Origin of the sequence: Ferruginibacter sp. (genome assembly GCF_028288465.1) — a bacterium.
Taxonomy (GTDB): Bacteria; Bacteroidota; Bacteroidia; order Chitinophagales; family Chitinophagaceae; genus Ferruginibacter.
Genome location: NZ_JAQBNR010000046.1, coordinates 1 through 183646, shown reverse-complemented (window position 1 = coordinate 183646; position 183646 = coordinate 1). Strand labels below are relative to the sequence as shown.

The 183646-nt window shown below is 42.3% G+C and carries 138 protein-coding genes; 87 read left to right on the top strand and 51 right to left on the bottom strand.

The features are described 5' to 3' along the window. The 12 genes from JWR61_RS18035 to JWR61_RS17980 all read left to right on the top strand — a co-directional run. Positions 1-1292: Gfo/Idh/MocA family protein (locus JWR61_RS18035; RefSeq protein ID WP_301929138.1), on the top strand; the 1292-nt coding region annotated here is incomplete at its 5' end. A 532-nt stretch (positions 1293-1824) separates the two neighbouring features. Beyond that, positions 1825-2778 (top strand): Gfo/Idh/MocA family protein, encoded by a 954-nt coding sequence (locus tag JWR61_RS18030; protein WP_301929137.1) that lies wholly within the window; start codon positions 1825-1827, stop codon positions 2776-2778. Positions 2779-2799: 21 nt separating this feature from the next. Continuing rightward, positions 2800-4227: a DegT/DnrJ/EryC1/StrS aminotransferase family protein gene (locus JWR61_RS18025; RefSeq protein ID WP_301929136.1), complete on the top strand. Its 1428-nt coding sequence runs from the start codon at positions 2800-2802 to the stop codon at positions 4225-4227. A gap of 294 nt (positions 4228-4521) precedes the next feature. Then, entirely contained in the window at positions 4522-5826 is a 1305-nt protein-coding gene (locus JWR61_RS18020) for a hypothetical protein (protein WP_301929135.1), read from the top strand. Between the two features lie 370 nt (positions 5827-6196). Further along, positions 6197-7546, top strand: coding sequence for a neutral/alkaline non-lysosomal ceramidase N-terminal domain-containing protein (locus tag JWR61_RS18015; protein ID WP_301929134.1), 1350 nt, complete (start codon positions 6197-6199; stop codon positions 7544-7546). Positions 7547-7781: 235 nt separating this feature from the next. Beyond that, positions 7782-9044, top strand: coding sequence for a sugar MFS transporter (locus JWR61_RS18010; protein ID WP_301929133.1), 1263 nt, complete (start codon positions 7782-7784; stop codon positions 9042-9044). A gap of 240 nt (positions 9045-9284) precedes the next feature. Next, positions 9285-10478, top strand: coding sequence for an N-acetylglucosamine-6-phosphate deacetylase (nagA, locus tag JWR61_RS18005; protein WP_301929132.1), 1194 nt, complete (start codon positions 9285-9287; stop codon positions 10476-10478). Positions 10479-10493: 15 nt separating this feature from the next. After that, positions 10494-11252 carry a glucosamine-6-phosphate deaminase gene (locus tag JWR61_RS18000; protein WP_301929131.1) on the top strand — a complete coding sequence of 253 codons (759 nt, stop codon included), beginning with the start codon at positions 10494-10496 and terminating at the stop codon, positions 11250-11252. Positions 11253-12162: 910 nt separating this feature from the next. Continuing rightward, on the top strand, positions 12163-13470 hold the full coding sequence (locus JWR61_RS17995) for a putative oxidoreductase C-terminal domain-containing protein (RefSeq protein WP_301929130.1): 1308 nt from the start codon (positions 12163-12165) through the stop codon (positions 13468-13470). A 51-nt stretch (positions 13471-13521) separates the two neighbouring features. Then, positions 13522-14631, top strand: coding sequence for an alpha/beta hydrolase (locus JWR61_RS17990; protein ID WP_301929129.1), 1110 nt, complete (start codon positions 13522-13524; stop codon positions 14629-14631). Positions 14632-14637: 6 nt separating this feature from the next. Beyond that, positions 14638-16902, top strand: a complete 2265-nt coding sequence (locus JWR61_RS17985; protein WP_301929128.1) for a hypothetical protein — start codon at positions 14638-14640, stop codon at positions 16900-16902. Positions 16903-17030: 128 nt separating this feature from the next. Continuing rightward, entirely contained in the window at positions 17031-18425 is a 1395-nt protein-coding gene (locus JWR61_RS17980) for a TlpA disulfide reductase family protein (protein ID WP_301929127.1), read from the top strand. A gap of 527 nt (positions 18426-18952) precedes the next feature. On the opposite strand, the gene JWR61_RS17975 is transcribed toward JWR61_RS17980, so the two are convergent. The 3 genes from JWR61_RS17975 to JWR61_RS17965 all read right to left on the bottom strand — a co-directional run bounded on the left by JWR61_RS17975 (position 18953) and on the right by JWR61_RS17965 (position 21993). Next, complete coding sequence (locus tag JWR61_RS17975; RefSeq protein ID WP_301929126.1) at positions 18953-19579, bottom strand: bifunctional 2-polyprenyl-6-hydroxyphenol methylase/3-demethylubiquinol 3-O-methyltransferase UbiG; 627 nt, start codon at positions 19577-19579, stop codon at positions 18953-18955. Between the two features lie 519 nt (positions 19580-20098). Then, positions 20099-20959 (bottom strand): SIR2 family protein, encoded by an 861-nt coding sequence (locus tag JWR61_RS17970; RefSeq protein ID WP_301929125.1) that lies wholly within the window; start codon positions 20957-20959, stop codon positions 20099-20101. Beyond that, positions 20956-21993, bottom strand: a complete 1038-nt coding sequence (locus JWR61_RS17965; RefSeq protein ID WP_301929124.1) for a ParA family protein — start codon at positions 21991-21993, stop codon at positions 20956-20958. Before JWR61_RS17965 ends, JWR61_RS17970 begins: the two co-directional genes overlap by 4 nt. Positions 21994-22300: 307 nt before the next feature. Here JWR61_RS17965 and JWR61_RS17960 point away from each other — a divergent pair, with 307 nt between their 5' ends. Next, complete coding sequence (locus JWR61_RS17960; protein ID WP_301929123.1) at positions 22301-23926, top strand: acyl-CoA carboxylase subunit beta; 1626 nt, start codon at positions 22301-22303, stop codon at positions 23924-23926. Between the two features lie 84 nt (positions 23927-24010). Continuing rightward, positions 24011-24814 carry a choice-of-anchor J domain-containing protein gene (locus tag JWR61_RS17955; protein WP_301929122.1) on the top strand — a complete coding sequence of 268 codons (804 nt, stop codon included), beginning with the start codon at positions 24011-24013 and terminating at the stop codon, positions 24812-24814. 829 nt (positions 24815-25643) lie between these two features. On the opposite strand, the gene JWR61_RS17950 is transcribed toward JWR61_RS17955, so the two are convergent. From JWR61_RS17950 to JWR61_RS17940, 3 genes are all read right to left on the bottom strand, one after another. Next, a complete protein-coding gene (locus JWR61_RS17950) occupies positions 25644-26375 on the bottom strand; it encodes a tRNA1(Val) (adenine(37)-N6)-methyltransferase (protein WP_301929121.1) in 732 nt (243 codons plus the stop codon). A gap of 63 nt (positions 26376-26438) precedes the next feature. Beyond that, positions 26439-27488, bottom strand: coding sequence for a tRNA (adenosine(37)-N6)-threonylcarbamoyltransferase complex transferase subunit TsaD (tsaD, locus tag JWR61_RS17945; RefSeq protein WP_301929120.1), 1050 nt, complete (start codon positions 27486-27488; stop codon positions 26439-26441). Between the two features lie 78 nt (positions 27489-27566). Beyond that, the gene (locus tag JWR61_RS17940; protein ID WP_301929119.1) at positions 27567-27965 is read right to left on the bottom strand and encodes a Dabb family protein; all 399 of its coding nucleotides are present in this window, start codon (positions 27963-27965) and stop codon (positions 27567-27569) included. Between the two features lie 211 nt (positions 27966-28176). On the opposite strand from JWR61_RS17940, the gene JWR61_RS17935 reads away from it, so the two are divergent. From JWR61_RS17935 to JWR61_RS17900, 8 genes are all read left to right on the top strand, one after another. Further along, positions 28177-28653 (top strand): hypothetical protein, encoded by a 477-nt coding sequence (locus JWR61_RS17935; protein ID WP_301929118.1) that lies wholly within the window; start codon positions 28177-28179, stop codon positions 28651-28653. Next, positions 28640-28843, top strand: a complete 204-nt coding sequence (locus tag JWR61_RS17930; protein WP_353960494.1) for a helix-turn-helix transcriptional regulator — start codon at positions 28640-28642, stop codon at positions 28841-28843. Before JWR61_RS17935 ends, JWR61_RS17930 begins: the two co-directional genes overlap by 14 nt. 56 nt (positions 28844-28899) lie before the next feature. Further along, positions 28900-30114, top strand: a complete 1215-nt coding sequence (locus JWR61_RS17925) for a PQQ-dependent sugar dehydrogenase (RefSeq protein ID WP_301929117.1) — start codon at positions 28900-28902, stop codon at positions 30112-30114. A 41-nt stretch (positions 30115-30155) separates the two neighbouring features. Continuing rightward, positions 30156-31664: a serine hydrolase gene (locus JWR61_RS17920; RefSeq protein ID WP_301929116.1), complete on the top strand. Its 1509-nt coding sequence runs from the start codon at positions 30156-30158 to the stop codon at positions 31662-31664. A 129-nt stretch (positions 31665-31793) separates the two neighbouring features. Continuing rightward, positions 31794-32792, top strand: a complete 999-nt coding sequence (locus tag JWR61_RS17915) for a polymorphic toxin type 23 domain-containing protein (RefSeq protein ID WP_301929115.1) — start codon at positions 31794-31796, stop codon at positions 32790-32792. Further along, complete coding sequence (locus JWR61_RS17910; protein ID WP_301929114.1) at positions 32789-33592, top strand: hypothetical protein; 804 nt, start codon at positions 32789-32791, stop codon at positions 33590-33592. The genes JWR61_RS17915 and JWR61_RS17910 overlap by 4 nt, the downstream gene beginning before the upstream one ends. A 60-nt stretch (positions 33593-33652) precedes the next feature. Then, on the top strand, positions 33653-35542 hold the full coding sequence (locus tag JWR61_RS17905) for an FAD-dependent oxidoreductase (RefSeq protein WP_301929113.1): 1890 nt from the start codon (positions 33653-33655) through the stop codon (positions 35540-35542). A gap of 445 nt (positions 35543-35987) precedes the next feature. Next, entirely contained in the window at positions 35988-36230 is a 243-nt protein-coding gene (locus JWR61_RS17900; protein ID WP_301929112.1) for a hypothetical protein, read from the top strand. Positions 36231-36369: 139 nt separating this feature from the next. Here the strand turns inward: JWR61_RS17900 and JWR61_RS17895 are convergent, their stop codons facing one another. Continuing rightward, positions 36370-36594 carry a hypothetical protein gene (locus JWR61_RS17895; protein WP_301929111.1) on the bottom strand — a complete coding sequence of 75 codons (225 nt, stop codon included), beginning with the start codon at positions 36592-36594 and terminating at the stop codon, positions 36370-36372. A 197-nt stretch (positions 36595-36791) separates the two neighbouring features. Between JWR61_RS17895 and JWR61_RS17890 the strand changes: the two genes are divergently transcribed. Further along, on the top strand, positions 36792-37817 hold the full coding sequence (locus tag JWR61_RS17890) for a sugar phosphate isomerase/epimerase (RefSeq protein ID WP_301929110.1): 1026 nt from the start codon (positions 36792-36794) through the stop codon (positions 37815-37817). A 233-nt stretch (positions 37818-38050) separates the two neighbouring features. Here the strand turns inward: JWR61_RS17890 and JWR61_RS17885 are convergent, their stop codons facing one another. After that, complete coding sequence (locus tag JWR61_RS17885; protein WP_290338154.1) at positions 38051-38251, bottom strand: hypothetical protein; 201 nt, start codon at positions 38249-38251, stop codon at positions 38051-38053. Between the two features lie 140 nt (positions 38252-38391). Next, positions 38392-40080, bottom strand: a complete 1689-nt coding sequence (locus JWR61_RS17880; RefSeq protein ID WP_301929109.1) for a serine hydrolase — start codon at positions 40078-40080, stop codon at positions 38392-38394. Positions 40081-40448: 368 nt separating this feature from the next. Here JWR61_RS17880 and JWR61_RS17875 point away from each other — a divergent pair, with 368 nt between their 5' ends. Beyond that, positions 40449-41456 carry a polysaccharide deacetylase family protein gene (locus JWR61_RS17875; protein WP_301929108.1) on the top strand — a complete coding sequence of 336 codons (1008 nt, stop codon included), beginning with the start codon at positions 40449-40451 and terminating at the stop codon, positions 41454-41456. Between the two features lie 136 nt (positions 41457-41592). Here JWR61_RS17875 and JWR61_RS17870 read toward each other — a convergent pair whose 3' ends face one another. After that, positions 41593-42954, bottom strand: a complete 1362-nt coding sequence (locus JWR61_RS17870; RefSeq protein WP_301929107.1) for a hypothetical protein — start codon at positions 42952-42954, stop codon at positions 41593-41595. 310 nt (positions 42955-43264) lie between these two features. Here JWR61_RS17870 and JWR61_RS17865 point away from each other — a divergent pair, with 310 nt between their 5' ends. The 3 genes from JWR61_RS17865 (at position 43265) to JWR61_RS17855 (ending at position 48527) form a co-directional block, all read left to right on the top strand. Beyond that, positions 43265-45373, top strand: a complete 2109-nt coding sequence (locus JWR61_RS17865) for a hypothetical protein (protein ID WP_301929106.1) — start codon at positions 43265-43267, stop codon at positions 45371-45373. A gap of 56 nt (positions 45374-45429) precedes the next feature. Next, positions 45430-45993: a hypothetical protein gene (locus tag JWR61_RS17860; RefSeq protein WP_301929105.1), complete on the top strand. Its 564-nt coding sequence runs from the start codon at positions 45430-45432 to the stop codon at positions 45991-45993. 431 nt (positions 45994-46424) lie between these two features. Continuing rightward, a complete protein-coding gene (locus tag JWR61_RS17855; RefSeq protein WP_301929104.1) occupies positions 46425-48527 on the top strand; it encodes a hypothetical protein in 2103 nt (700 codons plus the stop codon). A gap of 198 nt (positions 48528-48725) precedes the next feature. Here JWR61_RS17855 and JWR61_RS17850 read toward each other — a convergent pair whose 3' ends face one another. Both JWR61_RS17850 and JWR61_RS17845 read right to left on the bottom strand, forming a co-directional pair. After that, the gene (locus tag JWR61_RS17850) at positions 48726-48944 is read right to left on the bottom strand and encodes a hypothetical protein (protein WP_301929103.1); all 219 of its coding nucleotides are present in this window, start codon (positions 48942-48944) and stop codon (positions 48726-48728) included. A 263-nt stretch (positions 48945-49207) separates the two neighbouring features. After that, positions 49208-49534, bottom strand: coding sequence for a hypothetical protein (locus tag JWR61_RS17845; RefSeq protein WP_301929102.1), 327 nt, complete (start codon positions 49532-49534; stop codon positions 49208-49210). Between the two features lie 675 nt (positions 49535-50209). Between JWR61_RS17845 and JWR61_RS17840 the strand changes: the two genes are divergently transcribed. The 9 genes from JWR61_RS17840 (at position 50210) to JWR61_RS17800 (ending at position 59534) form a co-directional block, all read left to right on the top strand. Continuing rightward, entirely contained in the window at positions 50210-52315 is a 2106-nt protein-coding gene (locus tag JWR61_RS17840; protein ID WP_301929101.1) for a hypothetical protein, read from the top strand. A 185-nt stretch (positions 52316-52500) separates the two neighbouring features. After that, a complete protein-coding gene (locus tag JWR61_RS17835; protein ID WP_301929100.1) occupies positions 52501-53292 on the top strand; it encodes a creatininase family protein in 792 nt (263 codons plus the stop codon). A gap of 2 nt (positions 53293-53294) precedes the next feature. Next, entirely contained in the window at positions 53295-53675 is a 381-nt protein-coding gene (locus JWR61_RS17830; RefSeq protein WP_301929099.1) for a RidA family protein, read from the top strand. Between the two features lie 32 nt (positions 53676-53707). After that, entirely contained in the window at positions 53708-54655 is a 948-nt protein-coding gene (locus JWR61_RS17825; RefSeq protein WP_301929098.1) for a 3-hydroxyacyl-CoA dehydrogenase family protein, read from the top strand. Then, on the top strand, positions 54652-55800 hold the full coding sequence (locus JWR61_RS17820; RefSeq protein ID WP_301929097.1) for a mandelate racemase/muconate lactonizing enzyme family protein: 1149 nt from the start codon (positions 54652-54654) through the stop codon (positions 55798-55800). Before JWR61_RS17825 ends, JWR61_RS17820 begins: the two co-directional genes overlap by 4 nt. 161 nt (positions 55801-55961) lie before the next feature. Beyond that, on the top strand, positions 55962-56897 hold the full coding sequence (locus JWR61_RS17815) for a DMT family transporter (protein ID WP_290338165.1): 936 nt from the start codon (positions 55962-55964) through the stop codon (positions 56895-56897). 10 nt (positions 56898-56907) lie between these two features. After that, on the top strand, positions 56908-57843 hold the full coding sequence (locus JWR61_RS17810) for a dihydrodipicolinate synthase family protein (protein ID WP_301929096.1): 936 nt from the start codon (positions 56908-56910) through the stop codon (positions 57841-57843). Positions 57844-57890: 47 nt separating this feature from the next. Further along, complete coding sequence (locus tag JWR61_RS17805) at positions 57891-58634, top strand: SDR family NAD(P)-dependent oxidoreductase (RefSeq protein WP_301929095.1); 744 nt, start codon at positions 57891-57893, stop codon at positions 58632-58634. Between the two features lie 39 nt (positions 58635-58673). After that, positions 58674-59534 carry a fumarylacetoacetate hydrolase family protein gene (locus tag JWR61_RS17800; protein ID WP_301929094.1) on the top strand — a complete coding sequence of 287 codons (861 nt, stop codon included), beginning with the start codon at positions 58674-58676 and terminating at the stop codon, positions 59532-59534. 511 nt (positions 59535-60045) lie between these two features. Here the strand turns inward: JWR61_RS17800 and JWR61_RS17795 are convergent. Continuing rightward, positions 60046-60927, bottom strand: coding sequence for an AraC family transcriptional regulator (locus tag JWR61_RS17795; protein ID WP_301929093.1), 882 nt, complete (start codon positions 60925-60927; stop codon positions 60046-60048). Positions 60928-61138: 211 nt separating this feature from the next. Between JWR61_RS17795 and uxuA the strand changes: the two genes are divergently transcribed. Further along, the gene (uxuA, locus tag JWR61_RS17790) at positions 61139-62401 is read left to right on the top strand and encodes a mannonate dehydratase (RefSeq protein WP_367881814.1); all 1263 of its coding nucleotides are present in this window, start codon (positions 61139-61141) and stop codon (positions 62399-62401) included. A gap of 18 nt (positions 62402-62419) precedes the next feature. Here uxuA and JWR61_RS17785 read toward each other — a convergent pair whose 3' ends face one another. Next, positions 62420-65962, bottom strand: coding sequence for a VCBS repeat-containing protein (locus JWR61_RS17785; protein ID WP_301929092.1), 3543 nt, complete (start codon positions 65960-65962; stop codon positions 62420-62422). Between the two features lie 357 nt (positions 65963-66319). On the opposite strand from JWR61_RS17785, the gene JWR61_RS17780 reads away from it, so the two are divergent. The 5 genes from JWR61_RS17780 to JWR61_RS17760 all read left to right on the top strand — a co-directional run bounded on the left by JWR61_RS17780 (position 66320) and on the right by JWR61_RS17760 (position 72039). Beyond that, complete coding sequence (locus tag JWR61_RS17780) at positions 66320-67135, top strand: phytanoyl-CoA dioxygenase family protein (protein WP_301929091.1); 816 nt, start codon at positions 66320-66322, stop codon at positions 67133-67135. Positions 67136-67237: 102 nt separating this feature from the next. Beyond that, positions 67238-68272 (top strand): family 43 glycosylhydrolase, encoded by a 1035-nt coding sequence (locus tag JWR61_RS17775; protein WP_301929090.1) that lies wholly within the window; start codon positions 67238-67240, stop codon positions 68270-68272. Between the two features lie 405 nt (positions 68273-68677). Beyond that, positions 68678-70003 (top strand): vanadium-dependent haloperoxidase, encoded by a 1326-nt coding sequence (locus JWR61_RS17770; RefSeq protein ID WP_301929089.1) that lies wholly within the window; start codon positions 68678-68680, stop codon positions 70001-70003. A gap of 267 nt (positions 70004-70270) precedes the next feature. Further along, positions 70271-71269 carry a glycoside hydrolase family 43 protein gene (locus JWR61_RS17765; protein ID WP_301929088.1) on the top strand — a complete coding sequence of 333 codons (999 nt, stop codon included), beginning with the start codon at positions 70271-70273 and terminating at the stop codon, positions 71267-71269. A 188-nt stretch (positions 71270-71457) separates the two neighbouring features. After that, complete coding sequence (locus tag JWR61_RS17760) at positions 71458-72039, top strand: RDD family protein (protein WP_301929087.1); 582 nt, start codon at positions 71458-71460, stop codon at positions 72037-72039. A gap of 128 nt (positions 72040-72167) precedes the next feature. On the opposite strand, the gene JWR61_RS17755 is transcribed toward JWR61_RS17760, so the two are convergent. Further along, positions 72168-73259, bottom strand: a complete 1092-nt coding sequence (locus JWR61_RS17755) for a hypothetical protein (RefSeq protein ID WP_301929086.1) — start codon at positions 73257-73259, stop codon at positions 72168-72170. A 347-nt stretch (positions 73260-73606) separates the two neighbouring features. Between JWR61_RS17755 and JWR61_RS17750 the strand changes: the two genes are divergently transcribed. The 3 genes from JWR61_RS17750 to JWR61_RS17740 all read left to right on the top strand — a co-directional run bounded on the left by JWR61_RS17750 (position 73607) and on the right by JWR61_RS17740 (position 79410). After that, positions 73607-74119 (top strand): RICIN domain-containing protein, encoded by a 513-nt coding sequence (locus JWR61_RS17750; RefSeq protein ID WP_301929085.1) that lies wholly within the window; start codon positions 73607-73609, stop codon positions 74117-74119. A gap of 183 nt (positions 74120-74302) precedes the next feature. Next, positions 74303-76579, top strand: coding sequence for a GH92 family glycosyl hydrolase (locus JWR61_RS17745; RefSeq protein ID WP_301929084.1), 2277 nt, complete (start codon positions 74303-74305; stop codon positions 76577-76579). A 71-nt stretch (positions 76580-76650) separates the two neighbouring features. Then, positions 76651-79410, top strand: coding sequence for a PKD domain-containing protein (locus JWR61_RS17740; protein ID WP_301929083.1), 2760 nt, complete (start codon positions 76651-76653; stop codon positions 79408-79410). Positions 79411-80153: 743 nt separating this feature from the next. Here JWR61_RS17740 and JWR61_RS17735 read toward each other — a convergent pair. Together JWR61_RS17735 and JWR61_RS17730 are read right to left on the bottom strand one after the other, a co-directional pair. Further along, positions 80154-80948, bottom strand: a complete 795-nt coding sequence (locus tag JWR61_RS17735; RefSeq protein WP_301929082.1) for a response regulator — start codon at positions 80946-80948, stop codon at positions 80154-80156. Beyond that, complete coding sequence (locus JWR61_RS17730; protein ID WP_301929081.1) at positions 80948-84118, bottom strand: sensor histidine kinase; 3171 nt, start codon at positions 84116-84118, stop codon at positions 80948-80950. The genes JWR61_RS17735 and JWR61_RS17730 overlap by 1 nt, the downstream gene beginning before the upstream one ends. Positions 84119-84360: 242 nt before the next feature. Here JWR61_RS17730 and JWR61_RS17725 point away from each other — a divergent pair, with 242 nt between their 5' ends. From JWR61_RS17725 to JWR61_RS17665, 13 genes are all read left to right on the top strand, one after another. Continuing rightward, positions 84361-87567: a TonB-dependent receptor gene (locus JWR61_RS17725; protein ID WP_301929080.1), complete on the top strand. Its 3207-nt coding sequence runs from the start codon at positions 84361-84363 to the stop codon at positions 87565-87567. Positions 87568-87592: 25 nt separating this feature from the next. Then, a complete protein-coding gene (locus JWR61_RS17720) occupies positions 87593-89518 on the top strand; it encodes a RagB/SusD family nutrient uptake outer membrane protein (protein WP_290338184.1) in 1926 nt (641 codons plus the stop codon). A gap of 21 nt (positions 89519-89539) precedes the next feature. Further along, positions 89540-90241 carry a DUF3823 domain-containing protein gene (locus JWR61_RS17715; RefSeq protein ID WP_301929079.1) on the top strand — a complete coding sequence of 234 codons (702 nt, stop codon included), beginning with the start codon at positions 89540-89542 and terminating at the stop codon, positions 90239-90241. Positions 90242-90409: 168 nt separating this feature from the next. Beyond that, positions 90410-92245: a glycoside hydrolase family 2 protein gene (locus tag JWR61_RS17710; protein WP_301929078.1), complete on the top strand. Its 1836-nt coding sequence runs from the start codon at positions 90410-90412 to the stop codon at positions 92243-92245. Between the two features lie 171 nt (positions 92246-92416). Continuing rightward, positions 92417-94870: a glutaminase family protein gene (locus JWR61_RS17705; protein WP_301929077.1), complete on the top strand. Its 2454-nt coding sequence runs from the start codon at positions 92417-92419 to the stop codon at positions 94868-94870. Positions 94871-94951: 81 nt separating this feature from the next. Further along, complete coding sequence (locus JWR61_RS17700) at positions 94952-96049, top strand: cellulase family glycosylhydrolase (RefSeq protein ID WP_301929076.1); 1098 nt, start codon at positions 94952-94954, stop codon at positions 96047-96049. Positions 96050-96301: 252 nt separating this feature from the next. Continuing rightward, on the top strand, positions 96302-97339 hold the full coding sequence (locus JWR61_RS17695) for a LacI family DNA-binding transcriptional regulator (protein WP_301929075.1): 1038 nt from the start codon (positions 96302-96304) through the stop codon (positions 97337-97339). A gap of 296 nt (positions 97340-97635) precedes the next feature. After that, a complete protein-coding gene (locus tag JWR61_RS17690; RefSeq protein ID WP_301929074.1) occupies positions 97636-98817 on the top strand; it encodes a sialidase family protein in 1182 nt (393 codons plus the stop codon). Positions 98818-98973: 156 nt separating this feature from the next. After that, positions 98974-101058, top strand: a complete 2085-nt coding sequence (locus tag JWR61_RS17685; RefSeq protein ID WP_301929073.1) for a beta-L-arabinofuranosidase domain-containing protein — start codon at positions 98974-98976, stop codon at positions 101056-101058. A 432-nt stretch (positions 101059-101490) separates the two neighbouring features. Next, positions 101491-102684, top strand: coding sequence for a galactokinase (gene galK, locus JWR61_RS17680; RefSeq protein WP_301929072.1), 1194 nt, complete (start codon positions 101491-101493; stop codon positions 102682-102684). Between the two features lie 231 nt (positions 102685-102915). Next, the gene (locus JWR61_RS17675) at positions 102916-103953 is read left to right on the top strand and encodes a glycoside hydrolase family 43 protein (RefSeq protein WP_301929071.1); all 1038 of its coding nucleotides are present in this window, start codon (positions 102916-102918) and stop codon (positions 103951-103953) included. 279 nt (positions 103954-104232) lie between these two features. Further along, positions 104233-105705, top strand: a complete 1473-nt coding sequence (locus tag JWR61_RS17670; RefSeq protein WP_301929070.1) for a PQQ-dependent sugar dehydrogenase — start codon at positions 104233-104235, stop codon at positions 105703-105705. A gap of 153 nt (positions 105706-105858) precedes the next feature. Beyond that, positions 105859-106908: a glycosyl hydrolase 53 family protein gene (locus JWR61_RS17665; protein ID WP_301929069.1), complete on the top strand. Its 1050-nt coding sequence runs from the start codon at positions 105859-105861 to the stop codon at positions 106906-106908. Between the two features lie 30 nt (positions 106909-106938). Here the strand turns inward: JWR61_RS17665 and JWR61_RS17660 are convergent, their stop codons facing one another. Both JWR61_RS17660 and JWR61_RS17655 read right to left on the bottom strand, forming a co-directional pair. Continuing rightward, a complete protein-coding gene (locus JWR61_RS17660; RefSeq protein ID WP_301929068.1) occupies positions 106939-107187 on the bottom strand; it encodes a hypothetical protein in 249 nt (82 codons plus the stop codon). Between the two features lie 206 nt (positions 107188-107393). Next, on the bottom strand, positions 107394-108542 hold the full coding sequence (locus JWR61_RS17655) for a GAF domain-containing protein (RefSeq protein WP_301929067.1): 1149 nt from the start codon (positions 108540-108542) through the stop codon (positions 107394-107396). A gap of 320 nt (positions 108543-108862) precedes the next feature. Here JWR61_RS17655 and JWR61_RS17650 point away from each other — a divergent pair, with 320 nt between their 5' ends. After that, complete coding sequence (locus JWR61_RS17650; protein ID WP_301929066.1) at positions 108863-109249, top strand: VOC family protein; 387 nt, start codon at positions 108863-108865, stop codon at positions 109247-109249. 74 nt (positions 109250-109323) lie between these two features. On the opposite strand, the gene JWR61_RS17645 is transcribed toward JWR61_RS17650, so the two are convergent. Continuing rightward, a complete protein-coding gene (locus JWR61_RS17645) occupies positions 109324-109761 on the bottom strand; it encodes a hypothetical protein (protein WP_301929065.1) in 438 nt (145 codons plus the stop codon). Between the two features lie 301 nt (positions 109762-110062). Further along, positions 110063-111268: a glycosyltransferase gene (locus tag JWR61_RS17640; protein ID WP_301929064.1), complete on the bottom strand. Its 1206-nt coding sequence runs from the start codon at positions 111266-111268 to the stop codon at positions 110063-110065. Between the two features lie 331 nt (positions 111269-111599). Between JWR61_RS17640 and JWR61_RS17635 the strand changes: the two genes are divergently transcribed. Together JWR61_RS17635 and JWR61_RS17630 are read left to right on the top strand one after the other, a co-directional pair. Continuing rightward, on the top strand, positions 111600-112304 hold the full coding sequence (locus tag JWR61_RS17635) for a DUF1080 domain-containing protein (RefSeq protein WP_301929063.1): 705 nt from the start codon (positions 111600-111602) through the stop codon (positions 112302-112304). Positions 112305-112314: 10 nt separating this feature from the next. Beyond that, the gene (locus JWR61_RS17630; RefSeq protein ID WP_301929062.1) at positions 112315-113838 is read left to right on the top strand and encodes a Gfo/Idh/MocA family protein; all 1524 of its coding nucleotides are present in this window, start codon (positions 112315-112317) and stop codon (positions 113836-113838) included. A gap of 35 nt (positions 113839-113873) precedes the next feature. Here the strand turns inward: JWR61_RS17630 and JWR61_RS17625 are convergent, their stop codons facing one another. From JWR61_RS17625 to JWR61_RS17600, 6 genes are all read right to left on the bottom strand, one after another. Continuing rightward, the gene (locus JWR61_RS17625; RefSeq protein WP_301929061.1) at positions 113874-114725 is read right to left on the bottom strand and encodes an ROK family protein; all 852 of its coding nucleotides are present in this window, start codon (positions 114723-114725) and stop codon (positions 113874-113876) included. Between the two features lie 115 nt (positions 114726-114840). Further along, a complete protein-coding gene (locus JWR61_RS17620) occupies positions 114841-116091 on the bottom strand; it encodes an MFS transporter (RefSeq protein ID WP_301929060.1) in 1251 nt (416 codons plus the stop codon). Between the two features lie 172 nt (positions 116092-116263). Beyond that, a complete protein-coding gene (locus JWR61_RS17615) occupies positions 116264-117097 on the bottom strand; it encodes a hypothetical protein (RefSeq protein ID WP_301929059.1) in 834 nt (277 codons plus the stop codon). Positions 117098-117126: 29 nt separating this feature from the next. Next, a complete protein-coding gene (locus JWR61_RS17610; protein WP_301929058.1) occupies positions 117127-117807 on the bottom strand; it encodes a hemerythrin domain-containing protein in 681 nt (226 codons plus the stop codon). A 249-nt stretch (positions 117808-118056) separates the two neighbouring features. Then, positions 118057-118839: a hypothetical protein gene (locus JWR61_RS17605; protein ID WP_301929057.1), complete on the bottom strand. Its 783-nt coding sequence runs from the start codon at positions 118837-118839 to the stop codon at positions 118057-118059. A gap of 124 nt (positions 118840-118963) precedes the next feature. Then, the gene (locus JWR61_RS17600; protein ID WP_301929056.1) at positions 118964-120322 is read right to left on the bottom strand and encodes a glycosyltransferase; all 1359 of its coding nucleotides are present in this window, start codon (positions 120320-120322) and stop codon (positions 118964-118966) included. Positions 120323-120593: 271 nt separating this feature from the next. Between JWR61_RS17600 and JWR61_RS17595 the strand changes: the two genes are divergently transcribed. Genes JWR61_RS17595 through JWR61_RS17585 form a run of 3 tightly spaced genes read left to right on the top strand, consistent with a single transcriptional unit; the run spans position 120594 to position 123496 of the window. After that, positions 120594-121646, top strand: a complete 1053-nt coding sequence (locus tag JWR61_RS17595; protein WP_301929055.1) for a sensor histidine kinase — start codon at positions 120594-120596, stop codon at positions 121644-121646. Beyond that, the gene (locus JWR61_RS17590) at positions 121643-122713 is read left to right on the top strand and encodes a sensor histidine kinase (protein ID WP_301929054.1); all 1071 of its coding nucleotides are present in this window, start codon (positions 121643-121645) and stop codon (positions 122711-122713) included. Before JWR61_RS17595 ends, JWR61_RS17590 begins: the two co-directional genes overlap by 4 nt. 24 nt (positions 122714-122737) lie before the next feature. Beyond that, positions 122738-123496 (top strand): LytTR family DNA-binding domain-containing protein, encoded by a 759-nt coding sequence (locus JWR61_RS17585; protein ID WP_301929053.1) that lies wholly within the window; start codon positions 122738-122740, stop codon positions 123494-123496. Between the two features lie 69 nt (positions 123497-123565). Here the strand turns inward: JWR61_RS17585 and JWR61_RS17580 are convergent, their stop codons facing one another. From JWR61_RS17580 to JWR61_RS17555, 6 genes are all read right to left on the bottom strand, one after another. Further along, positions 123566-124234 carry a transposase gene (locus tag JWR61_RS17580; RefSeq protein WP_301929052.1) on the bottom strand — a complete coding sequence of 223 codons (669 nt, stop codon included), beginning with the start codon at positions 124232-124234 and terminating at the stop codon, positions 123566-123568. A 269-nt stretch (positions 124235-124503) separates the two neighbouring features. Continuing rightward, a complete protein-coding gene (locus JWR61_RS17575; RefSeq protein ID WP_301929051.1) occupies positions 124504-127554 on the bottom strand; it encodes a two-component regulator propeller domain-containing protein in 3051 nt (1016 codons plus the stop codon). A 319-nt stretch (positions 127555-127873) separates the two neighbouring features. Continuing rightward, positions 127874-128464 carry a c-type cytochrome gene (locus tag JWR61_RS17570; RefSeq protein ID WP_301929050.1) on the bottom strand — a complete coding sequence of 197 codons (591 nt, stop codon included), beginning with the start codon at positions 128462-128464 and terminating at the stop codon, positions 127874-127876. Between the two features lie 418 nt (positions 128465-128882). Continuing rightward, complete coding sequence (locus JWR61_RS17565) at positions 128883-129809, bottom strand: NmrA/HSCARG family protein (RefSeq protein ID WP_301929049.1); 927 nt, start codon at positions 129807-129809, stop codon at positions 128883-128885. Positions 129810-129833: 24 nt separating this feature from the next. Further along, positions 129834-130229 carry a hypothetical protein gene (locus tag JWR61_RS17560; RefSeq protein WP_301929048.1) on the bottom strand — a complete coding sequence of 132 codons (396 nt, stop codon included), beginning with the start codon at positions 130227-130229 and terminating at the stop codon, positions 129834-129836. A gap of 26 nt (positions 130230-130255) precedes the next feature. Beyond that, on the bottom strand, positions 130256-131536 hold the full coding sequence (locus JWR61_RS17555; protein WP_301929047.1) for an OmpA family protein: 1281 nt from the start codon (positions 131534-131536) through the stop codon (positions 130256-130258). A 478-nt stretch (positions 131537-132014) separates the two neighbouring features. On the opposite strand from JWR61_RS17555, the gene JWR61_RS17550 reads away from it, so the two are divergent. Further along, positions 132015-132440 (top strand): hypothetical protein, encoded by a 426-nt coding sequence (locus tag JWR61_RS17550; protein ID WP_301929046.1) that lies wholly within the window; start codon positions 132015-132017, stop codon positions 132438-132440. On the opposite strand, the gene JWR61_RS17545 is transcribed toward JWR61_RS17550, so the two are convergent. The 4 genes from JWR61_RS17545 to bshB1 all read right to left on the bottom strand — a co-directional run bounded on the left by JWR61_RS17545 (position 132437) and on the right by bshB1 (position 136630). Then, a complete protein-coding gene (locus tag JWR61_RS17545; RefSeq protein ID WP_301929045.1) occupies positions 132437-134098 on the bottom strand; it encodes a glutamine--tRNA ligase/YqeY domain fusion protein in 1662 nt (553 codons plus the stop codon). The two genes, JWR61_RS17550 and JWR61_RS17545, sit on opposite strands and share 4 nt — an antisense overlap. A gap of 138 nt (positions 134099-134236) precedes the next feature. Next, complete coding sequence (locus JWR61_RS17540) at positions 134237-134662, bottom strand: DUF1003 domain-containing protein (RefSeq protein WP_301929044.1); 426 nt, start codon at positions 134660-134662, stop codon at positions 134237-134239. 96 nt (positions 134663-134758) lie between these two features. Continuing rightward, the gene (locus tag JWR61_RS17535; protein WP_290338222.1) at positions 134759-135832 is read right to left on the bottom strand and encodes an acyl-CoA desaturase; all 1074 of its coding nucleotides are present in this window, start codon (positions 135830-135832) and stop codon (positions 134759-134761) included. Positions 135833-135901: 69 nt separating this feature from the next. Further along, positions 135902-136630 carry a bacillithiol biosynthesis deacetylase BshB1 gene (gene bshB1 / locus JWR61_RS17530; protein WP_301929043.1) on the bottom strand — a complete coding sequence of 243 codons (729 nt, stop codon included), beginning with the start codon at positions 136628-136630 and terminating at the stop codon, positions 135902-135904. 370 nt (positions 136631-137000) lie between these two features. Between bshB1 and JWR61_RS17525 the strand changes: the two genes are divergently transcribed. Continuing rightward, positions 137001-141074: a gliding motility-associated C-terminal domain-containing protein gene (locus JWR61_RS17525; RefSeq protein WP_301929042.1), complete on the top strand. Its 4074-nt coding sequence runs from the start codon at positions 137001-137003 to the stop codon at positions 141072-141074. Positions 141075-141148: 74 nt separating this feature from the next. Here the strand turns inward: JWR61_RS17525 and JWR61_RS17520 are convergent, their stop codons facing one another. Next, positions 141149-142597 (bottom strand): PAS domain-containing sensor histidine kinase, encoded by a 1449-nt coding sequence (locus JWR61_RS17520; RefSeq protein ID WP_301929041.1) that lies wholly within the window; start codon positions 142595-142597, stop codon positions 141149-141151. Between the two features lie 296 nt (positions 142598-142893). On the opposite strand from JWR61_RS17520, the gene JWR61_RS17515 reads away from it, so the two are divergent. The 7 genes from JWR61_RS17515 to JWR61_RS17485 all read left to right on the top strand — a co-directional run bounded on the left by JWR61_RS17515 (position 142894) and on the right by JWR61_RS17485 (position 147954). Further along, a complete protein-coding gene (locus JWR61_RS17515) occupies positions 142894-143163 on the top strand; it encodes a hypothetical protein (protein WP_301929040.1) in 270 nt (89 codons plus the stop codon). Positions 143164-143411: 248 nt separating this feature from the next. Further along, positions 143412-143762 (top strand): hypothetical protein, encoded by a 351-nt coding sequence (locus JWR61_RS17510; RefSeq protein WP_301929039.1) that lies wholly within the window; start codon positions 143412-143414, stop codon positions 143760-143762. A 134-nt stretch (positions 143763-143896) separates the two neighbouring features. Next, positions 143897-144451: an RNA polymerase sigma factor gene (locus tag JWR61_RS17505; protein ID WP_301929038.1), complete on the top strand. Its 555-nt coding sequence runs from the start codon at positions 143897-143899 to the stop codon at positions 144449-144451. After that, positions 144429-145142, top strand: coding sequence for a hypothetical protein (locus JWR61_RS17500; RefSeq protein ID WP_301929037.1), 714 nt, complete (start codon positions 144429-144431; stop codon positions 145140-145142). The genes JWR61_RS17505 and JWR61_RS17500 overlap by 23 nt, the downstream gene beginning before the upstream one ends. A 6-nt stretch (positions 145143-145148) precedes the next feature. Further along, on the top strand, positions 145149-146264 hold the full coding sequence (locus JWR61_RS17495; RefSeq protein WP_301929036.1) for a hypothetical protein: 1116 nt from the start codon (positions 145149-145151) through the stop codon (positions 146262-146264). 65 nt (positions 146265-146329) lie between these two features. After that, positions 146330-147448 carry a hypothetical protein gene (locus JWR61_RS17490; protein WP_301929035.1) on the top strand — a complete coding sequence of 373 codons (1119 nt, stop codon included), beginning with the start codon at positions 146330-146332 and terminating at the stop codon, positions 147446-147448. Between the two features lie 80 nt (positions 147449-147528). Further along, positions 147529-147954, top strand: a complete 426-nt coding sequence (locus tag JWR61_RS17485; RefSeq protein WP_301929034.1) for a hypothetical protein — start codon at positions 147529-147531, stop codon at positions 147952-147954. Positions 147955-147987: 33 nt separating this feature from the next. Here the strand turns inward: JWR61_RS17485 and JWR61_RS17480 are convergent, their stop codons facing one another. The 4 genes from JWR61_RS17480 to JWR61_RS17465 all read right to left on the bottom strand — a co-directional run bounded on the left by JWR61_RS17480 (position 147988) and on the right by JWR61_RS17465 (position 153240). Further along, positions 147988-149538: a serine hydrolase gene (locus tag JWR61_RS17480; protein ID WP_301929033.1), complete on the bottom strand. Its 1551-nt coding sequence runs from the start codon at positions 149536-149538 to the stop codon at positions 147988-147990. A gap of 163 nt (positions 149539-149701) precedes the next feature. After that, positions 149702-151003 carry a hypothetical protein gene (locus tag JWR61_RS17475; protein ID WP_301929032.1) on the bottom strand — a complete coding sequence of 434 codons (1302 nt, stop codon included), beginning with the start codon at positions 151001-151003 and terminating at the stop codon, positions 149702-149704. 1152 nt (positions 151004-152155) lie between these two features. Further along, entirely contained in the window at positions 152156-152848 is a 693-nt protein-coding gene (locus tag JWR61_RS17470; protein ID WP_301929031.1) for a LytTR family DNA-binding domain-containing protein, read from the bottom strand. 8 nt (positions 152849-152856) lie between these two features. Next, positions 152857-153240: an Hpt domain-containing protein gene (locus JWR61_RS17465; RefSeq protein ID WP_290338237.1), complete on the bottom strand. Its 384-nt coding sequence runs from the start codon at positions 153238-153240 to the stop codon at positions 152857-152859. Positions 153241-153415: 175 nt separating this feature from the next. Here JWR61_RS17465 and JWR61_RS17460 point away from each other — a divergent pair, with 175 nt between their 5' ends. Next, the gene (locus JWR61_RS17460; protein ID WP_301929030.1) at positions 153416-155041 is read left to right on the top strand and encodes an ATP-binding protein; all 1626 of its coding nucleotides are present in this window, start codon (positions 153416-153418) and stop codon (positions 155039-155041) included. A 114-nt stretch (positions 155042-155155) separates the two neighbouring features. Here the strand turns inward: JWR61_RS17460 and JWR61_RS17455 are convergent, their stop codons facing one another. From JWR61_RS17455 to JWR61_RS17445, 3 genes are all read right to left on the bottom strand, one after another. Next, on the bottom strand, positions 155156-156319 hold the full coding sequence (locus tag JWR61_RS17455) for an extracellular solute-binding protein (protein WP_301929029.1): 1164 nt from the start codon (positions 156317-156319) through the stop codon (positions 155156-155158). Between the two features lie 167 nt (positions 156320-156486). Beyond that, a complete protein-coding gene (locus tag JWR61_RS17450; RefSeq protein WP_290338240.1) occupies positions 156487-156897 on the bottom strand; it encodes a VOC family protein in 411 nt (136 codons plus the stop codon). 97 nt (positions 156898-156994) lie between these two features. Then, entirely contained in the window at positions 156995-158956 is a 1962-nt protein-coding gene (locus tag JWR61_RS17445) for a gliding motility-associated C-terminal domain-containing protein (protein ID WP_301929028.1), read from the bottom strand. A 293-nt stretch (positions 158957-159249) separates the two neighbouring features. Between JWR61_RS17445 and JWR61_RS17440 the strand changes: the two genes are divergently transcribed. Further along, entirely contained in the window at positions 159250-160575 is a 1326-nt protein-coding gene (locus tag JWR61_RS17440) for an amidohydrolase (RefSeq protein WP_301929027.1), read from the top strand. A 42-nt stretch (positions 160576-160617) separates the two neighbouring features. On the opposite strand, the gene JWR61_RS17435 is transcribed toward JWR61_RS17440, so the two are convergent. From JWR61_RS17435 to JWR61_RS17420, 4 genes are all read right to left on the bottom strand, one after another. Further along, positions 160618-161952 (bottom strand): carbohydrate porin, encoded by a 1335-nt coding sequence (locus tag JWR61_RS17435; protein ID WP_301929026.1) that lies wholly within the window; start codon positions 161950-161952, stop codon positions 160618-160620. A 100-nt stretch (positions 161953-162052) separates the two neighbouring features. Next, positions 162053-162544 carry a hypothetical protein gene (locus JWR61_RS17430; RefSeq protein ID WP_301929025.1) on the bottom strand — a complete coding sequence of 164 codons (492 nt, stop codon included), beginning with the start codon at positions 162542-162544 and terminating at the stop codon, positions 162053-162055. Positions 162545-162731: 187 nt separating this feature from the next. After that, positions 162732-163301, bottom strand: coding sequence for a DUF4337 domain-containing protein (locus JWR61_RS17425; RefSeq protein WP_301929024.1), 570 nt, complete (start codon positions 163299-163301; stop codon positions 162732-162734). Positions 163302-163490: 189 nt separating this feature from the next. After that, a complete protein-coding gene (locus tag JWR61_RS17420) occupies positions 163491-165470 on the bottom strand; it encodes a response regulator (protein WP_301929023.1) in 1980 nt (659 codons plus the stop codon). Positions 165471-165973: 503 nt separating this feature from the next. Between JWR61_RS17420 and JWR61_RS17415 the strand changes: the two genes are divergently transcribed. The 10 genes from JWR61_RS17415 to JWR61_RS17370 all read left to right on the top strand — a co-directional run bounded on the left by JWR61_RS17415 (position 165974) and on the right by JWR61_RS17370 (position 179728). After that, a complete protein-coding gene (locus JWR61_RS17415) occupies positions 165974-171931 on the top strand; it encodes a gliding motility-associated C-terminal domain-containing protein (RefSeq protein WP_301929022.1) in 5958 nt (1985 codons plus the stop codon). Positions 171932-172034: 103 nt separating this feature from the next. Beyond that, positions 172035-173130, top strand: a protein-coding gene (gene prfB / locus JWR61_RS17410) for a peptide chain release factor 2 (protein ID WP_290338249.1) whose coding sequence is annotated in 2 segments (ribosomal slippage) — positions 172035-172094 and positions 172096-173130 — 1095 coding nt in all. Because the reading frame shifts where the segments join, the coding sequence is not laid out codon by codon here. A 106-nt stretch (positions 173131-173236) separates the two neighbouring features. Continuing rightward, complete coding sequence (locus JWR61_RS17405) at positions 173237-173767, top strand: hypothetical protein (protein WP_301929021.1); 531 nt, start codon at positions 173237-173239, stop codon at positions 173765-173767. A 140-nt stretch (positions 173768-173907) separates the two neighbouring features. Continuing rightward, on the top strand, positions 173908-175542 hold the full coding sequence (gene pruA / locus JWR61_RS17400; protein WP_301929020.1) for an L-glutamate gamma-semialdehyde dehydrogenase: 1635 nt from the start codon (positions 173908-173910) through the stop codon (positions 175540-175542). Between the two features lie 201 nt (positions 175543-175743). Beyond that, positions 175744-176334, top strand: a complete 591-nt coding sequence (locus tag JWR61_RS17395; RefSeq protein WP_301929019.1) for a porin family protein — start codon at positions 175744-175746, stop codon at positions 176332-176334. A 150-nt stretch (positions 176335-176484) separates the two neighbouring features. Further along, a complete protein-coding gene (locus JWR61_RS17390; protein ID WP_301929018.1) occupies positions 176485-176949 on the top strand; it encodes an isoamylase early set domain-containing protein in 465 nt (154 codons plus the stop codon). A gap of 135 nt (positions 176950-177084) precedes the next feature. Beyond that, a complete protein-coding gene (gene pyrR, locus JWR61_RS17385; protein WP_290338254.1) occupies positions 177085-177594 on the top strand; it encodes a bifunctional pyr operon transcriptional regulator/uracil phosphoribosyltransferase PyrR in 510 nt (169 codons plus the stop codon). A 114-nt stretch (positions 177595-177708) separates the two neighbouring features. Continuing rightward, positions 177709-178647: an aspartate carbamoyltransferase catalytic subunit gene (locus JWR61_RS17380; RefSeq protein ID WP_301929017.1), complete on the top strand. Its 939-nt coding sequence runs from the start codon at positions 177709-177711 to the stop codon at positions 178645-178647. A 146-nt stretch (positions 178648-178793) separates the two neighbouring features. Further along, on the top strand, positions 178794-179267 hold the full coding sequence (gene coaD, locus JWR61_RS17375; protein WP_301929016.1) for a pantetheine-phosphate adenylyltransferase: 474 nt from the start codon (positions 178794-178796) through the stop codon (positions 179265-179267). A gap of 2 nt (positions 179268-179269) precedes the next feature. Next, a complete protein-coding gene (locus tag JWR61_RS17370) occupies positions 179270-179728 on the top strand; it encodes a hotdog fold thioesterase (RefSeq protein ID WP_301929015.1) in 459 nt (152 codons plus the stop codon). Positions 179729-179735: 7 nt separating this feature from the next. Here JWR61_RS17370 and JWR61_RS17365 read toward each other — a convergent pair whose 3' ends face one another. Continuing rightward, on the bottom strand, positions 179736-180398 hold the full coding sequence (locus tag JWR61_RS17365; protein WP_301929014.1) for an NUDIX hydrolase: 663 nt from the start codon (positions 180396-180398) through the stop codon (positions 179736-179738). Positions 180399-180496: 98 nt separating this feature from the next. Between JWR61_RS17365 and pyrE the strand changes: the two genes are divergently transcribed. Together pyrE and JWR61_RS17355 are read left to right on the top strand one after the other, a co-directional pair. Then, entirely contained in the window at positions 180497-181132 is a 636-nt protein-coding gene (gene pyrE, locus JWR61_RS17360) for an orotate phosphoribosyltransferase (RefSeq protein ID WP_301929013.1), read from the top strand. An 18-nt stretch (positions 181133-181150) separates the two neighbouring features. Then, a complete protein-coding gene (locus tag JWR61_RS17355) occupies positions 181151-181519 on the top strand; it encodes a heavy-metal-associated domain-containing protein (RefSeq protein ID WP_301929012.1) in 369 nt (122 codons plus the stop codon). A gap of 54 nt (positions 181520-181573) precedes the next feature. On the opposite strand, the gene JWR61_RS17350 is transcribed toward JWR61_RS17355, so the two are convergent. Continuing rightward, positions 181574-182035: an LEA type 2 family protein gene (locus JWR61_RS17350; RefSeq protein ID WP_301929011.1), complete on the bottom strand. Its 462-nt coding sequence runs from the start codon at positions 182033-182035 to the stop codon at positions 181574-181576. Between the last annotated feature and the right edge of the window lie 1611 nt (positions 182036-183646).

Genomic DNA, 183646 nt, shown 5'->3' with positions numbered 1-183646 from the left:
GGAAACAGGCACCAAAGTTCAACATGTGTGGCTACGCTGCGCCAAAGCTGGACGTTGTAAGGATTGGCGTGGTCGGCATCGGTAACCGTGGATACGGAGCACTGGAAAGACTGGTGAAAATTGAAGGCGTAGAAATAAAAGCTTTGTGCGATCTGCGCCCCGAAAGAACTGCGCTGGGTAAAAAATTTGTGGAAGCATCTGGTCATAACCCTGACTTGTATGATGGTAAGGTTGATTCATGGAAAAAACTCTGCGAAAGAAATGATCTTGACCTGGTGTATATTCTTACCCCCTGGGAATACCATACGCCGATAGCGGTTTTCTCTATGAATCACGGCAAGCATGTATGTGTGGAAGTACCAGCAGCAAAAACATTGGAAGAATGCTGGCAACTGGTAGAAACATCCGAGCGTACCCGCAAGCATTGCATGATGGTAGAAAATTGCTGTTATGATTTTTCTGAATTGCTTACATTGAACATGGCGCAGCAGGGCTTCTTTGGAGAGATCGTGCATTGCGAAGGCGGCTATATCCACAACCTGCAGGAACTGATGTTTAGCAAAGAACATTTTTACCAGATGTGGGAGTTAATAGAAGCTTACAAGAGAAAAGGCAACCTTTACCCAACACACGGACTGGGACCACTTTGCCAGGTATTAAATATCAACCGCGGTGACCAGATGGATTTCCTGGTGTCGGTTTCTACCAGTGATTTTATTTTGGGCGACCTGGCAAAAGAATATGCAAAAAAGGATGAGTTTTACAAACCCTTCGTGGGAAAAAACTACAATGGCACCATGAACACATCTACCATCCGCACAAAAAAAGGCAAAACGATTATGTTGCAGTTTGATGTAGGTTCACCCAGACCTTACAGCCGCAACCAGTTGATCAGTGGCACCAAAGGCATTGGTCAAAAATATCCTGAGCCGGCCCGTTATGCAACCGGCCACGAATGGCTGAGCCCGGAAGAATACAAGGCACTGGAAGAAAAATACCAGCCACCCATCATCAAAAAAATCGGCGAGTTGGCCAAACAGGTAGGCGGCCATGGTGGCATGGATTTTATTATGGACTGGCGCACTATCGATTGCCTGCGCAATGGCTTACCGTTAGAACAAAACGTGTACGACGCTGCCTTGTGGAGTTCGGTATCACCGCTAAGTGTATGGTCGGTAGCCAACAATTCCAATTCCATCAAAGTGCCGGATTTTACAGGAGGATCCTATAAAACGAACAAACCGGTAGATATTTCGATGACGACGGGGGGAACGACTAAAGTCAAGTTATAAGTTATGAGTTATAAGTTATAAGTGTTGCTTCGAAGTTTAATAGTTATCCGTAACAGAGGAAGCTTTGAAAAAAGAAACTATGCGCTCTATACGTGTAGAAAAAGTATACAGATAAGACAAAGAAACATAATTCTTATTCTGTCTTCTTTTTTAATTTTAGTTGAACGGAATAACAAGCGACAGATTTTTTCAGCTAGAGAGGTGGTTAAAATTATTATACTTTTCAAGCTGTTCTTCTAACTGAACACAGTAACTGGATAAGCTGCCTCTTTGGGTTCGGTACCGACGAAGTCGGTATTCAAAAAAATATGCAGTATATTTTTTTGAAAGAAGCCAAAGCAGCAGCGTTCCAGTTACGCAGCCCGCCGGCTGTGGAGGCGAAACCGACAAATTTAAAAGAACTAACAAAATCCAAAGGCTTAAAAAATATCAATCAGGAAATCATACTATGCAAAATATAAACCGAAGAAAATTCATCCGCACAACAGCAATAACCAGCGTAGGCCTGGGCATAATAAATTCATTACCCGCAATGAATTTAAAAAATAAGGTCAATGGAAAAAGAATCGGCATCATCGGCTTAGATACCTCCCACAGCACTGCCTTCGTAGAAGCCCTCAACAGCCCCAACCCTGATGCAGCCTACGACGGATACAAAATAGTAGCCGCTTACCCCAACGGAAGTAAAACCATCAAAAGCAGTTATGAAAGAATACCAGCGTATACAGAACAGGTAAAAAAACTCGGCGTAGAAATAGTAAGCTCCATAAAAGAATTGTTGACAAAAGTAGACGTCGTAATGCTCGAAACCAATGATGGCAGGCCGCACCTGGAGCAGGCATTGGAAGTAATGAAAGCTGTCAAAACACTGTGGATTGACAAACCTGTTGCAGGTACATTAGTGGATGCCATCGCAATTTTTGATGCATCCAAAAAGTATAAAGTACCCGTGTTTTCAGCATCCTCATTAAGATATGCCACCAATGTGCAGGAAACAGCCAACGGAACAAGCGCCGGTAAAATATTGGGCGCAGATACCTTCAGTCCCTGCCCGTTGGAAGCTACACATCCCGATTTTTTCTGGTACGGCATTCATGGAATAGAAATACTGCTGACGGTGATGGGCACCGGTTGCAAACAGGTCAGCCGGGTACATACAGAAGATACGGATGTTGTGACAGGTGTTTGGAAAGATAATCGCATCGGCACTTTCCGCGGTAACAGAAAAGGTCCCAACGAATACGGCGGTACTGCATTTGGGGAAAAAGCCGTGGTACATCTCGGTCCATATGCAGGCTATGAACCATTACTAAAAGAGATTGTCAAATTTTTCAATACTGGGATAGCTCCGGTAAGTGTTGACGAAACGCTGGAAATATACGCCTTTATGGAAGCCGCGGATGAAAGCAAAAGAAGAGGAGGTATTGCAGTAACGCTGGATGCAGTAATGAAAAAAGCGCTATCAAAAAAGAAAATCATTCATTGATAACATAATTAAAACAATTGTATGGAAAATAAAATCACAGGGGCAGGCGGAGAATCAACCCGCAGATCGTTTATCAAAACGACAGGGGTAATAACGGCTGGCTTCCTGCTTTCTCCCCAACTGATCCAATTGGCCAAAGCAACACCGCCCGACTTAACCGGAGCACCGGCCATCCTAACCGGCAACGCCAGTGTAGCTGCAACGTTAGGCGGATTGCCGGTAAGGACAAAAAAATGGCCGGAATGGCCAATCTGGAATATTGAAGCAGATGAAAAAATTGTGGTAGATGATATCCGGAGCGGCATCTGGTCAAGAGCCGGACTGGTAAAAGAGTTTGAGGAAAAATGGGCCGGTGTGGTAGGCACCAAAAGATGTCTCGCTGTTGTAAACGGAACCAACGCCCTCACCACTGCGTTAATGCAACTCGGTATTGGCGGCGGAGATGAAGTGCTGGTGCCGGCGTATACATTTATCGGCACCGTTGCACCCGTATTGGCAACGGGCGCCATGCCAATTTTTGTAGACACCGACAGGGAAACATTTCAAATAGATGTTACAAAGATCGAAGCTAAAATCACCCCCCGTACAAGAGCCATTGTGCCGGTACATATTTTGGGCCTGCCGGTAAATATTGAAAAGATAATGGCCATTGCCAAAAAGCACAAGTTGTTGGTAGTAGAAGATGCCTGCCAGGCACATATGGCCGAAGTGAATAATAAAAGAGTTGGATCTTTTGGAGATGCCGGTTGCTTTAGTTTTCAGAACTCAAAAAATCTGGCTATCGGCGAAGGTGGTGCTATCACCAGCAACGATGAAAAGTTCATGGACAAGTGCTATTCGTACCACAACTATGGCAATCCTTATGGTTCGGTAGTGGGCTCGGTAGACGCAGGCACTTTGATAGCTGGCAACAAATTGCGGCTCACCGAATACCAGGCTGCCATTGGCCTTTCGCAGTTAAAGCGCCTGGAAGAACAAACGAATTTGCGCAATGAAAATGCGGCTTACCTGCGCAATAAAATAAAAGATATGCCGGGCATCATTCCTTACAAGCTAACGCCCAACGTTACCAAAGCTGCTTTTCATTTATTCCCGTTCAGGTACAATAAAGACGGGTTTAAAGGATTGTCAAGAGAAGCATTTATCAAAGCGCTAACGGCTGAGGGTGTACCGGTTTCCTCTGGTTATACGCCGCTTAATAAAATGCCTTACCTCCAGAATGCATTTGAATCCAAGAACTATAAAAAAATGTATTCACCGAAGGCGCTTGATATAAAAGCCTACATGCAGCACAACGATTGTCCCAATAACGATAAGCTTTGTAATGAAGAGTCGGTATGGTTGTTTCAGTCAATGCTCTTAGGATCAAAAGAAGATATGGATGATATAGCAAGTGGCATCGAAAAGGTGTATAGCAATGCAGAGGCGATCAAGAAAGCTACGAAGTAGCTAGATGGTGAATGGGCAATGGTGAATAGTGAATGGGAGAATGCTGAATGCCGCTTTAAATTTTTCTCGCTCTGAATTGCCTCGCTCTTTAGAGCGGGGCAAGGAAAAAAAACACAGAACAAAAATCGGCTTTAGCCGAATCATATTTTTTGAATAAGCAGTAGTATTTCAATTATGCATTGTTGTGTCACTCACTTGTACGTCATACCATTTTTGAACATCTTAAATACAAGTCTTCGTTAAAAAAGAATTAACCAATCAATCAACATGAAATTATATAGTTTACTTTTTTGTATGTCAGTTTTTGGAATTACACAAGCACAACAAACAAAACCGGCAACATTGGTCGCTACCACTTACAATTCAGGTTTTGAATTGGCACATGATACCTACAACGGCATGTATGCTGCCAGTGATAATAAAATTTATTATGTGCTCAGTTCCCAGTCAATCGACATTGGCGGCAAGATGTATGCATATGATCCTGCCATCAACAAAACAATACTCTGCGGCGACCTTACAGAAGCCTGCGGCGAAAAAGGATTGAAGACAATTGTGCAGGGAAAGAGCCATGTAAAATTTGTAGAGTCAGATGGTAAATTATTTTTTGCTACCCACATTGGTTATTACAGCATGGTAGATGGAATGGAAAAAATGGGCATTCCGCCCGCAGGTTATAAAGAATATCCTGGTGGTCATTTACTGGCATACGATTTAAAAACCCATAAGTACGATGACCTGGCTATTGCACCACACAAGGAAGGTATTCTTGCAATGAACATGGACACCAAAAGAAAAATTATTTACGGACTAACCTGGCCCACCGGGTATTTTTTCCGGTACGACCTGGCAAAAAAAGAAATGCAGGATTTCGGTTCCATGGCGGGCGACGGTGAAAATGGGGTAGGCAATAAATTTCGTACGGTATGCCGTTCCATTGCAGTTGATCCGGAAGATGGCTCAGCCTATTTTACAACCTCGGAAGGCACGATCTTTCGCTGTCGCTCAGCTGCGTCAAGCCTTGAACCGCTGGAAGAAAATTTAAAGAAAGATTATTTTGGTTTGTACGATCCAAGCTCACCCGGCCACATGGGCTACAACTGGAGGCAAACGGTGTACAGTCCGACGGATAAATGTTTTTATGGGGTGCATGGTAACTCGGGCTACCTGTTTAAATTCGATCCCAAAGCCGAGAGAATTGAAGTGCTGGATAGGCTCACTTCCGATATTTCCAAACGCAGCGGCATGTTCGATCAGTTCAGTTACGGTTACCTCGGTTTTGAAATAGGAAAGGATAAAAAGACATTGTATTACCTAACAGGCGCACCCATTTACAAAGATGGGAAAAGGGTAGCCGGCAAATCAAGCACCGCCATGGGGGAAGCCAAGGGACTCGAAGATTTGCACCTGGTTACTTATGATATTCCAACCGGGAAAATAAAAGATCATGGCGCTGTATTTTATAAAAATGGTGACCGGCCCTTATACGTCAATTCAATAGCAGTAGCAAAAGATGGCACTGTATACACGCTGGCAAGAATTGCTGAAAATGGGAAAACAAGAACTGATTTGGTAAAAATACCCGTGGGTAAGAAATGATTGAATTGTTGAAGTGTTAGATTGTTAAATTGCAGGATTGTTGATTTGCTGTAGTCTTGTAGACAGAATTTTAGAGTAAGATTGTTGTCATCTGTAATTGTCTTAGTGAAAGACTAGAGTCTGCGATCCATGTTTCGAGTTGAAATCAGTAACTGCATAAGCCGCATCTTTTGGTTCGGTCCCGACAAAGTCGGGATTCAAAAAATGCGGAGCATATTTTTTGAAAGAAGCAAAAGCAGCGGCGTTGCAGTTACGCAGCCCCGCCGGCTGCAGAGGCGACTCTTCAAAATTGAAAAGAAAGGCAAAGCAGAATAACTTTACAACATTGCACCTGTTTTTGATTTACCTGATGCTATAAACGAAACTACTAATGAAAAGATTTCTCACCATATTTTGTCTACCATTATTCATTGCAAGCAGTCTTGCTCACGCAGGCGAAATAAAAGCCGGCGCAGCCCGAATCTCCATAACCCCCACAACCCCCATGTGGCTAAACGGGTACGCCGGAAGAGAAGCGCCGGCTACCGAGAGCATCCACGAAATATGGGCTAAGGCATTGGTGATTGAAGAGAACAAAAACAGCAGCGTAATATTTGTAACCACCGACCTGCTGGGCCTCTCACACGAAGTAGTGGAAGCGGTGTACAGAGCATTGTCAGCGAAGTATGGCATCAACAGATCTCAACTGAGCATGAATGCTTCGCATACACATTCAGGCCCGGTGGTGTGGCCCTGCCTGGATGTGATACATGATTTTAATGTAACTGACCAGGGCACAGTTGCAACATACAGTCACACACTAACAAACAACATTATAAAAGTGGTGGCGGATGCCATGAGCAAACTGGTTCCTGCAAAATTGTACAGCGGACATGGGTCCGCAGGCTTCGCAATCAACAGAAGAAATTTAAGAGATCACAATAACAATGGTTCCACCGATCATGATGTACCGGTATTAAAAGTGGCCACACCTGGAGGAAAAATACTGGCTGTATTATTTGGCTACGCCTGTCACAATACAACTTTAGTAGATGACAACCATCTTTTTAATGGCGATTATGCCGGCTTTGCACAAATTGAAATTGAAAAAAATAATCCCGGTGCCGTGGCGTTGTTTTTAATGGGCTGTGGCGGAGATCAAAACCCCGAACCAAGAGGCACGGTGGCATTGGCAACAAAGTATGGAAAAGAATTGGCGGATGCAGTGCAAACAGCCATGACGGGAACAATGAAAACAGTGAATACACCCGTGCGCACCAGCTATGTAAATACAGATTTGAATTTTCAAGCTTTTGATCTGGCGATGTACCAGAAAGATATCACCGGCGATAATAAGTATTTTCAACGCAGGGCCAAACTCATGCTGGAAGCCTATAATAAGGGTTGGGACGTAAGTAAATTTCACTATCCCGTTCAGGCAGTACGTTTTGGAAATGACCTCACTATCCTGGCTTTGAGCGGAGAAGTGGTGGTGGACTATTCTTTAAAATCAAAAAAAATATTTGCCGGTGAAAATTTATTTGTCGCCGGTTATTGCAATGAAGTAACTTGTTATATCCCTTCCAAAAGAGTATTGAAAGAAGGCGGTTATGAAGCAGATGAAAGCATGGTGTATTATGGTTTACCCGGTCCGTTTGCTGATGATGTAGAAGACAGGATATTTAAAGCGATCCGGCAGGTATTACAAAATACAGGGGTGAAAGTTGAAATAAATAAATGATTTTTATTGATGTAAAATTGGCGGCGGATTTCACTTAGCCTCCGTCGGGGTAGTATCCACCCAACCCCGTCAGCGGTTAAAAACCCTGACGGCGGTTGAGAAGAGAGATTCAAAAATTGATCAGTTGTACAACTCTGTTTTTAACAGAAATAAATAACGTGACATCTTCTAAAAATAATTGTAAAAATTGAACGCTACCGTAAGTGTAAACTCACTCAGTAAAAAAGACATTGTTATGTCAATGGCTTTTATCGCCATGCTCTTTTTTATTTTCGGTTTTGTTACCTGGGTAAATTCCATATTGATACCCTACTTCAAAATCGGCTGCGAACTCACCCACTTTCAATCATACCTGGTGGCATTTGCATTCTACATTTCTTACCTCCTTATTTCAGTGCCTTCCTCTTACCTGCTAAGGAAAACCGGTTTTAAAAAAGGCATGATGATTGGCTTTTGGATCATGTCTTTCGGCGCCTTTGTTTTTGTACTGGCAGCATTCAGCCGCACGTACGGAATATTTTTAGCCGGACTGTTTTCCATCGGCGCCGGGCTCGCCATTCTTCAAACAGCCGCCAATCCATACATCACCATTTTAGGCCCAAGCGAAAGTGCTGCACAACGCATCAGCATCATGGGCATATGTAATAAAGGCGCCGGCATACTGGCCCCGTTGCTATTTGCCGCGGTGATCTTCCGGCCCAATGATACAGAGCTTTTCAGGCAACTGAACGGGATGGGAATTGAGGAACGAAATGTAGAACTGGATGCATTGATCCGGAGAGTAATTGTGCCCTACACGGTTGTTGCAACGGTGTTGCTGGCCCTTGGTTTTTTAGTGCGGTTTTCTCCTTTACCTGAAATAGATACCGAGCATGAAACCGAAGAGTTGGCCACCATCAACTCGGGCAAGAAAAGCATTTTCGGCTTTCCGCATCTCATCCTTGGCGCCATCGCTATTTTTCTGCATGTGGGAACACAGGTGATTGCCGTCGATACCATTATCAATTACGCCGGTTCCATGGGCATCAAATTGCTGGAAGCAAAAGTGTTTCCTTCCTACACATTATTCGCCACCATTTCCGGCTACATACTGGGCATTATTTTAATACCCAAATTCATCAGTCAGTTGACTGTATTAAGAATTTGTACCGTGCTCGGATTGTTATTTTCTTTGCTGATTTATTTTAGTCACGGACAGGTGACACTCCTGGGGCATGCATCCGACATATCGTTGTGGTTTGTCGTGGCGCTGGGTTTCGCCAATTCCATGGTATGGGCAGGCATTTGGCCGCTGGCATTAAACGAATTGGGTAAATTTACAAAGCTGGGTGCATCGGTCATGATCATGGGTTTGTGTGGCAATGCCTTTCTGCCATTGATTTACGGCTATTTTGCAGATGCATTCAATGTGCGGACGGCTTACCTGGTTTTGTTACCTTGTTATGCGTACCTGATTTTTTATGCGATGCATGGGTATCGGTTGAGGAGATGGGCATAGTGTCCGTAACCCCGATGGCGGCTATCAGCCCCGTCGGCGGTTGATCAGGGACTAACTTTAAGGTCTATTAAATAATGTCGAAGGTTATCAGAGATGATGAAAACGTTTAAAAATATTTTTTGACAGACATTTGTTTTTCATAGCAACACTGTTGTGTCACTCCCTTGTACTTTTACAACAACTGGCAACAACGGACGGAAGAGCTTATTTTAAAAGCAACCTAATTTAGAATTGAAAAAAATGAACACAGGAACTTTCAAAATAGTAAATGGTAACATCATCACGCCTGATAAAATCATTGAAGGAGGAAATATGATTGTCAGCAATGGCATCATCACTGCTGTTAGTGAAAAAAATATAGAAGCGAAAGATGCTGTTGAAATCGATGCGGGTGGCAATTATGTTTCACCGGGCTTTATTGACATTCATGTACACGGTGGCGGTGGGCATGATTTTATGGACGGACATGCAAAGGCTTTTCTGGAAATAGCCGCCACGCATGCCCGGTATGGCACCACGTCTATGTTGCCCACCACGCTCACCAGTTCAAAAGAAGAATTATTCCATACGCTGGACGTATACGAAACTGCAGATAAAAATAATACCAATGGTGCCTGGTTTTTAGGATTGCATTTAGAAGGGCCTTATTTAAATGTGAAACAATGCGGCGCACAGGATCCCAAATACATCCGCAATCCTGACCCCGCAGAATATAAAGAAGTATTGTCAGCTACTAAATTTATAAAACGCTGGAGTGCTGCGCCCGAATTGCCCGGTGCCATTGAGTTTGGACAATACCTGACGAAGAAAGGGATTTTGGTGGCCATGGCACATACTGATGCAATTTATGAGGAAGCGTTATTAGGATTTGAAAATGGCTACACACTCGCTACGCACTTTTATTCGGCCATGAGTGGTGTGGTCAGGCGCAATGCGCATCGGTATGCCGGTGTGGTAGAAGCAGGATACTTAATTGATGAAATGGATGTAGAAATTATTGCGGATGGGGTGCATCTGCCTGCACCCTTATTAAAACTGGTATACAAAATAAAAGGTGCCGACAGAACAGCATTGATCACCGATGCCATGAGGGGCGCCGGTATGCCGGAAGGAGACAGTGTATTAGGAAATATTGATACGGGCTTAAAAGTAATTATAGAAGATGGCGTAGCCAAACTGCCCGACCGCAGCTCCTTTGCAGGCAGTATTGCCACCACTGACCGGCTCGTGCGCAATATGGTCAACATGGCGGAAGTGTCGTTGTTGGATGCGGTCAAAATGATGACACTGACACCGGCCCGCATAATGAAAGCAGCTCATTTGACCGGCTCACTGGCAGAAGGTAAATTAGCGGACATTGTATTTTTTGATGATAACATCAACATACAGATGACCATGGTAAAAGGAAAAATTGTTTATAAAAAAGAACTGTAACAGCGCAACAACAAAATGATCAGGGAGTTTACAACAGACAAACTACAGACAAAAATCTATGCCAGCCGCACAGCCATGGGCGAAGCGGCAGCCAGTGCCGTAATTGCAAGGATCAGTGAATTACTGGCAAGCCTGGACGTTGTAAACATCATCTTTGCGGCGGCACCATCTCAAAATGAATTTTTGGCGGCGCTTGGCAACAGCACCCTGGATTGGAGCCGCGTGTGTGCCTTTCACATGGATGAATACATTGGCCTGTCTGCTGATGCGCCGCAGGGCTTTGGTAATTTTTTGAAAGAAAAGCTTTTCGACAAACTGCCATTTGCAGCCGTTCATTATTTAAATGGCAATGCCGCTGATCCTTCTGCCGAATGTAAAAGATATGCAGCTTTGTTACAGCAATATCCGGTTGATATTGTTTGCATGGGAATAGGGGAGAACGGGCACCTTGCTTTCAATGACCCGCCGGTAGCGGATTTTAACGATGCACAATTGGTAAAGATCGTGGAGTTGGATCAGGCTTGCCGGCAACAACAGGTGAATGATGGTTGCTTTGCCACCATCGGATTGGTACCAACGCACGCTATCACTTTAACGATTCCGGCATTGATGGCTGCTCAATATATTTATTGTATGGTGCCGGGGCCTACCAAGGCTGTGGCTGTTTTTAATACATTGCACCAGGATATTGTTGAGCAATATCCTTCAACGATTTTACGAAGGCATGATAATGCGGTGTTGTATTTGGATGAGTTGAGTAGTGGTATGTTGTAGTACCTATATCTTGTATTATGTTCGCAAGTTCTTTTATTTTACTGTTGCTCTTTTCTTTACTTTTTTTGTCTTGACACAAAAAAAGTAACAAAAAAAAGTCAAGGCAGCAACGAAAACGGCCCGTTGCTGCCTTACAGCTTTGTTGAACTTTTGTGCATGGTGGTTTCGGCTTTTGTAATTCTATTGTTAGACTTGTTGCAGCTTAAGTAAAAAGTACAACCTTATATTTACTAAGTTGAGATCAGTAAAAAATAATAATTGGTCGCAAGATCTTTTATTTTACTATTGCTCTTTTCTTTACTTTTTTTGTCTTGACACAAAAAAAGTAGCAAAAAAAAGTCAATGCAGCAACGAAAACGGCCCGTTGCTGCCTTACAGCTTTGTTGAACTCTTGTGCATGGTGGTTTCAGCTTTGGTAATTCTACTGTTAGGCGTGTTACAGCCGAAGTAGAAATGTCCGTCGGACAATGCGTAGAGGCTTACAAGTTATTCTTCGAGTTTAACACAGTAGCTGGATAAGCCACCTCTTTCGGTACGGTTCCGGCGACGCCGGAATTGGAAAAATGGCGTAGCCATATTTTTCCAAAGTAGCGAAAGCAGTGGCGTTCCAGCTACGCAGCCCGCCGGCTGTGGAGGCGAAGGCAACGAATTGACAAGAGCCAACATACAAGAAAACTAGTTGAAAGTATCGGATAAAGGACTTATCAAATAAGGAAGAGCTAGTAAAATTAGAAAGCCAAAGCCGCTATAAAAAACAACTTTACAACAGTGCGACGCCAATGTCGCCGCCATGAAAAATTAATGTTGGTAACCAAAAAAAATATTTAATAAGACTGATATGTGGATGTTTAAAAATTTAAGGAAAAAATCGATTTTAGTTATTGCAGCAAGTACATTTTTCTGTAACACCATGAATGCACAAACAAACAAAAAAGTACAATTGATCACCTTAAACCCGGGGCACTTTCATGCGGCGTTGGTGCAGAAATCAATGTATGCAACCATCGATCCGGAAGTGTTTGTGTATGCGCCGAAAGGGAAAGAACTGGATGCGCACCTGGCGCTGGTAAATGGCTACAACACCCGTGCGGAAAACCCGACGGTGTGGAAAGAGATCGTTTACACCGGCGATGATTACCTGGCAAAAATGCTTAGCGAAAAGAAGGGCAATGTGGTGGTGCTGGCGGGCAATAATAAACTAAAGACAACCTATATCAGTGAAGCTGTGAATGCAGGTTTCAACGTGCTGGCGGATAAACCGATGGCGATCAATAAAGCGGGTTTTAACCTGCTGGAACAAACCTTTGCTGCGGCAAAAAAGAAAGGTGTGTTATTGTACGATATCATGACGGAGCGGTCGCAGGCTACCAATGCATTGCAGCGGGAATTGTCGATGTTGCCGGCAGTGTTTGGCACGTTGCAAAAAGGAACGGCAGCGGAGCCGGCGGTGATTAAGGAAAGTGTACATCATTTTTTTAAAACAGTGTCGGGCAAACCATTGATTCGCCCGGCCTGGTATTTTGATGTGGCGCAGGAAGGGGAGGGCATTGTGGATGTTACTACGCATTTGGTTGACCTGGTGCAGTGGGAATGTTTCCCCGGCGTAACGCTGCAATATAAAAAAGACATCCATGTGGACAAAGCCAAAAGATGGGCCACAGTAATCACCCGGGCACAGTTCCAGCAATCCACGCAGTTGGATCAGTTTCCGGACTACCTGCAGCAATATGTAAAAGACGGTGCGCTGAATGTGTATGCCAACGGTAGTTTTGATTATACCATTAAAGGGGTACATGCCAGGGTGTCTGTGACCTGGAATTTTGAAGCGCCTGTGGGCGGCGGGGATACGCATTACTCGGTTATGAAAGGTACAAAAGCCAGCCTTGTTATCAGGCAGGGAGCGGAACAACAATATAAGCCGGTGCTGTATATTGAGCCGGTTGATCATTCCACTGCGTATGAAAAATCATTAACTGCAGCCATCACCCAGCTGGCAAAAAAATATGAGGGACTTGCTGTAAAAAAAGTGAGCAACGGATGGGAGTTGGTAATTCCTGCGCAATATGAATTGAACCATGAAGCCTGTTTTGCAGAAGTAACCAAACGGTATTTGGATTATTTGCAGAAAGGAAAAATGCCTGCCTGGGAAGTGCCCAATATGCTGGCAAAATATTATACCACGATAGAAGCATTGCGGGTGGCAACTAATGCAAAATAATTTTCAGGTTTGGTTACACTCACTTAATACATTTCTCAATTACCGGGCTACATGTTCAAAAATTTAGGAACACTGTTTTTTATTATGCTGCTCTTTACGGCATGTAAAAAACATGCCGGTAACAATCACCTGCTTTTTTATAAAGACAATTCCGGCAAAGAACAACCGGTTAGCAGTGTGGAGGATTGGAGCAAAAAAAGATTGCAGGTACTCGATAGTCTGCAGGCTGCGATGGGTGTATTACCTTCCTTTGACTCCTTGCCTGCATTTGATTTGCAGATAAGGAATAGTCTGCGCCAACCCGGTTACACCCGCTATACCATTGATTTTTTGGTGGCAACAAATGAGCGCCTGCCTGCGTACCTGTATATTCCCGTGCATAAAGACAATCAGCTGAAACTACCGGCCATGCTGGCCTTGCATGAAACAGATTCGCTGGGAAAAGGCAGTGTGGACGGGCAGGGACACAACCTAAACCTGGCCTATGCCAAAGAACTGGCGCAAAGGGGATACGTGGTAATAGCGCCAGATTATCCCAGCTTTGGTGATTTGAAAAAATACGATTTCAACAATAGCCGGTATCAATCCGGCACGATGAAAAGTATTTTTGATGATATGCGTTGTGTTGATTTGTTGTTGGCCAGGAATGATGTTGATCCGGAACGCATTGGTGTTATCGGGCATTCCCTGGGCGGACATAGCGCCCTGTTTGCTGCAGCCTTTGATACCCGCTTAAAAGTGGTGGTATCAAGTTGTGGCTGGACCTTGTTTGACAATTACAATATCGGCAAAGAGGCGGAGCAAGTCTATGGCGGCAGGCTTGGCCCTTGGGCACAGGATCGTTACATGCCGTTGCTAAGAAATAAATACCAGCTTGATCAGGCAAAAATACCGTTTGATTTTGATGAAGTGATTGCTGCGATAGCGCCCCGTTCTGTCTTTACCAACTCGCCTTTGAAGGATGGTAATTTTGATGTGCAAGGTGTTCAACAGGGAATTGCCAATGTAAGCGCAGTGTATCATTTGTTGCAGGCAGATGATCGTTTGCAGGCTAGCTATCCTTTGTCTGAACATGACTTTCCGAAGGAGACACGTTTGCAGGCATATCATTTTATTGACCACGCATTCTATCATATTCCAACAACTGATATTCCAAAATAGCCGCCGATGCCACCATTACTGACCAGGTTTTTAGTCGTTCAGCTTGCTGTGATTTTATTGATGCCATCGATGAATGTATTGGCACAGGATGCGCCGTTTATTTTAAAATCCACGCAGCTTACAATAGAGTTGAATAAGCAGGGAAAGGTGACAGGTATTACTTTCAACCGGAGCGGTTTGCATAAGGCTGTTGTTGCTTATACAGCCGTAGAAAGCTTCACTAATACAAATGATAAAGCCATTCCGTCAGCGGATAAAAAGTCTATCCGGTTTGAACATGCTTTGTATTCTGACTCTTTGCGGCAAGCCTGCACGTTGATAGAGACGTTCAGTTCAACGGTTAATAGCATTCGCTGGGAGATGGAGATTACCGCTGCCGGTTCAGCCTTTTCTGTTCCGATGAAAACGGTAGTGCAATATCCTGCCGGTAAAGACAGCCGCTTCTGGACGAGCTGGGGAGCGCCGCAATTTGATTCTGCGAATTGCGACCCTCAACTGCTGGCTTCATTATCTCCTTATAAAAATAAGACTGCTGAAAAAGGCTGGATGGATCCGCTGATACCCATACCTTTTTCAAAACAGACCCTGTATTATGGGGCGCCGCCTTTTGAATATACCGATCCGAAGGTTGGTGTTATTCCTTTCCAGGGAAACCTGTTTGCCATTCCCTTTGCATCGGTATTTGAACAACCACAGGATAACGGCTTGTCTGTTTTTTTATCGCCGGAGGATGATATTGTCAACCTGCTGATGAAAACCGGGGCCAATGGAAGCTTTGTATTTGAACGGCTTTTTAATAAAGTGAGTGGTGACAAAAAAATAAAATTTTCATCAGACCTGGTGGCGCATGAAGCTGACTGGCGAAGCGTCTTGAGCTGGTTCGCTGCCCGCTATCCCGGTTATACAAATCCGAAAAACCCGGCTGCTGCGGCGTTGGGTGGAACGGCTGCTTACTCTAACTTCTTTGATGATTTTGATGCCCTGAAAATGAAACGGATGGCTTTCACGGTGAACTGGCAGGCGAGCTTTGATTTTCCTTATATGGGTATGTTTCTGCCACCGCTGGAAAGAACAGAGCAATGGACAAGATTGGGTGGTGGTTCTATCTCGGTGCAGCATATGGATGATTATGCAAAACGCATGAAACAAAAAGGTTTTTATGTGCTTAGTTATTTTAACGTTACCGAGTTCGGCAGTTGGTTTAAGTATCCGCAGTCATCGACGGGTACAGACAGCAATGCCTTGTGGAAAGATGCCAGTAATTTTTTGTACAACAATTTCCCTAAGGCAATGCTGACCGTTGCGGACAAAGTGAGTATTACGGATGCGCTGGATTCAAAAACGGTGCATGGCGGGCCTTACTATAGCTGGAAAGATGCGGTAGCAATGGACTGCGGCGATCCTGCATATCAGCAGTTTTTATTGAACCAGGCACAACGGCACATCAAAGAAATTCCGAATTCATTTGGCGTCTGCATAGACAGGTTGGACTGGCTGCGTTTCTTTAATGAAAATGCGGACGATGGCATTAGCTGGTTTGACAATAAACCTGCCCGGTCATTGGTGAATTCCTGGAAGGGGTTGATGGAAAAGTTAGGTCCGCTGATGCATACCGCGGGTAAATCTGTTTTGGTAAACAACCATTACAAACGCATCGATTTATTGAAACATGCTGATGGCATACTGGATGAATTTACCAACGCCACAAGCCCGTTAAACCTCACTGCGTTTCTTACTCTGAACAAACCTGCACTGGGCTGGACGCCCGGCAAGGAAGTGATTGAAGCCGCAGGCGGTGATAACTTTTTTCAGAAATATTTATACCTCGGCGTATTTCCCATGTGCCCCTTTCCCGGCAATGACCATGCGTTGCAACCTGACCCTATGGTGGATGAGTTGTACCTCGATTATGGTCCGCTGATGAACCAGCTAAAAGAAAAGCAATGGCTGCTAAAACCGGGTATTGTCCGGGTGAACAATGATAAAGCTAAAGTGAATATTTTTAAAACTAAGAGCGGCTATTCAATACCGGTTGTGTATGGTGAGGGTGATGTTGTTACGGTTGTGTTGAAGGATGCAGCTTTTGCTAAAGGTAATTTTATTTACAAGGTTTATTTGCCGGGGCGGCTTGATGCGGTTAAAGTGAAGACTACAAGAAAAGGCGATCTGGTTGAATTGGCTGTGCCGTTGGTGAGGGGGGCTGCGATGGTGACGATTACGAAAGGGCTTAAGGCAAAGGATGCCGGAAAAAGTGCAGGCCGCGTTGAATGAATGTTAACTGGCTTCGGTATTTTATACGTTTTGTTAAATCAAAAAGAAATCGTGTACTCTTTTTTATCTTCAACTTCTTGAATTATGTAACGCCAAAATTTAATCAAACTTAGCCCCATTGATCTTTTATGAGACAATTTTATATCTCAGCCATTTTTATCATTCTCTATTACAACGCTTCATCGCAAATCAGCAAATCTTATGTTGCAGCACCATGGGCATATTTTAATAATTTTCAGCAGTTTAGTGAGGAGCAGGCCGGTGCCGACTCTGCAGTGTATTATTTAACCAAACTGGCATCCAACCAACAATATGCAGGCATGTTGAGCGACTTGTTGCACAATAGTTTTGCGCAGGCATTTTTACAAAAGGATTCAACCAACCTTTCAGCAGACAGCCATAAGCGTCGGCTGTTAAAAGAACAAATACTCGCCAAGTCGCTGGCAGACACTAAGCTTCTTTTGCAACAGCAGCTAAAGCCGCTTTACCTGTGGAAAACCGTACGCGAAAATCAAGATAACCCAACGCGGCTTGCAGAACTTACCAGGCAATTTATCGATACACAATTATCGGATGAAGATATTTACGCAAACAGGTGGGGGCGTTATGGACTACTCATCCATCAAATTATTGTAGCACATCCTCAATTAAAACTCCTGGCAGGTGAACTGTTTGATAAAATATACAACAATCTCCAGGGCCACCAGGTAACATTGACTGACTCTATATCAAGAACTGATTTACTAAAAAGAGCATGGTACAGATACCTGTATGCCTATTGCAATTATATAAAGGCGCAACAGGCTACAGAGAAAGCGCCATGGCTGAAGGCAGCTTACGATTATAGTGCTGATATTCACGACAGAAATAATTTAGCGGGCTTTTTTTATGAAGTGGTTTTTTTGTTTGGCGAAGAAGGAAGACAAAGCTTTAAACCAGACTATCTTGATTACATGGCAGCTAATAGCAGCGATAAAGAGAAAACATTGGCCATGCTGCTGGAAACTGCATTGATAGAGCCGGAGTACAAACCTAAACTGCAGTCATTTTATAAAAGTACTGACAAAACAGTTACCACTTTTGATCAATACTGGTTAAACGCCATTAATGCTTCCGCAAGGCCGGCACCACCGCTGATGCTGCATTTAATTGATAAAAAAACGGTCACAGCAAAACACCCTGCAGGCAAGTGGCTGCTGGTCGATTTTTGGGGTACCTGGTGTGCTCCATGCAGGGCAGAGCATCCGGACTTGCAGGAATTTTATGATTCGGTTATTGTTACCAACAGTAAAAAAATATCCATCATTACCGTAGCCTGTAGAGATACTGAAGAAAAAGTGCTGCATTATCTAAAAGACAAAAAATACACGTTCCCCGTGGCCCTGTCTGATGGCAAGATTGAACATAGTTTTTCGGTGCAGGGCTATCCTACCAAGCTATTGATTACACCGCAAGAGAAATACGTTGTGGTGCCGTTTGGAGGAGACTGGCAAAACTTTATTAAACAGTATTGCAACTTATAGCGGGTGGGCGACCAACAATTTTTTATTATCGTTTGCTTGTGCTAACAACGCTTGTCAACACAGAACCAGCGGGAAGGTTGTTTTAACTGATGTAGATCTGCCGTGTATGTCTCGTCCTGCAAGCCTTGCTGGTTGAAGATTGTAGCAACTTGTGCAGAGACCTGCCCGGGAAATAATAATTTTTCATTTGCCGCAATTCTCCGCCGGTAATTTAATAAAGCGGCCTGCTCTGCTAAAATGCTACAGCCTTCTGTTACTTTTTTTGCGGAAAAAAAGTAACCAAAAAAGCCGCCCGAAAAGGATTACATCCCCTTTTCGGGTGGGTGCTGCTATTTGGCTTTGGTACTACTGTGGCTTCGGCATTTGATCGCTACTCTTAGGCTTGCAGATTATTATTTATTTCGACGGAATTCATTTATTTACCCGCTCGCCGGCAAATTAGGGGAAAGTTTTGTGCAATGTATCGTGGCACGGAAAGCCAGTACAAAGCCGGTGTGGCGGAAGTTTTATTACATCCGGTGCCGGCTTTATTTTTTTCTAAACAGCAATGTGAGAATTCTTGGAATGGTTGTTTTGTCATTGTCGTCAAAATATTCGGCGATATCCATTATTTCTAACCCGTGTTGTTTTGCGGCTGTTGTGAAGTCTGAAAGGTGGTGGTTAAAACAGGTGAGGATTTGCTGACCGGCAGCTGTGTCGAACCTTGCCTTGGTTCCGGTATATTGTTTAAACGGATGAAGCTCGCCTACATACACTACGCCATTTGGTTGTAGTACAGCCGATACTTTTTTAAAAATGTCCTCCAGGTTTTCAATGTGCTCCAGCACTAAGCTAAAGGTTACCAGGTCGTATTGTTTGGTGATGAAGGTCCAGTCATTGGTAATGTCTGCCTGGATAAATTGAACATTGTCCGCATTTATTTTTTGCCTTGCCTTTGCCAGCATTTCCTCCGAAAAGTCGACTGCTGTAACCTGTTTTGCTTTCGTTAAAAGAAAGGAGGTATTCTTTCCTGTTCCACATCCTATTTCCAGGCAGTTGTCCACTTCCATATCAGCTAAAACAGTGCGCAGGGAAATGGCTTCAAGGTCTCTTGTTTTGTTGTGATTGGTATCGTATTGATCTGCCCAACTGTTATATGCTTGTTGTACTTCCATGTGGATACTATTTTAGAAATTTGATGATGCGTTTTTGCCATTCAAAATAATGGAATTATTCAACGCATTCAAAATGTTTGTTCGAATCAGAATGAGGACTTCTATTGAGGTGCTGCTGTGGCGACTGTGTTTAAATAAAGTTCAACAAACACGACTTTTTAAATTACAGTGGTGCCTGGGTAAAAGCTTAGTGAGGTAGCGTATTCAACGTAGGTGTTTCAAGACTGTAAAAGGCCAATTGGGTTGCTTAAGTTTCTTTTGTAAATCAATGTCTTGAATTCGGCCAATATCAGATTATTCTCTGTTACTGTCCAACGCTGTCCTTTTTTATCCGATAGTTTCACGCAAATATTTAGTTGGCCGGTACTACATTCCAATATACAAAGGATAAGTCCCGATACAGAAAAGAATGATTCAATTACCGAAACATATTGGTCGAACAATTCAACAGTCTTGTACTAACACATAAGCTCGGTAGGAAACGTTGCTGAAAAGATAGGCATTTTGCTGGCTAAGTATTTAGACGGAAGGATTCGATAATCTGTGTTCTTTTACATTTTCGGATAGTTCGATTAATCCTTCATTTAGCTCTTCAAAATTCCCAGCTAAGTATTCAATAAATTCAATATTGTATGCACTTTTATTGGCAAGTTTTATTGCGGGATTAATATTGTTACCAGTTACAAAGTAGTGAGGGTGGGCTGAAGGAGCAGCAATATTTACATTCTCAAGGACAAGTTGGATATCGGGGTCTGTCAAACTATATCCCAAAAATAATATTGTGTGCGTTAAAAATAAGGAGTCTAAAACCTTATAAAAACTTGCATACTTCTGTCTAACGCGAAAATATTCTGACTTGGTTAATACTATTTGTGAGGCGTCGGAAATACAACCATGCGCCTTGATAATTAAACGTACAGGTGATCTTAGATCCGAAATAATATGACTGTCGTAATACTTTGAAACGTTGTAGCCTTCGTGTGCAGCTCCTGTTCTGCAGAAAGAATCATAAATATCGTCATAATTAGTTGTGATAATTATCTTCGGATCTATATCTAAAATTGACTCATGGATTTTTGAAGGCTTGTACCTAGGTGTGACTAATTCCTCTCTGATAAAGGCTGAGAAATCTGCTGGAGAAATATTTTTTTTAATAATTTCCGCGGCGTCTAGATATTTTTCTTTTTGTTTATAATCTAGGATTGTAGGTAGGTCGGTTTTATCTGCCATTAAATTTATCAAGCTTTGTAAAAAGGCAGACCAAATAGGAGGCGATTTCATATTATCTTGCGAAACACATCCCGCCGAAGCTCCAGAACCGAGAAAAACTATACACCGTCGTGATGCTAGTTCTGTAATTAAAGCTTTTGGCCAGTTCATAAAGTTTGCTTTTGAAGATTTTCAAATACATTCCTTACAATACGTGACAAGATATTAATGAAATCTTCCTGTTGCCTAAACTGTGTTCCTACTAAGCCATCTACTCCCTTTAATTTGGAAATTGGACAGGAGTTAGATTGAGCCAATGGAATTAAACTATAAAGATGTGGTACATCTCCTAATTTTAAATGAGAAGAATTCAAATTGGGATTGATATAGTTTCGTAAGCTTTGTTCAACTACTTGTGGTACGTTATTTATAATTTCTTCATACGCTTTAGTAGGTCGTCGTACACCTTGTTTACTTTTAGTTATATACTGTTGTACAGTATATCCTAGGTATCCATTCTTAATTTTTATTTGCGTACTTATATTGAACGATTGCAGTCTTCCTGCAAAGCGTTCCTCCGATAATTCAAGTGACTTTTCATAAAGGTTAATCCAACCAGAAAGCCACTCGCTAATATTTCTAATTCCTAAAATGCTGAAAATGTCTGTTCCCATTGGAGTAATAAAATAATCACATCCTATAAGAACACTCCGATTGATTGAGCCTAAACTAGGGCCTAAATCATAAAAAACGAAATCATAATTATTTTTTATTTTGTTTACCAAGAAGGAGTTCCAATTCGTTTTCCTTATTCCTCCAATATCTCCTCCAAGTAATTCATGCCAAGCAGACCCTAATCTATCCTCTATAATTGAAAATTTCGGATTTCCAGGAATTAGATCAACATTGAATCTTGTCTCGGAGCTCTTTATAGGAACAAAAGAGTCGCTAATTCTTGAATCGCCATCTTCTATGGGCTGTAGAATATCGCTAATGGTTGTAATTTGTGAAGGAGGGTTCTGCTCCCAATAAAGTTCTGTAGCAAATTCTTGGCCCATCAAAAGTTGGGTTGTATTACATTGGGGGTCGCAATCAATCACTAATACTCTCTTTTGCATTGTATCAGCTATAAAAGCGGCAATATTATTCGTTAGTGTTGTTTTTCCAACACCTCCCTTATTATTAAACATTGCAATTGTAATCATATTTGCTATTTATCGTTTTGGCCAGTAAGTAAATATATAATATTATAACGTTACTATTTTAAAAAGTAGAGTTCACAAAATATAGCATAAATATTATACGACCTATGCGGTTATTACCTTACTACTAATCCCAACCAATCAATTAATTTACCTCCCCATCAATAAAAGCCCCCCAACGGTATGCCGTAAAAGTGAGTGACACAACGATGTCGCCCAAAGCTGTTTTAGCCCGGACAACACCATTGCCAAACAAGCAAACATTTCAATAACTTAGTGTTTCATTGCCGCCGGGCTAAATAATTTGATTATGGATTTAGCATTTAACATTAACGAAGATGCCATGAAACTGGCGTATAGCCAGGTACGCCAAAAGCTGGAAACGATTTATGATGGGGGCGGAAAAGCCGCCATTAAAAAACAGCACGAAAGAAATAAATTAACCGCCAGGGAACGCATTAAATACCTCTGCGATGCAGACAAACCCTTTATTGAAATGGGCGCTTTTGCCGGCTACGAAATGTATGCCGAACATGGTGGTTGTCCGGCCGGTGGAACAGTCAGCGGGCTGGGTTATGTCAGCGGACGGCAATGCGTTATCGTTGCAAATGATCAGACGGTTAAAGCAGGCGCCTGGTTTCCCATCACGGGTAAAAAAAATCTGCGCATGCAGGAGATGGCCATGGAAAACAGGCTGCCCATTATTTACCTGGTGGATAGTGCCGGCGTGTACCTTCCGCTGCAGGACGATATTTTTCCTGACAAGGAACATTTCGGCCGCGTGTTCCGCAACAATGCCCGGATGAGTGCCATGGGCATTACGCAGATTGCAGCCGTGCTGGGTGCATGCGTTGCTGGTGGCGCCTACCTGCCCATCATGAGCGATGAAACACTGATGGTGGAAGGCAACGGTTCTATTTACCTGGCCGGTCCGTACCTGGTAAAAGCGGCCATTGGTGAAACGGTGGATGCTGAAACACTGGGCGGCGCCGTAACGCATACCGAAATCAGCGGCATAGCCGATTATAAATTTGAAACAGAACACGAATGCCTGGATCACATCAAAAAAATAATGAGTAAGCTGGCAAGGCCCTCCGATGCAGGATTCGACAGGATTGCACCGCATGCACCGGCACAGGCGTCCAACGTTTACGGTGTGCTGAGCGAAGGCAATACCAAGCCCTATGATATGGTGCAGCTCATCAACAGCCTCACCGATGCAGGTAGTTTCGACCAGTTTAAAGAAGACTATGGCAAAACGATTGTGTGTGGCTATGCCCGCATTGAAGGCTGGGCTGTGGGCATTGTGGCCAACCAGCGGCTGATTGTAAAAAATAAAAAAGGGGAAATGCAACTGGGCGGTGTTATTTACAACGACAGCGCCGATAAGGCCGCCCGCTTTATCATGAACTGCAACCAGAAAAAAATACCGCTCGTATTTTTGCAGGATGTAACGGGCTTTATGGTTGGCAGTCGCAGCGAGCAATCGGGTATTATAAAAGACGGTGCTAAAATGGTGAATGCGGTAGCTAATTCGGTGGTGCCAAAAATTACCATCATCATCGGCAACAGTTATGGCGCGGGAAATTATGCCATGTGTGGCAAGGCCTACGATCCCCGTTTTATTTATGCCTGGCCCAGCGCCAAAATCGCCGTGATGGGCGGTGAGCAGGCGGGGAAAACCCTGCTGCAGATCCAGGTTGCATCGCTGAAAGCCAAGGGCAAAACCATTTTACCAAAAGACGAAGCGGATTTGCTGGATGAAATTATGCAGCGCTACCAGCAACAAACAACGCCTTACTATGCCGCGGCAAGGCTATGGGTTGACGCCATCATTGACCCGGCCGATACCCGGCTGGTGATTGCGGAAGGCATTGCCGCCGCCAATCAAAACAACCATATCGCTGAATTTAAAACAGGTGTCTTCCAGGTGTAAGGCGCTATTTTTTATATACCGCTTGCGCAAAAATTGTTATTTTCGTGCCGTTGTAAATGGCTGCTTTAATCAGACCAAACAATTATGAGATCATTCCTGTTGCATAAAATACTTCTTGTAAACATAGCCGGAGCGTTGGCATTGTCTTCCTGTAAAGACGACCATTACCTGGCAACGCCGCCACCCATAGTGGATCATTCTTCTTTTACAGAATCTTTTGATACAGTAGATGCGGCCATTGCAAGAGGCTGGCATATCATCAATAAAAGCGTTCCGCTGGGTCCATCGGTTTGGCGGGATGGCGGCACCATTCCTGCGTTGTTTTCTGCCTACAGCAACAAAGGCAGCAATGCGGGTTTTATCGGCGTTGATTTTTTATCTACCAGTGCGCAAAAGGGTATCATCAGCCAGTGGCTGGTATCGCCCCCGGTGCTGATGCAAAATGGCGACCAGATTATTTTTTATACCCGGTCGCACAAAGTGCCAGGTTATGTAGATGACAATCCGCTGGACAGTTCGGATTTCGCCAACCGGCTGCAGGTGTGGGTCAACACGCAAAACGACAGTGCCGAACTGGTGGGCAATGGAGAAAGCACCGGCAGCTTCACCCAGGTAACCGACCCGGTCATAGATATCAACCCCAACCAATACGAGTGGCACAATTCGCCCGGCACCTATCCAATTGATGGTGGTCCGCAAAGTACGGCGGAAACAATCGCACAAGCCTTTCCAACCGATTGGACAAAATTTGAAACTAAAATCACGGGCCTTACCCAACCAATAAATGGCCGGTTTGCCTTTCGCTATTTTTTAACCCAGGCCGGCAACGGTGGAAGGGGTACAGGTATCGGGATTGATGAAGTGCGTTATATCAGTATCAGTAAATAATAGTATTGGTCCGGGCTAAGGAGCTATGTGGGGCATTGTTGCAGCGCCCTCTTGTGCTTTTTAATCTTTTGGCAGCGCTTGTTCGATTTGTTACTGTTATCGGCTTTTAAAAGTTCCTTCACTTGTCAGCAGTATGATTTTTTGTGCAATTCGGCATTCGATTCGTAAGTGGTAACTATTTGTTTAGTCACTCTGTTTTCTTTTCTTTCTTGATAAAAAAAAGAAACAAAAAAAATCAAGGCTGCGAATAAAAAGGCTGAAATTTTCAGCATAGCCCTAAAATCAACGATCCCGAAAGCTTTCGGGACGCCGGAAGAGTTCTATTACTTCGCAGACTGTACTCGCTCAAACAACGTTGATTTCTTAACGGCTTATGTTGAAAATTTCTGGCACTTTTTATTCGGGGCCGTTTGAAGAGTATAGGATGCGCAGAGCGAGCGCATGGAGTTCGAGTGCCTAAAAAAAGTACGAAAAACTAAGAGGACTTCGATCCATCCTTCGGGTTGAACACGTAACTGCATAAGATGCCTCTTTCGCTTCGGTGACGGCTTGCCGGCATTCAAAAAATGCGCAGCATTCCCGATAGCTATCGGGATTTTGAAAGAAGCGAAAGCAGCATCGTTGCAGTTACGCAGCCCCGCCGGCGGCAGAGGCGAATCTGCACATAGAAAACTGTGCGGATTGCAGTGGATAGCGCAACATAAATTATCCCCGTCAGCGGTTACAAACCCTGACGGCGGTTGAAAAAGACTGCTGTATTATTTTGGAAAAACTTCAACTAACCGCAGACGAGGCTGAAAGCCGCCTTCGGGATAGTTTTACACCCCAATCAAAGCTGCAAATAGTAGTCCTGTAATAAATCAATAAATGCATCCGTATACGCATTCCCTTCATTCTTTATAACCAATTCTTTTGTGTGCGCAGTAGATTGTTGCCGGGATAAAAATAAAATACCCCTGAAATAAGGGTGTGCAGGTGTATGGCGCAACAGTATCTGTTGCTGTAAATAAAATTGCAGGTCATTGGCCGATTGTATAAATGCATCTACCCGGTGATAGGGCAATAGTACCGCCAGTATGCCATCGGAAGTTAACAGCCTGTCTGCTGTAGTTAGTAATTGCTGCAGCGTGAAAGTGGTACTGTGTTTGGCCGCATTCTTCATCGCATTGCCCGATTGCAAATCACCCTCAAAAAAAGGCGGATTGCAGAGGATGCCGTTGTATTTTTTACCAGGTTCAAATTGCAGCACATCAGTGTGGAGGGCCGCCAATTGGTTGCTAAAAGACGAAGCGGAAAAATTTTGTGTGGCTTGCTCAAAAGCTGCGTTGTCAATTTCTACTGCGTCAATGGCGGCCGTTGTTTGCTGCGCCAGCATCAGGCTGAGTAATCCGGTGCCCGTTCCAATATCAAGATAGCGTTTGTCTGTATTAATCAATTTAGGATCATCTGCAAAAAATGCAGCGGCAGTAGCGCCAAAAATACAGGAGTCGGTACTCACCTTCATGGCACAATGCTGCTGGTAAACGATGAATTGTTTAAACTGAAAAAAGTTATTAGCCACAGGTTAGAAGGGTTGATACAAATTTGACGGTGGTGCGTGACAGTAAAATAAAAAGAAGTTTTGTTACATATCAAATGCAGCCCTTGGTGAAGGACTGATGTTCAATGAAACAAAATCGTTTTGCAAAAACTTGTAATAGGCAGTAATGGCGATCATGGCCGCATTGTCCGTGCAATATTCAAAAGCGGGGATAAATGTTCGCCAACCCATTTTATCACCCGTTTCTTTCAGCGCTTTGCGCAAGCCACTGTTGGCACTAACGCCCCCGGCAATACAAATATCTTTGATGCCGGTTTCCTTTGCGGCCTTCTTTACCTTATTGATCAAAATACTGATGATGCGGTGCTGAACCGAAGCGCAAATATCTGCCAGGTTCTCATCGATAAAACATTGCTTTTCTTCCGCGGTAGCAGTGAATGCTTCTTTAAAAACATTGCTGCTGCCGGCGTTTTGTAAAAAATATAAAATGGATGTTTTTAACCCACTGAAACTGAAATTCAACCCGGCAATTTGTGGTTCGGGAAATGCAAAACGGTTGGGATTTCCATTGGCTGCGTACTTGTCAATCAACGGTCCGCCGGGATAGGGTAGTCCTAATAATTTAGCGGTTTTATCAAATGCTTCACCGGCTGCATCATCAATGGTTTCGCCAATTACTTTCATTGTCGTGGGCGAAGTGCACAGCACAATTTGTGTATGGCCGCCACTTACGGTAAGACATAAAAAAGGAAAATCCGGTTTATCGTCAGGTATTAAATTGGCCAGCACATGCGCCTGCATATGATGTACGGCAATCAGCGGTTTATCCAGCGCCAGCGCCATCGATTTGGCGAATTGTGCACCTACAAGTAAAGAACCGATCAGCCCGGGAGCCTGCGTAAACGCAATGGCGTCCAGGGATTGCATGGAACAACCACTTTCTTTTAAAGCGAGGTCAACCACCGGCACAATATTTTGTAAATGCGCCCTGCTGGCCAGTTCAGGCACTACACCGCCATATTTTTCATGTACTTTTTGAGTGGCGATGTAGTTGGATAAGATGCGGCCATCCACACATACCGAAGCCGCGGTTTCATCGCAGGAAGATTCAATTGCTAAAATAGTAACAGGCATAATGAGGGCAAAGATAAACAAGCTTTTAATTGCTGCAATGGAGGCCGTGAACTGGAAATGAAAGCATATAAATTAACCTTACACTTCCGCTACATCGTACACTACCACTTTAGCCCACAGGTGACCGTAATTTTTTATAAAAGCCTGGTGTATGGGATGATCCTGGTAAGTTTTTTGACCCACGGTATCATCAAAAAACATCAGTTCCGATACCTGCCAGCTGGTATCAACCACGTCTCTTTTTTCGGTACTGGCCAGCACGCCTACATGCATTTTGCGGATGGTTTCAATTTTGGAAAGTGTTTTTACACCTTCCACCAGTTTATCCCGGTCTTCAACGGAATCCGGGTTTTTTAGCCAGAAAAATACATGATGCACCAATTGCTTTTTATCGGCTGCTATACTCATTGGCATGGCAGCTACGGCTGTACCGGCCGTTAATCCTGCTGCGGAGGTTAAAAATTTTCTTCTGATCATTTTGGTTAAGGTGTTTTTGTTTTTTGACGGGAGGCAAAGATAAAATTAAATGTGGTTTCCGGGTAATTGCCATTGACTGCTGAAAATGGTAGCTTTTAAAGTCCTGTAATATTATCTAAAGTATCCCCGTATGTCGGGTATTTTATACAAAATGTAAAAAATACTTGACATTAAGTAAAAGATGTATTACATTAGTAGAAATTTTGAAGTTATGTCAACCAAATTATTATTGTCGAACCGGTATAAAAAAATCGGCTGGGTGATATTGATTCCAGCTACTATTTTGGGCCTCGTATTAGCCTATCATGAATTTGCAGCTGCATGGCTTTGGTGTAACGTGTTTTCAATAGCCAATGAAGGCACTGAATCGCATTATCTGTATTTTAGTTTCAGGTACACCAATATTACCAATACAGTTATTGGTTCAATTTTTATTATCGGCGCTATGCTGGTAAGCTTTTCAAAAGAGAAAAATGAAGATGAGTTTATTGCGGAGCTACGGTTGTCATCTTTACTATGGGCTGTTTGTGTGAGTTACCTTTTGTTGTTAATTTCCTTTTTACTTGTGTATGGAACGCCGTTTTTAGACGTAATGGTGTATAATATGTTTACTGTGTTAATCATTTTTATTGTTCGGTTTAACTATCTTATGTATAAAAATTCGCAAGCCGCAACTGATGAAAAATAATATAAGAGTGGAACGGGCCATTAAAAATCTGACGCAGGAAGAATTGGCAAATAAAGTATCAGTCAGCAGGCAGACTATTAATGCAATGGAGGCGAACAAATATGTACCATCTACTGTTTTAGCTTTAAAAATTGCTAAAGTGTTTAATAAACCGGTTGAAGCAATATTCTTACTTGAAAAGAGTGATTGAGTGTGCAAAAACAAAGCATTAACTTGTTTATTTTTACAACAACTAAATTTTAAATTATGCAATGCACATCGCTACTGAAAATTTTAATGATAGCAGGAGTGGCAGCTGTTTTTAGCTGTAATACTAAAACGCCGGATAAGCAGGCAGCAACCGGAGCAGACAATACAAAGGCCAACACGGATTACAAGCCAGCTTTCGCCGGTCAGACAAGAATCAAAGCCGTTACCACCACAACGCCTTATACAGTAGAAAAAATTGCAGAAAATTTAGGCCGGCCCTGGGCGATTATACCTTTGCCGGATGGCAGGTTGATGATCACCGAAAAATCTGGTTTTATAACGATCCGTTCTGCCGATGGTGCATTGCAAAAAAAGATTACCGGGCTGCCTCCCGTAGACGACGGCGGGCAGGGCGGCCTGCTGGATGTGGCGCTGGATCCGGATTTTGCAAAAAACAAAATAATTTACTGGTCTTTTTCTGAAAAGGTTGATACGGCTAATTTAACAGCAGTAGCGAAAGGCGAACTGAGTGAAGCCGATTCGTCTGTACACAATCCAACCGTTATTTTCCAGGCAACACCGGCGCTGAAAAGTGAATATCATTTTGGCTCCAGGCTGGTATTTGATAAGGCTGGTAATTTATTTGTTAGCGCTGGTGAAAGATCTATTTTGCCGGGCAGGGCACAGGCTCAATTACTGAGCTCTGGTTTAGGTAAAATATTTAAAATCACCAAAGAGGGCAAACCTGCACCCGGCAATCCGTTTTTAAATCAACCAAATGTAAAGCCGGAAATTTATTCGTATGGTCACCGCAATCCGCAGGGGCTGGACATTAACCCGGTAACAGGTGATTTGTGGGAAGTAGAGTTTGGTCCGCGTGGTGGCGATGAAGTGAATTTGATTAAACCAGGAAAAAATTATGGATGGCCTGTAATTACCTATGGGATAGAATACGATGGACCAAAAATTGGTGATGGTATTCAGCAAAAAGAAGGCATGGAGCAGCCAGTATATTATTGGGATCCGGTTGCCTCACCAAGTGGTATTGTTTTTTATACAGGCGATGCCATTCCTGAATGGAAGAACAATCTGTTCATCGCCTGCCTCAGCAGTATGCACATCGACCGGCTGGTAATTGAAAACAATAAAGTAGTGGGTGAAGAAATGTTGTTGCTGGATAAAAAGGAACGCTTTCGTGACGTAGCACAAATGGACGGCAAGCTGTATGCAGTAACGGATGGTGGCTTGTTGTTCAGGATTAGTAAGAAATAGTGAGTGGTGAGTAGTGAATGGTAAATAGTGAATAGTGAATAGTGAATAGTGAGGATCATGCTATCATCATCCATCATTTTTTTTCTGAACGTGCGGTACCCAACATCCAGTATCCGGTATCCAGTATCAGGTTTCTTGCATTCATCATACCATTAAATGCATTTATGCGGCCGGGTAAATTTATCAAACGTGCGGTGGCTGTTTTGCTGCTATTGATTTTAGCTGCGGTTACTTGGTATGCCTGGCTTGCGTTTCCTGCTATCAGCGGGTATGGCGCTAAAAATCTTTGCTCTGCTGTTTACCTGCAACACCGCGATGCCGGAGAAGTGATCAAAGATGATCTTGCTGAATTTCCTTTGTCACTCGGCTCCTTTAGCGTCAACAAAACAGATTCATCTGTTACCGGCTCGGTATGGGGGTTTGCAAAGCGCAAAGCCATTTTCAGAAAGGGCATTGGCTGCACCCTCATCAATGATTTTACAGAAGAGCAGGTTCGGTCACAACCTTTTTTATTGCCACCAACCGTTGCAGTAAACCAGGACAGCCTGCCATGGCCGCAGGGAGATCGCATACCCGATACTATTTCTGCAGATGTCAATAAAGTCCTCCTGCAACAGGCGATCGACAATGCCATGCATTCCACCTACAAAAAAAAGGCATCTGAAACAAGGAGTATTGTGGTGCTGTATAAAGGGGCCATTGTGGGCGAACAATATGCACCGGGCTTTGATAAAAATACCGTGCAGCTGGGCTGGTCTGTTTCTAAAAGTCTTACTGGTGCTATGATTGGTGTTTTAGTCAGGGAGGGAAGATTAGCTGTTGAAGATACGGCACCGGTGCCCGAATGGAAGCACACTTCCAAAGAACAAATCACCATCAGGCAATTGCTGCAACAAACTACCGGCTTGAGGTTTAAGGAAGACTACGCCAACCCAAGTGAAGTAACCAACATGTTATTTAATAAGGGCGATATGGCTGCGTTCACGGCGGCATTGCCGTTGAAAGATTCGCCGGGAACAGCGTTTAATTATTCCAGCGGCAATACCAATATCCTCAGCCGGATTATACGTCATACGGTGGGCGAAAAATTATATCCATCTTTTCCCTGCCAGGCTTTGTTTCATAAAATAAATATGTACAGCATGTTGCTGGAGCCGGATGCTTCGGGTACTTATATCGGCTCTTCGTACAGCTACGCGACGGCAAGGGATTTTGCCCGTTTTGGTTTATTGTATTACAATAACGGCGTTTGGAATGGTGAACAGATTCTGCCGGTAAACTGGGTAAGAGAAACAGTACAACCTTCAATTGCGGATGCACGAAAACACTACGGGTACCAGTTTTGGTTAAATGGCTATGAAGCAAAAATGCCGTCGCGAAGATGGTATCCCGATGTACCTGCGGATATGTATTTTGCGGACGGCTACGGTGGCCAGGATATTTATATCATTCCATCAAAGCACCTTGTGGTGGTAAGATTGGGTTTACATACGCTGGATGAAAATAAATTTTTACGGGAAGTAATGCTTGCTGTTACCAGGAAAGGATAGAGGCGTATGAATAAAAAAGTAATAGCAGGTATTTGAAATATGTTTGACGAACTGTATTTTGTTTCGCAAAGCATGCCAGATAAAATTATCAGTTGCTATTACCTTCTATTAAAACCTTAACCAGTCCGGATGAAAAAGAAATGCTCCTATATTTCTTTACTCTGCGCCTTGTGTGCCTGTTTTTGCCAGTCAGCAGTGGCCCAATCCCGGCGTATTTATTCCAACAATGAACTAAGCTTTCAATATGGACTGTCGCTTAAAGGTTTGGTGGAGTTGAGCTTCAGCAAAACGCAGCCAACGGTGTTCCGGTTGTGTGCTGATTTTGGGTTTGGCTCCAACTTGCTGGCGAGGTCATTGTATTTTTCTTTTAATGAAGAAGTACAACTGTACAATGGCGGCTTTGGCAGCAGGCGAAGAGCCGGTAATAAAAAACCAACTTTTACGATTGATTTTATCAATGCTTTTACGCTTACCACCGGTTTAAATAATTATTTTAATAAGGATAGTTTGCCCCACGTGATCAAAAGAAATATCCCGCTGTATTACTTCTCCAATTCAACTGTTCCGGCGCTTCAGAATCCTTACAATTACTCGTTTTCGTTAGGTACCAATTTTATTTTATCTACTGATAAATTGAGAATGAGCCAACGGGTAGGCTTTATGAACTTACATGTAAACAGGATGCAGGTATCTTATTACAACGATGGTGGCACACCTTTCGATGAAGCTTACCTGGGCGACAGCAGGGACAGGTTTTATACCGGTGGTTCGGTAATCAGTTACCAGGGCGACACGAAACAGGATGTTAACCTGGTGGAATTGTCTTTTCAAAAATTTACAGGGTATACAAAAAACGCTTTTGAGGTATCCAATAAAATGGACCTGGCTTTTGTGAGTTACAATAACCCCGAAGAAAAATATTACAATAAGAGTCTCTGGTCGTTGCACATTGCCAACCCCGGAAAAGGATTTGGCGTAAGCATCAACCGGTACAATTACACAGATTGGGATATACAGCACCTGATTCACTTTTCCATTTTTAATTCTTACCACCTCGTGCCTTACCCCGCTTACTTTTCTGTGTCAGGAAATTATTTTCATAATTATACCAATATAGGATTGCGATGAAAAAGAAAGCATGTATATACCTGTTAACACTCATCATTTGCAGTTATGCGTGCAACAGGGGGAAATATTTTAGTACCAATATTTTCAGTAAAGGAAATACCGCCGGTATGCAGGTACAGGAACTGGATTCAACCTATCATTTGTACCTGCGGGAAGTGTATAAGGATAAAAACTATCTGAATGAAAATGTGTTAAAAGCCAATGTTGAAAAATCGGATACAAACAATAAAATAAGGATTGAAGTGGAGTACCTGTTGATTTCATGGAAACATAAAAATGCCCTCTACATTTCTACCATACCGGATAAATACCAGCGCTACTATGCCATTAACCGTTTTGCGGATACTTTATTAAACGCATACGATTTCAGCACGTTTCATTTTGGCAAGATTGATGATGATGGTGAAAGCATTTCGTTTGTTTCAGGAGATAAAATAAAACTGGTAACCTGGGATATCAGGCCTTTTATAAATGGGGTATATCCTCCTAAAATATTTGTAAGAGAAATTGCCATACAACGAAAAGAAATGGTGGAGAACGTGATCTTAATAAATAAAGCACTGGAAGAACCACTGGGATTTATTCATCAAAACAGCTTCACAATTATTTTTGAAAAGCCGGGTAATAAGAAGGATACCTGCACGGATTATATGCTGCACAAATTGTACGGCAACCGGATCTATTTTAATAAAGTGAAACACGGTTTTGATATCTATTTCCGGTTTGATAAAAATATCAACAATTCCGGCGATTCGGCCATTGGTTTCGAATATCAGCGGACTCGTTATCCTCCCTTTTAATAGCGGCACCAGCTTATTTTATTTTCGGTGGCAACTGTTTCTCCATTCTATATTTGCAGGATGAAACGAAGTCTTATTTTTTGCACTTTATTTTTATTTTTTGTACTTCAGCTGTGTGCACAGGTAACTGTTATGAATACACAGGTGCTGGTTGTTGGCGGAAGCACCGGCGGAACGGCGGCAGGCATACAGAGCGCACGCAGCGGTGCAACAACGCTGATTGTAGAGCAAACAACCATGCTCGGAGGTATGTTAACCGCCGCCGCTGTCAGTTGTACCGATGGTAACGATGGGCTTAAAAGCGGCATGTGGCAACAGTTGCGGGAGGCATTGTATAAACATTACGGAACAACAAACTTGGCCAGTGGCTGGGTAAGCAACACTTGTTTTGAGCCGCATGTGGCTGATAGTATTTTTAAAGCCTGGGCAGCGGCAGAAAAAAAGCTGACTGTTGTGTACAACTGGTATTTTGATAAGGCATTGATGAAAGCAAATAAGGTAACGGGCGCCGAATTTATTAATAAAAAAGGGGAGCGGCTGGTAGTTCATGCAACCATAGTTGTAGATGGAACAGACCTGGGGGATGTTTTTGCATCGGCAGGGGCCGGGTATGATTTGGGAATGGAAGATCCCACTTATAGCGGTGAAGAGGAAGCCATTGAAAAAAATGACATCATCCAGGATTTAACATGGTCGGCTATCTTAAAGGATTACGGTAAAGACGCAGATAAAACAATTAAACAACCCGCTGGTTATGACGCATCAAAATATTATTGCAGCACCAGTGATGCGCCCTGTACTGATAAACCCTATCAACTGGATACCCGTAAGGTATTAAACTATGGGAAACTAACGGTAACGGATACTCTACATTCCAAATTCATGCTAAACTGGCCCGTTCATGGAAATGATGCGTATTTAAATGTGGTGGAGCGAAAACCTGTTGAAAGGGAAATTGCTTATTTAACTGCTTCAAATCAGACACTTGGATTTATTTATTTTTTGCAACACCAGTTAGGGTTCAAAAATATCGGCCTTGCAGATGATGAAGTTAACAATGGCATGGCATGGATGCTGTATAACAGGGAAGGCAGGAGAGTAAAGGGCCTGGTAAGACTGAACATCAATCACATTAAGAAGCCTTACCAGTACGACTTATATAAGACGGGTATCGCTGTAGGAGATTACCCGGTTGACCATCACCACGGGCAATATCCGGGCAAAGTACCAGCTATCCAATTTCCAAAAGTGCCTTCCTTTACTATTCCACTGGGGGCTTTAATACCCTCAAAAATAGAAGGATTAGTTATATGTGAAAAAGGAATTTCGGTAAGCAATATTGCCAACGGCACTACGCGTTTACAGCCGGTTGTTTTATTAACGGGCCAGGCGGCTGGCGTACTGGCGGCACAATGTATTGCAAAGAAAATCCAACCTGGAAAAATCGACGTAAGAGCTGTGCAGAATGAGCTGCTGAAAATGAAATGTTACCTGTTGCCGTTTTGTGATGTTGATCCCAACGAAGCTTCCTGGAATCCAATACAACAGGCTGGTGCATTGGGGTTAATTCGTGGCGTGGGGAAAAGTATAGACTGGGAGAATAAAACTTTTTTTTACCCGGACAGTACCATCACAAATGCCGAACTTGAAAATAATTTAAATGGTGCTTCAGGTAAAAGCGTAAAAGATAATCAGCGTTTAAGCAACGATTGGCTAACGATTCAACAGGCAAAAAAAATGATCGGTCAACATGCGGCATATCCCGGCTCAATCTTTTATTTGGCTAATCATAAAAAAATAAATGAAGTTATCTGGAAGGATCAGCTTCATCTTACCAATTATAATGAACAAAGATTTATCACCCGCAGGGAATTGGCTGTGCTGCTGATGTATTATGCCAAAGGCTTTATTGATTGCAGGGTAGATTTGTTTGGGAAGCGTTTACGATGATTTTTGTTCGCGATAATGCGATTATTGCCATTCCTGCTTTTCCTAAACAAAGAAAGAAAAAAATCGCTGCGAAGGGCTCTAAATTTTCATTCAAAAATGCACAGCATTCCCGATAGCTATCGGGATTTTGAAGGATGCGAAACCAGTATTGTTGCAGTTACGAAGCCGCAACCGGCGGCAGTGGCGACCTGGCCCTTAAAAAACTGTCTGGATTGCAATGAAAGCCCAAAAGAATTAGCCTGTAAGCAGCTCTTATCTGTCATGAAATACTGAATTTGTACCATTATTTCCTCGCAACGGGAAAAATATTGATAACTATAAAATTCGTCTGCTGTAACTGTGCATACCGTAACTCATCCGCTTCATAAAGCACCGGTAAACCGGTAACCAAAAATTAAAAATTGGCATTAAATTATCACTATGCTTTTACAAAAATTATATAAAAATGAAAAAGCTATTTGTATCTCTTGCTGTGATGCTTGTGTCAGGCATTACCGCTTCTTACGCCCAAACAACAACCAAAGTAGAGCCCGTTACTACAGCCGGGGATAAAGTTCACAATGTGTTGCATCCAAAACATAAAAGGGCGCACGGTGTGAAAGTAAAACGGGAATATGCCAATGGTAATAAAAAAACTACCAAACTTAAAACCGAACATTCGCAGCCGTTAATTAAAAAAGAAAATTAAAAATAAACCCCGTACCAAATGAAGTACGGGGTTTTACTTTTTACTTATTTTCAAGTCGGATGGAGCCTTACTGAAAAGCCATTAACACCAGACTGGGCGGAGGTAAATACTTAAACCTGCCATATACAAAGCTGTTGCTTTATACTCTTGTATCATCAAACTCCTGGTCCTGTTCATCCTTGTCTGACCAATCCTGCAGGGCATCCTTAATTTTTTGTATCACCGTTTTGTGCTCCTTGCCTTCCTCTTTTTTTTCAGGATGTTGTGCATCGGTTGCTTTTTGGTTGTCATTACTCCCTGGTGCAACACTGCCACTTTCGTCTGTGCCGCCAGGGTGATAAATAAATTTTTGTAACTGTATCATAGTGTAATTTTTTGAGGTGTAAAACCGTTTCAAATGCAAACTGATATTTAAATTTAGTAAATAAAATCCATATGCCCCTCATTTTATAAGGCAATCAACCAGTTAAGTTAATGCCAAAATTATAGCATGGAGCGGTGTTCATTGTAGTTTTGCAAGCGTACATTTAATTACTACATTCATCTTTAAAATATTGCCATATGCTGTTAAACAATAACCAGGCCCGCAATCAATCACGGCGCCAGTTTCTTCTCAAAGGTTCAATTGCATCCATAGGACTCCTGCTCGGCGGCCCTGCTGTTTTTTCCAGGCCTTACCTGGTTTCAAATGATCCAGGCTCAAAATTTTTTGGTGTTCAGATCGGTGTCATCACTTACTCCTTCCGCAGTATGCCCGGCTCTGCAGAACAAATTTTACAATACATTACAAGCAGTGGAATCAGCGCTATTGAGCTGATGGGCGATGCGGTGGAAGAGTATGCAGGCAAACCGGTTAACCAGGTGCAAACGCCACCCCGGGTTGCAGGACAACCACCCAAATTGACAGATGAACAGAAAGCTCAGATGTCTGCCTATGCAAAACAAGTGGCAGACTGGAGGGCGGCTGTTTCGATGGATAAATTTGCAGAAATCAGGAAAATGTACAATAAAGCCGGTGTATCAATTTATGCGTTTAAACCCAATGCACTCGGCGCAAACAATACAGATGCTGAAATTGAATATGCGTTGAAGGCCGCCAAAACATTGGGTGCCACATCTGTAACGGTTGAATTACCAACGGATCCGGCACAGTCAAAACGCCTGGGCGAACTGGGAGAAAAACACAAAGTGTATATCGGCTATCATGCGCATACACAAGCTACGGATACGGCATGGGACACTGCGTTAAGCCAGTCTCCCTATAATTCCATGAACCTGGATTGCGGCCATTATATTGCAGCCGGCGGCAACAACACAAAGGAAACTTTACTGGCATTGATTGAGGCAAAACATGATCGCATTACAACGATGCACATTAAAGACAGGCAAACAAAAATAAACGGTGGTAACAACAAGCCATGGGGCCAGGGCGATACGCCGCTGAAAGAAATTCTGAATTTACTGAAAGCAAAAAAGTATGACATTCCCGCTACAATCGAACTGGAATATGAAATACCAGCAGGCTCTGATGCAGTAAAGGAAACAAAAAATTGTTTGTTGTTTGCAAAAAATGCCCTGGGTGCGTAAAGGCTAACCGTTGTAATCAGTATATAATCAGGTTCACTAAATAAATCTGCACATAAAAAAACAGGCTGTACAATCAGCCTGTTTTCTATTATGCCCGGATAACCGTTGATGTGTTATCCTTAATGTCTGTCGGGTCAACCGGGATATAGTAGCACACAACTAAACTCCGCAATGCTGCTTCGTGAGGTACTTTGGTCTACTTTTATTTTCCCGGACAAAGCCGTTGGAAGATATCAGTACCGTGCATAAGCAATGTGCTTCGCCTCGGGTGCCGGCGCATGGCTGCCTGTTGAAGCCCTCGCCGGGGTTGCCCTGCGGTTGCAGGTGCCCAGCGCCCAGTAAATAACAATAAAAATTAAAATAGTGCTGAAGCAGCCACCGCCTAATTTTTTTGCGCCGTAACCGGCTATCAATGTCCTAAAGAAATTATTCATTTGCTAAAATTTTATTTAAGCATGAATAAATCATGCCAGTAAAAAATGAGGTTGCGATTGCAGCGTTTCTTATGTTGATCGTTTGTACTTACTAAATCTTTGTGTAAAAAAATACACAATTCAACTTACACAGTATTCAGCTATTCAATTTTTGCAAATTTTAAATGCATAATTCTGCCAGAGTTGACCTCAAACCCGGTTATGATACCACCGGTGTTTCTTATTATTTTCAAATGATTGATCCACCAGTTATCGTTCGTCAAATGATCCCTGTTTACCAATGTAAGCATGGCATCGTTGTATTTGGCATTCGTCAAAACAAGGCGATGATCTTTTAAAATGATTCCATATTTGCAATCCAGTTCAGCACAAAAATAACTGCCGGTATAAGGTCGTAAAACGGCGTCCGTTTGTACTGTGTCTTTTACGTATTTTTTCAGGTGATAAGCCTGGTCGGTGGTAGTAATATCGCAAATGGTATCTGTTGCTTTTATAGAAAATACAAATTTTATTTCCGGAGCCGAAGGAATGGAAAAAGAGTCCTTCCGGTCATTGATCAAAAAATTACTTTCATTAAAAATGTGATAAAATAATTGGTGGTTTTTAATGTCAAAACTAAAAGGGAGCCCATCGTCGCCAATATAAAAGCCGGCAAATTTTTTCCATTTTGGCTCGTCTTTTAAGATGGATGCCGCACTGTCCCGTGGCATCTTTTTTTCAACCTCTTTTTTCTGCGTCGTATCTTTTACAAAAAGATCGGCGATAGCATAAGCTTTTCCGCCGGCATCAAAATCACCTAAATTGCTAAACACAATAAAACCCATTTTAAGATCGGGCAAAACAGACAGGTAGGTCCGGTATCCTGCATCGGCGCCTCCATGCGAGTATTGTTTCCAGCCTTTATAAGTATCAGCCACAATTCCACAGGCATAGGATATTTCTTTTCCGTTGTTCAGTTTACCCTTTTGTGTCAGGAGCCTGATTAAATCCTGGTTGGCGGATGAAGCGTCATCAAAATGCATAACCCACTTGCTCATGTCAGTAATATTGGTAAACAAACTGGTAGCCCCCGCATTGGAATAAGTTAAAATGCTGTTGGTAAAATGAGCGCTGTCCTTACGCTCATATGAATAGGAGCGGTTTTTTTCAATCTCTGTATAATCATCATGAAAATGCGTGCTGTTCATCTGCAACGGTTTAAAAATGGCAGAGTCAGTAAACCTGCGGAGCGACTGACCGCTTACCGACTTCACGATTTCAGCCAGCATAGTAAACCCGCTGTTTGAATAACTGTATTGATCTCCCGGATTAAAGTTCAGCGCTTGTTGTTTACCAAGAATTTTAACGATGTGTTCCTGTGTAATTACATCATCCAGCCGGGTGCCAGAAATGGCGAGCAGTTGCCATTGATCCCGAATGCCACTGGTATGATTTAACAGGTTGCGGATGGTGATCCTTTTTTTCATATCCGGAAACCAGGGAAGGTATTTTCGCACATCATCTTCCAGTGAAAGCTTGCCCTGCTTTGCCAGTAAAAGAATGGCGGTGGCAGTAAATTGTTTGGAGATGGAAGCCATGTGAAAAATGGTTTCCGGTGTGTTGGCAATGCCATATTCAAGATTAGCCTGGCCGTAGCCTTTGGCATAGATCAGCGAATCATTGCGTACAATGCCAATGGTACATCCGGGGCTGCCGGTCATGTTCCATTTTGTAAACAGGCTGTCAATTTTTTTTACGACAGAGTCGGGTATAGACTGGGCAGCAATTGTTGCCGTTGCTGAAAAAGAAAATAGCAATAACGTTATTGATTTGATGAGGTTGAATCGCATGATATAATGGTTATAGTTGTGTAAAAAATTGGACATTCAGGTCAATATACAGGCAGGTGTTGTTTAACAGCTATGTACATCCGCCAGGCAGGGTTCACCTGTTATCATTGTTATAAAACGAAGTGCCATCCGATGTATTTATTTGTTTAAAAGTAGGTAAAGTTTACTGCAACAGGTAACCGCTTATACAATAGCCTTCAATACAATCCTGGTTAGCAGAAAGTGCTTTTACCAAATTAAGCGTTGCTACATCTTTAAAAAAGCCATCCGGCAAACTACAAAATCAGGAGGATAATTCGTTGACTAGCTGCGGAAACTCTTTTTTATCCTGACCGCTTTTAAGTAATTTTTAGTCTTACATTTATCTTATGACTTTTAATAACACTATCGCCCTGTTTTTTGCTGCCAGCATGTGGCAGTTTGCAGCCGCTCAAAAAATTGATAGCACGTATGCCGAAAAACTCGGCTATCCAAAAGGTGCAAGAGTTCTGATTCTGCATGTGGATGATGCCGGAATGAGCTACGACTCCAATGAAGGCGCTATTAACTCTATCACAAAAGGTGTGGCCACATCTGTAAGCGTAATGATGCCCTGCCCGTGGGTGCCCGGTTTTGTTCATTACATGAAAGCCCATCCCGGTATGGATGCCGGCCTTCATTTAACCCTTACCTCGGAATGGGGCGACTACCGCTGGGGACCATTGGCCGGCAAAACAAATGTGCCGGGCCTGGTAGATACAGAAGGTGCCATGTGGAGCAACGTAGCAGACGTGGTAGCGCATGCTTCAGCCGATGAAGTGGATAAGGAAATAAGGGCCCAGCTGGAAAGGGCCAGGATAATGGGTTTTGAACCAACCCACCTGGATTCGCATATGGGTACCTTGTTTGCTTCGCCTGAATTTTTAAAACGATATATTGGGCTGGGAATCGAAAATCATATCCCGGTAATGTTGCCTGGTGGTGCTGATGTTTTAATACAGGCAGAAATGAATGCACCAGCTGAACAAATAGAGCAATTGCGGGCATTGGGTAAGATGACCTGGGCTGCAGGCCTGCCAGTATTGGATGATCTCCACAATGTGAGTTATGATTGGAAAATCCCCGAAGCTATTTCAGGCGACGACAAAAAATTACAGGCATTTAAAACTGCCAAATATATCGAAGCTATTAAATCGTTACAACCCGGCGTAACCATGATGATCATGCACTCCACGGCAACCACAGACATGTTTCCGCATATCTCAGGCAGTGGTGCGGTAAGGCGTGGAGACATGCTTGCAATGATGGACCCGGTATTTAAAAAAGCATTGCAGGACGAAGGTATCATTCTAACTACCTGGCGGGAATTAAAATTAAAAAGAGATAAGGTGAAATGACATCCTGTTCCCTAAATCTAAGCATATGAAAAACTAAAAGCGGGGTGCTAAAAATGTTCAGTATTGCGTTTAAACCTGCAGCTACCCAACATCTTTTACATCCCCGCCCGTAAATAATTATTAAATTATTTTACAGTTATTTCCACACAGCCCAATTATTTGCAGCTGCCCAGTTATCAGCCCCAATAGCACCGCGGTAAGCTACCTTGGTAAAAAAGCTGCTAAAATCTGCATCGTTAAAATTAGCTCCCGTTAACGCGGGTGACCCGGCGTCCGGAGTTAAATCCGGTACTCCCCCATACATAGTTTTTAATTTAAGATCGGCCGAGTTGGTAATTAAAACATTGTTATTAACACTGTTTAAAGCAAACTGCTGGAGTTCGGGATCGCCCACTACAGCAAAATCCTTATCCCAGCTAAAAGTGCGGCTGGCGCTGTCGCTGTTCACGAGGTTATATTTAAAAAATGATTCTATACCTGTTAACAGCACAGGTCTTGTTCTGTTGCAAACCATCAGTCCACCCTGCGGATATTCAGCTATGATAGAATTTTCTACCACGAAGCGTGTGCCCTTGCGAATATACACACCCTGGTTTAATGATGTTTTTGCAGTCTCGGTACCCGCAGGGCCAATAATGGTCATGTTAGCTACCACCGGGCGTGTGAGGGGCGCATTGGTGGTGGGAAATTCATCATTATAACTTTCAAAGCCATTTGCTCTTTGCGAATGGGAAGAGGAAAGCCCGCTGCGGTAAGAGATCAGGAATTGTAATTTTCCCTGGTAACCAAGATCAAAATCAAAATCATCATCTCCATTGTTAAAGCCAATTAAATGCGTGGCGTTAACTGTTCCGCCAACAAACTGAAAAGCATCATCATTGGAATGCACGGTCATCACATTATCTACAGTGGTACCACTACCAACACTCGCCATGCAAAGTCCGCTGGCTTTATCCACCTGCCATTCTCCTTCTTCATCGGGGTTGATGCCCCCGCAATATTCAAGACGTACATATTTAAGTGAACCTGAATTGTCATCTGCTGTTGTACCGCCGTAACGGGTATTGTCAGATAGGGGCAGTCCTTCCACATTGCCTGTAACGGTATTGGTTGGCGCTTTACCCAATAAAATAACAGCTCCCCAATCGCCCGGGGCTTTTGTCCCAGCTGCAGATGTAAAAACAATCGGTTTATCAGCAGTGCCGTTGGCAATCAATTTAGCACCCTGGGTAATTACCAGCACGCCCTTTTTTTCTTTTTCATCCATCTTAACAAAGGATACCGTAACGCCGGCAGGTATGGTAAGCGTAGCGTTATTGGTAACATATAACTGTCCGTTGATCACATAACTGGTATTTGCATCCAGTGTCATGTCGGTTGTAATGCTGTTAGAAAGGGTATCAATTTTAGTCACGACCGGAGCCATAATATCCGAGTTTTTTTTACACGCCGCAAAGGCAACCACAGTGAGCAATAGCAAACATACTTTACTTTTCATTTTAATAATTTTGGGGAGGTGAATGGTATACACTGCTTTCTTTTACAATTATCTTACCAAAAATGAACATTTGTTAACAGTTTTCGGTTACAGCAAACTTTGAAGGCGTTTATTGGTACCGGTCAATTCGCCAGGGTTTCGCTAAACAGGCAATAAAAAAAGTTATTGTGGAGAGGAGTCCATTGCTTTACAGGTAAACGTGTGGCCTATAATGCACGGTTAAAAAAGTACAGTCTTTAAGTTGATTATAGGAATATGCGATTGTATGAAACGAGTAGATTTGAGTATCTAATCTTACAACCAACGAAACATGAGGTACCCCTGCAACCGAAGGAAGTTTATCCAGCTGGCAGTTATGTCAGGGGCAGGCGTTGCAGCTGCAAACAATTTTTCGTTTTTGTATGCAAATGATCGTCACACAACGAACCTCAACAACTGTCCTGCAACCACTTTTATTCCCAACCGCGTAGCAAGCTGGTGGACGTCTATCGAAGACCTGCAGTGGCCGCAAAAACAAATCAGCGATAAAATAAAGCGGCGGGCCGAAGGTTTTGCCAAAGCGAATATTGATACGGCCGTGAATTTTGGCTTTCATATCCGTTTTGATTTTGCGGATTATTTTGGCCAGCTGCATGGCTACTACGCAGATGTGTGTGAAGCCCTGCACCAGCAGGGCATTCATTTCATGGAGCACTATTCCTGCAATCATATCTCCAGGCCAAAAGATGAAGCAGAGTTAAGAAAGATGAACACTTTTCAGCGGCATCATGTGTTGCTGTACCATGATGTAATAGCTGCAAAATACGCACGATACGAAGGCCACTTGTTCAACGATGTTTGCCAGGTTGATTTAAGAGATGGAAGCCTTGGTTATGCACCACAATACCAGTTAAATACTTTTTGCCATAGCAACCCCAACTACCTGGACATGCACCAAAAATATTTACAGCGATTATTAAAGGAAGTACCACTGGACGGCATCATGGTAGATGATATGTGCAACTATGCAGGTCCAACGGTGTGCGGCTGTACCTGGTGCCGGGAGCGGTTCAGGAAGGAATACGGTCACGAGATTCCGTCCTTTGGCGAAAAAGATTTTTGGGGCGACACCACAAAAGAAACATTGGAATGGGGTAATTATGCCAACCCGGTTTTCAGGGATTGGTTGCGCATGAAAGTGGATGCAATTACGGATCATTTGAAAATGATTAAGACGACGATGGGCGAAAAATCATTGATGACCTGTTGTTCTAATACCGGTCCGTTGGTACTGAATGCCTTATCACTTGACCTGGAAAAATTAGCGCCACAGCTTGATTTTTTTGTGCTGGAAAATGTAGGCACTAATGTGCAGAATGTTGACTGGATAAAGATGGATGCAGAGGCTTTGTTACAGAAAGATATAGCGGCTGAAAAAGACAATCGTCCGGCTATGGCATTGAGTTATACCATCTATGAAACGGGTGCTTATTTTGGCTGGGCGCTCAGTCGTTTCTGGGGTGTGTCCAACTGGTGCAGTACGCTCAATGCAAGACTGCCGGAAGATCCGCCGGATGCGATGGAGCAGGAGGCTGTGATCGGCAAAACCAATCATTGGGAAAAACAATTCAGCGATCTCGATTATAATATTGGAAAAGATTTTGCAGAAGTAAGACTGGTGTACAGTCGTGATTGCAAAGTAAATGGCTGGCGCAACAAGGATGGTCATGAGCATTGGGATAGTGTGGCGGCCTGGAGTGAGCAGTTGGTAAAAAATAATGTAGGCTATGGGTTTGTTCGTTCAGCAGCATTGGAAAATGCCGATGCATTAAGCAAAGAAAAAACTCCGCTGATTTTAGATACCGTGGCTTGTGTTTCTGACAAACAATTTGCTGCCATCAAAACGTATCTCTTAAACGGCGGCATTGCCTGGTTAGCGTTGCCTTTTGGTACGCATGATGAAAAAGGGTTTGCAAGACCGGTTGCGTTATCAGAGGAATTGAAGAAGCACCGGTATAAAAACCTGGTGATGATTTCGTCTGCTGTTACATCAACACCTTTGCAACATCTAATCGCGACAGGAAAATTTAAACCTGTTATTAAGCAAATTAAGAGCGATAAAAGATGGGCGGTAAGAATGCGCATGTACAATGGCAAACTTGTTTTGCATTGTATGAATGCAGCCCTTACGGCGATACCGCATCCAACATTAAAAGATCTTTCTGATATCCCGATTTTGGTCGGCCTGGATTCTGCGATTAAAGACAATGAACAGGAATATGAAATTAATACTGCAGCATTTTCTTTAAGCGGCTTATCGGTGATGAGCCCTGAATTGAATGGCGTACAACGACCTGTTTCAATTGTAGGAAAAAGCAATGGCCTTACGACCTCGCGGATTAATTTGGATGGGGTGAAAGTGTATGCGGTGGTGCAATAAGGATAAGATATAACTCTTCAAAAAATGCTGCTTATAATGCTTGACTTAATCAATTAATGGCCATTTTTCTGGCTAGATTTTCGTATTTTTATGAAGTGAAAAAAACACCAGAAATACTTGTCAATATTGAAATTGATAAATTGACGAATTCGATAGAAAATATAGTTTCCGGTGATATTTTTGATACTGAAGTCTTTCAACTCTTTGCTAAAGACAGTAAACAGATTAATAAAAAGGATTGGCAATTTAAGTGGGATGCGCAAGTCAAACTAACAGATAGAGCAACGTATAAACTAGTTATAAAAGATAATCCTCAAATTGTACAGGGATTGATAAGTTTGAGTGATCAGCATGATCATATTTACATGCATTTAATTGAAAGTGCAAAATTTAATAAGGGAAAACAAAAAGTGTATGCTGGTGTTCCCGGCAATTTAGTAGCTTTCGCTTGTCAGCTTTCTTTTGAAAAAGGATATGAGGGCTATGTTGCTTTTGATGCGAAGACGGTTTTAATTAGGCATTATCAGGAAACGTTGTTTGCAACGCATTTCAGGGGAACCAAAATGATGATTGAAACCGCAGCAGCAACCAGATTAATTAATCAATATTTTAAAAGGTAATAACAATGGGACTAATCAGGGAGCCAAAAAATGTTGACTTTTATGTTCTGGACAAACCTTGGACAGAAAAAGAAAGAAAGGAATTTAGTGCATTCATAAAATTGCGAAAAGCGCAACAAAAGAAAAAGACGGTAAGAAAAGCAGCATCGGCAAAAACAAAGAAAGTTGATTCTGTTTGAGCCTTATGGTTACAAAATTTATATTCCGTCTTCTGCCAAAGCATATCACAACGGTCCGCAAGTTAAAGCGGAAATTTTTCTCCGCTAGTTCTTCTTGTTTCAATACTTCTATCTTTTTTCATCGATCCAAGAAAATGGAAGCTCTGAAAAATAATTCCGTCGTTAAAAAAGTACAGGTTTTAAACCGATTATAGGAAAACATCCTTCCCGCAAATAATTAGATTTGAAAAGGTTTATTTAACCGTTCAATCAATGCAACATCCACAAAATCGAAGAACATTTATAAAGATGGCGACTTTGTCTGCCGCAGGCATTGGCCTTTCTAACGGGCTACCGTTGTTGTATGCAAACAATCTTCCGTCAGCCCATCGGTATGCTGAGCCTGCTTTTATACCCGCCCGTGCTGCCAGCTGGTGGACAACCATGGATGATCTGCAATGGCCGCAAAAACATATTACCGACAAAATAAAACGCCGGGCAGAGGGGTTTGCCAAAGCAGGCATTGATACCGCCATCATTTTTGGCTTTGGTCTGCGCTTTGATTTTTCCAATTACTTCGGCCAGGTGCATGGTTACTTCGCCAATGTTGCAGAAGAGTTACATCAACATGGCATTAAGCTGATGGATCATTATTCGTGCAATGAAATTGAGCGGCCACGCAATGAAGCGGAGTTGAAAAAAATGCACCAGTTTCAGCGGCATACCGTTTTATTATACCACGACCCGTTTGCTGCCAAGTATGCACAATACGAAGGACATTTTTTTAATGAAATCTGTGAAGTAGATCTCAGGGATGGCAGCCGTGGTTATGCGCCACAATACCAGTTTGAAACCTTTTGCCATAACAATCCCGGCTTCCTGGATATGCACCAGAAATACCTGCAACGCCTGTTAAAGGAAGTGCCTATTGATGGCATTGAAGTAGATGATATGTGCAACTACCCGGGGCCCACCACCTGCGGTTGTAAATATTGCCGGGAGCGGTTTAAAAGAGATTATGGACATGACATTCCGCCATTTGGAGAAAAATCATTCTGGGGTGACACCACCAAAGAAACATTGGAATGGGGCAATTATGACAATCCTGTTTTCAGGGATTGGTTGCGGATGAAAATTGATTCGGTGGCGGATCATTTAAAACTGATCAAGCAAACCATTGGCGAAAAACCATTGATGACCTGTTGCTCCAATACAGGACCTATCATACTGAATATATTGTCACTCGACCTGGAAAAACTGGCGCCACACCTGGATTTTTTTATGCTGGAAAATGTGGGCATCAATGTTGACAATGCGAACTGGATAGCAATGGATGCGGAAGCTTTGCACCAGAAAGACATTGCTGAAAAAAGAGGCAAGGCGCCAGCGATGGCCCTGAGTTATACCATCTATGAACCCGGCGCTTATTTTGGCTGGGCGCTAAGTCGCTTTTGGGGCGTTGCCAACTGGAGCAGTACGCTCAACGGCAGACTGGTAGAAGATCCGCCGGATGCGATGGAGATGGAAGACGTGATCAGTAAATCCAACAACTGGGAAAAACAATACAGCAACTTAAATTACCGGGAGGGTGTTGATGTTGCAGAAGTAAGATTGGTATATAATCGTTATTGTAAAGAGAATGGCTGGCGCAACACCAATGGCAAAGAGCATTGGGATAGTGCTGCAGCATGGAGCGAACAACTGGTAAAAAACAATGTGGGCTATCGCTTTGTGCGGTATGAAGAACTGGGCGATGCAAGTCTATTGGGTAAAGAAAATACGCCCCTGATTTTAGATTCGGTGGGCTGTGTTTCCGATAAACAATTCGCTGCCATCAAAACCTATCTTTCCAAAGGTGGCATTGCCTGGCTGGCATTACCTTTTGGTACGCATGATGAAAAAGGTTTTTTACGAGCAATGCCTTTATCGACTCAACTGATGAAAGGCAGGCATAAAAATTTAGTAACGATAGAATCGGCTGTTACAGCTGAGCCATTACAAAAATTAATTGCATCCGGAAAATTTCAGCCATTGATCAAACAAATAAAAGGGGATAAGCGATGGGCTGTCCGAGCCAGGCTGTACAATGGTAAACCGGTATTACATTTTATGAATACGGCATTGAAACCAAAACCTCATCCAACCATTAAAGATATCAGCGGCATACCTGTTTTGAAAGAATTGGATACCAACATAACCGATAATGTATTGGAATATGAGATCAATGCCAGTAAAATGAATTTAGTTACGTTATCGCTGATGAGTCCTGAATTAAATGAAGTTTCGCGGCTGGGGGAAGTAAATAAAAAGCGCACCGGGATTGCTGTGCTGAAAGTAAATTTAGATGGTGTGAAGATATATGCGGTGGCACAATAGGAATTTTTTTCATTGTGCGATCGAACTTTTTACCTCACTTTAACTGACTTATAGCTCTGTAACATGCCATGAGCCTTGCCAACGTACATGGTTATGGAGGTGGTATTACCGGGAAAGAAGATCAGCCGTTACCCGAAAGCTGCAAAACGGCTTTGGGTATAAATTTGAAAAACGTTACACAGAGGAGCTTCCTTTAGTTTACTCATAAAGTGAGTGATTATTCAGTTTTGCAAGGGCAAGAATTTGCGAACATATTTTTTGAAAAGATGTTGGCGTACATTCACCCGAAAAAACTATTTGATATTTTTTCTTTGTATTGGCCTCAAGTGTAAAGCCGGCTCCGTCCGTACCGTCGTTACCGCATCCATCTTGAATTGGCATCGCCCAAAAACCAGCAGCGTTAATTTTTTCAGTCAATTCTGCAAACTGCTTTCGTGTGATAAAAATTTTAGTTAGTTGGTAATGAAAATTCTTATTCCGTATAGGTGCCTTCTCAAAAAATTTGGCATAGTATGAATGATCAACTAATTGTGGATATAGTTTGATAAGGGAATCAAGAAACTTTTTTTTATCAATATATAGTGGATTAGCAGAATCGATCGGATAATATTTTCTTAGTATATAGGTAAGTAAACTATCTGTTTTTGAGAGACTTGTTGTATCCCTAACATAAGCATCTTCTACGTTTGCTTTTTTATAGTAACAGCGTCTTCATTAATATTTATAATAACAGTGTGCCCGAATACGGATGACCAGGAGAGCCTGAATGTTTCTTTATCCAGCGGTTTTATACTAAGGTTAGGCTCATCAAACACACTGAAAAAAAAGGACTCGGCGTATACAAGAAATTTTTTGCCCCTGGGGAAACTATCTTTTAATGGATGATGATAAATATTAGTATCACTACCTGATACGTTTTTGGGGTAATCACATCCTCCATCAGGATACTTGATTTCACCTGTACAACTATACAGTAAAATAACCAGTAGTGGTAAGAGTAGTTTCATTGATAAATACTTTTAAACTATTGTAAAACGGGGAAGCCTACACTTGAGCAGTATTATAACTCAGTGACACCCCACGTCTCTGGCCAATTCACGGGCTCGGGAAGATGCGTTGATGGTAAGAAGTTGCCTGCTGCCCGTTTTTGCATTTCAGATTATTTTCTGAAAGCTTTCATTTGCTCAACTTTTATCAATGCTTGTTCGCAACTATAGTCTGCCATGTATAACGTTTCAACCTAATGATAATTTCCAAATTTTGTTTCTTTAACGTTTGGTCTATGCGACAGCAAGTTGCGCCTATTTAAATTAACCATTCAAAGTAATCGATTTATACAATTCATCCAAAATTTTGCGAAAGATGTTGTGAGTTAATTATTTCTGGCGAAAAGATTAATGCCTTTTTGGAATCGGTCAAATACTCCCCTTTCATAAACGAAGTTAAAGCACAATAATACAATGCCTTTCTGTAATCTCCTGCGACCGTTGATCCATGAAGCTGAAAAAGTAAAAGTGAGTGACACAACGATGCCCAATTGAAATACAACTGCCGGTCAAAAAATAATTTCATACTATTCATTTCCCCTTGTTAAAAAAGTATACATTTTAAAGCGATTAATGGAAAATAAAGTTTTAGTAAGTGAGTAGATTTGAATCAGCACTTTACCAAAACCTGTTGAGATGAGCGGAAAAACCAATCGCAGAAAATTTATACAAACGGCAGCTGTAACAGGCGCAGGCTTTAGCCTCCTGCATAGTTTACCCACGTATGCCGGCCAGCTGGCTTCCTTTGGCAGGCAGCTATCAAACAACACCGCAACAGCCTTTATTCCCAACCGTAGTGCCAGTTGGTGGTGCACTCTTGAAGACATTCAATGGCCGCAAAAACAAGTGGTGGATAAAATAAAAAGACGGGCTGAGGGTTTTGCAAAAGCCGGTATTGATACCGCTATCAATTTTGGTTTTCACAACCGTTTTGATTTTGCCAATTATTTCAGCCAGCTGCATGGTTATTATGCCAACGTGTGTGAAGAGCTGCACAAGAACGGTGTGCGCTTTATGGATCACTATAGCTGCAACGATATTACCAGGCCAAGAAATGAGGCCGACTTCCGTTATGTACATAAGTTTGAGCGGCACGCAGTATTGCTTTTTCCTGATCCCATTGCCAGGAAATATGCGCAGTATGAAGGATATTTCTACAATGATTTGTGTGAAGTGGATTTAAGGGATGGCAGTCGTGGTTATGCCAAACAATACCAGTTTGAAGCCTTCTGCCATAACAATCCCAACTTTTTGGACATGCATAAAAAATACCTCCAGCGGCTGATGAAGGAAGTACCTTTTGATGGTGTGGAAGTAGATGATATGTGCAGTTACCCGGGCAATACTACCTGTGGTTGTAACTATTGCAGGGATCGGTTTAAAAAGGAATATGGTCATGACATTCCGGATTTTTCTGATAAAAACTTTTTTGGTGATACAACAAAAGGCATGCTGGAGTGGGGCAATTATGATAACCCTGCGTACCGCGATTGGCTGCGTATGAAAGCCGATGCTGTGTATGACCATGTAAAGATGATCAAGGGCGTGTTGGGCGATAAACCCCTGATGACCTGCTGTTCCAACACCGGGCCGATTGTATTGAATGCTGTGGCACTTGACCTTGAAAAAATGGCGCCCTACCTGGATTTGTTTATGCTGGAAAATGTGGGCACCAATATCAAAAATGCAGACTGGATAGAAATGGATGCGGAAGCCTTGCACCAGAAAGACATTGCCCAAAAAAGAAACAACGCACCGGCCATGGCATTGAGCTATGCCATCTTTGAAAAGGGCGCTTATTTTGGCTGGGCCTTAGCAAGATTCTGGGGCGTAGGCAACTGGAGCAGTACGCTAAACAGCAGGCTGGAAGAGGATCCTGCGCATTCACTGGAGGCCGAAGAAGCCATCAGCAAATCAAACAACTGGGAAAAACAATACAGCGATTTAAATTACCGCGATGGCAAAGACCTGGTGGAAGTACGGTTGGTGAACAATAGTTATTGCCGGGAAAACGGTTGGCGGGATGAAGCTGGTCATGAACACTGGGACAGATCGAAAGCATGGAGTGCTCAACTGGTGAAACACAATGTAGGCTATCGTTTTTTACGTACGGCCGAACTGGCAGACGCCGCTGCATTGAGCAAAGAAAATACACCCTTGATAATGGATGGCGTTGCCTGCGTATCAGACAAACAATTTACAGCCATTCAATCCTATCTTTCCAAAGGTGGTATTGCCTGGGTTGCCCTGCCATTTGGTACGCACAACGAAAAAGGCTTTGCCCGTGCAACGCCGCTGTCGGTAGTTTTATTAAAAGCAAAATATAAAAATTTATATATCATTGGCTCTGCGGTGGCATCGGCACCATTGCAAAAATTAATTGAAGCAGGCAAATTTAAACCTGTTATCAGGCAGCTGAAAGGCGATCAACGTTGGGCTGCAAGAATCAGGTTTTACAACGGCAAAGCGGCCATTCATTTTATGAACGGAGGCCTGCTGCCAGTGCCGGATGAAGTGAAGGACCTTTCAGATGTGCCATTGATCAAAGACATTGATTCACTGATCACAGACAATGAACTGTCTTATGAAATCAACAGCAGCATTCGTTTTTCGCAATTGTCTTTAATGAGCCCGGAATTGGGTGAAGCAAAAAGAGTCGCAGGCATTCGTGCAACTGGCAAAGGGCGCACCGTTGTGAACGTTGATTTAGCTGGTATAAAAATTTACGCGGTGGCGCAATAATACCCTCGTTAAAAAAGTATAGAAATCAGCAGCATAAATATAGTTGTACCGTTTTTTTTATTTCTATTTTTATCCGGCATTTCAAATAATGGTATTTTGTTTTGTTAAGCCGGTTATACGGTGGCAACATGAATAGCCGGTGATTTGAATGTTTCAATTTTAATACTCAATTAATTATTCAGTGCATGTTTTTTTCAGGCTCTACTTATCCGTCGTTGAATAAAGAAACCAGCAACAAAATTGTATTGCTTCCATTGGGAGCCATAGAACAGCATGGTTTGCATTTGCCTGTTAGTACTGACACAGATATTGTAACAGCGGTTGCCACCTACGCAGAAAGTAAATTGCCAGACGATATCCTCCTATGCCCCACGCTTGCTTATGGCTCCAGTCATCATCACCAGGCATTTGGTGGCACGCTGAGTGTATCGACGCAACTATATACACAACTGGTAATTGAAATAGTTGAGTCGGTTATAAAGAGTGGCTTTACAAAAATTATTTTATTAAACGGTCATGGTGGCAATATCACTCCGCTGAAACAGGCTTTGTCTGTGTTAAGCAACCGGTACGATGCTACCATCAATCCAACGATTGCCCTGGCAACTTATTGGGAACTTGCCGGAAAAACATTTGCCGGTGAACTGCCTATGCAAAGCCCTGCGTTGAGTCATGCCTGCGAATATGAAACAAGCCTGATGCTGCATCTCTTTCCGGGTAATGTGCTGATGGAAAAAGTACAACGTGCCGCAAGGCCCGAAAGTAATGGTTATATTGCCTGGGAAGATGATGAACCATACAGGGGTGTAACCGTGGTGAAGCAAACAGAGTTTGTTTCCGGCAATGGTTGTAGTGGTGAGCCTCAGTTGGCCACCAAAGAAAAAGGGCAGTATTTATTTGAGCACGTAACAAAAGCGTTGCTGGATTTTATAGGGTCGTTTAAAAGCTGGCCGGAAATCAAAAAATTAAAACCATAATCATGGGGAAAATTGAAATCAAACATCCTGACAAAGCGGTTTCAACCGGCGCATATTCTGCCGGGGTAGTAAAAAACGGCATGTTATTTATCAGCGGACAGGGACCATTGGATTTAAGTACCGGCGAAGTAATCAGTGGTACGATTGAAGAAGAAACGCTGCTCACTTTATCTCACATAAAAAAAATTATTGAAGCTGCGGGCGGAACAATTGATGATATTATGAAATGCACGGTACACCTGGAAAAGATTGAAGATTTTGACAGGTTTAACGCGGCCTATGCAACATTCTTTACAGGCATACGCCCTGCAAGAACAACAGTGCAGTCTGTACTCGCTGATGGAATTAAAATAGAAATTGATGCCATTGCAGTGCTTGGCTGATGGTGACAACGACACATCCTTATAAAAAAATAATGGAGAAAAAAATTAACATAGGCACGGTTGGGCTTGGATTGATGGGTTGCAGTATTGCAACCTGCATCCTTGCCGCAGGTCATCCGGTAACTTCATTGGTAAGACGAATTGAAGCAGCATCCGAGGCAAGGGAGCGCATACTGGAATTTTTGCAACAGCTGAATGCAGAAGGTATTTTAAAAGAAGATCCACAGGTCATTATTGCAAGACATATCATTACCGACGACATAGCGCAGCTGAAAGGCCATGAAGTAATTATTGAAACGATCATTGAAAATGTAGCGGAGAAAAAGCAACTCTATCAGCAATTGGAAACGGTTGTATCGGCCACTGCTATCATTGGAAGCAACACTTCGGCCATACCCGTAACCATTTTGCAGGAAGGCCTGCAGCACCCGGAAAGATTGCTCGGCATTCACTGGGCAGAGCCGGCGCATATTACCCGTTTTATGGAAGTGATCTGCGGTAAGGAATCTGATATTGATTATGCATATAAAATCATTGCCATTGCAGAAGGCTGGGGTAAAGAACCATCACTGCTAAAAAAAGATATCCGTGGTTTTATTACCAACCGGATTATGTATGCCATGCTGAGAGAGGCTTTCAACCTGGTGGAAAACGGCTACGCCACGGTAGAAGATGTGGATCGTTCCTTAAGAAACGACCTTGGATACTGGATTACTTTTGCCGGGCCATTTCGTTTTATGGATCTTACCGGCATCCCGGCTTATCTCACAGTAATGAAAGACTTGTTTCCTGAATTAAGCAATACGCCTATTCCTCCTGCATCAATGGAAGCATTGGTTGCAGCGGGCGCTAAAGGAGTAAGCAATGCGCAGGGATTCTATCCCTACACAAAAGAATCAGCCGAAAAATGGGAAGAACAATTCATTGAATTTAGTTACGACATCCGCAAACTGGCGGAAAAATATACCCCGAAATCATGAGTGGAATCAGCGATACAATCATACAATCCATCAAAGCGACAGAAGTGGTGGTGCCTGCAAAACCCGGCAGTCTTAACTCGGAAATGGTGTTGGATAAAGACACCGAGTTTGCAAAGAAATTCATGACTGGGGAAAGCTGGACGGAGTTTGCCAATCAGCCTAAATGGATCATTGAAATAACGTTGAATAATGGTTTGACCGGCATTGGTGAAACTTACCGCAGTGCCAATAAAGCACTGATAGAAGAAGCAATGAAAGCCTTCGCTGGAAAGGACGTGTTGAAATTAAACTGGAAAAAATTACCCTTGACTGATCAGCGGATTTACGAAGGATTTGAAACAGCCGTGCTGGATCTGGTCGGAAAAATATTGCAGGTACCGGTACACCAGGTGTTAGGTGGCGCTTACCGTACAATGGTAGATTGCATGGGCTGGACGGGAAGAAGGACACCTGAAGATGCGGCGCAGAGAGCCTTTGAAGCCATGCAGAAAGGGCACAAGGTTTTTAAGTTCAAATGCTCCGATGAAGACCCGGTAAGATTGTGGACCGAAGCCATCAAACAAAAATGTGGTGATGGAATAAAAATCATACTTGATCCCAACCAGCGTTGGACGGATGTGGCTACTACCATGAAATTAATGGAAGGTGTTGATAGTGACATTATGTTAGGGTTGGAAGACCCGATATTGCATGCGAATGTGGAGGGGTTTAAATATTTGAAAGAGCATTTGGGTGTGCCGATGATCCGGCATATATCATTGCCTTATACACAGGATATCCGCGATATCATCACTTTTGTTCGTGCAGATGCTGTGGATGACTATAATTTTAACGGCACTGCATTCAATTCTATCCTGTTGGCAGAAATTGCTAACCTGGAAGGGAAGTCTTGCTGGCGTGGTTCAGAAGTTGATCTCGGCATTTCCGAAACAATGGGATTGCACATCGCTGCCGCCAGCATCAACTGTACGATCCCTTCTGATATTTTTGGCGAACTGGTCAGAGTAGACGATCTGCTCGTGAATGGAATTGTTTTTGAAAATGGCGCAGCCAAAGTTCCGCAAGGCGATGGGTTGGGTGTTGAACTGGATCGGGAGGCGTTGAAGCAGTTTGCTACAGGTAATGAGTTGGTGAATGGTGAGTAGTGAATGGTGAATAGTGAATGGTGAGTAGTGAATAGTGAATGGTTGCACAATGAATTATTGCCTGTTTACTATTGCCTGAACACAGTAGTTGCGATATCATAGAAATGTTTTTCCCGACAGGCTTTCCTGTTTTCATAATTCATTACTAATAAAACCAACACATGAAAAAAGGATTTATTGCCTGGTCAGTATTGTTGTTTTGTAACCTGATATGGTCTTTTCATTTTACCAGTATCAAGTTGGTGCAGGACCAGGTAGGGCCCTATTTCACCGTGTGGGCGCCCATGGTGTTGGCAACGCTGTTTTTATTACCCTTTGCAGTAAAAGATTTCAGAAAGGGTAAGAAAAAAATTAAAGACGTCATGATCTTTGTACAACTGGGCGCTTTGGGTGCATTCCCATCACAAGTATTAATGACCTATGGTACACAGTATTCCCTTGCCAGCAACTCGGCTATCCTGGTATTGGCATTGCCGGTAATAACAGCGGTTTTTGCTTTTTTTATTTTAGGAGAAAAGATGAACAAATTACGGTGGATCAGTTTTGCCATTGCTATTATTGGTGTACTGCTTTGTTCAACCGATGATATTAAAAACATGGATCTCAGTTCGAAGTATGCGTTAGGTAACCTGCTGATTTTTTTGGCCATCATTGGCAACGGTTATTACAATGTAGGTTGCAAAAAAGTAGCAGAACAATATACAGAAATGGAGATGGTGTTTTACACCTACCTCGTGCTGGTGATTATGCTCACGCCATTGGTATTGCATTATGAGCCGTTCATGTTTGCAAGGGTGCCGGATTTTACTGTAAAAACATGGCTGGGCATGGCTTCATTGACTTTGTTCCACAATTTTTTGTCGATGTTGTTGTTCTTTAAAGTATTAAAATACCTGGATGCAACACAGGTTGCTTTATCCAATTACATGATCACTTTTTTAGCGTTACCTATCTCGACTATTTTTTTGGGCGAAACATTAAAATTACCGGCCATCATTGGTGGTGTGCTGGTATTGATTTCAACCCTTATTTTAACCATCGTGGACAACAGGAATTATAAAAGAAGCTTAGTAAAACCTAATCATATAAATAATTAACCATTACATTATGAAAGAAGCACCGAAAGGTCTCACGGGAGTAGTGCCCATTATACCCACGCCGTTTACAGAAGACGAAGAAATAGACGGACTGGCACTTTGCAACTTAATTGACTTCGCCATAGATAGCGGCATAGAAGCTGTATGTTTGCCAGCTTATGCCAGCGAATTTTATAAATTAACGGATGAGGAAAAACTCTACGTGGTAAAAGTGGCGGTTAATCATGCCAAAGGCAGAATAAAAATTGTTGCACAATCAAACAATCCATCTTTGCGTGGAGCCATCAAGCTGGCGCAGGCAAATGTGGAGGTGGGTGCGGATGTAGTTTCGCTGGCAGTGCCAAGAATTTTTAATTTGCCGGAAGACTCATTAAAAGAATACCTCGGAGGCTTTCTGCAGTCGATTCCTGATACGCCGGTCCTTATCCAGGATTTTAATCCGGGGGGAAGTTCCATCAGTGTAAATTTTATTGAAGAGCTGATGAATCAGTATCCGAATTTTAAATACCTGAAACTCGAAGAACCGCTTTGTGCACCGAAATTTGAAGAGATCATTCGAAGAACGAATGGCAACATTGGCTTGTTTGAAGGCTGGGGAGGTTTATATATGCTGGAGTTGATACCGCTGGGTATTGCCGGCGTGATGCCGGGTTTGGGCGTGTCAGACATTTTACAAAAAGTATTTGATCTGCGGAGAAATGGCGAACATGCCAGGGCATTCAGCATATTTGAAAGGGTTATGCCACAGATATTTTTCTCTTTACAAAATATGGAATTGTTTCATTATGCAGAAAAGGAACTGCTTATGGCAAGAGGTATTTTGACAAACAGCATTGCAAGAAAGGCCGCCTACAAGCCAGACCAGTCGAGTATCAACTATATTAAGGAATTGAATCAGCGTGTGGTTGAACTGGTGAACAGTGAAATATATAATTTAGTAAGCTGATAATTATTTAGCCTGATATTAAAGACAACTTTAAAAACAAAAATTGTATGAGTGATTTTACCAACCAGGTAGCCATTGTTACCGGCGCAGCCTCCGGCATAGGATTAGCTATCGCACATAAATTACTGGCAATGGATGCACAGGTTATTTTGTTTGATTTAAATGAACCTGCCCTGCATGAAGCCTTCGATCAATATCGCACGAAGGCCGAAATCATTCCGTTAAACGTTACCAACCAGCAGCTGGTGGACGAAGCGATAGCAATTGTAATAGCAAAGTATAAAAAGATTGACATACTGGTTAATTGTGTTGGCATTACCGGTGTGACAAATATTAAAAGTCATGAAGTAAGCAGCGAAGATTTGCACAAGGTTTTTGAAGTTAATTTTATGAGTTGCTTTTATACCTCCAGGGCTGTGTTGCCTCACATGGCGGCGGTTAAATACGGACGTATACTGCACATCGCATCCATTGCCGGGAAAGAAGGCAACGCGGGCATGCTGGCTTACTCCACATCCAAGGCGGCCGTAATTTGTATGGCAAAAGTGCAGGGAAGCGAATACGCAGAAATGGGTATTACCATCAATGCGCTTGCACCCGCTGTTATACAAACACCGCTGGTTGATGCTATGCCCGAAGCGCAAGTAAAATATATGACGGATAAAATTCCGATGAAACGCTGTGGTACGCTGGAAGAAGCGGCTAACATGGCGGCTTATATAGTATCATCACAAAATAGTTTTACCACGGGTTTTACTTTCGACCTGTCCGGTGGAAGGGCCCGCTATTGATTACCGCACGACGAATGATTTATCTAAAGTATTGTAAAAATGAAATTATTATATTTTAAGAACGGTGAGCAATACAGGCTTGGCATAGTTACTGAAAAGGGGATACTTGATGCGGACGCTTATCGTCAATTTAAAGGACAAAAGTTTTTTTCTGCCACCAATCTTACCAACAAAGCTGTTGATGAACTAAAAAGAATGCTTGCTGATGGGATCCGCCACCCGGAATTTATCCTGGATGAAGCAGCCTTAACCATCGCACCCTGTACACCTGCACCATCCAAAATTATTTGTATTGGTTTAAATTACAGGAGGCATGCCGCAGAAAGCGGTATGGCGGTTCCCACGGTTCCGGTAGTATTTACAAAATACAACAATACACTCGTTGATTACGGCAAGGATATACCGTTGGGAAAGGTGGGGGAACAGTTTGATTATGAAGTAGAGTTAGGCGTGGTAATTGGAGAAAGATGCAAAGATGTTTCCAAAGTTGATGCACTGGATTATGTGCTGGGATATTGCGTTGCCAATGATCTTTCCTGCCGCGACTTGCAATTCAGAACCAGCCAGTGGCTGATGGGCAAAAGCCTGGATTATTTTTTGCCGCTTGGTAAATACATTGTTACAAAAGATGAAATTCCGGACGTGCAGCAATTGAATTTGAAGTGCACCTTAAACGGCGAACTTCGGCAAAACTCTACCACAGCAGACATGATTTTTTCGGTGGCTGAAATCATCGAAGATCTCTCCAAACATATGACACTTGAACCCGGCGACTTAATTTTAACCGGCACACCGGAAGGCGTGATCATGGGTATGACTGAAAAAAACTGGTTGAAACCCGGAGATGTTGTTACTGTTGAGATTGAAGGGTTGGGTAGTGCTACTAATCGGATGGCGTAAGAGTTGCAAGCTCTATCCGGCTAAAATTTGTTGCCCAATCTACAGCAATCAGAACAGTTTTCTAAATGCAGAATCGCCTCCTCAGCCGGCGGGGCTGCGTAACTGCAACGATGCTGCTTTTGCTTCTTTTAAAAAAATAGGCTGCGCATTTTTTTAAATTCCGGCAAGCCGGAACCGAACCAAAAGATGCATCTTATGCAGTTACTGTGTTCAACTCGAAGGAAGGATTGAAGAGTATTATTTTACTGCAATTCTTTTAAGGTAACGATTTTCATAAGCTCGCTTTACGCAACGTATACTCTTCAAACGGCCTCGAATAAAAAGTGCTAGAAAATTTCAGCCTTTTTATTCGCAGCCTTGATTTTTTTTATTTCTTTTTTTTATCAAGAAAAAAAAGAAAGTAAGCTTTTAAAATGCAAGGCTTATTTCTCAAACTGCTACTAATAAAATTTTATTCTTTTATTCGCAGTCAATATTTCTTTCCTTTTAAAAATAAGTGTTACAAAAAAAATTATTCTTCCATATCAGCCGTATTGGTTAAAAACCTGGCCTTGTATTCTTTTGGAATTACGCCGGTGAATTTTTTGAAGTGGCGATAAAAATTGGATTGATTCTCAAACCCGCTCAGGTAGCAGATCTCAGAAATATTATAATGACTATCCATCATCAGCCTGCAGGCATGGCTGATGCGTATTTCTGTAACGTAGTTGGAGAATGTTTTGTGGGTATGGTGTTTAAAATATCTTGAAAAGGAAGCAATGCTCATGTTCAGCTGCCCTGCAATTTCTTCGATGTAGATATCATTTTTATAATTTTTCAAAATAAACTGGATGACCTGGTCAATACGGTCGGTATCCTTTGTACTGGATGCTGTAAATGATTTTGATAGGATCGGCGTCAGCTCTTTACTGTTGGATAAACTGATGAGTATTTCCAGCAATTTCATCAACCGGTTGACCGGTTTCATTTTTTTCATGGCCGTCAGCTTGTCCTTTATCAGCGCATTGGTATTTCCGGTTACCTCCATACCAAGCGAAGATCTTTCCAGTAACTTTTTTACCTGTTTCATTTCAGGTAGATCAAAAAAAGAGCGGCCTAAAAAATCTTCTGGAAAATGTATGAAAATTGATTTGGCGGTTAGCTTATTGTTTTTATAATAGTCTTCGCTGTTCCGGTATAAATGCGGGATGTTGGGGCCCAGCAACACCAAATCGCCATCGTCAAAAAAACTTACCTGGTCGCCAATAAAACGGGTGCCTTTAGTTTTATCGATGTACACCAGTTCATATTCTTTGTGAAAGTGCCAGGGTTTATCAAAGTATTTACACTCTTCGTCTATATAAAGAAAAGAGGTGTCGGGGGCCAATGGTAATTTATATAATTGTGGTCTCATTTGTTGCTTGTAATTTACGCAAAAAATAAAATAGGCGAATATTTATATATTGAAATTATAACAATCAGATGGGTGTAAGATAATAACAATCACAACCATCATAAAGCTACGCAAGCAATAATATCCCGTTTTCATTTTAACAGAATAAAAACAGAAATTGCATCAATTAAAAAAAGGCATTAACCATCTCAGTGTGTAAAATAATCAAATCATGAGCAGCTTTACAAATAACAGACTCTTCAGAAGCCCCTCCCTTGAAGGGGTTGGGGGAGGTTTCTCCTCTTACAAAAACACCGGCACCCGCATGGAGCAAACCATGCGATGGTATGGCCCGAAAGATCCTGTTAGTTTAGCCGATATCAGACAGGCCGGCTGCACCGGAATTGTTACAGCGCTGCATCATATTCCCAATGGGTCAATATGGACCGTAGAGGAAATTAAGCTGCGTAAAAATGAGATTGAGACTGCCGGTTTAACCTGGTCTGTTGTAGAAAGTGTGCCCGTTCATGAAGCCATTAAAACACAATCCGAAGGCTTTGAACAATACATCGAAAATTATAAGCAATCCATCCGTAACCTGGCAGAATGCAACATTAAAATTGTAACCTACAATTTTATGCCGGTGCTCGACTGGACAAGAACTGATCTTGCCTATACTGTCGCAGATGGCAGTAAAGCCCTGCGTTTTGAAAAGGCTGCCTTCGTAGCATTTGATGTTTTTATTTTAAACAGAAAAGATGCAAAAAGGGATTATACCGCAGCTGAAATAGCGAAAGCTAAAGAAAGATTTGCAGCGATGGGTGATGAAGAAAAATCGTTGCTGCAAAGAAATATAATAGCAGGCTTACCGGGTAGCGAAGCAAGTTTTACGCTGGCGCAATTTCAGCAGGCGCTGGATAAGTATGACAACATTGATGCGGCAGCATTACGAAACAATTTGATTTATTTTTTACAACAGGTGGTGCCGGTCGCAGAAGAATGCGGTGTGAAGCTGGTGATCCATCCGGATGATCCGCCGTATGCCATCCTTGGTTTGCCCAGAGTGGTAAGTACCGCCGCAGATATTGAAGCGTTGGTAAATGCGGTGCCTGCGCTCAACAACGGGCTTTGCTTTTGTACCGGTTCATTTGGTGTAAGGGCAGATAATGATCTACCCGCCATGGTAAAACAATTTGGCGAGCGGATCAATTTTATTCACCTGCGCAGTACCAAAAGAAATGCGGAGGGGGATTTTTATGAAGACAATCACCTGGAAGGCGACGTGGACATGTACGCAGTAATTAAAGAAATTGTGCAGGTAATGAAAGAAAGAAATATTGCCATACCCGTGCGGCCGGATCACGGTCACCAGATGCTGGATGACTTACATAAAAAAACAAACCCCGGATATTCTGCCATCGGACGATTGAGGGGCCTGGCGGAAATCAGGGGCGTTGAACTGGGCATTTTAAGAAACATGGCCGGCAATATGTAAAACACTGCCGGCAATAATTTACAGGGTTCTTTTTACACCGCGGAAATTGGTAATTACCATTTTTGCGATGCCGCCATCCCATTTAATTTTTCTCGTAGATTGGGAAAGATAAGTGCTGCCATAGTAAAACTCCATTCTTCTTTTTGTGCCATTTTTGTATACTATGTCAGCATAGGCATCTCCCGGTTGCAGACCAATCCAGCGGTTGCTACTGCTGTGCTCAGATGCAGTCTGCGCAAATACTTTCAGGCTATCCTGGTTTTGAGTAGATAAAATAACATCTTCATTTTTGGCCGTGTGAATTATTGCCAGGCCTTTGGCGTCTCCCTTTACAAAAAAGCCACTTTGCTGCAAAGTAGTTACGGCGAAACTGCCTTTGCCGTCTCCCTTTAAACAAAGACCATTGAATGCATCATGACGGCCGCTGTAGGGCTCCATTCCATAATCGTTACCGGTTAGCAACACATCGAGGTTGCCATCGTCATCTGCATCAGTTGCCATCATGCCATAAATGGGCGCAGTCTGTGTCTCAATGGGCAATGGTGTAATGGTAAACTGGCCGTTACCTTTGTTTTCAATATAGCTTGTCTGCATATCATTGGCCTGGTATGTTATGGCATCCTGCCGGTCTTTAGCAGGCCATAACTCATCCATGCCTGCAGCTCCGAAAGATTTATAAGTGGGATATTTTTTACGGATAGAAATCAACTGTGCAGCAAGATCATCCTTGGTATGCATGGGGTAAGGTTGCATGCTGCTGTCGGCCGCCTGCATGTAGCAAAAAATCATGGCATCCAGTGAACCGTTCTGATCAAGGTCTTTCGCCCATATTGTCATCGGCTCTTTTGGCGTGGCTTTATAGTTGGAGTTGAGGCCAAGATTGCCCGCGATATAATCAATGTCTCCATCGTTATCAAAATCACCTGCTACTAAACTATTCCACCAGCCAACGTGATTGCTGATGCCGGAGGTTTTGCTGACTTGTGAAAAGCTCTTACCTGTATTTTTAAAAAAGGTTACCGGCATCCATTCGCCCACCAACACCAAATCAATTTTTCCATCTTTGTCGAAATCGCTCCACAAGGCATCTGTTACCATGCCGATGTTTTTTAAAGCAGGACAGTACTGTGCCGTTACATCCGTAAATTTCCCGCCATCATTTTGTAGAATAAAACTTTGCGGTGCGGTGGGATAAGCACCTGAAACTACACGGCCACCCACAAATAAATCCAGGTCACCATCTCCATCTATATCGGCTGCCCGAACGCAGGAACCATTAGCGGTTTCTGTTGGCAATGCATTGACTGCTCTTGCAAATTTTCCTTTGCCATTGTTGAGGTACAAACGGTCCTGGCAAATTTCGTTGCCCGGCGGTAATTCATAACTGCCGCTTACCACATACATGTCAAGGTCTTTGTCACCATCTGCATCAAAGAATAACACGCCCATATCTTCCACCAACGGGTTTTCTTTTTGCAAAAAGCGGTCTCCATCCTGTGTGAAATTTCCTTTGGCATCCTGCATAAAAAAGGTGCCTAAATTACTACTCGATCCGCCTACATAGAAATCATCAAAGCCATTGTTGTCAATATCGCCTACCGCAATGCCGGGGCCGTACTGGCTTAACTTATGGGGTAGTGTTAACTGAATATTGTAATCCACAAAATCATCTTCCACCGGTTTGTAGGCAATGCCATATTTTTTAGATGCTTCAGTAAACAGGGCAGGTTTTGCAACCGGTGAAAAAGGCTTTCTTTTACCGGCATCTTTTTGATTCAGTGTGATGGCTTCATCAGCTTTAAGGTTGGTGAGCAGCTGCCAGCTGGCATCAGGCCATTCAATTTTTAAGGAGTCAATTTTTTTATTGCTGCCCAATCCGAAATGCGCCCTTGCATCATCCGTACTCAGGTAGCCACGGGTGGGGTGGTGTTCATAATACTGTTGCTGGTGATTGCCATAATAAATACGGATGGTGGCACCAATACCCTGTGTGTTTAAACCGCTGCCGTTAATGGATACGGTTAACTGGTGCAAGTTTTTGTCGTTCGTCGTGTTCTCATAAACAGACGCCACTTCGTTGATGTTATTGACAACAATGTCAAGGTCACCATCATTATCAAGGTCTGCATATACACTGCCGTTGGCAAAAGAGGATTGTGTAAAACCCCATGCTTTGGAGGTGTTTTCAAACAAAGCATTACCCATATTTTTAAAAGAGTAGTTGGGGATTTTAACAACCGGCAATGAATCTGCCAATGCCAGCGAAAAGTTACCGGCTCCAACCTGGCCGTTATCATACGAGATATAATCAAGGTCCGTCACGTCTCTTGGCAAACCGTTGGTGATGATTAAATCACGCAGTCCATCATTGTCAAAATCTGCTACCAGCGGGCACCAGCTCCAGTCTGTCTGGTACATGCCGGCCATAAAACCAACATCACTGAATACAGGATGTCCTTCCGGCGTAAGGCCGCTGTTTATCTGTAATACATTGCGCACATACTGGTGTGTATAGCCAAATTTATCTGCGTTGGTATAGTTGTAATATTCATTGCCGCCAAGCATTCTTTTTTTGCGCATGTTACTTTCAGGTAACATCTCCAGCGAGATCAGATCAGGCAGCCCGTCGTTGTTGATATCTGCGAAATCAGTACCCATGGCGTTCCAGCCGGTATGTTTAAAATATTCACCGAGGCGGTTGGTAAAAGTGCCGTCTTTATTGTTGATGTATAACAGGTCGTTGCTTACAAAATCGTTGGCCACATATACATCCGGCCAGCCATCATTGTTAAAATCACTTATGCAGGCGGCGTGGCCCCAGCCTTCAAATAAAATGCCTGCCGCTTTGGTTACATTGGTAAAAGTACCGTTGCCATTATTGCGGTACAGGCGGTCATTGTTTAAGGCCGAACCATCTGTTACTTTTGGTCTGAAAATGATAGGTGTTTCAGGATCATTCAATTGGTTGGTGACGAGGTACAAATCAAGGTCCCCATCTTTATCGTAATCAAAAAAGTAAGCCTGTGTACTTAAACCGGTATCGGCTACACCGTAGGCCGCAGCCTGCTCTTTAAAAACGGGAATACCATTTTTATCATTGCCCTGGTTGATATAAAATAAGTTGGTTCTGCGCAACGCATCGTTCCTGAACGAGGCGCATACGTACACATCCGGCAGGCCGTCTGCGTTGATGTCCACAATTGAAACACCCGTACACCATCTGCCTTCACCGTCAACTCCGGCCGCATTGGTTACATCTTCAAATTTTAAATTGCCTTTGTTGAGGTACATTTTGTTGGGCACCATATTACCGGCAAAATAAATATCCATCAGACCGTCTTTATTAAAATCCGCAATGCCGACACCGCCGCCATTGTAAATATTGGCCTGGTTTAAAATATTGGTCGTGTCGCTTTCGGTGATGGTATTTTTAAATTCAATGCCGGTTTGCGAAGCTGCCCGCAGGGAAAAAAGAGCTGGGTTGGTTTGCGCTTTAACAAGGTGGTGAATGCTTATAAAAAGAGTGAAAAGGAACAGCTGGCGAAGTATTTGTACAGTCATATGGTGCAAAACTTTTGAATAGCGCAAATTAATATTTTTATCACCGCAATATTTGACCTGTTTTTTGTCCTTGTATCATAATATATTCATTTTGTTACAGTACTGATTTTTTTATATTATATGAAATATTATTTTTAGCGGGCCTTCAACGGATTATGCAGGCAGGGGCAGACTCATCAATCCATTGCTGCTTCCAGCTAAAAATGTAAAAGTGAGTGACACAACGATGCTAAATTGGAATACCAATGCCCGTTAACAATTTTTTTTTATTCTTTTAATGGCATTGATAAATCTGGTATATTCGGTTAGTGATATTGCTGCCTTTTTTATTTTGAAAGAAAAAATAAATCTACAATTATGAATACGCTTCAATTGCCATTATTAGATGATTTTGTTACCATTGATCCGGCGCAGATTGACCGCTTCAGAACGGAAGGTCATACCCTGGTTAAAAGTGTTTTAAAGCCGGAGGAATTACCCGCATACCGCGATGCCATCAACAGAGCCGCCTATACTTTTAATACAGAAAAAAGAGCGATGGCTGAAAGGGATACTTATGGCAAAGCTTTTTTGCAGATCATGAATTTGTGGGAGCAGGATGAAGATGTGCGCCGCTTTACACTGGCCAAACGTTTTGCAAAAATCGCTGCTGATTTATTGGGCGTTGAGCATGTCCGGTTATACCACGACCAGGCTTTGTATAAAGAACCCGGCGGTGGTTTTACACCCTGGCACCAGGATCAATATTACTGGCCGCTAAACACAAACAACACTGTGACCATGTGGATGCCTTTGCTGAATATTACCGAAGATATGGGTATGCTTACGTTTGCATCCGGCTCTCACCGGGAAGGTTTTGTCGGCAACCTCGCCATCTCTGATGAATCGGAGGCACAGCTTGAACAATTGATAAAAGACAGAGACTATCCCATAACAAGAGCCACCACAATGAATGCAGGCGATGCCACCTGGCACTACGGCTGGACGCTGCACAGTGCGCCCGGCAATTTATCGGACGTTACCCGTGAAGTAATGACCGTTATTTATTATGCAGCTGATGCGCTGGTGACTGAACCCGTAAATGAACACCAGGAAAATGACCGCAACCGCTGGCTGCAGGGCATAACACCCACTAACGCTGCCGCTTCTGCACTGAACCCGCTGATAGTATAACCCAGCTTTTTAAAATGAACTATTCAGCATAAAAAATGATACGGTCAGAATAGCATTTGCCGGCGTCATGCTTTAGCTTCGGCAACTTTTTAAGCGGTTTTTATGATGCAATATGTTAACAGGATTTGTTTGCTGCCGGTATTTTTCTGCCTGATAAGCAATGTGTTTTCGCAATCCAATAAAAGCCCGTTGCATATAGCGCCAGCGCCGCTTTACCGTGATCCTATGTTCGATGGCGCCGCCGATCCGGTAGTAATTTACAACAAGGCAAAAAAGGAATGGTGGATGTTTTACACACAGCGCCGTGCCAATGTACAATCGGCCAATGTAGCGTTTTGTTATGGCACCGATATCGGCGTGGCTACCTCGTCCGATCATGGGCAATCGTGGGTATACAAAGGCACGCCGGCCCTGGAGTTTGAAGAAGGCAGAAATACTTTTTGGGCACCCGATATTATTGTTGATAAAGGCTTGTACCACATGTTCGTGGTATATATCCGGGGCGTAAGAAACGACTGGGGTGGCGACAAAGTGATTACACATTATACCAGCAAAGACTTGTGGAAATGGAAACATGAAGGCGATATGAAACTGTCCTCCGGCAGTGTGATTGATCCCAGTTTTTATAAAATGCCCGATGGCAAATGGCATGTATGGTACAAGGATGAAACAAAGGGCAGCATTACCATGACGGGCGAAAGCAGCGACTTAAAAAACTGGACCTTGTCTGATAAGCCAGCCATCGGTGGCAAGCCGCATGAAGGCCCGAAAATGTTTCGTTTTAAAGACAGTTACTGGATGATTACCGACGAATGGGCGGGCCAGCGGGTCTATCGTTCCGCCGATGCCACCACCTGGGAAAAGCAGGGCCGCATACTCGATAAAAACGGCACCCGACCGCAGGACACACCTACAGGTGCGCACGCAGATGTGGTGGTAACGGGCGATAAGGCCTTCATTTTTTATTTCACCCATCCCGGCAGAAAGGTGCATTCTGAAGGTGAGCTGGATAAAGATGGTTGCTATAGTTATTCCAACAAACGCTCCGTAATACAGGTAGCCGAAATCATTTTTAAAGACGGAACTTTGGATGTGATAAGGGATGAGCCGTTTGATTTTTGGTTGCCTGATTTGTGATGGTTGAATGATTGAATTGTTTTATTGTAGGATTGTTTCATTGTTGAAAATGTATGGTTGATAAAACAATTTTTTTGCAGGCAGGTGTTTTTCAATTAAGCATCGTTGTGTCACTCCCTTGTGCAATTACAGCCATTGGCAACAACGGATCGAAGAGTTCAGGAAACAGGAATAGAAATTAGAAATCAATTGCCAGATTAAAGCGCCACGATGAATGCCAGATGCTTTAGGATCACATGAATTGCCAGTCCTTCATGAATTGCCCCGTCCTTCAGGACGGGGAGAATAAATAAAAATAAAAGCGGCTTTAGCCGAAATAGTTGTTTGAGCTAAAGCCAATAAATAAATAAAATTAATTGCACCGCCCTTCAGGGCGGTGCAATTAAGTGAATAATAATAAAACACATGAAAAACCTATTACCTCTTTTATTGCTTTTTTGTTTGGTATTACCTGCAGGTGCGCAGGTAATACCCGACTGGAAAAAACTGGCGGAGAACCCCGAATACCTGCACCGTTCTGTTAAAGAAGTGACCGATGTAATGGTGCATGATATTTATTCACCACCGGTTGCAGCAAGAATTTATGCCTATGTTACGGTGGCCGCTTATGAAGCAGCATATCACGGCGATGCGGCGTACATTTCTTTCGATGGCCAGTTACACGGATTGACCAATGTGCCGCAGCCGGAGGCAGGCAAGCAATACAGTTATCCGCTGGCTGCAGTAGATGCCTTGTTGCAGGTAGCCAAAACAATGATCATCTCCGAAGAAAAAATTGGCGCTTTTCAATCCGCCATTTTACAGGAATATAAAACCTCGGGCATGCCAGCCGATGTGTTTGACAACTCGGTTGCTTACGGAAAAAAAATTGCAGAACATATCCTGGCCTGGGCCGCAAAAGACAAGTACAAGGAAACAAGGTCACTGTCAAAATATTCCGTTGGCACCGATGCCGCTTCCTGGAAACCAACACCGCCCAGTTACATGAAAGCGATTGAACCGCACTGGGGCGAGCTCAGGACATTCCTCATAGATTCAGCGCAACAGTTCAGGCCCTTGCCACCCACCACCTTTTCCATTGATTCAACAAGCCAGTTTTATAAGGAAGCAAAAGATGTCCAAAATGCCCGCATCAATTTAACACCGGAGCAAAATGAGATAGCCAATTTCTGGGATTGCAATCCATTTAAAATGAACATCAACGGGCATGTGATGTATGCCACTAAAAAAATATCTCCCGGCGGCCACTGGATCAACATTACCCGCCTGGCTTGTAAAAAAAACAATGCCGGTTTTGTACAATCCGCAGAAGCCTATGCCTGTTTATCTGTTACACTGGCCGATGGCTTTAGCAGTTGCTGGGACGAGAAATTTCGCAGCAAATGCATCCGGCCGGAGACCTATATCAACCAGTACATCAGCCAGAGCTGGCTGCCCTTGCTGCAAACACCTCCCTTCCCGGAATATACCAGCGGGCACAGCGTTGTATCCGGCGCGTGCTCGGTAATACTTACTAAATTATTCGGCGATCATTTTGCTTACAGTGATTCTACGGAGGTTGAATTTGGTATTCCCGTACGGCATTTTAAATCGTTCAAACAAGCCGCAGACGAAGCAGCCATCAGCCGTTTTTATGGTGGTATCCATTACATGCCTTCCATCACCAATGGGTTGGATGAAGGCGATAAAATTGGTGTGTTCGTCGCCAATAAATTGAGAACAAAAAAGTAGTAGTGTCCCTTGTTTTAAATTATTGGTTATCCATTTAATCAGTTGAAAATGAATTGTAAAAGATTTGCAATTCAATATTGTTCATTTAACAACAACCGCCGTCAGGGTTTGCAACCGCTGACGGGTTGAACAACCCAACAAACCCCGACGGCGGCTATAAGCCCCGTCGGCGGTTGATCAGGGACAACTAAATTTTAAGTAAGCAACATCGATTTCGTTAAAAGAAGTATTCATTATTCAATTCCATTTTATAAAAATTGTTGTAGCATGAACATAAAAAAAATCCTCTCTTGTTTAATTGTATCAGGTTGCTTCGCTGCAATTCTTTGCCTGCATGCGGAAGCTCAATCAACCAATAAAAACCAGGACACGATTCATCTTGCAGACCCGACCATTTTCTACAACAAAGGCGTTTATTATTTGTACGGAACGGTAGAAGGAAATTCAGGTAACGGCTTTATAGCCTATACTTCAAAAGACATGAAGCGTTGGGTAAAGTCAACTACTTCACCGGATGGTTGGGTGCTTAAAAAAGGAGAAGCCTATGGAACAAAAGGCTTTTGGGCGCCGCAGGTTTTTCAGCAGAAAGATAGTTTTTACATGGCTTATGTTGCCGATGAAAATATTGCCATAGCAACAAGTGGCAGTCCTGCCGGACCGTTTACACAAAAAATAATCAAACAACTCGATGCACCCATCCGGCAAATTGATCCTTTTGTTTTTATAGATGAGGATGGTAAAAAATATTTGTACCATGTGCGCTTAACCGGCGGTAACAAAATATTTGTCGCCGAAATGGAAGCTGATCTTTCGGCCATTAAACCAGCTACTTTAAAAGAATGCATCACCGCAACCGATGCCTGGGAAAATACCGCCAATACCAACTGGCCCGTCACAGAAGGCCCGTCGGTATTGAAACACAACAACTTCTACTACCTCTTCTACACCGCCAATGATTTCCGTAACCCCGATTACGCGGTAGGTTACGCCACCAGCAGCTCACCCTATGGCCCATGGAAAAAATATGCCGGCAATCCCATCATCAGCAAAAATATGTTGGGCGTCAACGGCACCGGCCATGGTGATTTTGTGATGGATGCAACACACCAATTGACCTATGTTTTTCATACCCATTTTTCAGCTACCAAACCAACGCCGAGGAGAACGGCTATTATACAAGTGAAATTTGAAAACGATGAAACATCGGGGATTGATAAATTGGTTGTTGATAAGGGGAGTTTTCGATATGCGGTTACTGTAGATTGAGTAGCTGATCCTGTGTTGTACCTTATAATTATCATTTATTGATTAAATATTAGTGAGACATTGAGGCCAACACAACAGGCTCTCTGTACCCATAAAAAATTGGTTTTTAGTTTCAAGCTTTTTGCTTTACTTGCATGAGACGACATTGATATATGAGCTGTCCTCTGTGCCTTCGAAACTTATAACCTATGGAAAGATATTATGCTTTTTGGCGAAGATTAGGCGCCGGATTATTTGATGGAATCATTCTAACCATAATCTCCTTGCTTTGCGCAAAGTATATTTTTTCTTACACTCAATTACCTTCCTTTGCTTTGACGGTTGCGTTATCAATTCTTCCTTTCCTTTACAGTGTTTTACTAACAGGTTTGTTCGGGCAAACAATTGGCAAAATTATCATGGGCGTAAAGGTGCTCGACTTGGGAGAAAGAAAAGTTATCGGGATAAAGAGAGCCATCTTGAGGGATTCAGTGCCAATAATTTTACAAATATTGAGTTTATGCATTCTGGGCCTGCATGCCATTGAAGTACTTTCTGTAACCGATGAAGTCTCTTCCGTTGCAGAAAGCATAATTAGTTGGACATCATTTTTGTGGTTCATTATTGAATTGATCACAATGTTTTTAAATAGGAAACGGCGGGCTGTTCATGATTTAATGGCTTCATCTGTTGTAATAAGTTTGAAAGGCCTGCGGTTTGATAAGTTAGATGAAGAACTTGCTGCGAAAAGATCCTCATCCGCTAATGCAAACAAATCTTCAAATAGTTGAACACTTGCAATGGCGCAAGATGCAAGTCGGGTAAAGCGTTGGCTCCCTTGTACATTTTTACACCGCAAATGGAAGACACGGAGATTAGAAGATTTTATTGATTGCACAGGCCAGGACACCAATAAAATCTATTGTAAGCGAAGCTCAACACTTATAATTTTCGTCTCCGATGTTGGCTTGCCATCGAGTTTTGCTGGTTTCCAGCCAGCTGCCGATACATTCATCATTTTCATTGCATCAATAAGGTGAACTTCCTCCCCAATACCTGACTGAGGTTTAAAGTTGGTCATTTGCCCCTTCTCATTAATTGTGATTAATACGGTGATATAACCGTAAACCGCCGGCGTGGGAAGATTTAAACCAGAACGGGTAATGTAATCATATTTCTGCCTCAGTTCCTTGTAGAAGCGTTCTATTCCGCCTGGGTATTGCGCCTGTTCATAATTACGTTTGGTAACGTTGTTAAAACACCTGTTGATTTGAAATTGTTCTGCATTCAAAAATCCCGGAATCTGTTCGATATTACAGTATGAAGTGTCTTTGTATGCCTCATCGCGATTGAATTTTGAAATCATTTTCCCACTGGTCAAAATTCCTTCCCTGTAATTTTCAATATTCGTAATAAATTTTTGTGAAGCAATGGTATTTGTCCATGTTCCATCTTTTTTGCCGTTGACGACCTTGCCGGAAATTTTTCTGAATTTGTCAGCGGCTGCATAACCAAACCAATCACCTTTTCCTGAGTCCACCATTTTCTTGCCGTCTTCAGTCCAAAATTCCTCTATCAAAATTTCATTGTTGGTAAAGTTGAACACTTGTTGTTTTGCCCCGCTTTCATAATAATACTGCCACAGGCCGCTTTTTTTGTCATTACTGTAATTACCGGTTTGGGCCAACTGCCCGTTGTCAAAATATAGTTTAAAGAGACCTTCTTTTTTCCCTTTTGCATAGCTACCTTCAACGGCTATCGAACTATCCATGAAATAGTCAACAAATTGTCCAGTAAAAGTCATTAACATCGTATCAATTTTGGAAACCCTGAACATGAGTGCGCAAGCAGGTTTTACCAGCTGCCATCTCTCATTATAGTATAACATAACCGTATCATCACTTAACTGATTCATTACTTCATTGATGGAAACAGGAAGTGCGTTTACATTCGCAGCTTCATTGGTTTGGCAATAAATGTTGCAACGAGCTGCAACAAAAATCAGAAACAAAAGTACTCTTCTCATTTAAATCTCATTTAAGCAAGTCGTTTTCGTCAACTCTTGCTGGCATAACGACCATTGAATAATTTTATTTGCTAAAGATAAAGGGAAGACACTTCGAAACAAAAATTGAGGCATTGCTGAATCTTATATTTAAACGATTGTTTAAGGGTTAACAGATGAATTTACAAATGCTGAGTTTGACAGAAACAGTAAACCTTCTTCTGTACAGTTAGCTTAAATAATGAAAGAAACTGCATATAGCATCCTCTAACTTTGTTGTTTCTTCAAATTAACAAAAATGGGCACGTTAATTTGTATCATCGGTAACAATTGTTATCTAAACTTTTATTGTCATGAAAAAAATATTTCCATTTTTACTTTTTACTTTTTTTCTTTTTGTTTCGGGTTCAGCATCTGCCCAGGTCATCCAGGGCACCTACGCTATCAAAAATGTACAGACCGGTATGTTGCTGCGCATTAAAGATGCGAATGGTAAAAATGGTACGCCGCTGGTGGCTTATTCGCCGGTTAACTGGAAATGTATGACATGGGATTTTAAACATGTGGCAGGGCAGACCTACCAGCTGAAAAATTTATTTACCAGCAAAACCTTTCAGCCAAAAGAAATTACCCCGGCAGAAGGCATTACCCTGGAGCAGCAGCCATTGGTGGAAGCGCAGGCCAACCAGTTGTATGATTTCATCCCCGTAGAAAAAAATGTTTACCTCATCAGGGCCAAAGGAACGGAACTGTACGTTACGCCGGTTGATAAGAATGGTACCACCGATACGGGCATCACGCTTGCCAAAAAGAGCGGCACCAAGCTGCAGCAGTGGACCATCTATCAACAGCATCCTACCATGTAGGCGATTGTTTTTTGTATCATCTTCTATTCAAATCAGTTCATTAAAGGCGGCGGCTAAAATGCTTGCTGGCATTTGAGTTATTTTTACAAGTACCGGATTTTTTATTTGGCAGGTTAAAATGCATGTCCATTCTATAGCCATATCTGCCACTGTAAAAGGTTTGTAAAATAGCAGCAATTCCACATGAAATTTACAAGTATCTTTTTAGCAGCCGCTTGCCTGTTTACCAATAGCCTGCATGCGCAGGAGTTGGATTTGGTAAAATATGTAAACACATTGCAGGGCACCAATTCAAAACACGAATTAACGAGGGGCAATACTTATCCCACAACCGCATTGCCTTTTGGTATGCATACCTGGACACCGCAGACGGGCAAAAACGGCGATGGCTGGAAGTACCAGTATTTCAAAAATAAAATACGCGGCTTTCAGCAGGCGCACCAGTGCAGCTCCTGGACAAGAGATTATGCCGTTTTTTCTTTTATGCCAATGGTTGATCAACTGGTGGTGAATGAAAACGAGCGGGAAGCAACGTTTAGTCATGCCAATGAAATTGCAAAACCCAACTATTATAAAGTAAGTTTTGATAATAAAATCACGACAGAAATAGCGCCCACTGAAAGAGGTGCACATCTTCGTTTCTCTTATCCAAAGGCAAAAAAAAGTTACCTCGTGCTGGATGGCTATACCAATATCAGCGCCATAAAAATTGATCCCAAGCAAAATAAAATTACCGGCTATGTAAACAATGGCGAAGGTTTTAAAAAAGGATTCAAAAACTTTTTTGTTGTTTATTTTGATCAGCCATTTATAAAATACGGTACCTGGGAAAACAGGCAGAACAAAGTGTACGCCGATTCTGCAACCGGAGAGGGAAATGGTTTCGGCGCTTATGTACAATTCAAGGCCGGAGCGAAAGTGCAGTTAAAAGTGGCATCGTCTTACATCAGCCCGGAGCAGGCAGAATTAAATTTACAACAGGAACTGGGCGCTGATAAAACGCTGGAACAAACAAAAAATAAAGCAGCAGCTATATGGAACAAGTCACTGAATAAAGTTCAGGTAGAAGGTGGCAGCGAAGCAGACATGTCAACATTTTATTCCTGCTTCTTCAGGGCGAGTTTGTTCTCCAGAAAATTTTATGAAGTTGATAAAGATGGCAAGCCACATTATTTTAGTCCGTATGATGGCAAAGTGCATGACGGCTATATGTTTACTGACACCGGCTTCTGGGATACATTCAGGGCGCAGTTTCCTTTAAACACCTTGTTGCATCCTACCATGCAGGGGCAATACATGCAGGCCATGCTGGACGCTTATGATCAGTGCGGCTGGCTGCCTTCCTGGTCTTTCCCAAGTGAAGCCGGCAGCATGATTGGTAACCACGCCATCAGTTTATTTACGGATGCCTGGGCGAAGGGAATTCACACGTTCGATCCCAATGCGGCTTTAAAAGCATACCTGCATGAAGCCACCAACAAAGGGCCATGGGGTCCGTCCAATGGAAGAGATGGATGGAAAGAATATGCGCAGCTGGGTTATGTGCCTTATACCAAATACAGGGAGGCTACGGCCAAAACGTTGGAGTATGCGTATGATGATTTTTGCGGCTACCAGTTAGCCAAAGTCACCGGTAACAATTTTTATGCAAATGTTTTTCAACGGCAGATGTACAACTATAAAAATGTGTACGATTCCACCACCGGCTTTATGCGTGGGCGTGACAGCAATGGATTGTGGCGGCCCAATTTTGACCCGGCAGAATGGGGCGGTCCGTTTACAGAAGGCAATGCCTGGCACTGGGAGTGGTCGGTATTCCAGGACATCAAAGGCCTTATCAATTTAATGGGCGGCGATAAAAAATTTACTGCAAAACTGGATGCTGTTTTTACAGAACCCAACAAAGTAAACGTGGGTTCTTATGGCGGCATGATTCATGAAATGACGGAAATGGTAATGGCCAATATGGGGCAGTATGCACATGGCAACCAGCCCATACAGCACATGGTTTACCTGTACAATTTTGCAGGCGAACCATGGAAGGCGCAGTACCATACACGTGAGGTGATGCACAAACTGTACAATGCAACAGAAGACGGTTATCCCGGTGATGAAGACCAGGGTCAAACCTCCTCCTGGTATGTACTGAGTGCGCTTGGCTTTTACAGCGTAACGCCCGGTACAGGCGAGTATGTGATGGGTAGCCCTTTGTTTAAAAAAACAACCATCAACCTGGAGAACGGAAAGAAATTTATTATTGAAGCGCCTTTGAATAGCAATGAAAATGTGTATATAAAATCTGCCAGCCTCAATGGAAAGGTGTATACCAAAAACTTTTTAACACACAGTGATATTACGAATGGCGGTGTATTAAAACTGGGGATGGCTGACAAGCCCCAAACCAACCGCGGATTGAAGGAAGAAGACAAACCATTTTCACTGACAAAGAAATTGGAGTAGTACCAGCCAGCAGAAATGGTAATGAACAGGAAGTTTAATTTAAAAGGGATGAGAAAAAATTATTTGATTGTATGCATTTAAGAAAATGCTTTTTATTGCTTACCTGTTTGCTTGTTGTTGTTAAAAATTCAATTGCTCAAACCTGTACCGGATCTTTAGGCGATCCGATCGTGAACATCAGTTTTGGTGCAGGTGCAAACTATGGTCCGCCATTGCAAACAGGTGCCACCAGCAGTTTGCAATACCAGGGTGCTAATTGTCCTTCTGACGGTTATTATTCCATTGTGAATTATACGTCCGGTTGCTGGGCAAGCGATGTGGTTTGGCATACAGCGACGGATCATACGGGTAACAGCAATGGGTACTACATGCTGATCAATGCGTCCAACCAGCCAAGTAATTTTTACATACAAACAATCAACGGGCTTTGTGCCGAAACCACTTACCAGTTTGCGGCCTGGCTGCTGAACATGTGCAGCGTGATGGGTATCAATCCGAATATTACTTTTACAATTGAAAAAACAGACGGCACTATTTTAGGCACTTACGATACCGGCGATATTCCGATTATCAATCCTGTAACATGGGCCCAGTATGGTTTTTATTTTACAACACCACCAAATGTATCGTCGGTTGTATTGCGCATGCGCAACAATTCGCCCGGGGGTGTGGGCAACGATCTGGGACTGGATGATATTACCTTTCGTCCAGCTGGTCCTGCGATTGATGCAAAAATCACCGGTAATACTGGCGACACCATCAACGTATGTGCAGACAACAACAGCAGCTTTCATTTTGAATCAACTGTAGAAAATTGCTATGCCGCTACAGCATACCAATGGCAGCTAAGCACCGACAATGGAAATACCTGGGGCAATATAAGTGGTGCTACCAGTAACGCATACACGCGGATTTCAACGGATGCCGGTACTTATTTATACAGGTTGACAGCTGCTGAAACCATCAACATCGGCATCAGCACCTGCAGGGTATCTTCTAACCCGATAACCATCATTGTAAATCCATTACCGGTAACATCCGTTACTAGCAATGGTGCAAAATGCAGCGGCGATAGCATTGTGTTAAACGCAACAGGCGGATCCGTTTATAACTGGACTGGGCCCAATACTTTTACCGCAACCGGCAGCCAGATAATTGTCAAAAATGTAACAGTTGCAAATTCCGGAAAATATTATGTTATGGTAACGACTGCGGCCGGGTGTAAAAAGCTGGATTCAACAACGGTAGCCGTGTATCCTTCTCCGGTAGCGGCTTTTGGTGTTACAGCACCTGTTTGTGAAAAGAGTGCCGTGCTTTTTTCAGATCAGTCTGTTACCGGCGGGCAACCCATACAAAAATGGAACTGGGATTTTGGTGATGGAGGTGTTGCAACAACAAAAGCACCCACGCATATTTTTACAGACAAGGGAAATTATGTAGTGAGTTTGTCGGTAGAAAATGATAAAGGATGCAACAGCAATGTCGTTACAAAAAATATTCTGGCCAATCCATTGCCCCATCCTGATTTTATATTGCCTGCTATTTGCCTGGCAGATCCTTTTGCAACATTTATCAATACATCTTCCATCAGCGATGGCAGTGAAGGACAATTTACTTATGCCTGGAATTTTGGAGATGTGAACGCAGCCCCGGCGTTGAATGTATCAGCCCAGCAATCACCAAAACATGCATACACAAGCGTGGGCATTTACCCGGTTGATTTAAAAATTATTTCTAAAGATGGTTGTATAAAAGACACCATTAAAAATTTTACCGTCAACGGATCGCAACCCATCGCAAAATTTACAATCGACCCCTCCGTAAACTTCTGCAGCAACAGCGACATCATTTTTGCAGATGCGGCTTCGGTAAATTTTGGCAGCATAACAAAGTCAGAAATTTACTGGGATTTTATAAATAACCCCACTGCTAAAATAACAGATTCGCTGCCAGCAACGGGCAAACAATACAGTCATCTTTATAACAGTTTTGCCGCTCCGCTTACGAAGCAAATCCAGGTTAAATACGTGGTGTATTCAGGCGTTAGTTGCGTAAATGAAACAACACAAATGATTACATTAAAAGCAAGCCCTGAAGTGCAGTTTACCGCATTGCAAAATGTATGTGCAGGCGTTGAACCTTTTCTGCTAAACCAGGGAACCGAGATAAATGGCATGAGTGGAACAGGTATTTATTCCGGTGCCGGAGTAAACGCATCCGGATTATTTGATGCATCCATCGCAACAGCTGGCGATCACATCATACGGTATACATTTACCGCTTCCAACAAGTGCACCGCCTTCGCTGAACAATCCATTAAAGTGTTTGAGCAACCGGTTGTAAATGCTGGTCCGGACAGAACGTTATTGCTTGGTAGTGCTATTGTATTGAACGCATCCGCCAGTGGCAGCAATCTTCAATATGAATGGATACCCAACACAGCCATTGAAAATAACCTGGTGCTAACACCAACTATTTCGCCGGTTATAAATACTACTTATACTCTGAAAGTGTTGTCTGCAGATGGTTGTAAGGCGGGAGATGAAGTACTGGTAACTGTTGTAAAAGATATTTTTGTACCTACCGCTTTTTCACCCAATGGTGATGGGCTGAATGATGTATGGCGCATCCCTTATCTTGATTCTTATACCGGTGCCAGCCTGGATGTGTTTGACCGCTATGGGCAAATCGTTTTTCATTCAACTGATTTATCCATTGGATGGAACGGTAAGTTTAAAGGAAAGTCATTGCCAACAGGAAGTTATCCATGGGTGTTGCATCCGGGGAGCGGGAGGAAGTTGATGTATGGGATGGTTAGTATTGTGAGGTAAGAGATTGGTAATTTTTTCATAGTCACTTTACGTTTTTAGAAAGCATCTCTTGCTGAAGATAAAAAACGTACGGCAAAGGAATTCACTGCAAATTGTCCTACTCCTGAAAGACTAAATGCCCAGCGGGTGGATGAGGTTGATTCGCGACATTGAAAGCTGGCTATTTGACAAGTCGGTACGTTGTAAAATTAAATTTGAAACCTGAAATGTTCTAATTTATATAAGGCTTACTTTCTTTTTTTTCTTGATAAAAAAAAGAAACAAAAAAAATCAAGGCTGCGAATAAAAAGCCTGAAATTTTCAACACAATCCTAAAATCAAGAATCTCGCCGGAAGAGTTAAATACTTTGTGTCTAGTGCTGGCTCAGACAACCTTGATTTCTTAACGGCTTATGCTGAAAATTTCTAGCACTTTTTATTCGAGGCCGTTTGAAGTGTACTTACGGCGGAAAGCGGGCCTATGAAGTTTGCCTGCCAAAAGAAATGCGGGGAAAATTAAGCACTTCAATCTCTCTTTCAAGTTGAACACAGTAACTGCATAAGATGCCTCTTTCGCTACGGTGACGGCTTGCCGGCATTCAAAAAATGCGCAGCATATTTTTTGAAAGAAGCGAAAGCAGCATCGTTGCAGTTACGCAGCCCCGCCGGCGGCAGAGGCGAATATACAAACAGAAAACTATTAGAATTGCAGCGGAGTTCTAAATAAGAACGGGTAGAACTTAATTGCGTACAACAAACTAAATTTAATAAAAATTCTTCTTCTTATCCAACTGCTTGGAATGCATATACTCCGTAGGCGTTATATTAAATTGCTTTTGAAAATTTCTTGCAAAATTGCTTTGCGAACTAAACCCTACCATGTACGAAATTTCATAAATTTTATGATCCCCTTCGGCCAGTAACTCAGCTGCTTTTTTAAGCCTCGTAATATTGATAAGTTCAATCGGAGTTAATACAGAAATGGCTTTTATCTTCCTGTACAAAGTGATACGGCTCATGTTCATTATTTTGGCAAGCTTTTCTACATCAAGATCCGTATCTTCTATGTTGGCGCAGATGGTGTCATTTAAAATCTCTAAAAAATGTTCATCTGCTTTTGAGTGCGCCATGCTTTTGATGTGCACCAGGGGAGAGCTCGCAAAGTAATCCCGGATCATATTCCGGTTGGCCAGCAAACTGGCGATCTGTGCCTGCAGATGCTCTTTGGAAAAAGGTTTTTCTATGTAAGCATCTGCGCCCAGTTCCAGTCCTTCTACTTTCGACTGGATGGTATTTTTAGCCGTAAGCAATATCACTGGTATGTGTGAATATTCAAAATTGGATTTAATGGCTTTGCACAATTCAAACCCATCCATCACCGGCATCATCACATCACTGATCACCAGTTGCACAGCTTCAGTCTCCAATATTTGAATGGCTTCTTTTCCATCAAGCGCCTTTAATATGGCATATTTATTTGACAATATTCTCTCCAGAAATTCCAGTATTTCTTCATTGTCATCTACAATTAAAATAAGTGGCAGCAGATCGTTATTCATTATTTTAGTTTTAGCAGTGGTTGATTGATGTTCTTTTTGCGGTGTATATTTTCTTCATGTTGCAACGGCAAACAAAATACAAATACATTCAGGTTGTCAGCTGTGTCTTTCAGGTATAAACTGCCATTGTGTAACAGCGTTAACGACCTTGCAAGAGCCAGGCCAATACCGGTGCCCTGTTGTTTTAAAGAATCCTTCAGCCGGTAAAAAGGTTCAAATATTTTTTCACGCATTTCAGCAGGTATCTTTAGGCCGTCGTTCTCAAATTCAATCACACAACTTACTGTACTTTCGTTGGCTGGCAACAGGCGGATGGCAATTTTTTTGTTGGCATACTTCAACGCGTTATTGAAAAGATTGCTGAAAATTTTTGTCAAAGCTTCTTCATCAGCAAAAATGATCATGTCGTTATCCGGGTATTCTATTGTGTATTCCAGCTTTCTTTTTTTTGCAAGCGGGGCAAAATTTTCAAATGATTCCCTGAGCAGTGCACTCACATTTACTTTCACAAAATCCATGCTGAAGCCTTTTGCCTCTGCCTTCCTGAAATCCAGTATTTGCGTAATCAGTGCAATAAGGCGATTAGTATTTCTTTCCATCGTTACCACGTCTTCTTTAATCTGTGGCAGCTCATCTACCTGCTCCAGTAAATTTTCAACAGGCCCTTTTATTAAAGTCAACGGTGTTCGTATTTCATGCGCTACATTGGTAAAAAAATCAATCTTGGCTTCATAAATTTCCTTTTCCTTTTTATCTTCTACAATAATATGATAGGTTCTTAAAAGGTACCATGAAAGGGCAATTATAAACAGTGCATACAAGCTATAGGCCCAAACGGTAGCCCACCAGGGGTGTGCAATTACAATAACCAATTGTTTTTCTGTTCCCCAGTTACCATTGTTGCCCGCCCTTATTTTAAAAACATATTTTCCCGGTACCAGGTTGGTAAAATATATTTTCCTGTTTTGTTTTAATTCGGTCCATTCTTTATCAAGGCCTCTCATTAAATAACTGTAGCCTGTCATTTCGGGTGATATATAACTTAGTGCGGCAAAGTCAATACTAAATGATGACCGGTCATAGGGTAGTGTAATATTGTCGGTATAAAGGATTGATTTTTTCAGGTAGGAGCTGTCCTGGTTAATTTCCACTTCTTTATTTTGTACCTGGAAACCGGTGATGAAAACCGGGGCATCAAGTGTAGTTTTTAGCAAGTCATCCGGACGGAAAGCAATCATGCCTTTTACACTTCCGAAATACATTTTGCCGGTAGAATCTTTGTAACCGGAATTATAATTGAACTGATCATTTAATAAACCATTGTCTTTTGTATAAACTGCAGCAACGTTTGTTTCTGTGTTAAAATTTACCAACCCCCGGGAAGTGGTCACCCATAAATGCTGTTTATCATCTTCCAGTATCTTATAAATAAAATTACTTGGCAGGCCATTTTTTGTTGTGAAGAAAGAAAATTTGTGGCGGTCCTTATCCAGTTTAACCAAACCGCCGCCTTCAGTGGCAAGCCATAAACTTTGATGGCTGTCTTCAAAAATGGCATTGATAATATTATTGGGTAAGCTGTTTGGATTATCGGGTTCATTGTGAAAATAGCCTTTCTTTTTAGTGACAGGGTTAAAGAAAAGAATACCATTTCCATGAGACCCCGCCCAGATTGTTTTCTCATGATCTTCCAGTAACGCAGCTACAAAAATATTCGGATCAATTTCTGTTACCAGGTCGAAACCTTTTACCGCCGGGTTAAACCTGTACAGCGATCCGGCAGTACCGGCATATATTACGCTATCATGAGTTTGCAATAAGCTTACAACGAAATTGTTTTTAAGGTCATATTTACCCGGCCCCGAATTGTAATGCTTTTTTACTTTACCCGTTCTTACATCCAATATATCAAGGCCGTGATCGAACGTGCCGATCCATAAATCGTTGCCGGAAAGCAGCAAACCATGCACGTTGGGATAAGCAATATCCCCTTTCTCGCCGGCTGGTTTAAATTGGGTAATAGCACCGGTTTTAGGATTTAATTTATTAAGGCCTGCATCCTCCGTACCTATCCAGATATTGCCCTGGTGGTCACCGGTAATTTCACGTACCGCATTGCCGCTGATTGCGCCAGCCGAATTATCCGGAAAATATTTTTGAAACACGGCATATTGCCTGGAATAATAATTTACTCCGCCAAAATAAGTGCCAGCCCACATGCCGCCCTCATTGTCTTTACACAAAGAATACACTGCATTATCCGAAAGCGAATAGGGGTCGGTAAAATTCTTTTTAAGATTTACAAATTCTCCGGTGCTCGTATTTAAGATAAAAATGCCGGACTCGGTTGCAAACCAAAATTCATTGACAGCATTGCGGGCAATATCACGTATGTAGATGGTTGTTTTATCGGGATTGTAAGTCAGCAGGTCTTTGTACGTGCCGGTAGCAACATCAAACTGTTTTAAACCCTGCGCAGATGTGCCTGCGTAAATTGAATTGCCTTCACCGGTATGCAGTTTTTGTATCCAGGTAGATACAGCGGGTGGGGAATGGGCGAACAAATTAAACGGTTTGAATCGACCGGTGGCAGCATCAAACCGTTGCAAAAGCCCGTTATCTGTGGATACCCAAACGTCTCCATTGTCAGAGCTGCAAATGGAAGTAGCGGCAAAATAATTAGCCTGCGGAAATTTGGTTAGTGTGTTGGTTTTAAAATTATAGCGGCACAACATTACAGCAGATATAAACCACAGCTGCCCATCTTTATCCATGTGCATACTGTTAATCCAAACCAGCGAGTCGATAAAGCGAACCAGTTTTTCTTTTTCGCGGTCGAAATAAAACAATCCTTTCTGGCTCCCAATCCAAAGTCTGTTGTCATTATCCACCAACATGCAACCAATCATGTCCGGCATCATCACATGCCCTTCTTTGGCCATTTCATAATGTTTAAAATGGTAGCCATCAAAGCGGTTGAGGCCATCTTTGGTACCAAACCATAAAAAGCCGTATTTGTCCTGCGCACTGCAAAACACGGTACTGTTGGAAAGACCATTTTCAACCTGGTAGTGCCTGAAAAAATAAGATTGTGCGGTTGTTTTAACCGTGCTTAAAACCAGGAAGAGGAAAATCTGTACTAATTGCGTGATATGTTTTTTATGTTTCAAACCGTTTGCGAAGTTGATGAAAAATTTGAATTACGCCGGCTGTTTATTTTTTATCAAATAAATAAAGTGCATGGGGTGGCAAAGTTAAAATGATACAATTTGAGAAAATTATGGTACGCAAGGAATGGACGCCCGGATAAATAAGATTTTATTTTGTTCCATGATTTAAAGGTAGTGTAACAACCGAATTAAATTATGTAAACGATTACAATCATTATTAAATCATCAAAATTACTTGCTACATGAAATGTATTACTCAGCGTATTACGCCAGTAATTGCCTGCGCACCCAAACGCCTTCGGCAAAAAATCAAACTGCTTCTGGTTTCGCTTTTTTTTCTTTCTTTTTCGATACCGGTATTCGCACAGCAAACAGCAAAAATTACTGTATCGGGTGTTGTTAAAGACAGCATTGGCAATGCGTTGGCAAACGCTACCGTTACTGAAAAAGGTACAAGAAATGCTACATCATCCGGTGCAGATGGAAGGTTTACCCTAAAAGTGGCCGGGCAAAATTCAGTGTTGGTCGTTTCTTCAGTTGGCTATGCCGTACAACAGATAACTGTGAAAAACCAAACAGATTTTACCATTGCTATGGCGCAGGTTAAAAACGATATGGATGAGGTTGTTGTAGTTGGCTATGGCAGCAAGAAAAAGGAATCTTTAACGGGTGCTATTTCATCGGTTACAGCTAAAGATATCGACCGGGTACATGGCGGTGCTACTGTAAGTACCACACTCGCTGGTAAATTGCCGGGTGTAACTTTTCGCCAGGCAGAAGGTCGTCCCGGTGCATCTGCTTCTATCCAGATACGTAATATGGGTACACCCCTGTATGTAATTGACGGTATTCAGCAGGATGAAGGCCAGTTTAACCAGTTGGCCCCAAATGATGTGGAAAGTATTACCATCTTAAAAGACGCCTCTGCAGCTATTTATGGTGTACGTGCCGCAAATGGAGTAGTGGTGGTTACAACCAAAAAAGGAACGGTAGGTAAAAACAGCATCAATGTAGACGCTTACAGTGGTTACCAAAGTTTTTTCCGTTTTCCTAAAGTAGTTAATAATACAGCTGATTATTTATATTACAAGGCAGACGCTGAAATGAATTCTTATGGCAGCACTACTACTACCCAGGCTATACTGGATGCAGCGAAAGCCGGTACAGATCCGCAATACAGAAGTTTTGACTGGAGAAAATTTGTACTGAACAACAATGGTGCACCACAAAATTCTGTGAACGTAAACATCAGCGGCGGTTCAGATAAAGTGAGCTACTATGTATCTGGTACCAACCTGTTTCAAAATTCAGTTTTAGGTAAAGAATACAACTTCAACCGTACCAACATACAATCTAATGTTACGGCAAAATTAGCCAACGGTTTAAAGGTTGGTTTTGATATCAATGGCCGCGTAGAAACATACAAAAACCCGGGTGTGCCGGGTGGTGATGATTACTTTTTAGCAAGGCTGGCCGTACTGAGAAACACGCCGATGGAAAGACCTTATGCCAATGACAACCCGCTTTATTTAAATGATATGGGGCCGCATTTGGAATCTAACTATGCGTTCCTTAATAACAATTTGTCAGGTAAATTCAGAAAAGACTGGCGTGTATTGCAAACCAACTTTCATATCGACTGGGATCTTCCATGGGTAAAAGGCTTGTCTGTAAGAGCGTTGGGTTCTTATTACATGGCCGATGAACTGGAAAACAACCAGGAGTATACATACAAAGCTTATACGTATAACCCATCAGACAGCAGCTACAAAGCAACCGGCGGAAGTACCAATCCATGGCGTGACAGGGAGCAGATTAAACAAATCAACACCAACATGCAGTTGCAGGCGAACTACAACAAAAAATTCGGCGACCATACCATTGGTGTAACTGCAGTTGCTGAGAGAATCAATAATCATTTTGTAAGAAACTGGATACATGCTTCACCGCAGTCCAACTTCCTGCCGCTGGTAAGTTATCCTATTATTGATCAATACCAGGATGAGGACAGAACCCAGGCAAGGATTGGCTATATCGGCCGTATCAACTATAATTATAAGAACCGCTATTTTGTAGAGGGTTCTGCAAGACGTGATGCATCTTATTTGTTCGCCCCGCAATACAGGGTAGGTTACTTCCCCGGCGTATCCGCGGGATGGAGAATCAGCGAGGAACCTTTCTTTAAAAAATTATTAAAAGATGAAACAAAAATTATCAGCAATTTAAAATTCAGGGGCTCTTATGGTGTACTGGGTGATGACAATCCCAATAACAATCCCATCGTTGCGCCGTTCGCTTACCTGGCTGGTTATAATTATGGCACTGTGGGTTCAGCCGTATTGGATGGCAACACGGTTCCTGCTTCAAGAGATAAAGGAACACCTGTTACCAGTATATCCTGGTTAAGAAGTAAGATTACCGATGTAGGTATGGACTTCGGTTTACTGAACGGAAAAATCAATGGCTCGTTTGACTGGTTTTACAGAAAACGTACCGGCTTGCTGGGTACCAAAAATGATGTAATTGTACCCATTGAACTGGGGTATAATCTGGCTCAGCAAAACATTAATTCGGATGCGCAATTCGGTGAAGAATTTTCGTTGGCTTATAACAGCACCATTGGTAAAGTTAACTTTACTGTTGGCGGAAACGTTTCTTATACCCGCTCTAAATTCCTGCAATCTTATAATCCTTTATTCTTTAACTCACTTGATCAATACCGTAATTCAAGCGAAGGCCGGTATACAAATCTTGGATGGGGGTATAATTGCATCGGTCAGTTTACATCCGTTGAACAAATCAATGCTTATAAAGTGGATATCGACGGACAGGGCAATAAAACCTTATTGCCGGGAGATTTAATTTACCAGGATGTAAACGGAGATGGTAAGATTAATGGCTTAGACCAGCGCCCGATTGGCTATGGTTACGGTACACAACCCAACATCAACTTTGGATTTAACATTGCAGCCTATTATAAAAACTTCGATTTTCATGCTGATTTTTCAGGTGCTTCAGGCTTTACCTGGTACCAGAACTGGGAACAAAGATGGGCTTTTCAGAACAACGGAAACCTGAATGCAATTTTTGAAGACAGGTGGCACAGAGCAGATATCTATGATGTTAACAGCGCCTGGATTCCAGGTAAGTATCCTGCAAACAGGTACAATCCCGGCACCTCTCATTCTGATTACAATGTACAGTCAACATTCTGGTTGCACAACGTTTCTTACATCAGGGCAAGAACGATTGAAGTAGGGTACACTTTGCCGTCGAGTATTTTAAAAAGAGCTAAAATTCAAAAAACCAGGTTTTACCTGAATGCGTATAACCTGTTCTCAATTGATAATCTTTCACAGTACGGAGTTGATCCTGAAACCATCGATGACAATGGATTGCAGTTTCCACAAAACAGGGTTATTAATGTAGGTATCAATCTTTCTTTATAATCAATTCTGAATAAAAATATTTTCAATGAAAAAAATTATTTTAATCTCAACAATAGCAGTGCTGCTATTCAGCGCAGCCGGTTGCAAAAAAGACAGTGCTTTCCTGGATGTACAGCCGAATACATTTCTCACAAACGACCAGGTTTTCAGCGATCCCGCTTTGGTACTTTCCGTGCTGGGCGACTTATACAACCGGCAACTTGATTTTAGCGGCCTTGATAACGGATGGGGAAGTTTTACAGATTTCAGTGAAAGTTTTCCGTCAGAGAACAGCAGTTTCGCCCGTGATCTTGTACAAAGAACCGGCTGGAACTATGATAACTGGGGTGTTAACTGGTTTGACAGTTACAACTATATCCGCGACCTGAATTTGTTTTTACAAAGAGACAGTGCCTCTACAGCGCTTTCTGATGGCGATAAAAAAAGATTTAGTGCTGAAGCCAGGTTCCTGCGGGCTAATTTTTATTTCGAATTAGCCAAACGTTACGGCGGCGTACCATTAAGCCTGCAGCCGCTTTCTTATGATTACAATGGTGATGCCACTTACCTGCAAATACCAAGATCGAAAGAAGCGCAACTATATGATTTTATCATCAGCGAAGCGGAAGCCATTAAAGGTGATTTGCCGGCAGATGTAAATGAAAAATCAAGAGCAAGTAAAGGAGCAGCTTTGGCAATGGAAGCGAGGGCCGCCTTGTATGCAGGTTCTATAGCAAAATATGGTGCCAACACACCGTCCATAGCTACGCCCGGTGGAGAAGTGGGAATTTCAGCCGCCAAATCAAACGACTATTATGCGATTGTGTTAAGGGCTACCAGTGAAATTATTAATGGCAGCGCAGGTGCATATAAGTTGTACACCGCGCCAACCGGCGCTAATGCAACAGCCCTGGCAGATAACTATGCCAATCTGTTCTTAGACAAAACCAGCCCGGAAACCATCTTCTTTGAAGATTTTAAAACCGGTGCCAAAACACATGGTTTTACCACCAACGATCAGCCGTACTCCATATCAGACGAAGGCGGCGATGCAGGCCGGCTAGATCCTTCACTCAACCTTGCAGAAGCTTTCGAAAAAACGGATAATACCTATGCTCCGTTTGCTACAAAAGATGGCTCGGGCAATCCGATTTATTACTCCAATATCCAGGACATATTTGCTGACAGGGATGCGAGGCTTGCAGGAACTATTTTGTTGCCAGGCAGTTTGTTTAAAGGACGTGCAGTGGATATATGGGCAGGTTACGAGCTCGCTGACGGAAGCGTAATTACCAGTGATGAAGCAGGCCATTTAAAACCGCTAACAACCGGCGGAACACCGGTACAGGTGGTTGGTAAAGACGGCCCTGTAAACGGACTGGAGTTTAGAACACAAACTGGTTTTTACATCCGCAAATACCTGGACCCAACTGTGGGCTCAGGCCGCAGGGGGCAAGGCAGTACTGTAGCGTTTATCCGTTACCGTTATGCCGAAGTTTTGCTGAATGCTGCTGAAGCTGCTTTTGAAACAGGTGATAATATTACTGCTGCACTTTATTTAAACCAGGTGCGCTCAAGGGCTGGTCTTACAGTTCCTTTAACAGCCGGCGATATTAATTTCAATAGAATTGTGCACGAGCGCAGAGTAGAGCTTTGTTTTGAAGGGCATATTTTATATGATATGAAACGCTGGCGCATTGCTGATAAAGTATGGGACGGTGTACCTACCACGTTGAGTGATTTAAAAAGCAATATCGGCGTGGCCAGCAGGCACAGCACTCAGCCGTGGGGTTTATGGCCATACAAAACTTATTTTCCGGGCAGCCCTGATAATAATAAATGGTTATTCAAAGAAACATTACCGGCAGTTGTAACAGGTGCCAACCGCTTTTTATTCGGTAACTATTACACCTTTATCGGAGATGATGTAAGAGCGGCCAATCCGCAAATTGTGAAACAACCCAACCAATAATTATTTATTAAATTTTTAATAATGAAAAATATATTTCAATTCATTTTGGCAGGCCTTGTGGTTGCTTCAATCGGTGCCTGTAAAAAGGATAACTACACCGCTCCTTCTTCTACTTTAACCGGCAAAATTGTGTACAACGGAGAAGCCATCCAGGTGGAAAGAAACCAGGTGCCCTTTCAAATTTACCAGTACGGTTTTGGAAAGGTAGGTGCCATCAACAGTACGTTTTCCCAGGAAGGTACTTATTCTGCCGTATTATATGACGGCGATTATAAAATGATTATTCCCGTAGGACAAGGGCCATTTATTTCTAAAGAGCTGTCACCCGGCGTGCCGGATTCAATAGCTGTTACATTGGCTGGAAGTAAGGCACTGGACATAGAAGTAATGCCTTATTATATGATCAGAACTCCCCAGCTAACAGGCGGTGGAGGCAAGGTAAATACAACCTTTAAAATTGAAAAAATAATCAATGATGTAAACGCGAAGGATATTGAAAGTGTGACGCTTTTTATCAACAAGACCGAATTTGTTTCAGGGGTTGATAATGTGGCATCCGCTAATTTAAGCGGAGGTGATATTACCGATTTGAACAACGTAAATTTAAGTGTTTCAGTTCCCGCAATTTCTCCTGCACAAACCTATGTTTTTGCCCGTATCGGTCTTAAAATAGCAGGTGTGGAAGACAGGATTTTTTCGCCGGTAGAAAAAATCACTTACTAGTTTGTTGTCTATTGAAAAAAGAATAAACCGGGTGAAGAACCTTTTATAATCGGAAAGTTATCATAACAGAAGCCATTTCAGCGCAGGCTGTTTGGCTTTTGTTATATATTTACGAACCTAAAACTGCCCGCGGGTTATTTGCATTTAATTATTTAACTGAAGCCATCAATGAAAAAAATTCTCACTTTATTTATTGTTTCGTCATTTTGTGTAACAGCTTTTTCTCAATCCGAATGGAAAATTGCAGGCGATAAAATTGTAACGTCCTGGGCAGAAAAAGTGGATCCGGCAAAACCATTGCAGGAATATCCCCGGCCACAAATGGTACGCAACAGCTGGATGAATCTAAACGGATTGTGGCAGTACGCTATTTTGCCAAAGTCTCAGGAAACAATACCAGCTTCATTTGCAGGTAAAATAGCGGTACCATTTGCCGTGGAATCGGCATTATCCGGCGTTGGTAAAACGGTTGGTAAGGACAGTGTGTTATGGTATCAGCGCAGCATCAGTCTTCCGGCTAATTTTAAAAACAATAAAGTGTTGTTGCAGTTTGGAGCGGTTGACTGGTTGTGTACGGTGTACGTAAACGGTAAACAAGTAGGTACTCACCAGGGCGGCTTTGATCCTTTTAGTTTTGATGTTACCAATGCGCTTGCCAAAAAAGGCAACCAGCAAATTGCCATCCGTGTGTGGGATCCCACAGACGATGGTCCGCAGCCACGAGGCAAGCAGGTAAAAGATCCCAAAGGTATTTGGTACACGCCTGTAACCGGCATCTGGCAAACAGTTTGGCTGGAAGCCGTTCCCAACACATACATCAGCACTACAACACAAACACCGGATGTAGATAAACAATCACTGCACATAAAAGCTACAGTGGAGCAACTGCAACCGGGAGACGAAGTGGTAGCGACCGCATTTAAAGGCACAGAAAAAATAGCAGAGCAAAAAATACAACCCGGCACCGATGCAACGTTGGCCATTGCCAATCCGCAGCTATGGTCGCCCAACAGCCCGTTTTTGTACGACTTAACGTACACGGTTATGCGCAAAGGGAAAAAGGTGGACGAAGTAAAAAGCTATTTCGCCATGCGGAAAATCTCCATGCAGGCAGATAAAAATGGTATACAACGTATGTTGCTGAACAATGAATTTGTTTTTCAGTTTGGTCCGCTCGACCAGGGTTGGTGGCCCGACGGTTTGTACACGGCCCCAACCGATGAGGCATTGAAATTTGACATCGAGCAAACAAAGGCAATGGGATTTAATTTAATCCGCAAACACACCAAAACAGAAAGCGCCCGCTGGTACAATTACTGCGATAAACTCGGCATGCTTGTGTGGCAGGATATGCCCACCGGTGACCTCGGTAACCAATGGGAAAACAGGCCTGGTATTTATGGCCGTGCAACAGATAAAGACCGCACACCCGAATCGGAAAAAATATTTCGTACCGAGTGGAATGAAATTATGCAGGACCTGCACAATTTTCCCTGCATCGTGGTATGGGTACCATTTAACGAAGCCTGGGGCCAGTTTAAAACAAAAGAAATTGTAGAATGGACGATGCAGAAAGACCCAAGCCGCCTCGTAAATACAGCCAGCGGTGGCAACTTTGTAAACGTCGGTCCAATTATAGACCTTCACAATTATCCTGAACCATTAATGCCTGATCCGGAATTGTTTGGTGCCAAAAGAATATTGGTGCTCGGCGAATTTGGCGGTCTTGGTCTACCTGTTGAAGGACATACCTGGCAATCTAAAAATAACTGGGGTTACCAGAGTTTTAAAAATAAAGAAGAGTTACTAAAAAGGTATACAGAGTTAATCAATAAAATACCTGCTTTAGTAGAGAAAGGGTTGTCAGCCGCCGTATACACTCAAACTACGGATGTGGAAGGCGAAAGCAATGGCTTCCTTACGTACGACAGAAAAGATATGAAAATGCCCGTAGAAAAATTGAAGGCACTCAATTCGGCATTGACGAAGACTGTACTTAAATGACGGCAGAAAGTGAATGGTCAGTTGTGAATGGTCAATGGTGAATAGGCAATGGTGAATAGTGAATTACTGCTGCCTTATTGCCTACTGCCTATTCACTATTGCCTATTGACCATTGACAGGTGCTTAACACTTGTAGTTTATAATCTAACCAGATAAAAAAAATATTACATCATGAAGAAATTGTTTGTACTGTGTTTTTTGATTGTTAACAGCTGGCTTGGTTTTGCCCAAAGCAGCAAAGCGCCCGCTTATCCTTTAATAACTCATGATCCTTATTTCAGCATCTGGTCAACCACCGATGAACTGGCTGCATCACCAACCAAACACTGGACAGGTGCCGATCAGTCTTTAATTGGTATGATAAAAGTAGATGGTGAAGCCTATCGCTTTTTAGGTAATGTGGGCAAGATGTATAAAACAATTTTACCTGCCGGTGATGAAGTAAATTATGAAGCGGCTTATACAGAAGATCAGCCTGCTCAAGGCTGGATCAGCACCGGCTTTGATGATAGTCAGTGGAAAAAAGGCAAAGCACCTTTTGGTGATAATTTAAGCGTGGTAAAAACAAAATGGCTCAGCAAAAATATCTGGATGAGAAGAAAGTTTACTGTCAGCGACCTGAATCTTAACAACCTGTTTTTAAAATTAAGTCATGATGATGATGTGGAAGCTTACCTGAATGGTGACCTCGTGTACAAAAGAGTAGGGTGGACCAACAAATATATTTACCTGCCCATCAGCGATGATATCAAAAGCAAACTTAAAAAAGACGACAATATTTTAGCCATACACGTTATCAATAATGTAGGTGGTGCCATGCTGGACGCAGGCATTGTAGAAGAGCCCAAAGCGGCTACCGGCAATACCGTACAAACAGCCATTCAGAACAGTGTGCAGTTAAATGCCACACAAACCATCTACGATTTTACCTGTGGTAAAGTAAACCTGTCACTCACTTTTACTTCACCATTACTCATCAACAACCTGGCGATTTTGGCAAGGCCGGTATCCTATATCAGCGCTAAAATAAAATCAACAGATGGCGCTTCGCATGATGTGCAATTGTACTTTGGCGCTTCAACCGATATAGCGGCTAACATGCCCACACAGGCAATGACCACACAACAATATACTTCCGGAGGCTTGTCTATTTTAAAAGCCGGAACTGTTGAACAGCCTGTATTACAAAAGAAAGGAGATGACCTGCGCATTGACTGGGGCTATATGTATGTAGCGGTTCCATCCGCTGCAGGTGTAAAACAATCTGTTACTGAAGACGGTAATGCATCCAAATTATTTACGCCAGCCGCGACAAGTCTTAAAGGTGGTAAACACTTATTGTTAGGTACCGTGATCAACCTCGGTAAAATTGCTGCCGCTGTAAAAGAGCAACTGATTTTAATGGGCTACGATGACCTGTATTCCATACAATATTTTAAAACAAACCTGCGTCCTTACTGGAACCAGAGCGGTACAGTGAAATTTGAGCAGGAACTTACACAGGCAGCTGCAGATTATAAAACAACCATCAAAAAATGTGAAGTCATCAATAAAATGATTCATGATGATGCGGTGAAAGCTGGTGGTGAAGAATACGCAAAATTATGTGAGCTGGCCTACCGTCAAAGTATTGCCGCACACAAACTGGTTAAAAGTCCAAAGGGCGAATTGCTGTTGTTATCAAAAGAAAATTTTAGTAACGGTTCTATCAATACAGTGGATGTTACTTATCCATCAGCACCACTTTACCTGGCGTACAATCCCCAATTATTTGAAGGAATGCTGAACGGAATTTTTTATTACAGTGAAAGTGGCAAATGGGCGAAACCCTATCCATCACACGATTTGGGAACTTATCCTATTGCCAACGGACAAACTTATGGCGAAGATATGCCAGTGGAAGAATGTGGTAACATGATGGCGCTGACCGCCGCTGTTTGCAAGGCAGAAGGCAATGTGAGCTTTGCAAAAAAGCATTGGAAAACCCTGGCTATATGGGCAGATTATTTAAGTAAAGAAGGACTTGATCCGGCACTGCAATTGTGTACTGATGATTTCGCAGGTCACCTGGCACGCAACGCCAATCTTTCTATGAAGGCAATTGTTGCGTTGGGTGGTTATGTACAAATGGCTGAAAAAGCAGGCGAACAACACACCGCAGCAAAGTACCGAAGCATCACAAAAGACATGGTAAAAAAATGGATGGCCATGGCCGAAGACGGCGATCATTATTCTTTAACTTTTAATGATAAAGGCACCTGGAGCCAAAAGTATAACCTTGTTTGGGACAAGGTGTTAAAACTGAATTATTTTCCAAAAGAAGTATATGAAAAGGAGATAAAATATTATCTCACCAAACAAAATGAATTTGGATTGCCGCTGGATAGCCGGAAGACGTACACCAAATCAGACTGGATAATATGGATATCTGTGCTGGCAGACAATCAAAAAGATTTTACTGCATTGGTTGCGCCCGTTTATAAGTACGCCACACAGACAACTTCCCGTGTGCCTATCAGTGACTGGCACGAAACAACGGATGGTAAAATGGTAGGCTTCCAGGCAAGAAGTGTGGTAGGTGGCTACTTTATGAAAGTGCTTGAAATGAAATTAAAAAACAAATAGGCGATAGTTTAATACAGGCATTTAAATTTAATACTGCAATACATTTTCAAACCAATAGTTAAACTCTTAATTTACTAAAGCATGACAAAAAGCATACGGCTGTTCGCCCTGTTATTTTTACTGGTTGTTTCAACAGCAACGCAGGCGCAGAAATCTAAAAAAGCAACAACAGCCGCGCCGGTAGCGGGTACAGTCTGGCCGGTTGAAAAAGCAACTGCATGGTACAACCAGCACAAGTGGATCACCGGTGCCAATTATATACCTGCCAACGCACTTAACCAGCTGGAAATGTGGCAGGCCGATACGTTTGATCCTGCAACAATTGATAAAGAACTGGGCTGGGCACAGGGTTTGGGCTTTAATACCATGCGGGTATTTTTGCATTCCATCGCCTGGAAACAGGATCCTGACGGTTTTAAAAAACGTGTAGGAGAATTCTTAACCATCGCCGATAAGCACCACATTCAACCCCTGTTTGTATTTTTTGATGACTGCTGGAACAAGGAACCAAAAGCAGGTAAACAACCCGATGTAAAAACAGGCATTCACAATTCAGGATGGATGCAGGACCCGGGCCAGCCGGCTTCTGCAGACAGCACCAACTTTCCCGGCCTTGAAAAATATGTAAAAGATGTGCTGACCAGTTTTGCACACGATAAAAGAATTTTATTATGGGATTTATATAATGAGCCAGGTAACAATGGCAAGGGCGATTCTTCCCTGGCATTGCTGACAAAAGTATTTGAATGGGCACGTGCGGTAAATCCCGATCAGCCAATATCTGCAGGCCTTTGGGCATGGGATCTTGAGAACCTGAATGCTTTCCAGTTAACACATTCCGATGTTATTACGTACCACGATTACCAGGAAGCGCCGCTGCATAAAACAGTCATCCAAATATTAAAGGCCAATGGCAAACCATTGATCTGCACCGAGTACATGGCACGCACGAGGAACAGCCGTTTCTCTACCGAATTGCCGCTGATGAAAAAGGAAAATGTGGGTGCCATCAATTGGGGTTTTGTTGCGGGAAAAACAAATACCATTTACGCCTGGGATACCCCCACACCGGATGGCAGTCAGCCTGTAGAATGGTTTCATGATATTTTCAGACCAGATGGAACAGCTTACAGGGAAGATGAAATTAACCTGATAAAAAAACTAAACGGGGTGCTATAAGCCCTTAAAAATAAATTTTCATATGGCAGTCGTTAAGACCTGTTGTTTCTACTCCAGGTCATTTTTTTAACACAATACTTTTTTAACCAGCTAAGAAGCATTGTGAGACTGCATCCGAAAGCTATCGGATGGCGACGCTCCGTTCAGCATTTCAGCTTTGTGGATCTTCGGTCCGCTGAAGCAGGTAACTGCTGTTGATGCGACAATTTAAGTAGGGAGTTACCTTACCTATCTGCTTTTAAAAACACGTCTATGAGTGAAATTATTTTAAAAGTAACACTGATGGATATAGCACGGGAGCTGAATATTACTGCGGCCACCGTGTCCCGTGCGCTGAATGATCATCCCGCAATAAAAGAAGCTACAAAAAAAATGGTCAGGGAAGTAGCGGAAAAATTGCAGTACCAGCCCAACAAAATAGCCTCGTCTTTACGCTCCGGTAAATCAAATATCATTGGGGTAATTATACCCAGTGCAGAAATTAATTTCTTTGGTTCGGTAGTTCATGGCATTGAAAAAATAGCCAACGAAAACCACTACAACGTACTCATTTACCAAACCAATGAAATGTATGAGTACGAGAAAAAAGGCGTGCAAACTTTTTTGCAGTCGCAGGTAGATGGCGTGCTGGCTTCCATCTCAAAGGAAAGCATTAACCTGGATCATTACAACGAAATAAAAAAACGCGGTGTGCCGCTGATCCTCTTCGACAGGGCGGTTGACACCCTCGGCGTATCCTCCGTTGTGGTAGATGATTACGCAGGCGCCTTTGCTGCCACCAAGCACCTCATCATGCAGGGTTGCAGGCGCATAGCGCACATCGGCGGCCAGCAGCATGTAAGCATATTTAACCAGCGTTTAAAAGGTTATATTGATGCACTGAATGTACATAACATCGCCGTGGATGATGACCTGATTGTGTTTGGAAAAGTAAGCATCGAATCGGGGCGTGACTGGATGAAAAAGTTACTGGCGTTGCCGAAAATACCGGACGGCCTTTTTGCAGTGGAAGATTTTACAGCGCTCGGCGCCATGCAGGCCATCAAATCAGCCGGCATAAAAATACCGGATGAAATTGCCATCATCGGTTTTGCCAATGAACCCTTTGGTGAGTACATAACGCCGTCGCTTTCAACAGTAAACCAGCAAACGGTACAAATGGGCGAAGAAGCGGCGAAGTTATTTTTCGACGCACAGGAAAAAAAGGGAGAGGCCAATGCAAGCCCTTTTAAATTGGTGTTGCAGCCGGAGTTAATTTGCAGGCAATCGAGCCAGAAAAATTTTAAATAATAACAACAGTACTTAGTGAAACGATTTGAATGTATTTTGACTTGATTTGATGCGTTCGTTGCTGATTGCTTACATTACTTTACAATACTGTTGATCAAAAATACAAATCAGGTTTAAGTAAGGGGTTGGTGAGGAACACCTAGCCCGGGAAGGCAGCCGTGGTGGGTTCCCACCCGCCACCGGAACGAATCTTAAATCAAGATAGTTTTTGAATAATAATGTAAACGATTGCAGTTAATTTCAAGTCGCCAATGAACCAATCCAATGTAAAATTTACGTCCGGCAATTAATCAAGCATGCGTAGATATTTTAAAATTTATATTGCTTTTATAGTGTTTGCAATTGTTGCGTGCAGTCATAAAACTGTGGGCAAAACTTCACACGCAACCGTAAAAAAGCATTCAGCGAAACACCTTAGTTGGGATCAGTCATCTTTAAAAAAAATAGCACCTGTAAACGGAAGCAATGTTACGTACTGTGGTTATCCGCGAATGATACAGCTGCATGATAAAAGTTTGATCTGTGTGTACGAAGCGGCAGGCGGTAATATCGAGAGTATTAAAAGTGCTGACCTTGGAAATACCTGGTCTGCGCCGGTAATAATAGCCACACGGAAAAACGGCATCAATATGGCCGTGCCTGAAATACTTCAATTAAAAGATCATTCTTTACTGGCATCTTATAACCCCCGGCCTTCGCCCATAGATTCCTCCAAACACTTTGGCATCCGCACCAAAAAAAGTTATGATGGTGGCCTGACATGGAAAGATGAACGCCTGTTGTATGAAGCAGATTCAAAATTTGAAGATGGTTGCTGGGAGCCATCACAAATACAATTGCCTTCCGGCGAGATACAATTATTTTTCAGCAACGAAGGCATTTACACCCACAGCAACGAACAGAATATTTCTGTCCTCCGCTCAATGGATAATGGGTTAAGCTGGACGACCGAACCGCAAATTGTGAGCTTTCGTGCAGGCAAAAGAGATGGTATGCCGGTGCCCGTTTTATTAAAGGATAAAAACGAAATCCTATTTTCCATAGAAGATAATGCGGTTAATACTTTTAAACCATCTATCATTCGTGGTTCTATCGATGGTAAATGGAATAGTGTTGTTGATGGTGCCAGTGGCCGCCGCAATGCAGCGCTTGCAACACCTTTGCCCGATAGTGTTTATGCGGGTGCCCCGTACCTGCGTCAGCTTAAAACCGGCGAAACCATTTTAGCTTACCAGGGAACAAGCGGAAGAAACAAGAACTGGGAGCAGTCCTGTATGTTTGTCACCGTCGGTGATAGTGATGGAAGAAACTTCGGACAAACCTCCATTCCTTTTAATGTGCCACTCAATAAACATGGCCTGTGGAATTCGCTTTGTGTGCTGGACGATGATACCATCATTGCGCTCACGTCAACCAATGCATATTCCGACAAAGGCGCAGAGGTTTGGATGATAAAAGGTCATTTAGTAAACGATTAATAATTCAATGTCGTTTACTTAAGTAAATTTAGCTCTGGGGAAAAGGTGGTAGACCTTATTAAACAATTGATAACTATAAAAGTTCGACCACCTTCATTCGCTAATTAAACGACATTGATTATTAATTTAATAAATAAAGGCAAAAATAATTTAAGTATGAAATCTGTAAAAACTGTTTTGTTTGTTTTCATGTTGGTGATAGCGGTATTGCCTGCCAGGCTTGCGGCGCAAAATGCGGCAAAAATTACGAATGTAAAACGTCCGTCTACCACAACTGCCAACAAATTTTATACTGGCAACAAAGCGCCATTGGTGCCACTTGCATTTGTAAAATTGCCGGTCGGCAGCATTAAGCCCAACGGCTGGATTTTAAAATACCTGGAACTGCAGCGGGATGGCTTAACAGGCAAGCTCGGTGAGATAAGTGCCTGGCTTGATAAGAACAACAACGCCTGGTTTAGCGGCACCGGCAAAGGTGATCATGGCTGGGAAGAAGTGCCTTACTGGTTAAAAGGTTATGGCAACCTAGGCTATATTTTAAAAGATGAAAAGATTGTAGCGGAAACAAAATTATGGCTCGACAAAGTTTTTCAAAGCCAGCAGCCAAATGGCTATTTCGGTCCCGCTTTTGCCACGACGGATATACAGGAAGCCAAGGCTGGTCTGCAGGATATGTGGCCGAACATGCTGATGTTATGGTGCATGCAGTCCTATTACGAATACAGCAACGATGCACGGGTAATTCCGTTTATGACGAAATATTTTAAATGGCAATCTACCGTGCCGGATGCAAAGCTGCTGAAGATTTATTGGGAGAACAGCCGCGGTGGTGATAATCTCTACAGCATCTATTGGCTGTACAACCGTACCGGTGAAAAATGGTTGCTGGATCTTGCCAATAAAATTCACCGCAATACTGCCGACTGGTCGCAAAAGGACAGCTTACCCAACTGGCACAATGTAAACATCGCTCAATGTTTTCGTGAACCTGCAACGTATTACATGCAAACAAAAGACAGCAGTTTTTTGAACGCCACCTACAACGATTTTTATTTGGTAAGAAGCATTTACGGACAAGTGCCCGGAGGCATGTTTGGGGCTGACGAAAATGCAAGAAAAGGTTTTGATGATCCGCGACAGGCTGTGGAAACCTGCGGCATGGTGGAGCAAATGGCAAGCGATGAAATCTTAACCGGCATCACCGGAGACCCCATGTGGGCCGATCATTGCGAGGAGGTTGCTTTTAATACTTACCCTGCAGCGGTAATGCCCGACTTTAAAGGTTTGCGTTATTTAACAGCGCCCAACATGGTCGTGAGTGACAGCCGCAACCATGCCCCCGGCATTCAAAACGAAGGCCCTTTTTTAATGATGAACCCTTTCAGCAGCCGTTGCTGCCAGCACAACCATGCACAGGGCTGGCCTTATTATGCAGAACATTTATGGATGGCAACTCCTGATAACGGCATTGCTGCGTTGCTCTACAACAGCAGTGAAGTAACTGCTAAAGTAGGTACAGGAAAAGGCAGTCTTGTTACGCTGAAACAAACGACGCATTATCCCTTTGATGAAAATATTAAAATTGAAGTCACTACAAAAAGCAGTACCAGTTTTCCTTTGTACCTGCGCATTCCAAACTGGTGCAGCAATGCAACCATTAAAGTAAATGGTGTTGATGAAAAAGTGATGGTAGACCCCGGCTCTTATGCACGTATCGAAACCAAATGGAAGCAGGGAGATGTAGTAGAACTGGTATTACCAATGAAGCTGAAAAAACAAGACTGGACGAAGAATAAAAACAGTGTCAGCATCAGTTACGGTCCGCTTACTTTCTCCTTAAAAATTGAGGAGTCTTATAAAATGGTCGACAGTAAAAAAGCCGTTGCGTGGGATTCCAAATGGCAGCCGGATGCAGACCAAAGCAAATGGCCGTCCTACGAAATTTACCCGGCCAACATGTGGAATTACGGGCTTGCCTTAAATGACCTGCCTTTGGAAAGCCAGTTTGAAATGGTTAAAAAAGCCTGGCCCGAAAATGATTTTCCTTTTACCGAAGCCGACGTTCCGTTTATGCTGAAAGCAAAAGGAAAAATTATCCCGGAATGGATACTGGATAAATATGGTTTGTGCGACGTATTGCCGCAAAGCCCGGTAACCGTAGCAACAAAAGAACAGCCTATAGAACTGATACCAATGGGCGCTGCGAGGTTAAGGATTGCATCGTTTCCGGTGGTGAAATAATTAAAAATTAAAAAGTCAAAAGTAAAAAGAATACGAGCTCAATTGTTGGGATGTATTTCGACTTTTTACTTTTCAACAAAGCGCTGGAGACCGGGCCGGCATTGAGCTACGGTCGGCACTGACTGTTTTTACGGTCGGTACCGAAGGTCAGACCGTAAAAGAACGTGATTAAAAATGGTTAGTTATAAGCTGTAGATACCAGGCCTGAAGGGCTGACATTATTATAGAAAAAAAGTAAGAGAAACGTACTCAAAAACAAAGAAGGGGTGACATTGAAAATATGCTTTTGCACATTGAAGGCTATTGCATTGAAGAAGAGACTTCGATCCGTTGTTGCCCGATGCTGAAAAAGTAAAAGTGAGTGACACAACAATGCTCAATTGAAAAACAAAAGTTCGTAACAAAATAAAAAAATAATAACACAGCTACTACATGGAAACAACAACAAATAATACCATTGCCAACGCCATAGCAGGTAAATTCAGGGAGATATTTAATGCAGAACCTTTGGTTGTACGCAGTCCCGGCAGAGTCAATTTAATTGGCGAACACACAGACTATAATGACGGCTTTGTGTTGCCTGCCGCCATTAACAAAGCCATCTATGTCGCGGCTGCTATCAGCCACAATGATCAATGTCATTTTGTTGCCGCCGATATGAATGAAGAATATAAAACGGGCATCAACAACCTGCAAAAAATAGAAGGCCATTGGTCGGTGTACATCAACAGTGTAATTGATCAATTGCAAAAAGCAGGATATACAATTGGCGGCTTTAATTGCGTGATGGGAGGTGATATACCAACCGGTGCCGGCATGTCGTCTTCGGCTGCGGTGGAGTGTGCGGTGCTGTTTGCGCTGAATGAACTGTTTGCCCTGGGCCTGGATAAAATGGCCATGGTAAAAATGGCGCAGCAAGCGGAGAATAAATATGTAGGCGTGCAATGCGGCATCATGGATCAGTTTGCCAGCATGTTTGGTAAAAAAGATCATGTAATAAAACTGGATTGCCGCTCGCTGGAATACGAGTACAAACCTTTTGATATGAAAGGTATCCGCATTGTATTGTTTGATACCAATATCAAGCATTCCCTAGCTTCCAGCGAATACAATACCAGGCGGCTGCAATGTGAAGCAGGCGTGGCCATGGTGCAGCAGCAGTACCCCGAAGTAAAAAAATTACGCGATGTAACCCTGGCCATGCTGGATGAAATTGTGTTGCCGAAGGATGAAAAAGTGTACCTGCGCTGCAGCTTTATTGTAGAAGAAATACAACGTTTGCAGGATGCCTGTATTGACCTTGAACTGCACGACATGGTGAGCTTTGGTAAAAAAATGTTTGCCACACACAAAGGCCTCAGCGAGCTGTATGATGTGAGTTGCAAAGAGCTTGATTTTATGGTTGACTTTGTAAAAAATGAAACAGACGTGCTGGGTGCAAGAATGATGGGCGGAGGCTTTGGTGGCTGCAGCATTAACCTGGTAAAGGAAGAAGCAATCGAAGAGTTGTCTGGACGCATTGAAGCCGCATATAAAGCAGCATTTGGAATTGAAATGAAAGTATACATCGCCACCATTGAAAATGGCACTTCCCTTGTGGTTGTGGAAAAGGAACTGGTGGCATAAGTATTTTAGCTTCATGTTCTGTCAATAATGATGTTTAAAAATCTTCGGAGAAAAATATTTTTTGTACAGGCATTTGTTTTTCAAACAAACATCGTTGTGTCACTTCCTTTTACTTTTTTAGCACTGGGCAACAACTGAAGGAGGAGCTACGAAATGTTTGAATAGTTTTAGTTATGTGACTTTGACAGTAAAAATAATTACCTGACATTTTTAAAAAACCGCAGCATGAAAATGACATACAAATTTGTTTACGGCCTGATCCTGTTCTGTAGTTTGGCTGTACAAGCCCAGCAGAAAAAAACATTTACCAACCCGCTGCTCTCGTCCGGTGCAGACCCCTGGTGCATTTACAAAAATGGATTTTATTATTATACCAATTCAACCGGCCATAATATCACACTTTGGAAAACCGGCAGCATTGCTGACCTAAAAACGGCGGAGAAGAAAGTGGTATTTACACCGCCTCCCACAGGTCCTTATTCAAAAGAATTATGGGCGCCGGAAATACATTTCCTGCAGGGCAAATGGTATATTTATTTCGCGGCAGACAGCGGCCGTAATATCAATCACCGGCTTTGGGTGCTGGAAAACAGTTCTGCCGATCCGTTAAAAGGGGAGTGGATCGTTAAAGGTAAGTTCACTACGCCCGGTGATAAATGGAGCATTGATGGTTCGGTGTTTGAATATAAAAAGCAGCTGTACACCATCTGGAGCGGATGGGAAGGAGATGCCAATGGCGAGCAGGATATTTACATTGCTAAAATGAAGAATCCCTGGACCGTTGAAGGAGCAAGAGCAAAATTGTCGACACCCTCATTGCCATGGGAAATACATGGCGATCTTAATAATGCAGATGATGTGCCGCATGTAAATGTAAACGAAGGCCCGGAAGTATTGGTACATGGCAACAAACTATTTTTAATTTATTCTGCCAGCGGTTGCTGGACGGATTTTTATGCACTCGGCATGCTGACAGCCAATGCGGGCGCTGATTTGATGAACCCCGCTTCCTGGACAAAATCGCCGGAGCCAGTATTTAAACAGGCACCTGAAAACGGCGTGTATGCGCCGGGCCACAATTCATTTTTTAAATCACCTGATGGTAAGGAAGATTATATTTTGTACCACGCCAATTCAAAACCCGGCCAGGGTTGTGGCGGTTTTCGTTCGCCACGGGCACAAAAATTTACCTGGGACATGGATGGTTCGCCCAATTTTGGCGTGCCTGTAAAAGAAGGGGAAGTATTAAATGTTCCTTCGGGGAATTAGATATTTAACATCGTATTTGTATGAAACACCTATAACCCCGACGGCGGCTTTCAGCCCCGTCGGCGGTTAGGCAGATCTTCAAAATAACGATCCGTTTTTCTGCAACCGCCGTCAGTCCCGATAGCTATCGGGATTAACCGCTGACGGGGTTGCGTAATGTTTATTTTTCTTCATTCAGCAAAAAAACGGCTGACCATTTGCAGTAATACAAATCAACAAAATATACCGCCTTAATTTTTAGTAATAGGGAAAGCATTTGCTGAAATTTTAATTGATGTTATGAAGAAGATTATTTGTTGCGCCGTTTTAATGATGGCTGTTTTTATTGGGTTGACAGCATTTGTAGTGAAGCAACCTAAGTTGCCGAAAGCTGTTCCAGCCTGGTTTGCAGTGGATACACTGGCCATCAATTTAGCCGTGCCATGGGATATTGTTTTTTTACCCGACAGCAGCATGCTGTTTACTGAAAGGCCCGGCAGGGTCCGCCTGATGCAACACAACCAGTTAATAGAAAAACCAGTACTCAATGTTCCTGATATTGAAGTAAAGGGAAAAATGGGGTTGCTTGCTTTATGTCTTCATCCCAATTTTGCCACCAACCACTTAGTTTACCTGGCATATAATTACCGTATTAATAACACAACTTTTTTACGTGTTGCCAGCTATAAATATGCAGACGATTCGTTAATCAATCCGCAAACCATCATCGAAAAAATACCCGGTGTTTTTAACCATACGGGTTGCCGCTTAAAGTTTGGAGCAGATAAAAAATTATACATCACAACTGGTGATGCCGATGTACCAAGACTGGCGCAGGATCTGAAGGCACTCAATGGAAAAATACTTCGCCTGAATGAAGATGGATCTATACCAGCCGATAATCCTTTTGTAAAAACAGATACAGCCCGCAAAGAAATCTGGACTTACGGCCATCGCAATTCACAGGGTATTGCCTTTCAGCCGGGCACCGGTTTTTTGTATAATTCAGAGCATGGTCCAACGGGAGGTGATGAGATTAACATCGTTACAAAAGGTAATAATTACGGGTGGCCTGTGATGCATCACCGCAACAATGCAGATGGCATGATGTCACCTGTGATGGAATTTTCGCCATCTATTGGTCCGGCCGAAGCGATCTTCTACAGCGGTAAAGCTTTTCCTTCGATGAAAGGAAACCTGCTGGTGGCCTGCATGCGGGGTGAAGCCATTTTGAAAATTGATTTTGAAAACAGGAAGATCGGCTCCTATAATTTTTTGCTGAAAAATATTTATGGCCGAATCAGGGCGCTGGCTGAAGGGCCGGATGGTGACCTTTATTTTTCAACCTCCCATGTTGATCCGCCGGAAAGCAATGCACCACAAGGAGAAGGCAGTTATGATATGATACTGAGAATGCGGCCCGCAACTGCGGAAGAGATCGCTGCGAAAAAAGGGTATCCTCTACAGGTTGAAAAATTACAGGTAGCTATTAACAAAAACAATGCGGGCATGAATAAAACAGCCGCCACTGCTAAAATATTATATGCTCAACTATGCGCCGGCTGCCATGGTGCCGATCTGAAAGGTGTGGATACAAAGCCCGGACTGGTAAACAAAAAATTTAATTACGGCAACTCTTTTGCCGCAATAAAAAAATCGGTCACCGAAGGCGTAATCACCAAAGGCATGCCGGCATGGAGAGGCGTTTTGTCTGATAGGCAAACCAATGAGATGGTGAATTTTATTCTTACTAAAAGAATAAATAAGAAATAGGATATAGCAATAGTCTTAAACAAAATAGTATGACTTGCCTGAATGTCTGAAACAGGTGTGTTGACTTATGTAATGGTTGTAATTTCGTAAAGAGCAGACAGGCCCCACTTTTTTAAAGTCTGTACCATCTGCAATAAACTCCAAACCATTCATATGAAAATAAACATACAAAACACACAATTGGCCTGCACAATTATTGTCGCTTTGCTGATAATAACACCAGTGACTTTAATGGCCCAGCAAGGCCCATCTTTTTTTGCCAAAGGTGCAGACATCAGCTGGCTGCCGCAGATGGAAGCAAGCGGTTATCAATTCTACAACAGCAAAAGAAAGCCACAGGATTGTTTTAAGATATTAAAAGATCATGGCGTCAATTCTATCCGGTTAAGGGCATGGGTAAATCCGTCTGATGATAAAGCCAGCGGCCATTGCAGCACGGCCGAAACGGTCGCCATGGCTAAGCGTGCAAAACATTGGGGCATGAAAGTGATGATTGATTTTCATTACAGCGACAGCTGGGCCGACCCTGGTCAGCAACGCAAACCTAAAGCATGGGAGGGTCATGGCTTTCCGCAATTACTGAATGACTTATATACTTATACTGACGGCGTGATGAAGGCATTAAAGCAAGCCGGCATTACTCCTGAATGGGTGCAGGTAGGCAATGAAACGGCGAGCGGTATGATTTATCCTGAAGGCAGTACCGATCACTGGGACAGCCTGGCACAACTCATCAACAAGGGGTATGATGCAGTGAAAAAGGTGAGCCCGTCAACAAAAGTAATATTGCATGTAGACCAGGGTAACAATAATGCAAGGTTCAGAACTTGGTTTGACAGCGCCCGTTCACATAATGCCAAATATGATGTCATCGGTTTATCTTATTATCCCTACTGGCTTAAAGACAATCCGGATTATTCGCTTTCTATTGATGACCTGGGCAATAATTTAAATGACCTGGCAGCAAGGTATGGTAAAGAAGTAATGGTGGTTGAAGTGGGAGGGGAAGATAACAAAGTTCAGAACACCTACGATATGCTGGTGGCGGTTCAGCAAAAAGTAAAAGCTGTTCCAAACAACAAAGGATTGGGCTTATTTTACTGGGAACCGGAGGGGGCCAGGAGCTGGAGTAAATACGCACTGAGTGCGTGGGGCGATGATGGTAAACCCACCAGGGCCATGGATGCATTTTTGTTAAAATAATTTTCTTCCAATGTTGATATTGTGATAAAATTAATTCCGGCAGGCTAAAAAAACAAACGGTGGTAATTCCTGTTTTTTTAACAACGTTACAACAGTCAACGGATTGACGCTGATGTTATGATAGATTATATCAACACTTTCAAATATCTTTTTTCTGCTAAGTTCATGCCGTGCCATCAAACTCAGTAAAATGTCTTTATACATTTCAACCAGTTGCGCTTCCGGAAGGAATTCGTCATTCAGCAAAATTTCCTGGTGTTTAAAATGATATACTTTCATGCTGTAAAAATAGGGATTGCGGTGATTTGCCAGTTTATTTGTTGAAGGGGGAGCGATTATATATGGGGTCTTGTTGAACTTAGAATAGAGTTATGCAGTTTTATAAAAAGTTTTTCAGCTCTTAATTATGTACTGCCAGTTTAATTCCGGCTATTGATTGAGTATGAAATGGTGGCCTATAATCAGTAAAAATACACTGAGGCATATTATTCAACCAACGGCAATGAAATCTTCAACACCTGCCGGCCATTTAAGCTGAATAGTTCTGTGCTGCCATGCATGGATTTTACCCTATCATAAATTGAGCTTTCCAGCACTTCCTGTTTTCTTTTTTCGGGCTCTGCTGCGGCTGCGTTGTCTTCAAACAAAATTTCAAACCGGTCTTCTATATTTACTGCTATGTGCGCATTGGTGATGCTTTTTTTTGCCAGCACCTTAAGCCATTGCCCGATAATGCCGATGGCATGAACCGCGATATTACTATAGTTATTTTCTGCAATGCTTTCTGTATTAATTGTGATGCTGAAGTCAAAAGCAGGCGCCACTTTTTCGATGTATTCTTTTATTAAAACATCGGCCGGCAGCACATTGATTGCCTGTGGTACGATCGAATAAGTAAGGCTTTTGATCTCTGCCAGTACCTCTTCCAGTTGTTTAGCTGCGTTGTGTATTAAATCCGGACGACTGCTACTGCTGTTCTCCGCGGTACGTAAATAAAGCAATCCAGATGCGATGCGTTGTGCAAGATCTTCATGCAGCGTATGTGCCATGGAAATTTTATCATCTATCTGTACCTGCATCATCTGCCCAATGATGGTTGATTTTAGCTCAATAATATCTTTCGCCCTTTGCCGGATGACAAGGTTTTTCTTTCTTAACTCCAGTAATTTGCTTGCTTGTTTTGCCAGCAGTATAAGCGATTTTTTGTCTGCTTCGGATAAAGTACCTGGCTTAACATCAAACAGGCAAACAGTGCCCAGTTTATACCCTGCGGGTGACAGAATAGGAGCACCTGCATAAAAGCGGATATTGAAATCTCCTGCTACTACAGGGTTATCAAAAAAGCGTTTGTCTTTGGTTGCGTCTTCTACAACCATCACATTATCCTGCAAAATGGTGTGTGAACAAAAGCTCAGGTCTCTTGAATTGCCCGTCTCATTGGTACCGCTTTTTCCCTTAAACCATTGGTGATTGTTATCAATTAAAGTTACCAATGCAATGGGGTAATTGAAAATTTGTACGGCCAGCGTGGCAAGATCATTGAAATCTTCTTCTGATTCATTCCCCAATACATCATAGGAATTGAGTTCCAGCAAACGCATTTCTTCCTCATCCGGCAAATCGGCTAAAATCATAATTGTAAAAATTAATATAAAACATTACACCCTGCTTGCAGGGCTTTGAAAGTTTTACCATTAAAAATTACATACGGGTAAATAGAACCAGGGGCGAGGTAACTTTAAAAAGAAAACAATAACGGGCAAAGAAAGTATAAAAAAGTATACGGTTATTTTATGTCAACAAATAAAAATGTTAATGGTAACATATTTGAATTAAAAAAATCAGGCGGGGATATAAGTTGTAAAAAAATATCCATATCAAACGATCATCTTAACAAACAGTAACTTTAGCTTTCAGTAAAATAACCTCAATAATATCATCAAACAGAAAGAAAATGAACAACACATTTTTTGCCCCGCACCTTACCATAAGAAATGGCGTGACCAATGTTGATTTTTATTTACAGGCTTTTGATGCCGTTGAAGTGCGGAGGTTTTCAAATGATGACGGAAGCATTCATGTATCGGAGTTATCAATCGATGGAAACATATTTCATTTGCACGAAGCCATGGGGCGGCCCAATTCAACCAGCCCGGATCAACACAATGATAGTACCGTCACCATCGGCCTTTTTGTGCCGGATGTGGATATAGTAATGCAAAAAGCAATAGCCGCAGGCGCAATAGAAATTTCTCCGGCGCAGGATTATGATTACGGTTACCGGCAGGGGGAATTTCAAGATCCCTTCGGACATTACTGGCTGATTGAACAGAAAATATAAGCGATCAAAAAAAGGGTGTTGAAAATCAAAAACCAGGATCGCTCCTGGTTTTTTTCTTGGTGGTTTATCCCTTATTAAAAACGTCTTCTGTCGTAATATCTATGGTCATCATACCGGTCGTAATAGCCGTAATGTCTTCCACGGTTATACCTGTCAAAACGATCATAACGTCCTCCTCTGTGATACCCATAGTCATCACCGCGGTAGCCTCTGTCTGAACGATCCCTGTCATTGCGGTCATTCATCCGGCGGTCGTCTTGCTGACGGGGCAGGTTGTTCTGACCATACTGGTTATCCTGTCCATATTGATTACCCTGGTTACCGCCATTGTATTGACCACCCTGGTTTTGCTGGCCATGCTGGTTGTTTTGGCCACCCTGTTGATTTTGTCCATATTGATTGCTCTGACCACCCTGGTTATTTTTGCCCCTGTTCGAATACTGGGCGTCAGCCATGGTAGTGATTAAAAGCAGGGCACTCATTATTGCGGAAATTGTAAAGATCTTTTTCATTGTATGTAAATTTTGTTACGTTATAATAGATGGATTATTGTAACGATAGTTTACATACAAAACGTTAAAGGATTCATAGTGTTAAGTATAGGGTATTTAGTATCAAGATAAACACAAAAAAAACACTATGCAGAACACCAAACATGAGCCACTCCAATCTGAATACTTAATATTTGCTGTTTAGTATTAAGTATAAAGTATTAAGTACAAAGACAAGTACAGACAGTATTATAAACACCCGGCACTGAGAACTCTAGTCTTAATACTAAACACCAAGTACTTAATACTTGCTACTTAAATTCTAACTGCCTGATACCAGCTCTTCCTTATGATGCCGTATAATAATGTTGCGTACGTAGCAGCTTTTATATGCCCGCTCAAAGGAAGCAGCGGTTGTGCGAATGTCATGGAGACGAATGTATTCCAGGCTTTTTTTAGCCATGTGAACATGAAGATAATCGTTCGAAAAAATACGGGTGATAGATGCAGCAATGGTGTCGGTATCACCCGGGTTGAATAAATAGCCATTGTTTTTGTCCTGCACGAAATTATCCACCGCACCGGCATTCGGCGCAATCACGGGAAGCCCTGCTGCCATTGCCTGTAATATTGCCAGGCTATGTAATTCAGTTGTGGTGGCGGTTATAAAGCAACGGCTTATACCGTACAATTTGTACAGATCCTCTTCCGGCACAAAGCCCGTAAACATCACCCTGTCTTCGATGTGTAATTCTTTTACCTGCTTTTCCAGCGCCGCTTTCTGATTGCCATTACCCGCCACCACAAAACAAAAATCAATTGTCTTTGCCACCTTCGCCACAGCCTCAATAATTCCGTCTATGTGGTTGCCTGTATCCAGTCTGCCAACATATAACAACACCGGTTTATCAACTAAGCCATACTTATTTTTAATGCGTTGTTTTTTTTCAAATGAAGTAAACGGCTCTGTATAAACACTGCCTGAAATAGGAATAACATCTGCATCCAACCGTGGGCGTATGATACGGGCGCCAGCTTCTGTATAAGTGGTTACCAGTAAAGCCTCATTAAAAACATCAGAAAACCTTGACCACCAAAAATTTTCTATTACTCTTTTTATCATTTTATTTTTAATAAAAGAACTTACAGATGCAGGTAAAAAATGGTTGGTTGCAATCAGTGGAATGTTCAGTTTGCGGTTTAGTTTTACTACGGCTTTTGATAAAATAAAATGATCCTGGATATGTATTACATCCGGATTAAAACTGCCAATGACATTTTTTAATCTTGACTGAACCGAAAACGGCATCGTAACCCGGAGGTTGGGATAATGCGGCAGCGGCAGAGATGGCATAGCATATACATCAATATTATTAATTCTGCTTTTCGTGTAATGGTAGGTTTGAGATGGTGCAATTACTGCCACCCGGTGACCTTTTGTCTGCAACAGCGCTCCCATTTTGCAAATAAAATAATATATATCATTTATGTGTGGATGGCAGGTATCTGTTACAAAAAGGATTCTCATATTTTCGGTGTTAATTAGATAGAAGCCAGCACCATTGCATATTTCCGGAATATTTGATGTAGATATTTAATCATGCGCCAGCTGGTTTATTTATTATACGCATAGGTAAGATGATAGGGCGAATAAAAAGGTTGGCTGCGATGCAGGAAGAATTGCATTGGGGCGACAAACTGTCCAATGAGGCTGACTGCCGCTTTTTGTTTTGCTGGATCATGGTCCATAAGTAAAGTAAACCTGGGCTCCTTTTTCGCCGCGTTAATCCTTTTAAAATTTCAACGCCTCTCTTTTTTATCCTACCTTAGAACATCTTTATTTTTAAACAAACGATGTTATGTCAAACAAAAAATTGCTGAAGGCGCTCTGCCTCTTTATAAGCTTGTTCTTACTTTCTGCTCTATCCAATTTACAAGCACAAACCACCCAAAAAAAGACGGACAGCACGGGCTGGAAACAGCTTTTTAATGGCAAAGATTTAACCGGCTGGAAGCATGTTGGCAAAGGCAGCAGTGAGGTGGAAGATGGCCTGATACGCGGCCACGGAGGTATGGGCCTGTTATACTGGACGGGTGGCAAACTCAGCAATTGCACCATCCGCGTGGTGTACAAAATGCAAAAATTCAACAGCAATGCCGGGGTGTTTATCCGCATCCCCATTGAACCAAAAGAAGAATGGATGCCCGTTTTTTACGGCTATGAAGTGCAGATTGACAATCATCCTGAAACATCTGATGAGGATGACTATCACATAACAGGCACGTTGTATTCCTTAACCAAACCGCTGGCTAAACCAGGCAAACCCGGGCCTGAGTGGAATACCATGGAAATTACATTAAATGGCCCAAGAACAATCGTGTACGTGAATGGAGAAAAAGTAACTGACTATAAAGAAGGCGACCCTACACCGGAACGCAAGTTTGATTTTGAACCTTTCAGGGGAAGAAGACCTAATGAAGGCTACATTGGTTTGCAAAATCATGGCGACGATGATGTAGTTTATTTTAAGGAGGTTGCTGTTAAACCGCTTGCAAAAAAATAAATGATTTGCCATGAAAGAAAAGAAAAATAATCCTGCAAAAAAAACAACCAGCCGTAAAGAATTTATCAAAAAGACTGCAATCGCTACGGCCGGGTTTTATATTGTGCCGCGTTTTGTATTGGGTGGAAAGGGATACACAGCGCCCAGCGATAAATTATACATTGCTGCAGTAGGTTGTGGCGGCGAAGCGGAGAATGATATTCACCACTATGCATCGGCTCCCAAAAAAAATGCAGTCGTATCTTTTTTATGTGATGTGGATGAAAGGCAAGCTGCACCCAGGTTGAAAGAATTTCCGCAGGCCAAATTTTACCACGACTGGCGGGAAATGTTCGAAAAAGAAAATAAAAATTTTGATGCGGTAACAGTTGCCATTCCAGATCATAATCATGCGATTGTTGGGTTAAGTGCGATGAAATTAAACAAGCATCTCTATTTACAAAAACCATTAACGCACGATATTTACGAAGCCCGTGTTATAACCGAAGCCGCCAAAAAATACAAAGTGGTGACGCAGATGGGCGACCAGGGCGCTTCCTGCGATGGCATGCGCACCATGCGGGAATGGTTTGAAGCCGGGCTGATTGGTGAGATAGAAAAAGTGTATTGCTGGACGGACAGGCCCGTATGGCCACAAGGCATTTCCTGGCCTAAAGAACGGCCTGCAATCCCCAAAGAATTAAAATGGGATTTATGGCTGGGCACAGCGCCGCAAACAGATTACATTGATAACCTTGTGCCGTTCAACTGGCGTGGCTGGTGGACTTTTGGTACCGGTGCATTGGGTGACATGGGTTGTCACATTATGGGGCCACCATTTAAGTTGCTTGGCCTCGGTTATCCCACCGACGTTTCGGGCAGTGCCAGTACGGTCTACAATGGTATTTTTAAAGAAGGTATTTACCCTGAAAGCGGCCCGGTATCCAGCTCTATCAAATTTAAATTTAAACAGCAAAATGGCAAGCCGCTGGATTTATACTGGATGGATGGCGGCATAACACCCGAACGGCTGGATGAACTGGAACCTGGTGTAAATATGAATGAAGTGATGGGCGACTTTCCCGGCGAAAATGATTTTGAAGGTTGCACCTTATTTATCGGCAGCAAAGGAAAAGTATCCTGCGGCTGGGGTGGAAGTCATCCAAGATTGTTGCCGCTTTCTTTAAACAAAGACGTACATGTCCCGGAAAAATATCCAAGAGTACAAGGTGGCATGGACGGGCATTGGTGGCAATGGGTAGATGCCTGTATTGCAGGCTATGGTAAAATGGAAGTGGACTCGCCTTTTGAAGGGTACGCCGGCCCGTTGACAGAAACAGTGTTGCTCGGCAACCTGTTACTGAGAAGTTTTAACCTGCAGGAAAAAATTACCCGCAATGATCCTGTTTATGGCAATATGGAAGGCTACAAATTCAATGGTCGTTACCTGGATTTTAAATGGGATGGTGCCAATATGAAAGTCACCAATTTTGAAGCAGCCAATCAATTTATTAAAAGAGAATATCGGAAGGGGTGGGGAGAGTTGAAGATTTAGTTATGAGTTATACGTTCTTTTGAATAGACAGCAGATTACTGCACATTATCATAATACAGCCCCGCTGCTCCAAAAATAGCGGGGTTTTCCATGTCGGATATTTCAATCCTTAATCGTTCGGCAGATTTTGTGAAGGCGAAAGTCTTAATTTGCTTCCACATAGTCTCCTGGAAATACGGATAAGCCAGTCGTACGGAACCACCAAAAATAATCAACGAAATATCATAGGTGTACATGATGGTTTTGATGGCGTTGCCCAGGTGTGTGCCCATCTCTGCATACCATTGCTGCGCCTGCGGATCGCCGGCTTTGGCTTTTTCAAAAACCAGCGGTCCATCGGTATGGTACACGTTGTTGAAGAACTGTCCGCAGGCATAATACTCGTACACGTGATCTAAATATTGCACCATACCAAATTCACCTGCACCGCAATTGGCGCCTGCAAATAAACGGTTGTTGATGATGATACCTGCACCCAGTCCGGTTCCTATCGTAAGACCAATCATATCTTTTTTACCAATGCCTTTGCCAAAATAATGTTCGCCCAATGCAAAACAGTTTGCATCGTTGTTGATAAATGCAGGGATGTGGTAGCGTTCTTCCAGTATCTTTTTTAAGGGCACTTCTTTCCAGGAAGGGATGTTGATCACATCATACACAATGCCTTCTTCGGTATCCACCACGCTCGGCACGCCTACACCAATTGATACTACTTCTTTATCTATCAACTGATCAATCACAAAAAATAAATCCTGCAACACTTCGGCTTCCGTGCCGGCATTGTTAATGTGTTTTGAATGAATAGCAGACAGCTGATCGCCATGCACCAGGCCAGCCTTGATACTGGTAGCGCCAAAATCAACCCCTATAATTTTTTTGTCGTTCATAGTTTTTAATTGTAAGAGATAACACGAATTTTTTTACACGAATTACACGAATTGTTTTACTTCTGACATGCCAGACTCCACTATTCACCATTGACCACTCACTATTGACAATGGACTATTGACTGTCTTTCTTAAAAAGTTTAATCGTCTTATTCGTAATAATAGGCTTCGCCCAAAAGCCGATGCTCAGGATATACCCCATAGTGAGATATAAAAAACACATGCCGGCCCTCAGCCCCAGCTGATCGCCCAGCCAGCCCACCACAAGGGGAATGATAGCGCCGCCAATAATACCCGTTACAAGAATGCCTGAGAAGGAACCATGGTGTTCTGCCACCGAATTCAATGCCAGGGAAAATATGATCGGGTACATCACGGATGCAAAAAAGCCTACCATCGGAAAAGCTGCCAGGGCTATTTTTGCCGAACCAAACAAGGCAGCACTCAGGCTAAGGATTGCTAATATGGTGAATGAAATCAGTACAATCCTGCTGTCTAATAATTTTAATAACAATAAACCCAGCACACCGCCGGCGGTCATTAATCCCCAAAAATAAGCCACTGTATCGGCCCCTGTTTTTTGCGGGTCCAGTCCATGATAAGTAAATAGGAACTGCGATATCCAGTTGGCTACACCCTGCTCTGTACCTACATAGCAGATCATGCCAATAAAAAATAACACTACTTTTTTTGTCTTGAATAATTGTACATGTGTTGCCCACTGGCCGGCCTTTTCGTCATTGGTCAATTCAACCTTTGGAAATTTGGAAACTGCAATCACCAGTACCATTGCCAGGCATATCACAACAAAAAGAAAGTACAATGAAATCCAGGGAAGATTTGCAGGAACCAGTTTATTGAACAAAGCAAAAAAGCCACTGTCGCTGTGTTGTTTTAAACCTGACACCATACCGGAATATGCCAGGGGACTCAGAAAAGATGCCAGTCCGAATATCAATTGCGCTAACACGGAATAGAAGGCGTAATGCTCTTCGCCCCCTGCCGTGCGCAATAAGGGATTGATAACAACCTGCAGCATCGCCATGCCGCACCCGATTACAAATAATGAAAATACTGCCGATAAATAATTAGGAAACAATGCCAGTATCAGTGATCCCAATAGCGCAATCACAAAGGCAACGATCATCATTTTCTTTTCGTTGTATTTTTCTATCAGCATGCCGGATGGTATAGACATTACACCATAAGCAATAAAAAATGCAAAAGGCAGTAAAGCCACCAAAGTAAGGCTCAGGCTAAATCCTGTAATCATATCGGGTATCAGCGGGCCTATAACATTGGTTAAAAAAGAGATGACGAAAAACGTCAGCATCACCAAAAAAACGGCGTAGGAACTTCTTTTCATTTGCAGGCGGTTGGTTAAGCGTAAGTAATAATCGTACAATTTTACTTTAATAATCCATCCTGCAAAATTTTTTTCGGTAAACACTCTCACGGACTAACGGGCCCAAATAAAACAGACCGGAATTATCCGGCCTGTAATTTTTAAAATTGGTTATTGCTGATTTTTAATGTTGTTATTTTATTTCGTCCAGCCATTGCTGTACAAATTCCCTTGCAGGCAAAACTACTTCCTTACCGGCTCGGAAAGCCATTTTCCAGTAACTACCTTTTTGCTTTTCATACAGTGGATTTACAAAATAACGCTTGTTGTTTTTTGTAATTAATGCGGCGTCAAAGTCAATGTCTGCCGTGTTTGTTAAAAAATCCTGTAATCTTTTTTTAACAAACAGCAGTTGGTTGGCCGGATACTTAGCTTCCCATTCCTGCAGGCGTTGCTTATTGGAAGTCTCTGCAGATTTCAACATGTCAGGATAGTTCTTTTTGTAATTGACGAAAGTTTTATTGTTGGGATCTTCCGCTTCCTTCAGTTGTTGTTTGGTGGAGACCAATACATCTTCGAATATTTTTTTAATGGAAGCATCCGCAGTTTTAATGTTGGCTTCCGTTTCGCTAACGCTTTTCTTCAGCATGTTGATCTGGTTGCTGCGCATGGCTTCCGGTGTTTCAATCAAATAGGGTTTAGGCTTTTCATTTTCTCTCATCGTGTTGTATTCTTTTATAAACGTCGTGGAATTAACAAACTGCTTTGTGTACAACAGCAAGTCTTTTGTAACGGCAGCCCGGTTGCCTACCGCGATATTTTTAGCATTACGGATGCCATACTGGTTCAGGTAGCCACCTAATATACTGCCTGTTATTTTTTGGTCCGCCTCAGTTTTGCTGATGCCCAGCTGCTTTAAAAATTCACCGTTCATTTTCACAATTGTAAATGAAAATAAAGCCAGGCTGCCTGTTACTGCAAAGGCAATCATACAATGCCGCACTGCGTTGTTGAATGTTTGTTTCATCGTTTATAATTTAAAAGATTTAATTTTTGTCAGGCAATCATTGCCCCCTCTGTAATGCAATCCTGTACCAGGTGCCAGCGGGTAGCAGGCAACTCTTTTTCTGCCAGGTTCAACATGGCTGTAAATGCAACTTCCGGTGCATTATTTTTTATTTCTTTCAACCAGCCGATCACTTCGTTGTTGCTCAGTCCACGCATCATCCAGCTGCTGAAAATTTGAAGATCTGCGGGAGCAATATGAGCCAGAATTTTTCGGGTCAGTCCATGTAGTTGTTCATCGGTGTAATGTTGCCAAAGCAACTTATTAAGCACTACCTCCTCTTTGGCCATATGGTTTAAATTAAATACCAAAAAATCAGTAAAGGCAGTTCGCAATTCGCAGCCCGTCTGCAGACTGTCTGTGCCCAAAGCAGACAACTCAAGTTTTGCAAGCAATGCCCGCAAACGTGCGCCCAGTGCATGATCCTGCACATGTTCCGCTGCAAACAAATCGCTTACCGAAGCGTCGTGGGATGCGATGTCGGGCAATACAAAATTATCTTCGGTGTAGGCATGTTTGTCAAATAAATCCGCCGTTAAACGCACTTGTTGCAAAGCGCTTTCGCGTTCTTCTGCGTTGTCAAAGTCGGTTTGTTGTAAAAGGCTGCCGGTTGTGTAAAGCAATTCCCTTAAGCCCTTGTGTACCTGGTAAAAAACATTATAGCGTTGCATAAAATAAATTTTAATTGTGGTGAATGGTCAATGGTGAATAGTCAATGGTGAGTTGTGAGTTGTGAGTTGTGAGTGGTCAATGGTCGATCGACGATAGTCAATAGCAATTCTCGATAACGGTGATCGCTTGTCAATTAAAGTGATAGATGCCAGCTATAGCGGTATTTTTTGTTTCAACGCAAAAGCCAACTATTCTGTATTCACCATTGACTATTGACTACTCACCACTCAGCGCTCACCACTGACTCCTTATGATTGCCCCCTGTACACCATGCCTTCAAGAATAATATTAGTTACACCATCCTGTTTTGTAATGCGCATTTTTGTTGGGTAGTAACCGCTTTTTTGAAACTGCGCCGGTTGTGGAATATCCCTTACAAAATTGCTGGTGGTTTTTAAAAAGTCCAGTGTAATCATGGGCTCATAAAAAACAACTTTGCTGTCGTACGAACCATAAATAAATGTCTGGGTAAATGGTTGCGGGTTGGTTGGGTTTAATTCCGGTGAAGTGATATCTACCCAGTGTTTGCCCATGGTAGGTACGGGATCGCCACCCATATAATTGGCAGGTAAATAGGTCGCGGCCGGATCTGCATTCAATTTAACCGGGTCAACATAGGCTTCTCTTTCTGTGGATGGCACCATGTAAAAATGTAAGTCAAAATGTGGTTTGTCATAGATACCAGCAGGAGGATGTCCGTTCGGGTTCCAGTTTAGCCAGGCATGCTGAAACGGTGTGACTGCGGCTTTAGGATGAAATGCAAGCACTTCGTTGTTTTCGTGTGTGTGACCCGAACCTGTGCTGCCGCTGCCTGGTGTAACGCTGCTCAATGCAGCATCGTTGATAGCGATGGCGACTCTTTCAGGATTGCCTTGGTTGTCCAGCTGAATCCATGTCCAGGCTTTGCCATGGTACATTTCGGTTTCGGGGCCTTTAAAAATGCCACCTTTACTGTTGCTGTTGTTGTCTTCTTTTTTGCAGGAAGAAAATGCGATGGCAATCACTGCGGTTGCCAGGAATAATTTTTTCATACTTTTAAATTTTTGTTGATGATTGTTTTTGATTGACAGCACAAAGATGTTATTGAAAAGCCTCTTTTAAAATAGCGTGCTGAATGAATTGTGCGAATGTTTGGATGAATTGTTATAATTGTATTTATAACGTAGCAGCTTGCTGTTGATATGTTTTACGATAATTTGTTTTATTTGTTTGCAACAACTTTTTTACAGTATCCTCAAAAATAGTATTGGCATTGTAACAGGCAAATTCATTGGCCAGTCGTTTTACATTTTGAGGGTATAATGTATCGTTCATAACCTTTTCCACCGCTTTTTTTATTTGCATGGGCGAAGGTGTTTCTGTTTTTAAATTGATACCCAGTTTAAAGAAACCTACCCGGGCACAGATTTCATTTTTGTCTTCATGCACACCCGCAACAACCAGCGGCAGATGATGCTGAACAGATAACAGCGTACCACCGTAGCCGCCATTGGTAACATAGGCATTTGCAAAAGGCATCACATCTGCAAAAGGAATAAAATCTTCTATTATGATATTTTGACAAGCATACATTCTTTTAAGGGCAGCCGTATGTGCACCGCCGGTTGTTGCTATCACCAATGTATCCGAGTTTTTGAAGGCTTCCAGGGTAGGTATCAGAATTTTATTGATGTTCTTTTCAACCGTGCCCTGCGTTACCAAAATTATTTTGTTGTATACGGCGATGCGTTCATCAAACCAGGCAGCTTTGGCGCCGGAACTGTACGGCAGCAAAGGGCCGGTAAACTGTATATTCGAACTCATATCGCTACGGTTGTACTCAAAGCCAGGCGTGCCGCTTTGCAGCACCACATCGGCAGAACGATACAGGATATCAAAAATATTTCCTTCCGGAGCTTCTACACCGTAGCCTGCAATGATTTCCCTGAAAATGGCATTCACTTTTTTAAATACCAGGGCATTGGTAATGCTATGCAATACCCGGTGTTTGATTCTTCCTGCTACCGTATCAGCCGGAACCAATCCCATGCCGGCAGGCGGAAGGTTAGCAGAGGTCTCCATCAGCGGGATAATACCAGCCGCAATCACCGGTACATTGAATTGCGCTTTTATCAACGGAATACAAAACGACATAATATCCGCCACCACCAGGTCAAAATGAAAAGTGGTGTGAATGTCTTCGATGTCCTTTAAAATTGCCGGTACGGGTCTTATAAAGCAATGCTCAAGGTCAAATTTAAATTTTGCCAGCTGGCTATTGTGCTTCACCCGGTCAGTAAAAAATTGCTCAAAATTCAGTTGGTTCAGCTGTGGTGCATGTACACAGGGATAGTGCTGAATTTGCAATTTTGCAAGTTTCTCCTTATACAAATCCTGGGTGTACCACCTAACATCACAGCCAAGGCTTTGCAGGTGTTTTGCCAATCCCGTCAGCGGATTGAAATGCCCGTCGGCGGGCATGGTGATAAATAAAATTTTTGCGTTGATACGTTGCGTACCAGTTTGTTGTTGCATAAAAAATAGTTTTGAATGTTTGTTTATTTTGATTGAAGTGCAATAATAAAATGGAGTAAAATCATTTTAAATGGCAGCCTGCGTGGATTGGCAAATTCAGATGATGGACTGCTTGTTCTGTCGCCGGACTATTTTCTGCAGCCGAAAATGATAGTATACTACTATGACTGTACGTTTACAATTCATACAGCCTTTTCCTCAATTCATACATCAATTTCACATTTGGTGTATTGCTGAAAACAATTATTGCGTATATTTTTTAAATTACATCATGGCATTAAAACGGTACAGTAATAAAGAGCCACTGGTTTTTATCTGGGTGATGATACCCTACATCATCTTTCTTAATTTATTGGTGTTTGGCAGTTGTGTGTATCATTCTTTAAAATTGGTTGCCCAAAGCTTTTTATATACCGGCCTGTTTATGTTTGCCATCTATTTCTTCTTTGGTATAGTGGCCACGTTTATTCAAAGGCGGTTTCCATCGGCAGGCGAAATGTTTAAACGCATCGCCGCTATGCTGCCGGTATTTTACCTGCTGAACTGTATAGCTGTGTCAGTGCTTTTTTACCTGTACAACTGGTTGCAGCCGCTGGCTTGTAATCCAAGACCGGGCATGCTGGGCTGGTCTATATTGTACGCCTGCATCATGAGTACCATCATCACTTTTATAAACGAAGGCGTTGCCAACTGGGAAGCCTGGAAGGCATCGATTACAGAAACCGAGCAACTAAAAAATGTGTACCAGCGCAGCAGGGTATTGGGCTTGAAAGGGCAGATCAATCCACATTTTTTATTCAACTGTTTTAACACACTGTCGGGATTAATACAGGAGGATACAGAAAAGGCAGAACAATTTTTGGATGAGATGACGAAGGTGCACCGTTACCTGTTGCGCAGTGACGAAGAGTTGCTGGTATCGCTGGAAATGGAAATGAAATTTGCTGCGTCCTATTTATACCTGGCTAAAGAACGTTTTGGTGTCGCCATACAATACAGTATTGATATTAACAAGCAGTCGGTGCACAAGAAATTGCCACCATTGAGCATGCAGGTGATTTTGGAAAATATCATTTATACCAATGCGCTCAGCAAAAGCGATCCGTTATCTATCACCATCTCAGCTGACGGTGGAGATAGTTTAGCCATCGTTAATAGCATACACGAAAAGATAGTGCTTCAAAACTATGATATCGACGACGGGCTCGACAATTTAATCAACAAATACCAGATGCTGAATGCCGGGAATGTAACCATACAGGAGCAGGATAATAAACGAATACTGTTATTGCCATTGTTTGATGATAAAGCCGTACTGTTATGAAAATAGCAAAACCATCTAAAGTAAAATGGCAGGCCTATTGGTTTTCCATGGTCTTTATTTCTTTTGCCTTTACGTGGATTTTGTACGACGAAAGAATCTGGACAGACTGGAAAGTGTGGGCAGTCACAGTGCCGCTGATCCATGCTATTGGATATATCTCTTTTATGGGGCACATACAATACATTCACTGGCTGCAACAAAAATTTCCTTCCCTGGAGCTAACTGGTAAAAGAATTTTTTACAAGTTACTGGTAAATCTGTTGGTGATGACGCCATCTGTGTTGCTGATTTTTTATGTGTTCCAGGCGTTTCACATACTGGGTTATACCATCCGGGAAGACGATATCAGGTATGGCTACCTGGTTGGCCTGAGCACCAATTTAATTTTTGAAACTTTATTTGAAGTAATTTTTATAATTGATAAGTATAAGGAAAGCATTGCGGAAAAAGCTACACTGGAGCAATTGCAGTTACAGCAGGAGTTTGATGGGCTTAAACAAAAAGTAAACCCGCACTTTTTATTTAATTGTTTTAATACCTTGTCTTCTTTAATTTCAGAAGATAAGGATAAGGCAGAAACTTTTTTAGATGAGCTCAGCAAGGTTTACCGTTACCTGATCCGAAATAACGAAGATGGAATGAGTACGCTGGCCAATGAGATGAAATTCATAGAGAGTTATTTTAAATTACTAAAAACAAGGCATGGAGATGCCATCAGCCTGCACATGGAAGCAGATAAAAAATACTATCCTTACCTGTTGCCTTCCCTGAGCCTGCAACTGCTGGTAGAAAACGCAGTCAAACACAATTCTATTTCAAAAGCGCAGCCACTGTCCATTGAAATATTTACAACAGAAGGCAACCGCCTGGTAGTGAATAATAACCTGCAGCACCGTACCGTAAAAGCACCCGGCAACAAAATAGGGCTGGAAAATATAAAAGTGAAATACGATCTGCTGCATTTGCCCGGTTTTCAGATTATAGAAAATGAAAGAAATTTTACGGTCGTGATGCCCCTGCTATGGAACAACGCTACCAGCCAAAAAATAATAAATACAAAAAAATGATTTCAAACCATTAACTTTTTTATTATGAAAATATTAATTGTAGAAGACGAAGACCTGGCTGTAAAAAAATTACAAAAAACACTGGCCGCACTAGATGCAGGTGCGAACGTAGTGGGAGTAACAGACAGTATTAAAAATACGGTGGACTGGTTAACGACCAATCCGCAGCCTGATTTGATTTTGATGGATATCGAACTGGCCGACGGCCAAAGCTTCGAGGTTTTTAATTTAACCGATGTAAAAAGCCCGGTGATATTTACCACTTCCTATGATGAATATGCATTGAAAGCGTTCAAGGTCAACAGCGTGGATTATTTATTAAAGCCCATTCAGAAAGAAGAGCTGGAAGCAGCGCTGAATAAATTTAAAAAAATTAAGGGTACGTCCGATATCAATATCGACAGTATTGTAAAAGAGCTGCAGCAAAAATTGCAACCCAAAGAATACCGCAAGCGGTTTTTGGTAAAGTACGGTCAAAAGCTGGTATCGGTAGAAATTGATGAAATTGCCTATTTCTACAGCGATGGGCGCCTGAATTTTTTCAAAACAAACGATAACAAAAAGTTTGTGGTCGACTATACAATGGATGAACTGGAAGATATGCTTGACGCTGAAAAATACTTCCGCATCAGCCGCTCTTTTTATGTATCCATCAATAGCATTGATAAAATTGACGACTATTTTGGTAACCGTTTAATTCTTGGATTGAAACCCGCCGTCGATAAAGAAGCACTGGTAAGCCGGGAGAAAGTGACCGAGTTTAAAAAGTGGATGGGGAAGTAGACAACGCCGGTCGGTACCGAAGGTCAGACCGGGGTTGCCGGTTGGGAGTTAGTTTTACAAGCTGTCTTATCACACAGTAGGTTCCGTTCCATCGCAACCGGTCTGACCTTCGGTGCCGACCGGATGCGATAAGATATTCCAATCTCTTTTATCATAAATATGCTGCACCAGCTCCGGATCTATTTCATCATATGATTGGCGGATAAAATTATTTTTATTAAAACCAATTCTTTCTTCTGCCAGCAGTTGATTGCATAAGCTTCCTTTTCTAATACCTGCATAATCGATAAACGAGGAATAAGGCCAATCCTCCAGTCGTTTAACGAGCCCAGCCTTTACAGGATTCTGGTGGATGTAATGAAAGGCAATGGCATGATATTCACCCGTGCCTTCGGATGTTGATTTTGCTTTTGCTTTTTGTCTGAAAAGTGAACCGCTTCTATTGTATTTTTTATTGACGTATTGTGCGTAGCTGCTTTGTAGCAGGCGAAAGCCGTTTGACAATTCACAGGAATCGATATTGCCAATTCGTTTTACTTTGGCTGAATCATCTGTTGTGTAAAGCAAAAAATGAAAGTGATTTGGCATTAAGCAATAGGCTAGCACGCTGCAATGTGGCTGAACCACTCTCCTGAAAATTGTTAAAAATTGGATATAGTCTTCATCTGTATAAAATATGGTCTCCTGGTTGTTACCCTGGTTGTAGATGTGGTATATATCATCTGCAATTATTTTCATTGCTTTAATATACGGCGTTTGTTTTGGTTTTCATAGCCAATAATGGTCGGCACCGCAGGTCAGACCGTTATTGGCGGGAAGGTAAAGTCATGTTCCAATCTATAACATCGACGGATCCTTACGGTCTGACCTTCGGTACCGACCATAAGGAAAAGTCTTTTGAACGGGCAAGCTTCCTCAACTTAATTGATGTTCTGTAGTTATTTGATCTTGTTTACATACCTATTTTAATTCATACGGTCTGACCTTCGGTGCCGGCCGTAATAGGCTTACCGCAGCGGTACAGTCAGCACAATCAATGACTTCGTGGGACTCAATTTTGTTTGTAGTACACCTTTAACTTCTTCCAGCTTGGCGGCAAGCTCCTGCCGTTGTAAAATATTATTCAGCAGTTGCATATCCGACTGTGTACTGTTGAATTCAATCGTGTAGACCAGGTTGTTTTTCTCAACCCCGATGTGCAGATTGCATTCTGTAGCACCGGTACGGACTATATTGGTGCTGCCGCTTTTAATAAACCAGCAAATGTGCTGACGTAATTTCATATCCAGTTCCAGGGCTTCCACTTTTTTATCAATCAGTAAATTAATCTCCGAGTCATACCGGTTGCGCAGCGAATCAACATGCTCTTTAATGCGTTCAATGGTTTTTTGCATGCTGTCATTTTCCGGGCTGATACCCCACAGCATATCATCCATGGCCACCATCATCTGCTGACTTTTACCGTTAATCTGCTGAATAAATTCCTTTGATTTTTCAGGGTCTTTATCTGCTTTCAGTTTTGCCATTTCGCTTAAAATATTAATATTGCTGAGCGCTGTATTTACATCCTGGTACAGATTGTCTGCAATATCAGCCCGCATTTTTTGAATGGCTTCTTTTCGTTTCATCCTTTCTTTATCCAGCCAGAATAGCAATGCCACAATAAATAAAACTACCAGGCTGTAAAACCACCAGGTTTTCCAAAAAGGAGGAACGATTATTATTTTAAGCTGGGTAGCTGTTGCTGATTCTTTTCCTTCTTCATTCACTGTTTTTAACAGGAAGGTGTAGCTGCCCGGCGGTAAAAAGCTGTAGATGGCTTCATTATTTTTATCGGCTATTTTCCAGTCTTTATCCAGCCCGTCCATTTTATATTTTATAAGATAGGGACTGTTGTAAATAAGCGGCGAAAATTCAATGGCCAACGAATTTTCCTGGTAGCTCAATTCCAGGGCTTTTAAATTGTTCAGCGAATCAACAGAAACAGAACTGCCCATTATTTTGAAATCGGTTATCAGTACATCCGGGGTAGCCGGGGCTACATGAATTTTAGCCGGATCAAAGAGCACCATATCATTGGTAGTTCCAAACAGCAGGCGGCCGCCGGGAAGTACGGCAGAAGCAGATTGTATAAAATGCTCATTATCCAGGCCATCCCGGCGGGTAAATTTTACAAAAATCTGTTTTCGAATCTGGATTCGGTACAGGCCACTGGTACTCGTAAGCCACAGGTAGCCGTCTTTATCTTTCTCTACCGCAGTAATAAATCCGGATATCATTCCCGGCTGTCCTACAACGGACAGGCTTTGCGTTACTCTGTTATAAACCACCACACGGGTAGCTGTCGTTATAATGACAGTACTATCGTTGTAATCGAGGATAGAAGAGATGCCCCGTTCGGGCAGCCTTTTTTCCATCGCCGATGTATCACTGAAGCGCATTGTAATTTTATTGGTAGCGGGATCTAAAACATACACGCCGTTTTCGGGCGTTCCTACCCATATATAGCCTTTTGAATCAACTGTGATCTTATTTATCTGAACAGGAGGTACGGCATCAATGGCTTCGATACCGGCGTCAAAATTTTGCTTGCCTTTTGCTGGAGTCCACTTAAATACACCCAACTGATAAGTTCCCAACCACAGGTTGCGACTTTTATCTTCCGCTACCTGGCGAATGGTTTGGTTTTGTAAAAGGGGAGGATTGAAATATTTAAAAGACCGCTTTGCCTGGTCTATTAAATAAATGCCTGGTTGTGCAGACATCCAGATGCTGTTGCTGTCTGCCGAAGCGCACATGCTCCATATAAACGGATTGGCGATGCCAAGGCCCCTGATAGTAAGCGGCACCGGATTGAAGTTGGAATCGTATTCATACAATCCGTCACCCCAGGTACCGGCAAGTATGGTTCCCCACCTGGTTGCTATAAAAGAGAGCAGACTTCCTTTGCCGGCGGATGCAGTTGGATTGCTGAAATGTTTTATGCAGGTGAAAAATTCGGTAGCAGGATTGAAACGGTATAAACCATTGTTATCTGTGCCTGCCCAGATATTTTTTTCCCGGTCTTCAAATAAGCAATGCACCATTTCGTAAGCGATGCTTTGTTCATTGACATAACCATTGTATACCAGTTGAAATTGCTTTTCTGCCTCCAGAAAATTTGCGAGAACCAGCAAACCATTCACCCAAATAGTGCCATCTCGTTGCTGAAAAAATCCCTTGATCTCGTGATAGGTTTTTAAAGATCCACCAAGGGTTATGTCTTTTAAAAAGGGTTGATGCTTTGCAAGATCGTAGCATTGAATAAACGGTACTGTATTCCATGTAATGAACCATAAACGATTGCGATCGTCAAAAAAAAGATGGTTGTAAGAGCCACCCGCATACTGGTCAATCAAAGCATCATTTGCTTTGTTTGCACCCGGATAACTTAACTGGTCATTTTTTTGATCATAAAGTGCCAGGCCAGTTTTGGCTACGCTGAGCCAGTATTTTTGGGTGCCGGCTTGCTGGATAAAGTCAATGATATCCCAGTTTTGTTGCTGCTTAAAAAAGTTATGTATGTAAGAAAACTCAGTATTGGTTTCATTAAGGGTAATTACCTCACTGCCGCTCAGGAGATAAAAAAGGTGGCCATACTCGTCAGTTATCAACCGTTTCAATGAAGTATTTGGAGTAATGGCTTTTTTGAAATGTGTTGGTACGTTTCTGAATGTAAATTTCTTTCTGTCAAAGATGCCCACATTGCCATCAGACATTAATAACCATAAATTTTTCTTTTTATCAATCAATATTTGCCATACGGGGTTAGACGGAAGGCTGGTAGTATCATTTTCAATATGCCGGAAAGATTTATACCGGGTGCCATCAAACCGTTGCAGGCCGTCTGTGGTGCCTGTCCAGATATAACCTTCCTCATCCTGCAACACCGTATTTACCTGGTTGGATAAAAGTCCTGAGTTGGTGGTATAATGCGTAAATGAATACTGCTTCGGTGCTTGCGCAATGGCAAATGATGCAAACAGAAAAATGCTGATTACCAAAAATAACTTTACCAAAAGAGTTTGATTTTTTTAATAATCAAATGTAATAAACCTATGTAATAAAGCAAACCGGTTGGTGCAACAGAAATGACACCTGATACCGGCGTTTACGCAATTCATGCTGAGACTATTCGGTCGTGGTTGTTCTATCCACGTCTCCGGTCAATTTTGCAAGGCTGAAGTAATGGTTTTAGATTGGATTGATGTTTAATATCCTACTGCTGAACTCCGCCATTGAATTTCAGCAGTAGGATTTCATTTTGGTATCAACAGGAAATCGCCCCCGGCACTTTTCACCTGGATTGGCAAGCACTTTATTTTGTTGTCCGGATGATCATTTGATCTCAGCAATTTGCATGGGTGCTGGTACAATGTTTTTTACCGGCCTGGTTGATTTCAAAAATGCAAATACAGACTTTAAATCTTCGTCGGTCATGTTTCTGTAGTAATACCAAGGCATTGGCGGTAACAAGTCGCGGCTGCTTTCCAGTCCTTTGTATTTTCCTTTTCGCAAAGCGGTAATGAACTGCTCTTCTTTCCATGCGCCGATTCCTGTCTGGTCGCTAGAGATGTTAGCAGTAAAAGACACACCCCATGGTCCGGCTGCACTGGTAAGATCCGGCCCCATCAACGCCCATCCCTGCTTAATTACATTACCGTCTGGTCGTTGAATCGGGCGGGTGGATGGATAACCGGAAAATCTCAGTTCAGGAATAATTTCAGGGCCGTGAGCGCCCATCCTTTTTGGTGAATGGCAATCATCACAGCCGGCAACGTTGACCAGATATTCGCCGCGGGCAATTCTTTTGGCGGTATCGACAGCGGCTTTTTCAGGTAGGCCTGCAGAGTTGGAATTGGTGCAGCTGATAATGGCACCCGCGACAATGATTGAAGCGGAAATAAAAATTAAAATTGTGTTACGCATGGTAGCTTGTTTTTTAGTTTATGATGGAATTTTATTTTACGATGTTTAATAAAAGCGGGATAGAGGTATTAGAAAGTGTCTCAAATCGAAATAGCTGCCTGCATCTGCCGTCGCCTCTTTTTTTACTGCATTTGAATTGTAATTTTTGTATGTCCTGTCGCGGCCTGCAGCCATAATTATCAGAGTCACAGCGATCACAAATAAGACGGTATGCGGAAGATTATTTCTCATATATAACTTTATTGCTTTTGTATTTTGAATACAGGGTGCAAGATATTTTTGAAAGGCCGCCAACGCAATGCAGGTCTGCATGAGATGCTATAAAGGCTGCATGAATTGTTGAATATAGTGAGCATAAAAAATGCCGGCACTTGCCGGCATCAAAACCATGTACAGGATTTGTGTATTGGTTTTTCGTTTACGCTGTTATAGCTTCTTCTGTTTGCATCATTGCTGTAAACCTGCTTTTATTTTTACTCAGCCAGCGTTCGAAGGGCTGCATGGCAGGGTTTAAACCATAACTTTCAATCAGGTCGATTTGCCTTTGCGGTATGTATAAACGTTGTACTTCAAACATATTCGCAAGCTCTTCTGCACCGGCAAAGCCCAGGGCGGCATATTCATCTCTTGGGATGTAATGATAGTTCACTTTTTTCTCCAGTACGCGGCTCAGTGTGGCTGCATATTCGTAGCAGGTGTCATCTGCTCCCACCACACCTACGGTTCTGCCAATGTATTCAGCCGGGTGATTGAAAACGGCCGCCACTACAGGGCCCAGGTCTTCAATGCTTACCATAGCCAGTTTGGTATCGCCCTGTGGGAAGCCAAATGAGTAACCTCCGTCAGCTGATTTTTGCAATGGGAAAAAGGTGAAGAAATTCTCATAATAAAATGCTACCTGCATAAAAGTGGCCGGAATATTTTGCGTGTTGGTATACGCTTGCAGCGCCGCTTTTATATCGCAGTGCGGGGTAGGATATTGCCCGTTGCTTAATTTATTGTAGTCAGGCAACGTATGCAAAACAAAATGCTCAACGTTCATTTGTTTTACAGCCTCAATTAAGTTTTTACCTTGCTGGTATTCTTTCTCAAAATGCTCCCAGAAATTAGTTACACCAAAAACGCCATAGCAATTGTGCATTGCATTTTTGATGCTGTCAATATCATCCAAATCGCCGGTTACCACTTCTGCGCCCGCCTGTTGCAGTTCCAATGCTTTTTCAGATTGAGCGTTCCTGGTAAATACGCGAACGGTGAAATTGTTTTCTGCGAGCAATGCTTTTGCTACACTGCCACCCTGGGCACCGGTAGCGCCGGTTACTAAAATTGTTTTTTTCTGGTTCATTTTTTTTGTTTTGAATATGTGTAATTATTTTTTCTCTTCTGGTTTGGATAACAGGTAACGGGTCATAAAAATGCCTCCGGCGCCGGTATCGTTCTGGCTAAGCGTTAAAGAAGTTACATGGGCTATTTTCCAGCCGCTATTAGTGTATTCTTTCAACGTTTTTACTACTTCGTCTTCATTCTTCTTAATGTTTTTAAAATTGATGCCCACCAGGCTGAATAAATTTTCCATGTCGGTTTCCTTCTGCGATCCATCAGGGTTGGTGATGAGCATTCTTGATCTGCCCAGCCCGCCTGACAGTACAGATTCAATCGTAGTGATCTGCATAAATTGGGACGGTGGGTCCATTTTTATTTCCTGTGCTGGGGCGGCGTTTGACAGGCCGGCGATAAGGGCAAGCAGTAAAAAAAACTGTTTCATGTTGTTTAATTTTTAATATTGATTGATTATAGTCTTATAAATTCTACCCGGCGGTTCTGGACTTTTCCTTCTTTGGTTTTATTGTCGGCAACTGGCTGGGTTTCGCCTTTGCCATCTGTTTCAATAACGGCATCGTTCAGCTTAAAATCGTTTACCAGCATGTCTTTTACAGCTGCTGCTCGTTTTTTACTCAGCTCCATATTGGCCTTGTCGTCGCCATCACTGCTCGTGTGGCCAACCACTTTAATTTTAAGGGAAGGATTTTCTTTTAATACATCGGCAATCTCCTTTACAATGCCAAACGAGGTGGGTTGTATCACCGCCGAATTAAGGTCAAACAAAATGCCTGTGGTGGAGAATGTACCTTCTTCTATTAATTTATGTCTTGTGTCCGGTAAGCCGGTAGCTGCTTTGATATTGCCGATGTAAATGGCATACTGGTCTTCTTTGTAATTGGTAGCCCCGACTTTAAAAAATAACTGGTTCATTTTATAGGCTGTATCAAGCCCTTTGGGAACATCAAAAACTTTCGTTTCATTGATCCACATCCGGAAGCGTTGTTTCTGTACCTGTATTGCAACGTGAACCGGTTTGCCATAATAATTTTCCAGGTCGCTGTAGATTTTATCTTCGCTTTTAAAATATTTTTTGGCATCTGTAAATGATTCAAGACTTACCCTGCTGCTCTTGTATTCAGCAGGTGATATGGTAGCCACTACCGTCTCGTATTTATTATAGTCTTTAAGAAAAACATTGTCCGTGCCCGGCTCCCCGTTGGTAGCAAAAAAGCCGCTGGAGAAAGTAGGATACATCCAGCCATTATTTTTTAACTGCAGAATCAAATCAAACTCAGCGGTGTAATTTTCCGTGAGTTCTTTGGTATTGCTGGTAAGGTAAATAAATGGATTGTGCACCTGCAGCCATTTGCCGGAAAATTTTTCGAGGCTCACGACTTCGCCGCTGCCGCTGGTGTTCCAGTTAACGGGCAATTCACCAGTAGCTTCCTGTGCAAAATCTTCCGCGAATAAAACTTTTTCTCCCGGCACAAAATCATATTTGGAAATACTTTTTATGGTAGATTTTTCATCGCCAGCTGACGCAGGGCTTGCAGCCTCTGGTTGTGCAGCTATTTCTTTTCCTTCGGCTTTATCAAGTGTTTTATCAATCGCTTTATCCATTTTATTATCCACCCGTTGGTTTACCTTATCGCTTACTCTATTTTTTACTTTTCCCAAAAGCCCACCAAACTGAGCCTGCGCCAAAAACGGGATAATTGCGAGCAGTAAAAACGAAATTTTCTTCTTCATGATGTTGTGTTTTTTGTTTAACAGCACAAAACTATTATTGACCTGAGGTTGTTAAAAATGTAACGGTGATGAATTGAGGAGGTTGCAGGATGAATTGGTTGTATGAAAGAATTTACCGGGCAGATACCGGCGTTAGTCGTTAGCTGGCTGGCAGAAAAAAAGATCAGGTTAAATAATCGATGAAAAGTCGTTTTAAAAATTCAGCAGGTATGATCTGAATTGATACTGCCTTGCGAAATAAAAATGCAGTAATTTCACCGCATCAATTTGTAACTGATTTTGGCAGGGGAGTTGTGGGTGTGAAGAAATTAGCGCAAGAGAGTATTTAAAAAGTAGTAATTAAAATTGTAAGATTTGCCGGCACTTATTGAATAGGATTACTGTCTTGTAATCCTATTGGTTTATCAGGTAGCTGCTTCAGAAATAAAATAACCGCATCTAGAAAAAGAAAAATTAAAAGAATAAATCATTGACCATTATGCAATTTTCTGTTGTTATGCACCGTGTTGGGTTAGCAGCCTGTATACTGCTTGTTATTGCTTGTTTTTTACCATGGACTTATTATGCTGATCCGCATATTACAAACGAAGCACAGCGCACATTTACGGGATTTTTTACTTTTCAGAACCAGTATGGCAAACCTGGTAAATTACTGTCGTTTATTGCTATCATTGTATTTGGATTTATGCTGCTGCCAAAGTTATGGGCCAAACGTGCCAATCTTTTTATAGCCGCACTTGGCGTGGGCTATGCAATCAAAACATATATCCTCTTTACCTCTTGCTATAATGCTTACTGCCCCGAAAAAAAAGCCGGCATTTTTTTAATGATGGCTTGTGTTATACTATTGCTCTTGGCGTCCGCTTTTCCTAATGTTAAAATGGAGCAGGAGAAAAAAGATTAAGCTTTATTGGCTGTTTTAGACCAGGCATCTTTTAAAGTAACGGTTCTGTTGAATACCATTTTTTCGGGGGTAGATTCTTTATCCAGGCAGAAATAACCCTTTCTTAAAAACTGGTAACGGCTTTCAATAGTAGCATTCGCCAACGATCTTTCTACCCGGGCATCTGGTATAATGGTCAATGAATCTTCGTTGATGTATTCTTTAAAATCGCCTTCTTCAGTCGAGGGATTTTCTGCTTTAAACAGCCTTTCATACAAACGTACTTCGGCTGGCAATGCATGCTCAACACTCACCCAATGAATAGTTCCTTTTACACTAATGCCACTGGTATCATGACCGCTTTTTGTTTCGGGTAAATAAGAGCAATGTATTTCGTTTACTATGCCTTCAGCGTCTTTTGTAAAGCCATCACAACGTACAATGTAAGCGCTTTTTAACCGGACAGCAGCACCCGGTGCAAGCCTGAACCATTTCTTTGCTGCCACTTCCATAAAGTCTTCCCTTTCTACCCATAGCGTATTGCTGAAAGGAACTATCCTGGTTCCATATGCTTCGTCGGGTCCGTTTTCACTTACCAGTTCTTCTGTTTGCCCTTCGGGATAGTTGGTAATAACTAATTTTACGGGATCCAAAACACCCATCACCCTTAAGGCGGATTTATTCAAATCTTCCCGCAAGCAAAATTCCAGCAGGCTGAAGTCAATCATATTTTCTCTTTTCGCAACCCCAATTTTATCGCAAAAATTACGGATACTTTCTGCTGTAAATCCACGCCGGCGCATACCGCTGATGGTGGGCATACGCGGATCATCCCAGCCCTGTACGTGGCCTTCTGTCACCAGTTGCAATAACTTGCGTTTGCTCATTACTGTATAGGTCATGTTAAGCCGGGCAAATTCATATTGTTTGGATGGAAAGATGTCCAGCTTTTCAATCAGCCAGTCATACAATTCCCTGTGAGGGATAAACTCCAGTGTACAAATACTGTGGGTGATATTTTCAATGCTGTCGCTCTGCCCATGTGCAAAATCATACATCGGGTAAATGCACCAGGCATCGCCGGTGCGGTGATGGTGAGCATGTTTGATGCGATACAACAAAGGGTCACGCATATGCATGTTGGGGGCCGACATATCGATTTTAGCCCGCAATACTTTTTCGCCATCGGTATATTTCCCCGCCCGCATATCAGCGAATAGTTGCAGGTTTTCTTCAACGGTCCTGGTGCGGTGCGGACTATCCATACCGGGTACGGTAGGCGTGCCTTTTAAAGTGGCTATTTCTTCGGCTGATAGATCATCCACATAAGCCAACTCTTTTTTTATCAGGTCAACTGCAAACAAATACAGCTGCTCAAAATAGTCAGAGGCATACAATTCATTCGCCCAGCTAAAGCCCAGCCATTGTACATCTTCTTTTATACTGTCTACATATTCTACTTCTTCTTTTGTGGGATTGGTATCGTCAAAACGCAGGTTGGTTTTGCCGCCATATTTAAGCCCCAGGCCAAAGTTGAGGCAAATGCTTTTTGCATGGCCAATGTGGAGGTAACCGTTGGGTTCTGGTGGAAAACGGGTAAGAATGGTTTGGTATTTTCCGCTTGCTAAATCCGCTTCAACAATTTCTTCTATAAAATTCAGGCTCTTTTCTTCAGACATCTGTGTATACTTTGTTGCGCAAATTTAAGGTATGATGGCTTATAATGTTTGTTTGATGTTATTTTGATCGGATGACAGCAAAGCATCGCATCAAATCAAGTTCAATTGAGCTTTAACATAAACGATGCAGATTGTGTCTTACACAGACTTTATATCATTCAATTTCATGGCATCCAGCATCTGAATAATTTTATCCAGCTTTTGTACTTCTATTTCATTCAAACGAATCTGCAACGTTTCAATTTCTTTTTTTGCATCGATATTGGTTTGATAGTCTTCCTGCGCCTGTATCCTGTCACGCTTGCTTTGCCTGTTTTGCGACATCATAATAATGGGTGCAGCATACGCAGCCTGTGTACTGAAAATAAGGTTCAGTAAAATAAAAGGATATACATCCCAGTGAAATACGAAGCCGGTGATATTGAGGCCCATCCAGATTATCACAAAAACAGTTTGGATAATGATAAAGCGCCAGGAGCCCATGCCATTGGCAACATTGTCGGAAAGGCGGTCGCCAAAAGAAAGCGAGTTTTCATGTTTTTCGTGCCAGGTAAAACTTTTCATTGTGTACTATTTAGAGATTGTTTGGGTAAATAAAAAAGCCACGTATATGCTAACTATACATGGCTTTTAATGATGTGAAAAGTTATCGTGCAGTTATCAGGCGGCCGCTCTTCCCATCCTGCGTAAGTAGGCAGCGTGCGAGGCAATGGCCTGGCGCATTTTTGGAAATTCAACGTACTTGATACCGTAATCGGAACAGGTTTGTTTAATGATTTTGCTGATGGCGGGGTAGTGTACATGGCTCACTTTCGGAAACAGGTGATGCTCTATCTGAAAGTTCAGTCCGCCAACCAGCCAGGAAAGCAATTTATTTTTAGTAGCAAAATTAGCCGTTGTTTGTACCTGGTGGATGGCCCATTCATTTTCAATTTTATTGCTGTCGGCCTCAGGCATCGGGAACTGGGTTTCTTCCACAGTATGTGCCAGCTGAAAGACAATGCTGATAACAAAACCCGTTACCATACTGGCAATTAAAAAGCCAACCAGCCAGGTAGTGAAGCCAACCATGTAAATAGGCAAGGCCATAAACAAAACAGCGTACACTACTTTGGCAGCCCAAAAGGCAATGTGCTCTTTTACGGTTAATTTTTTAATAGGAACAGTACCGATTCTTTTCTTAAAATATTTCTGATAATCAGTTAAAAAGATCCAGATCAGGTGCAACAGGGTGTACAAAAACCAAACATAATAATGCTGAAAACGGTGCATTTTATATAGCTTTTGCGTAGTGCACATGCGCAGGTAAGGCTTAATTTCAATATCATCATCAATACCATCAATATTGGTATAAGTATGATGAATGATATTGTGTTTCTGCGCCCACATAATGCTGCTGGCACCTAAAAAATTTACGGATACCGCAGCCAGTCTGTTTACACTTTTGTTTTTACTGAAACTGCCGTGGCCACCATCGTGCATTACATTAAAGCCGATTGCAGCGGTAAAGCAACCCAGCAATACACATTCAATAATGGCAACCCAAGCTACCGGCGTAAAATATACAAGGTGAACATAGAGTGCGACATAAGCAATACAGAAAAAGATAGCCTTGAAAAACAGCTTGATATTTCCGGTGGAAGGTTTCTTTACATCAGCAAAATACTGACTTACCCGGGCTTTTAATTCCTGGTGAAAAGTAGAAGAGTTGTTGATGAATTTTGGCGTGGCCATAATATATTAATTTAAAGCTGCAAAAGTACATTTTAATCCTGTACAACCGGCCTTTAGTTTATACCCAAATCAGGTATTTACCTTAATAAATGCGTTGAAATTGTTAAAACCGATCATTTTTTTGCTAATATAGCCCTCAGCGTATTTTACGCCAATCATTTTGCCATACATCTTTGCCCTGTAAATCACGCTATCCAAAAAATCAGGCGTAGAAATATAAGTTTGCGGTTCGTCTAAATCGGGGTTGACAAACTGGGTGCCGTAGGCTTGAATAGAAGCAATTTTTTGCTCCATCACGTCAGAAATATCAATCACAAAATTGGGATGCAGGTACCTGTCCTGTACATAATTAAATACGTAGGAGGGGCGCCAGATTTCCTGTAGCCGGCCATCTTCCATTGTTTCAATTTTGCGCAACCCAGCTAAAAAAACAGCATCTTCCAGCAGTTGAGCAGCCCGGCCATGGTCCGGATGGCGGTCTTCCGGCGCATTGCAAATAATAATTTCGGGTTGGTATTTTCGAATCGCCTGTATAACAGGCAGCTGATGGGCTTCATCATTCCTGAAAAAGCCATCGGGCAGCGCCAGGTTTTCCCTTACGTCCAGTTGTAGTATGGCTGCCGCAGCCGCAGCCTCTTTTGCTCTAAGTTCGGCGCTGCCCCTGGTACCCAGTTCGCCCCGGGTAAGATCTATAACACCCACTTTTTTCCCTTGTAATTTTTCAACAATCAAAGTGCCTGCGCAACTCAGTTCAACATCATCCGGGTGGGCGCCAAAAGCAAGTATATCTAGTTTCATCTGCTGATTTTAAATGTAAAAAAAGAAATGCAAAAGTAAGGTGAACAGGCGAAAAATAAATAATGCGGGCGCAGAGAGACATGCCAGGAGGATTCCGTATTTGGGCAGTATGAGCGAACGGCTTTTTTTAAGCAAAACAGGATAGGGGCATGCCAACAACTCAATTAAACTATTAAGGGCATTTCATCAGGCTTCAGGAAAGGCGTATGGAAGATAAATTCTATAGCCGGAAATGTACATAACTATTTTTTACAACGGCTTAATTATTGCATAATTGAAAAATCGCAAATTAAATCAATGTCTGGTATCTTTTGCCATTGATGCATCCTTCAGGCAGTGTGTGAATCACCTGCCGCAACCCAAGGGAATTATGAATAACCGATTTACCTGTTACAGTATTTTGCTGGGTATACTATTGACCATGTTAATCATGTACCCTGCTGCTGCGTTGCCCAAAAACCCTGACAATAAGAGCGTTGAAGAAATCAAATACCCGGAATTTCCACCAACAAGTACCACAAATATTACCATTTGTAAAAATCAGCTACCTTATACCTGGAACAATATCACCTGTCTTAAAGCAGGTACTTATTCAGCAGCGCTTGTCAGCAGCAGCGGAGACGATTCTACGGCAATTTTAAACCTGTCGGTGATCAATGTAGGAGTAAGTGTTAGCAATGTGATTATATGCGATAACCAGGTGCCTTATACCTGGAATGGCCATACTTACAGCCAGAGCGGCACCTATTCTGTGACACTTACCAGTGCTGCAGGTTGTGATTCCGTGCCCATTCTCAGTTTAACCGTCAACAATTTCGTAACCAGTACCACAACTAAAACAATATGCAGCAACCTGCTTCCCTATACCTGGAACGGGAACAGTTATGCTACTGCGGGCACTTATAAAGCCACACTGAAAAGCGCTGCAGGATGTGATTCCATCGCCACTTTGGTGCTGGCTGTAAAGACTGCTGCCAGCAGTACTACGCCGGTAACAATTTGCAGCAGCCAGGCACCCTACAGCTGGAACGGGCATAGTTATTCAGTCACGGGTATTTACCCGGTTTCCATTGCCACCAGCGCTGGCTGCGACTCAGTGGCCAAACTGGATTTAAAAGTGATACCGCCTGCAACGAGCAGCACCAAAGCAGCTGTGTGCGCTGCTCAACTGCCGTACAACTGGAACGGCAACAGTTACATTGCCGCAGGCACTTATTCAGTTAAATTGAAAAGTTATTTAAACTGCGATTCGGTTGCCAGCCTCGTGCTGGCTGTGACGCCTGTTAAAACTACTACCACCTATAAAACAATTTGCACCAGCCAGCTACCGTATGTATGGAACGGCAATAGTTATACAAGTGCCGGCAATTATTCCGTTACACTTAATGGCAGCAATGGCTGCGACTCCATTGCAAGGCTACAGTTAGTTACAGCTACAGTGTTAACAAGCGCCACCAGCCGCACCATCTGCAACAGCCAGTTACCTTATACCTGGAATGGCAATAGTTATGCTGCCGCAGGTACCTATACTGCATCTTTTGTTACCGCCGCCGGTTGTGATTCTGTGGCTACTTTAAAATTAGCGGTTGAAACACCGTCAACAAAAACTGACAGCCTGCTGCTTTGCAACAGCCGGTTTCCGTATAATTACCACGGGCATATTTTTACAGAACCCGGCACTTACCCGATTGATCCACCCTTTGTAGTGGATGCCTGCCATTCCATTGTTGCCGTGAACATCGTCAGTCAGCTCATTCCGCCGGGTACAACCGTTAAAAAACTTTGCATTAACCAACTACCTTTTGTATGGAACGGCAAACCCTATACGTTGCCCGGTCATTATTCGGTAACGTTGCTCAGTGCTACCGGTTGCGACTCTGTCGCCAACCTGGATCTGTATGTTAATCCGGTAATAAAAAAGGATACCAATATCAGCATCTGCGTTAATCAAACACCCTATAACTGGAACGGGCATTTGTATAACACCAGTGGAACTTACGTAGCTACGCTTATCAGCAGCGGTGGTTGCGATTCTGTAGTTACATTACACCTCAGCGTAAGTGACACCAAAACAAGTGATACGACGCTCACCATTTGCAATGCGCAACTGCCTTTTAAATGGAACGGGAAAGTATTTAACAGTGCAGGCAATTATGCCGTCACCGTGCAAAGCAGTGGCGGCTGCGATTCCGTTATCAGCCTTCACCTGGCGGTACAACCATTTTTAACCAGTACCATCAATAAAACGGTCTGCAATAACCAGCTGCCTTACCAGTGGAATGGTAACAGTTATTCATCGGGCGGAACTTATGTAGCCAACCTTAAAAATGTGGCCGGCTGCGATTCCATTGCAACCTTAAATCTTACCGTAAATAACCTGTTAACCAGCGTTACCAATGTAAGTACCTGTATCAGCCAGTTGCCTTATTTGTGGAACGGCAACAGTTATACTTCGTCCGGAACTTATACTGCTATGCTGATAACCAGCGGTGGTTGTGATTCTGTTGCCACTTTAAACCTGCAGGTGGGGGATGCCGCCGCGAGTATTACCGAACTCACCATTTGCAGTAACCAGTTGCCCTATACCTGGAACGGCAATGTGTTTCCTATTGCCGGCACCTATCCGGTAACGCTTGCCAGCAGCAGTGGCTGCGATTCTGTTGCAACGCTCAAACTGATGGTGAAAGATATTCTTACTTCTACTACCAATGTAAATGTGTGCGATAAAGAATTGCCATACCTGTGGAACGGCAAAAGCTATAACACAGGCGGCACTTATTCTGTAACCATCAAAACACTTGCAGGCTGCGACTCCGTGCCGGTACTCGGCCTTACCGTGTTGCCGTACACAACCAGCACCACCAACACAACTATTTGCAGCAACCAGTTACCTTATCACTGGAACGGCAAAACATATACTGCTGCCGGTACTTATTCGATTTTGCTCACCGGGCTAAGCGTGTGCGATTCCCTTGCAACGCTCAACCTTGCCGTGACTGCGCCCGATAAAAGGAATATCGACATAGGTGTTTGCCCTTCTCAATTGCCCTACAGCTGGAATGGACATGTTTTTACCAGTGCCGGCATTTTTACCACCACGCTCACCAACAGTACCGGCTGCGATTCTATTGTAACTGCAAACCTGTCTGTTCGTACCGTCGCCACCAGTACCAGTACAATCAGTATTTGCACCGGGCAGTTACCTTTTAGCTGGAACGGGCATAGCTATCCGCAAGCCGGTACTTATGCTGTAACGCTGGCTGATAGACATGGCTGTGATTCAATTGCCACATTACACCTGTTTGTAAAAGCCAATACAAACAGCATAACAAAAGCAAGTGTTTGCTCTGCCCAATTGCCTTACCAGTGGAACGGTCAGAGCTTTACCAGTTCCGGTTTGCATGTGGTTACACTCAGGAATGCCGGTGGATGTGATTCGGTTGCTACACTGGATTTAAGTGTGAATGCAACACCGCCTCCACCAACCGTCTCGCCACTCAGTTATTGCCAGTATGATATTGCTGAAACGCTGCATGCCGCGGGTATCACAGAAGGCGGCCGGTTGCTCTGGTACCGCACTGACACTGGCGGTACAGCCTCATCAATACCGTCCATACCTTCTACGCTGGCGGCGGGTGTAAATCATTATTTTGTAAGCCAGGTAAGCGGCGCATGTGAGGGGCCAAGGGCAATGCTTGCTGTAACCGTTCACACCAAACCCACATTGGGGCCGGATAAAAACCTGAAAATATGTTTTGGAGATACGCTGAACCTGGCAGGCCAGTATAATACAGCTGGCTTTACCGGCACCTGGACAATCAATCAGCAACCCCTAACGTTGCCAGGTTCAGTAACTGGTGCAGGCAGCTACCAACTGATAGTAAAAACTAACCAGGGTTGCCTGGATACCGCTACGGTGAACCTGGATGTGTTGCCAAAAGTAATCGCCGGTGCAGGCAAGGACGATAACGCCGAATACAATGCGCCTTACCAGTTAAACGGTACAGGCAACGGGCAATTTGAGTGGTCACCGCCGGAACAACTCAGTAATCCTTTTATAGCCAACCCAACTGTTAAACTAACCGCAGATGAAACATTTACTTTAACAGTAAAAAATGAGCTGGGTTGTACGGCACATGATACAGTAAAACTGCGTGTGTTAAAAGGCCCGGGGTTTTATGTGCCCAATGCGTTTAGTCCCAATGGGGATGGATTAAATGACCGCTTCAGGCCCACAGCGGTAGGTATAAGCAACCTGGAATATTTCAGAATATTTAACCGCTACGGCGATATTGTTTTTGAAACAAGCAATGTTGGTGAAGGGTGGGATGGGACCTATAAGGGTATTAAACAAAACATTGGCAACTATGTGTGGATGATAAAAGGCACCGACCGGCTGGGCAGGGTAAAAATGCTGAAGGGCAATGTGGTGCTGGTGAGATGATGATTTACAGTGAGTTGTCAGTGGTGAGTGGTGAATTGCGAATGGTGAGCAGTGAATTTTGAGTGGATAGAAAGCTATTGCATTAACGGAATAGAAAAATAAAAAGTAGATCCATCACCTTCTTCGCTTTCGGCCCACACATGACCGTTGTGGGCATGTATAATTTGTTTGCATAAAAAAAGTCCCAGCCCGATACCCTCGAGGTTCATTGTTTTTTCTGCCCTGAAAAACCGGTCGAAAATAAACGGCAGATGCGCCTGCGCAATACCCATTCCATCGTCTTTTACGGCCACTTCCACAAAGTCGTTTTGAATGGTCACCAGTATGCGGATATTTTTTTTGCCATCGGCATATTTAATGCTGTTACCCAGGTAATTGGTTATTACTTGTATCAGCCTGTACCGGTCGGCCGTTACGACAAGACCGGTGCTGTTGTCAACATCAATCGTATAATCGGGGTGCAGCATTTTTACCGTATCTACCGCTTCAGTGATCATGCCGGCAAAATCAAATTTTGTTTTTTCCAGTTCAAAATGGCCTGCGTTTATTTTGGTGGAGTTATACAATTCGTTGATCATTCTGTTTAACCGCAATACATTGTTTTTGCTCCGCTCAAGTAACTCTTTGATAGTTGCAGCGTCATTGGTTTCAACCAATGCTTCCAGTAAATTATGAGAGAGTAATACATTGGTGATGGGGTTTCTTAACTCATGACCAATAAAACCGATCATATCATCCCGGTCACGTTCCGCCTGCTTTTGCACGGTAATATCATGCACAATCAGCAATACATTCGATTCGGATGACCCGTCTTTTACCGGGCTGCAGTTTACCTCAAATATTTTTTCCTGTGCCGTATTTTCATTTAGTTGTATCTGGATATTGCTGAATCCTTTTTTACTGATCACCGCAAGTTGTATTTTATGCAGCAGGTCGTTATTTTTATCATAGGACGCAATCAGTTTTGCAAAATCAACATTGGTTATTTTTGTTGCACCGAGGGCGAATAATCTTGAAAAAGATTCGTTGGCCCTGACAATTTTCAGGTCTTTATTCAGTACCACAATACCATCTTCAATTGATTTTAAAATACTGTCCGTAAAGTTGCTGAGGCTGATGATAGCATTCTCCGAAATTTTTTGTTCATTGATATTCTGGATGATTTTCAGCACGTAGATTTTACCGGCTTCATCTTTTATCAGTGTGCTTTCTCCCGATACCCAGGTAATCACATTGTCTTTCTGCACCAGGTAGTTATTGTCGTATGCCTGGCCCTGGCTCAAAGCGGCCGCAATCTCTTTGTCCGGCCGGTTCTTGGCCTTGTCTTCTTCGGTAAAAAGCATTTTAAAATGGTTGCCGCAAACATCAGCCCGTTCATAACCAAATGAGCCTATAAAAGCCTTGTTTACTTCCAGTATAATGCCATCTGTATCCAGCAGTAATACCGCATTTTCTTTGGCTTCATGAAACAGGGCATCGAAATAATTCAGGTGATTGTAAATAGCAACAGGGGCTTGCGGCATATTGTATAATTTATGAAAGGGGGTTGAGGAAAGTCCAGTAACACAATTTATTCGATAAGGTTTAAAATAAAAAAAATATTATAGGAGGGGAGTTGGTCAAAATAGAAACATTTTAAAAAAATAGTCTTAAACAGCATTCTTTTTTGTGGGTGATGATGTAACCGCTATTGTAATAAAGGCTAGTACAAATTTTTAATACTTTAAATTTGATTTACGTATATATAAGTCATTATTCGATATGTGAGTACGTTTAAACTTTATACCAACATTGATATTATTATGACAGTTCTAAAGACATGTCAGGAGTTGTCACATTTGTTAATTCAAAGCCACCCATCGCATGCAACGAAGACTGGGAGCAGTTACTGGACAAAATATGGAAGGAGGCAGAAGCCTTTGCCGGACTGGTGGAACAGCTGCCTGAAGCCAAACTATGGGACGATTTTGCGGATGGTAAGTATGGTAATTACTACAGAAATATAACCGGTATTATTGAACACCTGCACTATCATTTAGGGCAGCTTGTTTTGATAAAAAAAATGCTTCCACAAACAGAATCAGAATAGCAGAGAAGTAAAAATGAGCAAGCAATAACAAAGTGTCCTTTCGCTATTATAAACTTACACCTTCCTTGCCAACGATAACTGATGGACTTTTGCTGCAACCTTAATCAACCATAGAAACCCCGCGGCAAAAAAATATACAAAGTTCAATAGATGAAGCTGGAAAAATTATTAACTTCAAGATTGATGACTACTTGAAACGAAACCTGCTATAATTCAGCCATACAGCATCCCATTAAAAAATACTCAACATGCAATTTTTATCCCTGGAACCATTTGTTCCATCCGGCAGCGAATTTGAAAAATCCAAATTATTTTTTCAGGAGTTGGGCTTTGCAGTCAATTGGGATGTTGGCGGATATGCCGGTCTTGAAAAAGATGGTTGTAAGTTTATTTTGCAGCAGTACGAAAATAAATCCTTTGCCGAAAATTTTATGGTGAGTGTAAAAGTGAGTAATGCGGCTGAGTTCTATCGGTCAGTGACAGAAAAAAAATTACCGGAAAAATATGGCATCAGGGTTTCACCACCCAAAAAGCAACCGTATGGCATCGAAGTAAACATCATTGATATTGCGGGTGTTTGCTGGCATTTTGTTGAATAATGCGGATATCAGTATAAGCTATTCACGATTCACTTTTCCCACTTAGTAATAGATTTTTTTTATCTCCGGGCAACCTAATGCTTGCAAGCCGCATTTGTAATAATGTACACAACCGGGTATCTTTCAAATTGAATATGGATATAGCACAGTTAATCAGGGAAGCAAAACAGGGTAGTGCCCCGGCGCAGAAATGCCTGTTTGATTTGCTGAGCGATAAAATGCTGCTGGTGTGCCGCCGCTATGTTAAAGGCAACGAGGATGCGGAAGAGGTTTTACTGGATGGCTTTTACAAGTTCTTTAAAACGCTGGGCTCGTTCCAGTACCAGGGAGATGCTGCTTTGTATAACTGGGTAAAAAAAATAATGATCAATGAATGCCTGATGTTGTTACGAAAAAAAAATGTGTTCACTATTGTTACGGAAGCTGATGCAGCAGATTGCCCGCTGGAAGCAGAAGCGTTGAATAATTTATCTGCCAAAGAAATATTTGATTTGATTGTTCAGTTGCCGGTTGGTTACCGCACGGTGTTTAACCTGTACGAAATAGAAGGCCTGGAGCATAAAGAAATTGCGGCTATGCTTGGCATTACAGAAGGTACTTCCAAATCGCAGTTGAGCAAAGCAAAAATATTGTTACAAAAAAATCTAGCACAAAATGGAACCCGATATGTCAAACGAAAATCGAGATAGAGCGGCCTGGAAAGGCAGGCTGGAAGATCCGGCTATCCTGGGTTTAACCAGCAGCGAAAGCAATGCGCTTTGGGAAAAGCTGGATGCCCGCCTGCATAAAAAGTCCGGCCGCAGAAGAATGATATGGTATTGGGTCGCCGCTGCCTGTTTGCTGTTTGTAATTCTGCTGCCGTTTTTGAAAAACGATACTGTTTCGCACGCAAACAACAGCTCCTCAACAGTAAAGCAACAGCCTGCCTTATCCATGCCTAATGAAAATATCAACCAACCTGCGCCTGCTCCGGCTGAAAACAAGGGCCTTGTGATTGAAAAAAGACAAGCCGTAAAAGTTGCACGGCAAGATAAAATAACAATGGCTTCGATGGATAGTGTTGCACCTGAAGTTGTTAACACAAGCACAGGAACAGTAGTTCAAAATGAAATTCAACCTGTACAAAATAGCATCGCTCCAATCGTCGTTACGCCGGTTGCGATTGCTGCAGCAGGGCCGGTATTAAAACAAAAATTAAAAGTAGTCCACATCAATGAGCTCGGCTACCCGGAAGAAGCAACACGCAGGGATGACCATATCGCTGATTATCGTTCGATCAGGTTTAACCCTGTAAGCCCGGAAACTTATACCACAACATCAACATCTCAAAACATCATCGATTTGAGTTTTTTTAGAAACAAAACCACTCCATCAAACTAAAATAACATGAAAAAAACAATTTGTTTTTTGATGCTGGCAATCAGCATCACGGCAGACCTTTGCGCTCAAAGCAACAAATCAGACAAGGCATTTGAAGTGCCTGAAAATATCGTCATTAACCGGCGCTTCTGGATAAGCCTTGATAAAGGCAATAAAATGCAGGTAGAGTTAACCGATATCAACGACCTGGAGGCCCTTGCAGATATTGATAGATTACTGCAGACATTTATTACGGACATTGCTCCATTAAAAGATTCTCTTGGGGATCCACTCACTTCAAAACGCATCGATTATTTTGTCGACGGGCAAGGGCGCAAAAAAATCCGGCTACAACAATTTCAGCCCAAAGGCGCCAGCTTTTTAATCAACAAAGGCGAACTGGCTTCTCTAAGAACAGAACAGGATACCATTCATATTATTGGTGTTATTTCTAATCCGCCAAAGGCGCAACAGAAAATCAGTCGGACCAACGATCGATACTATCACCTTACTTTTTACCTGAATAATCTGAATGAGTTAAGCGGCTATATCAATGGTGCGGTGAAAGAAAAACTGACCACGATTAAAAATTTTGAAAATACCAAATGGCCGCTGATACTGGGTGGTGGCGATCATTACCTGAAGAAAGACCGGTCCATCAGCGGGGGTGCTCCCAGGGGCTTTGTACCGGGCGCCCACGGCGATTTTCTTGTATTGAATTTTATGGTTAACATACAGAACTATAAAAATTATTTTGTTCCATCTTTTAGCCTGGGAGCTAAACTAGCCCTGACCAATCGTGACCGTACTTTTAAATGGGAACCTGGGTTATTTTGGGAACCTCATTTCATCTTTGCAAAAGATGCGCAAAATAAATTGCAGACTTACAGAAATGATTTTTTAACCTTCACGTATGGCCAGGGTGGTATTCCAGATCACGATCCACGGAAGGATTTTACGTTTAGTGCGGTAGTTTCGCTGGGCTACCTGATACACAGGGAAGGAGACTATTTCGACAAACAAACTTTTCGGTTCGGTGCAGGCAGGTTTGCAATAAGAAAAACTTCCATCGAACCATCAATGTATTTCAATAATTTTTTCAGGGGTGTTACGCCGGGGATCAGGATCAGCCAGTATTTTTAGAATTGTTGTTGAAGTGCTGCTTTTTACAGATTGTCAATATTTTTTCAGACATAGAAAAATAGATCATGAAGCCCATTTTCTTATCGCCATTTATAGTAATTTTTTTGAGTTGTAGTGCTCAAAAAAAAGTAGAAACAGTTTTGTACAAAGCGGGCTTTAAAACCATCCATTGGGTTGATACCTCCAGGATATACAGACCCAATACAGACGCAACAAACTACCTGCATTACAGGCCGCTTGATTTGGATGTTTGGTATCCGGCAACTGCGGCAGCCACCGATTCTGTGCTGTTGTTCCGGAACATTTTAGGACTGTTTGATGAAAGGGCTAACTACTATACCGCATCTGATGCGGGTGATGGTTTATCCCGGCAACTGGCGCAATTATATTGCACCGGTTTTAAATGTGGAGATACAGCTGCTCTGTTAAATTATAAAACCAGTTCGTATAAAAATGCGACAGCAAATGATAATAAATTTCCGCTCGTAATTTATTTAGCTGCTTACAACGGTATGAGTTACGAAAACTATTCCTTGTTTGAAACGTTGGCGCAGCATGGTTTTGTGGTGGTGTCGATAAGTTCTATAGGTCGTTTTCCGGGAGATATGACTATGAAAAAGGAGGACCTGGCGGAGCAGGTAAATGATGCCATTGTTTCTCTGAAAATACTGAGAAATGATGCTCATATTGATTTTACCAAAGTTGGGATTGTGGGATATAGCTGGGGCGGACTGGCAGGAGCTGTTGCTGCTGGTAAAATAGCAAATGCGGCCTGCCTGGTGTCGCTTGACGGCAGTGAGTTTCATCACTACGGAGCAAAGGCGGAGGATGCTGATTTTGACGGAATTAAAAACAGCGCTGCATTAAAAGATCTGCATCTTGCGATCCCTTACCTGCGTCTTGAAAGTTCGCCTCCCACCGGCACTGATAAAATGGATTCAGTGTATAATTTTATGGAAAAGGTTAACGGCGAAAAACAACTGTTTAAAATTGATTCCGCCCGGCATGAAGATTTTAGCTGTATGTCGTTCGTAGTTAGAGCTGCTGGAAAATGTACGGGCAATAATTATTTCAACACTATTTCAAAACTAACAGTAAGTTTTTTAGAAACGACGTTAAAAAATGAAAATAATTTTTCACTGATATCGAATCAGGAAATTAACAAAACGGTACGTAAAAAATGATTTCCTTCATAGTTGCTCCTGCTCAAAACTTCAAAACACGACTGAAAAAAATAGTTCTGCCTTGCTTAAAATAACTTTCTATGTATAAAATTTTAGCATTTACACTCATTTTAATACTTGTTATTTTTAACGGCTGTAGTAAGGATTTTTTAAAAAGTTACGACAAAAGAATTATCGGAACCTGGCGCATTGATGATGTTGACCGCCTTGGCCTGGGAGGCAGCACCAGTCAGCTTCCTTTTGTGAATGGCAGGATTACTTTTTTTGAAAATGGAACACTGGATTATACCAATGCAGCCAATGAAAAATTTACTGGTAACTGGGAGCTTTCAAAAAAGATTAAGAACGAAGAAACAGTGCACAGCCTCCAAATTACTGCGGTAGATTTTACCAATCAAAAAGTGTTGTCAGAATATTATGATGATATGCAGTTCATGAGTACAAACCATTTCAAGGCCAATATAGTTTCTACTTTTCATACTTACATAACGCATTTTCGAAGGTAACTCAGCATGCAATTTATATACTCACTAAGTAAATTATTGAGCCGTACCTTTTAATGTCGTTTTTTTAGTGCCATAATCGAAGCTGTTTTCAATATCAAGCGTCAAACTATTTCCATCCAAATGGCAGGTAAATTTTTCTGTATGCGGACTCTCGATATACCTTAACTGCAACACCACGGTATGGTCATCTGTAAAGTTAAAACTGCCTGCAATTTTTAGTGGGGGCAATCCAACAAAGCTTGCTTTTGCACCACCAACCAATGATGGCCCATGTTTGGTGGTTTCGCCTTTTTGCCATGCTCCATTTCCAAAATCAAGCTGGTACGTCATGGTATCTGTAGCCAGTGTTACGTTGCATAAGTCATCTTTAAAATCAAAAGCAATGCTTTTAAACAGGCGGCTGTTGGGTTCAAGGGTAAATGTTTTATTAAAACTTTCTCTCGTTGCGGGCAATGCTTTTTTTGCGGGCAATGCAAGTGCAAGCCAAGCCAGTTTTTGTTCCAATACGCTTGCTGCCATTTTGTTTTCCGGCAATTTATTTTTATAAAAGGCAGGTAACAAATATTTCCAAACCAGGTTGATTTCATCCTGCATGTCCGCCGTTTCCGCTGTGATGGCAATAACTGCATCCTGTTCTGGCAATACAATTATGTACTGACCAAACGCTCCATCCGCCCTGAAAGCATTGTGCCTGCAGCGCCACATCTGGTAACAATAACCCTGTTCCCAATCACTGGAATCTTTTTTTGATTGCGGGTAATCAGGGTGCTGGATGATCTTGGCGGTAGAAGCGTCTTCCGCCCATCCCATTGGTAAGATTTGTTTGCCATTCCATTTTCCTTTCTGTAAAAACAACTGGCCGAATTTTGCCATGTCTTCTGTTTTTAGGCGCAGTCCCCAGCCACCAGTATTAATACCTTTCGGATCAATCTCCCAATCCATCCCTTCAATGCCCAGCGGATCAAATAATCTTGGTTTTAAATAGTCAATTACTTTTTGCCCGGTCACTTTTTGTACGATTGCAGAAAGCATGTAAGTGCCCAGGGAGTTATATAAAAATGTTGTTCCCGGCTTGTATACTACAGGCACTGATAGAAAAGATTTAACCCAGTCACTGTCCATACTTACGTGCGTAAATGTTGGATCAGGATCTTGTCCGTCAGACATGCTTAACACATCTTTTACGGTCAGGGCAGCAAGGTTTGGGCTAATAACAGCTGGTAGCTGATCCGGAAAAAATGAAATCACTTTATCATTTACGGTTAGCTTTTTTTCGCCAATCGCAAAGCCAATTGCCGTTGCGGTAAAGCTTTTGCTGCAACTGTATAAAGTATGTTTTAAATCTGGCCCGTATGGATTCCACCAGCCTTGTGCAATGAGTTTACCATGACGCAGCATGATAATACTATGCAACTCATTTTTGCTTTTACCAACAGCATCCAAAAACTGGCTGATCGCTTCGGATGAAACGCCTTCTGCTTCCGGAATACTTTTTACAAACGACCGCTTGCTTTGTGCGTTAACAGCCATTTGTGCAAACAGCAGCAAGGCAATTGTTCCGGTCAATATTTTCTTGTACTGCATAACGGTAAAAATTTCCTGTAAAAATTGTGATTGCCGTATTTCAGAGCATGCGCAAAAATGGCAATCGAAGATTGGTTAATCGATTGTCAAATGTATTTAAATCCTGAAAAATATACGGATAAATTATGGTGAAGCAGAAAGCAAGATTTAAGACTTTTATAGGCTATTTCACCACAGTGCCACTAAAAAAACAATTATCATAGGTTGCGTAACCCGCGAATTTCATATCCTCTTTAGAACCATAATACCGGAATATGCAATTGCTGAATTTTATTTTGTCGTTGTTGGAGTTGAGGATGGTTTGCCTGCCGATTACTTTGGCATATAAAAAATGAAAATTACAGTTGCTTACCGACGTAGGAATCTGGGAGTATAAATTGCCAATAGAGGCAATACTTTCAGAATATAAGTTAGAAATGGAAGTAGCATACCAGCCGCTTTGGCTTATATCAAAAAGCCGGATGCACCTGCCGGCGATATTACCGCCATCGATGGTATAATAACCTGCCTGCGATTTGCCGTAGTGACCAATAGAAATAAGTGTATGGATGCTTCCCCAGGAATAAATACCCCGGATGACATTACCCTTTTCCTGGGCCTGGCCGGAGGCAAAGCCAACTTTTGCATCACCACATTTTATATTTTCAAAAAGCAGGATATCTGCGTTAAAAGTTTTTCCATTTGGACTTACCATGTAATCAATCGTAAAATTGCTAACTGATACATCATGAATTTTTACACCGGTGCTGCCACCCACATTTTTGGATCCGTCGTAATCAATTACAATACCAAAATAGTAATCGCCGCATTTGCCGTTGGCATCGGTGTATTTTTCGAACGGTGTATTGTAGTAGGCGGTATCGGTGCCGCCTGGAGATTTAAACTGCCCCGTAATGGCGAGGTTATTTATTTCCGTGCCTTTATTTAATTGCAATCCAAGGGCGAAGCCCCCGGTTGACATGTACCTTAATGTAGTGCCACTGCAACAATCCCAAAAGGAGGTTTCTCCATACATATGAATGGTACTGCCGCTGTATTGCCCCTTGTAAGTGTTGGCGATTATCAGGGGCGTACCATAATTATAGGTGCCTTTGGGGATATAAAAATTGCGCAACGTTTCATTGTTGGCAAGAACCGTGTTGATGCCTTTTTGCAGCGCATTACTGTTATCTTTTACCCTGCCGGCGCCAAACCATTTCGCACTAAAATCTTTGCCGTAAGTGCCTTCCGGAATGATGGTTAAGGTGGTATCAAAGATCCATTGCTCCAAGGAGGCGTCGATGATACCACCCCTTATGGTACCTGTGCCACTGATATGTCCCTTACTTCCAAATTTTATAATGGCTCCTGAAGGAATTTTCCAGGTGTTGTTGATAAGCGTGTCTTTATTAATAAATATATCTTGCGAAAATGTTGGTGATATAATGGCCGTAAGGGCAACTAAAATAAGTAAGCTGGTTTTCATAAATTATAAATGTGGTGTAAAAGTATGCTGGTTATTTTTGAATGATTGGCATCGCAATATAAGAGGATGAATTGACACGCCCAACATCGGCAGGTTAGCAAATCGATGCACCTTGAAGAAATATTTCAGCAGATAATTATTAGGAAAAGGCTGGGATGCTTTGTCATAAAGGGTTATAGCCATACTTTAGAAACGGCTTATTGCATGTTTATTATGATTGACCGCGCCGTTAGCAGATCGTTAAATTTTTTAACGAGTTATTTTTGAAGCGCGGGAGAATATTTTGTTGGAAACAACAGTTAAGAAAATAAGTTCGTAAAGCAATCTGTTGAAATAGCCACGGTCAAAAAATATCCGGGCAACGAAACATAACTAACCTGAAGTAAAGGCCCTCATTTTTGCCGCCTGTTAACCATGTTGGTGGTTTTTAAAAAGTATTGAATTGATCTTTGGTAACAGGGTATAAATGTTGTAGGATTTGAAGTTGGTTTTTCCTAGGATACCGGCTTTTATATGTAGCTGTTCTTTTTTCTTTCTGATGTAAAAATGCAATTTATTACTCAGCAGATTTTTATTTTTCGTTTAATAGAAAGCATGTTTCGGCGAATGATGTTAATTGTACGCCTTATTAAAATAACAGGTCTACTAATAGCCGGAGGCTGGGAACGGGTAAGACCAGCGTGCAAATAAAAAATGTCCCGGGTAGGGGACGTTTTTTTATAGTCTGCAGTTTTATTGTTACCTGTGGTTCAACTATCCATTTTTTTTACATCTTCCGATGCCTGGTTTTAGGATAAACGCTGGATTTTTTGATAATTGAATTTGGCGTTTCTTAGGTAATTGCATTTGGTCTTTTCATGGAAAGGATCTTAGTTTTTTCAGGATGTTGGGACAGGTTGTTTTTAGAATGTTTGAATTGGCTTTTCTTCGGCTACCGGACTGGATTTGACATTTAAAAAAGCTATTGTTTCTTTGCTGAGGTAAAAATGCAAACTAAATTTAAATGCTGAAAAACATTTCGTTTAATGCTTGCAGGCTTCGGCGAAAGATTGAAAAAAGACGATTTCAAACACAATACCCGGTTGAGTTTTCAGCAACAAAAAAATGCCCCGTAAAGAGGCATCGTTTTAGATTGGTTGTTTTATTGAGGAGTTAGCTTGCAACGTTTATTCTTCCCATCACTTCTGTTTTCAGCATTTTACTGATCGGTATTACAGAGTCGCCAATGTACAAAGTATAGTCTTCTATATTGTTTATTTTACGCAGGTTAACAATGTATGATCGGTGAACCTTCATAAAACAGCCCTTATTCATTTTTTCTTCAACCGCTTTTAGTGTGCTGTGGGTAACGTATTTTTTATCAAAGGTGCAATACTTAACGTAGTCGCCTAAGCTTTCAATATATAAAATATCATCATAGTTCAGTCGGATTAATTTCCCGTTTGATTTGATAAAAATGTCTTCCTGTTTAGGGGTTTCTTTTTTATCCTCAAAAGATTCATTCACTTTTCCCACTGCTTCCTGGAACCTGATGTAGGTAAAGGGCTTTTTAAGATAGTCAGTAACTTTATATTGAAAAGCGTCGTATGCATAATCTGTTTTAGAGGTGGTTAATATTACTTTAGGCATCACAATTAATCTGTCCAACAGCTGAAAGCCACTATCTCCGGGCATTTCAACATCTAGAAATAATATATCCACTTCATTTTGCTGAAGGTAACTGTAAGCGCTTTCAGAATCAGAAAAAGAGCCAACAACATCAATGGTGCCCGTTTTTTCACAGTATCTTTCTAGAAAATTTCGTGCAATCGGTTCGTCATCAATAATTAGTGCAGTTAGTTTCATAAGTTGGGTTAAGAGGTTATGGATTTAAGTTTTATCAGGTCGTTTTGTATAATCGGTATTTTTTCAATCAATTCATTTTTAAGTAAAGTATATAATGTAGCTAAATTGTTGACATCCGTCATCCCGGTGCATTTTTTTTCAATGTTTGCGGCAGCTTCTGTCAATTTTGTAAGTCCCACAAAACTCAGCACCGGCTTAAATTTATGAATGGCTTTCCTGAAGACTTCGGCATCGCCACTGTTAAAGCCTGCTTCTATTTCATCCATGTGACCGTTAACAGATTGTATGAACTGCTCAAAAACCATTTCCGCATGTTCATGATCACCATCATAAATACTTTCTAAAAATTGTCCATCCAGCTGGGCATTAAATTCAAAAGATCCGTCATTCATGAAACAATACAGTTTGGTTTTTACATGGGTTTGGTTTTATAACGTAAAATTTGTTGTATTATTTTAAATGGTAACATCCATTTTAGAGAGGCCAGTAATTTAGTTTTCGCAACGCAAATAATTTAAGGTTTTTTTCGTTTCAAGCTGTTATAGGTAAAACTTACAAAGTGTTCATATGATACAAGCAGACAAAAAAAGCAGCGGATTTTTTAACCGGCTGTTTGGCGACAGTAAAAAAGAAGGCAGCGTTGACCTTGCTTTTCACGATGCTTTTTTGCAATTGTACATTGACGCTTATGTGGTTATCAATACTGAAACCAATGATATCGTTGATTTTAACGAACATATGGTGACATTGTTTGCGCTTCCGCCAGAGGTAAATCTGAAAAAGTTGCAAATTAACCAGATCATGATGCGCTACCTGGCAGAAGATAGTGACAACAAGGATTTGATGATGAATGGTATTCCGGATTACTGGGAGGGCGAGGCCGGTTTTATTAATTATTGTAAAGAAAAATTTTATACTGCTGTCCGCAGCACTGTTTTTTATAAAGAGGAGGTGAAATGGCAGATAATTACCTTCAGGGATTTAACGGCTAAGAAAAATGCACGGCAGGAATTGGCAAGCTATAAGCAGAATGCCGAAAAAGCGGCCAGGGCAAAAGCCAGGTTTCTAAGCAGCATGAGCCATGAACTACGAACACCCTTAAACGGAATTATTGGTACTTCCAATCTTGTATTGCTGGAAGCCAATTTGCCTGAGAATATTAAAAGGCATATCAATATTTTAAAATATTCCTCAGAACATATGCTGGGCATCATTAATGATATTCTTGATTTTAGTAAAATAGATGCCGGCAAACTGGAACTTAAAAGACAAGTGTTTAATTTAGAGCACTGTCTTAATAATGTAATTGAAGCATTTGAAGTGCAGTTCAATGACAAAAATCTTGAATTCAGATTTTCAGCACCCCCCGAGTTAAGCACCGTTACGGTTGCGAGCGATGAATTGAAATTGAGCCAGATTTTAAATAATCTTTTATCCAATGCAGTAAAATTTACCACCGCGGGCAATGTTACTTTTAAGGTAGCTATTGAAGCTATAAATGGATTGAACACTACGGTGTCTTTCAGAGTAACTGATACGGGGATTGGTATTCCCGTGGAAAAACAAGCCGAAATTTTTCAGGGGTTTGCGCAGGTACATACAGAAGACCACGGCAGAAAGTTTGGGGGCACAGGGCTTGGGCTCACTATCAGCGAAAAGCTGGTAGCTAAGTTTGGTGGCGAACTAAAAGTAGAAAGTGAACCCGGTGAAGGAGCCAGTTTCTACTTTTCCGTTTGTTTTGAGAATGCCCAACTCAAAGAACCCAAAGCACCGGTACCACATGAAGCAGGGTTTGAACACATTACCGATACCAAGGGATTAAGAATATTGGTTGTAGAAGATAATGCCATCAATGCCACCATCCTGATTAGTTTTTTACGCAGGTGGGGTGTATTGGTTAAAGAAGCCGAGAATGGAATTCATGCTTTAGAACTGTTGAAATTTCATAAGTTCGACCTTATATTGATGGATCTTGAAATGCCGCAAATGGACGGTTATCAAACAGTCAAAAAAATAAGGGAAACAGATCAGAAAACGCCGGTGCTTGCATTTACCGCCAGTTTACTTGAAGATATGGAGTCATTAATCAACGAGGCTGGCTTTGATGATTATGTATTAAAACCTTATAAACCTGCCGAGTTAAAGAAAAAAATTCTTGCCTTTTCACCACACCGTAAAATTGATTACGCGTGATTCTTATGTTACTGTTGAGTAATAAAAGCAGCTATGTTCAAATGCCAAAATGGGCCGGTGAAAAAAGTTCACTCGCTATAAAAAAACCGTTATCTGTCTTAGTGCTGTAATTTTTCAGGGAGTATTCTGCTGATTGCTTTTTTTATTATAGGCATAAGAGAAATGATAGGCCTCCTGGATCTGCTCCAATACCTCAGCCGCATTGCTGTTATGCTTTAAAAAAGTATGCAGCGTCTCACCAAGATATTGCTCAAAAGCGGTCCACCCATTATACCTTGGGCGAACGTATGCATAGGTTAATGTATCAATTGTATTGCTGAAAAAATTATCTGTCATCGCATTGGCTGCAGGATCTTTCCATGCGATGATATTGGCGGGTTGCCCCTGGGCATTTACATATACATCATTTTGAACTGGAGCACTGCACAGCCACGCTGCATATTTTGCGGCCTCTGCAGCAGCGCTTGTAGTGGCCGATACAGCAATGCCTGCACCACCCAACACCACGTCTTTAACATCCGGGGCATTGTGAAAGCGCAGCCGGTTTTTTCTGAAGCCATGTCTTGAATAATTGTTGTAACAAAATGCCAGCGGGGAGTAAGGAATATCATCTTCCGTTGCCATATGGTCATATAATTCAATTGGGGTCCAATCCAGACATTTTGGATGAAAATTATCTCTTAGTTTACGCATCCCTTCCAGCACCAGCATGCCAACTTCCTTTGTTACCAACAGCGTATTATTTTCCCGCGGGGCCGAGCCGAGGTGAACGGCAAGTGATAGGAAGGTATACATACAATCAGTGGCAGAAAGCGCCATGCCAATATTTAAATGCTGTTGTTTTAATATTTCGGCTAATTCAAAAACTTCATCCCAGTTGGAGGGAACCTGGTGGCCGTCAAGCAAATCGGGCCGGCTGGCAGCACATTGCATTGTGGCATCTAACGGCAATGCCCACTGCTTTTGCTGGTAATAGTAACTCAAAAAAACCGGGCCGGCAGATTGGTGTTCCAGTTCCTGCAGTTGTTCGTAAGGCAGCAATTCATCCAGGTTGAGCAGGCAGTTGGTTTCGCTGGCAACACCGGTCTGCGGATGCTGAATTATGAGTAAATCAGCCTTGGTAGCAAGGTCAGGTAGTGAGTGATCTTTAAAACTGGAAAGTGGTCTTTTTTCCCATTCCACCCGTATGCCGAATTGTTCTTCGTATAGTTTGGAGGCTGCTGCCAGTGGACCATAAATGCTTGATTGATCCCATGTAATTCCGTTTAATATTATCATGAATAGTATTGTTGATTTTGTTTGCCAGGTATATGTGGCCGCAAGATAGTTACTTCTTATTTTAGCAGCGTTGCGGATAAACTGGCAACATTTTTTTTGTCAAATTTTGTATCCTTTTTCCAGCATCAATCTGTGGCATCCTGATCGTTATTCATCGCTTATAATTGTTATAATATCTGGTTAAACTCCAGCCTTTCTCCGTCCGGCCCGGTGATGTTAAAATACTTACAACCATTTTTCCAGAAGGGCAAAAAAACAGGTGCAGCCTCCATTACATTGAAGCCGTCATTTCTTAATTCTGTGAATGCTTCGTCAATATCAGATACATCAAAAGCAATATGATCTATGTGACCGTTAGAGCGGCTTCTGATTTCTTCCAGCTCTTGTGGCGGCATCTGGTATAGCTCAACAATCATTGCTCCCTGTTGCATCATTGCCATAGTACCTTTGCCACTGTTGTGTTCAAAGCCGGAGGCCATTACATTTTCAAATCCTAATTTTTTATAAAAAGCTTCGGAAACGTCTAAATCGGTTACAGGTATACCGGTGTGCTGCAGGTGGTTTATTTTAAAATTCATGGCAATTGTTATTTGTTAATAGAAATAGTTATTAGACTGAGGCAAATTTAAGATTGGGTAAATGTAAATGTTTATTTTTTTGCTGATTGTTTAACACCTAACGGACTAATACAATGCTGCCTTTTCTTATTATCTTTTTTCCATTACCCCGCTTCATTTCAAGGTAATAAACATAAGTGCCTGGTGCTTGTGGCGTGCCCTGGAAATTCCCATCCCAGCCAATGTTTGGATTGGCAGTACTAAAAACTTTTTTACCCTGCCGGTTGAAAATGGCAAAGTAAGTAAGCGGGTAACTGTCCGGTGGGATGACGTGATAAACATCATTCAGGCCGTCTGCATTCGGAGAAAATGCACCCGGCAAAAAGATATCTTTATATACATGAACGGTGGTGGTTGAGCTGGCATCGCCACATCCGGTTGTTGCAGATGCAGAAAGGGTATAACTTGTTTCAACTAAGGGTGCCACACGGGGTTGAATCACCTGGTCAACAGCCACAGCACCAGTAGATGTCCATAGATAGTGTACATCTGTACCCTTCACTGATCCGTTCAGTAGAACAGTATCACCCGCCAGTATAAAGTGATCAGCACCCGCACTTACCACCGCCTTTTTAAGTATGTTGATATTTACCAATGCAGAATCTTTGCAGCCATACATGTTAGTCAATACAACTTGGTATTGGATAGAATCAGGGGGGGTGGAAAACGGGTTGCCAATGTTTGTATCAGACAGGTAAGCAGCTGGAGTCCAGGCAAAATTTCCTTCTCCACTTGCGGCAAGATGCACCGTTGTACCCTCGCAAATTGTATACACCGGATTGGTTGCAATGGCAGCCCCGGGATATACTGTCAGCAGAAAACTGTCCAGCGCTGTGCAACCTACATCATCGGAGGCCAGTAAGGTATACAATCCCTGATCTGAGTAATTAATATCTTTAATTACCGGCATTGGCTGGCTGCTTTGATATCCGTTGGGACCCTTCCATTCGTAGTGCTGAAAGCCGGAACGAGATCGAAGAACAAGTTCACTGTTTAAACAAGCTGGCAAAGGTTGCAAAGGCAACTGATCCGGGCCGGGATGAACATTGGTAACAATCATATCTGAATTAATGGTACAACTGGCAATGCCCAGGTTAATTTGCTGGGCCATCCAAAACCGGTAGGCAATAATGCCCTGGTTTCTTCGGGGGATGAGATAAGTCGGCGTATTGGCACCCGGAATGTCTAACCATGTCCTGCCACCATCAGTACTCTGCTGCCAGTGCATTGCAGGGTCTATAAAGCCAGTGGTATAATTTGCTTCCAAAAGCAATGGATCTTTATAACCACTACACAGATCAATTTGTTGAATTTGCTTTCCATCCAATGTAAGGGTAATACCTGGCCCGGCCGGTTTTAGACTCACATTGTCCATTACAAAGGCACAGCCGCAGCTTCCTGTTGCATTATTCTTAATACGCAACACGATGGGCATGGGTACGGGCGGCGTTGTATAACAAACGCCATATTCTGTCCAGTATCTTGCAACAGTAATTGGTAAATCTCCTGTGTTGTACGATTCCAGGATGGTGCCATCTGTCGCTTCTACGCTGAAGGTGATATTAGGCAAAGCCGGCGTACCCCCGCAGGCCGTCTCCCGCAGAACATTTGTTATAAAGGCAGCAAACTGGTAGGTAGTGTTGCCACACAAACCATCTACCTTTTGCACTAAAACTGTTCCCGAATGAGCGCCGCCGTTTACCAGCATATAATGTCCTTCAAAGTCGTGGGTATAATCCCCGACCAGTATAGTCCACGTATCGCCGAAACAACCCGGTAACTGATGCTCGATGGCATATTGCCCTTCAGAAGGACACCCATTTGTGTAGGTAAAAGAAGTTGCATCTGAAGCCAGCGGCTGGGAAGGGCCTGCACCAAATGTAATGTTGAGCACCGGCGCTCCCAGGTTACCATTCCAAAGTTGTGCCTGCACAGCGTTGGACCAACAAATAAACAGAATGAGACAACGGTATATTTTTAAACGGTAAATGATAGAAAACAGGCTTGTAAAAAACGGCATAAGCATGCAATTGAAATTTTCATCTCTTTATAAATATAAACAGAAACTAACTAATCACTTTTATTTTTAACAAGCCCAGCCAGTACAGTGTTTATTTAAATGGCTTAGTTTAATACCAGAAGGGATCACTGTTATCAACGTGGCTTATCGTACAATAGTTGCGTTACCCGGATTTTTTTCAATTCCGGGAAGTGCGTGTGCCATCTTTTGATTGAAAGCATAGTTAAACAGAACCAATACCGCCTTGTTCATTTGAACGCATTTTAAAGTAACTTGGCAATCAAACTGACATTATGAGAAATATCCTGGTGACTACTCTGCTGGCTTTAGTAAGCCTGTCTTCAACTGCACAGAACGCGGCCCTGAGAAAGGAGGCTGACAATGCCGCGGATAAAATAGAACAAAAGGTAATCGGCTGGCGGCGGGATATACATGAACATCCCGAACTGGGCAACCACGAAGTTCGCACAGCAGCGCTCATTGCAAAACACCTGGAGTCTTTAGGTATTGAAGTTAAAACCGCGGTCGGGGTTACCGGCGTGGTAGGAATTTTAAAAGGAGATAAACCCGGACCGGTAGTAGCTTTAAGGGCCGATATGGATGCGTTGCCTGTTACTGAAAGAACACCTGTTCCGTTTGCATCAAAAGTAAAAGTGCAATACAATGGCAAAGAAACCGGCGTAATGCACGCATGCGGACATGATACGCATGTTGCTATACTGATGGGTGTTGCCGAAGTATTGGCGGGGATGAAAAAAGAATTGAAAGGTACCGTGAAATTTATTTTTCAGCCAGCTGAAGAAGGTGCTGCACAGGGAGAAGATGCGGGTGCGGAACTGATGATAAAGGAAGGAGTGATGGAGAATCCTAAAGTGGATGTTGTATTTGGTTTGCATATTAATTCGCAGACAGAAGTGGGTAAAATAAAATACAAGCCCGGTGGAATTCTGGCCAGCGTAGATGATATGAAAATAATTGTAAAAGGGCGGTCTGCTCACGGGGCTTACCCCTGGTCGGCCATTGATCCTATTGTTGCTGCTGCACAAATCATTAATAATTTACAGGCCATCATAAGCCGCAATTTAAACATTACCGAAAATGCAGGCATAGTAACCATTGGCGCTATCAACGGCGGCAACAGGGGAAATATCATTCCTGAAAAAGTTGAAATGCTGGGTACCATCCGGGCTTTGAAACAAGAAGACAGGAAGATGCTGATTGCAAGAGTACGGGAAGTTGTTACCAAAACAGGGGAAAGTGCAGGCGTTACCGCAGAAGCCATTATTCCGTACGAATCCAGTTTTCCCGTAACTTTTAATGATCCTGCTTTAACGGAAAAAATGCTGCCTTCCTTACAGCAATCCGCGGGCAGGGAAAATGTTGTTTTAACAGTTGCGCAAACGGGTGCCGAAGATTTTTCTTTTTACCAGGAAAAAGTACCCGGCCTGTTTTTCTTTTTAGGCGGTATGCCAAAAGGCGGTAATCCATTAACCGCTCCATCACACCATACGCCTGATTTTTTTATTGATGACAGCGGGTTAAAATTGGGTGTGGAAACGCTGGCTAATCTTACACTTGATTATATGGAAATGGATAAGCTATCCGCGAAGAAAAAATAATTTCCGGCGACCGGAAATCCCTGGTTAATGTCCGGTTACAACTTACAGTGCGACATGCCCCCTGAATGCCAATACATTCACCGGCCCGCGATCTTTATTGTAGGCGGGATGCAGCACAAACTGGCAATCGAATGAAAGTGAAAATGCAGAAGATATCTGCGCCTGGTAATATATTTCTGTAATGCTTTCATGTCCGTAGTTCAGCTTTCCGTCGCCTATAATAAAACCATATAATCCGGCATTTAAAAACTGCTGGTGATCTTTGGAAATACCGTTGACTACTTGTGCGATGCCGATATTATCACCCGGTCTTTTCCATTGGGAGCCCTTTATGTTAACACCTGCACTGACACTTTCGTCTATCTCTGTAAAAGCCCAGGTAGCAGTTTTGCCATCATTGTAACTGGCTTTAAAAAATACTCCAAGGGAGGGATAAATTTCCTGTTCGGCGTTGATGCCAAGTCCATATTTTACACCGCCATATTTTTTCCATTCTTTAACACCACTGTACACATCCACACTGCTGCTGTCCCCATTTTTAACGTCGTGTAAAGTTGTGGCATAGGTGGGTGCCTGGGTTACATTCCGGAACATAAGTAATCTTACAACGCCTGGCTTTGTCGCTTGCCAGCCTTTTTCTATCTCGAGTGTTTCCGAATGTGCTTTTGTTATTTTGTAGTCCAGCTGCAAGCCGTTGGCTTTGCGGGGAACCAGTACAGATGCAATTCTTACAGCCCAGGTGGGATGAACCAATTCGGCAATCAGCCCCTGCGTGTAACCGCGGGTATCAGCGGGATAGTCCCAGGCCGCATTACTCATAAGAGACCAGTTTAAAAACTGTGTCCGCGGATCGTGACTGTATGTATTTTTATCAAAGAAATCAGCCAGACATATTTTACCTGCGGTGAATGTAATCCGGTTAGCCGCAACTGTTTCCGCTACCTGGTTCGCTCCGTCTTCGAGTTTTTTATCTGCATTTTTTTTCAAAGAAATATGTTGCGTCAGGTACAACCTTGCAATATATAATTTGGGGTCTGCACTTCCAATTCTGAAAGTTTCGCCATTGGTAAATCCCGCAATACCTTTGGCTGAGCTGAGGCCGGACCCGCCGGCAATTTCCGGATTAACATATATGCCTGCATTTTTCCACAGTTTTCTGCCAATAAAAAGGGTAGTAGTAACCGACAGTTTTTGACGTTCAGCTTCGTTAACCAGGCTATTGTTACCCGAATATTTTGCTGTAAAAGCAGGGTGAGATTGGTTAATGGCCGTTAGCTGAAAATGAAATGACCAGTTTTTATTACTGTCTAAAAGTGATTGTGCAAAAGCAGGGATCGTGCATATTTGCACTAGTAGTAGTATTGAAAGTTGCTTCATTCGAAGTTTGCGTTTAATTCGCGGGTACCGGATTCTATATTTTAAATACAATCAATCCTCCTCAACAAAGCGTTTTTATAGGATGATTTTTTATGTTGCTTTACATTGATTTTTCCAGTTCACCCTTGCTTCTTGCTTCGGCTAATTTTTTTAATTGTTTTGACATACGCATGTTGTTGTCTTTGTTTTCACAATAATCAAGCAACGTGATCATGGCGTTTAACCGGGCTACCTTTGTATCCCTGGCAGCTACTTTATTTTCAAGTGTATATTTTGCCAGGGCAGCCATATACTGGCCGATGAGGTCGTAATTTTCCTTGCCTATTTTGTCAGCAATATCTGTAAATGAAAACGAGTAATCTGGTGTTCCGTTCATCCATTTGCCAATGAAGCGCAGCGCATTTAAACGATCCTTACTGTCTTTTTTAAAAGGAACTGCCAAAAGGTAATTAGCAGTCTGCAAAACGAACGGTTCTGCAGGCTTATAATCCGTGGCCTTTTCCATTTTAACAAGGTCAAAATCAGTCAGCGTTTGTGCCTGCAAATGGTTAAATGATACAAAACAAAAAATAAATAAAACAAACTGTCTCATAATAATGTTTTACCAGCTGATGGATTTTTTTGAGACTGCAAAATACTGCATTAGCTAGTTTTAACGGCGTTATTTTTTTAGATAAATGGGATGTTGAAAAAAATGATCTTTTATTGAAACAAATTACGCTTACCGTAGGCTCCATGTTACATGCGTAGGATATGCTCGTTAAAATGTGTTGAGTTGCTTATCCTAAGATTTTTGATACAAAATCTGAATGCAGGCTGATTTTCATAAAGGCAGCTAATCCCAGAAAAATTCCCGTGCAGCTTACAGCAGAAGCAAAATAAAACAGCCATTTTTTTTGCGTAAGAGATGCAACGCCCAGCATGGCGATCGAGATGGTCAGCAGTGCATCAGTCATGTCGAACTGGTCATCAAAAAGATTAATGTTGTCATATTGTTTCTGGAATCCCTGAGCCTCAGCTTTAATAGCTTCTTTTTCTTTTTCGTAACGGGCAATGGTAGCTTCATAATTTTTTATCACCTCAGTATTTACCACAGGTGATTGCAATTTTAACACAGACAGTGTATTTTCAGCAATAGCCTGCTTGGTACTTTTTGCCTCAAAATAACTCCAGGAATTTAATGCATTTGCTTGCGCCTGCGACATTGCCTGCACAATATTGCCATCTTTTACATTGCACAACGCCATAAATGTGGCAGTTATTGCAACCATTACCGCTATCATGGAGTTAAGTTTATTTTTTGCGGCGTGTTCTACCTGTTCCTGAATAGCTTCGTCAATTTCGGCCATGGTAAATGATTGTTTTAAAAGCCTGCACTGGCATAGTTAATAATTCTGTTTCTTTTTTTTAGAAACACAGCATAAACAAATGTATTGGCAGATGAGTGAAACAGCCGTTGCCGGTTTGTTAATAACAAATTGATAACGGTCGTTTAGTTAGTTACAACTATCAAAAAGATATTGCACTAGCAGAGCCAATTACAAAATACAGCAGGAGGGCGTTAGCTGTTGCAGAATTTTTTTATATAAATCAATTGCCTGGTAAGGCTTTGCTATGTAATCATTCATACCTGCAAACAGGCATTTTTTCTGGTCGGAAATTAGGGCAGATGCCGTCATGGCAATGATTGGCAGCTTGCTTACCTCTTCCGGCATTTGGTACCTGATTATTTTGGTGGCTTCATAGCCATCCATTTCGGGCATTTGAATATCCATCAGAATGATATCTGCCCGGATGTCTTTCAGCAGCTCAATGGCCTCTTTGCCGTGGTTGGCCACTTCCACTGTGGCACCCTGGCTTTCCAATAATTTAACTGCTACTTTCTGGTTAACAAGATTGTCTTCTACCAGCAAAATATGAATGCCGGCCAGGGCATTCCGCAGGTTCGGTTCAGAAGTTTCCCCTCTGGCAGGATTGTCACCAGACTGCTGTTTGCCTTTTAAAAGGGTAAGGTAGAAAGAGAAAGTACTGCCTTCGTGCTGGTGGCTTCGCACAGTGATGGATCCACCTAGCAACTGTATTAATTGTTTGGTAATGGTAAGGCCAAGACCCGTGCCACCATACTTCCTGGTAGAATCTCCCGATACCTGCATAAAGCGTTCGAATATGGAATCTATTTTATCTGCCGCAATACCAATTCCTGTATCTGAAACAATAAATTCCAGGGCAACTGACTCATCAGATTGCTCCTGCAGGTTGATAATTACATTTACCTCACCCTTGTGTGTAAACTTAATTGCATTGCTTACCAGGTTTAGCAAAATCTGGTTTAAGCGATAAGGATCGCCTGATAATACAGGCGGTATATTTTCATCGATGGTGCAGTGTAGCAAAATTCCCTTCTCATCAGCCCTGTATTGATTCATTTTAATACAATTGGTGATGAGATCCGCAAAGAGATAATCTTTTTGGACCAGCGTTATTTTTCCTGCCACTATTTTAGTAAGATCAAGAATGTCATTGATGATGGCCATCAGGTTGCCGGTGGATTGCTGAATGTTTTCCACAAATTCTTTTTGATCTTCATTTAAATTGGTGGCAGAAAGCAACTGTGTCATTCCTATAACACCATTCATGGGAGTTCTAATTTCATGGCTCATGTTGGCAAGGAATTGTTCCTGGGTTTTGCGGGCTTCTTCTGCCTCAATTCTCGCCTGCTCAGTTTCCAGTTCTGCCTTTTTTCTTTCTGTAATATCCTGGATGGATCCAATCATCCGGACAGCTTTGTTTGCTTCATTTTTGATGATATAGCCCCTGCTGTTGATGTGGGCGTAGCTGCTATCGTTTTTCAAAAACCGGTAGTCGCATTCCCATGAATTTTCCCCCTTTTCGATTGTATCGTGCAGGCTCCGCACGATGTTTTTTCGTTCATCAGGGTGAAGTGCACGGGTCCAGAATTTATCAGGAATATTTGTAATGTCTGTATTTACCGGCAGGTAATTCTTCAACCCCTGGCCAATCCATTTTACTTTATTTGTATCAAGATTCCAGTCCCATATAATATCGTTGGTTGCCTTTGAAATAATATCGTACCGTTCATTGTTCTCTTTTAAAAGTTCAATATTTTTTTTTCTTTCAATGCTATACCAAACAGATTTTTGCAGGGATTGCACATCATATTCTCCTTTCAGGATAAAGTCCTGCGCACCGAGCGAAATGGCTTTTAAAGCCAGGGCTGTATCTGATAAGCCGGATAAAATAATTACGGGAATGGCAGGGCTTACTTTAACCAGTTTAAGATATGCATCGAGGCCGGAGCTGTCCGGTAAAAAAAAGTCGAGAAATATCAGCGAAAAAGATTTTTGTTGCAGGTGCATAATGCCCTCGGCGAGGGTTGAGGCCATGGTGATACCAGAGATAATCAGACTCGTATTTTCCAGGTGTGCCTCCAATAACACCTGGTCGCCGGGGTTATCTTCTATAATCAGAATTGAGATACTGTTTTCTACCGCTTCCATTTGGCTGTTTAATAGTTATTCTTCACTGAATTGTAGCAGTTGTTCCTCTAACGAACACTACTAATTTCTATTGCTTGCCTACAGCTGACGCATTCCTAAAAGCGGGCATAAGTGTAAAGTTGGGATGTTTGGCAACAATATTTTGTAAGAATGCAATTAGGCTGTTGTAGAAAAAATCTTAGAATACTGCTGCAATAGGACTGAACTTTTAATTCAAATGTGCCGAACCTTCATTTTTCTTAATCACTTCCTCTGGCCCAAAACAGAGATTTATTACGATTAAAGAAAATATGGAAATGACTAAATGGACGATTGCCGGATTTTTTGTTTAACTCCCTGATGTGCAACACACTTTTCAGCAGGTTTCGTCGTTATATTTTGAATAGTTAATTTTTATTAAGGGTTACCGATTTTTAAGGCAGTCTTACCTGGGTATTTAATTGAAAACAAGCTCATCAGGTAGGCGCCTCGAAAAGCGGTCCTTATAACTGATATCCAATTTCATGAAATTCCTCCTTCACTGCTTATTTTTATTGAGCTTTTCTGTGATGGCAAAAGCGCAATGCCCCGTTATTAATGCGGCCATGGTAAATGCGTGCGGAGCCAGCGAGGGAAAAAATGAGTTCGTATTATTTACCACTACAGTTCCGGCTTTTGCGGGAAATTATACATTTTACTATGGTACCAATAGTGTACCCTCTACAGGATTGCCGGTAAATATTTTATCCGGCGGAAATGCAATTGTGCCAACCGGTACGGGCAGCATTACTTCAGTTAATGGTTGTACAATTATAAACGTAACATCACCTGTTACTATCATCCCGGCCGGTAGTATGGTGTTGTTCATTCCTGCCGATTTTGACGTTAACTACGATGTAAGTTCCATTTGTGCCTCCGGCAATTTATACGTTGTTTATATCGATGGTGCTGCGGCTCCATCAACCTGGAATGCAGCCGGTGTATTGCCTGATATGCCTTTAGTTACGGCTTATCTTGAGGTAAGAAACAGTGCAGTTTCTTGTCCGGGAGCAATTGTAAGTTATGCTAATGGTTGGGCTGTAAATGCATCCGGTAATACAGTATGGTGGGATGCAGCCGGTGTACCCACTTATGGTAATAATGGCTGTGCAGTAATCGCTCCGCCCGTTGCCATCAATAATATTGCAGTTGCGCCAGTTTGTGAAGGTAGTAATACTACTACTGCCAGCTTTACAGCAACCGGAGGCCCGGATCAATATAATTTAACCTGGGATGCTGCAGCACAGGCCGCAGGATTTGTTGATGTTTTAAATGCTTCATTACCTGCTTCGCCTTTTACTATAGCCGTTCCTGTAAACGCGGCAGCCACAACCTATACCGCTAGTTTAACGGCTATAAATTCTGTTACCGGAGGAAGCAGTAATGCGCAAGCTATTACCTTAACAATTACCCCTGCCACCACCACGCCGTTGTTTAGCCCTGTTGCACCTTTTTGCAAAATGACAGTGGCTCCGTTGCTGCCTGCTATTTCAACTAACGGTATACCCGGTACCTGGAGTCCGGCAGTAATAAGCAATACTTTATCGGCTACTTACACCTTTACACCGGCTGCAGGCTATTGTGCAACGGCAGCTACATTACCATTAACTATATTGCCATTACCGGCAGCAACAATATCCGGCACTACCAGCATCTGTTCCGGAACCGGATCTAACATAACTTTTAATGGAACACCCAATGCCTCCGTTACCTACAATATAAACGGCGGGAGCAATCAGACAGCCACTTTAGATGCTTTGGGGACCGGTACTGTGGCGACTGGAAATTTATCTTCCACAACTACCTATAACTTGGTTAGTGCAGCTTCTGCAACCTGCTCCGCATCACAAAGCGGGTCAGCAATTGTAACAGTGCAGCCTTTACCTGTGGCGTCTGTATCCGGCACGGCCACCATTTGTTCGGGAACAGGTACCAACATAATTTTTAATGGAACACCTAATGCCACCGTTACTTACAATATAAACGGCGGCAGTAATCAAACGACTATCTTAAGTGCAGCAGGAACCAGTACGGTGGCTACGGGAAATTTAACTGTAACAACCAGTTATAACTTAGTTCGTGCAGCTTCTGCAACCTGTTCTGTATCACAGAGCGGATCAGTAATTGTAACTGTTCTACCAATGTTAACCGCATCCATCAATTCGGCAACAGCCTCGGTTTGCTCTGGAACAGGTACCAACATTTTATTTAATGGTACATCCAATGCGACCATTACATATACCATTAACGGGGGGGCAAATCAAACAGTGGTATTAGATGCAGCAGGAACCGCGGTGTTAGCCTCCGGCAATTTGTCGGCAGCAGCAACCTACACGTTGATCAGTATTTCCAGCACAGGTCCGCCTGCCTGCGTGCGGCCCTTAACTGGTTCGGTTACTATTTCCGTAAATGCATTGCCAACGGCAGGTGTAAGCGGAACAGCTACCATTTGCGAGGCCAGTAGTACATCTATTACCTTTACCGGAACACCTAATGCAATAATAACCTATAACATTAATGGTGGCGCAAATCAGACGGTTCAGGAAAATGCTGCCGGCAGTGCGGTAGTAAACACCGGACTACTGCTTTCAGCAGCAACTTATAGTCTGATCAGTGTGACCAGTACAGGTGCAAATACCTGCTCACAGCCGGTGAGTGGTTCAGCAATTATTTCATTAAGTCCTTTGCCAACGGCCGTCATAAGCGGCACAACTACCATTTGTTCAGGTACAGGCAGCAACGTTAATTTTAATGGTACACCCAATGCTACTGTTACTTATAAAGTAAACGGTGGCGCAAACCAGGTAGTGGTATTGAATGCTGGCGGCTCGGCAACCGTTGCTACCGGAAACATCACGGCTACGGCAAACTATCAGCTGGTAAGTGTCAGGTCAGCAACCAGTCCGGCTTGTACGGTTCCTTTAGCCACTTCGGCCATCATAACTGTAAATGCTTTACCTATCGTAAACATCAGCGGCAATATTTCAATCTGCAACGGTTTGTCCTCAAATATCAGCTTTAAGGGTACGCCCAATACAAATGCAACCTACACAACTGACGGTATTAACAACCAAACGGTACAACTGGATGCTACCGGTGCAGCCAGCATCAATACAGGGGCTTTATTTACTAACCAAACTTTTAGCCTTGTAAGTGTTGAATATGCATCAGTGCCCACCTGTACTCAAAGTGCAAGTGGTGCTGCCTCTGTAATAGTTTTCCCTGTAACGCCACCGCCGGCTGTAAATTCCCCGGTTATTTATTGCGAGAACGAAAAAGCGATACCATTGACTGCTACCGGAAGTAATTTATTATGGTATACAGTACCAGCCGGGGGACCAGGTGCTGCCGCAGCACCCGTACCAGCTACAACGCCGGCTGGCAGTACAGATTATTATGTAACCCAAACACTCAATGGTTGTGAAAGCCAACGTTCGGGTATTTCCGTTGTAATAAATCCAACGCCTGTGGCTCCCTCAGTGTCATTGGGTTCATTGTACCGTTGTGGTCCCGGCCCCACAACAATCAAGGCCACAGCCCCCGGAATGGTTAAATTTTATGGAGATTCTGCCCTTACAAATTATTTATATACGGGTATTGCCTATAATGCAGTAGTTTCTGCTACCACAACGTTTTACATCACCAGTACCGAAAACAATTGTATCAGTCCCATTGTCCCGGTAACGGTGTTGGTTTTTCCTATGGTCACTCAAATCACAGGGTTTAGCTATAGTCCGTCTACGGTATGCCAGGGCAGTCCCAGCCAGGTGCCGGTACCTGTGGCGGGTTTTACGCCAGGTGGTGTTTATTCAGCGCCTTCCGGTTTATCTATCCACAGCATAACGGGTGTGGTTAATCCTGCTGCCAGCGCCCCTGGTACCTACACTGTTAAATATGTTTTGGGTGCGGCGCTTTGCACACCTGCTTCAAGCAGTACAGCTACTATAACAATTACTAAAAACCCAACGCCTGTTACCTCGTTTTCGTATGCTTCTCCGGTGTGCAGCAGCGCATCCAATCCTTCACCTGTTCCGGGAGCCGGTTTTACACCAGGAGGCGTTTACAGTGCACCTGCCGGCGTAACCGTGAACGCAACTACCGGGGTAATCGATCTTACTTCAAGCATTGCAGGCACTTATATAATTACCTATAGGCTTGCAGCTACAGCTTGTACTAACTTGTCTGTGAGCACTGCCACTATTACCATTACCACACCCCCGTCACCCACGGTTGGTACAATGGCCAAGCGGTGCGGAAGTGGTACTGTTACACTGGATGCAAGTGGTACCGGCACTATTAAGTGGTATGCCGATGCAGCCCTTACAAAACTTTTATTTACCGGAGCATCCTATTCTACGGCTGTTACTGCTACAACTAATTTTTACCTTACCAACACTGTTTCTGGTTGTGTGAGTGCTACAACAATAGCTACTGCTACTGTAGTACCGGTGACTGCACAAGTAACGGCGTTTACCTATAACCCTGCTGTAGTATGTGCCGGAAACACGCTGGTAACGCCAGTTCCTGCACCAGCCTTTGCATCCGGCGGTGTGTATTCAGCGCCCGCAGGTATATCAATTGACAGTATTACAGGCGTAGTCAATCCTTCTTCCAGCATTCCCGCAACCTATTTGATTAAATATACTTTGCCAGCTTCGGCCTGTGCCTTAACCTCAAGTAGTAGCACCAGCATTACCATTAGTAAAACGGTACCGACAGTAACAACTTTTACCTATCCTACCCCGGTTTGCATTACCTCGCCTGATCCTTCTCCAGTTACGGCGACTGGCTTTACACAGGGAGGTGTATTCAGTTCTTCTGCGGGGCTGGCTATCAATGCAACAACAGGTATTATTGATATTGCCGCCAGCACGCCTGCAACCTATACAGTTACGTATGCGGTTGCACAAACGGCTTGTGGGGCAAGTGGTAGCAGTTCTACCGACATTACCATCACCAGTTCTTCCGCAGCCCCGGTCACAACTGACAACCAGCGTTGTGGCAGCGGTTTAGTAACTGTCAATGCAACAGGTAATGGCACCATCACGTGGTATGCTGATGCGGCACTTTCTACCCCATTGTTTACAGGCCCTTCTTACAGTCCCAATATTAGCACTACTACCAATTTTTATGTCACCAATACTGTGGGAAACTGCGTTAGCACAGCCAGCGTAGCAAAAGCTACTGTAAATGCAATTACCAACCAGGTAACAGCCTTTAGCTATAGTCCATCCATAGTGTGTGCCGCCATTGCACCTCCTGTTCCGGTACGTGCAGCAGGTTTTGCCACCGGGGGTATATTTTCCGCCGCCGCAGGTTTAGTGGTTGACAGCAGTACAGGTGTGATTGATATTGCGGCAAGCACCCCCGGTACATACACAGTAAAATATACATTACCAGCTGCCGTGTGTGCCTTTACAAACAGTAGTACTGCCACCATAACCGTAGTGGGCAACAATGCTCCGCTCACCTCATTTTCTTACGCCACTCCTGTATGTATCAATGGAAAAAATCCAACCCCGGTTATTCCGGCGGGCTTTACTACAGGAGGAGTGTTTTCTTCTCCCAGCGGCTTAACCGTTAATGAGGTAACCGGAGTAATAGACCTGACAAAAAGCAAAGGAGGGACTTACTCGGTAACATACACCGTATTGCCTACGCCCTGTACGCCAGGCAGCAGCAGTAAGGCAGATATCTTCATTAACAGTGCACCGCTGCCACCCGTAGCTACAGGTGGCCAGCGTTGTGGTAATGGGGTGGTAAATTTAAAAGCCATCGGCTCAGGAATCTTAAACTGGTATGATGCGGCGGATCTCATGAGTCCGGCAGCTTCCGGAGCAAACTATAATCCAAGTATCACTAGTACAACCACCTACTATGTTACAGCTTTTGACGGGAATTGTACCAGCGCAGTTACACCGGTATCTGCAATAAAATTTCCAGTGCCTGCGAAGCCTTCATTTGGTAAGTATTCCGGCATTTGTACGGGTGACAACCTGCTTATCAGTCCCGGTAGTTACGACCATTATCTTTGGCAGGACAATTCAACGGCCTCCGGCTTCATTGTAAAAGCGCCAGGTATTTATTCAGTAGTAGTAACGACGGCCGATGGGTGTTCAGATAGCGCATCCATTACAATTGAGCTTTCTCACAATTGCGATGACATTTTGTTCCCCACCGCCTTCAGCCCCAATAATGACGGCTTGAACGATCAGTTTGGTCCTTTGCCGTTGCGCAACCTGAGTTTGCTGAAAAATTATTCGCTGCGGATTTATAACAGGTATGGCCAGGTAGTTTTCAGCAGTACAAATCCATTCGACAAATGGGACGGATCCTTACGCGGTCAACCGGCGGATACCGGCAGCTATATGTGGCGGGCTGAATATATTTACAATAACGGAAGCACTCTAAAAAAGGAAGGTGCGATAACAATTGTACATTGACCCGGTCATTCGTCCGTTGCCGTTTGCAGTAAAGGAAGATTGCAAACAAATTATTCACTTCCATACTATTTGCTTGTTTAAAAATATCCCCTAAATTTGCAGCATGACAACAGAAAATTTGAAGGATATGAGAGACCGTGTGCTGGTCTTGAGGAGGTTTCTTTGACGTCGCTAACCGACAATATAAAATAGATAAAGACAAAGAACTTTCACTTTCGCCGGGGTTTTGGGATGACAATGCCCGTGCAACTTCCATTTTAAAAGAAACAAAAGTTAATGAGTATTGGGTAAACATGTACAACGATGTGGTACAGTTGACCGAAGACTTTGCCGTGCTGTTTGATTTTTGGAAAGAAGGAGAAGCTACCGAAGAAGAAGTAAAAGAAGCCTATACGAAAGCCAACACGGCCATTGACGAAGCCGAGTTTAAAAGTACATTGAACGAGCCAACTGACGCACTGCCGGCACTGTTGCAAATAAACAGTGGTGCGGGCGGTACCGAAAGCCAGGATTGGGCAGAAATGCTCGCCCGCATGTACCGTATGTACGGCGAAAAACAAGGCTGGACTGTGACAGAGCTGGATTGGCAATGGGGGGATGGCGCGGGGATTAAAACCTGCACGTTCCAGTTTGACGGTCCTTTTGCATATGGCTTTTTAAAAGCAGAAAGTGGTGTGCACCGCCTGGTGCGCATTAGTCCGTTTGACAGCAATGCCCGCCGGCATACCAGCTTTGCAAGTGTATATGTATATCCCCTTATAGACGACAGTATAGAAATAACGGTAAACCCGGCCGATGTGGAATGGGCATTTTTCAGAAGTGGTGGCAGCGGCGGACAGAACGTAAACAAAGTAGAAACAGCAGTGCGGTTAACACATAAGCCAAGTGGATTTATTGTTGAATGTCAGCAGGCCCGTACCCAGGGTGAAAACCGGGAAAAGGCGATGGCGATGTTAAAAAGCCGGTTGTACGAAGAAGAGATGCGCAAGCGGCAGGCGGCACTGGATGCCACCAATAGCAGCAAAAAGAAAATAGAGTGGGGCAGCCAGATACGTAGTTATGTTTTTCATCCCTATAAGATGATTAAAGACCATCGAACCGATTATGAAGTGGGTAATGTTGGGCCTGTGATGGATGGGGAACTGGATGGATTTATTAAAGCTTATCTGATGAGCGAAAAAGAAGTGGAAAGTTCATAGTTATTCATTCGCAAAGTGGGAGTACATAAAGCATTAAAATTTCCATGTTTTTCCCAATGCACTTATGTATTTGTTTTATCTTTCTTTTAGATATTTAAAAACCAGCATGAAAAAATACATCGCACTTATTACTATTACCGCTATTTTGTTGATATGCTGTCAGCAGCCTTCCAAAGAAAACGCAATTGCAAAACCTGGTGCAAAGGAAATCGTTGAACTGGCAGTAGACAGTGAACTGATGCGGGTAAGTGAACTTTCGCCTGCTGAATTAAAAGATGATTCGGTTTTTTCCGATGGAAGCGTTCCTGCAAGCTGGAAAACTGCCCGCGTTACCGATGTTAAAGGTTTGAAATTATTTATCAAACAATTACAACAATGGGTAATTACCAACGACAGGGAAATGCTGGCGTCCGCGGTTAAGTATCCTTTGGATGATGCTATTAAAACAAGGGAAAGCCTGATAGTAAATTTTGATGGCGTTTTTACAAAAGCCGTAAAATTATCTTTGGCCACTACAAATTTTAACCAGCTTTTCAGAAGTGAGCGGGGCGTTATGCTGGATGGTGGTAAAATATGGGTTGCTCAAAAAGGAGACAATTTCAAGATAATCAGCATTAATTATGAGGCTCAGAAATAACCCTCCTGTCGCACAGGCATTATCTTTGTTCGTTTATAACATGTCCCTTTTGAGATAATCAACGGCTGCTCACTATGTGAAAGAAACTCTTTTGCAACACTTCAACTTTGCAACACTCTTTAAAACACTAAAAAATTTATATGCAATACGGAGATTTTTTTTACCCGATGCCGTCAAATGAACCAGTTCTGAATTATGCACCCGGTTCTCCCGAAAAACTGGCCTTAAAAAAAGTATTGAAACAATTAAAGAGTGAAGTAGCAGATGTACCCCTTTACATTGGCGGTGAAGAAGTCCGGACAGGCAAAAAAACTTCTATACGCCCGCCGCATGAACATAAACACCTGCTTGGTAATTTTCATAATGGTGATGCCATTCATGTAAAAAAAGCGATTGATGCCGCATTAAATGCAAAAGAAAAATGGGCTGGTATGCCCTGGGAAAACAGGGCCAACATTTTTTTAAAAGCAGCCGACTTACTGGCCACAAAATACCGGGCGTTGATAGTGGCAACTACCATGCTGGGACAAAGTAAAAATCCTTACCAGGCAGAAATTGATGCGGCCTGCGAACTGATAGACTTTTTGCGTTTTAACGTTCATTTTTTAAGTGACATCTATCGCCAGCAACCCGTTAGTGGTGCAGGTATGAATAATAGGATGGAATATCGTCCGCTTGAAGGATTTGTACTGGCTGTTTCACCATTTAATTTTACTGCCATTGGGGGTAACCTGCCCACCAGTGCTGCCATGTGCGGTAACGTAGTGGTATGGAAACCGGCACATACACAGTTGTACAGCGCCCAGGTTTTTATGCGGATATTAAAAGAAGCTGGCTTACCTGATGGAGTAATCAATCTTGTAATTGTTGACGGACCAGTGTTAGGTGAAGTGTGCTTTGAGCATCCTGATTTTGCAGGTGTACACTTTACGGGCAGTACCGGAGTGTTCAATCATTTTTGGAAAACAATTGGAGCCAATATGGGCAAGTATAAATCTTATCCCCGCATAGTTGGTGAAACCGGCGGAAAGGATTTTGTTATTGCGCATAGTTCTGCAGACCCCGATGTTGTGGTAACTGCGCTTGCAAGAGGCGCTTTTGAATACCAGGGGCAAAAATGCAGTGCTGCTTCCCGGGCATACATTCCATCTAATATTGCAATTGAAGTGAAGAAAAAACTGGTGGCCATGTTAAAAACCATGAAGATGGGTTCAACAGAGGACTTTACTAATTTTATCAATGCAGTGATCGACGAAAAAAGTTTTGATAAGCTTGAGATGTATATCAAAGCAGCAAAGAAAAAAGGAAGCGGCGTAAAAGTAATCGCAGGCGGTAATTGTGATAAATCAAAAGGTTATTTTATAGAACCAACCGTGATAGAAACGACCGATCCAAAATATGTAACCATGTGTGAAGAATTGTTTGGGCCGGTGTTAACGTTATATGTGTATGATGAAAATAAATATGAAGAGACGCTGGCCCTGGTAGATTCCACGTCGCCCTATGCACTTACCGGAGCTATCATTGCACAGGACAGGTATGCGGTTGATTTAGCGGTTAATCGTTTACGCAATTGTGCAGGCAATTTTTATATCAATGATAAACCAACCGGCGCCGTAGTGGGTCAGCAACCATTTGGTGGGGCAAGGGGGAGTGGTACCAACGATAAGGCCGGCAGTATTCTAAATTTGTACCGGTGGTTGAGTGCACGAACAATTAAAGAAACCTTTGTACCAGTAACTGATTATAAATATCCTTTCATGCTGGAAAAATAAAAAGACGGATTATTTTAAAACGGGCCGCTTCTATAAAGGAAGCGGCTTTTTTGTGTAACGGCTTTAAACACATTGAGGAATCATTTCCTCATAAAACAATTTTAAAACAGAATTCATTTGCAAACAACCCTTTGTAAGTGATAATCTTTGAGTGGCATGTAATTTGGCTAAGTCGATTATTATTAATCAAAATCACAGAAAATGAAAAAGTTATTATTTGCATTAACCCTTTTACCGGGTTCATTATTGTTGAAGGCACAAGTCCATATCGAGCCTGGGATAAAAGGGGGGTTAAACGTGGCAACACTTAGTACAGGTTCTTCCAACTCTAATATAGATCCCCGCATATCTGCAAACCTGGGTGTATTGGCACACATTCATTTGTCACCAGAATTTGCAGTTCAGCCGGAATTACTTTTTTCCGGACAGGGTGCAAAGCAAACAATTTCAAACGTTGAATACAAGACCAACCTGAATTATCTGCAGTTGCCTATATTATTGCAGTACATGATAGGAACTGGCTTTAGAATTGAAACCGGTCCACAGTTTGGCGCATTGGTAAGCGCAAAACAAAAAGCGGGCAGTGTGAGTACTGATGTTAAAGATGGCTACAAAAAGTTGGATGCTGCCTGGGTATTCGGAGCAGGTTACTTAACAAGCAGTGGATTTGGTATCGATGCGAGATACAATCTCGGGTTGAGCAAAATCAATGATAACAATGCAGCCAAGGTGGCGAACCGCGTTTTTTCTGCTGGTATATTTTACCAGTTTAAAGCAATGCATCACCATTAATTTGGTGTGATGTTAATATGTGTAAAACTTATTATAATGCCAAGGGTTACCAAAATACTCTTTTTGTATTAAGCAGTAATATAACATGTATTAAGTACACTTCAGTTGACTAAATATGTCGCTGTAGTGTTTAACCAAACAAAACAAAATATGGCTAAGAAAGTAACCTTCACATTGTCTGCAGAAGTAGTAGGAGAAGCAACTTCAGGACTTTTAATGGGAGAATTTAACAACTGGAATTACAACGACGGCATCAGCTTAAAAAAGCAAAAAGATGGCTCTATGACAGCCACGGCTTCGCTTGAACCGGGTAAAAGATATGAGTACCGTTATTTATTAAATGACGGTCGTTGGGTAAATGATCACAGTGCAGATCATTACGTACATATTTCTGGTTTGCACGTAGATAATTGTGTAATAACTGTACCTGACGAAGCAAAAGAAGCTAAAAAAACTGCAGTGAAAGCTCCAAAAGAAAAGGCGGCTCCATCAGTTGAAAAGGCAAAAGTACCTGCAAAGAAAACTGCTCCTGCGAAGGACAAAAGTGTTGTAGTTAAAACAGCGGCTCCAAAAGCCAAAACAACAAAGGCAAAAGCAACAGATAACAAAGCCTGAGGGTAACGATAATTGTAAACTCGTGTGGGTTTAATAATTTATCTGTTGAACAATTTTATAATTTAAAGGTCCCTGTTTTACGGGGACTTTTTTTATAAGTCAATAACCAATAAATTCGCGCTATAATTTTTTATTTTGATAACGATCTTAGATAAACAACAATTACACCTTACTATCTTACGACTGTCCAACCAGTTAATGGAGAATCATCAGCATTTAAACGAACTGGTTTTTATTGGTTTGCAGCCACGTGGCGTGCAGGTAAGTAAAATGGTGGTGGATAATATACAACGCTTATACCCGGGAGAAAAAGTAGCCTATGGAATTTTAGACATTACTTTTTACCGTGATGATATCCGCCAGGAATTGCACGTTGCCAATAAAACAGAAATTCCCTTTTCAATTGAAGGAAAGAAAGTGATTTTGATTGATGATGTTTTGTATACCGGCAGAACTATCAGGGCGGCATTGGATGCTCTCCAGGATTTTGGCCGCCCGCAAAAGGTAGAACTTTGCGTTTTGGTTGACAGAAGATTCAACCGGGAATTGCCTATACAACCCGATTATTTTGGAAAAGCAATTGATACCGTTTTTTCTCAAAAGGTAAAAGTGGAGTGGGATAAAGAGCAGGTTATTCTGTATTAACAAACTCCCCATTGAAATTTCAGGATTTTTTTTCCAGTCTTCAACAAAATATTCAGCAAAATTTCTGCGTCTTACTTCCTGTAATTCAAACAAATCTATTAGCTTTGACGCTTAATGCAACTATCTACCAAACATCTATTGGGCATTAAAGACCTTACGCCAGAAGACATTTCTCTTATTTTATCCACTGCTGCACAGTTTAAAGAGGTTTTACAGAGACCGGTAAAAAAAGTTCCTTCCTTACGAGATATTACTATCGTAAATCTTTTTTACGAAAGCAGTACCCGCACAAGGATATCTTTTGAATTGGCAGAAAAAAGACTTAGTGCTGATACAATCAATTTTACTGCTTCTGGTTCGTCTGTATCAAAAGGAGAGACATTACTTGATACGGTAAATAATATTTTAAGTATGAAGGTGGATATGGTGGTAATGCGTCATAGCGCCAGCGGAGCCCCTCACTTTTTAGCCAAACATATACCAGCCGCCATCGTAAATGCCGGTGACGGAATCAATGAACATCCCACCCAGGCATTGCTGGATGCATTTTCTATTAGGGACAAGCTCGGAACACTGGAAGGAAAAAAAATTGTGCTGGTAGGCGACATTATGCATTCGCGGGTGGCGTTAAGCAATATTTATCTTTTAAAGAAAATGGGTGCAGAGGTAATGGTTGCCGGTCCTCCTACTTTAATACCAAAGTACATTGCAGAAGCATTAAAGGTTAAAGTAGAATACAACCTTAAAAAAGCACTGGCCTGGTGCGATGTTGCCAATGTGTTGCGTATACAACTGGAACGGCAAAACCAGGTATTGTTTTCTTCCCTTAGAGAATACAACCTGGCATATGGTGTCAGTAAAAAATTACTCGATCAGTTGCCAAAAGAAATTGTGATTATGCACCCTGGCCCGATTAACCGGGGCGTGGAAATTGACAGCGATGTAGCAGACAGTAAACAATCTATCATTTTGCAACAGGTAGAAAATGGCGTTGCTGTGAGAATGGCAGTATTGTATTTACTTTCACCCAAAAGCAGTGCTTTGATTAATTGATCTTTTATCCGGCTTAAAAGTATTTTTTATTTTAATTATCTTTCGCTAAAATTATACAGGCACATAATAGTTGACTGGCCTTTGCTGCCATAATAATCGGGCTGTCGTGTTAACCAATTGTCATTAAATAATTATTTTACCAAACTATGCAACGCATTTGTCTCTTCCCCGGAACCTTCGATCCTGTTACCCTGGGCCATATTGATATTATTAACCGGGCTATTCCTTTATTCGACAAAGTGATTGTGGGCATTGGCCGCAACGTGAACAAGGTGCCGATGTTTAGTGAGGAACAAAGATTGCAATGGGTAAAGGATATCTATAAAAATCAGTTGACGGTAGACGCAGTGGTTTATGATGGTTTAACAGTGAATTGCTGTAAGATGGTTGGGGCCAATTTTATCCTTAGGGGCATTCGCTATGTAAATGATTTTGAATACGAAAAAGCGATTGCCGATATGAACCGTAGCCTGGACGGGCACATTGAAACAGTTTTTCTTACCTGTCTTCCGCAGTTTACCTCGGTAGCCTCTACATTGGTACGGGATGTGTACAAAAATGGAGGAGATGTATCTCAATTTTTACCTGAAGAAGTCAATTCTACAATAGCAAAAAAATAAAAATGTTTCAAGCACCGAAAATTAAAACGATGGCTATCTGGTTTGATAAGTCGATCAAGTTTGAAGAATTATCTTCTGTTGCTCTTGGCTCTATGGAGACATTGCTGGGGCTTGAATTCACAGCCCTGGGAGATGATTATTTAAAGATGAAGATGCCGGTTGATGATCGTACCAAACAGCCTTATGGCCTTTTGCATGGCGGCGCCAGTTGTGTACTGGCTGAAACCGCAGGCAGCATGGCATCTTCCCTGGTAATTGATCCGGATAAATTTATTTGTGTGGGATTGGAGATAAATGCCAACCATGTAAGAAGTGCAAGACAGGGCTACGTTATTGCCACTGCCACTCCTTTACATCTTGGTACCAATACCCATGTGTGGGATATAAAAATTCATGACGAGGCGGAAAAACTGATCTGCATAAGCCGTCTTACCGTTGCCATATTAAAAAAGGCTTTTTAATATAGTTCTATTCGCTTGTCGTCCTTTTCTTTTTAGTTGGGATGCCAGACTTTAGCAACACGGATAAAATATCTTTAATTGAAGGATACGTGTTGTTAAGTTGCAGATCCATTTTGTTTGGATTGACCCATTCTATAGCGGTAATATCTTCTTCTGTTTGAGGTATCATTTTTTGTTTGGCGGAGCAGGTTACAAAATACCAATGCGTTGTTTTTAAAAAATGTTTTCCGTAAGCATTATACGTATGATAGGTTTCCCCGATTTTACTATGCAGTGTTAAATGCTTTAAGCCAGTTTCTTCTTCTATTTCCCTCAGGGCAGTTTTTTCAATGTGCTCGCCTGTTTCCACCTTTCCTTTTGGCAGATCCCATTTGGCAAGCCTGTAAATAAACAGCAATTGATTTTTATCATTTTGTACCACTCCTCCTGCGGCTTCAATAGGAGTAAAGTGTTTGAAAAACGCCTTTTTCAATTCTTCGAGGCTACTATGTAATAATACGCCTGCATGAAAATCAGGTTTCGTTATTTCATGCAATAAAGATTTAATGGCAGGCCCGGAAAACTCGTCTATAAAGATAGCATCCGGGTGATGCAGAATTTCCTTCAGCTCTTCGGTTAATTCATCACAAAGAAAAACGGGTTTATCATCAAAGTAAATTTTTATGTGCATATGTAAAATTTATTTCAGGGTGAAGGCTTTTACAGGAAGAAGCCGCATCTTTTTTCGTGATATTGCTGATACATTATTGCTTTGTTTTAATTTGCAGTATGACAAATGAAAAAGCCGTAGCAGAAAAGCTGTTACAAATTAATGCAATTAAGTTGAGTCCGCAACAACCCTTTAACTGGGCAAGTGGATGGAAAAGTCCGATTTACTGTGATAACCGCCGCGTTTTATCTTTTCCTTTTGTAAGAGATTTTATCAAAAGCGAAATGTGCAATGTGGTTTTTGAACAATTTCCCCAGGCAGAAATTCTTGCCGGAGTTGCTACCGCCGGAATTCCATGGGGAGCAATGGTTGCAGATCAGTTGAAATTACCATTCATATACGTGCGGCCCAAACCTAAAGAACACGGTCTTGGTAACCAGATTGAAGGCTTTTTTGAAAAAGGTAAAAAGGTATTGGTGATTGAAGACTTAATTTCTACCGGTAAAAGTAGCCTGGAAGTGGTGGAAGTGCTGCGCAAAGCGGAAGTGGAAGTGACTGGCATGGTAAGCATTTTCACCTACGGTTTTGATGTAGCAGCGAAAGCATTTGCAAACGCCGGAGTAGAATATCGTTCCCTGACCAATTACGGCAGCCTGATTGACCTTGCGGTTGAAAAGGGAATTGTGACGGCTGAACAGCAAAACACTTTGTTAAACTGGCGACAGGATCCGGCAAATTGGAAGCCAAATGAATAACTTTATAAAAACATCAGTATGAAAAAAATTAAGCTTACTCTATTGACGTTGCTTGGGTTTGCAACGGTAAGTTTTGCCCAGCAAAAAGCAGTTGAAAAAGTGGTGATAAAAACACCCACCGTGCAATGCGAACAATGCAAAGACCGGATAGAAAATTACCTTAAAAGAGAGCCGGGAATATCCGCGGTTAGAGTAGACTACAAAAAGAAAACGACTACTGTAACCTACCTGACTGACCGGAACAATATCGAACAAATTAAGACTGCAATTGCCAATGCGGGGTATGATGCGGATGATGTAACTGCTGATGAAGATGCATATAAAAAATTACCTAAATGTTGTAAGAAACCAGAGGGAATAATAAACGGTAAGAAAACAGAGCGCTAACAAAAGAATGTAGTATTTTTTACATAACCACCTTCGGGTGGTTTTTTTGTGCATTTAAAACGAAAATTGCTGCTTGCCTTCATAATTCACATTAAATGTTTTGAACACATTTAGCTTTCCAACCCTTATTGTTCCGACCACTTTTACCATCACTTCATTCGTTAAAAAAGTAGTTAGCCCATTCTTTAAGAGATTTTTCATATCTACATCTATACTTATAGGAATGGCAAATTCGGCTCTTTTTGGGATGGCCACCTGGCTTTGTTGAACCGTTTTTCCAAGGTAATTATTATTAATATAAACGTCCAGGTCCGTTCGGTTTAACTCCAGCCCAAAGTTGTTTGGGTTATAATAAATTAGGTCCATTTTCAAAGTAGTAGCCGCAAAGCCAACTTTCACAACCTCCAGGTTTTTGAAATCACGGTACTCCAATTCTTTCGGGGTAGAGCAGGAAACCAGCAAATTTGTCAGTAAGATAAAAATCAACAGGGTGGGGAGCTTTTTGCTTAACATCATAAAAGGGAAGTGTGAATTTTAGGGAAGGTAATACTATAAGCTAAAAATTAAAAATTAATTTATGTTAAAAGTCCTGCTAATAACGTTAGTTATTATATACTGACAGAATAGCAAAGAGTCCCAAAACTAATCCTAATTAAATTAGCTCACAATTTATAATTTAAATAATTAGCTATCATTTTGTTATGTATTTTATATAATAAATTAAATAAAATAAAATCTAGGTAAAATGTAAGAATTCAACCATTAATTTTTGTTAGATAGTAATCGTTAATTAATTTTATTAAATTACTCATAAAAGACTGATAATAAGGTTATAATAGTAGTTTATTGACATTTTGTTTTATGTAAGACATGAAAAGTCGATTTTTTCTAATACTCTTAACCTGAAAGAAGCTTAAAATGAGCTTTTTAATACGCGTATAATAATATGGGTTTAAAAATTAGTGTCATCGATTCCTGCGCATCGTAGGCTATTTTCTTATTTTGTTAAAAAGCAGACAGCAAGGATGCTAAAATGGCATATATAAATTTATGCAACTTTTGAATAATAATTTATGGCGAGGAATCTTTAAAACGATAAAGCATAGTTAGGTCCAGCGATTATTAGTAATGTGATATTTCTAAAAGTTTGCAGAGTTGGGAGCTCAAAAAAGTCATTTGCAACGTTTTTAAAAAAGTAATGTCTCCACTTTTTTTGTGAGGATTGGAAATGAAATCAGTTTGGGAATTTTACTCATTGCAAGTTTTCAAAAGCAGGCTACCAGGCCAAGCCAGAAAATTGTAGGTGTGTCACACAATGAATTTTTATTCATGGTTGTTGAAAACTGTAAGCGGACAATATTATGCAAATAAGGTATCTGTTGATAATACACATTAAATTCTCCGAATCAGCAATTTGTAAGCTAGAAACAACTAGAATATATTTTTATAACTTCAATATTAATCTTTACGAACTGCACCAAATTTTGAAATACCTGAATTGACCTAAAGAGGTTGGTAGGAAAATCGTCCGGGCAACAGTTGCTACGATACAGAACTTACCCGGTTATAATAAGTGGATTAAAATACCTGTTTTGCTCAACTTTAATTCTTGACAAAGTGCCCTTCCTTATACCCCCGAATCGTTGCCAAAAAAACTTCCTCAAGTTTATTTCCGGCTAAGTCCATGCTTTTTGTTAGTAAATCGCTGTGAAAAAGTATAAGAAAGGTGGAAGAAAAGTATCTCGTTTTCACTTCAAAAAATCGCGAATTTCTATAATCTCCAATTTGTAAAAAACTAAATTGTATTGCGGAAGCGTGCCAGATATGTAGGTCCTTCTCAAATAAATTAACCAATTAACAAAATAATAAGGAATCCCTGGCGTTTATAGAACAACCTCAGGTAATAACCGCTTGTGCTTGGTAAACAAGATGTTTTCTTTGGGGGTTACAGAACCAAATTAGGTTCGTAAACGAAGACCCGATTTCTATCGGGTCTTTTGTATTTGCAGCTATTTTTAACAGATTCCGCCAGATAATTATATTGAATAAACCGGGGTTAGGTAGTAATTCTTTTTTTAGGAGAAGCTGACTTTAATGCTTTCTTTGCCTTTGTTGTGGTATACTTTT

What these genes read in the sequence shown, in the direction of transcription:
- JWR61_RS17830 (WP_301929099.1), top strand. Translation starts at nt 53,295, where the DNA reads ATGGGGAAAATTGAAATCAAACATCCTGACAAAGCGGTTTCAACCGGC.
- JWR61_RS17765 (WP_301929088.1), top strand. Translation starts at nt 70,271, where the DNA reads ATGAACATAAAAAAAATCCTCTCTTGTTTAATTGTATCAGGTTGCTTC.
- JWR61_RS17860 (WP_301929105.1), top strand. Translation starts at nt 45,430, where the DNA reads ATGGCCATTTTTCTGGCTAGATTTTCGTATTTTTATGAAGTGAAAAAA.
- JWR61_RS17875 (WP_301929108.1), top strand. Translation starts at nt 40,449, where the DNA reads ATGACTTTTAATAACACTATCGCCCTGTTTTTTGCTGCCAGCATGTGG.
- JWR61_RS17640 (WP_301929064.1), bottom strand. Translation starts at nt 111,268, where the DNA reads ATGAGAATCCTTTTTGTAACAGATACCTGCCATCCACACATAAATGAT.
- JWR61_RS17810 (WP_301929096.1), top strand. Translation starts at nt 56,908, where the DNA reads ATGAAAGAAGCACCGAAAGGTCTCACGGGAGTAGTGCCCATTATACCC.
- JWR61_RS17855 (WP_301929104.1), top strand. Translation starts at nt 46,425, where the DNA reads ATGCAACATCCACAAAATCGAAGAACATTTATAAAGATGGCGACTTTG.
- JWR61_RS17550 (WP_301929046.1), top strand. Translation starts at nt 132,015, where the DNA reads ATGCAATTTTCTGTTGTTATGCACCGTGTTGGGTTAGCAGCCTGTATA.
- JWR61_RS17845 (WP_301929102.1), bottom strand. Translation starts at nt 49,534, where the DNA reads ATGAAACTACTCTTACCACTACTGGTTATTTTACTGTATAGTTGTACA.
- JWR61_RS17825 (WP_301929098.1), top strand. Translation starts at nt 53,708, where the DNA reads ATGGAGAAAAAAATTAACATAGGCACGGTTGGGCTTGGATTGATGGGT.
- JWR61_RS17735 (WP_301929082.1), bottom strand. Translation starts at nt 80,948, where the DNA reads ATGAATAACGATCTGCTGCCACTTATTTTAATTGTAGATGACAATGAA.
- JWR61_RS17490 (WP_301929035.1), top strand. Translation starts at nt 146,330, where the DNA reads ATGAAGCCCATTTTCTTATCGCCATTTATAGTAATTTTTTTGAGTTGT.
- JWR61_RS17780 (WP_301929091.1), top strand. Translation starts at nt 66,320, where the DNA reads ATGAATACGCTTCAATTGCCATTATTAGATGATTTTGTTACCATTGAT.
- JWR61_RS17700 (WP_301929076.1), top strand. Translation starts at nt 94,952, where the DNA reads ATGACAAAAAGCATACGGCTGTTCGCCCTGTTATTTTTACTGGTTGTT.
- JWR61_RS18020 (WP_301929135.1), top strand. Translation starts at nt 4,522, where the DNA reads ATGTCAGTTTTTGGAATTACACAAGCACAACAAACAAAACCGGCAACA.
- JWR61_RS17605 (WP_301929057.1), bottom strand. Translation starts at nt 118,839, where the DNA reads ATGAAAAAATTATTCCTGGCAACCGCAGTGATTGCCATCGCATTTTCT.
- nagA (WP_301929132.1), top strand. Translation starts at nt 9,285, where the DNA reads ATGAACACAGGAACTTTCAAAATAGTAAATGGTAACATCATCACGCCT.
- JWR61_RS17365 (WP_301929014.1), bottom strand. Translation starts at nt 180,398, where the DNA reads ATGCACATAAAAATTTACTTTGATGATAAACCCGTTTTTCTTTGTGAT.
- JWR61_RS17520 (WP_301929041.1), bottom strand. Translation starts at nt 142,597, where the DNA reads ATGCCGCAAGCCCCTGTTGCTATTTACAATCACCTGAATTATTTCGAT.
- JWR61_RS17655 (WP_301929067.1), bottom strand. Translation starts at nt 108,542, where the DNA reads ATGATTTTAGCCGATTTGCCGGATGAGGAAGAAATGCGTTTGCTGGAA.
- JWR61_RS17560 (WP_301929048.1), bottom strand. Translation starts at nt 130,229, where the DNA reads ATGAAACAGTTTTTTTTACTGCTTGCCCTTATCGCCGGCCTGTCAAAC.
- bshB1 (WP_301929043.1), bottom strand. Translation starts at nt 136,630, where the DNA reads ATGAAACTAGATATACTTGCTTTTGGCGCCCACCCGGATGATGTTGAA.
- JWR61_RS17670 (WP_301929070.1), top strand. Translation starts at nt 104,233, where the DNA reads ATGAAGAAGATTATTTGTTGCGCCGTTTTAATGATGGCTGTTTTTATT.
- JWR61_RS17630 (WP_301929062.1), top strand. Translation starts at nt 112,315, where the DNA reads ATGAAAGAAAAGAAAAATAATCCTGCAAAAAAAACAACCAGCCGTAAA.
- JWR61_RS17840 (WP_301929101.1), top strand. Translation starts at nt 50,210, where the DNA reads ATGAGCGGAAAAACCAATCGCAGAAAATTTATACAAACGGCAGCTGTA.
- JWR61_RS17425 (WP_301929024.1), bottom strand. Translation starts at nt 163,301, where the DNA reads ATGGCCGAAATTGACGAAGCTATTCAGGAACAGGTAGAACACGCCGCA.
- JWR61_RS17620 (WP_301929060.1), bottom strand. Translation starts at nt 116,091, where the DNA reads ATGAAAAGAAGTTCCTACGCCGTTTTTTTGGTGATGCTGACGTTTTTC.
- JWR61_RS17955 (WP_301929122.1), top strand. Translation starts at nt 24,011, where the DNA reads ATGAGATCATTCCTGTTGCATAAAATACTTCTTGTAAACATAGCCGGA.
- JWR61_RS17445 (WP_301929028.1), bottom strand. Translation starts at nt 158,956, where the DNA reads ATGCCGTTTTTTACAAGCCTGTTTTCTATCATTTACCGTTTAAAAATA.
- JWR61_RS17500 (WP_301929037.1), top strand. Translation starts at nt 144,429, where the DNA reads ATGTCAAACGAAAATCGAGATAGAGCGGCCTGGAAAGGCAGGCTGGAA.
- uxuA (WP_367881814.1), top strand. Translation starts at nt 61,139, where the DNA reads ATGAGCAGCTTTACAAATAACAGACTCTTCAGAAGCCCCTCCCTTGAA.
- JWR61_RS17890 (WP_301929110.1), top strand. Translation starts at nt 36,792, where the DNA reads ATGCTGTTAAACAATAACCAGGCCCGCAATCAATCACGGCGCCAGTTT.
- JWR61_RS17935 (WP_301929118.1), top strand. Translation starts at nt 28,177, where the DNA reads ATGTCAACCAAATTATTATTGTCGAACCGGTATAAAAAAATCGGCTGG.
- JWR61_RS17895 (WP_301929111.1), bottom strand. Translation starts at nt 36,594, where the DNA reads ATGATACAGTTACAAAAATTTATTTATCACCCTGGCGGCACAGACGAA.
- JWR61_RS17505 (WP_301929038.1), top strand. Translation starts at nt 143,897, where the DNA reads ATGGATATAGCACAGTTAATCAGGGAAGCAAAACAGGGTAGTGCCCCG.
- JWR61_RS17990 (WP_301929129.1), top strand. Translation starts at nt 13,522, where the DNA reads ATGTTCAAAAATTTAGGAACACTGTTTTTTATTATGCTGCTCTTTACG.
- JWR61_RS17435 (WP_301929026.1), bottom strand. Translation starts at nt 161,952, where the DNA reads ATGAAGCAACTTTCAATACTACTACTAGTGCAAATATGCACGATCCCT.
- JWR61_RS17770 (WP_301929089.1), top strand. Translation starts at nt 68,678, where the DNA reads ATGAAAAACCTATTACCTCTTTTATTGCTTTTTTGTTTGGTATTACCT.
- JWR61_RS17525 (WP_301929042.1), top strand. Translation starts at nt 137,001, where the DNA reads ATGAATAACCGATTTACCTGTTACAGTATTTTGCTGGGTATACTATTG.
- JWR61_RS17750 (WP_301929085.1), top strand. Translation starts at nt 73,607, where the DNA reads ATGAAAAAAATATTTCCATTTTTACTTTTTACTTTTTTTCTTTTTGTT.
- JWR61_RS17470 (WP_301929031.1), bottom strand. Translation starts at nt 152,848, where the DNA reads ATGAAACTAACTGCACTAATTATTGATGACGAACCGATTGCACGAAAT.
- JWR61_RS17925 (WP_301929117.1), top strand. Translation starts at nt 28,900, where the DNA reads ATGCAATGCACATCGCTACTGAAAATTTTAATGATAGCAGGAGTGGCA.
- JWR61_RS18030 (WP_301929137.1), top strand. Translation starts at nt 1,825, where the DNA reads ATGAATTTAAAAAATAAGGTCAATGGAAAAAGAATCGGCATCATCGGC.
- JWR61_RS17870 (WP_301929107.1), bottom strand. Translation starts at nt 42,954, where the DNA reads ATGAAAAGTAAAGTATGTTTGCTATTGCTCACTGTGGTTGCCTTTGCG.
- JWR61_RS18010 (WP_301929133.1), top strand. Translation starts at nt 7,782, where the DNA reads ATGTCAATGGCTTTTATCGCCATGCTCTTTTTTATTTTCGGTTTTGTT.
- JWR61_RS17495 (WP_301929036.1), top strand. Translation starts at nt 145,149, where the DNA reads ATGAAAAAAACAATTTGTTTTTTGATGCTGGCAATCAGCATCACGGCA.
- JWR61_RS17865 (WP_301929106.1), top strand. Translation starts at nt 43,265, where the DNA reads ATGAGGTACCCCTGCAACCGAAGGAAGTTTATCCAGCTGGCAGTTATG.
- pyrE (WP_301929013.1), top strand. Translation starts at nt 180,497, where the DNA reads ATGACAAATGAAAAAGCCGTAGCAGAAAAGCTGTTACAAATTAATGCA.
- JWR61_RS17600 (WP_301929056.1), bottom strand. Translation starts at nt 120,322, where the DNA reads ATGCAACAACAAACTGGTACGCAACGTATCAACGCAAAAATTTTATTT.
- JWR61_RS17555 (WP_301929047.1), bottom strand. Translation starts at nt 131,536, where the DNA reads ATGAAGAAGAAAATTTCGTTTTTACTGCTCGCAATTATCCCGTTTTTG.
- JWR61_RS17585 (WP_301929053.1), top strand. Translation starts at nt 122,738, where the DNA reads ATGAAAATATTAATTGTAGAAGACGAAGACCTGGCTGTAAAAAAATTA.
- JWR61_RS17995 (WP_301929130.1), top strand. Translation starts at nt 12,163, where the DNA reads ATGAATGCACAAACAAACAAAAAAGTACAATTGATCACCTTAAACCCG.
- JWR61_RS17815 (WP_290338165.1), top strand. Translation starts at nt 55,962, where the DNA reads ATGAAAAAAGGATTTATTGCCTGGTCAGTATTGTTGTTTTGTAACCTG.
- JWR61_RS17430 (WP_301929025.1), bottom strand. Translation starts at nt 162,544, where the DNA reads ATGAGACAGTTTGTTTTATTTATTTTTTGTTTTGTATCATTTAACCAT.
- JWR61_RS17695 (WP_301929075.1), top strand. Translation starts at nt 96,302, where the DNA reads ATGAGTGAAATTATTTTAAAAGTAACACTGATGGATATAGCACGGGAG.
- JWR61_RS17940 (WP_301929119.1), bottom strand. Translation starts at nt 27,965, where the DNA reads ATGATCAGAAGAAAATTTTTAACCTCCGCAGCAGGATTAACGGCCGGT.
- JWR61_RS17720 (WP_290338184.1), top strand. Translation starts at nt 87,593, where the DNA reads ATGAAAAAAATTATTTTAATCTCAACAATAGCAGTGCTGCTATTCAGC.
- JWR61_RS17350 (WP_301929011.1), bottom strand. Translation starts at nt 182,035, where the DNA reads ATGATGTTAAGCAAAAAGCTCCCCACCCTGTTGATTTTTATCTTACTG.
- JWR61_RS17800 (WP_301929094.1), top strand. Translation starts at nt 58,674, where the DNA reads ATGAAATTATTATATTTTAAGAACGGTGAGCAATACAGGCTTGGCATA.
- JWR61_RS17760 (WP_301929087.1), top strand. Translation starts at nt 71,458, where the DNA reads ATGGAAAGATATTATGCTTTTTGGCGAAGATTAGGCGCCGGATTATTT.
- JWR61_RS17905 (WP_301929113.1), top strand. Translation starts at nt 33,653, where the DNA reads ATGAAACGAAGTCTTATTTTTTGCACTTTATTTTTATTTTTTGTACTT.
- JWR61_RS17615 (WP_301929059.1), bottom strand. Translation starts at nt 117,097, where the DNA reads ATGAAACAAACATTCAACAACGCAGTGCGGCATTGTATGATTGCCTTT.
- JWR61_RS17650 (WP_301929066.1), top strand. Translation starts at nt 108,863, where the DNA reads ATGAACAACACATTTTTTGCCCCGCACCTTACCATAAGAAATGGCGTG.
- JWR61_RS17660 (WP_301929068.1), bottom strand. Translation starts at nt 107,187, where the DNA reads ATGAAAGTATATCATTTTAAACACCAGGAAATTTTGCTGAATGACGAA.
- JWR61_RS17975 (WP_301929126.1), bottom strand. Translation starts at nt 19,579, where the DNA reads ATGGAAGTACAACAAGCATATAACAGTTGGGCAGATCAATACGATACC.
- JWR61_RS17395 (WP_301929019.1), top strand. Translation starts at nt 175,744, where the DNA reads ATGAAAAAGTTATTATTTGCATTAACCCTTTTACCGGGTTCATTATTG.
- coaD (WP_301929016.1), top strand. Translation starts at nt 178,794, where the DNA reads ATGCAACGCATTTGTCTCTTCCCCGGAACCTTCGATCCTGTTACCCTG.
- JWR61_RS17900 (WP_301929112.1), top strand. Translation starts at nt 35,988, where the DNA reads ATGAAAAAGCTATTTGTATCTCTTGCTGTGATGCTTGTGTCAGGCATT.
- JWR61_RS17535 (WP_290338222.1), bottom strand. Translation starts at nt 135,832, where the DNA reads ATGGCCACGCCAAAATTCATCAACAACTCTTCTACTTTTCACCAGGAA.
- JWR61_RS17465 (WP_290338237.1), bottom strand. Translation starts at nt 153,240, where the DNA reads ATGAATGACGGATCTTTTGAATTTAATGCCCAGCTGGATGGACAATTT.
- JWR61_RS17960 (WP_301929123.1), top strand. Translation starts at nt 22,301, where the DNA reads ATGGATTTAGCATTTAACATTAACGAAGATGCCATGAAACTGGCGTAT.
- galK (WP_301929072.1), top strand. Translation starts at nt 101,491, where the DNA reads ATGGAAACAACAACAAATAATACCATTGCCAACGCCATAGCAGGTAAA.
- JWR61_RS17405 (WP_301929021.1), top strand. Translation starts at nt 173,237, where the DNA reads ATGAAAAAATACATCGCACTTATTACTATTACCGCTATTTTGTTGATA.
- JWR61_RS17420 (WP_301929023.1), bottom strand. Translation starts at nt 165,470, where the DNA reads ATGGAAGCGGTAGAAAACAGTATCTCAATTCTGATTATAGAAGATAAC.
- JWR61_RS17635 (WP_301929063.1), top strand. Translation starts at nt 111,600, where the DNA reads ATGTCAAACAAAAAATTGCTGAAGGCGCTCTGCCTCTTTATAAGCTTG.
- pruA (WP_301929020.1), top strand. Translation starts at nt 173,908, where the DNA reads ATGCAATACGGAGATTTTTTTTACCCGATGCCGTCAAATGAACCAGTT.
- JWR61_RS17725 (WP_301929080.1), top strand. Translation starts at nt 84,361, where the DNA reads ATGAAATGTATTACTCAGCGTATTACGCCAGTAATTGCCTGCGCACCC.
- JWR61_RS17545 (WP_301929045.1), bottom strand. Translation starts at nt 134,098, where the DNA reads ATGTCTGAAGAAAAGAGCCTGAATTTTATAGAAGAAATTGTTGAAGCG.
- JWR61_RS17415 (WP_301929022.1), top strand. Translation starts at nt 165,974, where the DNA reads ATGAAATTCCTCCTTCACTGCTTATTTTTATTGAGCTTTTCTGTGATG.
- JWR61_RS17665 (WP_301929069.1), top strand. Translation starts at nt 105,859, where the DNA reads ATGAAAATAAACATACAAAACACACAATTGGCCTGCACAATTATTGTC.
- JWR61_RS17965 (WP_301929124.1), bottom strand. Translation starts at nt 21,993, where the DNA reads ATGATTACAATTGCAATGTTTAATAATAAGGGAGGTGTTGGAAAAACA.
- JWR61_RS17785 (WP_301929092.1), bottom strand. Translation starts at nt 65,962, where the DNA reads ATGACTGTACAAATACTTCGCCAGCTGTTCCTTTTCACTCTTTTTATA.
- JWR61_RS17475 (WP_301929032.1), bottom strand. Translation starts at nt 151,003, where the DNA reads ATGAAAACCAGCTTACTTATTTTAGTTGCCCTTACGGCCATTATATCA.
- JWR61_RS18015 (WP_301929134.1), top strand. Translation starts at nt 6,197, where the DNA reads ATGAAAAGATTTCTCACCATATTTTGTCTACCATTATTCATTGCAAGC.
- JWR61_RS17885 (WP_290338154.1), bottom strand. Translation starts at nt 38,251, where the DNA reads ATGAATAATTTCTTTAGGACATTGATAGCCGGTTACGGCGCAAAAAAA.
- JWR61_RS17450 (WP_290338240.1), bottom strand. Translation starts at nt 156,897, where the DNA reads ATGAATTTTAAAATAAACCACCTGCAGCACACCGGTATACCTGTAACC.
- JWR61_RS17915 (WP_301929115.1), top strand. Translation starts at nt 31,794, where the DNA reads ATGAAAAAGAAATGCTCCTATATTTCTTTACTCTGCGCCTTGTGTGCC.
- JWR61_RS17685 (WP_301929073.1), top strand. Translation starts at nt 98,974, where the DNA reads ATGAAATCTGTAAAAACTGTTTTGTTTGTTTTCATGTTGGTGATAGCG.
- JWR61_RS17380 (WP_301929017.1), top strand. Translation starts at nt 177,709, where the DNA reads ATGCAACTATCTACCAAACATCTATTGGGCATTAAAGACCTTACGCCA.
- JWR61_RS17910 (WP_301929114.1), top strand. Translation starts at nt 32,789, where the DNA reads ATGAAAAAGAAAGCATGTATATACCTGTTAACACTCATCATTTGCAGT.
- JWR61_RS17390 (WP_301929018.1), top strand. Translation starts at nt 176,485, where the DNA reads ATGGCTAAGAAAGTAACCTTCACATTGTCTGCAGAAGTAGTAGGAGAA.
- JWR61_RS17740 (WP_301929083.1), top strand. Translation starts at nt 76,651, where the DNA reads ATGCATTTAAGAAAATGCTTTTTATTGCTTACCTGTTTGCTTGTTGTT.
- JWR61_RS17570 (WP_301929050.1), bottom strand. Translation starts at nt 128,464, where the DNA reads ATGCGTAACACAATTTTAATTTTTATTTCCGCTTCAATCATTGTCGCG.
- JWR61_RS17515 (WP_301929040.1), top strand. Translation starts at nt 142,894, where the DNA reads ATGTCAGGAGTTGTCACATTTGTTAATTCAAAGCCACCCATCGCATGC.
- JWR61_RS17980 (WP_301929127.1), top strand. Translation starts at nt 17,031, where the DNA reads ATGAGACAATTTTATATCTCAGCCATTTTTATCATTCTCTATTACAAC.
- JWR61_RS17705 (WP_301929077.1), top strand. Translation starts at nt 92,417, where the DNA reads ATGAAGAAATTGTTTGTACTGTGTTTTTTGATTGTTAACAGCTGGCTT.
- JWR61_RS17580 (WP_301929052.1), bottom strand. Translation starts at nt 124,234, where the DNA reads ATGAAAATAATTGCAGATGATATATACCACATCTACAACCAGGGTAAC.
- JWR61_RS17690 (WP_301929074.1), top strand. Translation starts at nt 97,636, where the DNA reads ATGCGTAGATATTTTAAAATTTATATTGCTTTTATAGTGTTTGCAATT.
- JWR61_RS18000 (WP_301929131.1), top strand. Translation starts at nt 10,494, where the DNA reads ATGATCAGGGAGTTTACAACAGACAAACTACAGACAAAAATCTATGCC.
- JWR61_RS17565 (WP_301929049.1), bottom strand. Translation starts at nt 129,809, where the DNA reads ATGAACCAGAAAAAAACAATTTTAGTAACCGGCGCTACCGGTGCCCAG.
- JWR61_RS17795 (WP_301929093.1), bottom strand. Translation starts at nt 60,927, where the DNA reads ATGAGACCACAATTATATAAATTACCATTGGCCCCCGACACCTCTTTT.
- JWR61_RS17460 (WP_301929030.1), top strand. Translation starts at nt 153,416, where the DNA reads ATGATACAAGCAGACAAAAAAAGCAGCGGATTTTTTAACCGGCTGTTT.
- JWR61_RS17625 (WP_301929061.1), bottom strand. Translation starts at nt 114,725, where the DNA reads ATGAACGACAAAAAAATTATAGGGGTTGATTTTGGCGCTACCAGTATC.
- JWR61_RS17820 (WP_301929097.1), top strand. Translation starts at nt 54,652, where the DNA reads ATGAGTGGAATCAGCGATACAATCATACAATCCATCAAAGCGACAGAA.
- JWR61_RS17835 (WP_301929100.1), top strand. Translation starts at nt 52,501, where the DNA reads ATGTTTTTTTCAGGCTCTACTTATCCGTCGTTGAATAAAGAAACCAGC.
- JWR61_RS17540 (WP_301929044.1), bottom strand. Translation starts at nt 134,662, where the DNA reads ATGAAAAGTTTTACCTGGCACGAAAAACATGAAAACTCGCTTTCTTTT.
- JWR61_RS17775 (WP_301929090.1), top strand. Translation starts at nt 67,238, where the DNA reads ATGATGCAATATGTTAACAGGATTTGTTTGCTGCCGGTATTTTTCTGC.
- JWR61_RS17510 (WP_301929039.1), top strand. Translation starts at nt 143,412, where the DNA reads ATGCAATTTTTATCCCTGGAACCATTTGTTCCATCCGGCAGCGAATTT.
- JWR61_RS17675 (WP_301929071.1), top strand. Translation starts at nt 102,916, where the DNA reads ATGACATACAAATTTGTTTACGGCCTGATCCTGTTCTGTAGTTTGGCT.
- JWR61_RS17595 (WP_301929055.1), top strand. Translation starts at nt 120,594, where the DNA reads ATGGCATTAAAACGGTACAGTAATAAAGAGCCACTGGTTTTTATCTGG.
- tsaD (WP_301929120.1), bottom strand. Translation starts at nt 27,488, where the DNA reads ATGCCTGTTACTATTTTAGCAATTGAATCTTCCTGCGATGAAACCGCG.
- JWR61_RS17745 (WP_301929084.1), top strand. Translation starts at nt 74,303, where the DNA reads ATGAAATTTACAAGTATCTTTTTAGCAGCCGCTTGCCTGTTTACCAAT.
- JWR61_RS17480 (WP_301929033.1), bottom strand. Translation starts at nt 149,538, where the DNA reads ATGCAGTACAAGAAAATATTGACCGGAACAATTGCCTTGCTGCTGTTT.
- JWR61_RS17645 (WP_301929065.1), bottom strand. Translation starts at nt 109,761, where the DNA reads ATGAAAAAGATCTTTACAATTTCCGCAATAATGAGTGCCCTGCTTTTA.
- JWR61_RS17370 (WP_301929015.1), top strand. Translation starts at nt 179,270, where the DNA reads ATGTTTCAAGCACCGAAAATTAAAACGATGGCTATCTGGTTTGATAAG.
- JWR61_RS17610 (WP_301929058.1), bottom strand. Translation starts at nt 117,807, where the DNA reads ATGCAACGCTATAATGTTTTTTACCAGGTACACAAGGGCTTAAGGGAA.
- JWR61_RS17715 (WP_301929079.1), top strand. Translation starts at nt 89,540, where the DNA reads ATGAAAAATATATTTCAATTCATTTTGGCAGGCCTTGTGGTTGCTTCA.
- JWR61_RS17805 (WP_301929095.1), top strand. Translation starts at nt 57,891, where the DNA reads ATGAGTGATTTTACCAACCAGGTAGCCATTGTTACCGGCGCAGCCTCC.
- JWR61_RS17710 (WP_301929078.1), top strand. Translation starts at nt 90,410, where the DNA reads ATGAAAAAAATTCTCACTTTATTTATTGTTTCGTCATTTTGTGTAACA.
- JWR61_RS17440 (WP_301929027.1), top strand. Translation starts at nt 159,250, where the DNA reads ATGAGAAATATCCTGGTGACTACTCTGCTGGCTTTAGTAAGCCTGTCT.
- JWR61_RS17880 (WP_301929109.1), bottom strand. Translation starts at nt 40,080, where the DNA reads ATGCGATTCAACCTCATCAAATCAATAACGTTATTGCTATTTTCTTTT.
- JWR61_RS17455 (WP_301929029.1), bottom strand. Translation starts at nt 156,319, where the DNA reads ATGATAATATTAAACGGAATTACATGGGATCAATCAAGCATTTATGGT.
- JWR61_RS17985 (WP_301929128.1), top strand. Translation starts at nt 14,638, where the DNA reads ATGCCACCATTACTGACCAGGTTTTTAGTCGTTCAGCTTGCTGTGATT.
- JWR61_RS18025 (WP_301929136.1), top strand. Translation starts at nt 2,800, where the DNA reads ATGGAAAATAAAATCACAGGGGCAGGCGGAGAATCAACCCGCAGATCG.
- JWR61_RS17970 (WP_301929125.1), bottom strand. Translation starts at nt 20,959, where the DNA reads ATGAACTGGCCAAAAGCTTTAATTACAGAACTAGCATCACGACGGTGT.
- JWR61_RS17485 (WP_301929034.1), top strand. Translation starts at nt 147,529, where the DNA reads ATGTATAAAATTTTAGCATTTACACTCATTTTAATACTTGTTATTTTT.
- JWR61_RS17590 (WP_301929054.1), top strand. Translation starts at nt 121,643, where the DNA reads ATGAAAATAGCAAAACCATCTAAAGTAAAATGGCAGGCCTATTGGTTT.
- JWR61_RS17355 (WP_301929012.1), top strand. Translation starts at nt 181,151, where the DNA reads ATGAAAAAAATTAAGCTTACTCTATTGACGTTGCTTGGGTTTGCAACG.